At 41.8% G+C, this 169,448-nt stretch carries 154 protein-coding genes, 4 tRNA genes, 3 pseudogenes and 1 riboswitch; of the genes and pseudogenes, 68 read left to right on the plus strand and 93 right to left on the minus strand.

What is annotated here, in order from left to right:
• Together CYK47_RS02110 and CYK47_RS02115 are read left to right on the plus strand one after the other, a co-directional pair.
• A partial coding sequence (locus tag CYK47_RS02110; protein ID WP_213072418.1) for a transposase occupies window positions 1-242 on the plus strand: 242 nt, incomplete at its 5' end.
• Window positions 243-252: 10 nt separating this feature from the next.
• Complete coding sequence (locus CYK47_RS02115; protein ID WP_122898472.1) at window positions 253-1,236, plus strand: aliphatic sulfonate ABC transporter substrate-binding protein; 984 nt, start codon at window positions 253-255, stop codon at window positions 1,234-1,236.
• Between the two features lie 27 nt (window positions 1,237-1,263).
• Here the strand turns inward: CYK47_RS02115 and CYK47_RS02120 are convergent, their stop codons facing one another.
• Complete coding sequence (locus CYK47_RS02120; RefSeq protein ID WP_122898473.1) at window positions 1,264-1,491, minus strand: hypothetical protein; 228 nt, start codon at window positions 1,489-1,491, stop codon at window positions 1,264-1,266.
• Window positions 1,492-1,629: 138 nt separating this feature from the next.
• Here CYK47_RS02120 and CYK47_RS02125 point away from each other — a divergent pair, with 138 nt between their 5' ends.
• From CYK47_RS02125 to CYK47_RS02135, 3 genes are all read left to right on the plus strand, one after another.
• Window positions 1,630-1,932 carry a hypothetical protein gene (locus CYK47_RS02125; RefSeq protein WP_122898475.1) on the plus strand — a complete coding sequence of 101 codons (303 nt, stop codon included), beginning with the start codon at window positions 1,630-1,632 and terminating at the stop codon, window positions 1,930-1,932.
• A 211-nt stretch (window positions 1,933-2,143) separates the two neighbouring features.
• Window positions 2,144-3,517, plus strand: coding sequence for an ABC1 kinase family protein (locus CYK47_RS02130; protein ID WP_122898477.1), 1,374 nt, complete (start codon window positions 2,144-2,146; stop codon window positions 3,515-3,517).
• Between the two features lie 52 nt (window positions 3,518-3,569).
• On the plus strand, window positions 3,570-4,055 hold the full coding sequence (locus CYK47_RS02135) for a GNAT family N-acetyltransferase (protein WP_122898478.1): 486 nt from the start codon (window positions 3,570-3,572) through the stop codon (window positions 4,053-4,055).
• A 29-nt stretch (window positions 4,056-4,084) separates the two neighbouring features.
• Here CYK47_RS02135 and CYK47_RS02140 read toward each other — a convergent pair whose 3' ends face one another.
• Window positions 4,085-6,820 (minus strand): TonB-dependent receptor plug domain-containing protein, encoded by a 2,736-nt coding sequence (locus CYK47_RS02140; protein WP_164709134.1) that lies wholly within the window; start codon window positions 6,818-6,820, stop codon window positions 4,085-4,087.
• A gap of 237 nt (window positions 6,821-7,057) precedes the next feature.
• Between CYK47_RS02140 and CYK47_RS02145 the strand changes: the two genes are divergently transcribed.
• Window positions 7,058-8,251: a multidrug effflux MFS transporter gene (locus CYK47_RS02145; protein WP_122898482.1), complete on the plus strand. Its 1,194-nt coding sequence runs from the start codon at window positions 7,058-7,060 to the stop codon at window positions 8,249-8,251.
• A 9-nt stretch (window positions 8,252-8,260) separates the two neighbouring features.
• Window positions 8,261-8,848, plus strand: a complete 588-nt coding sequence (locus CYK47_RS02150; protein WP_122898484.1) for a TetR/AcrR family transcriptional regulator — start codon at window positions 8,261-8,263, stop codon at window positions 8,846-8,848.
• Window positions 8,849-8,910: 62 nt separating this feature from the next.
• Here the strand turns inward: CYK47_RS02150 and lpxB are convergent, their stop codons facing one another.
• Window positions 8,911-10,089 (minus strand): lipid-A-disaccharide synthase, encoded by a 1,179-nt coding sequence (gene lpxB / locus CYK47_RS02155; protein ID WP_122898486.1) that lies wholly within the window; start codon window positions 10,087-10,089, stop codon window positions 8,911-8,913.
• Window positions 10,090-10,513: 424 nt separating this feature from the next.
• Here lpxB and CYK47_RS02160 point away from each other — a divergent pair, with 424 nt between their 5' ends.
• The 3 genes from CYK47_RS02160 (at window position 10,514) to CYK47_RS02170 (ending at window position 13,231) form a co-directional block, all read left to right on the plus strand.
• Complete coding sequence (locus CYK47_RS02160) at window positions 10,514-11,410, plus strand: sulfite exporter TauE/SafE family protein (protein WP_122898487.1); 897 nt, start codon at window positions 10,514-10,516, stop codon at window positions 11,408-11,410.
• Window positions 11,411-11,537: 127 nt separating this feature from the next.
• A complete protein-coding gene (locus CYK47_RS02165) occupies window positions 11,538-12,629 on the plus strand; it encodes a 3-deoxy-7-phosphoheptulonate synthase (RefSeq protein ID WP_122898747.1) in 1,092 nt (363 codons plus the stop codon).
• A 77-nt stretch (window positions 12,630-12,706) separates the two neighbouring features.
• Window positions 12,707-13,231 (plus strand): protein tyrosine phosphatase family protein, encoded by a 525-nt coding sequence (locus CYK47_RS02170; RefSeq protein ID WP_122898489.1) that lies wholly within the window; start codon window positions 12,707-12,709, stop codon window positions 13,229-13,231.
• On the opposite strand, the gene ispF is transcribed toward CYK47_RS02170, so the two are convergent.
• Complete coding sequence (gene ispF / locus CYK47_RS02175; protein ID WP_122898491.1) at window positions 13,219-13,710, minus strand: 2-C-methyl-D-erythritol 2,4-cyclodiphosphate synthase; 492 nt, start codon at window positions 13,708-13,710, stop codon at window positions 13,219-13,221. The two genes, CYK47_RS02170 and ispF, sit on opposite strands and share 13 nt — an antisense overlap.
• A gap of 100 nt (window positions 13,711-13,810) precedes the next feature.
• On the opposite strand from ispF, the gene CYK47_RS02180 reads away from it, so the two are divergent.
• Entirely contained in the window at window positions 13,811-14,446 is a 636-nt protein-coding gene (locus tag CYK47_RS02180; protein WP_122898493.1) for an A1S_1983 family putative colistin resistance protein, read from the plus strand.
• Between the two features lie 22 nt (window positions 14,447-14,468).
• Here CYK47_RS02180 and CYK47_RS02185 read toward each other — a convergent pair whose 3' ends face one another.
• A complete protein-coding gene (locus CYK47_RS02185; protein WP_122898495.1) occupies window positions 14,469-15,713 on the minus strand; it encodes a D-amino acid dehydrogenase in 1,245 nt (414 codons plus the stop codon).
• Window positions 15,714-15,835: 122 nt separating this feature from the next.
• Window positions 15,836-15,919: riboswitch (glycine riboswitch) on the minus strand.
• Between the two features lie 119 nt (window positions 15,920-16,038).
• Here CYK47_RS02185 and CYK47_RS02190 point away from each other — a divergent pair.
• Entirely contained in the window at window positions 16,039-16,803 is a 765-nt protein-coding gene (locus CYK47_RS02190; protein WP_122898497.1) for a hypothetical protein, read from the plus strand.
• Window positions 16,804-16,838: 35 nt separating this feature from the next.
• On the opposite strand, the gene rodA is transcribed toward CYK47_RS02190, so the two are convergent.
• The 6 genes from rodA to pyrG all read right to left on the minus strand — a co-directional run bounded on the left by rodA (window position 16,839) and on the right by pyrG (window position 23,054).
• Entirely contained in the window at window positions 16,839-17,972 is a 1,134-nt protein-coding gene (gene rodA, locus CYK47_RS02195) for a rod shape-determining protein RodA (RefSeq protein WP_122898499.1), read from the minus strand.
• Window positions 17,973-18,080: 108 nt separating this feature from the next.
• Window positions 18,081-18,803: a 2-C-methyl-D-erythritol 4-phosphate cytidylyltransferase gene (gene ispD / locus CYK47_RS02200; RefSeq protein WP_122898501.1), complete on the minus strand. Its 723-nt coding sequence runs from the start codon at window positions 18,801-18,803 to the stop codon at window positions 18,081-18,083.
• On the minus strand, window positions 18,760-19,158 hold the full coding sequence (locus CYK47_RS02205; protein ID WP_122898503.1) for a septum formation initiator family protein: 399 nt from the start codon (window positions 19,156-19,158) through the stop codon (window positions 18,760-18,762). The genes ispD and CYK47_RS02205 overlap by 44 nt, the downstream gene beginning before the upstream one ends.
• A 13-nt stretch (window positions 19,159-19,171) precedes the next feature.
• Window positions 19,172-20,461, minus strand: a complete 1,290-nt coding sequence (gene eno, locus CYK47_RS02210; RefSeq protein ID WP_122898505.1) for a phosphopyruvate hydratase — start codon at window positions 20,459-20,461, stop codon at window positions 19,172-19,174.
• A 64-nt stretch (window positions 20,462-20,525) separates the two neighbouring features.
• Window positions 20,526-21,383, minus strand: coding sequence for a 3-deoxy-8-phosphooctulonate synthase (gene kdsA / locus CYK47_RS02215; RefSeq protein ID WP_122898507.1), 858 nt, complete (start codon window positions 21,381-21,383; stop codon window positions 20,526-20,528).
• Window positions 21,384-21,413: 30 nt separating this feature from the next.
• A complete protein-coding gene (gene pyrG / locus CYK47_RS02220; RefSeq protein WP_122898509.1) occupies window positions 21,414-23,054 on the minus strand; it encodes a CTP synthase in 1,641 nt (546 codons plus the stop codon).
• 226 nt (window positions 23,055-23,280) lie between these two features.
• Between pyrG and CYK47_RS02225 the strand changes: the two genes are divergently transcribed.
• Window positions 23,281-23,796, plus strand: a complete 516-nt coding sequence (locus CYK47_RS02225) for an internalin (RefSeq protein WP_122898511.1) — start codon at window positions 23,281-23,283, stop codon at window positions 23,794-23,796.
• Here the strand turns inward: CYK47_RS02225 and CYK47_RS02230 are convergent.
• Window positions 23,793-24,932 carry a YheT family hydrolase gene (locus tag CYK47_RS02230; RefSeq protein ID WP_122898513.1) on the minus strand — a complete coding sequence of 380 codons (1,140 nt, stop codon included), beginning with the start codon at window positions 24,930-24,932 and terminating at the stop codon, window positions 23,793-23,795. The two genes, CYK47_RS02225 and CYK47_RS02230, sit on opposite strands and share 4 nt — an antisense overlap.
• Window positions 24,933-25,167: 235 nt before the next feature.
• Window positions 25,168-27,189: an NADPH-dependent 2,4-dienoyl-CoA reductase gene (locus tag CYK47_RS02235; RefSeq protein WP_122898515.1), complete on the minus strand. Its 2,022-nt coding sequence runs from the start codon at window positions 27,187-27,189 to the stop codon at window positions 25,168-25,170.
• Between the two features lie 123 nt (window positions 27,190-27,312).
• Here CYK47_RS02235 and CYK47_RS02240 point away from each other — a divergent pair, with 123 nt between their 5' ends.
• Both CYK47_RS02240 and CYK47_RS02245 read left to right on the plus strand, forming a co-directional pair.
• The gene (locus CYK47_RS02240; protein ID WP_122898517.1) at window positions 27,313-27,861 is read left to right on the plus strand and encodes a PadR family transcriptional regulator; all 549 of its coding nucleotides are present in this window, start codon (window positions 27,313-27,315) and stop codon (window positions 27,859-27,861) included.
• Entirely contained in the window at window positions 27,851-28,747 is an 897-nt protein-coding gene (locus CYK47_RS02245; protein ID WP_122898519.1) for an alpha/beta fold hydrolase, read from the plus strand. Before CYK47_RS02240 ends, CYK47_RS02245 begins: the two co-directional genes overlap by 11 nt.
• On the opposite strand, the gene CYK47_RS02250 is transcribed toward CYK47_RS02245, so the two are convergent.
• From CYK47_RS02250 to CYK47_RS02260, 3 genes and pseudogenes are all read right to left on the minus strand, one after another.
• On the minus strand, window positions 28,744-29,991 hold the full coding sequence (locus CYK47_RS02250) for a CaiB/BaiF CoA transferase family protein (RefSeq protein WP_122898522.1): 1,248 nt from the start codon (window positions 29,989-29,991) through the stop codon (window positions 28,744-28,746). The genes CYK47_RS02245 and CYK47_RS02250 overlap by 4 nt on opposite strands.
• Before the next feature lie 176 nt (window positions 29,992-30,167).
• Window positions 30,168-30,365: pseudogene (locus CYK47_RS02255) on the minus strand (MFS transporter); the annotation flags it as partial.
• Window positions 30,366-30,511: 146 nt separating this feature from the next.
• Window positions 30,512-31,732, minus strand: coding sequence for an acyl-CoA dehydrogenase (locus CYK47_RS02260; RefSeq protein ID WP_122898524.1), 1,221 nt, complete (start codon window positions 31,730-31,732; stop codon window positions 30,512-30,514).
• Between the two features lie 182 nt (window positions 31,733-31,914).
• Between CYK47_RS02260 and CYK47_RS02265 the strand changes: the two genes are divergently transcribed.
• Both CYK47_RS02265 and CYK47_RS02270 read left to right on the plus strand, forming a co-directional pair.
• Window positions 31,915-32,850, plus strand: a complete 936-nt coding sequence (locus CYK47_RS02265) for a LysR substrate-binding domain-containing protein (RefSeq protein WP_122898526.1) — start codon at window positions 31,915-31,917, stop codon at window positions 32,848-32,850.
• Entirely contained in the window at window positions 32,847-33,545 is a 699-nt protein-coding gene (locus tag CYK47_RS02270) for an SIR2 family NAD-dependent protein deacylase (RefSeq protein WP_122898749.1), read from the plus strand. Before CYK47_RS02265 ends, CYK47_RS02270 begins: the two co-directional genes overlap by 4 nt.
• A gap of 3 nt (window positions 33,546-33,548) precedes the next feature.
• Here the strand turns inward: CYK47_RS02270 and dnaX are convergent, their stop codons facing one another.
• The 4 genes from dnaX to CYK47_RS02290 form a co-directional block, all read right to left on the minus strand.
• On the minus strand, window positions 33,549-35,552 hold the full coding sequence (dnaX, locus tag CYK47_RS02275) for a DNA polymerase III subunit gamma/tau (protein ID WP_122898528.1): 2,004 nt from the start codon (window positions 35,550-35,552) through the stop codon (window positions 33,549-33,551).
• 131 nt (window positions 35,553-35,683) lie between these two features.
• On the minus strand, window positions 35,684-36,151 hold the full coding sequence (locus CYK47_RS02280) for a copper resistance protein NlpE N-terminal domain-containing protein (protein WP_122898530.1): 468 nt from the start codon (window positions 36,149-36,151) through the stop codon (window positions 35,684-35,686).
• A 60-nt stretch (window positions 36,152-36,211) separates the two neighbouring features.
• Window positions 36,212-37,063 (minus strand): MaoC family dehydratase, encoded by an 852-nt coding sequence (locus CYK47_RS02285; protein ID WP_122898533.1) that lies wholly within the window; start codon window positions 37,061-37,063, stop codon window positions 36,212-36,214.
• A gap of 19 nt (window positions 37,064-37,082) precedes the next feature.
• Window positions 37,083-38,474, minus strand: coding sequence for a 3-oxoacyl-ACP reductase (locus CYK47_RS02290; RefSeq protein ID WP_122898535.1), 1,392 nt, complete (start codon window positions 38,472-38,474; stop codon window positions 37,083-37,085).
• A gap of 271 nt (window positions 38,475-38,745) precedes the next feature.
• Between CYK47_RS02290 and CYK47_RS02295 the strand changes: the two are divergent.
• Window positions 38,746-40,026 (plus strand): annotated as a pseudogene (locus CYK47_RS02295) (acetyl-CoA C-acetyltransferase); the annotation flags it as partial.
• Between the two features lie 29 nt (window positions 40,027-40,055).
• Here CYK47_RS02295 and aceI read toward each other — a convergent pair.
• Window positions 40,056-40,484, minus strand: a complete 429-nt coding sequence (gene aceI, locus CYK47_RS02300; protein ID WP_122898539.1) for a chlorhexidine efflux PACE transporter AceI — start codon at window positions 40,482-40,484, stop codon at window positions 40,056-40,058.
• 93 nt (window positions 40,485-40,577) lie between these two features.
• Between aceI and CYK47_RS02305 the strand changes: the two genes are divergently transcribed.
• From CYK47_RS02305 to CYK47_RS02320, 4 genes are all read left to right on the plus strand, one after another.
• Window positions 40,578-41,468 (plus strand): LysR family transcriptional regulator, encoded by an 891-nt coding sequence (locus CYK47_RS02305; RefSeq protein ID WP_122898541.1) that lies wholly within the window; start codon window positions 40,578-40,580, stop codon window positions 41,466-41,468.
• 90 nt (window positions 41,469-41,558) lie between these two features.
• Window positions 41,559-42,542 (plus strand): transaldolase, encoded by a 984-nt coding sequence (tal, locus tag CYK47_RS02310; RefSeq protein WP_122898543.1) that lies wholly within the window; start codon window positions 41,559-41,561, stop codon window positions 42,540-42,542.
• Window positions 42,543-42,616: 74 nt separating this feature from the next.
• Window positions 42,617-43,267 carry a leucine efflux protein LeuE gene (leuE, locus tag CYK47_RS02315; protein WP_122898545.1) on the plus strand — a complete coding sequence of 217 codons (651 nt, stop codon included), beginning with the start codon at window positions 42,617-42,619 and terminating at the stop codon, window positions 43,265-43,267.
• 61 nt (window positions 43,268-43,328) lie between these two features.
• Window positions 43,329-44,501, plus strand: coding sequence for a benzoate/H(+) symporter BenE family transporter (locus tag CYK47_RS02320; RefSeq protein ID WP_122898547.1), 1,173 nt, complete (start codon window positions 43,329-43,331; stop codon window positions 44,499-44,501).
• Window positions 44,502-44,511: 10 nt separating this feature from the next.
• On the opposite strand, the gene CYK47_RS02325 is transcribed toward CYK47_RS02320, so the two are convergent.
• Entirely contained in the window at window positions 44,512-45,498 is a 987-nt protein-coding gene (locus CYK47_RS02325; RefSeq protein WP_122898549.1) for an alpha/beta hydrolase, read from the minus strand.
• A 223-nt stretch (window positions 45,499-45,721) separates the two neighbouring features.
• Between CYK47_RS02325 and CYK47_RS02330 the strand changes: the two genes are divergently transcribed.
• Together CYK47_RS02330 and CYK47_RS02335 are read left to right on the plus strand one after the other, a co-directional pair.
• Window positions 45,722-46,165 carry a universal stress protein gene (locus tag CYK47_RS02330; protein WP_122898551.1) on the plus strand — a complete coding sequence of 148 codons (444 nt, stop codon included), beginning with the start codon at window positions 45,722-45,724 and terminating at the stop codon, window positions 46,163-46,165.
• Between the two features lie 9 nt (window positions 46,166-46,174).
• Window positions 46,175-46,624, plus strand: a complete 450-nt coding sequence (locus CYK47_RS02335) for a universal stress protein (protein WP_122898553.1) — start codon at window positions 46,175-46,177, stop codon at window positions 46,622-46,624.
• A 28-nt stretch (window positions 46,625-46,652) separates the two neighbouring features.
• Here the strand turns inward: CYK47_RS02335 and CYK47_RS02340 are convergent, their stop codons facing one another.
• Together CYK47_RS02340 and pepN are read right to left on the minus strand one after the other, a co-directional pair.
• Entirely contained in the window at window positions 46,653-47,924 is a 1,272-nt protein-coding gene (locus CYK47_RS02340) for a DUF2254 domain-containing protein (RefSeq protein ID WP_122898555.1), read from the minus strand.
• Window positions 47,925-48,264: 340 nt separating this feature from the next.
• Window positions 48,265-50,874: an aminopeptidase N gene (gene pepN, locus CYK47_RS02345; protein ID WP_122898557.1), complete on the minus strand. Its 2,610-nt coding sequence runs from the start codon at window positions 50,872-50,874 to the stop codon at window positions 48,265-48,267.
• Between the two features lie 284 nt (window positions 50,875-51,158).
• Here pepN and CYK47_RS02350 point away from each other — a divergent pair, with 284 nt between their 5' ends.
• Complete coding sequence (locus tag CYK47_RS02350) at window positions 51,159-52,322, plus strand: hypothetical protein (RefSeq protein ID WP_122898751.1); 1,164 nt, start codon at window positions 51,159-51,161, stop codon at window positions 52,320-52,322.
• 12 nt (window positions 52,323-52,334) lie between these two features.
• Complete coding sequence (gene thiM, locus CYK47_RS02355) at window positions 52,335-53,177, plus strand: hydroxyethylthiazole kinase (protein ID WP_122898559.1); 843 nt, start codon at window positions 52,335-52,337, stop codon at window positions 53,175-53,177.
• Between the two features lie 145 nt (window positions 53,178-53,322).
• On the opposite strand, the gene gltS is transcribed toward thiM, so the two are convergent.
• From gltS to CYK47_RS02395, 8 genes are all read right to left on the minus strand, one after another.
• Window positions 53,323-54,546, minus strand: coding sequence for a sodium/glutamate symporter (gltS, locus tag CYK47_RS02360; RefSeq protein WP_122898561.1), 1,224 nt, complete (start codon window positions 54,544-54,546; stop codon window positions 53,323-53,325).
• Window positions 54,547-54,707: 161 nt separating this feature from the next.
• Complete coding sequence (locus CYK47_RS02365) at window positions 54,708-54,926, minus strand: hypothetical protein (RefSeq protein WP_122898563.1); 219 nt, start codon at window positions 54,924-54,926, stop codon at window positions 54,708-54,710.
• 145 nt (window positions 54,927-55,071) lie between these two features.
• Window positions 55,072-56,064: a restriction endonuclease gene (locus CYK47_RS02370; RefSeq protein ID WP_164709135.1), complete on the minus strand. Its 993-nt coding sequence runs from the start codon at window positions 56,062-56,064 to the stop codon at window positions 55,072-55,074.
• A gap of 74 nt (window positions 56,065-56,138) precedes the next feature.
• Window positions 56,139-58,778 carry a bifunctional aconitate hydratase 2/2-methylisocitrate dehydratase gene (locus CYK47_RS02375; RefSeq protein ID WP_122898567.1) on the minus strand — a complete coding sequence of 880 codons (2,640 nt, stop codon included), beginning with the start codon at window positions 58,776-58,778 and terminating at the stop codon, window positions 56,139-56,141.
• Between the two features lie 296 nt (window positions 58,779-59,074).
• Window positions 59,075-59,344 (minus strand): hypothetical protein, encoded by a 270-nt coding sequence (locus CYK47_RS02380; RefSeq protein WP_122898569.1) that lies wholly within the window; start codon window positions 59,342-59,344, stop codon window positions 59,075-59,077.
• A gap of 145 nt (window positions 59,345-59,489) precedes the next feature.
• Window positions 59,490-59,849, minus strand: coding sequence for a hypothetical protein (locus CYK47_RS02385; RefSeq protein WP_122898571.1), 360 nt, complete (start codon window positions 59,847-59,849; stop codon window positions 59,490-59,492).
• 92 nt (window positions 59,850-59,941) lie between these two features.
• Window positions 59,942-64,444 carry a translocation/assembly module TamB domain-containing protein gene (locus tag CYK47_RS02390; protein ID WP_122898573.1) on the minus strand — a complete coding sequence of 1,501 codons (4,503 nt, stop codon included), beginning with the start codon at window positions 64,442-64,444 and terminating at the stop codon, window positions 59,942-59,944.
• A gap of 25 nt (window positions 64,445-64,469) precedes the next feature.
• Window positions 64,470-67,115 carry an autotransporter assembly complex protein TamA gene (locus tag CYK47_RS02395; RefSeq protein ID WP_122898575.1) on the minus strand — a complete coding sequence of 882 codons (2,646 nt, stop codon included), beginning with the start codon at window positions 67,113-67,115 and terminating at the stop codon, window positions 64,470-64,472.
• Between the two features lie 176 nt (window positions 67,116-67,291).
• Between CYK47_RS02395 and CYK47_RS02400 the strand changes: the two genes are divergently transcribed.
• Both CYK47_RS02400 and coq7 read left to right on the plus strand, forming a co-directional pair.
• Window positions 67,292-68,611, plus strand: coding sequence for an MFS transporter (locus CYK47_RS02400; protein ID WP_122898577.1), 1,320 nt, complete (start codon window positions 67,292-67,294; stop codon window positions 68,609-68,611).
• 3 nt (window positions 68,612-68,614) lie between these two features.
• Window positions 68,615-69,250: a 2-polyprenyl-3-methyl-6-methoxy-1,4-benzoquinone monooxygenase gene (gene coq7 / locus CYK47_RS02405; RefSeq protein ID WP_122898579.1), complete on the plus strand. Its 636-nt coding sequence runs from the start codon at window positions 68,615-68,617 to the stop codon at window positions 69,248-69,250.
• 49 nt (window positions 69,251-69,299) lie between these two features.
• On the opposite strand, the gene CYK47_RS02410 is transcribed toward coq7, so the two are convergent.
• From CYK47_RS02410 to CYK47_RS02420, 3 genes are all read right to left on the minus strand, one after another.
• Window positions 69,300-69,746: a 2-amino-4-hydroxy-6-hydroxymethyldihydropteridine diphosphokinase gene (locus tag CYK47_RS02410; RefSeq protein WP_122898581.1), complete on the minus strand. Its 447-nt coding sequence runs from the start codon at window positions 69,744-69,746 to the stop codon at window positions 69,300-69,302.
• A complete protein-coding gene (gene folB / locus CYK47_RS02415) occupies window positions 69,703-70,083 on the minus strand; it encodes a dihydroneopterin aldolase (protein ID WP_122898583.1) in 381 nt (126 codons plus the stop codon). The genes CYK47_RS02410 and folB overlap by 44 nt, the downstream gene beginning before the upstream one ends.
• Before the next feature lie 131 nt (window positions 70,084-70,214).
• On the minus strand, window positions 70,215-71,513 hold the full coding sequence (locus CYK47_RS02420; protein ID WP_122898585.1) for an ABC1 kinase family protein: 1,299 nt from the start codon (window positions 71,511-71,513) through the stop codon (window positions 70,215-70,217).
• A gap of 273 nt (window positions 71,514-71,786) precedes the next feature.
• On the opposite strand from CYK47_RS02420, the gene CYK47_RS02425 reads away from it, so the two are divergent.
• The gene (locus tag CYK47_RS02425) at window positions 71,787-72,500 is read left to right on the plus strand and encodes a glutamine amidotransferase (RefSeq protein ID WP_122898587.1); all 714 of its coding nucleotides are present in this window, start codon (window positions 71,787-71,789) and stop codon (window positions 72,498-72,500) included.
• Here the strand turns inward: CYK47_RS02425 and CYK47_RS02430 are convergent.
• From CYK47_RS02430 to tkt, 4 genes are all read right to left on the minus strand, one after another.
• Window positions 72,497-74,407, minus strand: coding sequence for a gamma-glutamyltransferase family protein (locus tag CYK47_RS02430; RefSeq protein ID WP_171407285.1), 1,911 nt, complete (start codon window positions 74,405-74,407; stop codon window positions 72,497-72,499). The genes CYK47_RS02425 and CYK47_RS02430 overlap by 4 nt on opposite strands.
• A gap of 140 nt (window positions 74,408-74,547) precedes the next feature.
• Window positions 74,548-75,132 (minus strand): YceI family protein, encoded by a 585-nt coding sequence (locus CYK47_RS02435; RefSeq protein WP_122898589.1) that lies wholly within the window; start codon window positions 75,130-75,132, stop codon window positions 74,548-74,550.
• Between the two features lie 170 nt (window positions 75,133-75,302).
• On the minus strand, window positions 75,303-75,518 hold the full coding sequence (locus CYK47_RS02440; RefSeq protein ID WP_122898591.1) for a hypothetical protein: 216 nt from the start codon (window positions 75,516-75,518) through the stop codon (window positions 75,303-75,305).
• A 117-nt stretch (window positions 75,519-75,635) separates the two neighbouring features.
• Window positions 75,636-77,624, minus strand: coding sequence for a transketolase (gene tkt / locus CYK47_RS02445; RefSeq protein ID WP_122898593.1), 1,989 nt, complete (start codon window positions 77,622-77,624; stop codon window positions 75,636-75,638).
• A 656-nt stretch (window positions 77,625-78,280) separates the two neighbouring features.
• On the opposite strand from tkt, the gene metK reads away from it, so the two are divergent.
• Window positions 78,281-79,447, plus strand: a complete 1,167-nt coding sequence (gene metK, locus CYK47_RS02450; protein WP_122898595.1) for a methionine adenosyltransferase — start codon at window positions 78,281-78,283, stop codon at window positions 79,445-79,447.
• A gap of 37 nt (window positions 79,448-79,484) precedes the next feature.
• Here the strand turns inward: metK and CYK47_RS02455 are convergent, their stop codons facing one another.
• The gene (locus CYK47_RS02455) at window positions 79,485-79,742 is read right to left on the minus strand and encodes an FmdB family zinc ribbon protein (RefSeq protein ID WP_171407284.1); all 258 of its coding nucleotides are present in this window, start codon (window positions 79,740-79,742) and stop codon (window positions 79,485-79,487) included.
• 109 nt (window positions 79,743-79,851) lie between these two features.
• Between CYK47_RS02455 and CYK47_RS02460 the strand changes: the two genes are divergently transcribed.
• A complete protein-coding gene (locus CYK47_RS02460; RefSeq protein WP_122898597.1) occupies window positions 79,852-80,031 on the plus strand; it encodes a hypothetical protein in 180 nt (59 codons plus the stop codon).
• On the opposite strand, the gene CYK47_RS02465 is transcribed toward CYK47_RS02460, so the two are convergent.
• Window positions 80,023-80,655 carry a LysE family transporter gene (locus CYK47_RS02465; protein WP_122898599.1) on the minus strand — a complete coding sequence of 211 codons (633 nt, stop codon included), beginning with the start codon at window positions 80,653-80,655 and terminating at the stop codon, window positions 80,023-80,025. The genes CYK47_RS02460 and CYK47_RS02465 overlap by 9 nt on opposite strands.
• A gap of 99 nt (window positions 80,656-80,754) precedes the next feature.
• Window positions 80,755-81,324, minus strand: coding sequence for an FxsA family protein (locus CYK47_RS02470; RefSeq protein WP_122898601.1), 570 nt, complete (start codon window positions 81,322-81,324; stop codon window positions 80,755-80,757).
• A gap of 217 nt (window positions 81,325-81,541) precedes the next feature.
• Between CYK47_RS02470 and ruvC the strand changes: the two genes are divergently transcribed.
• Entirely contained in the window at window positions 81,542-82,087 is a 546-nt protein-coding gene (gene ruvC, locus CYK47_RS02475) for a crossover junction endodeoxyribonuclease RuvC (protein WP_122898603.1), read from the plus strand.
• Here the strand turns inward: ruvC and CYK47_RS02480 are convergent.
• The gene (locus CYK47_RS02480) at window positions 82,084-82,356 is read right to left on the minus strand and encodes an acylphosphatase (protein WP_122898605.1); all 273 of its coding nucleotides are present in this window, start codon (window positions 82,354-82,356) and stop codon (window positions 82,084-82,086) included. The genes ruvC and CYK47_RS02480 overlap by 4 nt on opposite strands.
• A 3-nt stretch (window positions 82,357-82,359) precedes the next feature.
• Window positions 82,360-83,820 carry an NAD(P)H-hydrate dehydratase gene (locus CYK47_RS02485; RefSeq protein ID WP_122898607.1) on the minus strand — a complete coding sequence of 487 codons (1,461 nt, stop codon included), beginning with the start codon at window positions 83,818-83,820 and terminating at the stop codon, window positions 82,360-82,362.
• Between the two features lie 22 nt (window positions 83,821-83,842).
• On the opposite strand from CYK47_RS02485, the gene queG reads away from it, so the two are divergent.
• Together queG and bioB are read left to right on the plus strand one after the other, a co-directional pair.
• The gene (gene queG / locus CYK47_RS02490) at window positions 83,843-84,934 is read left to right on the plus strand and encodes a tRNA epoxyqueuosine(34) reductase QueG (protein WP_122898609.1); all 1,092 of its coding nucleotides are present in this window, start codon (window positions 83,843-83,845) and stop codon (window positions 84,932-84,934) included.
• Window positions 84,935-85,222: 288 nt separating this feature from the next.
• A complete protein-coding gene (gene bioB, locus CYK47_RS02495; protein ID WP_122898611.1) occupies window positions 85,223-86,212 on the plus strand; it encodes a biotin synthase BioB in 990 nt (329 codons plus the stop codon).
• Here the strand turns inward: bioB and CYK47_RS02500 are convergent.
• The 5 genes from CYK47_RS02500 to ychF form a co-directional block, all read right to left on the minus strand.
• On the minus strand, window positions 86,209-86,427 hold the full coding sequence (locus CYK47_RS02500; protein WP_122898613.1) for a hypothetical protein: 219 nt from the start codon (window positions 86,425-86,427) through the stop codon (window positions 86,209-86,211). The two genes, bioB and CYK47_RS02500, sit on opposite strands and share 4 nt — an antisense overlap.
• Before the next feature lie 50 nt (window positions 86,428-86,477).
• A complete protein-coding gene (locus CYK47_RS02505) occupies window positions 86,478-88,679 on the minus strand; it encodes an OsmC domain/YcaO domain-containing protein (protein ID WP_122898615.1) in 2,202 nt (733 codons plus the stop codon).
• A 492-nt stretch (window positions 88,680-89,171) separates the two neighbouring features.
• Complete coding sequence (locus CYK47_RS02510) at window positions 89,172-89,690, minus strand: IS630 family transposase (RefSeq protein WP_122898617.1); 519 nt, start codon at window positions 89,688-89,690, stop codon at window positions 89,172-89,174.
• Window positions 89,691-89,713: 23 nt separating this feature from the next.
• Window positions 89,714-90,118, minus strand: coding sequence for an IS630 transposase-related protein (locus CYK47_RS02515; RefSeq protein ID WP_353653403.1), 405 nt, complete (start codon window positions 90,116-90,118; stop codon window positions 89,714-89,716).
• 148 nt (window positions 90,119-90,266) lie between these two features.
• Entirely contained in the window at window positions 90,267-91,358 is a 1,092-nt protein-coding gene (gene ychF / locus CYK47_RS02520) for a redox-regulated ATPase YchF (RefSeq protein ID WP_122898621.1), read from the minus strand.
• Window positions 91,359-91,564: 206 nt separating this feature from the next.
• Here ychF and CYK47_RS02525 point away from each other — a divergent pair, with 206 nt between their 5' ends.
• Entirely contained in the window at window positions 91,565-92,329 is a 765-nt protein-coding gene (locus CYK47_RS02525) for a glutathione S-transferase family protein (protein WP_122898623.1), read from the plus strand.
• Between the two features lie 429 nt (window positions 92,330-92,758).
• Window positions 92,759-93,229 (plus strand): Lrp/AsnC family transcriptional regulator, encoded by a 471-nt coding sequence (locus CYK47_RS02530; protein ID WP_122898625.1) that lies wholly within the window; start codon window positions 92,759-92,761, stop codon window positions 93,227-93,229.
• A 46-nt stretch (window positions 93,230-93,275) separates the two neighbouring features.
• On the opposite strand, the gene CYK47_RS02535 is transcribed toward CYK47_RS02530, so the two are convergent.
• Together CYK47_RS02535 and CYK47_RS02540 are read right to left on the minus strand one after the other, a co-directional pair.
• Entirely contained in the window at window positions 93,276-94,025 is a 750-nt protein-coding gene (locus CYK47_RS02535) for a YebC/PmpR family DNA-binding transcriptional regulator (RefSeq protein WP_122898627.1), read from the minus strand.
• 105 nt (window positions 94,026-94,130) lie between these two features.
• Window positions 94,131-94,700: a 1-acyl-sn-glycerol-3-phosphate acyltransferase gene (locus CYK47_RS02540; RefSeq protein WP_122898629.1), complete on the minus strand. Its 570-nt coding sequence runs from the start codon at window positions 94,698-94,700 to the stop codon at window positions 94,131-94,133.
• A 298-nt stretch (window positions 94,701-94,998) separates the two neighbouring features.
• Between CYK47_RS02540 and CYK47_RS15415 the strand changes: the two genes are divergently transcribed.
• Both CYK47_RS15415 and CYK47_RS02545 read left to right on the plus strand, forming a co-directional pair.
• Window positions 94,999-95,163, plus strand: a complete 165-nt coding sequence (locus CYK47_RS15415) for a hypothetical protein (RefSeq protein WP_164709133.1) — start codon at window positions 94,999-95,001, stop codon at window positions 95,161-95,163.
• 246 nt (window positions 95,164-95,409) lie between these two features.
• Window positions 95,410-95,486, plus strand: a tRNA-Ile gene (locus tag CYK47_RS02545).
• Between the two features lie 1,003 nt (window positions 95,487-96,489).
• On the opposite strand, the gene CYK47_RS15420 is transcribed toward CYK47_RS02545, so the two are convergent.
• Together CYK47_RS15420 and CYK47_RS02555 are read right to left on the minus strand one after the other, a co-directional pair.
• Complete coding sequence (locus CYK47_RS15420) at window positions 96,490-96,633, minus strand: hypothetical protein (protein ID WP_164709136.1); 144 nt, start codon at window positions 96,631-96,633, stop codon at window positions 96,490-96,492.
• Window positions 96,634-96,815: 182 nt separating this feature from the next.
• A complete protein-coding gene (locus CYK47_RS02555; protein WP_122898631.1) occupies window positions 96,816-97,304 on the minus strand; it encodes a hypothetical protein in 489 nt (162 codons plus the stop codon).
• Between the two features lie 115 nt (window positions 97,305-97,419).
• Between CYK47_RS02555 and CYK47_RS02560 the strand changes: the two genes are divergently transcribed.
• From CYK47_RS02560 to dapC, 5 genes are all read left to right on the plus strand, one after another.
• Window positions 97,420-98,151 (plus strand): AzlC family ABC transporter permease, encoded by a 732-nt coding sequence (locus CYK47_RS02560; RefSeq protein ID WP_164709137.1) that lies wholly within the window; start codon window positions 97,420-97,422, stop codon window positions 98,149-98,151.
• Entirely contained in the window at window positions 98,152-98,493 is a 342-nt protein-coding gene (gene ygaH, locus CYK47_RS02565; protein ID WP_122898635.1) for an L-valine transporter subunit YgaH, read from the plus strand. It abuts the gene before it with no gap.
• 144 nt (window positions 98,494-98,637) lie between these two features.
• A complete protein-coding gene (gene purT, locus CYK47_RS02570) occupies window positions 98,638-99,852 on the plus strand; it encodes a formate-dependent phosphoribosylglycinamide formyltransferase (RefSeq protein ID WP_171407286.1) in 1,215 nt (404 codons plus the stop codon).
• Between the two features lie 27 nt (window positions 99,853-99,879).
• Window positions 99,880-102,546, plus strand: coding sequence for a [protein-PII] uridylyltransferase (gene glnD, locus CYK47_RS02575; RefSeq protein WP_122898639.1), 2,667 nt, complete (start codon window positions 99,880-99,882; stop codon window positions 102,544-102,546).
• Window positions 102,547-102,570: 24 nt separating this feature from the next.
• Window positions 102,571-103,740, plus strand: a complete 1,170-nt coding sequence (gene dapC, locus CYK47_RS02580; protein WP_122898641.1) for a succinyldiaminopimelate transaminase — start codon at window positions 102,571-102,573, stop codon at window positions 103,738-103,740.
• Between the two features lie 22 nt (window positions 103,741-103,762).
• Here the strand turns inward: dapC and CYK47_RS02585 are convergent, their stop codons facing one another.
• The 3 genes from CYK47_RS02585 to msrB all read right to left on the minus strand — a co-directional run bounded on the left by CYK47_RS02585 (window position 103,763) and on the right by msrB (window position 105,185).
• Entirely contained in the window at window positions 103,763-104,227 is a 465-nt protein-coding gene (locus CYK47_RS02585) for an energy transducer TonB (protein ID WP_122898643.1), read from the minus strand.
• A gap of 62 nt (window positions 104,228-104,289) precedes the next feature.
• Window positions 104,290-104,769 (minus strand): glutathione peroxidase, encoded by a 480-nt coding sequence (locus CYK47_RS02590; RefSeq protein WP_122898645.1) that lies wholly within the window; start codon window positions 104,767-104,769, stop codon window positions 104,290-104,292.
• On the minus strand, window positions 104,766-105,185 hold the full coding sequence (msrB, locus tag CYK47_RS02595; RefSeq protein WP_122898647.1) for a peptide-methionine (R)-S-oxide reductase MsrB: 420 nt from the start codon (window positions 105,183-105,185) through the stop codon (window positions 104,766-104,768). Before msrB ends, CYK47_RS02590 begins: the two co-directional genes overlap by 4 nt.
• A 241-nt stretch (window positions 105,186-105,426) precedes the next feature.
• Between msrB and CYK47_RS02600 the strand changes: the two genes are divergently transcribed.
• Window positions 105,427-106,863: a pyridoxal phosphate-dependent aminotransferase gene (locus tag CYK47_RS02600; RefSeq protein WP_122898649.1), complete on the plus strand. Its 1,437-nt coding sequence runs from the start codon at window positions 105,427-105,429 to the stop codon at window positions 106,861-106,863.
• Between the two features lie 33 nt (window positions 106,864-106,896).
• Here CYK47_RS02600 and CYK47_RS02605 read toward each other — a convergent pair whose 3' ends face one another.
• Window positions 106,897-108,864, minus strand: coding sequence for an acyltransferase family protein (locus tag CYK47_RS02605; protein WP_122898651.1), 1,968 nt, complete (start codon window positions 108,862-108,864; stop codon window positions 106,897-106,899).
• 154 nt (window positions 108,865-109,018) lie between these two features.
• Between CYK47_RS02605 and gloB the strand changes: the two genes are divergently transcribed.
• Window positions 109,019-109,765: a hydroxyacylglutathione hydrolase gene (gloB, locus tag CYK47_RS02610; RefSeq protein WP_122898653.1), complete on the plus strand. Its 747-nt coding sequence runs from the start codon at window positions 109,019-109,021 to the stop codon at window positions 109,763-109,765.
• A gap of 15 nt (window positions 109,766-109,780) precedes the next feature.
• Here gloB and CYK47_RS02615 read toward each other — a convergent pair whose 3' ends face one another.
• Window positions 109,781-110,047, minus strand: coding sequence for a hypothetical protein (locus tag CYK47_RS02615; protein WP_122898655.1), 267 nt, complete (start codon window positions 110,045-110,047; stop codon window positions 109,781-109,783).
• A gap of 57 nt (window positions 110,048-110,104) precedes the next feature.
• Complete coding sequence (locus CYK47_RS02620; protein ID WP_122898657.1) at window positions 110,105-110,587, minus strand: hypothetical protein; 483 nt, start codon at window positions 110,585-110,587, stop codon at window positions 110,105-110,107.
• Between the two features lie 460 nt (window positions 110,588-111,047).
• On the opposite strand from CYK47_RS02620, the gene CYK47_RS02625 reads away from it, so the two are divergent.
• Window positions 111,048-111,251 carry a hypothetical protein gene (locus CYK47_RS02625; protein ID WP_122898659.1) on the plus strand — a complete coding sequence of 68 codons (204 nt, stop codon included), beginning with the start codon at window positions 111,048-111,050 and terminating at the stop codon, window positions 111,249-111,251.
• Between the two features lie 141 nt (window positions 111,252-111,392).
• Here the strand turns inward: CYK47_RS02625 and CYK47_RS02630 are convergent.
• From CYK47_RS02630 to CYK47_RS02650, 5 genes are all read right to left on the minus strand, one after another.
• Window positions 111,393-111,477: transfer RNA gene (locus tag CYK47_RS02630), tRNA-Leu, on the minus strand.
• Between the two features lie 33 nt (window positions 111,478-111,510).
• A tRNA-Trp gene (locus CYK47_RS02635) sits at window positions 111,511-111,584 on the minus strand.
• Between the two features lie 34 nt (window positions 111,585-111,618).
• A tRNA-Leu gene (locus tag CYK47_RS02640) sits at window positions 111,619-111,703 on the minus strand.
• A gap of 96 nt (window positions 111,704-111,799) precedes the next feature.
• Window positions 111,800-112,609, minus strand: coding sequence for a protein kinase domain-containing protein (locus tag CYK47_RS02645; RefSeq protein WP_122898661.1), 810 nt, complete (start codon window positions 112,607-112,609; stop codon window positions 111,800-111,802).
• Entirely contained in the window at window positions 112,581-114,095 is a 1,515-nt protein-coding gene (locus tag CYK47_RS02650) for a DUF3336 domain-containing protein (RefSeq protein WP_122898663.1), read from the minus strand. Before CYK47_RS02650 ends, CYK47_RS02645 begins: the two co-directional genes overlap by 29 nt.
• Window positions 114,096-114,224: 129 nt before the next feature.
• Between CYK47_RS02650 and CYK47_RS02655 the strand changes: the two genes are divergently transcribed.
• Complete coding sequence (locus CYK47_RS02655) at window positions 114,225-115,103, plus strand: ATP-binding protein (RefSeq protein ID WP_122898665.1); 879 nt, start codon at window positions 114,225-114,227, stop codon at window positions 115,101-115,103.
• A gap of 129 nt (window positions 115,104-115,232) precedes the next feature.
• On the opposite strand, the gene CYK47_RS02660 is transcribed toward CYK47_RS02655, so the two are convergent.
• Both CYK47_RS02660 and tsaD read right to left on the minus strand, forming a co-directional pair.
• Complete coding sequence (locus CYK47_RS02660; RefSeq protein WP_122898666.1) at window positions 115,233-116,888, minus strand: DUF262 domain-containing protein; 1,656 nt, start codon at window positions 116,886-116,888, stop codon at window positions 115,233-115,235.
• 88 nt (window positions 116,889-116,976) lie between these two features.
• Window positions 116,977-117,993: a tRNA (adenosine(37)-N6)-threonylcarbamoyltransferase complex transferase subunit TsaD gene (gene tsaD / locus CYK47_RS02665; protein ID WP_122898668.1), complete on the minus strand. Its 1,017-nt coding sequence runs from the start codon at window positions 117,991-117,993 to the stop codon at window positions 116,977-116,979.
• Window positions 117,994-118,139: 146 nt separating this feature from the next.
• On the opposite strand from tsaD, the gene rpsU reads away from it, so the two are divergent.
• Together rpsU and CYK47_RS02675 are read left to right on the plus strand one after the other, a co-directional pair.
• Window positions 118,140-118,355: a 30S ribosomal protein S21 gene (gene rpsU, locus CYK47_RS02670; RefSeq protein WP_001136722.1), complete on the plus strand. Its 216-nt coding sequence runs from the start codon at window positions 118,140-118,142 to the stop codon at window positions 118,353-118,355.
• A gap of 30 nt (window positions 118,356-118,385) precedes the next feature.
• Complete coding sequence (locus CYK47_RS02675; protein WP_122898670.1) at window positions 118,386-118,832, plus strand: GatB/YqeY domain-containing protein; 447 nt, start codon at window positions 118,386-118,388, stop codon at window positions 118,830-118,832.
• Between the two features lie 64 nt (window positions 118,833-118,896).
• Here the strand turns inward: CYK47_RS02675 and CYK47_RS02680 are convergent, their stop codons facing one another.
• From CYK47_RS02680 to CYK47_RS02740, 13 genes are all read right to left on the minus strand, one after another.
• Window positions 118,897-119,253, minus strand: a complete 357-nt coding sequence (locus CYK47_RS02680; protein WP_122898672.1) for a hypothetical protein — start codon at window positions 119,251-119,253, stop codon at window positions 118,897-118,899.
• A 93-nt stretch (window positions 119,254-119,346) separates the two neighbouring features.
• Window positions 119,347-120,789: a M48 family metalloprotease gene (locus CYK47_RS02685; RefSeq protein WP_502697045.1), complete on the minus strand. Its 1,443-nt coding sequence runs from the start codon at window positions 120,787-120,789 to the stop codon at window positions 119,347-119,349.
• A gap of 75 nt (window positions 120,790-120,864) precedes the next feature.
• Window positions 120,865-121,821: a 2-hydroxyacid dehydrogenase gene (locus tag CYK47_RS02690; RefSeq protein ID WP_122898674.1), complete on the minus strand. Its 957-nt coding sequence runs from the start codon at window positions 121,819-121,821 to the stop codon at window positions 120,865-120,867.
• A gap of 3 nt (window positions 121,822-121,824) precedes the next feature.
• Entirely contained in the window at window positions 121,825-122,481 is a 657-nt protein-coding gene (locus CYK47_RS02695) for a hypothetical protein (RefSeq protein WP_122898676.1), read from the minus strand.
• Between the two features lie 96 nt (window positions 122,482-122,577).
• Complete coding sequence (locus CYK47_RS02700) at window positions 122,578-124,467, minus strand: M48 family metalloprotease (RefSeq protein WP_122898678.1); 1,890 nt, start codon at window positions 124,465-124,467, stop codon at window positions 122,578-122,580.
• Between the two features lie 87 nt (window positions 124,468-124,554).
• Window positions 124,555-126,093 (minus strand): amidophosphoribosyltransferase, encoded by a 1,539-nt coding sequence (purF, locus tag CYK47_RS02705; protein WP_122898680.1) that lies wholly within the window; start codon window positions 126,091-126,093, stop codon window positions 124,555-124,557.
• 24 nt (window positions 126,094-126,117) lie between these two features.
• A complete protein-coding gene (locus CYK47_RS02710) occupies window positions 126,118-126,672 on the minus strand; it encodes a CvpA family protein (RefSeq protein ID WP_122898682.1) in 555 nt (184 codons plus the stop codon).
• A gap of 6 nt (window positions 126,673-126,678) precedes the next feature.
• Window positions 126,679-127,680, minus strand: a complete 1,002-nt coding sequence (locus CYK47_RS02715) for a quinone-dependent dihydroorotate dehydrogenase (protein WP_122898684.1) — start codon at window positions 127,678-127,680, stop codon at window positions 126,679-126,681.
• 89 nt (window positions 127,681-127,769) lie between these two features.
• Entirely contained in the window at window positions 127,770-128,228 is a 459-nt protein-coding gene (locus tag CYK47_RS02720) for a type II secretion system protein M (protein WP_122898686.1), read from the minus strand.
• Window positions 128,228-129,367 carry a type II secretion system protein GspL gene (gene gspL / locus CYK47_RS02725; protein WP_122898688.1) on the minus strand — a complete coding sequence of 380 codons (1,140 nt, stop codon included), beginning with the start codon at window positions 129,365-129,367 and terminating at the stop codon, window positions 128,228-128,230. Before gspL ends, CYK47_RS02720 begins: the two co-directional genes overlap by 1 nt.
• Before the next feature lie 12 nt (window positions 129,368-129,379).
• Entirely contained in the window at window positions 129,380-129,835 is a 456-nt protein-coding gene (locus CYK47_RS02730) for a phosphoglycerate mutase family protein (RefSeq protein WP_122898690.1), read from the minus strand.
• A gap of 61 nt (window positions 129,836-129,896) precedes the next feature.
• Window positions 129,897-130,970 carry an NAD(P)H-dependent glycerol-3-phosphate dehydrogenase gene (locus CYK47_RS02735; protein ID WP_122898692.1) on the minus strand — a complete coding sequence of 358 codons (1,074 nt, stop codon included), beginning with the start codon at window positions 130,968-130,970 and terminating at the stop codon, window positions 129,897-129,899.
• A gap of 9 nt (window positions 130,971-130,979) precedes the next feature.
• On the minus strand, window positions 130,980-131,558 hold the full coding sequence (locus tag CYK47_RS02740) for a nitroreductase family protein (RefSeq protein WP_122898693.1): 579 nt from the start codon (window positions 131,556-131,558) through the stop codon (window positions 130,980-130,982).
• Window positions 131,559-131,777: 219 nt separating this feature from the next.
• Between CYK47_RS02740 and CYK47_RS02745 the strand changes: the two genes are divergently transcribed.
• The gene (locus CYK47_RS02745) at window positions 131,778-132,161 is read left to right on the plus strand and encodes a hypothetical protein (RefSeq protein ID WP_122898695.1); all 384 of its coding nucleotides are present in this window, start codon (window positions 131,778-131,780) and stop codon (window positions 132,159-132,161) included.
• Between the two features lie 55 nt (window positions 132,162-132,216).
• Here CYK47_RS02745 and rhlB read toward each other — a convergent pair whose 3' ends face one another.
• Window positions 132,217-133,368 carry an ATP-dependent RNA helicase RhlB gene (gene rhlB / locus CYK47_RS02750; protein ID WP_122898697.1) on the minus strand — a complete coding sequence of 384 codons (1,152 nt, stop codon included), beginning with the start codon at window positions 133,366-133,368 and terminating at the stop codon, window positions 132,217-132,219.
• 94 nt (window positions 133,369-133,462) lie between these two features.
• Window positions 133,463-133,675, minus strand: coding sequence for a cold-shock protein (locus CYK47_RS02755; RefSeq protein WP_004648643.1), 213 nt, complete (start codon window positions 133,673-133,675; stop codon window positions 133,463-133,465).
• A 379-nt stretch (window positions 133,676-134,054) separates the two neighbouring features.
• Between CYK47_RS02755 and CYK47_RS02760 the strand changes: the two genes are divergently transcribed.
• The 3 genes from CYK47_RS02760 (at window position 134,055) to CYK47_RS02770 (ending at window position 135,738) form a co-directional block, all read left to right on the plus strand.
• Window positions 134,055-134,279 (plus strand): sulfurtransferase TusA family protein, encoded by a 225-nt coding sequence (locus CYK47_RS02760; protein WP_122898699.1) that lies wholly within the window; start codon window positions 134,055-134,057, stop codon window positions 134,277-134,279.
• A gap of 135 nt (window positions 134,280-134,414) precedes the next feature.
• Window positions 134,415-135,284 (plus strand): RNA polymerase sigma factor RpoH, encoded by an 870-nt coding sequence (rpoH, locus tag CYK47_RS02765; RefSeq protein ID WP_122898701.1) that lies wholly within the window; start codon window positions 134,415-134,417, stop codon window positions 135,282-135,284.
• A gap of 94 nt (window positions 135,285-135,378) precedes the next feature.
• Window positions 135,379-135,738: a DUF423 domain-containing protein gene (locus tag CYK47_RS02770; protein ID WP_122898703.1), complete on the plus strand. Its 360-nt coding sequence runs from the start codon at window positions 135,379-135,381 to the stop codon at window positions 135,736-135,738.
• A gap of 52 nt (window positions 135,739-135,790) precedes the next feature.
• On the opposite strand, the gene CYK47_RS02775 is transcribed toward CYK47_RS02770, so the two are convergent.
• Window positions 135,791-136,402: a glutathione binding-like protein gene (locus CYK47_RS02775; RefSeq protein WP_122898705.1), complete on the minus strand. Its 612-nt coding sequence runs from the start codon at window positions 136,400-136,402 to the stop codon at window positions 135,791-135,793.
• 179 nt (window positions 136,403-136,581) lie between these two features.
• Here CYK47_RS02775 and CYK47_RS02780 point away from each other — a divergent pair, with 179 nt between their 5' ends.
• Together CYK47_RS02780 and trmB are read left to right on the plus strand one after the other, a co-directional pair.
• On the plus strand, window positions 136,582-138,027 hold the full coding sequence (locus CYK47_RS02780; protein ID WP_122898759.1) for a SulP family inorganic anion transporter: 1,446 nt from the start codon (window positions 136,582-136,584) through the stop codon (window positions 138,025-138,027).
• A 119-nt stretch (window positions 138,028-138,146) separates the two neighbouring features.
• Complete coding sequence (gene trmB, locus CYK47_RS02785; protein WP_122898707.1) at window positions 138,147-138,863, plus strand: tRNA (guanosine(46)-N7)-methyltransferase TrmB; 717 nt, start codon at window positions 138,147-138,149, stop codon at window positions 138,861-138,863.
• Window positions 138,864-138,909: 46 nt separating this feature from the next.
• On the opposite strand, the gene scpC is transcribed toward trmB, so the two are convergent.
• The 3 genes from scpC to CYK47_RS02800 form a co-directional block, all read right to left on the minus strand.
• Window positions 138,910-140,418 carry a succinyl-CoA:acetate CoA-transferase ScpC gene (scpC, locus tag CYK47_RS02790; protein WP_122898709.1) on the minus strand — a complete coding sequence of 503 codons (1,509 nt, stop codon included), beginning with the start codon at window positions 140,416-140,418 and terminating at the stop codon, window positions 138,910-138,912.
• Window positions 140,419-140,492: 74 nt separating this feature from the next.
• Complete coding sequence (locus CYK47_RS02795) at window positions 140,493-141,662, minus strand: thiolase family protein (protein ID WP_122898711.1); 1,170 nt, start codon at window positions 141,660-141,662, stop codon at window positions 140,493-140,495.
• Between the two features lie 71 nt (window positions 141,663-141,733).
• A complete protein-coding gene (locus tag CYK47_RS02800) occupies window positions 141,734-143,515 on the minus strand; it encodes an acyl-CoA dehydrogenase C-terminal domain-containing protein (protein WP_122898712.1) in 1,782 nt (593 codons plus the stop codon).
• A 566-nt stretch (window positions 143,516-144,081) separates the two neighbouring features.
• On the opposite strand from CYK47_RS02800, the gene CYK47_RS02805 reads away from it, so the two are divergent.
• The gene (locus CYK47_RS02805) at window positions 144,082-144,681 is read left to right on the plus strand and encodes a TetR/AcrR family transcriptional regulator (RefSeq protein ID WP_122898713.1); all 600 of its coding nucleotides are present in this window, start codon (window positions 144,082-144,084) and stop codon (window positions 144,679-144,681) included.
• A 106-nt stretch (window positions 144,682-144,787) separates the two neighbouring features.
• Window positions 144,788-146,833 (plus strand): TonB-dependent receptor plug domain-containing protein, encoded by a 2,046-nt coding sequence (locus CYK47_RS02810; RefSeq protein WP_122898714.1) that lies wholly within the window; start codon window positions 144,788-144,790, stop codon window positions 146,831-146,833.
• A gap of 42 nt (window positions 146,834-146,875) precedes the next feature.
• Here the strand turns inward: CYK47_RS02810 and CYK47_RS02815 are convergent, their stop codons facing one another.
• The 4 genes from CYK47_RS02815 to CYK47_RS02830 all read right to left on the minus strand — a co-directional run bounded on the left by CYK47_RS02815 (window position 146,876) and on the right by CYK47_RS02830 (window position 150,808).
• Window positions 146,876-147,673: a thioesterase family protein gene (locus CYK47_RS02815; RefSeq protein WP_122898715.1), complete on the minus strand. Its 798-nt coding sequence runs from the start codon at window positions 147,671-147,673 to the stop codon at window positions 146,876-146,878.
• Between the two features lie 15 nt (window positions 147,674-147,688).
• The gene (locus CYK47_RS02820; RefSeq protein WP_122898716.1) at window positions 147,689-148,360 is read right to left on the minus strand and encodes a class I SAM-dependent methyltransferase; all 672 of its coding nucleotides are present in this window, start codon (window positions 148,358-148,360) and stop codon (window positions 147,689-147,691) included.
• Between the two features lie 52 nt (window positions 148,361-148,412).
• Window positions 148,413-150,104 carry an AMP-binding protein gene (locus CYK47_RS02825; protein WP_122898718.1) on the minus strand — a complete coding sequence of 564 codons (1,692 nt, stop codon included), beginning with the start codon at window positions 150,102-150,104 and terminating at the stop codon, window positions 148,413-148,415.
• Between the two features lie 68 nt (window positions 150,105-150,172).
• Window positions 150,173-150,808 (minus strand): TetR/AcrR family transcriptional regulator, encoded by a 636-nt coding sequence (locus tag CYK47_RS02830; protein WP_122898720.1) that lies wholly within the window; start codon window positions 150,806-150,808, stop codon window positions 150,173-150,175.
• 159 nt (window positions 150,809-150,967) lie between these two features.
• On the opposite strand from CYK47_RS02830, the gene CYK47_RS02835 reads away from it, so the two are divergent.
• The 8 genes and pseudogenes from CYK47_RS02835 to CYK47_RS02870 all read left to right on the plus strand — a co-directional run bounded on the left by CYK47_RS02835 (window position 150,968) and on the right by CYK47_RS02870 (window position 160,452).
• Complete coding sequence (locus CYK47_RS02835) at window positions 150,968-152,164, plus strand: isovaleryl-CoA dehydrogenase (protein WP_122898722.1); 1,197 nt, start codon at window positions 150,968-150,970, stop codon at window positions 152,162-152,164.
• A 71-nt stretch (window positions 152,165-152,235) separates the two neighbouring features.
• Window positions 152,236-153,885 carry a carboxyl transferase domain-containing protein gene (locus CYK47_RS02840; protein WP_122898724.1) on the plus strand — a complete coding sequence of 550 codons (1,650 nt, stop codon included), beginning with the start codon at window positions 152,236-152,238 and terminating at the stop codon, window positions 153,883-153,885.
• A gap of 10 nt (window positions 153,886-153,895) precedes the next feature.
• A complete protein-coding gene (locus CYK47_RS02845; protein WP_122898726.1) occupies window positions 153,896-154,690 on the plus strand; it encodes an enoyl-CoA hydratase/isomerase family protein in 795 nt (264 codons plus the stop codon).
• Window positions 154,691-154,714: 24 nt separating this feature from the next.
• The gene (locus tag CYK47_RS02850; RefSeq protein ID WP_122898728.1) at window positions 154,715-156,706 is read left to right on the plus strand and encodes an acetyl-CoA carboxylase biotin carboxylase subunit; all 1,992 of its coding nucleotides are present in this window, start codon (window positions 154,715-154,717) and stop codon (window positions 156,704-156,706) included.
• Window positions 156,703-157,605 (plus strand): hydroxymethylglutaryl-CoA lyase, encoded by a 903-nt coding sequence (locus CYK47_RS02855; protein ID WP_122898730.1) that lies wholly within the window; start codon window positions 156,703-156,705, stop codon window positions 157,603-157,605. Before CYK47_RS02850 ends, CYK47_RS02855 begins: the two co-directional genes overlap by 4 nt.
• A gap of 19 nt (window positions 157,606-157,624) precedes the next feature.
• Window positions 157,625-158,326, plus strand: coding sequence for a CoA transferase subunit A (locus tag CYK47_RS02860; protein ID WP_122898732.1), 702 nt, complete (start codon window positions 157,625-157,627; stop codon window positions 158,324-158,326).
• Between the two features lie 3 nt (window positions 158,327-158,329).
• Complete coding sequence (locus CYK47_RS02865) at window positions 158,330-158,959, plus strand: CoA transferase subunit B (protein WP_122898734.1); 630 nt, start codon at window positions 158,330-158,332, stop codon at window positions 158,957-158,959.
• Window positions 158,960-159,039: 80 nt separating this feature from the next.
• Window positions 159,040-160,452: pseudogene (locus CYK47_RS02870) on the plus strand (short-chain fatty acid transporter).
• Between the two features lie 45 nt (window positions 160,453-160,497).
• Here CYK47_RS02870 and CYK47_RS02875 read toward each other — a convergent pair.
• Both CYK47_RS02875 and hrpA read right to left on the minus strand, forming a co-directional pair.
• Window positions 160,498-161,604, minus strand: a complete 1,107-nt coding sequence (locus CYK47_RS02875) for a beta-ketoacyl-ACP synthase III (protein WP_122898736.1) — start codon at window positions 161,602-161,604, stop codon at window positions 160,498-160,500.
• Between the two features lie 31 nt (window positions 161,605-161,635).
• Entirely contained in the window at window positions 161,636-165,580 is a 3,945-nt protein-coding gene (hrpA, locus tag CYK47_RS02880) for an ATP-dependent RNA helicase HrpA (RefSeq protein ID WP_122898738.1), read from the minus strand.
• Between the two features lie 323 nt (window positions 165,581-165,903).
• Between hrpA and ahpC the strand changes: the two genes are divergently transcribed.
• Window positions 165,904-166,467 (plus strand): alkyl hydroperoxide reductase subunit C, encoded by a 564-nt coding sequence (gene ahpC, locus CYK47_RS02885; protein WP_122898761.1) that lies wholly within the window; start codon window positions 165,904-165,906, stop codon window positions 166,465-166,467.
• 132 nt (window positions 166,468-166,599) lie between these two features.
• Window positions 166,600-167,070 carry a hypothetical protein gene (locus CYK47_RS02890; RefSeq protein ID WP_122898740.1) on the plus strand — a complete coding sequence of 157 codons (471 nt, stop codon included), beginning with the start codon at window positions 166,600-166,602 and terminating at the stop codon, window positions 167,068-167,070.
• A 30-nt stretch (window positions 167,071-167,100) separates the two neighbouring features.
• Here the strand turns inward: CYK47_RS02890 and CYK47_RS02895 are convergent, their stop codons facing one another.
• Window positions 167,101-168,192: a zinc-binding metallopeptidase family protein gene (locus CYK47_RS02895; RefSeq protein WP_122898743.1), complete on the minus strand. Its 1,092-nt coding sequence runs from the start codon at window positions 168,190-168,192 to the stop codon at window positions 167,101-167,103.
• A gap of 274 nt (window positions 168,193-168,466) precedes the next feature.
• Between CYK47_RS02895 and CYK47_RS02900 the strand changes: the two genes are divergently transcribed.
• A complete protein-coding gene (locus CYK47_RS02900) occupies window positions 168,467-168,673 on the plus strand; it encodes a KTSC domain-containing protein (RefSeq protein WP_122898763.1) in 207 nt (68 codons plus the stop codon).
• Between the two features lie 225 nt (window positions 168,674-168,898).
• On the opposite strand, the gene CYK47_RS02905 is transcribed toward CYK47_RS02900, so the two are convergent.
• Window positions 168,899-169,114, minus strand: coding sequence for a DUF1653 domain-containing protein (locus CYK47_RS02905; protein WP_122898744.1), 216 nt, complete (start codon window positions 169,112-169,114; stop codon window positions 168,899-168,901).
• Between the last annotated feature and the right edge of the window lie 334 nt (window positions 169,115-169,448).

Here is a 169,448-nt window from a genome sequence, read left to right on the forward strand (position 1 = left end):
AAGGTGTTGAATTGATTACGTATCATCGCAAGAACATGCGACCATTAGAACTCTCATTAGAGGATGAGCTTATGCTGAGACAACGCAATAAAATAGAGACGATCTTTAGCTTATTGAAGCAAAAATACAACCTAGTAAGCAGTCGCCATCGTTCTATTTCAGGTTATTTCGCAGGGATTTATGCATCACTCTGTGCTTATCAAATCTGTCATGAAAATAAGCCTCAATTTATAAAGATGTAAAATCAGGCTTATCCATGATTCGGGTTATTTAGCATTTGGCTTAATCAGCAGTTTAGTTTTAAGCGCTTGCAGTAAACCCACTGAGCAAGCTCAAAGTCAACCAAACAGCAGCTCAGATTCATTAAAACAATTGGTTATTGGTTATCAAAAGTCGTCTTTAAACTCAATTACCTTAAAATCTGACCCACAATTATTACAACAACATTTTCCAAATACGCACATTGCATGGAAAGAGTTTCCGGCAGGGCCGCAATTATTAGAGGCTTTATCAGTGGGTTCAGTGGATTTTGGCTCGGTGGGCAATACACCGCCTATTTTTGCCCAATCTGGCAATAAAAACTTAACTTATATTGCCTATGAAAAATCACATCCTAAAAGTTTAGGTTTATTGGTGGCCAAAGAGAGTCCGATTCAAAGCTTGCAAGATTTAAAAGGCAAACGCATTGCACTGCAACGTGGCTCCAATGCCCATGATTTACTGGATAAAATTTTGCAAAAAGCCAATTTAACTTGGTCTGAGATTGAACCAATTTGGCTGGCGCCTGCCGATGCGCGTGCAGCTTTTGACAAAAAAACTGTCGATGCTTGGTTGATTTGGGAGCCGTTTCAATCTGTGGCTTTGCAAAATGGACATGCTCGTGTCTTAACCGATGCAGCGCCATTTGAACAAGGCTATTCCTTTATTATTGCCAATCCTGACTTTCTCAAACTGTATCCGCAAGCAGCCAGACAATTTATTGCTGCGTCGAATGCTGCAGCCCAATGGGTGGTTGATCATCATGACCAAGCGGTAAAACTCTACAGCCAAGCGATTGGTGTTAGCCCTAACATTGCCGACATTGTGCTACAAAAACGCTATCAACCGTCTTTACTCGCCACGCTCACCCCCAATGTCGTGGCAGCACAGCAAAGTATCGCTGACCGTTTTAGTGCCGAAAAACTGATTCCACAATCGATTGAAGTGGCAAAGTTTGTCTATACTGTGCAACCTTAAATACGCTAAATAGCAGCCCAAGGCTTGCTATTTAATGGCAACTGCATGTTTATCGGGTAACAGTTGAATTTGGACATGCTGATAAAATTTAATGCGTGGATCATGCGGGTCGCTATGCACTTTGGCAAAAAAATGGTCATCCGCAAATAGCTGCGCATAAGTTCTATAGCCCAAGGCCAACACTTTGGCTTTATGCCCTCTTTGCTCAAATTCTGCAATTAAACGATTGATCTTTTGTGGATTTAAATCTGTCATCGTATTCCCCTTATCTGCATAAATGCAGCTTTAGTTTTAAATGTGCATGTTGACAAAAAGATGACAGCCGCTGAAAGTGACTTGATTTTTCTGATCTGATACACATCTTAATAAGATTTATAGGTTTGATATGTGAATATGAGTTACAAACACAATAACTTAATGGCCATGCGTGAACAGTATTGGCAAGATCAATCGGCACAAGTACGTAGCGAAAAAGCCGCTTTACAGCAATGGTTACAAGAGCAGCAATTATTTGTACAACCCAGTCTTGAAGATGCCAAATACGTGTTTTTTCAGTTGCCCAGTCACATTATTATTCAAGGTTATGCCTTAGGCTTTATGCATCCACAGGTCAAAAATTTAGTATTTTCTTTTTTAACAGCACAAAAAACTCAGCTTATGCAAAAACTGCCATTTAAAGTGGCTTTTCGTTGTTAAAGCAGGTTTATGTTGCTGCGCTGCTGTCTTGCCTTAAATTTAAGCGGACTCTAACCCTACCTTTACGTCAGTACTTAGGCTATTTTTTAGATGATCTGTTGCCAAAATGTTGTTAGCTGCATGTTTGAACTTTTTTAATACGTTCAGACAGGTTAATATCCAGTACAATCAAATTATTCTGCGAATTATTGCATCTTCAAGGGTTTAATACATGTCAGATCAGTACGATAAGCTTAAACAACTCAAAACTTCCTCTATGGATCGACGCTTATCGATCGCTAAAGCATCCCTCCTCGCAGGTACACGTTGGGCTGCATCAAGTGCCAGTTCGATGTTTGCCAGTGAAGCAGAAAAAGAAAAAAAACGTAAACAAGCCATGAAAGAGCAAGCTGAATATTTGGTGGCTGAAATTGGCAAGCTCAAAGGTTCAATTGTAAAGATTGGCCAAATGATGGCACTGTATGGCGAGCATTTTCTACCTGAAGAAATTACCCAAGCCTTAAATACCTTAAATAACCAAACTGTGGCACTCGATTGGCCGGCAATTAAAAGCCAATTACGCCAACAATTAGGTAGCAAACTTGATGAGTTAACTATTGACCGTGAGCCTTTAGGCACAGCATCTTTAGCCCAAGTGCATCGCGCCGTGCGTAAATCTGATGGCTTAGAGTTAGTGCTTAAAGTGCAATATCCAGGTGTAGCAGATGCCATTGATTCGGATATGAGCCTGTTTAAAAATATGCTCAAACTCACGCGTATGGTACCGCAAACCCGTGAATTTGATCAGTGGTTTGATGAAGTGCGCGAAATGATGCACCGTGAAGTAGATTACGGCATTGAGGCTGCTACCACACGACGTTTTGCCCAGCGTTTACAACATGATCCGCGTTATATCGTCCCGACCATTATTGATGAATACTGCACCAACCGTGTGCTGTGTATGACCTATGAACGTGGTGTACCGATTAACAGCCCTGTGATGTTGTCTTTACCACAAGAACGTCGTAATCGTTTAGGTGAAGCCTCACTTGAAATTGCGGTACGGGAAATTTTTGAATGGGGCGAAATGCAAACCGACCCGAATTTTGGTAACTATTTAGTTCGTTTAGGCAATGGCCAAGATCTACAAGACCAAATTGTCTTGTTAGATTTTGGCGCAATCCGCCAATTTGATGCACATTTACTTGGCATGGCGCGTAACTTAATTAAAGCAGGTTATTATCACGATCCAATTGCTATGGTGAATGCCATGCGTGGCTATGAGTTTTTTGATGCCATTCCTGAGGCGATTAAACCCGATATGGCGAAAGTGTTTTTATTGGCCACAGAAGCGTTTAGCAGTTTAGACAACAATAAACAAATTCCTGAAGGCGTGATGGATACCGATCATCGCTATGATTGGAAAAAAAGCCAATTGCATAGTCGCGTGATGCAACAGGCTTCTAAATCGATGGCATCGCGCTACTTTAGTGTGCCGCCCAAAGAATTTATGTTTATTAGTCGCAAGTTCATTGGTGCGTATACCTTTATGACCGTGATTGAAGCCAAAACCAACGTACATAGCATGATTCAAAAGTATATTTAACGATGGTGATGCTAAAGAGGTGCCCTGCATCTCTTTTTTTTATGGGTTTATTATGTATTTTCTACGTTCAATTCAATCGCAAGATGATGCCGCGTTAGCGACGATTATCCGCCAAGTTTCCCAAGAATATGGCTTAGCCCCAGAATCTGGTTTTGCTGTCGCGGATCCAATTCTTGATCATTTGTCAGCAGTGTATAGCCAACCCAAAGCGGCATATTGGGTAGTCACTAATGATTATGGTGAAGTCTTTGGCGGTGGCGGAATTGCACCATTACAAGGCGCGGATCATATTTTAGAAATTCAGAAGATGTATTTTCTAAGCGATATTCGCGGGCAAGGTTTAGCCAAACAAATTTTAATGCAGGCCTTTGAATTTGCCCAAGCGCAAGGAGCAAAGCAAATTTATTTAGAAACGACCGCCTGCTTACAAGAAGCTGTTAGCTTATATGAGCGTTTAGGGTTTGAATATTTAGATGCACCACTTGGCAATACTGGGCACAGCGCTGCTTGTGAAATTTGGATGGCAAAAACCTTATAAAAAAAGCCCGCGATTGCGGGCTTTTTCAATTAAAAGGCAAACTTTAAGTTTAAGTAATATTGCTGTAAGCGTGGATCACTAAATTTACTTAAATAAGTATTGGTCATGTCTTTTTCTGCTTCACCAAACAGATTTTTGATGCCAAAGCTAATTTCAGGCGACCCATATTGAGCCAAGTTACTGCTATAACGTGCATATACATCATGGTACATCTGTGCATCAACCGTATCTTTGCCTTGTAGCAAAATTGCGGTTTCATTTTTTAGATCGTATTTGCCATAGTATTGCATTGCCCAACCAAAGCCCCATGCATCTGTGGCTTGTAAAAATGCCGCTGCATTAAAACGATGTTTTAATGGCCCTGCATCATCATTATTAGGGTCATTTAAATAGCTTGTCGCTGCTTTGCCGATTTGTTCTTGCTGATTATATTTTTCTGTCCAAGTATAACCGGCATTTAAGTTAAGCTCACCCAAACGGGTGTTCATTTGATAAGACACTTGCGTGTCGATGCCACTGGTTTCTAACCATAAGGCATTAAATGGCGTGGTATTTACAGTTTGTAAATTACCCTCTGCATCACGGATAATGCGATCGGCATAACGACCATCTTCGGCATTGGCATCTAAAATCGCCTGCGCGCTTAAACTGGTAATATTGTTATTTTTTTCAATATTAAAGTAGTCAATTGTCCAGCGCAGACCTGCTACAGCTTGCGGCGTAATCACTAAACCAGCACCAAAACTCGTCGCGGTTTCTGGGGTTAAATCCGGATTACCGCCTCCTGTAGTAAACAGCTCGACTTGCTGATTGCCATTTAAAGGATCCGTCACTGTGGTTTCTGTGGTGGCTAACGTTTCTTCGGCTAATTGCGCAGCCGTCGGCACAATAAAGCCTTTGCTATATGAACCGCGCAGCATAATGCTGTCATTGGGTGCCAAACGAAAACCCAATGTCGGTGACGTTTGGCTAAAATCACCACTATTTTGAATACTGTAATTTTCATAACGTGCTGCCAATTGTAGATCAAACAGCTTTAACCATGCTAAATCCTGCTGCGCTGAAATCAATGGAATATTAAGTTCGGCATACAGTGATTGGCTATCGACCGCTTTTTGGGTAAAGGGTAAATCAGGATTATTTAAAGATTGGGTTTCAGAACGACTGCTACTTTGCCAATCAGTGTAACCTAAGCCTGTCGCAAGGGTAATGTCACCGGCATACCAAGTGGCAAGTGGACCATGCGCGCGTAAGTTCCATTCTTGTAAGGTCTGATCGGTATCGTTTTGCGCAACAGCCCAATAACCTTGATTTAAATCTAAATCAAAACTGGTTACATCGGTTAAGAAATCAATTTTACCACTGGCAATATCTGCATTAAATTTGTTAGTGCCTTTGGTTGGACGACGTTGGTAACGAATACTTTTATCGGTATTGCTCCATGCATAGTCGCCAAGCACACGCCAATCATCTGTAATTTTATATTCAAAACCGGTGGCTACACGTTGCATGGTGGCATCCATCTCACGGTTACGTAGACTTAAACCATTTGCATAATCTGGTGAATAAGTAATTAAAATATCTTTACCAAATGGGTTTTGTGGATTATCCGCGGTTAAAGTGACGGTACCAAAGCCATGGTAATTACCAGCACTTGCCACATGTTGGCGCTCGTAAGCAGCTTCTACATAAACATTCAGTTGATCGCTAAAATCACGATTGATATTTAAGCTATAAGATTCATTGTCTTGTTCACCAATTAACGTGGCAGCACCCGAATCGCTACCAATACCATTGGCCAGTCCTAAGGCATATTGCCCAACAGTGTCTTTAAACGGTTCAATTCCTTCAGCCGAACCAGTATAGCCTTTGGGTACATAAGCATAACTTGAACCGGCGCCTGCAAAAAGTTCAGAACCATCTTTGCTACGAATATTGGTGAGATGTCCCATTGGTGGATTGACAGCCACACCTTTGCTGCTGCCATAAATTGCATCAGGATTATTGGCTAATTCAATTTGGCGTTCTTTGAGTTTAAAGCCACGGTCACGGGCTTTAAGTTGATTGCTGTCTTGTTTTTGTGCCGTAAACATAACTTGAGTACGACCATCTTCTAAGGCAAAACCTGTGGTGAGGTTTAAAGTGGTCATGGCACTATCGGAATTGACGCTATTGTCATAACGAAGATTGGCTTCTGTACCGACATAATCACGGCGTAACACCACATTGATCACACCGCCCAAGGCATTACTCCCGTATAAGGCAGCGGCGGAACTTGGTAACACTTCAATTCGCTCAATCGCTGCTAAAGGGATGCCTTTTAAGTTTTGTTGGTCGCTCGCTTCGGAGACACCGCGCCCGCCTACCCCAGCGCCACGGCGCCCATTAATCAGCACTAATGTATGACTTGCGCCTAAACCACGTAAATTAATTTGACTAGTGTTGCCTGTCCAACCACTGGCAGAATCGTTAGCCACAGCAACATTCATGCTGAGGCTTTTTTGTAGCAATTCATCAATGCTCGTGGCACCCGACTTTGCAATCTTTTCACGATCAATGATTTGATATGCCTGTGCATCATCCTCTGTACGTACTAAGTCCATATTGCCATGAAAGGCCTGTTGTTCTGCCTGCGCAGTCAAAGAAATGGTATCGAGTACATTGACTTCAGCAAATGCATTTGCACCTTGACCACACATGGCTAAAACAATACTACTACGCAACAATTGCTGCGGCGTGCTACGCCCCAAAGCTAAACCGAGCATAAACATCATCCTGATACTAAAAATTACACAATTTGAACGCATAATAATCTAATTGATAATTATTTTCATTAACATTTAATAAATATTTTCCTGATAAATCATATAAATAGTTTAAATAAAATCTATAATTTCTAAATCAATATTCGCGTAAATCTAAAAATCTAAAAAAATCGCTTGTGTTTTAAACGCTGCTACTTAAAATAACCTACCTATCGTTAGGTAGTAAAGTAAAACCTCATGTCTCATTCCAATGTCAGTTTAAAACTGACTTTATCTCTTGCCATCGTGGTTGCCCTTGGTCCTGCAGCCATTGATATGTATTTAGCCTCTATGCCGCAAATGGCTCAAGATTTACAGGTCTCTTATGCCGCTACACAATGGACTTTAACCATATTTTTAATGGCCATGGGTTTAGGTCAATTGGTTTTTGGCCCTTTATCTGATGCTTATGGACGACGTATTCCCCTACTTGCTGGTATTGTGACTTATATTGGGTCTGCATGGGCAGCAAGCGTCGCGACTAGCTTAGAATGGCTCATCATTGCCCGTTTATTACAAGGTTTAGGCGCTGCCACTGCAATTGTGGTGGTGATGAGTATGGTGCGTGATGTGGCAGAAGAACAACAAGCCGCGCAGTTATATGCACTACTCAATAGTATTGTGGCACTTGGACCAATTATCGCTCCAGCTTTAGGTGGATTCATTGGCGCGCACTATGGTTGGCAAGGCATTATGCTGTTTTTAGCGGGTCTTGCTAGTCTGGTTTTGGTGAATAGCTTATGCAATATTCCAGAAACCCTGCCTGCCCATCAGCGTGAAAAGATAAACTTAGCTCAAGTCTTCCATGTATATGGCAAAATTCTTAAACAACGCTTTTTTATGCTGCAACTGTTCGCATTGTCTGCGGTGTTTTTCTTCTTATTTGCTTATATTGGTGGTTCATCGTTTATTTACCAAAACAACTATGCTTTAAGCGTAGAACAATTTGGCTTGGTGTTTGGTTTAACCAGTATTAGCTTAATTGCGGGCGCATCTTTATCAGCATATTTAGTTAAAAAAATGCCGCTATCACGGTTAGCTTATTTAGGGGCTTTTGCAATGAGCATCGCCGGTGTGGTGTGTGTGGTTGCTGAGGTGTGTGGCTTTGGTTTGGTAGGAATGGTCAGCGGAATTGCCTGTGCCTTACTGGGTCTTGGGATTTTAGAAGCGACAATTATGGCATTGGCGATGAACTCACAACATCAAAACTTAGGTGCCAGTGCGGCATTATTGGGCGCTGTACCCATGGTATTGGCATCCACAGCAACCCCGCTTGCTGGCGTGTTAGTTGAAATCAATAGCCTATATTGGGTAGGATTACTGGGCGTAATAGGCCCTGTCATTTTATTTTTGGTGCATACCTCACTCAAAACTCAACCCACTCAAGCTTAAAGGTTTTTTATGTCACATCCGCCGCTTCGTTCCGCTGCTAAACAACGCATTTGTGATGCAGCCTTACAGCATTTTGTGACTTATGGCTATGATGGCGCATCTTTAAATCAAATTGCCGAAATGGTGGGTATTCGTAAAGCCTCAATTTACGCACATTTTGCCAATAAAGATGCCTTGTATTTAACCTTGCTTGAAGATGCAATTCACGCTGAAAACGAATTTATTAGGAGTTGCTTTGAAGCTGCACACGCCTTGCCTGGGCAACATTATTGTGAAAGTTTAAAGCAGCATTATCAGGAGGCTTGGCATTTCCGTTTTTTACTGCGTACTGCTTATGTACCACCAGATAGCTTACGTGAGCAAATTACCCGTTTATACAACGCACATTTAGCGCTGTGCCAGCAGCAGATCACCCATGCTTTAGCTGAGTATGATGCAGGTTTGGCAAAAATGGACTATTTAAGTGAAGCCTATTTAGGCTTAGTCGATAGTCTGCATGTTGAATTGTTATATGCTGGCACGGCGCGGTTTGATGTACGCTTACAGGCCATGTGGCAGTTATTTGCCACTGCTTTACAGCAGCATCTCAGCCCTTAACTTAGGCGATTTAAACATCATTAAATAGGGCATACATTGTTGATCATGCATGCCATATACCTTTAAGCCTGTGCCAATAATCCTAAAATCGCCGCCACAGGATCTTCGCTATTGCCTGCTAAGAGTTGTTTATGCATGGTGATATGCTGCATCACCTGAATTTGCGCAGTTTCGACCGACATTAATTTTTCGATCTCTTGGCTGAGTTTTTCAGGTGTGGCATCGTGCTGAATTAACTCCTGAATCACTTTTTTACCGGCAATAATGTTGGGTAAAGAATAGTACGGAATCTTAATTAAAAATTTAATCACATGATAGCTCAGCCAATTGAGCTTATAAAAGGTCACCATTGGGCGATGTAATAACATGGCTTCTAATGTCGCTGTACCCGAAGCTAAAGCAATAATATTCGAAGCATTCATCACTTGTCGCCCAATTTTGGATTCTTTGCCAATATTTTCCACAATCTGAATACGTTGTTGTACATCTTGAGGATAGCTATCTAAAAGTGCTTGTATTTGCTCACGCCGTGCTTCGTTAATGGCAGGAATTAAGAACTGATAATCCTGATGTTTAGCCATTAAAATTTGTGCGGTATCTAAGACTAAAGGGCCTAAACGTTCAATTTCCCCACGGCGACTGCCTGGTAATAGCGCAATATGTTTAGCCTTACCATCTAAACCCAGCTCAGCTTTTGCCTCTTGCATCGGATTATTGAGTGGTAACTCACTAGCAAGTGGATGCCCCACACAAGCAGCGGGTACTTGCCATTTTTGGAAAAAGGTTTTTTCAAATGGAAATAAACACAGCACTAAGTCGATTGAAGCTTTAATCCCATGCACCCGACCTTGACGCCATGCCCATACCGATGGACTGACATATTGTACGGTTTTAATGGGTAACTGCAGTTGCTTGATTTTTTTAGAAACTCTTAAATTAAAATCAGGTGCATCAATACCAATAAACACATCGACAGGTTGGTGTTGCCAACGCTCAATTAGCCCATCACGTACCGCAAAGAGTTTTTTAATGTCTTTAAGAACCTCGACAATTCCCATCACCGACAACACATCCATGGGATAAGCGCTTTTAAAACCTTCGGCAATCATTTGCGGCCCGCCGATGCCTTCAAATTCGACCTCAACTCCCTGCTCACGAAAACTGCGCATCAGTTTCGCGCCTAAGGTATCTCCTGAGACTTCACCCACCACGATCCCGATTTTAAGTTTTCTATTTTGCAATTGCGTGTCCCTATCCAAGTTAAAGCCGAGCGCTATCTTAACATAGACTGAGCAGCGCATTAGCCACAAAAAGACCGTCATCGTCTGTTGAAAAATCAACATTTAGCCTGTAAAAAATCCCATTATGCTGTGTTGATCATGCTGATCTCCTCGCATATCACATTATTTTTTCGTCAAACAATCATGCCTTGACGATTTTAAAGCGCTTCTTGTGCTGCATTTACGTCCATCTTTTCGCTTGGCTTTAGTATTAAACTCCAACCGTGGGCGTGTAAATGCAGCTATTTAAGGCTAAAACACGCTTATTAAGTCATACTTACCAGTTCTTTATCTGTTTTTTGCATAAATAAATCATTAATCAAGACAACGTCTTATATATAAAAGTCATAACATACGCGGGTATTTTGATATCTGGCATATAAGCATGTTTGGTCCATTTGAATTTATTTTAGCAGGTGTATTGGTTGGTTTTTGTGTAGGGGTCACAGGTGTAGGCGGTGGTTCTTTAATGACCCCCATTTTAATTAGCCTATTTCGTATCGAACCGCATATCGCGATTGGTACCGACTTGCTCTATGCTGCTATCTCTAAATTCTGTGGTTCTTTAGTACATGCCAAAAAAATGAATATTGTCTGGCCGATTGTACTGTGGTTAGCGGTAGGTAGTATTCCCGCTTCATTTGCTACCCATTGGGTCTTAGAGAATTTCTTAAGTCAATCGACGCATTATAAGGCAGTATTGACCATGGTACTGGGCTTTATGTTGACCTTAACTGGCTTGTCTATTGTCTTTCGTAACAGCGTCGAAAAATTCTTTAATAAGTTTCGTGCTAAAGATCAACAAGAGCTCAATACGGTGCAGTCGCGTGAAGAGCTGGCAGCACAAGCCAAAAATAAACGCGTATTTATTATTTTAATGGGGATTGTGCTGGGCGTATTTGTCACCTTATCATCTGTTGGTGCAGGGGCTTTTGGGATTATGGCCTTGGTGATTATGTTCCCTAATTTACCGATGATTCGTATTATTGGTTCAGACGTGGTACATGCTGTGTTACTGACCTTAGTTGCAGGTTTAGGCCATATGAGTGCAGGCAATGTCGATTTCGCGCTCTTGGGTTGGTTACTCTGTGGTTCTATTCCTGCTATTGTGGTCGGCACTTTAGTCAGCTCACATCTGCCTGAAAAAATTATTCGTAAAATTTTAGGCATTACCCTATTTGCACTTGGGGTTAACTTTATGATTAACCCAGTAAAATCTAAGCCTGCCCAAACTACTCAAAGCGCAGCGATTGTGGTCCAGCAACAGCACACAGCTGCTTAAATATACAGCACGATTCATCACTTTTAGTTGGAATGACTATTAGACTTTTTGATAGGAAACCCAGTCTTGAATCGTGCTATATTCAAAGCAGGAACTTTTTTATTTGTAGATCAAACCAGTGACGGCAATGAATACACGACAGTCAAATCCAATTACACAATCTGACATTGATGACGTGAATGTAAAAAGCATTCAGCCACTTGTAACGCCAGCTGAGCTTAAAGCTGAGTTACCATTGACTGAAACTGCTTATCAAACCGTCCTTAAAGGTCGCGAAACGATTCGCAATATTTTAGATGGTCAAGACAAACGTCTATTTGTGGTCATTGGCCCATGTTCGATTCATGATCCAAAAGCGGCGCATGAATACGCAGATCGTCTAAAAGTATTAAGCGAACAAGTCAAAGACACCCTATATATTGTAATGCGTGTGTATTTTGAAAAACCGCGTACCACAGTCGGCTGGAAAGGTTTGATTAACGATCCAGATATGAATGACTCATTTAACATTGAAAAAGGTTTGCGTTTAGGGCGTAAATTATTGCTTGAGTTAAATGAAAAAGGCTTACCATGTGCCACAGAAGCTCTTGATCCAAACTCACCACAATACTATCAAGATTTAATTTCATGGTCGGCAATTGGTGCGCGTACCACAGAAAGCCAAACCCATCGTGAAATGTCATCTGGTTTATCATCCCCTGTTGGCTTTAAAAACGGGACTGATGGCGGCTTAACCGTAGCAACCAATGCCATGCAATCGGTGAAACATGGTCATAGCTTCTTAGGTCTAAACGAAGCAGGTCAAGTCTCTGTGATTCATACCTCAGGTAACCCTTATGCACATGTGGTATTACGTGGTGGTAATGGCAAACCCAACTATGACGCAGGCTCAGTTGCCGATGCAGAGGCTGCTTTAGCCAAAGCCAAAGTGAGCAATAAAATTATGATTGATGCCAGCCATGCCAACTCAAACAAAGACCCGTACTTACAGCCATTAGTGTTACGTAACATTACTGAACAAGTCCTCGATGGCAACAAATCAATTGTCGGGATTATGGTCGAAAGCCATTTAAAAGGCGGTCGTCAAGATATTCCAGCGAATCTATGTGATTTAGAATATGGTAAGTCAGTGACCGATGGCTGCATCGACTGGGATACCACCGAACAGGTATTGCTCGAAATGCACAATGCCTTAAAAGATGTTTTAGTCAATCGTTAATACACCTTTGTATACTACTAGACGCCATCTTAGGATGGCGTTTATCATTCAGATACAATAACAATCAAGGCAGCGCGATGAACGAACTTGAAACACAATTAAGTCAAATTCAGCATTTCCAATTTGTGCATGAGCATTTATTCACTTCAGGACAACCCAGCGCCGAACAATTGGCACAAATTAAAGCCTATGGCATAATAACGGTCATTAATTTAGCGTTAAATAGTGCCACCACTTCTTTACCTAACGAAGATCAATTGTGTCTCGATTTAGGTCTCAATTATCTACAAATTCCAATTTCTTTAGACACCCCTTCTCCAGATCAATGTTTGTTAGTGTTAGATTTACTTGACCATTTGGTTCAAGAACAAATGTTGTGGATTCATTGTCAAAATAATCAGCATGTGAGTAGTTTGATGTATGTATATCGCCAATATTATATGGATATGGATATGCCGACTGCACAGCAACTCTTACATGATATTTGGCAACCTAACGAAACATGGACCGGTTTAATTCATGCGGTTACTTTACAATTACAAGGTCGTAAAGCAACCCGAGAGCTTAATTTATCGTTAATGAAAGTAGATCACTTTGCTTGACGACTAATCAGCACCGTTGCCGTTGATAAAATTCCTTCTTGGCGACCGGTAAAACCCAATTTTTCGGTAGTGGTAGCTTTAACGCTAATTTGATTCACATCTACGGATAAAACATCCGCAATACTTTGGCGCATGGCTAAATTGTGTGGGGCTAATTTCGGACGCTCACACGCCACGGTAATATCGGCATTATTCAGCACATAACCGCGGTCTAGGATCAGCTGATACACATGCTGAAGTAAAACTCGACTATCTGCGCCCTTAAAACGTGGATCAGTATCTGGGAAGTGTTGACCAATATCACCCAAAGCCAAAGCACCCAATAAAGCATCAGTTAAGGCATGTAAAACCACGTCACCATCGGAGTGGGCTTTTAAGCCATGGCTATGCGCAATTTGAATACCCGCCAAAGTCACAAAGTCACCCGCTTCAAAGGCGTGCACATCAATACCCTGACCAATTCGAATGTGTGGCATCATGCTTGTTCTCCCAAACAAATAAATCTTAGAAATGTTGTATTCATGCTTTTGATTTCGCTATATTAGCAAGCAGCACAATCTCGACAAAGTATAAGCGATCATGTGGCAAAATACCGATAACAATCTGATTAAAACGCTTGGCCTACTGGGTTTACTGTGTGGCTCAAGCATCGCCACGGCAAGTATGATTGACTGTCAGCCTACCCAGCGCCAAGGGATGTGCGCCAACGCCTTACATGAAGTCCGCCAAAAACTTAATACGCATTATTTAACAGCACTTTTGGTCAGTGATGCCCCAATTCGTTTATTACAAGACAGTCAAAGCTTGTGGCTACAGCGTGCCAAACAATGTAAATCCACGCGCTGTTATAGCCAACAAATTGAGCAGCGGGTAGATGATTTAAATTTATATATCTCACTCAATCAAACCCTTACCCAACATTATTTAAAATTTGAGCAAGGTCAAATTGCAGCACAGCCTGTGCATTTAAAATTGCATCAATTGGGCAAAGACAGTATTAAAATCGAAGGCATCGCCTATCGTAATCCCAATAATCGTATCGAGAGCCAAACGGTTAATTTTTTAGCCTACACCTCGCCACAAGAAAAAACCCGCATTGTGGACAATGAACATGATTGTCAATATGCCTTTTCCTATTCCAAAGCCATTTTGGTGGTCGATACTCAACAACAAGGCTGTGAGCGTTTTAGCGGTGTCTATCGTCTCTACGATTAAACAGCAAGCTTAAAAGTCATGCTTAAATAGGATGCTGACGACCGATTTGTTGGCTAATCATCACCGCAGTGGCAGCAGATAGTGTCCAACCCAAATGCCCATGCCCCGTATTATAAAAAATGCGTTCGCGTTTACCTCGTGCAACAACAGGCATCATATTGGGCATCATTGGTCGCAATCCCGCCCACGGTATGACACTTTCAGTGCATAGCTGAAAATTACGATTCACCCAATCAATCAGCGGCTGAATACGGTCGGCACGAATATCTCGGTTATAACCATTAAATTCTGCTGTGCCTGCGACCCGTAGGCGATCTTGTCCTAAACGTGAGGTCACAATTTTAGCACTTTCGTCGAGTAAACTCACCCAAGGCGCGTTTTGCTGGCTTTGGGCATCATGTAAATTCACAGTAATGGAATAGCCTTTGACTGGATAAACATTCACCCGATCGCCCAAGCGCTGAGCTAAATGGTAGCTACCGACACCGCCACATACCAACACAGCATCCACCTGTAGGTCTTGAAGGCTGTTGACATCTTGCTGCATATTTTCTGGACTGGCATGATAAACCACTTTTACTCCCTGAGCATGGGGTTGAATATCGCTCACTTGCATGCCAAATAAATAACGCACGCCATATTTTTTACAGGCTTTGGCAAGACCTACACTAAATTTATGGATATCGCCTGTGGCATCACTTGGGCAGTAAAAACCTGCATAATATTGCCCCGTTAAACTCGGTTCAATGGTTTTTATTTCATCCACCGTGACTGCATGACGTTCTAAACCGCCTGTACATAGTAAATCATTGACCCGCATAGCAACTTCATAATCTTGCTTGCTATGGTAAAAGTGTAAAATACCGCGTTTTTCTAAGTTAAACTCCAGCTGCTCTTGCTCGGCAATGGCAAATAGACGCTTTCGTGCCAACAAGGCCATTTTTACTGTATCGCGGGTATTGGCTTCATAATGTTTAATATTGCCCAAAAACTCTACTAACCAAGCATATTTATGTAAATCAAATGCGGGGTTTAATAACAGTGGTGCAGTTTTTTGCGACATCCATTTTAGTCCTTTTAACACGGTGGCTTTTTGGTTCCATACTTCTGCATTACAGGCAGACAGTTGCCCACCATTGGCAAATGAGGTTTCCATGGCAGGATAAAGATGTTGATCAATCACCGTAACTTGATAACCCATTTTAATGAGTTCATAGGCAGACGTTATACCGGTGATGCCTGCTCCAATAACCAAAATATGACACATAACAGACTCCTTGAAATGTTATTGTTGTTTTGCATTTCATTTTCTCCCCATCTGTCATGTTTACCTGAGAGTTTTGCCCCTTCGGTGAGTTAAGTCTGGCTTAACTTCTCTCCAGAATGTGTTTACAGCTTGTAGTCCTTTTGCCTGAGAGTTTCCTGGGGTGTTGCTCCTTCGGCGGACCTTTGTCTCTCTCCTACAGGCTTAAGTAGATTATGAGCAATTTTTATACCAAGCAAAGCATAAGATTTGTTCAAGTTTTGCAGCTTAGTATTTTCCGTTTTATGCGCAATAGCTTTTGTTGTGCCGTCACCTTTGGGTATTCGCCATGTTATTTCATCAGTATAAAAATATCATTCAGCAATATACGATTGAGGAATTGTTACAGAGTGATCTATTGCAGCTCGCGCACACCCACAATATCAGTAGTTATTACACCCCTTTTGAGCATCTAAATACGCAAGCTAAAGTGGTATTGGTCGGCATCACACCCGGTAAAGTACAATGGAGAAATGCGCTCACTGCAACACAAGCTGCGCTTTCACAAGGTTTGGAAGATCATGAAGTTTTGGCCTATTCCAAGCAACAAGCTGCTTTTAGTGGCCCAATTCGCAATAATTTAATTAAAATTTTGGATGCTATTGGTTTACCCGAGAAATTACAGCTCCAATCAACAGCAGCATTATTTGATCATGCACAACATTTGGTGCATATGACTGCCGTGCTACCCCATGCCATATTTGTAAAGGGCAAAAATTATAATGGTACCAGCCCCAACATGTTAAAAAATGCCTTTTTATATCAGCAAATTCAACACTATTTTTTACCCAAAATTCAATTACTTCCAAACAGTTTGTATATTCCACTAGGGCAAAGTGTGATTGATGTCTTAATACATTTATCAAGCTTAGGCTATTTAAAAGAGCAACAAATTTTGCAAGGTTTTCCACATCCTTCAGGCGCGAATGCAGAACGTATTCAATATTTCTTAGGGCTTAAACCGCGTGCAGATTTATCTCGTGTCACTGATCCGGTTAAAATTGATCAAGCAAAAAGCCAATTGATGCAACAAATGCAAGATTTACATTTTTAAGGTATTAAAAAAGCCTCTTGCTGAGGCTTTGATATTTAACGATGGGTATGTACCGACATCACAATACCCATACTGGCCATTAAGGAAATCACTGCAGTACCCCCATAACTCATAAACGGTAGAGGGTCACCTGTGACCGGTAAAATACCACTGACCATACCTGAATTTAAAAACACAAAGAAGAAAATGGTTAAACCTACCGTACCTGCATATAATTTGCCAAAGTTATGAAAACTATTTAAACCAATGATTAAGCAGCGGAAAATAATCGCAGCATACAAACAAATTAAGGCAAACACCCCAATAAAACCAAATTCTTCGGCAAAGGTCGACATAATAAAGTCGGTATGATGTTCTGGCAAATAACCTAAATGTGATTGCGTGCCCTCTAAATAACCCTTCCCGCTTAAGCCGCCTGAACCAATGGCAATTTTAGATTGAATAATATTCCAACCTGCGCCTAATGCATCAGATTCTGGATCAAATAAAGTCAGAATCCGCTTCTTTTGGTATTCTTGTAAAAAGAACATCCATAAGGCAGGTGCAGCGACCATTAACGCCCCAATCGCTCCTCCGATAAGCTTCCATGACATGCCACTTAAAAACAGCACAAAAATACCAGGAATGATCAAACCAATATTGAGATCGGGCTGCAATACCACCAAAATAAACGGCACCATTAAGATAAGCATAGCCACTACAATATGGCGGAATTTAGGCGGAAAAGGACGCAGCGAGAAATACCATGCCATCATCAATGGCATCGCAAATTTCATAAATTCACTCGGTTGCATACTGCCAATGCCCGGCAAACTAATCCAACGTTTTGCCCCTAAACGCCGTTCACCAATAAATAATACCAATATCAATAGCACGAGTGAAATCAGATAAAAATACGGACTGACAGCCTGATACACTTTGGGTGGAATTTGTGCCAAAGTAAACAGTAAGATAAAGCCAATGCCAAAACTAATCGCCTGACGCATCACCATGGCACTATCTTGTGAAGCGCTATACACCACACATAGACCTAAAGCAGAATTGAGCAATAAAAAACACAATAACCAAGGATCAAGATGCAACTTGGTCCAACGTGACGAATCACTTTTCATACTTAAGCCGTCACGCACACCATGACGTAAAAAGCGATACTGTTGAGAGGGAATCATTGCAAGGGCTTTAACAAAAAAAGACAAGGCAAAAATTATAAGATTAAAGTGTTAAGGATTAAACACTTTTACTCTATTGTTTGGTGTTTTAATCGCAATTATCTGTTATTACTGGGCATTTAAGATTAAAGCGGCCAAGTCTAAATCATCAGGATAAGTAATCTTTATATTATCAGCACGGCCTTGCACCACATCGACCCGATGGCCTGCATATTCTAAGGCACTGGCTTCATCAGTAATGCAAATTTGATCCTGTAAAGCCTGCTCAATAGCAGATTTCAATACAGCCAATTGGGCCATTTGTGGGGTTTGTGCTTGCCATAATTGGCTACGATCGACGGTTGCGTTAATTTCGTGACCTGTCACTACACGCTTTAAAGTATCGCGTACAGGAATTGCCAAAATTGCACTGTGGCCTGTTTGCGTCGCATGCTCGACTAAGGCCTGTAGGCTATCTAGACTAACACATGGCCGCGCTGCATCATGTACCAACACCCAATCATTAGGCTCGGCAATGTGGCTTAAATACTCTAAGGCATTCAACACTGAATCAACCCGTTCGGTGCCACCTTGGCAAAAATGGGCATGTTGTTGATTGAGAAAATTTAAAGTCTGCGCAAAAGTATCTTGAGCGCCAATTGCTAACACATAACCACTTAAATTCAGCGTATTTAAACGGGCTACGGTATGTTCAAGGACAGTTTTGTCTTGAATCATTTGATATTGCTTAAGTTCAGTCTTAGAAAAACGACTTCCCGAACCTGCTGCCGGAATGACCACCCAAAGTTTATGGACGAATTGGCTGTTCAGGGATTGGGCTGTCTTCTTCATTGGTGCGTGGGTCTACTTTGGCGTTAGGATCAAGATAAATCGGTTTATACTGGGTACTAATGGTACTCATCTGTACAAAGGTTTCATTGGGTTTAATTAAGCCTAAATCGAGGCGTGCATGCTCTTCGATGGCTTCTACACCATTTTTTAAATCATATACTTCTGCTGCAAGAACCCGATTGCGTTCCTTGAGCTCGTCGTTATCTTCGACTTGTTGTTGAATTTTTTGTATCAGTTGCAAATGCTCATGATGACCACCATCACCCAACCAATACTTATATTGAAACCCTGCGATCAAAACGATCGCAAGGCCCAACAGTACTTTACTCGATGTCGAGTCGAATACATTTAACATTGACATACGTCGCTTAGTTTAAACCTTTAAACTCAGCTTTACCGCGATAAGCAGCTTTAGTCAATTCTTCAATACGAAGTAATTGGTTATATTTCGCTACGCGGTCAGAACGGCAAAGTGAACCAGTCTTGATTTGACCTGCACCAGTACCTACTGCAAGATCCGCAATTGTAGAATCTTCAGTTTCACCTGAACGATGTGAAATTACAGTTGAGTAACCATTTGCTTTAGCAAGGTAAATCGCATCTAAAGTTTCAGTCAAGGTACCGATTTGGTTGTATTTAATTAAAATAGAGTTACCAACTTTTTCATTGATACCACGTTGTAAGATTTTTGGATTGGTTACGAATAGATCATCACCAACCAATTGGATCTTGTCGCCCAAAATTTCAGTTAAGTAAGACCAACCTTCCCAATCAGATTCATCTAAACCATCTTCAATTGAGATAATTGGATATTGGTTGACAAGACCTGCAAGATAGTCAGAGAACTGGTTGCTTGTGAATGCTTTGTTGCCTTCACCTGCAAGAATGTATTGACCATTTTTGTAGAATTCTGAAGATGCACAGTCAAGCGCAAGCATAATATCAGAACCTGCTTTGTAGCCAGTTTGACCAATTGCTTCAAGAATAACGGTAATCGCTTCTTCGTTAGAACGAAGGTTAGGTGCAAAACCACCTTCATCACCAACAGCAGTGTTTAAACCTTTTTTGTTTAATACTGATTTTAGTGAATGGAAGATTTCAGCACCCGCGCGAAGCGCTTCAGAGAATGAAGTGAAGCCTACTGGCTCAATCATAAACTCTTGGATGTCTACGTTGTTGTCTGCATGTGAACCACCGTTTAGGATGTTCATCATTGGTACAGGCATGGTTAAAATGCTGTTGTTACGTAGGTCTGCGATGTATTGGAAAAGCGGAGTTTTCTTTTCGTCAGCAGCAGCACGCGCAGCAGCTAAAGATACTGCCAAAGTTGCGTTAGCACCTAATTTTTCTTTGTTTTCAGTACCGTCAAGCGCGATCATCGTGTTATCGATGTCTTTTTGTTCAAATACTGATTTGCCCACTAAAGCATCACGGATTAAAGTGTTTACGTTGTTAACCGCAGTTTGAACACCTTTACCTAAATAACGTGCTTTATCGCCATCACGAAGTTCTAAAGCTTCACGAGAACCAGTTGAAGCACCAGATGGTGCACATGCACGGCCAACAACGCCAGAGGCTAAGATTACGTCTGCTTCGATGGTTGGGTTACCACGAGAGTCTAAAATTTCACGTGCACGAATGTCAACGATTTGGCTCATGAACAATTCCTCAGTTGATTAATAAAAATGATGCGTCAAAAACGACGCATCAAGGTGTAACAATTTAGTGTGTATCTAGCTTTTGGAAACCTTTGACTAAGGTATCCAATTCTTTGAGCTGTCCTAAGAACGCTTCAAGTTGCGATAAACGCAGCGCACAAGGGCCATCACATTTGGCTTTTTCAGGGTCAGGATGTGCTTCTAAGAACAGACCTGCTAACCCCGTTGCCATACCCGCACGCGCAAGTGTGGTAATTTGCGCACGACGACCACCAGCTGAATCACTACGCCCGCCTGGGGTTTGCAATGCGTGGGTCACATCAAAGAACACAGGAACATTCATTTCTTTCATGGTGTCAAAGCCCAGCATATCGACAACAAGATTGTTGTAACCAAATGCCGAACCACGTTCACACAAAATTAGTTTGTTATTTCCAGCTTCTAAACACTTATGCAAAATATGACGCATTTCGTGTGGTGCTAAAAATTGTGCTTTTTTGATATTGATAATAGCGTCAGTTTTCGCCATCGCTTCAACAAGATCAGTTTGACGGCTTAAAAATGCCGGCAACTGAATAATATCGGCAACCTCAGCCACAGGAGCCGCTTGATACGGCTCATGAACATCGGTAATGATCGGCACATTGAAATGCTTTTTAATGTCCGCTAACCACTCGATACCTTTTTCAAGACCCGGGCCACGATACGAGTTCAAACTTGAACGGTTGGCTTTATCAAAACTGGCTTTAAATACGTATGGAATGTCCAAACGTTTACAGATATCAACATAAGTTTCTGCAATTTCAAAGGCCAAGTCTTTAGACTCGAGTACGTTCATGCCGCCGAATAGTACAAATGGCAAATGATTTGCCATTTGTATATCGCCTAAACGTACAATTTCTTGTGGTGTTAATTGTGACATTTAAACATTCCTAGTTATGCAAAACACCAATTACTTGGCTTTTTGGTACTGCTGTTTCGCAGCATCAATGAAGCTTGCAAATAATGGATGACCATCACGTGGTGAGCTGGTAAATTCTGGGTGGAATTGTACCGCAACAAACCAAGGATGTGCAGGAATTTCAACCGTTTCAACCAAACGTTGGATGGGTGAATAACCAGAAATCTTCATGCCTTTTTCTTCTAAAGCAGGAATAAAGCGGTTGTTCATTTCATAACGGTGACGATGACGTTCGATGATTTCAGTTGAACCATACACTTCAGCAGTTTTCGTGCCTGCAACCAATTCAGATTTTTGTGCACCAAGACGCATTGTACCGCCAAGGTCAGAATCTGCAGAACGTTGCTGAACTTCACCACGTTCGTCTAACCATTCAGTGATTAAACCAATTAAAGGTGATTTAGTTGAACGATTAAATTCAGTAGAGGTTGCATCAGAAATACCTGCTACGTTACGTGCATATTCAATCACTGCAAGCTGCATACCTAAGCAAATGCCTAAGAATGGTACGCCATTTTCACGAGCGAATTTAATCGCTTGCATTTTACCTTCGGTACCGCGCTCACCAAAACCACCTGGTACTAAGATTGCATCAGCATCTTTAAGTACTTCTGCAGCATCTTGGCTTTCAAGCTCTTCAGCATTCACGTAGTCAATTTGGACTTTCACACGGTTTTGAATACCCGCATGTAAAAGTGCTTCGTTAACAGATTTATAAGCATCTGGAAGTTCAACGTATTTACCCACCATCGCAACACGTACTGTGTATTCAGGGTTCAATAACGCTTCTACCACGTTATCCCAGTCTGTTAAATCAGCTTCTGGAAGATCGTTGTAGCCAAAACGTTCACAGATTAAATCGTCAACATTTTGCTCAGAGAAAGTACGTGGAATTTGGTAAATCGTACGTGCATCTTTACATACCACCACCGCACGCGCTTCAACGTTGGTAAACAACGCGATTTTACGTTTAGTGTCGGCATCAACATCGTATTCAGTACGGCAGATTAAGATATCTGGCTGAATACCAATTGAAAGTAATTCTTTTACTGAGTGTTGAGTTGGCTTAGTTTTTAACTCTGCTGCTGACTTAATATATGGGAGTAAGGTTAAGTGCATCAACATCGTACGTTTATGGCCAAGTTCAACCATCAACTGACGTACTGATTCCATGAATGGGAGAGATTCAATGTCACCTACTGTACCGCCAATCTCAACGATCGCGACATCATAGCCTTCGCCTGCGCGAAGCACACGTTCTTTAATATTATCCGTAATATGTGGAATAACTTGAACGGTACCGCCTAAGTAATCACCACGACGTTCTTTGTTCAATACATCTTGGTACACGCGGCCAGATGTAAAGTTATTTAACTTGGTCATTTTCGCACGACGTAAGAAACGTTCGTAGTAACCCAAGTCTAAGTCAGTTTCTGCGCCATCTTCTGTGACAAAAACTTCACCATGTTGGAAAGGGCTCATTGTCCCTGGATCGACATTAATGTATGGATCCATTTTGACCATGGTCACTTTTAAACCACGGGCTTCTAAAAGTGCAGCAACTGAAGCAGCTGAAATACCTTTACCTAGTGATGAAACTACACCACCAGTCACGAAAATAAAATGGGTCATTGGGTTTCTCGTACAATCGAGCCTAAATCGGCCTGCAATGTTGCGCAATTTTACTTTACTCTGCACCAATAAAGCAAAGTCATTGTGCATCAATTCATGGAACAATAAACAATTGGTTATTGTATCAGCAATTGCAATAAAAATTTAGCTTATCTTTTGATGATTTTTCTATTGCTTTTTATGGTTATAATATGTTTATCCGTCTAACGCGTTATTTTGTGCAGTTATGAATAAGAAACTTTTAATTTGTGGCGCAATTGCAACTAGCCTATTATTAAGTGCATGTGTCAAAAAAGAAACTCCCGCTGAAGAAGAGACGCGTGCTGAAACAGCAACGACTCAAAGTAAACCTGAAGCTAAGTTTGAAAATTTAAGCCCGACTGAGCCAGAACCAACAGCAGCAGTTGCAGAGCAAGCGACAGCCGCAGCTGCACCAAAAGCAGCGGATACACCGAAAAAAGTTGAAGTGATTCGTGAACAAACCGCGAACACGACCACTGAAATTCGTCGTGAGACTCGTCCAGCGCAAACTGAAACACAGCCGAAAGCTGAAGCACCAAAGCCTGAGCCAAAGGCCGAAGTACCAAAACCAAAAGCTGAAGCACCAAAGCCTGAGCCAAAAGCCGAAGCACCTAAAGCTGAGCCTAAGCCAAAAGCTGAAGCACCACGAAGCAATAGCACGCAATCACAAGATGATGCTGTTGCTGCTGCGATTGCTGCTGCGACACCTGCGCTGGATTAAGCCATTTCTATCTTTAAAAACCCAGCTTGTCTGGGTTTTTTTGTCTGTTCTAAATGGGCATAATGACGAAAATAATCGGCAATCACACGACTTGCCCAAGACTGAGTTCTGGTTAAACCTTGATAAAAAATACAATGACTGCCCTTAGCTGTAGTCACGATTAAAATATTGGGCATATTGGCAAGTTTTTGTTTATACGGCATTAAATTATCAATTCTACAAATCGGATCATCTTCGGCATTGAGTACCATAAGCGGGATTTGGATATCCTGCATCACATAGATTGGATTCACCGCTTGGGCATAGCTTTGATAATCTTGAAAACCTGCCATCTCAATATAAGCCTGTTCAAATTCAGCTAAACTTTTGGCTTTTAATAGTTGTTCTAAGTTTGTCCATTGCCAAGTACTGCTATAAGGCTGAATAAAAACCTTAAAGAGTTTTTTAGTCATCAGTTTACTATAGACAGGATGCACCCGAGCAAAGCCTTGTTCACTGTCATAGCCCGGACTTAGGGCAAAAGCGGCTTTAAATGGGGCATTTTTCCCCACTTCACCTAAATAACGTACCAACAAACCTGTTCCTGCTGATGAACCCACCGCATATAAATCTGAACGAGGATATAACCTTTGAATATGCTCAATTTGTTCCGCTAGATCATCGCTCGATCCTAAAATATTAATTTTAGGCACAGTTAGCGGTAATTTGCCATGCCCACGGCGCAAACATAAGGCAATCCGCCAGCCAGTATAATGATGCAGATCATGCACCAATTCACGCATACTTTCAGGGGTACCGGTTAAGGTATGCATAATCACAATGGTCGGGGTGGTGGCACTTAACTTTTGCCCATACCAAGCAATGCCGGTAGTCCCACCATCTTGCATGGTTAGCTGCTCAATGGCGTCATAGTGCAAGCGGATACGATGGCGCTTAAACAAATCAAAATACAACATTTGCGCATGTGGATTTGCCAACCATAAAGTTGGACAATATTTTTTTTGTAGATATGTCAGCTCAGGTACCAATTGTGCAAAAATGCCTTGTGGATGATAGGCTAGATGCGGTTTAGCTGCCCCTGCCCACTGTTCAATATAAGACACTAAGCGTTGATTCAGTTGTTGTAATCTAAACATCGCATCCTCCTGAGTCGTACATTGAAGCTAAGCTAGGGGGTTCACCAGCTTGGTGCTTAAACGGTCACTCTTTCAGTATTTTTATTATGGCTGAGCACATAATATGCTGGGCAGCTCAAGCTGAGCCAAGAGCCTTATTATTGTTTATCATCGACTTGAAGCAGATATTCAAGACTTTTTTTGTAGTGATCGCTGCCCTGCCTTAGGCAGCAATCTTTTGGATCACTTGCGCCCATTACAAACGGGCGGCTAAATAAGCACCATCGGCAATGGCACGCTTAGCATCTAATTCACCTGCAAGTTTCGCGCCACCAATCAAATGCACCTGTTGCCCTGCTACGACTAACTCATCATATAAAGGGGTATAGGATTCTTGTCCTGCACAAATCACTATATGATCGACATCCAACAAAATCGGTTGTTCACCCACGCGAATATGTAAGCCATCATCATCAATTTTGTCATATTGCACCGCATTTAGCATCTGTACATTGCGCTGTTTTAAACCACTACGATGAATCCAACCTGTGGTTTTACCTAAACCAGAACCTACACTACTGGCTTTGCGCTGCAACAAAAAAATATCACGCACCGCAGCCTTGGGCTGAGCTAACTTTAAACCGCCTTCATATTGGTACTTAGGATCAATGCCCCATTCATCATAAAATTCTTGCGGATCTAAGCTACTTTCTCCAGCATGGCTTAAAAACTCAGCGGTATCAAAACCAATGCCACCTGCCCCAATAATGGCGACCCGTTTTCCTACGTGCACACGCTGTTTTAAGACCTCTAAATAGCTTAAAACTTTTTCGTGTTCAATGCCGGGAATGTCCAGTTTGCGTGGTTCAACCCCTGTCGCCAACACAATTTCATCAAATTGATGATCGAGTAATTCTTGCGCTTTAACTTGATAGCCGAGCACCAGTTTAATATTAGGTTGTAATTCTAATTGACGCTTAAAATAGCGAATAGTCTCAAAAAACTCTTCTTTACCAGGGATGGTTTTCGCAATATTAAATTGACCACCAATTTGCGCACTAGATTCAAATAAAGTCACAGTGTGGCCACGTTCTGCCGCATTTAGGGCAAAGCTTAAACCTGCTGGGCCTGCGCCAATCACTGCAATATTTTTAACAGTGGTTGCAGTTTCTAGGGATAATTCGGTTTCATGACAAGCACGAGGATTGACCAAACACGAGGTTAATTGACCGCTAAAAATATGATCGAGACAGGCTTGGTTACAACCAATACAGGTATTGATTTCATCACTACGATTTTGTTCAGCTTTGAGCATAAACTCTGGATCAGCTAAAAATGGTCGTGCCATAGAGACTAAATCGGCATGTCCTTGCGCCAAGACCTGTTCTGCCATAGCTGGGGTATTAATACGATTGGAGGTGATTAACGGAATTTTAACTGCGCTTTTGACTTTTTGTGTGACCCAAGTAAAGGCCGCGCGTGGCACTTTGGTGGCAATGGTGGGAATACGTGCTTCGTGCCACCCAATGCCAGTATTAATTAAGGTTGCGCCAGCAGCTTCAATGGCTTTGGCCAATTGCATCACTTCAGCTAATGTTGATCCGCCCTCAACCAAATCTAGCATGGATAAACGATAGATAATAATAAAGTTTTCGCCTACTGCTTGACGGGTACGTCGCACGATTTCCACTGCCAAACGAATTCGGTTGATATAACTACCGCCCCATGCATCGTCACGATGATTGGTACGTTTGGCAATAAATTGGTTAATTAAATAACCTTCAGAACCCATAATCTCTACACCGTCATAGCCTGCATATTGCGCCAATTTGGCACATTCAACAAAGTCGGTGATGGTCTGTTCAATTTCTACAGGCGTTAAAGCATGTGGAATCACCGGATTAATCGGTGCTGCAATGGCTGAAGGAGCAACAGCTTGCGCTTGGTGGGAATAACGTCCTGTATGCAAAATCTGTAAGGCAATTTTAGCCCCAGCCTCATGCACTGCTTGGGTGACGATTTTATGTGGTTCGGCTTCTTCAAGCGTACTCAGTTTACTAGCACCTGCACGGGTCAAACCTGCGCTATTGGGTGCGATTCCTCCCGTCACGATTAAACCCACACCACCGCGCGCGCGTTCAGCATAAAATGCTGCCATGCGCTGATGACCATTGGGCGCTTCTTCTAAGCCAACGTGCATCGATCCCATAATCACGCGGTTTTTTAATGTAGTAAAGCCTAAATCAAGTGGAGTAAATAAATGTGGGTAAGCAGACATCGCGAGCTCCTTGCTGGCAGGGTTATTTTTGACTAAGGTATTGCACAATATATAAACGTGATCGCTTTTTTATGCAACATGTTGCATAATTTTAAAACCAACTAAATTTGACTGAGGCGTCTAATGTCCCTTGCGCATGTGTTAATCACCAGTTTGTTAGAAAAACCTAGTAGTGGCATTGAATTGGCACGGCGTTTTGACCATTCGATGGGCTATTTTTGGAGCGCGACGCATCAGCAAATTTATCGTGAATTAAAAAATATGCTACAACAAGGCTGGATTAGCACCCAATCACCGCCTGATCTAAAACAGAAAATTTATCAAGTTGAAGCCAAAGGCCGTGCTGCTTTGGCTACATGGATGCTCGAACACAGTGCACCGGCACAATTACGTGAAGATTTAATGGTACGTTTACGTGCCGAAGCACAGCTTAACTCGCAAGCGCTGATACCTGAATTACAAAAACATCTGATTGAGCATCAAAAGCGCCTACGTACTTATCAAGCCATTTTTGCCAAAGACTTCGCTGCTGCTAGCCCCGACAATCGACAGCAATATATTCAGAAAATGATTTTGCAATTGGGTCTCGATTTAGAGCAAGACTGGGTCAATTGGCTAGAACAGCTCATCCAAGGTTTGCAGCAATATCAGGACAACAAAGATGCAGATTAATCTCGCAGATGGTGAAACCTTAAGTGTACGTGAATATGGCCAAGGTCAACCTGTCTTGGTGCTATCAGGTTTAGGCATGAGCAGTGTGCAATGGCTGCCATTTTTATGGCCTTTTAAGCGGAATTTTCGTTTTATTATTCCCGATTGGCGCGGTTTTGGTGGCTCTAAACAAGCCAAAATTCCACGTCTAGATGCCATTTCTAGCCATTGGCAAGATTTACAGCAGATTGTGCAACAACTGCATTTGCATCACTTTGCTGTGATTGCTTATTCCATGGGGGCAAGCATCGCCATGTATGGGATGCAATATGCTGATTTTTCTAGCAAGATCAGCCACTATTTACATATTGATCAAAGCCCATGTATTAAGAATCGCACCGATTGGCACTATGGTTTATATGGTAAGCAACAAACCCAATATTTGGCCTGTTTAAGCCAGTTAAGAGCTATTTTACAAGATTATACTGCGCCAGAGTATATGCCACGCGCACAGCAACAACAGCTTTTTAGTGCATGGCAGACGCTACTGGCCTTTCAAGGTTCTCATCCTCTCTTGCTGCAAAGTTTAAAACAGCTCAATCGATTCCCACAACTTGCTGCTTATACTTTACCGCTTAAAAATTTACAGATGATGACGTGGTATTTAGATACTTATTTAGCACATGATTTAGATTTACGCCCAAGTTTACATACACTTCATTGTCCAATCACATGGCTCAGTGGTCAAAATTCAGCGTTGTATCCGATTTTTGGGCAACAGTTATTAGCGCAAAAATTAAAAGCGACGCATGTGATCTTGCCAAAATCTGGCCATGCGCCGCTGTTGTCGCAACCATTGCAGTTTTATCAAACGCTACGCCAGTTTTTACGTCAAATGCCGATTTAAGCCACCGTGGCTACATGCGTCGCTAAACTATCAATCACACCCGCAGCATGTAATTGTTGTAATTGTTCTGGGCTATAAAACTCGCTTAATACTTGCTCAGTATGTTCACCCAATTGTGGCGGTGCATGTCGATATTCCACTGGTGTATCGGAAAGTTTGATTGGTGAACCAATCACTTTAAAATCAGGATTTAAGGCATGCGGAATATTCACCACCAAACCACGATGTTGAATTTGCGGTTCAGCCAATGCATCTTCAATCGAATTAATCACACCTACAGGTACTTTGACTGCATGAATCTGGCTGACCCAATGCGCGGCATTTTCCTGCATAAAGTAGTCGCTGAGTAAACCGACCAATTCACCGCGATGCTTGACGCGATCTTGGTTGCGCTGAAATTTTGGGTTGTCTAAAAGTTCAGGTAGCCCAATTGCAAGGCATAAGTCTTTAAATTGTTTATCATTACCGCAAGCAATAATAAATTCTTTATCTTTAGCCATAAAAGTTTGATACGGCACAATATTGGGATGATGATTACCCATACGTAGCGGTGATTTTCCACTGCTTAAATAATTCATGCCTTGATTGGCGAGACTCGCCACTTGCACATCCAATAGCGACATATCAATATATTGACCCCGTCCGGTATGTTGACGCGCGAGCAATGCCGCTTGAATCGCAATGGTTGAATACAAGCCGGTTTGTAAATCCACCACCGCCACACCCACCTTTTGTGCGCCCGCACCCAGTAAACCATCTTTTTCACCGGTGATGCTCATCAAGCCTGACATGCCTTGAATAATAAAGTCATAGCCCGGTTCATCGGCACGGGGGCCATCTTGACCAAATCCAGTAATCGAGCAATAGACTAGATTTGGATTTAATTCACTTAAAGTGGCGTAATCTAAGCCATACTTGGCCAATGAACCGGTTTTATAGTTTTCGATCACCACATCTGCGGTTTTGGCAATTTCACGAATAATCTCTTGCCCTTGCGTTGAGGCAATATCCACCGCCACCGAATATTTATTGCGATTAGCACACTGGTAATAACCCGATTCACGGGTGGCTTGACCTTGGGCATTATTCATCCACGGTGGACCCCACATGCGGGTATCATCGCCCACCTGTGGACGCTCAATTTTAATCACTTCTGCACCAAGGTCAGCTAAAATTTGCCCACACCATGGTCCTGCCAATACACGGCTTAAATCTAAAACGCGAATGCCTTGTAATGCACCCATAAGTTACTCCTCAAAGGTCAGCCACGCTGACCCGATTGTGTTTATTTATTATTTGTTGGCTATGGCAGCCACGCTTGGGTTGTTGCTTCTGAAAATCGTAATCGCGAAAAATACGACTGACCAAGCAATAGTATGCACTTGACCAACCACCCGAGATGTCACCCAGTGACCATACTTGCCTCAAAGGTCGATAGGCCAAATTCTGCTTTTAAACTGGTTAAACTAAAGGACAAAAGCATAATATCTACGCCATCAATCACCAATGAAACAAAGGCAAAGATAAACGCGAGCTTCCATGTGTTTTTATTAATTTTATGTGCGGTGCCAAGATTGGATGGCAGTTTTACAGTTGAATCCATATTCTGTTTCCTCATTTTCCCACATGAGCCATCTTGGTGCTTAAAGTCTTCATGACCTTATTGTTCTATCTTTACACCAAGATAAACTTTTTCTAGGTAGCATTAACCTAAAGGCGCGCTAAAAAGCGCGCCCTGTTTTTTTGTTATTACAACAATTTTAATTAGTTAGAGAACGCTGCAATGCCTGTTTGCGCACGACCTAAAATTAAAGCATGCACATCATGGGTACCTTCATAGGTATTCACGACTTCAAGATTGACCAAATGACGTGCCACGCCAAATTCATCGCTAATGCCGTTACCACCCATCATGTCACGGGCTAAACGGGCAATATCCAATGCCTTACCACAGTTATTGCGTTTAATCAGCGATGTGCCTTCAACTGCAGCAATACCTTCATCTTTCATACGACCAAAGCGTAGCGCTGCTTGTAAACCTAAAGCAATTTCAGTTTGCATATCGGCAAGTTTCTTTTGAATCAATTGATTAGCAGCCAATGGACGACCAAATTGTTTACGATCCATAGTGTATTGATGTGCGGTATGCCAGCAGAATTCAGCCGCACCCATCGCACCCCACGCAATACCATAACGAGCACTGTTTAAACAAGTAAATGGACCTTTGAGACCGCGTACTTCTGGGAAGGCATTTTCTTCAGGCACAAAGACGTTATCCATCACGATTTCACCGGTGATCGAAGCGCGTAAACCCACTTTGCCGTGAATGGCAGGTGCTGATAAACCTTCCCAACCTTTTTCTAAAATAAAGCCGCGAATATCACCGACGTTACCTGCTTCAGAGACTTCTTTGGCCCATACCACAAACACATCGGCAATTGGACTATTGGTGATCCACATTTTTGCGCCACTTAAACGGTAACCACCCTCTACTTTTTTAGCACGCGTGATCATGCTGCCCGGATCTGAACCGTGATCTGGCTCGGTTAAACCAAAGCAACCAATATATTCACCTGTGGCAAGTTTAGGTAAATACTTTTGTTTTTGTTCTTCTGAACCAAATTCGTTAATCGGCACCATCACCAATGAACTTTGTACGCTGGCCATTGAACGATAGCCTGAATCGACATACTCAATTTCACGCGCTACTAAACCATAGCTCACGTAGTTTAAACCTGCACCGCCATACACTTCAGGAATGGTTGGGCCCAATAAACCTAGTTCGCCCATTTCACGGAAAATTGACGCATCGGTTTTTTCATGACGGAATTGTTCTAAAACGCGTGATTGTAAACGATCTTGGCAATAGGCATGTGCTGTATCGCGAATCATGCGTTCTTCTTCAGTCAACTGCTGTTCAATTAAAAATGGATCCTGCCAATTAAATTGCACTTTGGTTTTTTTAGTGTTGAGCATTTGATTCATTGCGTCCTCTGCTTTTTTGATCATGTTTTGATTATTTGAGTTGATCGTAGAGCAAAAGACCAAGCTAGCGCAAACGATAATTTTGCATGTAGATATGCAAAAATCACATACCTTATGCAAATTATCCGCTATTATTGCCTAAAAATTAAACCAATATGCATATCTTCAATTGAGAATACGCCATGCGCCGTCAGATTCCGCCTTTACAAAGCCTGCTGTGTTTTAGTGCATCAGCGCGTCATTTAAGCTATACCCATGCTGCTCAAGAACTGTTTATGAGCCAAAGCGCGGTGTCTCGACAAATTCAACAACTCGAAGATTTTTTGCATTTGCGTTTATTTCATCGCACCCGGCATGGTGTCGAGCTGACTGCCGCAGGTCAGCAGTATTATAAAAATATTCAGCCTTATTTAGAGGGACTCGAGCGTGCCACATTAGACGTGATGTCACATAAAGGTTTAGGTGGCACCCTAAAAATTGGCGTGGTACCAACCTTTGCCACGCGCTGGCTATTACCACAACTACATGATTTTAATGCGTTATATCCTGAGATTATTATTCATCTTGAAACCAGTACCAAACCGTTTTTATTTGATGACAATATTTTTGATGCCGCGATTTATGCCGGCACACCACAGCAAGTGCAGCATTGGCCGGGGACGCAAAGTCATTTTCTCATGCCTGAAGATCTCCTTGCAGTTTGCTCACCCGCCTTAATTCAGCAGCATTTTCCTAATCTCGAGCCTAAGAAAAATGGCAGTTATGACTTAAGCCCTGAACAGTTCGTTCAACTACCCCTGTTACAACAAACCACCCGTCCAAGTATTTGGCAAGAATGGCTACAAAGTGCCGCAATTGCGCATCCCAACCCTTATGATGGACAGCGCCATGAACTATTTTCGATGTTGGCGGTTGCAGCCACGCATGCGATGGGGGTGGCCTTAATCCCACAAATGTTACTCGAAAAAGAACTCAGTGACGGCAGTTTAGTGCTGGCCTCACCGCATCAACTGCAAGGCAGTCGTAGTTATTATGTGGTGCATTCCGACAGTGATGCCTCGCCATTATTGGCAAAATTTGTACAATGGTTAAAAAGCGTGGTGAGTACAAAGCGATGAAAAAATTAGTGGTGTTTTCAGGTGCAGGTATGAGCGCAGAAAGTGGCATTCAAACCTTCCGCGACAGTGATGGCTTATGGGAGCAGCATCGTATTGAAGATGTGGCGACGCCTGAAGCTTGGGCAAAAAATCCCGAATTGGTACAACGTTTTTATAATGCACGGCGTAAAAACATCTTAGCCGCCAAGCCTAATGCTGCGCATCACATCATTGCCGAATTAGAACAAGACTTTGATGTACAGGTGATTACGCAAAATATTGATGATTTACATGAACGTGCCGGCAGCAGCAAAGTGCTGCATTTACATGGCAATATCCGTTTTTCTAAAAGTTCTGACCCCAAAGCTGGTGATCATGCAACCTTGTATCCAATTCTAGGCGACAGTTTAGATTTAAGCACCGACAAATGCCCTAAAGGCTATCCGCTACGGCCGCATGTGGTGTGGTTTGGCGAAGCAGTACCCGCCTATAGTGAAGCCGAACGTGTCGTGCAACAGGCGGATATTTTTGTGGTGATTGGCACCAGTTTACAAGTCTACCCTGTGGCGGGCTTAGTCCATTGTATTTCGTCCACTGCACAGGCCTACTATATTGACCCGAAAGCCAATCAGCAGCATTTACCGCAGCAGTATCAAAAAATTGCCTTAGCTGCCAGCCAAGGTATTAACCAGCTTAAACAGATCTTACTGACATAAAGCCTATTTAATCTGTACGTTATCCAATGTGGCATCAAATTGACTGATTAAGTCTTTAACCACAGGCTCATTTTGCAGCAGCTCCACAGCGCGCTGCTGTGCCAATTGTTTACGCTGTGCCTGTAAGTGATATGGCGTCGTGGTACTTATATCCTGATATTTGACACTAAAGCGAGTTTTTGGCCATGTCGCATGCAACGCTTGCTCTAAATGGCTTTGTAACGATGTCAGCAATTGTTCATATTGTGGTGCAATGATAAAGACCGACTCTGCATTGATCTCGCCCTGCATAAGGCCATGCTGTGCAAGTTCTTGTAAAGCAGGGCTTAAATCCGATTGTCTAAACCAATATTCCCATTTTTCAAGTGTCCATTCGCCAGTTAAGTCTTGCTCAGGTACTTTCAGAATATCTTGTGGCATCTGCGTGCTATGCGTTGCAGCTGATGTTGCTGCAACAACAGGTTTACCTTGAGGCGCTGCAAATAAATCATCGGTAACAGAATCCGGCGACTCTACTGGCTCAGCAAATTCTTGAGGCTCAATTGCAGCTTGTACAATATCTTGATGCGCTGTTGGCGTATCTAAAAAGAAAATTTCGTCTGGTAATGGATGTTCAGTAACAACCGTTTCGCCTAAATCAAAATCAACTAAGTCATCAGTGGCTTGAAACAGCACTTGATCTTGATTGATTGGGTAAGCTTCTACAGCTTCTACAGCTTCTACAGCTTCTACAGCTTCTACAGCTTCTACAGCTTCTACAGCTTCTACAGCTTCTACAGCTTCTACAGCTTCTACAGCTTCTACAGCTTCTACAGCTTCTACAGCTTCTACAGCAAGCGTAGCGGCTTCAACTGCTGTTGCAAGCTGAGCTTGAGAATTTTCTGTACCCTGTGAATCAGCTGTAACTAAAACCTCATGCGGTTGCAGTGGACGAAATGCCAATAAACGCAGCACACACATTTCAAAGCCTTGCTCTTGGGTTACCGCCAATTGCAAATCAGCACGGCCTTTACAAGCAATTTGATAATACATCTGTAAATCCGCTGCACTGATTAATTTAGAAAGTTGTGTGATTTTTTGATTAATTTCATTGCTATATTTTAGGCTTAAATCTGGTAAATATTGCAATAACGCTAATTCGTGTAAAGTCGAGATCACTTGATCTAAGACTAAGGATACATCTAAGGCTTGTTGTCTAAATTGCAATAATAATTGGCTTACACGCGCAGGTTTATTTTGATGAATCGCCAGTAACAAATCATAAATAATGGTGCGGTCAATTAAACCAAGCATTTCTTTTACGTCTTGATGACGAATTGCGCCTTGACCATAGGCAATGGCTTGATCGGTTAACGACAATGCATCACGTAATGAACCTTGTGCAGATTCAGCAATTTGCCAAATTGCATCTTGGTCAGACTGAATGGTTTCACGAGTTAAAATATCGCTTAAATGATCGGTAATTTCATCTACGGCAAGTGGTCGCAAAGTAAATTGCAAACAACGTGAAATCACGGTAATCGGTAATTTTTGCGGATCAGTGGTCGCAAATAAGAATTTAACGTGTTCAGGCGGTTCTTCTAAGGTTTTCAGCAAAGCATTAAACGAGTGCGTGGAGAGCATATGCACTTCGTCAATTAAATACACCTTAAAACGCCCTTGCGTGGGTGCATAGGGTACGTTATCAAGTAATTCACGCGTATCTTCAACTTTGGTGCGTGATGCCGCATCAATCTCAATCAGATCAATAAAACGTCCTTCATTGACTGCGACACACGTTGGACATACTTCACACGGTGTTGAGGTCACACCTGTTTCGCAGTTTAAGCATTTGGCTAAAATACGGGCAATTGTAGTTTTACCTACCCCACGCGTTCCGGTAAATAAATAAGCATGATGCAGACGACCACGTTCTAAAGCGCTGGTTAAAGCGCGTGAGACATGGTTTTGACCGACCAATTCATTAAAATTACGCGGACGATATTTACGCGCGAGTACTTGATACATGTATGCTCCTTCTTGCAGGCATTAGCATACTGTTTTTTTAGTCATTAGTGAATGCACAGCGCTCGCAATTAGCCATTTGCAAAACAATAGCGCATAAAAAAAGGATGATCATTGATCATCCTTAATTCACTTTAGCTTTCGCTGCTTTTGCTAGGTTGTTCCAGTAAGAAATCATCTGCGGCAAGGTAAGCATTCGCTGTTACATCTTCACGAATTTCTAATAAATGATGCTTGGTATCCACCACCAGTAAATTACGTGTGGTGACATTGACCAATTCAAGTTGAGTCTTTTCAGCATCACGAAAACGCATGATACCGGTTAAGGTTTCAACTTGATTATGCCCACTTAAACTTTCACGCACTAAGGTATAGGTCATGTCTTGGTTTAAGGTTAAATCAACCGCCATCCCCGGACAATCTTGGCAACGTGACAGACACCCCATACATGGTGTGGTGCCTTGATAGGTTCCTACCCACTGCGCTTGCTCAACTTTCTGCTCCATGGCAGAGGTCTGTTGCTTTGTGCTGTTACTGTCCTGACAACCACCTAACACCACCACGCTCATGGCAAATAAGGGAATAATCACTGGCTTTTTCATGCTGTATCACAACTTAAAATCACCTGAGCAAAATAGCATATTCACAGAAAATATCATCTATTAAATACCTGAAAGTGCGCTCACACTGCCGACTAAGTGCGGTTTATGATCTTGGGTGTTGCGCAGTAAAAATTCAATCTTGCTATTTTCAGCGCTAAGTAACTCCACCCGCGAAGGCAAATAAATTGGCAGCTTAAAATCAACCTGTGCATGGTAAGCAGATGGTAAATCTAAGCGTGATAACACTTGTGCTTTGCTCCACATCCCATGGGCAATCGCGCGTTTAAACCCAAAGGCTTTGGCAGTCAAGCGATGTAAATGAATTAAATTAAAATCCCCTGAATTTAACGCATATTGACGACCCGTATTTTCTGCCACTTGCCATTCATCTTTAACTAAATAGACGGGCTGCGCTGTAGTTTTAACTTTGTCGACAGAGCTGCCTTTTTGCTTTGATAAATAGCGGCTACTGCCCGTCATGACCACTTGATCAGCTACTTTTACCTCAGTGATAAAGTCAAACACGACGCCTTTTTCATGCGGCAATAACTCCCCCAAACGACATGACAAACTAAAGCATTCATCGGCCAAAATTATACGTTTTTGCTGAATTTCGTTGGCCACATGCACTAAACCTAAAGCCTGAAATGGAAATTCAGCTAAACTCATCATTTGCATCTGTAAGCTTTGCGAAAGCACTGCAAAATATAAGGCAGGGACGTGCTGATTTTGTGCAAAACCAGTCAGTTGTTGATATTTGGCTAAATGCTGTGCATCAAGACGTAACTCATCGACCACATACTCAAGTTGAGGCAGAGCTTGGCCTTTGGCTTTTTTTTGAATTAAGCCACGAATAATCTGAGGATAGGCCAAATAGGGTTTTGGCAAATGCTGAAAATGACGCGTTGACATGAGAATTTTCCTTTAAAATTTAAGCACCGAGTACGCTTTGTCCACAAACCCGTAATACATTGCCATTTAAGCCACCTGATGCAGGACTGGCAAAAAAGGCGATCGCTTCTGCTACATCCACAGGTAAACCACCTTGACTCATCGAATTCATACGACGCCCTGCTTCGCGAATTGCAAACGGAATCGCTGCGGTCATTTGGGTTTCAATAAATCCCGGTGCCACGGCGTTAATAGTGATGCCATTGTTTAGCGTTGGTGCAGTATATTTCACGATCCCAATTACACCTGCTTTAGACGTGGCATAATTGGTCTGTCCCATATTGCCCGCAATGCCCGAAATAGAGGACACACAAATAATGCGCCCTTGCGCTTGGATGGCATTTTGCGCCAATAATTCTGTATTAATACGTTCAATACTGGATAAGTTGATATTGAGTCCCAAATCCCATGCCTCAGGTTTCATATTCGCTAGGGTTTTATCACGGGTAATCCCTGCATTATGTACCACGATATCTAAACCACCGTGTGCAGCTGCTGCCTGTATAATCTCTTGACTGGCGTGTTCACTGCTAATATCGACGCTTAATGCCGAACCTTGAATCCGACTCGCCACCCGTTCTAAATCGGCCTGTTGGGCTGCGACATCTAAGCAAATCACATGTGCCCCATCACGCGCCAATACTTCAGCAATCGCTTCGCCAATGCCACGACTAGCACCAGTCACTAAAGCGGTTTTTCCAGCCAAAGGTTGCTCCCAATCAAGCTGTTGTAGTTGAGCTTTTTGCACCCGTAATACTTGACCTGAGATATAAGCTGAACGCGCTGACAATACAAAACGTAAACTAGATTCGATATTCTCTGCTGCATCGGGATCTACATAAATCAACTGTGCGCTAATCCCTTTTTTCAGTTCTTTACCTAAAGACTTGACTAAACCTTCTAAAGCACGCTGGGCAATAGCTTGAGCAACATCGGTGGCGCGCTCAGGTGTAATCCCCAACACCACCACCCGTCCAGAAGCAGACACTTGACGCATCACGGGATGGAAAAAATCATACAGTTGTTTGAGTTGTTGACTGTTTTGAATACCCGATGCATCAAACACTAAGGCTTTAAATTTGGATTCTTTATCGCCTGCATTAAACGCACCTAAATTTAAACCCGCTGTAGCAGCTTGTTGCTGTAATTCTGGATTATTACCTGCATAGCTATTGGCATGAATATTGGTAAGTACTTGGGCAATGGCGGTACTGAGCATACTGTTGGGTGCAGCCCCCAATAACAATGCACCCTTTAACACAGGCATTGCTTGAGTAAAGCGTTCGAGTTGCTGCGGCTGTGGTAAACCTAAATTTTTAACGACAAATTTACCAATAGGAGAATGGGAAAAATTTTGATATTGATCAGTCATGGTTATTATCTCGCATCAAATATAAGTTGAATTGATCTTTTGTTTATAGAGATATTAAACACTTATCGGGCAAAAGATCTATGTTTTTCACTGCGATGATACGTGAGTTTACAATTTGATGACTTGACCTTGCCGCAAAATCCACTGTCAATCTAGTCAATCCCCTTTGCTTTAGAGTATGTTAAGGTCAAGACTGAACAACAAAAAGTACAGCTGCCATAACACCATTGATTGTTGTTATTTGCATCACCCCAAATGAGGACGAGAATTTATGACACAAAATACTATTCGCCGTGTGGCTATTTTAGGCGGTAATCGCATTCCTTTTGCCCGTTCCAATGGTGCCTACTTTAAAGCCACTAATATTGACATGCTCACTGCAGCCTTAAATGGCTTAGTGGAGCGCTTCAATTTACAAGGTCAACGTTTAGGTGAAGTAGCAGCTGGAGCTGTACTCAAACATAGTCGTGATTTTAACATGACGCGTGAATGTGTCTTAAATACCAAACTTGCCCCTGAAACGCCAGCTTATGATTTACAGCAAGCCTGTGGCACAGGTTTACAAGCCGCTTTTCAAGTGGCCAATAAAATTGCTTTGGGTCAGATTGAAGTGGGGATTGCAGGCGGTGTGGATACCACATCCGATGCGCCAATTGCCTTAGGCGATGGTTTACGTAAAGCGCTGTTAGAACTGAATATTGCCAAAACTGCCAAAGCACGTTTACAGGCTTTAGCCAAAATTAATGTGAAAGATTTAATGGATGCCCCGCGTAATGGTGAACCGCGCACAGGCTTATCCATGGGCGACCATCAAGCTTTAACCACCTTAGAATGGGGTATTTCGCGTGAAGCGCAAGATGAGCTGGCCGCTAGTTCACATCAAAAAATGCACGCAGCCTATGAAGCAGGCTTCTTTGACGACTTAATCACCCCATTTTTAGGTTTACAACGCGATAATAATTTACGTCCTGATTCGAGCGTCGAAAAGTTAGCCAAACTCAACCCCGCTTTTGGTAAAGGCGATGCCCGCACCATGACCGCAGGTAACTCTACCCCACTCACCGATGGCGCATCTTGTGTGTTATTGGCCTCAGAAGAATGGGCCAAAGCCAATGGACATGAAATTTTAGCTTATTTAAGCTTTAGCGAAACCGCTGCCGTTGATTTTATTCACAAAAAAGAAGGGCTACTCATGGCACCTGCTTATGCTGTGCCACGTATGCTACAGCGTGCCAATTTAAGCCTACAAGATTTTGACTTTTATGAAATTCATGAAGCTTTTGCCGCTCAGGTTCTTTCTACTTTAAAAGCGTGGGAAGACCCAAATTTCTGTAAAAACCGTTTAGGTTTGGATGCACCACTCGGTGCGCTTGACCGCAGCAAGCTCAATGTGCATGGTTCATCTTTAGCAGCGGGTCATCCATTTGCGGCCACAGGCGGGCGTATTTTAGCCACAGCCGCCAAATTAGTGCATCAAAAAGGTTCAGGTCGCGCCTTAATTTCAATTTGTGCTGCCGGTGGTCAGGGTGTCACCGCGATTGTGGAAAAATAAACAAAACCAGCACCCCACGGGGTGCTTTTTTAATGTCGATATTCGGGGCTATAACCTAAACGCGCTTCAATATGGTCATAACAGCACTGAAAAATAAAGGTGTAGACTAAAATACATAAGGTCATAGAAAAATCGAGCACCACAGCTTGCCATAGGCTCATTTTTAAAGCGTATGCAACCATCGGAATGGTGGCCAACATCAAACCGCCTTCAAAACCAATGGCATGTAAAATCCTGACTTTGATGCCACGCTTAAGCTGATGTTTGGCTTCAAATTTTTCAAAAAAATGATTAAACAGCATATTCCAAAATACAGATGTGATTGCCATAGCCACCCCTAAACCACCCGTGACTTCAAGCGGCATATTAAAAATAAAACTCAGTGCTACAGCAATAATGCTTAATAAAATCACTTCATAGCTGAAAGCATGCACTATTCTGCGTTTTGACAACAACATTTTTTCACTCTAAATATCTCAAGTGCTGGCATCATATGTGCTTAATGTTGATTGATCGAGTTAGATTCTTTCAATTTTATTGATAGGTGCAGCATGAACGTAAATCAAGAACAGTTAACTATTTTTAAAAGTGTCATAGAATATGGCTCTTTTTCCGCTGCGGCGCGGCATTTAGGTAAAGTGCCCTCTGCGGTGAGTATGGCCATTAGCAATTTAGAGCTAGACTTAAATTTACAGCTGTTCGAACGCCATGGCCGAGAGCCGACCCCAACCTTAGCAGCAGAACAATTGTATCACCAAGCCTTGCAGCTTTTGGTCGAGATGCAGGCATGGCAGCAACATGCCCACGCCCTAAGCCGAGGTTTAGAGGCAGAATTAAATATTGTTGTGGTGTCAGAATTACAATACAGCAGTTGGCCGACTTATATCGCTCAAGTCGCAAAAGCCTTCCCTAGTCTTAAAATCAATATTTTAAATTCTCCGCAAGAAGATGCTTTACGGCTTTTGAAAACTGGACGCGCCCAATTAGCCTTTATGTTTGAGCGTGAACATTTAAACAGTGACGAGCAATTTATTGAAGTCGAACAACAAAGTTTGGTGGCTGTGGCAGCGAAGCAACATGTCTTAGCCCAACGCAGTGCAATCACGCTACGCGATTTGCAACAGCATCGACAAATCGTGGTGGCGAGTCGTGAACGGGACTTAGTCCCTGAGCTGAGCTTTTCGACCCAAGCATGGCATAGTGATCATCATGATTCAGCTTGTCGCTTAATTTTACAGGGCTTGGGTTGGGGGGTATTACCGCTACAAATGCTCAAAGAGAACCCTTACTTGGCCGAACAACTCCAAGTTTTAGCCATCCGCGACTTTACCCCACAGTTTACTTATTTTATGGATTTGGTCTGGCGACGTGATCATGCCTTGGGTCAAGCTGCACAATTTTTAATCCAATATTTGCAAAATCATCGGAAAAATCCAGTTTAATTACTGCAATTAGGCCGCCAAGTACTTGGCAATAGCGCTTTATTTACTATATAACAACACTACAGGGTTATGAAATAAAGAATTAAAGTAATGAAAGCCAATACCTTAACGCAATTAAAACAATTCACCACCATCGTTGCCGACAGCGGTGACTTAAATGCGATTGCACAGTTACGTCCACTCGACGCCACCACCAATCCATCCTTAATTACTGCTGCGGCAATGCAACCAGAAAACCGCACCCTGATTGAACGTGCATTTGCACAAGCACGCAGTGAAGGCTATCAACATGATGCTTTAATTGAACGTAGCATTGATATTTTAACCGTCCAACTGGGCGTAGAAATTTTAAAATTAATTGATGGCCGTGTGTCTACCGAAGTCGATGCAGCATTATCTTATGACACCGAAGCCACCATTGCCAAAGCCAAAGAATTGCTCGCGCTTTATCAAGAATATGGCATTGCCCAAGACCGTATTTTAATTAAAATTGCCTCGACATGGGAAGGCATTCAAGCTGCGCGAGCTTTAGAAGCCGAAGGTATCCATTGTAATTTAACTTTACTGTTTGGCTTAACCCAAGCACGCGCCTGTGCCGATGCCAAAGTCACCTTAATCTCACCTTTTGTAGGTCGTATTTTAGATTGGTACAAAAAAGCCGAAGGTGTAGACAGCTATCCAATTAGCCAAGACCCAGGTGTTTTATCGGTTAAACAAATTTATCAATACTATAAACAACATGGTATTCAAACCGAAGTGATGGGTGCTAGTTTCCGTAGCATTGAGCAAGTATTAGGTTTAGCTGGGTGTGATTTACTCACCGTAGCGCCTAATTTATTACAACAATTGGAAAACAGCGAGATCGATGTCATTCCTCAATTATCTGCTGAGCATGCCGCGCCGCATCAAGACCATCATGTGGTATTAGATGAAGTGACTTTTAAAGCTGAGGTGGAGCATGACTTAATGGCCAGCCAATTGTTACAAGGTGGCATTGATGGCTTTATTAAAGCACGTCAACAATTACATCAATTATTGGCAAGCGCCATGGCACACGCAGAAATTTCTGTCTAAAGATTCAGGATTTAAAGCACGCTTTTCAGCCGATGGGGGTATAATCAACATCGGCTTTTTCATGGACATCACTCGTGCTTGGCATTACCGATTTAACCACTTATATCATTGGCACGACCCTGATTGTATTATTACCTGGGCCAAATTCTTTGTATGTCATGTCGGTGGCTTCACGCTATGGCATTAAAGTAGGTTATCAAAGTGCGTTTGGCGTATATATGGGGGATTTAATTTTAATTGTCCTCACTGCCTTGGGGGCTGCATCATTATTGCATCATTTCCCTTGGTTATTTACGGCTTTAAAAATTATTGGTGCCCTCTATTTAAGTTATTTAGGTCTTAAATTATTGCAAGCCGCCAGACATAGCTGGCAACACCCTCCATCACAGCAGCAACAACGCACAACAGCACATCATATCGAAAAACTCAGTCCGTTTCGCACCGCACTCACCATTAGTATTTTAAATCCTAAAGCCATTTTATTTTACTTGTCGTTTTTTGTGCAGTTTGTTGATCCTGCTTATCCTTATCCTGCTCTGAGCTTTGCAGCACTGGCGCTCATTTTACAATGTATCAGTATGTCATATTTGAGTGTGCTGATCTTTTCTGGAGCTAAGCTTGCCGGTTATTTCGCGCATCGTTATCGTTTTACGGCAGTGTGTGTGGCTTTGGTGGGGCTTTTATTTTGTGGTTTTGGGCTAAAACTGGCCAGCTCTACTTTATAAAAATACCAAATGACATAAAACAGCGTATGATGCTTAAAAATTCAACACATTTATCTTTATAATGCATCAGTTACTGCGTGATTTTTCTGTGCCTGCTGCCTTTGCAGGCTTTATTACTTGTTTGGTAGGCATTAGTGTGTCTGCTGTTTTGGTCATTCAAACTGCCCAAGGCTTAGGTGCCAATCAAGCGCAAATTAGCTCATGGTTTTGGGCCTTGTGTTTAGGCATCGGACGGTGTGGTTTAGGGCTGTCATGGCGCTTTAAATATCCAGTTGCAACCTCATGGTCAACCGCGGGTTTGGCCATGATTTTGGCCAGTGCCTCCAACTATAGTTTACATGAAGCGATTGGCGCTTTTGTGGTCTGTGGCATATTGACCGCGATTTTGGGTTTTTCTGGCATATTTGGTCGTATTTTGGCGTTTATTCCCACCAGTTTAACCGCAGCGATGCTGGGCGGTGTCTTGCTGAAATTTGGTGTACAGTTATTTAGTAGCCTCAATGAAAGTATTGGCTTTATTGTACTGCTGCTTGCGGTGTATGTGCTTAGTAAACGTTTTATGCCGCGTTATAGTATTGTCATTACTGTTTTAGCTGCCATGTTTAGTAGTCCATTTTTTATGGTCTTTGAAGCACCACAATTAAGTTGGGGGATAACTCATCCTGTGTGGATGACGCCTGAATTTAATCTTGCAGCTATTTTAGGATTAGCCTTACCACTGTTGGTGATTAACATGGCCTCGCAATATTTACCAGGTATTGCCATTATTCAGGCTTACGGTTATCAACCGCATGTCAAACATTTAATCGGCTGGACAGGTGCAGTGCAGAGCTTACTTGCGCCTTTTGGCTGTTTTTCTGTCAATACTGCCGCCATTAGTGCCGCTATCAGCCTTGATGATCAAGCCCATCCTGATCCGAAACGCCGTTATATTGCTGGCATGAGTTCAGGTCTGTGTTATTTATTGGTGGCACTCTTTGCAGCCACTTTAACCCAAGCGCTGCTGAGTTTTCCAAACTTATTGATTACTGCAGTTGCAGGGATAGCCTTATTTGGCACCATTAGCCATAACATCAGTTTGGCGTTTAGTGATGCCGAACATCGCGAAGCAGCCTTAATCACTTTTTTAATGAGTGCCTCAGGTGTGCAATTTTTAAATATTGGTTCTGCCTTTTGGGGCTTGTTGCTAGGTTTAATTGTTACACTCATTCTCAGACCCAAAAAAGCAGCTTAAGCTGCTTTTTTTATGGGCTATGGCTGGTGATAAAATCTAAAGTTTTTTGAAAAGTGGCTTGGCTGGCCTGTTGATTTAAAAAGAATTGATACTCATGTAATAACCATTCTTTAGAATCAGGATAAAATATCGCTTCGACTTGGATATTTTGCGCTTGCAATGCTGCTACAAACGGTACAGATTGGCTTTTGGTTAAAAAATCTCGATTACCGCCACTGATGAATACAGGTGGATAGTTTGGGCTGAGTTGATGAATAGGCGATAATTGCTTTAAAAATGCCGCATCATAAGATTTTTGCCCTGTATAGGCCTGCACCAATTGATAAACACCCCATTCGACCAAGCGCATTTCATCAGGTGCAGTATCCACAAAAGCATTCAGATCATAAATACCACAATGCAAAATCAAGCCTTTTAAATCCTCAAGTGGCGTGCTTAACTGTAGTTGACTTGCTTTAGCAAAATGTGGGTTGCTCACTAAAGCCGCATAATGACTCACCAAATTTGCGCCTGCTGAATCCCCCGCCAAATACAATTGCTGGGCATCTAGGTGCAAACTGACTGCATTTTGGCGCACAAAGCTTAAGGCTTGATCAATCTGTTGTAATTGCGTGGGATAGCGATATTGTGGTGCCAGTGGATATTGCACAGCTATCACGTTATAGCCTGCAGCAGCTAAACGCTTAAAATAACCGCGTGCATGCTGTTTAGACCCCGAAATCCAACCACCACCATGAATCCAAACAATGGTCGGGCGCGGCGCACGCGTATAAACATCAGCAGCTTGATAGACATCTAAATGTAAATCGGGTGCGATCTGATAAGCAATATTGTTTTTTACCAGCACATCTTGTGGTGCACCGCGATCCATCAAACGTTGCTGCATTTGGGTGGTGAAATTAAAAGTTTTGGCAATCACTTGTGTAGATTGCAGTGTTTGACACCCCAGCAAACTCAAAGACAGCATCAGCAGCAACGCTTTTGGCCATATTTTCATCATTTAGCACACACTTTTTTAGCTTTTATTGGGTTATTAAAGCATAAAACCACAGCAATATTAAGGCTTTAAAATTTGATTATTTTAGTTGGGTTTAAATAAAAACAAACGCTTCTAATACGCTGAATTTACAAATATTTTTGGCAATTTTATTGTTTATATTTATTCAATATGTTATGTATAAATTATACCCAATAACGATAAATGTATAAGGAGTGCCAGCATGACTTACCACCATATTTTAGTTCCTGTTGATGGATCGAAAATTTCTTTTTCTGCAGTGCAACATGCGGCAAAAATTGCCCAAGCCTTTAATAGTCAATTGACCTTAATTAGTTTAATTGCTGAAGATCCATTTACTGGCGCTGACTTTTACTATTCTTCTGCGATTATGAAAGAATATTTTATTGAAGCCGAAGCGAATGCTAAAAAAGCCCTGACTGAGGCATTAAGCCTTGCCACAGCATTAGGCGCTCATGCTGAAACAGAGATTATTCGTGGCGCAGTATCAGCCGAAGGGATTATTGAAACTGCCCATAAACTCAATGCCGATCTGATTGTCATGGGATCACATGGTCGTAAAGGTTTCCAAAAATTCTTGTTAGGTAGCTTTGCACAAGATGTATTGGGTAGCTCAGAACTACCTGTGCTAATTATTAAAGCGTAAGAGGCAATTATGAGCCAATCCTATCAACATATTTTAGTCGCTATTGACGAATCACCGATTTCTTATGCCGCTGTTGAACAAGCTAAATGCTTGGCTCAAGATTTACAAGCCAAGCTTACCATTATGAGCGTGATTGCGGTTGATCCTTTTGTGGGAGTAGATTTTTATAAAGTCGCACCTGCCATTACCGACTATTTTATGCAAGCTGAAAGTCATGCACAAAACCGTCTCAACGAAATTCAAGCCAATTTAGCCCGTGAAAACCTCTCGGCTCAGGTTAAACTGATTCGCGGTGTAACGCCATCTGAAGGTATTATTCACGTTGCCGATGAAGTGGGCGCCGATTTAATTATGATGGGTTCACATGGCCGCACGGGTTTACAAAAACTGATGCTTGGTAGCGTGGCACAAAATGTCCTGACGCAATCACCGATTCCAGTGTTAATCGTCAAGGCCTAACACGTCATCTTAAAGCCATATCCCCTGACTAAACAGGGGATTTTTTAAATGCCTCCGTAAAACACTGCGCTAAACGCTGTTGGTCTAAAGGCTCGGTCAAATGCAGCAAAGCCCGCTGTAAGACCTGTTGTGCTTGAGCCTCTGCTGCCTGTTGGATAGGCTGTTCAGGCGCATATTGCGCAATTAATGCCAAACATTTTAATAAACGCTGATTAATTTCTAAATTCGCTACAGAATCTCGGGCAATGGGTGCAAAAGCACTTTCGACCCATGAGGCTTCATCCATATCTACAATACTAAGATGCTCAAATTCAAGCACCTCTGTTTCTAAAGCTTGGGTATCAATGATCACCCGTGTCAAAGCATTTAGGACACTAATTGCGGTGGCAGGATCATTAATTGAGGCAGACATGGCACGCTGCCCGACTTCACTCATCACCAACAAACCTAAACGCGGGTCTTGCTCATAACGGCGGTTCTGCTCAATCAAAATACAGGCCAGCAATTGCGCCTGTAGTGTTGCAATCGCTTGCTGCTCCAAGGGCGCTTGGCAATAGACCTCGAGCACGCTTTGTGCCAAGGCAACAAATTTACCCGGACGTGCTGCAATATGAATATGTAGTTCATGCTCTGCTGCAAGTTGATTTAACGCATGTAAGTCGATATCACAAATATATGCAGTTGCAGGACTCAGCACATGAAAACGAGGCTTCCCTGTCGGCTGAGTATGGCAAGCACCTAAGTTGGGCTGAGCACGATAACGTGCCAAACTGGTGCTTGCGACCTTTTCAATGCGCTGAATGGCATCCCCTAAAGAACCGAGTTGCGATAAAGTATGTACCCAACGAATGAGTGTCAAGATGATATACATCAGCACCAATATGGTACTCACAAACAAAATAAAGCGTCCTTGTACGCCATAATATTCTAAACTTAACGCGATTTTAGCAATCACCGAATAAATGAATGCTGCAATAAAAGACGCAATTGCAATCCGCGCGGTATCGTCGGCCATAATCAATAAACGCGCGCGTGGGGTAGCACTATTGGAGCTTGAAGCAAGTGCTGACACCATAATTGATAAAGAAAAAGTGGTGACTGCCAACATACTCGAAGCAATAATATTGAGCAGATCAGACAAGGTCTCGACCGAAATATTAGGCACTGCATCATTTGAAAATAAATATACACCCAGTTTGGCAATTAAGGAAAAGACCACCGCAAACACGGCGCCAAGGGTGGGATGTATCCATAAGCTTTTAGCAGGATCAGCTAAAATAATTTTAAGACGATGCCACATGGTTTAGCTCTATTTATTCTTGTTGTTTTACTTATACCTCAAAAATCTAACTTTGCCCATAAAACGATCATTAGGACTAGGCTGCTGAGTTTTACGCTCAGCGCCAGCATGGCGCTATCCAAAATGATCGGCATATGGATAGATTAAATTTCTGCTTGCGAATTAGGTTGAATAACATGTTGTGAATCCAAAAGCGTAGTAAGCCCCCCTGCACCAATCATAAGTTTCATATGCCTATTGCCAACCTTAGCTCACTAACAAAATATGCTTTACCTAAACTCTGCTCAACAATAAAAAACCCATCCGAAGATGGGTTTTATTGAGGATCAATGCTGAGTATTTATACGCTCAACATAGTATTTAAGGTTTCCACCACATTCTTAGATTTCACTTGTGGTTTTAAAGCTTCGAGTTGGGCTTGTACTTCACTACGCTGCGGTTCCGCTAAAGTGTACCAACGTGATAAGACTTGCAGTAAACGAGAACCTACAATTGGGTTTTTCTCATCTAAGTATTTCGCCAAGTCAATGAAGTGCTGAACGCCAAAACTCCATGTATTGACAGGATTACTATTTAAGCCACCCGATACCGCACGAATACGGTTTGGCACACCTAAATCATAATCTGGATGTTCAGTTAAATATTGTATGGTTTCTGCACTGGCTTTGGGATGTGCTGCTTGAATCATAAACCATTGATCCATCGACAAGGCTTCATCTTTAAAGCGCAAATAGAAATCAATCAGTGCTTTTTCCGCTTGCGGTGCATCGTTCCATACCAAGACTTTTAATGCCCCTAAACGCTCTGACATATTGCGTGAGTGTTTAAACTGCTGCTCTGCCAGTGTAAATGCATCTTCATCACCTTGACGTGCAATCATGGTCAAGAGAATATTTTTTAAGGCGCGTGTTCCCATGGCTTGAGAAAACTCTGACTGAGCACTTGGATCTAATGCCAAATACATCTCTTTTGCTTGTGCAGCAAAAGCACGTGCTAAAGTATCTAACAAGGCATTGCGTTTTTCTTGAATCAGGCTTGGATTATAGTCCGTATCAATACGACTACCTAAATAGCCTTCACTTGGTACATCAAACAAACGTGAAGCCAATAGCGGATCTTGCGCAACCACCTTAGGCAAGGTATCTAACATGGCTTGAATATAAATCTCAGCGGGTTGATCTTTGAGTAAGATATTTTCAAGTAAGGTTTGTGAGGCTTGCCATTGGTTAAAACCGTTGGTTTCATATTGCAATAAGAAGGCAAGTTCAGCATCTGAATAATCAAATTCTAAATTTACCGGGGCTGAGAAATTACGTAATAACGACACTACAGGTTGAGCCGCCACACCCGTAAATGTAATATGTGCTGCATCAGTGTCAAATAAGTACACCCCATCTTTCACGCCATTTTCAAATAAATCCTCAGAATTTAAGCTCAGCTGCTCACCTGTCGCTGCATCAAATAATGCCAATGCCACAGGAATCGGTACTGCTTTTAAATTTGGATATTTTGGATGTGCTTTCAGGGTTTGTTTCAAGCTTAAGGTATAGGTTTGTGCATCTGCATTATACTCACCTTTGGCTTCAAGCTTTGGTGTACCCGGTTGGTTGTACCAAGTTAAGAATGCCGATAAATCTACACCTGAACCTGCAGTGAGTGCTGCCACCCAATCTTCAACGGTAACAGCTTGACCATCGTGGCGTTTGAAGTATTCATCAGTTCCCGCACGGAATTTTTCTTTACCCAAAAGCGTTGCCATCATGCGGTTAATTTCCGCACCTTTTTCATAGACGGTTGCAGTATAGAAGTTATTAATTTCGACAAAATGATCAGGACGTGGTGGATGCGACAATGGGCCTGAATCTTCAGGGAATTGATGGGCTTTTAAAACCGCAACATCATCAATCCGTTGTACCGCAGCCGATTGTAAATCTTCTGAGAAAGATTGATCACGGAATACAGTTAAGCCTTCTTTTAAGCACAATTGGAACCAATCACGGCAAGTAATACGGTTACCGGTCCAGTTATGGAAATATTCATGCGCAATCACCGATTGCACACGCATAATCGCAGCATCTGTCGTGAACTCTTCATCTGCCAAGACACATGAGGTATTAAAGATATTTAAACCTTTGTTTTCCATAGCCCCCATATTAAAAGCACTGGTTGCCACAATCATATAGTTGTCGAGGTCATAGGGTAGACCATAATGCTCTTCGTCCCAACGCATTGAATGCTTAAGTGCTTGCATTGCAATGTGACATTTTGGAATATCTTTTTGTTCGGCATAAATTTCTAAGGCAACGTTACGCCCTTCAGAAGTCACATAGCTGTCTTTAAGTACTGCCAAATCACCGACCACACAAGCAAATAAATAGGCTGGTTTTTTGGTTGGATCCTGCCAAATCGCGTAATGACGACCTTCGCCTGCCTCGCCTTTTTCAATTAAGTTACCATTGGCAAGCAGTACAGGGAATTTTTTGTCCGCTTCAACACGCGTGGTAAACACTGACAATACATCTGGACGGTCTGGATAAAACGTAATTTTACGGAAACCTTCTGGTTCGTTTTGCGTTACAAATAAATCAGCAGCGGCTTGGTATAAACCTTCTAATTGGGTATTACTTTCTGGATGAATCAAAACCACCGTTTCAATTAAAGCTTGATCTGGTGCATTACTAATCACCAACTGTTCAGCATCTAACTGATAAGCTTCTGAGCTAAGTTCTGTCCCATTTAAACGTACAGACTCTAAAGTTAAATCACGCCCTAACAGCACTAAATCGCCAGCCGTTTGACGTTGCATGTCTAACTTTGCAGTAACGCGCGTATGTTCAGCAAACACTTGAATATTCAGATCAACTGAATTGACTAAAAAACTTGGTTTTTGGTAGTCCTTTAAATAAACCGTTTGGTCGGCCTCGACCACTGGATTTGCCGCAATGTTCATATGTATTCCTAATCCTATCTACAGATTTTTATGTGCTTTTACTCGATCATACGTCAAGTGCTACGCGCTGTGTGGGTTTTATGTTTAAGTTTTATATGGGTGGAGATGGCACTTTTTCAATCGAGGAGTTGCAAATTTATCGGCAATTGAGCAGTTGCTAAACAATATTATGAAACGCTCCCCTGCTTGCCAAATATGCTTAGGCTATTTAACTTTTTGACTCGCCCCATACCGCAGCTTAAATCTGTGTATAATTGGCTTAAGTTTTTATGCGTTTGCAACTGATGAGTTTTAATATTTTACGTAAAAGTTTGGATGACAGTGCCTTTTGTCCACTGTGTCAGGCAGCCATGTATTGGATGGATGCCGAACAATTTGATCAGGATATTAACTTTCATGAATGTAGCCACTGTCAACATCGGGTGTTTCAAGAGCCACAGCATAGCTGCCATTGTGACGGTTGCTTAAACGAACGCAAAAAAGTCATGCGTGCTACTCGCCTGCAAGAAACACGTAAAAGCCACGGTCGACGTCAAGATATTGTCGAACTTGAGCTACATCAGCTTAAATTTGTGGAAAAACTATTTTTACTGGCCGTACTTGACCCACAGATACAAGAACATACCAAACACGATGAATATATTCACTGGGATGAAATTAAGTTTCAAAATATTAGCCCCAATTTTTTATTCCAAAATGCCATTGTTAAACATTTAGTCAAACAGCATATTTTGGTCGATCCCGATGCCAATACCGATAGTGAGCGTTATTATTTAAATATCCGTTTGGATGGTTATTCTGAACCGAGTTTATTTAGTGTGACTCAGCAATTACGCCATTGGTTTTACGAAAACCTGTCCTTAGGGATTCCGTTTAAAAATAGTGAAGAAGTCAAAGACGCGATTTATTTATTGCTCTATCAAGATATTATTCAATTCACGCAAATGTATTGCCGCACTTGGGGCATTCAATTTGCGGGTAATCATAGTTTTCAAATGTTTTGCTACCGCTTAATGGACAGCCTTGCCGTGGGGCAAATTTATTATTTGGTACAAACTGCTCTAGAATATCTGCATAAACAACAGATTTTACAACCTCGTAACGATAATTTTATTAACACTAATATGCTGAAAAAAACTTTACAGCAATATCGTGAACGTGCCATTCGTGAGTGCTGGGAAACCTCTACTCTGCCACGTCCGCCAAATTTAGCTTTAAGCCGAATGAGTGAAATTTTATTTTTCCGTTTTTTAGGCTATGACGAGCGTATTTTTGTGCAACCGATGTGGCGTTCATGGAAAAAAATTGAACCTCGCTTAAAATTTTATGCCGAAAAACGCTGTATGCACTGCGGCTCGAATGAACTCAGTGTTGATTATGACGCGGAAGATTACGTGACGCTCACCTGCCGAAAATGTAAGCATCAAGACCATTATTTTACCCAATAACTGAGCCTAAGCATGACTGATCTAGCAGCAATAAAAATAGATAAACAACAACTAATGTCACAGATCGTGACTGCATGGCACAACCTGCAAGCACAACAACCCTTGGTGCATTATATTAGCAATAGTGTAGCAGCCAACTATGCGGCCAACGTGGTGTTGGCCTGCGGTGCATCACCCGCTTTAATTGACAATCCTTATGAAGCCGAAAGCTTTATGCAGATTGCAGGGGGCTTAAATATTAATTTAGGTACACCTACCGAACAACAAGTTGCAGCGATGCACATTGCAGCTAAAACTGCGCATGATTTAAATAAACCGTGGGTACTAGACCCTGTGGGTTATGGTGCAGTATTGGCTTGGCGCTCTAAAATTATTGATGAGTTACTTGAGTATAAACCCACAATTATTCGCGGCAACGGTTCAGAAATCAGCGCTTTAGTGGGCCAGCAAACAGCCAGTAAAGGCGTAGATAGCACCTTAAGCAGCGCTGCAGTGTACCAACAAGCGCAAGTGTTGTTACAGCATAGTGAATGTATTGCCATTTCTGGTGAGTCGGATTTTATTTTATCCAAAGCCTTGAACTGTGTGATTCAAGTCAATGGCGGTTCATATTTACAGCCTAAAGTCACCGCAACAGGCTGTGCTTTAGGGGCGTTAATTGCAGCCTATGCCGCAGTGGCGCAGCCTAGCGTGGCAACTGTTGCCGCACATGTACATTTTGCCATTGCAGGTAAACTCGCCTTTGCCAAAGCACAAAGTGTAGGCTCATTTAACATGGCATTTTTAGATGAATTGTATAATTTAAATGCAGATGCAATTTTGCAGCATGCAGATATTCAGGTTTTAGCAATTTAAGATAGCCTTTTGGGCACGCTTATGTTTTAATGCGCCCAGTATGAGATGAGCCTCTTACAGTATGTAGCTTAGATCTACATACGACTAGCCCCTAACCATGGGGCTTTTTATTGTCTACCATTTGGGTAAGCATACTTACAGCGGCTTAACCAAACATGGCTAGCGTAAACTGAATCACAATCGCATTTACAATGTCGATAAAAAATGCACCTGTTAAAGGGATAATTAAAAATGCTTTATGTGAAGGTCCATAGCGATTGGTCACGGCTTGAATATTGGCAATCGCTGTTGGGGTAGCACCTAAATTCACCCCACACTGGCCGGCACAAAGCACCGCTGCATCGTAGTTTTTACCCATCACTCTAAACGTGACAAAATACATATACAGTGCCAAGACCAGCATTTGGACAACTAAAATAATCAATAAGGGACCTGCCAAATCTGCCAGCAACCACAGCTGTAAAGACATGAGTGCCATTGATAAAAACAAAGCCAAAGAAGCATTGCCAAATACATCAATGCAACGGTCAAACATCTCTACTTTAAGACCATGTTCAAGTACATTTCGTAGAATGACACCACACATTAATGCCCATACAAAGGTCGGCAATTCAAACCACTGCCCTTTAGCAAGCGCAGCCATAAAATAAGCAAAGCTAATACAAACAGCAAACATCCCCAAGGTTTTGACAGCATCATTGGCGGTAATTAAACGGGTGTTTTCTGGATACTCAAAGGGTGCCGTCTGTGCCGCAGGTGGAATATCCTTCAGCTCAGAATGCGCAGCCGTTTCTTCAGCCAATTGATAACGTCTGATTAAAAATTTAGCCACTGGCCCGCCCATCATACCGCCAATGACTAAACCAAAAGTCGCACTGGCCATACCCAACACTACAGCACCTTGAATTGCATAATCTTGTTCAAATACAGCTCCCCAAGCACCTGCTGTACCATGTCCACCTGTTAGCGTCACCGAACCTGTGATTAAACCAATAAGAGGATCTAAACCCAGTAACGTGGCTAAACTCACTCCCACAACATTTTGCACGATTACATAGGCAATCACGCAAGCCAAGAACAAAATGAGAGCTTTACCACCCTCTTTTAGTTTCACTAAACTGGCACTTAAACCCACCGAGGTAAAAAACATTAGCATAAAGACTTGCTGAATATTGGCATCAAAATTTACAGTAATATCAAACGCTTTAAATAAAATATAAGTGATTATTGCGGCAACTAGACCACCAGCGACGGGTTCTGGAATATTGTAACGCTTTAAAATACCAATTTTATTCACTACGCTAAATCCAACCAAGAGCACCAATACGGCAACTACAATTGTTAAAAACGCGTCTAACTCATAATTCATATATGGTCCATTTCTGTTGTTATTTATATTAATTTTTATATAGATAGCGCACTGGCGTCAGCTAGAAAAATGTTACCTGTATTAATTCAGCTATATTTATGTTTTTGAGTTAAAAAATACTCAAGTGTTTGAGTATTTTTTGCATGATCTAGTCTATAAATTTATGGTTTGATGTCATAGACCCAATTACGTGCTTGTTGGTCTGTTATGGATTCACAGACGTAGTAATCGTGATCCCATGAATCAGGATGGAAGATTTCTTTTTTGGTGTAGGTGACGTTTTTACCTTTTTCAACACAGATAAAGCTGTCACCTTGGTCTTTAATTTGGGTTCCGTTTAAGAAACCACCAATACAGAGGAAGCGGGATTGTTTGGTCATGTGTTCGTTCAACTTCATTCGTTTAAATATACGTGGATTAAACGATGGAATGAGCAAACTGTACAGCTTTATGGCTTATACCAATTTAAACTCGTGAACAATTTTCTTTATAAAGTTCGATTAGACCAAATATCTATTGCAAAAATCATAGCCAACTTAGTTTAGGGACATCAACAATTCCTAGAGCTTCTTTTGTAGATATTTTCAATGCGGATAAGTTTGTATATATCCAATCGACTAACTGTTCACCTTCCATAATATTTATCTGATTTTCCTGCGCATAAAGTTTAGATTCTTGTGAAACATGACCTGTTGTTACAACCCATTTATATGCATTGGAATCCGATTCAAATTCATAGGCAATCAATTGATTGATTGCATGCTTACTGGTTTCACCTCTATGATGTTTGACTTGTACAAGAATATCTTTTAGAAATGGATTCTTTTCAGATGTTGCTTGTATATCAACATCTGCTATGCCTTCTCCATTTTTCTTATCTAAAATATCTACATTTGAATAGCCCTCTATTTCCAAGAGTTCTTTAACTAATTCCTCTAAACCTCTACCACCAGCTTTTAAACGCGTATTCCCTTTCCATAAGGCATTTAATAGTTCTGTTTTAAACTCATTTTCATATTGATCAATTTTTTCTTGAAAACTACTCTTTATATCAAAATTTCCTAACTCATTTAGGTTCTGAATAATATGATCTATCTCTTGGGAGAATCTTGTTAGATCACCTATTGTCGTTCTAAGCTTTAACCTACTTTCTAAATTTTCTTTCAATTTTGAACGTGGAATATAAATTACTTTTCCATCTTTTCTAAAAAACTTTACATCAATTTGATTAGCACCATGCCCTCCTTTAAATAAAGGATCATAATTTTTCGTCCCTATTACTTTAGCAATCGCGATCTTTTTCCCTAAAGGAACAATGACAATATCTTCACTCTTTAATTCAAAATAGTTTTTAACTTGATTAGTCATACGACCAATAGAACCATTTTTTTCAATAATTTCTTTGATTAATTCTTTGATCTCTTGATGTGCTGAAAAGTTTACCTGCTTCCACCCATATCCAATTTTATTCTCTTTTATTAATGACTCAGGGCTTCTTACCATTAAATATCTTTTCATTTTTATCACACAAAAAATAAGGGCTGATTACTCAGCCCTTATTTTATATCATTTATCGCTTAATTATCAATCAATTAAGATAATTGAGCAGCAGCAATTTTCTTAGTATCAACATCTTTAGACGCGTCAGTGTACGCATCCATTTTGTCGAAGCTTAAGTATTGATAGATGTCAGAAGACATGCTGTCAATTTGAGCTGCATATTGTTGGTATTCTTCTGGAGAAGGTAATTTACCAAGTACAGCAGCAACAGACGCAAGCTCAGCAGAAGCTAAGTAAACGTTCGCACCTTGACCTAAACGGTTAGGGAAGTTACGTGTAGATGTAGACACACAAGTTGTGTTCGGCGCTACACGCGCTTGGTTACCCATACATAATGAACAACCTGGCATTTCTGTACGCGCGCCAGCTTTACCGTAGATGTTGTAGAAACCTTCGTCCATGAGTTGACGCTCGTCCATACGAGTAGGAGGCGCTAACCAAAGACGAGTAGATAAAGAACCACCAGGTACTTTGTCTAAAAGTTTACCAGCTGCACGGAAGTGACCGATGTTCGTCATACATGAACCAACGAATACTTCGTCAATTTTCACGCCTTGAACGTCAGATAACAATTTCGCGTCATCTGGGTCGTTTGGACAGCAAAGAACTGGCTCAGTGATTGTTGCAAGGTCAATTTCATACACTTTCGTGTATTCAGCGTCAGCATCAGCTTTAAGAAGTGATGGGTTGGCTAACCATTTTTCCATGTTCTCAACACGGCGCGCCATAGTACGAGCATCGCCATAACCTTCAGCGATCATCCACTTAAGCATAGTGATGTTAGAGCGTAGGTATTCAGCAACTTTCTCTTCAGAAAGCGTGATCGCACAACCAGCAGCAGAACGTTCAGCAGACGCATCAGATAATTCGAATGCTTGCTCAACAGTTAGGTCAGTTTCCATTTCTGTTAAGTCGATCTCTAAGATACGACCAGAGAAGATGTTCTTCTTACCTTTTTTCTCTACAGTTAAGTCACCTTGTTGGATCGCAACGTAAGGGATTGCATGTACGAGGTCACGTAAAGTGATACCAGGTTGCATCTTACCTTTGAACTTAACAAGTACAGACTCAGGCATGTCTAGTGGCATAACACCAGTCGCAGCAGCAAACGCTACAAGACCAGAACCCGCTGGGAATGAAATACCAATTGGGAAACGAGTATGCGAGTCACCACCAGTACCTACTGTATCTGGAAGAAGCATACGGTTTAACCAAGAGTGGATAATACCGTCACCTGGGCGTAGAGAAACACCACCACGGTTCATGATGAAATCAGGAAGTGTATGGTGAGTAGTTACGTCAACTGGTTTTGGATATGCAGCTGTGTGACAGAAAGATTGCATTACTAGGTCAGCAGAGAAGCCTAGGCACGCTAAATCTTTAAGTTCGTCACGCGTCATTGGACCTGTTGTATCTTGAGAACCAACAGTTGTCATCTTAGGTTCGCAGTAAGTACCTGGAAGTACACCTTGACCTTCAGGAAGACCACAAGCACGACCAACCATTTTCTGTGCAAGCGTAAAGCCTTTAGCAGTCGCAGCAGGTTGAACTGGCGTGCGGAACAATGTAGATGCAGGCAAACCTAAAGCTTCACGCGCTTTAGCTGTTAAACCACGACCAACGATTAAGTTGATACGGCCACCAGCACGAACTTCGTCAAGAAGCACTGGAGTTTTAAGTTCAGCTTCAGCAATTTGCTCGCCGTTCTTAGATGCAGTTACTTTTGCAGCAGCGTGATCGATGTTAAGAACGATTTCGTCGCCCATGTTCATGTTTTGAACGTCGATTTCAACTGGTAATGCGCCCGCATCTTCCATTGTGTTGAAGAAAATTGGTGCAATCTTAGAACCTAAGCAGTAGCCGCCATCTTTCTTGTTTGGAATGTGTGGAAGGTCTTGACCGAAGAACCAAAGCACAGAGTTAGTTGCAGATTTACGAGATGAACCTGTACCAACAACGTCACCTACGTAAGCAACTTGGTTGCCTTTGGCGATCAATTCTTTGATTTGGCTTAATGGACCAACTTCACCAGGAACTTCTGGGTTGATGCCATCACGCACGTTTTTAAGCATTGCATTCGCGTGTAACGGAATGTCTGGACGGCTCCATGCGTCTTGTGCAGGTGACAAGTCGTCAGTGTTGGTTTCGCCAGTTACTTTGAAAACAGTTAACTTGATTTCTTCTGGAACGTCTGGACGGCTTGTGAACCATTCAGCATCAGCCCAAGATTGTAAAACTGCTTGAGCATTGGCGTTACCCGCTTTTGCTTTGTCAGCTACGTCATGGAATGCATCAAATACAAGAAGTGTTTTTTTCAATGCTTCAGCTGCTAAAGCACCTAATGCTGCATCTTCTAGTAATTCAACTAAAGGCGCGACGTTATAACCACCAAGCATAGTACCTAGTAAGTAAACCGCGCGTTCTTTAGACACTAACGGAGAAGTTGTTTCACCTTTTGCCAAAGCAGCTAAGAAAGCAGCTTTTACATAAGCAGCTTGGTCAACACCCGCTGGTACACGGTTTTCAAGTAGGTCAACTAAGAATGCTTCTTCACCTGCTGGTGGATTCTTTAATAATTCAACTAATGCAGCTGTTTGAGCGTCATCAAGTGGCTTCGGTGGGACTCCGAGTGCGGCACGTTCTGCAACGTGTTGGCGGTAAGCTTCTAGCACGGTGTTATTCCTCTTTTTTAAAAAATTATTTACGATTTCCTGCTTGTATAAAGCTTCGTAAACAATATGGACAGCAAAATTTTACTAAAATTCGAGTTAAAAGTTAATGCAAGTAAAGTATTTGTTTGTGATGCTCATTATTTTATATCTAAATGATGACCAAATCGTTTAGTTGATGAGCATTTTATGCTATTTAAAGCAGCACGGTGTACTTTTCTTGAACACTTCGCTTGAAAGATAGCCATAAAAAAGACAACGCTATGTTGCCTTTTTTATTCAAAAAAATCTATTCAACCTTAGTGTACAGTACTTGCTTTTATATATTGCTGAAAATTCGTGCGATCACCGACAAATTTTAAAGTCATCTGATCTTCATGGAGTAATCCTGTCTCACAATTGGCAAAGCAGATACTGACCAAATAGCGCTTTTTCTCTTCATCTAGACAATCGCGTAAAATGACTTGATCACCACAACTTAACACATAGCCACCACCACCAATTACCATCACACTGTGTCCATCTTCGAGCAAAAAGTCATCATTGTGCACATAACCCACCACTTCCATTGTCCACCTCGCTATTGTTGTAGTTATGCTATTTTTATATATGCTTTTCTGTTTTTATGCGAATGTAGAATTGTTGCAAAGTTTTTTCTCAGTTCCTTTGAATAATGGATTTTAAGTTAGTAAATCCCATAAAAAAAACCGTTCCTTAGAACGGTTTGTATTCAGGGATTTCATCAAAAGGGGTATTCTGACAACGCTCTGTGACTTGCGCACGGATTTTTTCGCGCTTCACATCAGGCTGATCGTTAATGTCCGCTGCTGGCAGTTGATACACTTCTTGGATAATTTCTAAAATAAATTTTTTGGTGGTTGGATCTTCAAGCTTCTCGGCATGCTCAATTGCCGCTTGTTGCTCAATACCATTTTGGCGATCGAGTAAAATGGTACGGGCGGCATTGCCCACGCTCTTACAATAGCCTTGCCATTGTTGTTCGGGCGCCAAAGGGGCTTTTTCCGCACAGCCTGCCAATAAAACCACCGCAGTGAAAGCGAATAATTTTTTCATAATCATCTCCTATGGCTGGTTATGATAATCGAACTACAAACGCTGTAAAGTCTGATCGAAAAAAAGCCCTCCTTTGAGGGCTTTTTCTGGGTTTAGAACTTCCAGTGATAGAACACATCCACCGCGCGTTCTAAGGCTTGGCTGGCTTCTAAATACACCCGTTGATTCATTTGATAACGTAAAGTCAGTTTATTGACTGGGGTAAATACCCCTACTCCATAACGGATAAATAAATCAGGGGTAATATAACCGGTCACAGAGACTTGGGTATCATCGCCTGTGCCTTGGGCATCTAGCGCTAAACCGCTTAAACCAAAGGTACGACCAATTTGGTTGGTCAATGCGCGGGTGCCGCCTAAGCCCATACTAATCCCTGCTGCGGCAATGGTATTATTCACATCTGATCTAAAGCCTTCGGTTTGGCTGATGCCACTGGTGCCATCATTGATCCGCCCTGTAATTAAGGCATTTAAAGCTTCTTGTTCCGAAAGCCCTGCATCGTTATACACCTGAATATTTGGGCTTGAGCCAGTGCCTGTAACGCGTACCCCCACTGTACTGCCTTGCACCAGTTTATTGGCATCAATATCTAAACTTGGATTAGCCAGCGGCCCATTAAAACGCGCAATGGCACGATTTAAATCTAAGCTTTGTCCGTAGGCTTCAATTTTGACCCGTTTTGAGACACCAATCGCGCCATTGGCACGCATAGCACTTTCTAAACCACGTTGTGATAAATAAACGCGCCCAATTAAAGGAATGCGACTATCAAAGCCTTGGAAAATCACTTGATTACCCAGTTGCACCATGACATCAGCACGAATATCCCAAGGTTTCGCCGCACGTAAAATGGCCAATTGGTTTTGCCCTTCGCGCACAATACGTACATCCGAAGAAACATTGACCACAGGTGCCGATGCTTCAGGCATAGAAATTAAGGCGCGCGGCACCTGCACTTCACCAGTTAAACTAACACGGCGCCGAGTTGGTAATACATCTAAATTAATTTCAGGATCAATCACCGCGGTAATTAACGGTGCTTGACGGATGAGTAAATCATCACCTTTGAGTTTAAGCTGAATGCGTGGCTCGTCGCGCCAATCGACACCACCAGTAAGGTGCCCCACACCACGCCCACTGTTAAAAGCACCATTAATGCTGGCTTGGTTTTGACGAATTGATGAATAGAGTTGAATGTTATTAAGATTAATCGGCAGTGAAATCATGCTAATCGCACCATCTTTTAAGCGCAATTCACCATTAAATTCAGGATCGGTTAAAGCACCTTGCACTTTACCCGCAAAAGACAATGTGCCACCAATGGAACGTACATCTTGAATAAAAGGTTTAACAATCTTTAAGTCGACTTTGTCAAAGGCCACTTCGCCACGCATGGTTTTACGCGCGCCATAAGGGTCAATCACTACATTGGCATAACCGGTACCAATTTCTTGAGTTTTCACATCCAAACGTAGTTGTAAGCCTTCAGCTACGCTTTTTGCCACCACCGCTACTTGCTCGTAACCAATTTTAGAGGCTTGATACTGTGGATCTTCCGCATCTAACCCAATAGTACCGTTACGGGTGATTAAACGTGCATCCAATTTCGGCTTTTGCCCTTGTGCCCATGAGGCTTTGGCATAACCATTGACTTTACCAGTAATGCTTAAACCTTCTGGCATAAAGGCAGCAAAATCACTTAAATCAACATTTTTGGTGGTGAGTGACACATTGCCCTTACTTGGACTGACCTTTAAAGGCTGATCGACACATAATTGACTTTGCTGACTCATCCAACAATGCGCACCCACTAACAGTTCCTGCCGAGCATTGTTATACACCACTGCCGCAGATTGACGTTGCAGCAAATGGGTTCTAAATGAATTGAAGTCACCTTTTTGGATTTGCCCCAACCAATCGTTATTATTGTTAAAACCACCAGCCAATTGCACATAGAACGTACTTAAACGGTTTTTGGCCTGTACTTTTAACAGATGCGCGTTGTATTTACCGACTAAAGAAATTTCGCCATTTTGAATTTCACGTCCACCAGCACGCAAACCTTGTAAACTCGCAGTCATAGAGGTTGGGGTAGTGGTTGAGGTTGGTAATTCGCCTTGTAAACGCATTTTGTTCATACTGAGCGTATCATTAAAGGCAAAACCATCGACCGCCAAATTGGCCGTGGCTTTTAAACGTGGCTGCGCTTGTACATTTAAGTTGCCATAAATGCGGCCTTTGAGGCCCGGATAGAGTTCATATAATGCTGGTGCATTAATGCTTAAACGTAAGCTTTGGGCATTGCCTGTGGCATGCAACTGATTATTGGCATAAGCCAGATGCAAGTTATTGGCTTCAAATTGGCTCGGTACAAAACCGCTTTGCTCATTTTTCAGCAACACCGCTAAATTACCCTGACCACGCAGTGGCTTACCATTTAAGTTGCCGGCAATATTCAAATTTTGTAATTGAACTTTCTTTAATTGATCAGTCCAAGTGCCTTGGGTTTTTAAATTACCAGAAACTTCACCAGTTAAGCTAGAGACAAAATACTGCGGTTTAAAACGATTTAGACTGGCATTGATATTCCAACTTAAGGTATTGGCTAAATTAACTTGACCATTGGCTAAGATTTTTCCGGCAATGCCATCATGTTTTAATTCTTGAATATTTAAAAAGTCAGGTGTACCCGAGATTTTAAATTTCAAGCCACCTTTAGACACCGGTACGCTACTGGCATCTAAAGCACCATCGTAATTGACGGCATAGCCTTTAAACGCGCCACCGGCTTTTTCATCATGGAACAATAATGCCGCAGTACTTTGCCCTGTTAAGCGTACCGTTTCATTTTGCTCTGCCAAACGTCCGAGTAAATTAATTTGACTGAGTTGAATAATTTGCTGATTGGGCAAGGCATAACCACTGGCTGTCACTTGACCATTTAAACGATCCACCGGTAAGGCAGCCACTAAGCTTTGTGGATTAAAATCTTTGGCATTGAGGTTCGCGCGCCATTTCAACTGACGTTTTTCATCCGGTAAATCCACCACAGCGTTGCCTGTCAGTGCACCGCTCGCAGCTTTATAATCAAAGCGTGGCACGTTTAAAATATTATTTTTAATATTTAGGTCAGCTTGATAGGCACCAGTCGGTAAAAAGCCGCTGTCATGTTGTTTAACTTGCGTGGCAAGCTGAATATTTTGCTGTCCCTCAAGTAAGGTAATTTTGGCATTACCTTGCTCACTCGACAGCCAACCCATATACGGTACCGCACGGTCAATATTGCGCCATGCCACATTGAGTAACATTGGATTAGGCTTTTTCGGCTGTTCAGGATTTTGATCGAGCTGCACATGCCATTTTTCATAACGGTCAAAATCAACATCTGCCGTAAGATGTAAGCCTTTTTCTAAAGTACCTTTAGAAGCTAACTTGCCATCCAAACTTGGCGGTAAAAACTCTTGAATCACTTGCGGAATGACCGGATCTTTTGGATTAAGCTTATCCATACGACCGCTTAAATCCCAAGTGACTTGATCTTTCCAACTCACCACACCGCCTAAGTTTAGCGCGCCTTTCATCACCTGACCATTTAAGCTATGAATATCAATTTGATTGACAAAGTCAGTGTGCATTAAGGCACTGTATTGGCCTTTAGGAATATCTTGACCACTGAGATCGGTATTCAGGTCAATATCAAAACCATGCGCATTACCATTAAATTTGGCTAAACCATCTTCCGCATAGAGTTTTTGCTCGGTTAAAAATGGCAGATGATAGTGCTTAAATTTCAGTGCACCAAACATTGGCACATCTTTACGTACTGGATGCACCACAATCCAACCGGTGAGTAAATCTGGGTTACGGGTGGCGACTCCGGCTTGAATACTATCTAATGAACCTTTGGCCACCACTTTAATATCATGAATATTTAAGCTATTGTTCAGCGAGGGTAAATTGATATCCGCGATGGCATCAATTGGATAAGTGCCCTGAAAATCCATGCTCCCTGTGGCGTTCTTCACCAATAAGTAGCCCATATTGACACTGGTGTCTTTAAATTCGAGCTTGGTATCACTCCACACCGCATCATTTAACACTGCATCATAGAAATCAACTTTGCTACCACCTGCAGTTTGAATCAATAAATAATCTAAATCAGCATGATCAACGCGCAGTACAAAGGGCAAGCGAATATCGCTAAATTTAAATGGCTCATCACTCGGTGGTTTTTTGCTAATGATTTGCAGATTACGCACATCGGCACGGCTTAAATGAATTTCTTTATTTAAAATTGCTCGCCAACCTAAATTAACATCGGCACGGTCAATTTTGACATCGGTACTGGCTAAATTGACCCACACGTTACGTAAAATCAGACCGCGCCATAAATTACCGCCTTCGTATTGGTAGCTGATAATCTGCTGTCGCTCTAAAACGCGATCTAATAGAAACTTACTGCCCGCATTGGTGGAAAACATCACCACCAACGCTGCTGCAAGCAGCAACAAGATCAGTAAAATAGACACGATGATATTACGTACAGTATTACGCTGTTTTGGCGTCACTGGCGCCGCTGGTTCTAATTGTGGCATAATTTTTTTTGCTTACCCTAAGCCGTTATAATGCAGAGCCAATAAAGAAATGGATTCGAACTGGATGCCCATCATCTGAGATGCCTGAGGCCACATCAATCCGAATTGGACCAATCGGTGAAGCCCAACGTACCCCTAAGCCCACGCCATATTCGGTGTCATTGCTAAAATCTTTGTCGTAGGCATTCCCGATATCGGTAAACACTGCCGCGCGCCAACCTTCTTTAAACTGGTAGTTATATTCTACTGAGCCAATACCCAGTGCTTGACCACCAATTTTATAGCCACCTTCAATCGGCGATAGGCTCTTATAGTCAAAACCACGAATGGTTTGGTCACCACCGGTGAAATAACGTAAGTTATATGGAATATCTTTAAAGTCATCGACAAAAATATAACCCGCTTGAGCACGCCCAACAAATTGATGATTATCGTTTTGGCCCCACGAATATAAACCATGCCATGTTGCATTTAAAATCGCCATATCGGTATCGGTGAGTAGGCTTTCACTGCCCACTTCGGCTTTATAGGTTTGTTTAAAGCCTTTACTTGGATTCACACGGCGATCAGATATGGTTTTTGAGGCTTCATAACCAAACAGCAACGACTCTTGTTCAGGGCGTGATAAAAATTGTGCCCAGGTATCCTTACTGGTGTCTTCGCCAACAATGCCTTTTTCGGTTAAGCGATCTAAGCGATAACGCGTACCAAAGGTATGCTGCCAACTGCCGCGTGGATTTTTAATAATCCGATCAGCACCCAGTACTGCAGATTCAATAATCAAACTGCCTTTGGTCGCCACATCATCACGTTGTTCACGTTCATAACCACCCACCAAACTAATATAGTCATTTAATGGATGATGATACGGAATGCTATAACGCCCATCGATGGATTGACGGATTTCGGAAAGCTCTAAGTTGGCATCAAAGGCATGCCCACGTTTATTGACAATGGCACGGCGATATTGACCACGGAAACGTGCCCCTGTATCAGTACCATAACCCACACCGGCTTCAATGGTATTCAGCTGATCGGCATTTAAGGTCACGAGTACTGGAATTTTTTGTTCTGCGCGAGCTTGCTCACGTAAGCGCTCTTTTTCGGCTTGTTGGCTCTGCTGCTGAGTACGTAAGCGGGCTAAATTGGCTTGATCGACGCCCTCTGTGGTCCCTGCAAACTGGTTTTCATCTACTAGCGTTTGCGTGACTTCTTGCTCAGATGCCTGCTGCTTTGGTTTATCTGTATTCAATACGCCTGCTGCTAAATTCTCGGCATCCACCAAGGCTTGTAAATCTGGCGGCAATTCTAAGGCTTTCTCGATCGGATCGGGAATAATGGCATCCACTAAGGTGTAATTAAAATAGCGTGAGTTGGTTAAGTTATTGGCTAAATTATTGACACGCCAAAAGGCATAGTCATCACCGTCTTTCCAAATCACCATACTTTCTAATACATCCATATCCAAAGGAAATTCTTTGTTTGGATCACTCATGCGAAAAATAGGTTTCGCCAGTTGATAACGCGCCCCTGTTTCATAGCGTAAGTTGATATCTGCTGTATCTTGCGGCTGCGCGACTTTGACATCATGCAAGCGCCAGTACGCATCAAAATAACCATTATTGCTGGCAGCGGTGCTAATCCGTTCTTTGGTATTTTCGTATTTACCATGATGCAGGATGTCTCCTTCTTCTAAATCAGGTAATACGCCAATGACTCTAAATTGTGACTGATCGGCACCTGCACCGCTAAACTCAATATTTTGGCTATTGACTAGAACTGGCGCATTTGGGGTCACTTGCACACGCACTTTACTGGCATCAATACGATCAAAACGAAAATCGGCCTGATAAAAGCCCACTGCTTGCGCCGCTTGGTTGGCAAGGGTACGCAGTTGTGGCAAGGCTGAAGCAAAGTCGGCAAAAGATTCTTGGGTAAAACTCGACAGTTTGGCTTCGATATTGTTTTCTAAATTTTCTAAAGCTTGGCTATAGGCAGCGTCAGTTAAACCTTGTGGACGTTGCTGCGCCGTGATTTTAACCTCAGCACTAATCCGAGGAACTTTGGCAGTTGCAAATTCACGCGGTGGACGTACTTTATACAACAGGCGTTTAAAGAAACCCGGCTGTTGCATATCTTCGGCTTCTAGAGTATCTAAAGCACTAACATCACCAATATGTGCGCCTGTGGCATTGGCTTGTACCACAATCTCACGGTCGGCTTGGATGCTTTGCATTAACGCATCGACACTGACTGGGGCTTGATTAATTTCGGCAATTTCTTGTTGCGTGGCATCAGTCAGCATAAATTCTTGGCTTTGATCTGCACGATAAGCTAATGCTTGTTGTTTGGCCGCTTCTGCCTCTTGATAAATATCATTCACCAACTGCGGGTCTATGGCTTCAATCGGCAACGCTTCTAGATCATCAAAACTTAATGCAGGGGTCGCAGGTTGTATCACAGCTGCGCTAGACTCAAGTTCTGCGCCATTATGTGCAAAAGCCATGACATCGACAGCTTCAGACTTGAGTTGTGGCGTGGCATTGCTTAAGGTATCTACAGCATATGTGCTGTATGGCAGCATAAGCATACCGCAAAAAAGTGAGCGCGATGATAATGCAGACAGACTAAGGCTAAGGACTGACTTCTTAAATTGAATTCTGGCACGCATATACAACTCAAAGTTTAATTATTTGTCATGGAAAAATCAGCCTATACGCTGACAAATACAACGCATGTTATGGATTTTTCATTAAATCAAGAAAAAAATATCATACATGATTTTGCTTTTAGATAAACATCACACTCACATTTCTTCACTGAATACACAGGATTTCACCCTGCTCTATGTCAAATCGTCCATCTTTACTTCGTGATCGGCGTTTTCTGCCGATGTTTTTGACCCAATTTTTTGGGGCCTTAAATGATAATGTCTATAAGCAAGCCTTATTGTTGGTCATCACCTTTGGTTTGATTCAACAACAAAGCGCAGCGATTAGTACTTTAAATAATCTGGCGGCATTGTTGTTTATTTTGCCGTATTTTATTTTTTCCGCCACCGCAGGGCAAATTGCCGATAAATATGAACGTGCTCAATTGGTGCGCTATTTAAAGCTGATTGAAATTGGAATTATGCTGTTGGGTACGGCAGGCTTTTTGCTCGGCAATTTATGGTTGTTATTGTTGGCGCTGTTTTTGATGGGCACGCATTCAAGTTTTTTTGGCCCAATCAAGTATGCCATCTTGCCTGAAGTGTTAAAGTCAGATGAATTGATGTCGGGCAATGCCCTGTTTCAATCTGGGACTTCGATTGCGATTTTAGTGGGGATGATTTTAGGCGGTGCAGTAATTGCCAGCTCTGCGGGAAATTTACTTTGGATCAGCATCACTGTACTGAGTATCGCATGCTTAGGCTATTTTAGTAGCCGTTTTATTCTTAAGCAAAATATTGCTGCACCTGATTTAAAAGTCGATTGGAATTTTTTCCGCACCAGTATTCAAACTTTGCGTTATGCCAAAAGCTTACCGCTCATTTTTACCATCTTATTAGGAAATTCATGGTATTGGTTTTATGGCGCGACTTATCTCACCCAAATTCCACAACTGACCCACGAACATCTACATGGTTCAGAAAACGTCGTCAGTTTACTGTTGACCTTTTTCTCGGTCGGTATTGGGGTGGGTTCATTGCTGTGTCGTAAAATTGGTGGCAGTGACGTCAATATTAAAATGGTGCCCTTTGGCGCAGTGGGTTTAACCGTATTTGCCTTCTATTTAGCCGCCAGTTTATCTGCCGTGCCTGAAGTTAGCGGTACGCGTTTAGGCGTGATGGATGTATTTACTCATGGCGCCAGTTATTATCATGTCATGCTGAGTGTAACTTTACTGGGGGTGAGTGGCGGTTTTTATATTGTGCCACTGTATGCCATGATGCAAGCCTATTCACCGCGTTCTCATCGCGCCCGTGTGGTTGCCGCAAATAACATTTTAAATGCGGTATTTATGGTGTCTTCGGCGATTTTTTCGATTATTATTCTGAGCATACTTAAAATTGACATGCAGGTTCTGTTTTGTATCACAGCCATTTTAAGTGCGATTTTTAGTCTGTGCTTACTTAAACGTTTAAAGAGCTTATTGGCAACGACAGCCAGCACCTTGGAGGATTAATCTATGCGTCACTATAGCAGCGTTGACAAACTTATTCATTCGTTTGACCAAGCCCTGCGTAGCTTAGTTCCTGGGGCAACGACAGCACAACGTCCTAATCCTGCCGAACAAGATGCAGCACCTTTAGCTGTGACTGAAGCCCGCCATGTAGCAGGTTTAATGCGGGTCAATCATAGCGGTGAAGTCTGTGCGCAAGCCTTGTATCACGGCCAAGCATTAACCGCTAAATTGCCAAGCGTGCGTTTAGAAATGCAACATGCCGCGCAAGAAGAACAAGACCATTTGGCTTGGTGTGAGGATCGTTTAAAAGAACTCGACAGCCATACCAGTTTGCTTAATCCTGTGTGGTATAGTTTGTCATTTGGTATGGGTGCTTTAGCGGGTTTAGCTGGCGACCGTTATAGCTTAGGTTTTGTCGCAGAAACCGAGCGCCAAGTGAGTTTGCACCTAGAACAACATATTCGTGAGTTGCCAAGTCAGGATCAACGTTCATTTAAGATTTTACAGCAAATGAATATTGACGAATTGCAACATCGCGATACTGCATTAGAGGCAGGTGGCGTAGATTTACCATTGCCGGTACGTATCAGCATGACGGCTATTTCTAAACTCATGACCAAAACCAGTTATTATATTTAAGCCCCTCATTAAAATAAAAAAGCCCGTAAAATACGGGCTTTTTTAGCAGTTAACTCTGGGTTAAATCCAGCGCAACTTGCGGATAGATATGTGGCGGATGCCAAAATGCAGCATGTGACCATAATTCTTGCATCGGGATTTTCACATCTAAAGCCAAAGGCAGTTTTTTAAGATTAAATTGCATCTGATTTAAACTCTGCCCCCATGCAATTAAATCAATATCTAAACTAATTTTATGCGAAGGCCGTACCCGACCTGAAGCCAACTCCATAGCTTTGAGTTGCGCGTTTAACTCTGTTAAAGCCACAGCACTGCTTAATAGACAAGCGGCATTCCAGTAATCAGCACCAACCCCATCACGACACGGAATTAGAAAAATACTTGAACACTGAAGTGAACCAAGCTGCCGCAGCTGGTGATATACGCGACGAAAATGTTGTTCAGGCTGATGATTACTCGCCAGTGCGAGGGCGAATATCGTGTCGGTGGCGTTCAAGACGAATTCCTACTGAATTGGCTTGCGCGATAATGGCAGGCTTACGAATAGTAATTTTAATCGATTCAATGCTTGGATAGGTAGTAAAAAGCGCATCAACGACCAATTTTGCAGCATGTTCAATGAGTTTTGGTGCCGCTTGTACAATCACTTGTGTGGCAATGTCACAGATTTCAGCATAGTTTAAGGTATCCACCAAGTCATCTGATTGACCTGCTTGGGCTAAACAGGTGCTAATCTCTAAATCGAGCATTAGAGGTTGCTGAATTTGACGTTCCCAATTAAAGCACCCCACAACGGTTTCGACTTTTAAGCCTTCAATGACAATTGCATCCATGATCTCGCCTCTTTATTTGACCCCAATATAGCGCCTAGTTTAGCTTGAAATCCGAGCAAGACCTACTACTAAACTTAGGTTATTTTATTAAGAACCTAAAAAAGACCTCAAGTGAGGTCTTTGTGATCTTGTTATTGTTTGAGCAAGACATTCGGATCTATGGTCTGCACCATTTGCAAACGTTGATCGGCATAAATGTCGGTATAAGGTGCGAGTACGCGCATAAAGCGGTCAAAATACAGCATTTGTTTAAACAACAACGCAAAGTCACGCGGGAAACGAATGCCATGTCGCTCACCGACTGCCACCATATCTAACATGATGTCATTTAAATCGGCAGGATTACTATTGAGCACTTGCTGTGGATCAGCGAGCATTACTCCACCAAATAAACGCTCTAAATCTTGCGCTAAAACGTGGGTATCAATTTTATGTGCGGTCATGCCCATTTTCAGCATATTTTCCGCCATGAGTTGATAATCTGTTTTTTGTAAGGCATCCATAAACGCCATAGATGCAGTCCACACTTCAGGGTTTAACTGCCCCACAATGCCAAAGTCAATAAAGCCAATGCGCCCATCTTCGAGCAACATGAGATTACCCGCGTGTAAATCAGCATGGAAGCTCTTGCATAGCATTAGACTACCAAACCAGGTATTCATGGCGGTAATCAGCACTTGCGATGGATCATCACTGACGCTTTTAACCACTTCAAAATCCGTCAGTGGTACGCCGTATAAGCGTTGCATGGTCAGCACACGGCGCGTGGAATACTGATGATAGACTTTCGGGGCAATGGCTTTTTGGTTTTGGGTGATATTTAAATAGTTAACAAAATCATCTAGGTTTTGCGCTTCTTCGATAAAATCGACTTCGCGCACCATACGGACTTTAATTTCTTCAACAATGTCGGCAAGTGAAGCAAATTTCACTTTCGGTACGGCTTTTTCTAGCAGCTTAGTGGCCAAATGCAGTACGTTTAAATCAGTGTGTAAAATGGTATCTACACCCGGTTTTTGCACTTTAATCACCACATCTTCACCACTGACCAAACGTGCCGCATGCACTTGGGCAATTGATGCTGATGCCAGTGGGGTCTCATCAATAGAGGCAAAAATTTCTTCTAAACGGCGACCCGCAAATTCTTCCTCTAACACACCTAAAATGTAGTCAAACGGTAAGGTTGGGGTTTGATCTAAGCAGCCTTGAAATTCCTCTACATATTCGCGTGGAAACAGCGAAGGGGTACTGGCAATAAACTGACCCAATTTAATATAAGTTGAACCCAAATCTTCAAAGGTTTCTCGCATTAATTTGGCATTACTTGGTCGGTCTTTGGCGTATTTGATTCCAGCTTTGGCAGCAATCACTGCCGTTTCGCCCATACGTGCCACAGATCGCAAACCATCTAACACAATCTTTTTTTTCATAATGTCAGCGTCAAAGGTAATAGTATTGGAGTTTAACAAAATTAAATCATGATACGAATGATTGTGCCTGACAAAACACGATCTCTACTGTGAAATTTACATTTAAATACGAGAAGTTGCGCTTTGATCAGGATGAGATTCGCCTCACTGGCCGCTACGCGCACGATTTACCCTGTTTAAGTTCCCATTCTGAGCGATTTTTTGCTGGACGTCTTCACGAGGCTAAGGCTTTTATTTTATAGTGATCTATTCATGAAATGCCAAGGACCGCTTATGTTTGCTGCTGATTTTCCCGATACCGTGTATGCCATTCAGCATGTGGCTTTTGAAGATTTAGGCGCATGGGAAGATGTGCTATATAGCCTTGGGCTACGTGTGCGTTATGTAGAAGCGGGCGTGGAAGATTTAAGCCGTGCCCTACAACATACTGGTTTAACCGTGATTTTAGGTGGCCCGATTGGCGTCTATGACACGCAAGATTATCCATTTTTAGCGCAAGAGATTGAATTATTACAACAACGTTTAGCGGCAGGCCTACCTACTTTGGGTATTTGTTTAGGTGCACAGCTGATTGCACATGCCTTAGGTGCCAAAGTCTATGCAGGTTCACAAAAAGAAATAGGATGGTCACAACTTACATTGGCTGATCTGCCCCATCATCCATTACAAGCGCTTGACCATGTTGAGGTATTACATTGGCATGGCGATACTTTTGATTTACCTCAAGGGGCAAGGTTATTGGCGAGCTCTGCGGACTATCCCCATCAGGCTTTTTCAGTCGGTCAAAATATTTTAGCCTTACAATTTCATGCCGAAGTCGCCAGTGACGCCTTAGAAAAATGGCTGATTGGTCATACCTGCGAGCTGCGTCAAGCTCAGGTGGCAATTGCTGATTTACGTGCCGACAACCAACAATTTGCACCTAAACTTGAAAACGCCTCTCAACAGGTTCTATTACAATTTTTACAGCAATTAACTACAGCTTAAAGCGCGCCATTGCCTAAGACTAAACCTTCACGGCGCGGATCAACTCCACCCACATAGCGACCATTGGCATCACGGCGAATCGTGGCAATGCCGCTGGTTTGAGCCCCTTGACTGATACGATGTCCTTTGACCTGTAAAGCAGCCACCAATGCACTTAAATCCAGTTGTGTATTTGAGCCATCGACATTGGTGGTAGCGGAATTATTAGCGCCAAAATTGACCAAGTTCGCCGCTTGTTGTGGGTCAAGCTGCCAATCTAAATCGGCCACTAAACTTTTCACCACATATTGAATAATAGCAGACCCGCCTGGTGAACCTGTGGCGAGGTAAAAATTATTGTCTTTGAGCACCAACATGGGGGTCATGGTACTGCGTGGACGTTTATTGCCCTCTACTCGATTGGCCACCCAACGGCCTTGCGCATCTATAGGATTGGCAGCAAAGTCGGTCAATTGATTACTTAGTAAAAAACCATCGACCATATGATAAGAGCCCATACTACCCTCAACGGTGGAGGTGACAGATGCCACATTGCCATAAGCATCGACAATGGTAAATTGCGTGGTGCCATTTTCAGGTGTAGCCATCACCCCCTGTGCAAGACCAAAATCACCTGCTGATGCAGTCCCCATCGAGTGATCTAAATCAATATGTAAGCTACGCAGACGCAAATAATTGGCGTCCAATAAACTGGCTAAACCTTGTGCAGGTAAGGCAACAAAGTCGCTATCTGCCACATATAAATCACGGTCAGCATACGCCAAACGCTCTGCTTCGCTGATTAGATGAACTGCCTGTGGATGTGGAATTCCACCATCACCTGAAAGTGCGCTGGGTGAATATTGGCTTAAATTATAATGACTGAGTATGCCCAAAGTTTGCGCAACTGCAATCCCACCCGATGATGGTGGCGGCATGCCACAAACTTGATAATCACGATAATCACTACACACCGCTTGACGTTTTAGGGCTTTATAGTTTGCTAAATCATTGAGCGTCATCAAGCTTGGGGTAATAGGCGTCTGTGCGGCATCATCACCAACAGTTTGCTGGGCTTTGGCCACCAAACGTGCCGCAATTGGACCCTGATGTAGGGCATCGGCACCTTGACGTGCAATGGCAGCTAAGGTCTGAGCATACTCAGGATTGGTCATGCGCTCACCCACTCCGCGCGGTGTACCATCAGGATGAAAAAAGGTACGCATCGCATTAGCATCCAAAGCCAACTGATTAGCATTGCTTTGAATGGCTGCGGCTAAGCGCCCTGGAATTTTAAAGCCATCCTCAGCCAAATCAATTGCATCATCATACAAGCTATGCCATGGCAATTTACCATGCTCTTGATGTGCCAATTCAAACATACGCATGGTACCAGGTACACCAATCGAACGCCCACTGCGACGTGCATTGGGTACTGGTGCACTAGAGCTTTCGTCGGCTTGCTCTTGACGGCTTAGATAATAAGGTGTGGCCAAAGCGGGGGCTGTTTCACGCCCATCATAAGCACTGACTTGTTTAGTTTTGGCATCAAAATACAGCATAAAGGTACTGCCTGCGATCGTACTCGATTGGGGTTCTACCAGTCCCAATACCGCTTGCACTGCAATCGCAGCATCAATTGCCGAACCACCCGCACGTAAAACTTCACAGCCTGCCTTAGTGGCTAAAGGCGTATTGGCCACCACCATATACTGATCTGAGTGTTTTGCAGTTAAACCCGCACGATAACCAGAAGCAGGTTCAGGTGCCGCAGGATCACCCGCCACATCCGAACCGACCACGACTTGCCCACCATCTACTGTTTTACTTTGACAACTATAGGGATTTTGATCGACTTTTAAATGTGTGGTTTTTTTATTGTCATCGTTACAGGCGCTCATCAGCAACGCCAATGCACTGATACTCATGGCTAAATAGGTTTTTTGCGTCATAGTGACTCCATTATTGTTATGCTCAATTTTTTTATTTTTGTCTACAACACCTTGATCATAAAACACTATGCAAGAAAAAAGCACCCGAAGGTGCTGTTTTTTCGACACGCTGCTGTTTATTTTTTAGCAGGTACAGTCGCTTCTGTGGTGATATTCACGGTAATTTTATCACCTACATTGGGTACATAAGCCCCAACACCAAAATCTGAACGTTTAAATGATGTCGTGGCATTAAAACCAATCGCAGGCACTTTTAACATACCGTGCTCGCCTTGTTTGTTTAATACTGCATCCAAGACTACAGGCTTAGTCACATTCTTAATGGTTAAATCACCCGTAATTTTGTATTTATTTTTGCTGACTGCTTGAACTTTAGTACTTTTAAAAGTGATGTGAGGATATTTAGCCGCATCAAAAAAGTCCGCGCCTTGTAAATGCTCATCTAAGGCTTTGACGTTGGTATTAATGCTTGATAGCGGAATACGCACTTGCACCGATGAGTTGGCAGGCTTTGCGTTATCCATCACAATTTGACCTTGAATATTACTAAAGTTGCCAGAAGGTGTTGAAAAACCAAAGTGATCCCATTGGAATACGGTCGCGGTATGGGTTGGGTCAATGGTATAAGTCACGGGTTTAGCAATAGCAATGCTTGCTGCAGTGGTTAAAGCCAATCCAAGCGCGATTTTTTGAATGTTCATATTTTCTTCCTCAATAACATAGGCTCTAATGTATAGATTTTGGTTTTTTTACATCCTAGAAGATAGAACAGATTGTTGCAGCTTTGGAACGCTATATTGTTAATTAATGCAAACGACACAACATTCTATATAAAAAAAGGGCGGCTCACGCCTCCCTTCTCTTGTATCATCTACAGCTTTTCAACCAAAATTCGATCAATCTGCTTTAAACCCGTGTGCTTTTCACGGTTTTTACGGCGTACTTTAATTTGTTTTTCTTCCGCCATACTATCTAATAACAATTCAACTGCCACCATGGCTTCAAGTGGTAAGTCTTCACCAATCCACTTTTGTTCGCCTGCATCCATTAACGTAATTTCATCACTAATTTGCTCATATAAACTCATTGCCTTACTCACTTCTGTTCTGAATCACGAGATGATGTTGAAAACATGTCCAACACCTTTAAAAATAAAAAGACGCCCCAAAACTGGGACGCCTTTTAAAGCTATTTAATCAGTTGATTAAGCAGTAATTTCTTTTACCGCAGCCACAACTGCTTCTGTTGTAATTCCAAAGTGTTGGAATAAGTCTTTTGCAGGTGCAGATTCACCGTATGTGGTCATACCGATCACACGACCGTCTAAACCTACAAACTTCCACCAGTAGTCAACGTGAGCTGCTTCAACCGCAACACGCGCACGAATGTTAGATGGCAGTACAACTTCACGATACGCTGCATCTTGTTTTACGAATTCTTCAGCACATGGCATAGAAACAACACGTACACCTTCTAACTGTGCATAAGCTTCCATTGCAAGAGAAACTTCAGAACCTGTTGCAATGATGATTGCTTTGAGTTCGCCTTTTTCTTTAGCCAATACATAACCACCTTTAGCAACATCAGCAATTTGAGCATCAGTACGCGCTTGGAATGGTAAGTTTTGACGAGAGAAGATCAACGCAGTTGGACCTTCAGAACGTGTTAACGCAGATTTCCAAGAAATTGCCGCTTCAACCGTGTCACATGGACGCCAAGTGTTTAAGTTTGGTGTACCACGTAAAGACGCGATTTGTTCAATTGGTTGGTGTGTCGGACCGTCTTCACCTAAACCGATTGAATCATGCGTGTAAACATGAATCACACGTTGCTTCATGAGTGCAGACATACGTACTGCATTACGTGCATATTCCATGAACATCAAGAATGTTGCAACATAAGGAATGAAACCACCGTGAAGTGCTACACCGTTCGCGATTGCAGTCATACCAAATTCACGTACGCCATAGTGGACATAGTTACCTGCCGCATTGTCTTGAACGCCTTGTGCGCCTTTCCAAAGTGTAAGGTTAGAACCTGCAAGATCGGCAGAACCACCTAAGATTTCAGATAACATTGGTGCAAACGCTTGAATCGCAGCTTGGCTGGCTTTACGAGTCGCTACGGTTTCCGCTTTTGCATTGACTTCAGCAATATACGCATCTGCTTTCGCCACGAAGTCTGCAGGCAATTCACCAGATAAACGACGTTTTAGATCAGCGGCTTCAGTTGGGTATTTTGCAGCATATGCAGCAAATGTTTCATTCCAAGCTGCTTCTGCTTGTGAACCTTTTTCTTTGGCATCCCACGCTGCATAAACGTCAGCAGGAATTTCAAATGGACCTTCAGTCCAACCTAAGGCTTCACGTGTTAACGCGATTTCATCGTTACCGAGTGGTGCACCGTGGCAATCTTCTTTACCTTGTTTGTTTGGTGAACCTAAACCAATAATCGTTTTACAGATAATGATCGTTGGTTTTTTAGTTTCAGCTTTCGCTTGTAAAGTTGCTGCACGTAATGCGTCTGCATCGTGACCATCAACTTTAATCACTTGCCAGCCGTAAGCTTGGAAACGCTGCTCTGTATCGTCAGAGAACCAACCTTCAACTTCACCGTCAATTGAAATACCGTTGTCATCGTAGTAAGCAATTAACTTACCTAAACCTAAAGTACCTGCAAGTGAACATGCTTCGTGAGAAACACCTTCCATTAAACAGCCATCACCTAAGAAGCAGTAAGTGAAGTGATCAACAACGCTGATGTCTTCTTTGTTGAACTGTGCCGCTAACGTTTTTTCAGCCAAAGCAAAACCAACAGCATTGGCAATACCTTGACCAAGTGGACCAGTCGTTGTTTCAATACCTGGTGCATAGCCCAATTCTGGGTGACCTGGTGTTTTTGAGTGCAATTGACGGAATGATTTTAGATCTTCAATTGAAAGATCATAGCCCGTTAAATGAAGTAATGCGTATTGCAGCATAGAACCATGGCCGTTAGACAATACAAAACGGTCGCGGTTTGCCCAATTTGGGTTGCTTGGGTTGTGGCTTAAAAATTCACGCCAAACCACGTCAGCGATATCTGCCATCCCCATTGGCGCACCTGGATGGCCTGAGTTTGCTTTTTGCACAGCATCCATTGCTAATACACGAATTGCGTTGGCAATACGACGTTCATTCAGTGGGGTCGTCATAGGTCAGAGTCCAAATTATCTGTTAAAAAGAACATGAATCAAAATTCAAAACTGCCGTATATTGTCTTAAAAAAATGCCAAGGGGTAAAGCCTTAGCGTCTAGATTTCAAGATTTATTACAGTGATTGAAAGTAATTATGGTTGCAAATGCTACTTTTCCAAGTCCTGCCTTAGATTTTTTAGGCACAAGGTCGGGTTTCAACCCTAATAGACCCTATTCTAGTGACCATTTTTTACACTAAAAACACCCCTATAATGAATTTTATTCATGTTGAATCACAACACATGAAATTACAGATATTTTTCTCCGTCCTTTTCATCCAACCTACAGCCGAACATGAGGGTCAACTGCGAGTAGGACATACACAATTTAAACGATATACTTAATTTTGTTGAGTTTATTAAAAAAAACCACACAAAGCTTTGGTTTTTTTATTTTTTAGCCTTTAATTAAAACATTGGCTGATTTTGTTGCAATTGGGTAATTTGCATCAAAATCTGACTTTTTAGCTCCGCTTATCAGTTTTTCTAATCAATATATCCAATAAAAAGCGATGAAATTGAAATAAATTCAGGCATTTTCACATTCTAGAACTAGTCCAAAAGTCTAAGTCGATGTAACATATCGCGTCTTTTAATTTAACTGTGATAGGACTATGCGCGAGTACGCTGTATTTACCTCGGAATCTGTAAGCGAAGGCCATCCAGATAAAATGGCTGACCAAATCAGTGATGCCATTTTGGATGCAATTTTAAAACAAGATCCATACGCACGTGTTGCTTGTGAAACACTGGTAAAAACGGGTGCTGTTGTACTTGCCGGTGAAATCACAACCACTGCCAACGTCGATTTTGAAGCGATTGTACGTAATACCGTCAATGGTATTGGTTACCACCATTCAGATTTAGGTTTTGATGGTTCAACCTGTGCTGTGATTAACATGATTGGTAAGCAATCACCAGAAATCGCACAAGGTGTAGACCGTCAAAAACCTGAAGATCAAGGTGCGGGTGACCAAGGCTTGATGTTTGGTTACGCAAGCCGTGAAACAGATGTCCTCATGCCTGCGCCAATTTCTTATGCGCATCGATTAATGGAAAAACAAGCTGAATTACGCAAACAAGGTAAATTGGCTTGGTTACGTCCAGATGCGAAAAGTCAGGTGACCTTTGCTTATGAAAATGGCAAACCTGTACGTTTAGATGCTGTAGTTTTATCAACACAACATGACCCTAAAATTACTCAAGCACAGCTTAAAGAAGCCGTAATTGAAGAAATCGTCAAGAAAGTCATTCCTGCGGATATGTTCCATGCGGGTACTAAATTCCATATCAACCCAACAGGTATGTTTGTGATTGGCGGCCCTGTAGGTGACTGTGGTTTAACAGGTCGTAAAATTATTGTTGACACTTACGGCGGTATGGCGCGTCACGGTGGCGGTGCATTCTCTGGTAAAGATCCATCGAAAGTTGACCGTTCTGCGGCATATGCAGGTCGTTATGTTGCAAAAAACATTGTTGCAGCTGGCCTTGCTGATAAATGTGAAATTCAAGTGTCTTATGCCATTGGTGTTGCTGAACCAACATCTATTTCGATCAATACCTTTAATACTGCTAAAGTATCAGAAGACTTGATTATTGCTTTGGTCCGTGAACACTTTGACTTACGTCCATACGGTATTACTCGTATGCTTGATTTGATTCAACCGATGTACCAACAAACTGCATCTTATGGTCACTTTGGCCGTGAAGGTTCAGATACTGCATTTACTTGGGAAAAAACAGATAAAGCTGAAGCGTTACGCGCCTCTGCTGGTCTGTAATTTCTATAAAAAAAAGCCCGCAATTGCGGGCTTTTTTTTATGATTCTGGCGTTTTATTGTGATCAAAAGTCAGCACTTCAAATAAACTTTGCTGTTCAGGTACAATAGGTTGGTCATGCTGTAAATAGGCATGTACCAATTTTAAGGCAATGACTAAGGCTAAACAGGTTAAAATACAAAATATCCAAAATCCAAACGGGCTCTTGATTTGATGTGAACCGCAGTTTGGGCAAGTGTGTGCATCTGCATTTACCGTATGATCACAACATGCACAATGATATTGATAACGCAGCATAGGTATCCTCCTATTTGACTGACCTTGATGAGAATTGTGCCACGCTTTACAGCGTATTTTTGTGACACTTTGTAGCAATCTTTTGTTTTAAATTTGTAAGGATTTTCTTATGGTTCAATTGATTAAAAAAGGCGGCTTACGTGAGCGCGCCAATCGCAGTCAGCGCTATCAAGGTTCTGAAAATAGCATCACTACTTTAAATCCAAATCGCTATAAACAACAGCATCCAAGACAAAGTGAGTCAGAGCAGAAGGTTGAACATGCTCCACGCCCAGACGCACTAAAATAATTGCAGTGCATCCCACCATAACCAGAGCGCAAAGATTAAAAACAGTGCACCAGAGATAATATCGATATAACTGCCCGAGCGCTGATATAAGGCTTTAATTTTGGGTAGCGATAAAATCAGCATAAACAAGACAAAGGTTAAAAACGTTTGCAGCGGAATTAAAATCGCCAATTGCGTTTTTAAACTGGCGCTGGCCGATGACGATAAGGCCAAAGAAAATACACTACTAAAGTAAATTAAGGTTTTTGGATTAGATAAGTTAGTGAATAAACCCAATAAAAAGTAATTTTTTGGCGTGTGAGTAGCCGTATCCTCAGTGAACTGCGCAGCTGTATTTAGACTTTTTAAACCACCTTGTAACATGGCATAGCCCATTTTAGCTAAAAAAAATCCCCCCAATAACATTAACACTTGCTGAATCCATGGCCATTGCTGCATAAGTACAGTAAAACCCGCCAGTGTGAGTAAGACCCACACCACGATCCCTAAAGAAATACCCGCAATAATATTTAGAGTATTACGACGTGTGGTTGAGGCAGCGCTTTTAGCGATTAATAACACATCAGGGCCAGGACTTAACTGAGCCACAAAATGTAGCAAACTAATGGTCAGCAATAAGGACATAACTCAAAAAATTCGTATAAAAGTTGGCAAGATTATACGCGCAGTCGGCATAAAAAAACCGAGCACTTTGGCTCGGTCTTTAGAATTTAAACTTAAGGTCTATTTTTTATTAACATCTTTTAAATCTAAACGCTTCGCTTCAGGTGTCACTTCACGCGCTTCACCGTCAATAATAGTCGAGTCATGTGAGTTGGCCTGACCTTGCATGTCTTGCATTTGACGCATGAGATCTGCAAACGGGTTTTGACCTTGTGCCCCGCCCATATTTGCACCCATCCCCCCCATCATTTGTTCCATCATGCTTTGCTGACGTTTTAACATGAGTTTCATTGCAGCTGCTTTAAAGGCATTTTGTACTGCAGGAATTAAGATTAATAGCGCTAACACATCGCTGATTAAACCTGGGATTAACAGGAAAAAGCCTGCCACAATTTTGGGTAAGTTTGCACCTAAGGCTGGATCTGCCGCGCCCATGGCCATGCCCATTTGCATTTGTTGCATTTGTGGCATTACCCCTGCTGCGTATTTACGCACCAAGTTAATCCCAATAAAGAATGCGGCAACAAACCAGAAGAAAACGTACCACATACTACCCACGAGGTCACCCACGCCGATCCATACGAAGACTTCGAGAATAAGGCCAGCTAAAACAATAAGCGCTAATTTCATGAAAATTAATCTAATCTCAATACAATATGTTGGGCGCAAAGCAAATAAATTGCCCTGCTTTTAATATCTATGGGGGATATTTTAACGTTTACAAGCACGCTTGACGATTTATTTTTGCAAACTTGACTGCGTATTTTTTGGCTGCTTAACTGGGCATTTGTATTTTAACAGCCAATTTTGCCTATAATGCCTGCATAGCAGTAACAGACCAAAGGTAATGAGCTTAATTATTGGGATTGACCCCGGTTCACGTTTAACCGGTTATGGCATTATTAAAAAAGAAGGACAACAATTAAGCTTTGTGGATGCAGGCACGATTCGTACCGAAACTGCTGAAATGCCTGAGCGCTTAAAACGCATTTTTGCAGGGGTGGATCGTATTGTACGTTTTCATGGCCCAACCGAAGCCGCAGTTGAACAAGTGTTTATGGCGCAAAACCCTGACTCTGCCTTAAAACTGGGCCAAGCGCGTGGTGCTGCTATTGCCGCCCTCACCAACTTAGATTTATCTGTGGCGGAATATACCGCACGCCAAATCAAACAGTCAGTGGTGGGTTATGGCGCAGCCGATAAAGAACAAGTGCAAATGATGGTCATGCGCATCTTAAAGCTTGAAATTAAACCACAACAAGACGCAGCAGATGCCTTAGCTGCTGCCATTTGTCATGCACATGCCTCAGGCAGTATGAGCAAAATGGCAGTGCTCAATGCCTTAGGCGGCATGGCACGCGGGCGTAGTCGTTCAAGCAGCCGTCGTCGTTAACGCACAATGCTAAAACCTTGATCATCCGTTTGATCATAGCTTCGGTAATGCAAATAAGTGACTTCTGCACGACTTGGGCCAACTAAGCTTTGATCAAGCATCTCTTGCACAGCGCAGCGCTCGCCATAGATCACCGCTTCCACCTCGCCATTGGCTAAATTTTTAACATAGCCAGTTAAGCCTTTGGCTTGGGCTTGCTTAGCAAACCAACGACGATACCCCACGCCTTGTACTTTGCCCATAACCGTTAAATAAAATCCTTGTTGCATGTTTTATTCTCCATTGACGATATGATAAATCGCTTGGTTCATATGTTGGGCTTGTAAACCGCGCTGACCCGACGCTGCTAAATAGTCTCCGGCCTTGGCATGTAACATGATAATTTGATGCAGTTGAATCTGCGCGCCAAACTGCGCCTTTAAACTGGCAATCATCCCCGCCAATACATCACCCATACCACCTGTACCCATGCCGGCATTCCCCGCCTGACAGATCCATAATTGTTCTTGTTGTAAAATTAAACTACCAGCACCTTTGAGCACCCATTCAGCGCCATAGGTATTCTGTAGTGCATAAATTGCAGCAATACGATCGGCTTCAACTTCTATAACGCTTGAATGGAGTAAGGTCGCCGCTTCCCCCGGATGTGGGGTCAAATAGCTATTTTGACTTAAAGTGTGCGGCTGCTGTGCTAAAAACCATAACCCATCAGCATCTAAAATTAAAGTTACATCATCTTGATTAATGAAATCAAACCAGTGCTGAAATTTTTCTGCTGCCCATACATCACGCCCTAGACCCATACCGAAACAGACCGCATCCACTTGGCCAACAAGAAGTTGAATATCGGCTGTGTTCAGGGCATTGATATCACGCAGCATGATATTCGGGCTACGTGCCAAAATCGCACTATGATGTTTTGCATCACAGACTACTGTCACTTTGCCCGCACCTGCGTAAAAAGCAGCTTCTGCAGCCATAATCACCGCACCGCCCATATCCGCATGTCCACCGACCAGCAACACATGCCCATAACTGCCTTTATGCCCAAAGGCTTGCCTTTGAGGCAAAGTAATCTGTAATGGCGACAGCTGTGCTAAAGCTTTTAATTTCGAGTCGGGGGGTAATAAGGCGACCGTATGCACGACACCTGCAAATGCTTTCCCTTTACCAGTAAATAAACCTGCCTTTAAACCCAATACGGTAAAGGTGTAATCGGCCACAATTGCACACTGTAAAGGTTGCCCTGTATTGGCGTTTAAACCACTTGGAAGATCAATGGCAATTTTTAAGCCATCTTGTGCGTTGATATGTTGAATAATCCCCTGCCACTCTAAATTTAAGTCACGATTGAGCCCAATTCCAAATAACGCATCAACATAAACATCATAAGATTTTATAAAGTCAAAACCTTGCAGGATTTTAATATTGGCTTGTTTTGCTTCTGTATAAGCACGGTGTAAGTCAGCTGAATCACCTAAAGGACTGGCATAAATTTGCACATTAAAACCTAAGTTTTGCAGATACTTTGCAATTAAATAACCATCCCCCGCATTATTACCCTGACCACAACATACCGCGACATTTTTTAGGCTGTTATCAGTGAATAAGGTTTGTAATTGTTGTGCAATCGACCATGCCACTTGTTGCATTAAGCCGTAAGATGAATTTCCTTGCGCAAACCAACGTTGCTCCCATGCTTGAATATCGTGGCTATGATAAACTTGCTGCATTGTTTTTCCTTATTTTATCCTTATGGCTGCTGCATCCTCTCCCCTTATTCCAACTCAGACCGATGATCCCGTGGCACTTAAAGCATGGATTAAAGCAGAGGCACTTGCGCTTGGTTTTGCTGATTGTGTCATTGCCAAGCCGGATGCTCAAGCCGAATTAGCACGCTTAGAAGAATATTTAAAACGCGGTTATCAAGCCGATATGCACTTTTTAGGCGAAAATTTAGAAAAACGTGCCAACCCTGCCTTACTGGTACCTGGGACTAAAAGCATTATCTGTGTGCGTATGGATTATTTGGTCGAAACACCCAAGCCCCGTCATGTACCCGATGCGCCTAATCAAGGCATTATTGCCCGTTATGCCCGTGGCCGTGATTATCACAAAACCATGCGCGGCCGATTAAAAACCCTGTCACAGCGCATTCGTGAGCGCGTGGGTGAATTTGAATCGCGCCCTTTTGCCGATTCTGCACCGATTTTTGAAAAATCTTTGGCTGAAAATGCCGGCATGGGCTGGACAGGTAAACACACCTTACTCATTCATAAAAAATCAGGTTCTTTTTTCGTTTTAGGCGAGCTTTTTACCTCATTAGATTTACCATTTGACCAACCGACCAGTAAACATTGTGGTTCATGCAGTGCCTGTCTTGATATTTGCCCAACTCAAGCAATTGTTGAACCCTATATGCTTGATGCCAGCAAATGTATTGCCTATCTGACTATCGAATATAAAGGCATTATTCCTGAAAACCTACGCCGCCCGATTGGCAATCGAATTTTTGGCTGCGATGACTGTCAACTGATTTGCCCGTGGAATAGCTTTGCCAAACTCACCCCAATTGAAGATTTCCAACCTAGACATGGCTTAGATCGTTTAACTTTATTAGACTTTTGGCAATGGGATGAAGCGACCTTTTTAAGCCATACCGAAGGCAGCCCACTACGTCGCACCGGTTATCAAAGCTTTATGCGCAATGTCGCGATTGGCTTAGGCAATGCGCCATTTAATTTAGACATCATCAAGCAATTACAAGCCAAACGTGAGCAGCATGATGAGATTGTGCAAGTGCATATTGATTGGGCCTTAGAGCAGCAACAACTGAAACAAGTGTAAATTTAGTCGCGAACGTGCTCTATACTGATGTATTTTGCCAAGCAGCAACATCAGCTCACGTTCGCAACAAAATTTTCAATATAATGACTTTTTCAAGTTTTTTAAGGATTTCTAAAAATTAACTTTGTAATTAAAACTTCGTAAAATAGGTTAATTCTGCAATTAAAATAAATATTTTAAGTATTAAAAATTAACTGCTTTTTCACTAAATAATTTGGCATTTTTTGCCTTTACCCATATTTTTTCTGGGCTATGCTTAAAAAAATACATATGCTTTAGGATAAAAAAATGTCATTACGTTACGATTGGACACGACAAGAGATTGAAGCGCTTTATCAACAACCATTTCTAGATTTACTTTTACAGGCACAAAGCTTACATCGGCAATATTTTAAAGCCAATTCAATTCAGGTGAGTACCTTACTCTCCATTAAAACAGGTAAGTGTCCTGAAGATTGTAAATATTGTGCCCAATCCGCCCACTATGACACGCAGCTTATTGCAGAAAAGAAAATTGCGGTAAGCACGGCGCTTGAACATGCCAAAGCAGCCAAAGCTTCAGGTGCTACCCGTTTTTGCATGGGGGCTGCATGGCGTAATCCGCACGAACGTGATATGCCTTATGTTTTAGAATTAGTCCAAGGGGTTAAAGCCTTAGGTCTAGAAACCTGTATGACTTTAGGGATGCTAAATACCTCGCAAGCAACGCGTTTAGCCGATGCAGGGTTGGATTATTACAACCATAATTTAGACACCTCGCGTGAATATTATCCCAACATGATTAGCACACGCAGTTTTGATCAACGTTTAGATACGCTACAGCATGTACGCGACGCAGGTATGAAAGTGTGTAGTGGTGGGATTGTTGGCTTAGGTGAAGATGTGCAAGACCGTATTGGCTTACTGCACGAACTTGCCACCTTACCGCTGCATCCAGAATCCGTGCCAATTAATTTGCTGGTACCCATTCAAGGTACACCTTTGGGCAATACCGAAAAACTCGATATCTTAGAATGGATTCGGACCATTGCCGTGGCACGTTTGATTATGCCAAAAAGCTATATTCGCTTATCTGCAGGACGGGAAAGTCTAACTGAGTCAGAACAGGCCTTGGCCTTTATGGCAGGTGCAAATTCGATTTTCTCAGGTGATAAATTACTCACCACCCCAAATCAAGGCACTTCACAAGACCAAACCCTGTTTAAAAAATTAGGCTTACAGCAAGAAGTCGCTCAACCTATTGCGCAAGTATTAAGTATTGATGCCATGGCGGTTTAAGCAAAATTATGCGCAGTAATTAAAATGCCATAACTGGCATTTAAATAATCGCCTTTACGGATCATGTCCATACCATTGGCATGTTCGACGCATAATTCTTGCGTAATACAGTCATAGCTAAAACGCTCAAAACAGTCTTGATGATGACTGAGCCAAGTTAGGGTATCAGCTAAGTTATCATCTACGATATAAGTTAAGGCTTTAAAATCTTTCATGACTATTTACCCCATCAGCCTATACCCAAGTATAGGCTGATGATTATGTTTTATTGCTGAGCGACAAATTTAGCACGCGCAGCATGCAATTTTTTGTAGCTATCGATTAGACGTAAATGACGATCTAAACCTTCAAGTTGCATATTGGTTTCAGTTAAACCATAGAAACGTACGCTACCATCTAATGCACCTAACGCCGCATTCATACGTTCTTCACCAAACATACGACGGAAGTTATGCGCATAGTCGTCAAGCTCCATCTCGTCATCGAGTTCAACCTCAAGCACTACGTTTAAGCATTGGTAATATAAACCGCGCTCAACGGTGTTGGTGTTGTACTGTAAGAAGGCTTCAACAAGATCTTTCGCTTCTTCAAATTGCTCTAAAGCAAGATAAATCTGTAGCTTAAGTTCTAAAATGGTCAGCTGCCCCCACACCGTATTGTCGTCAAATTCAACGCCAATGAGAGTTTTGATTTCGGTGTAATCATCTACTTCAACTTCTTCAAGACGTTCAACCAAGGCTTCAAGCTGTTCTTCATCAAGGCGATGTAAATTTAGAATGTCTTCACGGAATGCTAAAGCTTTGTTGGTATTATCCCAAACCAAATCTTCAACTAAATAGATTTCAGAATAACCCGGCACCAAAATACGACAAGCCGTTGCACCTAGATGCGTGTAGACTGCCATATACACTTCTTTATCCATGTCATGCAAAATGTTAAATAACGCTTGCGCTTCTTCAGCATTAGTTGCTTGACCATTGTCGGTGAAGTCCCACTCTTCAAAATCGTAATCCGCTTTTGCGCTAAAGAAACGCCAAGACACCACACCGCTTGAATCAATAAAGTGTTCCACAAAGTTATTCGGCTCAGTCACAGCATTTGAGCTAAAGGTTGGTTGTGGTAAATCATTTAGGCCTTCAAAACTACGCCCTTGTAATAGCTCTGTTAAGCTACGCTCTAAGGCCACTTCAAAGTTTGGATGTGCACCAAATGAAGCAAAGACACCACCCGTACGTGGGTTCATTAAGGTCACACACATCACTGGGAATTGACCACCAAGCGATGCATCTTTCACCAACACTGGGAAGCCTTGCTCTTCTAAGCCTTTGATACCTTCCACAATTTTTGGATATTTATTTAAAACTTCTTGCGGTACATCCGGTAGTGCAATCTCGCCTTCTAAAATTTCACGTTTCACTGCACGTTCAAAAATTTCAGATAAGCATTGTACTTGTGCTTCAGCTAAAGTATTACCCGCACTCATACCATTAGATAAGTATAAGTTTTCAATTAAATTCGATGGGAAATACACGGTTTCGCCATCCGACTGACGTACAAATGGCAATGAACAAATCCCACGCGCGGTGTTGCCTGAGTTGGTATCGTATAAATGCGTGCCTAATAATTCATCATCAGGATCATAAATCGCGCGAGTATAGTCATCTAATACTTCAACCGGTAACTCACCATCCTCACCCGGTTGGAACCATTTTTCATCTGGATAATGCACAAATTCGGCATTGGCAATATCTTGACCCCAGAATTGGTCGTTATAGAAGAAGTTACAGTTTAAACGCTCAATAAATTCGCCTAGAGCTGATGCTAAGGCGCTTTCTTTGGTTGAACCTTTACCATTGGTAAAACACATTGGCGATTGTGCATCACGAATATGTAATGACCATACGTTTGGCACAATGTTACGCCAAGAAGCGATTTCAATCTTCATGCCTAAACCTGCCAAAATGGCAGACATATTGGCAATGGTTTCTTCAAGCGGTAAATCTTTACCGGGAATGACGGTTTTGTTATCTGAAGCAAGGCTTGGCATCAGTAATGCTTGCGCATCTGCATCAATGCTTTCGACTTCTTCAATGACAAATTCAGGACCCGTTTGAATGACCTTTTTCACGGTACAACGATCAATCGAACGTAAAATGCCTTGGCGGTCTTTTTCTGAAATATCAGCCGGTAATTCCACCTGAATCTTAAAAATTTGTTTGTAGCGGTTTTCTGGATCTACAATATTATTTTGTGATAAACGGATATTATCGGTTGGAATATCACGCGCTGCGCAGTATACCTTAACGAAATAAGCGGCACATAAAGCAGATGATGCTAAGAAGTAGTCAAATGGACCTGGTGCAGAACCATCCCCTTTATAACGAATGGGTTGGTCGGCGATGACGCTAAAGTCATCAAATTTAGCTTCTTGTCGAAGGTTATCGAGATAATTAACCTTAATTTCCATGCGAGTACCTAAACGTCCTATATGTCCGCATGGACACATAAGATTGCAAATAAAAGATAAGCCGAATCAAAGACAGAAATAGACTTAAAAAGAACAGACTAAGCGTAAAGACCTAGCCAAAGATGCTATTATTATAAAGGCATTTCAGCCAATTGATAATCTTTAACTGGCTTAGGCCTAGAGGAACTGCTGAAATGCTAGCAAAATAAAAATTTATTCAATTTTACATCAGGATTTTTTCAAAAATTTGGCGCCCCATACGAACAAAAACAATCATATAACTTATTATTTTTATTAAAATCTCAGAATATGCAGTTTGATGACTTGTGATTTCAACCATGAAGCTTTTTACTCCGCCACTGCGTCTTAAATCCTGATTGAATTTTTACAATGCACAGCTTCTTAGTAAAAGAGGAACCCATATCAATATAATGGCAATGATCAATTTAAGTATGTTCTTTTAAGAAGGTATAGCCAAGTATAAAACATAAGCTACATCATCCTGAACGCAATATCCAAAGCATCCGGAAGAGTTTTATTATTCTGAGCAATCATGTGTCTGAGTTTACTTTTAAAGATCGACCATGCTTTTTCAATAGGATTGAGGTCGGGGCTATAGACAGGTAGATAAACGATTCTCGTCTGATATTGAGCTGCTAAATCATCGATCACTTTTCCTTTGTGTATCGATGCATTGTCGAGAATCAGCAAATATTTTTTAGTCTGAATATCCTGGTGTTGCAAACCCTGCAACAAATACTCTAACCAACACACGAAAATATTCCGATCACATGAGCCTTGAAACACTAAAGGTTGAATAAACTTGAATGGTGCATTTGATCTCACAGCACTGATCATGCTGAGTCTCGTACCATGCCCACCTGACCTGAATGCATGACATCGCTGACCTTTAAGAGACCAACCATATTCTGCGGTTTCATTGGTATTGATGCCTGACTCATCGATATAAAGAATGTGATCTTCACCATATTGCGCTTTCCATTGAGGCAAACATCATTCAAAGACAGTACGACTTAATTTACAGGCTTGTCTGTAAAGGAAACTCTTTTTTTACCTGTCCAGCCCATCTTATTCAGGGCTTTTAAAATGACATGATAGCCAACAGAATAACCGAAATGTTGTTCAAATAATGAGACCAAATCTTTAGCCTGAGTAAAGGGTGTATGTTTTATAAAATGTTCAAAGGCTTGCAGGTCCAGAATCTTTGAGGGGCGTCCTAGATTTGGAGATTTAGGTTGTTTGAGTTGACCGGTCTGCTGTTCAATGAGGATCCAATCATCGAGCGTGGTTCTGGCAATATTAAATATTTCGCACGTCTTCGATTTATGCTTTGACTCTTTATAAAAATGAATGGCTCTTTCGCGTAGATCGACAGAATATGTTTTTGGCGTGATCTTAAATTCTAGTATTTTTTGTATAGTAGCTCATATTAGATTCTTAGCTATATGACCTCAATATATTGCATCAACATTACTCACCCTATCATACGCAATTCATTTAATAGGCGTATTCAGCGCTAAATATAAAAAAAAGCCCCAGCATTGGGGCTTTTTTTCGTTTAAGTGTTTATACGTTAAAACGGAAATGTAAAACGTCACCGTCTTGTACGATGTAAGTTTTACCTTCTAAGCGCCATTTACCTGCTTCTTTCGCACCAGCTTCACCGTTGTATTGCACGAAGTCATCGTAAGCTACACATTCGGCACGAATAAAGCCTTTTTCAAAGTCAGTGTGAATAACACCAGCAGCTTGAGGTGCCGTCGCACCTACTTTTACCGTCCAAGCACGTACTTCTTGTACACCTGCAGTAAAGTAAGTTTGTAGACCAAGGAGCGCATAACCAGCACGAATCACCACGTTTAGACCTGGTTCTTCCATGTCCATTGCTTCTAAAAATTCCGCACGATCCTCATCTTCAAGCAATGAAATTTCTGCTTCGATCTGGTTGCAAAGTGGTACTACAATGGCATTTTCAGAAGCAGCCAAAGCTTTAACTGCATCTAAATGCGGGTTGTTTTCAAAACCATCTTCTGCCACGTTAGCAATGTACATGGTTGGTTTTAAAGTGAGTAAACCAAAACCACGTACTAATTTACGTTCGTCATCATCTAAATCGGCAGCGCGGGCTGGTTTACCTTCGTCAAGTAAAGGTAAGATTTTTTCTAAGACTGCTTTAGTTGCAACTGCTTCTTTGTCACCACCTTTTGCAGATTTTGCTAAACGTGTCACTGCTTTGCTTACAGTTTCAAGGTCAGCTAAGGCAAGCTCCGTATTAATGGTTGCGATATCGTCTAATGGATCAATTTTACCATTTACGTGAATTACGTTTTCATCTTCAAAACAACGTACTACATGCGCAATTGCATCTGTTTCGCGGATATTGGCTAAGAATTGGTTACCTAAGCCTTCACCTTTAGATGCACCTGCCACTAAACCTGCAATATCTACAAATTCCATGGTGGTTGGAATCACACGCTGTGGGTTTACAATCGCGGTTAATTTGTCAAGACGTGGGTCGGGTACTGGTACAATACCAGTGTTGGGTTCAATCGTACAAAATGGAAAGTTTTCTGCAGCAATTGCAGCTTTAGTTAATGCATTAAACAGGGTAGATTTACCAACGTTGGGTAAGCCAACAATACCACAATTAAAACCCATGAAATCACTCACAAAGTGTTATCTAAAAATTAGCGCTGATTTTACAACAAAGCCAAGCTAAAGTCATGAGATGCAAATTGCTGCAACGCTTTTGCCGTAGGTGTTGGCACTTTGGTCATAAATCGCATTGTGTTGGGCGTTTATTATCGCTTAAAGTAACAGCGATTGATTTATTTGCTTATAAAAGCAATTTATTTGGAGTTTGTATGCGTACACTTTACCAGTTCCCTTTATCACATTTTTGTGAAAAAGCACGTTGGTTGCTGGATCATAAAGAACTGGATTATGTGGCTCAAAACTTAATTCCAGGGGTACATCGTGCCTTTACCCAACTAAAAACGGGGCAAAATAAATTACCCGTTTTAAAAGATGTCGAACAATGGATTGCAGGCAGCACGCAAATCGCATTGTATTTAGATGAGCATTATCCCGAACATCGCTTTTTGTCTCGTGATATCAACCTACGTGCACAAGCACTAGAAATTGATACGCAGGCCAATGAGATGGGGCATCATGTACGACGTTGGGTATTGGCCCATGCCTTGCAAGGTAGCGATGAATCGGTCGACATTTTAATTGGTGAAAAAGGCTATCTACGCCAGTTTGATAAATATACCAAACCCTTACTCAAAAAAATGGTTTTTAAAGGTTATCAGCTTCAAAGTGATAAAGTGGCTGAATCAAAAGCAGAGCTGGATCAGATGATTCCGATGTTTAACGAGATTTTAATTGCCAATCATGGTCGTTATTTACTGGGATCACGTTTAGGTTTGGCCGATATTGCGGTCTGTAGTATGTTAGCGCCTATTTTGGCGTTGCCGGGTACCCCTTGGGAAACTGAGCATCCTGATGCATTTTCCACGGAATTTTTACAGTATCGTGAGTATTTAAGCGAGTTACCATTGGGACAATATGTAGCTCGTATCTATGCGAATGAGCGTCGCGCCCGTGTCGACTGGCGTGGTGTATAACGCGCTTGCTGTGGTTTTTTTGAAAGAAATCTCAAAAATAAACGCTTTATTGCATAAAGAAATAACTTTTAAATCTACTTTATAGATTTTTTTGCAAATTTTAATGATTTAGTGGAAAAAATTTTCAAAAAGCCTTTTATTTCTTTTAATTTAGGAAAATAATTTAAAACGGATGTTGCTAATCTATATAGCAAGGGTGTGATGGGGATCGAAAAGAGTAACAGGCACAAACACTTATAAAGTGAAGCTGTCTTTACCCACAAGGTCTCGATTCGACTTAGGACGCTATTGATCAGAAGTTAATAGGCACATGCTATAGGTTATAAACGTGTAGTTGTTGAAGTAAACAAATTTAGTTTTCCTCAGACACCCTAAAATATTCTACGCGGCATCATCCAACACAAAAACACAACAAAATAGGATGAGCTGATGCAACTTGACCGCTTTGATAAACAAATTCTCGAAATTTTGACCCACCAAGATTTAAACCTTAATGAACTCTCCGAGCGGATTAATTTATCGGTCAGCTCAGTGCATCGTCGCATTAAACAGCTCATTGATAGCAATATTATTACCCAATTGAAACGTGACTTAAATTATCAAAAATTAGGCTTTAGCTTACATGTATTATTACAAGTCTCATTAAGCAAACACGATAGTGATACTTTTGCGAAATTTTTAGAAGAACTTGAAGATATTCCAGAAGTGATTCATGCTTTTTTAGTAACAGGACAATCGGCGGATTTTATTGTAGAAGTTGTCGCCAAAGATATGCAAAGTTACAGTGAAGTGCTGTTGCAGCGTATTGGCAAGATTGAGCATGTGGTGGCGCTACATTCAAGTTTTGTGATTAAAGAATATAACGTATTTAATTGTCATGGTTTATTGAGTAAAGCTTAAAATAAAAAAACGCGCTTAACAGCGCGTTTTTTTATTCAGCTTAAGTTTAAGCGTCTAATTGTGCTAAAACCTCATCTGAGAATTCAACGTTGGTATATACGTTTTGTACATCATCTAAGTCTTCAAGCATATCAATCATTTTTAAGATTTTTTTCGCTTGTTCAACATCAGTGATTTCAGCTTTTGTTGATGGGTTCATTACCACTTCAGCGTTGTCAGATTTTAAACCTGCTGCTGCTAAAGCATCCTGCACATCACCAAAACTCTCTGGAGTAGTAATCACTAAGATGTCATCTTCAGACACTTCGATATCTTCAGCACCCGCTTCTAAAGCTACCTCCATGATTTGATCTTCTAAAGATACATCTTCAAAAGTAATCTCACCACGTTTGGTAAATAAGAATGCCACTGAACCATTAGTGCCTAAGTTACCATCCGTTTTAGAGAAGCAATGACGAACGTCTGGCACGGTACGGTTTAAGTTGTCAGTCATAGTTTCGACAATAACTGCAACACCGCCTACGCCATAACCTTCATAAGTGACTTCTTTTAAATCAGCATTTTCTTCACCACCCACACCGCGTTGAATGGCACGGTTGATTGTGTCGCGTGTCATGTTTGCAACTAATGCTTTTTCAACCACCGCACGTAAACGTGGGTTAGAGGCAGCATCACCGCCACCTAAACGCGCTGCTGTCACAATCTCACGAATAAATTTTGTGAAAACTTTAGCGCGGCTCGCATCTTGTTTTGCTTTACGATGCTTTGTGTTCGCCCATTTGGAATGACCCGCCATGCGAATATGCTCCTTGTAGATTGGCCTTATGCCTATCAAATTGAGGTGAATTCTACCATAAGCCTTTTTTTCGGATAAAGGGCTTTACTTGTAGTTTTTGCGCATTTATGCACGTGTTTTTCGCTTAGGAATCACAATATCTAAGCCAGTATGCTCTTTATAAAGTTTTTGCATTAATTCAAGATCATCATCTAGATTGCTAGGATAAATCTTAGCAAAAATACCGCCTTGTTTGGTGAGAGAATTGGCATACATGCAGACAATCGGGACATTGGCCGCTTTGGCAATATGCCAAAAACCCGTGCGAATCGGACGACGCGCCTCACCACGCGCTGCGCGTGTTGCCTCTGGAGCAATCACTAAATTGAATTTTTCATTTTCATTGAAGTATTGCACCATTTGCGGTACTACATTGCCTTTGGCTTTACGGTCTACCGCAATACCGCCCATGGCCTCTAAAATGGGCTTCATTGGCCCTTTAAAGAGCTCTTTTTTGATTAAAGTATGAATTTGAATATTATAAATTTGAAATAGAGCAATCGAGAGCACGCCATCCATAATTGAGGTATGTTCAAAACCCACAATGACTTGTTTATCCTCCAACACATCGGGTTGAACTTCGTATTGCCAACCTGAAAGTTTAAATGCCGCTTGGCCAATAAATTTCTTTAACATAGATCAATTACAGTGCTTGCTTTTAAAACAGGCGCATACTCTCCGCTTGTTTGTCAGGCGAGTCAAGTTTTGAACTAAAAAAATCTAATTCTTACTTAAATTTAACCCGTCTTAGTCTTTTTATGTCTAACATTAAATTTAATTATATTTAAAACAAATAACACAATATAAATTAAGTCTTAATTTGACTAAAAAGTGTCTTTCCATCTGCTGAAATACCCATTAGACTTTTGTCTTAGATGGAGGTGCACAGGATTTGTAATTGTGTGTTACTCAACCTCATAACGGAGTAATCTTAATGACAATATGGTCTATGCTTAGCGTGGCATTTGTGGTTTTTATGTTAGTAGTATGTTGGTCAATGTTAGAATTTTACCTTGAATCGCGTAAAGAAAAGCGTTTAAGCCGTAAAGTGATCTATCCAATGCCAAAAAACAGCCTATCGATTAAACATATTGCTTAAGATGATTAAGTTATAGCTGACAAGATTATTTTGTAAAATTAATACTTTTTAGGTATTAATGTATTGTAAAAATCCTACATTTAAGCAGTGGCTACTTGGAATTTTTGATTGCGCTTAACAGCCAAATTTAAAAAAATTGTTGGCTTAATATGCGATTAAATGGAAAACACTTGTTTTTTGCATTTTTGTTGGTTAGTATTCTTTGCGCTAGGAAGATGTTGATATTTAACATTTATAGCAGCGTTTGGGCCTATAGCTCAGTTGGTTAGAGCAGCGGACTCATAATCCGTTGGTCGACAGTTCAAGTCTGTCTGGGCCCACCATATAAAATGACCACTTACGTGCACTAATCGTAAGTGGTTTTTTTGTTTTTGCAAGCTAGTCAGTAAATGGTAAGTAGCTTGAATCAACATTATGTTTAATGAGCTTCATTGTATAACTAAATATAAAACATAAGCTCCATCATCTTAACCACCATATCTAAAGCTTCCTGAAGGGTTTTATTGCTCTGAGCAATCATGTATCTGACTTTAGCCTTTAACACAAAGCATGCTTTTTCTATTGTGTCTTGCGCTGTTCCCACCTGATCTCAAAGCATGACAACGTTTAGCTTTAAGAGACCAACCATATTCTGCGGTTTCATTGATATGCATGTCTGATTTATCAATATAAAACATATGGCCTTCACCATCTTCAAGCGTCCACTGAGGCAAATACCCTTCAAATCCAGCACCGACTTAATTTACAGGCAGATATGTAAAGAAAAAAAATTTATGTGACCATCCTAACTTTTTGAGGGAGAATAAAATATTGGGATACATCACCGCGTAGCCAAATCGGTTTTCTAATAAGGAAATAAGCTCTTGAATTTGAGAGAATGATGTTTTTTCGATCACAGTTTTAAAGGCAACTAATACGAGAGCGATTTGCATTTCCTTATTGCAACTCAAGGCTAATGCATAGCTCCAAAGTGGTGCATGCAAGCTTAAAGATAGTGCGGGTTTTTGATTTATTTTTACATTCTTTGTAATAATCTAAAGCTTTCTAGCAAAGTTTTTTTTAGCTCTCTATGTACTAAAATAGCGCTGTGATCGGTATGCTCGGTTGTATTTTGGATTGAGATGAATCGTCGTGATCTAAAGGCGATGACTTAATACAGCATTTGCTCGCTTTTTATATTTAGCGATTACACTGAGCAATCGCTAGCTTTATTTTAATATCAAGTGCAAACATTTTATTTAACCGTAAAACCGTACCTGTTGGAAGCGAAGCCTAAGTAAAGCCATCATCCACTCTTTAAAATGCATCCTGCACTTTATTTGTGCATTATGAACGCAATTGACACACATCAACATCATCAAAACCATTACTACATAGTGCCACTTCACTGGCCAGTAAGGCATTATTGGCATAACTTGCTGTGGCCAACAAACCCCACAAACTGATCGTTAAAAACAATTTATTCAACATTTAATTAACTCCAATTTTCAAAATATTGCTCTTAAATCAACCTTATTCGGCTATATTATAGAGCTTTTATCAAATTAAGAGACTATAAACATAAAATTTATTCATTGTTTTTATATATAAGTATAATCGTTTTTTAGTGCTAAAAAAGCGCAGCAATATGCTGCGCTATATTTCAAGTTGGCTCATTCAGTTTTAGCCACCGCATTGCCCTTTTGTTTGGGATCTGTATTGCCTAGTTCTGGATGTTCAAGCGCATTGGCACATTGTTTTTTATCACGCTCATAATCCAATTGCTTTTGTGGAGCGGATGGTGCATTTTCTAAGATGCTACGCGCCCAAATTTCTAAACTGGTGAGCGCTTTACGGCATAACGCATATTTGCCTTCCGTCACAGAATCGGTCATTTTAACATTAATGCGCCAATCGGTACTGAGTTTACGTGCTGGCACACGCACCTCATTTTCAAGACGTGACAGTTCTTGGTTATATAACAAAACATCCACTCGGTTGATCAACTGCCATGCTTGAGCCGCATATTCAGTGGCATCATTGCTGAGTTTAGGCGCTGCTTTAATCTCAGGCTGAATTTGCTGATCTTGACCGCAACCTTGTAGCAAGACACTCACACACAGTACAGAGACCGCCATAAGAGGCGCAAATTTGAATGTCATTTGACTCACCTTAAAACATTTCGTCACTATGCTAGTGAATTCGCGTAGAATACTCAATCGTCTTTCTCTTAAGTTCTGCTCCCCCACAAGGTGTGTCGTGTCTGAACAACAATTATTGCCTACGCAACCCGCAGGCTTTTGGCAAGGCGCCAAAGATAGCCAAGCCATCATTTGGACTTATTTACCCGTGTCTTTTGCCTTTGGCGTGTCTGCCACACAATTTGGCTTTAGCGCATGGGAAGCTTTATTTTTATCTTGCTCGATGTATGCAGGCGCCAGTCAATTTTTAGTGGTGGCCTTACTCGGTAGTGGCACGTCTATTTGGATGACGGCTTTAACTGTCATTGCGCTTGATATTCGGCATTTGCTCTATGGCCCTGCCTTATATAATTTGATTGACAATAAACTCAATTTAAAGAAAACAGCGGTTTGGGCTTGGGGATTGACCGATGAAGTGTTTGCCTCAGGCATGATTAAACTGTCGCAGCGTCGTCAAGAATGGTCAGAATCTTGGATGCTGGGCTTAAGCTTATGTAGCTGGCTGTCTTGGGCAACAGGTTCATTTTTAGGGGGTATGTTTGCCGATCAAGTCAGCCAAATGCCGCAATTTTTGCAAGCAGCGCTAGATTTCCTATTACCTGCTTTATTCTTAAGCTTTTTATTGGCAGCCTTTGAACGTAAACATAGCTTTATTGTTGCAGTCACCGTTGTGGTCTCTGCAATCGCCTGTTATTTGATTGATTTATCCGCGGCAATTTTTATTGGTATTAGCTCAGGGATTTTTGCCGGCCTGTTTAAACATTATGTATTAAAAAAACCTGATCCTGAATATCAAGGACAAACCTAAATGAATATTGAAATTATTTTAGTCGGGATTGTAGTAGGTATTGCCAATTTTGCTTCGCGTTTTGGGCCATTTTTTGTCATTCAAAAATTTAAGCAAGATGAACAAAAACGCGGTGCATTGTGGCTAAAAATTGCCTTAGGCAGTATTGGTATTGCTGCCATTAGTGCCATGCTGGTGGTGGCCACTTTACCACCGCTAGTAGAAACACCCAATAAAAGTGTTGCTATGCTGATAGGGTTTTTAGTGCTTACACTTCTTTATTTTAAATTTAAGCAGATTGTCCCTGCGACCTTAACGGCTGCTCTGACCTATGGCCTGATCTACACCTATTTTCCCATTTAAACAAAAAGGAGCTTTAAGCTCCTTTTTTCAGCACTTTTCATGCAATCTTTATCAAAAAATCTGTTGTTTAATATCATTATTTTAAGTAAATGCGTCCTCAAAAAAACCATGACTTCTGCTATGCTAAAAACTCAATCGTAAAGGATCCTACACATGAGTATAACTATTGGTACCCCACTACAAGCCTCAGCATTTAAAGTTTTACTGTTAGGTTCTGGTGAACTGGGCAAAGAAGTCGTGATTTCGCTACAACGTTTAGGTGTCGAAGTTCACGCAGCTGATCGTTATGCTGATGCCCCTGCCATGCAAGTGGCACATTTTAGCTATAGCTTAAATATGGCAGATCCTGAAGCGTTAAAAAACTTAATTGCGCAAGTTCAACCTCATTTAATTGTGCCTGAAATTGAAGCCATTGCCACAGAAGTTCTGGTGGAAATTGAAAATGCGGGTACAGCCAACGTCATTCCATCGGCAAAAGCGGTAAATTTGACCATGAACCGTGAAGGGATTCGTCGCCTTGCCGCAGAAGAATTGGGACTTCCAACCTCAGCTTATCGTTTTGCCAATAATTTAGAAAGTTTCCGTGCGGCATGTGACGACATTGGTTATCCAAACTTTGTTAAACCAGTGATGTCCTCTTCAGGTAAAGGTCAGTCACGCGTTACTTCATTTGCTGAAGTAGATGCTGCATGGGAATATGCGCAAACGGGTGGTCGTGTCAATCAAGGCACCGTGATTGTAGAAGCACAAATTGATTTTGATTTTGAAATCACTTTACTCACCGTGCGTAGTAAAAACCCTGAAACAGGTGTAATCGAAACCTCATATTGTGACCCAATTGGTCACCGCCAAGAGGCTGGCGATTATGTAGAAAGCTGGCAGCCTCAAGCCATGACAGCCGCTGCCTTAACTGAGGCCAAACACATTGCGCATAAAGTTACCACTGCTTTAGGTGGCTGTGGTATTTTTGGCGTGGAACTATTTGTCAAAGGCGATAAAGTGTGGTTTAGTGAGGTTTCACCTCGTCCGCATGATACTGGTCTTGTGACTTTAGCTTCACAGTTCCAAAGTGAATTTGAACTACATGCCCGTGCCATTTTAGGCTTGCCAGTGAATACAGCACGGCATAGCGTAGCTGCAAGTGCAGTCATTTATGCGGGTGTAGATGCCCAGAATTTAAGATTTTCTGGCCTAAATCTTGCTTTAGCTCACCCCGATACAGACTTACGTCTGTTTGGTAAACCAGAAGGCTTTAAACGCCGTCGTATGGGTGTGGCTACTGCTCGTGCCAAAAATACAGACCAAGCACGCCAATTGGCCAAGCACGCGGCGGATCAAGTCAGCATTAAACAACCTTAAGCTTTAACATCATAACGGACCCTGTTCATGATCAATACTCTACCTCTGCTCAAATACACCCACGATCACCACGATATCAAAGCCATTAACCAATGGCGCAGTGATGTAGAACAGCAGTTACAAGAGTGTTTAGAACAGGGTTACTCCATTCGCGATATTATTCGCACCCGTTCTGATTTAATTGATGAAGCTCTTCAGTTTTTATGGCAACACGCTGATTTGCAAAATAGCGGCTTAGGTTTATTTGCTGTGGGTGGCTACGGACGTCGTGAGATGCTGCCTTATTCTGATGTAGATATTATGATTTTGTCAGAAGAGCAGATTAGCCCCGAAAACGAACAAAAGATCTCGACCTTTATTTCGTCTTTGTGGGATGTGGGCAATTTTAAACCTGGCATTAGTGTACGTACCATTGCCGATTGTGTCAGCCAAGCCACCCATGATTTAACCGTTGCCACCAGTTTAATTGAAGCACGTTTGATTGACGGTAATCAAAACTTAGCCAAATGGCCACGGCGTATCGTGTCGCAAAGTTGGACGGATAAAACCTTTTTTGATGCCAAAATGCAAGAACAGCATAAACGCTATGCGCAGCATAATAATACCGAAAGCAACCTAGAACCTGACATTAAAAATGCCCCAGGGGGTATCCGAGATATCAACCAAATTGGCTGGATTGCCAAACGCCATTTCCGTGTTAATCGTATTTACGATTTGGTACATTTAGGCTTTATTTCTGAATTTGAGTTAGAGGTTTTAGAACAAGCAGAACTTTTCTTATGGGAAATTCGTCACTATCTACATCGTTTAACCAAACGTGATGAGAACCGCTTATTATTTGACTATCAGCGCGAGATTGCTGCTAAATTTGGTTTTGTTCGAGAAGAAGGTAAATCACCCAATTACCCAATTGAACAATTTATGAAGCAATACTATCGCACCGCACAGCAAGTTTCGACCTTAAATGAAATGCTGCTGGCGTATTTTAATGAATCGGTGATTACCCCACGTTTACCACAATATGAGCGCGAAATTGTTGATATTAATGCCAACTTTAAATTGGTTGATAACAAACTTGCGGTGCAGCACCATAAAATCTTTGCAGAAAACCCAAGTGCAATTTTAGAAATCTTCTATTTACTGGCCAATCGTCCCGAAATTGAAGGCATTCGCGCACGCACTTTACGCTTACTGACCTTAGCTGCGAAACGCATTAATCAAGCCTTCCGTGATAACCCCGTCCATCAAGCCTTGTTTATGTCGATCATTCGCTCACCTTATCGTTTGTATGAAACTTTGGTTGCCATGAAACGTTATGGCGTATTGGGCAATTATATTCCTGCCTTTGGGCAAATTACCGGTTTAATGCAATATGACCTGTTCCATATTTATACGGTAGATGCACACACCTTATTATTAATTCGTAATTTAAACCGCTTTAAAGAGCCAGAGTTTGCCAAAGACTTCCCAGTGGTTAGCTCTGTATTTCAACGCCTTGCACGCCGCGATATTGTCTATTTAGCTGCAATTTTCCATGACATTGCCAAAGGACGTGGCGGTGATCATAGTGAATTGGGCGCTGCCGATGCGATTGAATTCTGTCGTAACCACGGTTTTACCGAACGTGAATGTAATTTAGTCGCTTGGCTGATTCAAAACCATTTATTAATGTCGATGACCGCACAGAAAAAAGATATTTCTGATCCTGATGTGGTACAAGAATTTGCCGAAAAACTCGGCGATATGGAACATTTAGACTATTTATATACCTTAACCGTTGCTGATATTAATGCCACTAATCCAACACTTTGGAATACTTGGCGTGCGTCTTTAATGCGCCAACTGTATACCCATGCCCGTGATGTGATTCGTGCTGGTTTAGGTCGTCCTGTCGATTATCAAATGCTGATTGAAGACACTAAATTCAGCGCTAGCGAATTACTTGTCAATGACTTTGCCTTAGAAGATGTCGAAAAAGTTTGGCAAGAACTCGGTGATGAGTATTTTATTAAAGAATCAGCCGATGAAATTGCTTGGCATACGCGTGCCATTTTACGCCATGGCGATAATCCTGCCCCATTAGTGTTGCTACGCGCACACCGTAAATCAGCACAAGATGCGGTACAGATCTTTATTTACACTCAAGATCAACCCAATTTATTTGCCACTACCGTTGCCGTACTTGACCGCATGAATTTGGATGTGCAAGACGCACGCATCATTACTGCCAGCACCTCATTTAGTTTAGACACCTATGTGGTACTTGATCGCTTTGGTAATTTACTCAGCGACCCTGAACGTGAAGCAACCGTGGTGAATGCTTTGGTCAGTGCCTTAAGTCAATCTGATCAGTATCCGGGCTTAATGCAACGCCGTATTCCGCGTCAATTACGCCATTTTGATATTCAAAATACCGTGGATATTAGCTTTAATGCCGCTTTACAACAAAATATGGTAGAAATTTCTACCCTTGACCACCCTGGTTTATTGGCCAAAGTGGGTGGTTTATTCATGATGCAAGGGCTTGATATTCATTCAGCGCGTATTGTGACCTTAGGTGAACGTGCTGAAGATATTTTCTTTGTTACCAAAAAAGATGGTCATGCTATGAGTGCCGAAGAAGCGCAAGTATTTGCCGAGCGTTTAAAAGCCGCGCTCGATCAAGCTTCCCATCAAGTCTGTAGCCAATCTTAATTTAAACTTATCGGTATCGCTTCTATGAACTCTAGTTTGTCATTATTGCACCCTTATCCATTTGAAAAGTTAAATCAACTTTTTGCTGATGTGCAACCTGCTAATTTACCTTTAATTCCACTGTCGATTGGCGAACCTAAACATCCTGCTCCTGAGTTTGTAAAACACGCGATTATTGATAACTTTCAGCACTTATCCACCTATCCCAACAGCAAAGGTTTGCCTGAACTACGTGAAAGCATTGCCAACTGGTTAACGCGTCGTTTTGCCTTAAACAGCATCAGTGCAGATCGTCATATTTTACCGGTATCAGGCACGCGTGAAGCGATCTTCTCTTTTGTACAAGCCTTAGTCAATCGTGATGATGCCCCGTATGTGGTGATGCCAAACCCATTTTACCAAATTTATGAAGGTGCGACTTTATTAGCAGGTGCCAAGCCTTATTTCATTAATTGCACAGAAGAAAATGGCTATTTAGGCGATTTTGACGCTGTACCTGCTGAAGTATGGCAAAAAACGGCCTTATTATTTGTCTGCACACCGGGTAACCCGACAGGTGCAGTATTGTCTAAAGCACAATTTAAAAAGCTGATTGCACTATCTGATGAATATGGTTTTGTGATTGCTTCAGATGAATGCTATTCAGAACTATGGTTTGACAAAGCGCCTGTTGGACTACTTGAAGTGTGTGCTGAAATCGGTCGTGATGACTATCAAAACTGTGTGGTGTTCCATTCTCTGTCGAAACGTTCCAACTTACCAGGGATGCGCTCAGGTTTTGTGGCAGGTGATGCCGAGCTTTTAAAACCGTATTTAAAATTCCGCACCTATCACGGCGCAGCCATGCCAGTGCAACATCAATTGGCATCCATTGCTGCATGGAACGATGAAAGCCATGTAGAAGAAAATCGTGTGCAATACCGCGCCAAGTTTGCGTTATTCCAACAAGAATTAGGTCATTTACTACCGCTTAAAAAACCTGATGCTGGTTTTTATTATTGGTTAAAAGTGGATAACGATGAAAGCTTTGCCAAAATGTTAATGAAAAAAGCGCATATTAAAGTGTTACCAGGACGTTATTTATCGCGTGACACCCAAGCGGGTAATCCGGGTGAAAATCATGTGCGTTTAGCGTTAGTCGCAGACTTACAGCAATGCCAAGAAGCGATTGAACGCTTAAAAGCCGTCCTTTAAGCCTGCTCAGTATCAACAACTGCTAAGAGTTGTTGATACTAAATTCATGCACAAAACTATAAATCACATTGCGATCCATCATTGGAATGGATTCTAATTGCGCAGATGCTAAAGCTTGAATCACTTTAGCATCAAGTGCTTTCGAGCCTGAGCTTTTGACGACTTCTGCTTTCACAATACGTCCATCATCTGCCAATACAACAAGTTTTAGACGAATTGGGTTTTTATAGCCTTTATAATCGCTATCGGTAAATTCAATTTTTGGTCGACTCACCCATCCTACTTGATAATTTTTATTGTTTTGCTGAGCTTTAAGTTTTTTTTCTAAATCGGGATCTGCTTTTAGGATATAAGGGTCTTGCTGTGTCGTCAGTAAAGCTTTTAATTCTTGTTCTAAAGCAGCATCTAAATTTTCAGGATAAGCAAAGCTCATCGTCGTCATGCAACCGAGCAACGCACCAGTGAGCACTTGCTGTAGTCTATTCATAACGTATGGCTCCTCAATATAGCGAAAATTAAGGCGATTTTATAAATCGCCTTAAACTTTTTTTATTGTAACGCTTTTTCAATCTCTTCTTGTAGACTTTCTGGCTTGGTGGTGGGGGCAAAGCGCTGAATAATTCTCCCATCGCGCCCAATTAAAAATTTAGTAAAGTTCCACTTAATCCCATTCCCCAAAACCCCTTTACTATTGTTAGTTAAATAACGAAATACTGGATGCGCTTCTGGTCCTTTGACATTGACCTTGGCAAACATTGGAAAGGTCACACCGTAATTTTTTTTACAAAATGCGCCAATTTCACTATTACTTCCCGGATCTTGTCCACCAAATTGATTACATGGAAAACCTAAAATCTCTAAACCTTGTTGTTGATATTGTTGGTAGAGTTTTTCTAGACCCGAAAACTGCGGGGTAAACCCACATTTACTGGCAGTATTGACAATTAATAAAACTTTACCGGCATAAGCCGATAAAGACTGTTCCTGCCCATCTAACAACTCAGCCTGAAACTGATAAATGTTGCTCATGGATATGTATCCTCATCATTTTTTTCATTTGTTTTTAATTCTAATGACGCTGAATTAACACAATAGCGTAATCCAGTCGGCTCAGGGCCATCATCAAAGACGTGGCCTAAATGTGCATCGCAATGATGACAAATAATTTCCGATCTGACCATCCCATGTGAGGTATCAATATGTTCTTCTATCGCGGTGGGATTGATACTGCGATAAAAGCTTGGCCAACCACAACCACTGTCATATTTAGTCTCTGAACTAAACAGCGGTGTGCCACAGCAACGACACACATAAGTTCCATCTTGTTTGGTATTCCAGTATTTACCAGTAAAAGCAGGCTCAGTTCCCTTTTGACGCGTAATGCGAAACTCTTCTGGTGATAACTCTCTTTGCCATTCTCGTTCTGTTTTATTGAGTTTTCCCATAGGTGCTTCCCTTTCTATCTTGCTATTTAAAATAGGATAATCCCATATTTACGTGATTCATTTTAAAAATTCTAGTCTTTATTATCGATTTTACAAAAGATATATATAGGGCAGCGAATACAAACCCAAAAGCAAAAAGCAAGCAAACTCAATAAAAAAAGTAAGCAGATTATGCATTCAATGCTTTTTCGTAAGCAAAATTAGTGATAGGCTTAATGCTATTCTTGCTCAGGATGAAAAAATGTCGCAAAAAAAAAGCGTGATGTTTAAAAATCTGTTGCCTGTGATTAAACAATATCAACAGGTCGGATACACGCATGAAAAAATTGTTGCCTTACTTCGAGATGAGCATGACTTAGATCTCGTAACAACTGAGACATTTAAAAGCTATTTATATCGTTATGCAAAAGTGACCCCTACGCTTTCAGAGACTATCACTATGTCCAATTCGAACACACTTAAAACCCGTCGCGAAATTAAAAAATCTTCTAAGCTCGAGCACGTTTGCTACGACATTCGCGGTCCTGTGTTACGAGCGGCCAATGAAATGGAAGAAGCGGGTCATAAAATTATTAAACTCAATATTGGTAACCCTGCACCCTTTGGTTTTGAAGCACCGCAAGAAATTATTAATGATGTAGCCTTAAACCTACCCAATGCCATTGGTTATACCGACTCAAAAGGGATTTTCCCAGCACGTAAAGCGATTTGTCAGTATTACCAGCAAAAAGGCATTCTCAATATGCACGTCAATGACGTGTATGTAGGTAATGGTGTCTCTGAGCTGATCGTGATGGCGATGCAAGGTTTGCTTGATGATGGCGACGAAATGCTGGTGCCAATGCCTGACTATCCACTGTGGACAGCAGCGGTAAACTTATCTGGTGGTACCGCGATTCACTATAAATGTGATGAAGAAAACCATTGGTATCCAGATATCGTGGATATGGAAAGCAAAATCACGCCCAATACGCGTGGTATTGTGATTATCAACCCAAACAACCCAACAGGCTCAGTCTATCCACGTCATGTCTTAGAGCAAATTGTCGCATTAGCCAAAAAATACGATTTAATTTTATTTGCCGACGAAATTTACGACAAAATCGTCTATGACGGTATTGAGCATGTATCTGTGGCAGCACTTGCCGGTGATCAACTGTGTATTTCATTTAATGGTTTATCTAAATCCTATCGAATTGCTGGTTACCGTTCAGGCTGGATGGCGATTACAGGCGATCGTTCACGCGCAACTGACTATATCGAAGGTTTAGATATGTTGGCATCCATGCGTTTATGTGCCAACCATCAAGCGCAATATGCGATTCAAACCGCGCTCGGTGGCTATCAATCCATTAATGATTTGATTCGTCCGGGTGGCCGTTTATATGAACAACGTAATATCGCATGGGAAATGCTCAATGATATTCCAGGGGTGTCTTGCGTTAAACCAGAAGGTGCAATGTACTGCTTCCCCAAACTCGATCCAGACGTGTATCCAATTCAAGATGATGAAAAACTGATGTTGGATTTTTTACGCGCTGAAAAAGTACTCTTGGTACAAGGTACAGGTTTTAACTGGCCAACCCCGGATCATTTCCGTGTGGTGTTCTTACCTGCCGAGAATGAGCTGCGCGAAGCACTAACCCGTTTAGGGCGCTTCTTAGCCAAAATGCGTTAAGCAACAAAGCCGCGATTTAACTCGCGGCTTTTTTTATTTTAGTGGATTACCCCATTGGGCTAAGTAAGCTCGTCCTAGTGCTTCTGAACCTTGATAGCTTAAGTGATCATCATCTTTATTACGGTAAATCGGCAGACCATTCACACTAGATTTACAACGATCCGCACGACATAACACCTGTTTAGGATCAATAAGTTTAAGCTTTGGAAAATCGTACTTAAGTTGCTGCACGATCCGATTAAACTCAGCAGCGACTTTTGCCTCACTTTGTTTAGAAAATTCACATGATAAGTTACGGCCTAAAATCTCCGCACGCATTTGACAATCGGCAGGTACTTGTTTGAGTTCTGGCACATCCAATAGCAGCACCACTTGATCACTGGCTTGCTGTGCATTGGAAATGGCGCGTTTTAAGCCTTGATATAGGATTTCACTGCGCTGCTCATGCACTCCATCTTGAAGTTGTAAGGTATTACCTAAATAAGCATGATAATAGCCAGTTAAAATCACCATTGGATAATGCTGCTGTGCGAGGTGCTGGGTAATCGCATCATTACGGGTTTTAAATGCTGCATTGATCTGCCACTGTGTGCCTTTACGCCCTAAACGCTCTACTTCGGGTAAATACAGGGTTGAGCTTTGTGCGACATCATAACCACGTAAATCAGCGGCCTGTGCCCACACATGTAACATACCGCTGGCACTATTGGCATGTGAATCGCCAATTAAAATAAAGTCTACGCTGGGTTTATCCACCCCTAAATGACATACCTCAGCTGAGGAAAATTGTGCTGCGCTTGGATAACCAATACATTTGCCACGTAAGCGATGGGCAAAACTATTTAAAGTGGCTAATTGTTGTTGCACCGTGGCAGAAAAACGCTGTGGGAAACCCGCCTGCTGTTGCACCACTTGTGCCGCAACGCTAAAACTTAATGCTGGTACCAAAAAACCGACACTAATCACTTTCCATGCCGCCACATCAGCAAAACGTTTACAAGGTTGCTCAATATAACGATAGGTCAACCAAGCCAAGCTAATCACCACAGCCACTAACGCCAATTGGCTGGCTAAATGTTGTGGCAATAAGTAATAACCCGAAAACACAATTAACGGCCAATGCCATAAATATAAAGGATAAGAAATTTTACCCAACCAAAGACTGACTGGATGAGTCAATAGTGGATTGGCTATGGCGTGTTGCTGCCCACAATAAATAATGACAGCCGTTGCTAAGCACGGAATCAAGGCCATCGCACCTGGGAAACTGGTAGTTTTATCAAAATAAAAGCTACATAAGCCCAACACTACTAACGCGGCATAAACCAGCACTTGCCCTAAGAGTCGCGACCATTGTATTCGAGGTAAAAATACCAACAATGCACCTAACAATAATTCAAAAGCACGAACAGGCATGCTGTAATAGGCTTTTTCTGCATTTAACTGCAATTGCTGATGGGCATAATACAGTGAGGCAAGAATTCCCACAGTAATCAGTGCTAACAGATATTTTTGTCTGTTCACTTTAAACAACAAGAGTAAAATCAGCGGCCAAAAAATATAAAACTGCTCTTCTACCGCAAGTGACCACAGATGCAATAAAGGAATGCTATCAACACTTTGACTAAAATAATCCCCTACTTCCTTGCTCATATAGAAATTTGCCATAAAAAAAGTTCCATGTAAGGCACTTTGGGCATATTTCATTAACTCATCAGGTAGCATCACTTGCCAAGCCAAAACACTCACCACAGCAAGTACACTAAAATAAGCAGGGGCTAAACGAAGCACCCGCTTTTTATAAAATTTAGCGATAGAAAAACGCTGGGCTGCGAGATCCTTGACTAAAATCGAGCTAATCAAATAACCTGAAATTACAAAGAAAATATCAACCCCAATATAACCACCAGCAAACCACGACCAGCCTAAATGATTAAATAACACCAACAACACAGCAATGGCGCGTAGGCCATCAATATCCGCGCGATATGCAACACTCATAATGACAATAGGGAGAGAAAAAACGTGGCTAGTCTACGCCTTTTTAACCAAAAGACGTAGTCTGTTGCTAATCTGTGCGTAAATAATGCGATTGATTCGCATATATAGGACAAATTTGCCTTAACCTTAAAGTAACAACCTGTGTGAGAACAATATGGATTATAAAGTTCATCTTTTAGATGTAAAAAACCAGCTACAAAACTACATTTGGCTACTTGAACATATTCCATCAAAACAAGCCATTGTCGTCGATCCAACTGAAGCCCAATTGGTCACAGATTTTTGTCAGCAAAACCTGCTTGAACTTAAACAAATTTGGCTAACCCACTGGCATAAAGACCATATTGGCGGTGTACCTGAATTAATCGTAGCAGGTGGAATTGAAATCTATGGACCGCGTGAAGAACTCAGTAAAATTCCATTGATTAGCCACCCATTGCAACATGAACAACAATTTCAATTTCATGATTTAACAATCGATGTGATTGCAGTGCCTGGGCATACCTTAGGACATATTGTGTATTATATTCAAAATTTAAACACTTTATTCTGTGGTGACACCCTATTTGCGATGGGCTGTGGACGAGTGTTTGAGGGTACCTTTGAGCAAATGTATCACTCTTTAAATCGTTTAGCGGCTCTGCCTAGCGACACCTTAGTCTACTGTACCCATGAATATACACTGTCTAATGCGCAATTTGCACTACACGTTGAACCTGACAATCTAGCGCTCAAAAATCGTTTAATCACTGTGCAAAAATTACGTGACCAAGGGCTTGCTACTCTACCCAGCTGCATTGAATTAGAACTGGCCACTAACCCTTTTTTACGTGCCAACAGTTTGGCGGAATTTCAACGTCTACGTGAACTGAAAGACCAGTTTTATAAAAATAAGCCCTAAACTTAGGGCTTATTTTTATAAGATTTGATGTGTTTTAGCATATTCATCTAATTGGGCTTGGCTAACCACCTGACACTGCTGCATAGCATCGACCCGCACCAATAACAAACCACCTAACGCAGGTTGATAACGACGTGCACTGCCAAAAGGCGTATAGGCGACTTTGGATTGTTCGGTAAAATATAACCAATCTTCATGCCCAATCAGCACTGCAACAGGCTCAAGCGCCTGTTGCTGCATGGCTTCGATTTGCTGTTGTACCTGCTGTTCAACGCTTTGCATGATTTTCCTTCGACCAGATCAGTTTGGCGTCATTATAGCGTTTACTGTAATGGCTGGCTAAAGTTTTCGATATTGCTGCTGCATATCATTAAAGGCTTCAGTAAAGCCTAACAAAGAAATTTTATTTTCAATCAAGTTACCCTTCTCTGACATTTTATAGCGGCTAAACAAATAGTAGCCTCGCTTCATTTGCTCAATTACGGGTAAAGCTTCACGATATAAACCCTCACGCGCCTGTATAAGCTGGCCTTGATCAATGCGAATCGTGGTGCTGCTATTTTTTTGATGCTGAGTGCCGATGCTGACACTATAGCTATCTTCTAAACGCATCACAGTCAAGTGACTTTTTTGCATCACACAGACTTTGGTATCTTCAAAAACTCGCACCCAACATTTAATACGCCAGCTGGCACGTGCCACCTGACTATTTAAACGATCTACTTCCTCTTTACTGCGTGCTGGATATTCCACTCGACTAATCAAATCCGTTAATTGATCATCAATTGTACTTACACTGGCTTGCGCAGCATTGATCCCCAAGAATATGAGAAATATCCCACAAATTTTAAAAATATTGTTAAACATTTTAAATATATCAAGTCACTACCAATTTATTATAATGTTTATATAAAATTTTAAAATACACAAAGCATATATAAATACAACTTAGCCAATAATTTAAACTAAAAAAAAGCTAAAAAACAGCCATAAAAAATAAAAATGTCAATTTAAATCAATTACTTATATAGAATATAAAATTATTATCAATATTTTTTAAAATATTTAATCCCTATTAATTTAGTTGGGATTAAATATGAATAATAAAATAAATATTTAATAAAAATAAACGCAAAATATGTCACACTTTATTAAAAAAAATAGTTTTACATAATGTTTCAAATATTATTTAACAGAAAAATACAAATTGCCCCTTTAAAAATTTCCTCTGCATCCCTATTAATATTATTAAGTCACAAACAAGACATACAGGAGTTCTCTCGTGAAAAAAGTAGTGAAAGCAAAAAATTTAACCGCGTTTCGTATTTGGTTAGAAAAATTGGGTTATTCAGTCAAAAGTTTAGCTGACAATCGGGGTTTTACCTTTAGTTTTAAAAAAGAATATGGTTTGGTAACTTGCGATTTAGCAGGCAATGCCTTAGCGCTACAGCTTGGGGAAGAATTTGAGGATCATTTAAAAGCATAACTTTACTACCTCACGTCTATTTAGAGAACCACATTGAGGTGTAAATACATTTCAATGAAAGCCCCGATGATGGGGCTTTTTTATATGTTATTTAATTTTAGGCAATAAAAAAGCAAGGTCTTTAACCTTGCTTTAATATGATGGTGGGGACGGAGAGACTCGAACTCTCACACCTCGCGGCGCTGGAACCTAAATCCAGTGCGTCTACCAATTTCGCCACGTCCCCATCAGGGTGCTAACCTAGTGTTAGTCTTTAAGTTGGCAGAGGATCAAGGACTCGAACCTTGACGAACGGTTTTGGAGACCGTCATGCTACCATTACACCAATCCTCTACTTCGGCCAGTTTACTTAATTACTTAAGTAAATTGGTGGGGACGGAGAGACTCGAACTCTCACACCTCGCGGCGCTGGAACCTAAATCCAGTGCGTCTACCAATTTCGCCACGTCCCCGATGGCTGTGTATATTATAGAGATCATTTTTCAATGACAAGTACTTTTTGAAAAAAATCGTTTAACTGTTTAAATATAAAACAAAATCAGTCATTTTTAGCAATTTATCTGCTGTATTGCCTGTTTTACCGCCTGAATATCAGCAAATCGTGCTGATTTTAGCTTGGCGGTTAAGCCATGAAGTAAGGCTAAAAAGCCTGCATAGCGCGCAGGCAACTCTAAGTTTAAGCTTTGACAATGTAATACAGCCCAATCTTGATAAGTTGCTGCCTTTAAACGCTGTCCACTCAGCCACTCATAAATAATAATGCCTAAGGCATACAGCTCTGTTTGTAAGGTTTTGCCTTCGCCATGAAATAGTTCAGGTGCCATATAGCGTGGTGTGGCGCTTAAATGTGGCTGAATTTGTGCAATCGGCTGGATCTGTTCAAAATCTAACAGCTTGAGCTGACCTTGCCAGTCGACAAGGTGTTCTTGTTTTAAATCTGCATGGATTAGCCCCTGTTGTGCCAGCTCATCAAGGCCATCCAGCATTGCCAAAATTTTAGTGGTAATTTGCCTAAGACTTAAGTCATTTACCACACCCAGCCAAGGCGGTGCATGCGGTAGCAGCAGACTGCTATAGGTCTGGGCAAATTCAGTCTGTGCAGTTAAATCAATATATTGCATGGGCAATATGCAGTTTAGATCAGGGTAAGCAGCATAAAAGCTTAACTCATTCAGATAGTTCTGCTCGACAATTGCATGTACGCCCTGATATTGCACCTTTAACCAATAACAGACATCAGCAGTTTGCAGCTGATACAGCCGACGCCCAAAGCTTAAACTGCGTGCTTTGGTGAGCAATTGCCAACGATTCCGCGATATATTTTCTAGATTAAACTGCGATATATTGTGCTTGAGCATGCTGCTGTGGATCTTGCTGAAAAGTAAGGAGCTCTAAACAATGCTGAATAGTTTTACCAATACGGGCATGGGTTTCAATGGCAGAAATTTTTGGCCATGTGGCACGTTCACCCTCTTGTTGCAATAATTTAAATAAATGCGGACGCGGGTTTTGCATTAAATAGTAATAATGACGCAAACTGTAATGCCCAAAAATATTGAGATCACCATAATAACGCTGATCAATCACCCCATAACTATGATCTAAAACACGGCGTATCGCAGGCACACTCCCCATCCGTTCACGGGTAAAATCCAACATGCCGCGCGTAAAGACTTTGCCTTGACGACGAATAATTCGTTCTGGCCAACTAATGATATCTTTACGGTAACGTTCTGCATCGGTTTGCATAAATGGCACTACATGCGGATTAGTTTGACTGGCAATGGTGTAGTTAATGTTATATAGCCGTGCCATTTTTTCTTGTGGAAAATCACTGCGCACACTACCATCCACCCAACGAGTACTGGCCATATATGGCGTATGTTGCCCATCATAGCGTTTACTGGTGAGTTTAACGGGTGGAAATAGGATCGGTACGGCACAAGATGCCAACACCGCGCTCCATACCAATAAATCTGGCGAGGTTAAATTATTCATGATACGCGCATCTTGTGAGGCATCATAAGGCGCAACCGCAACGTTAATATGCAAACCTGATTTTTTATACGCTTCTTCAAAGCTTACATCACCCATGTTAGTGACCAAAAATTTCTTTAAATGTTTAACATCAGCAATACCACCTGTACCGCGTAATATCTGGCTAATCTTACGAAACTTAAAGGCTTCGCTCATTAAGTTATCACCGCTCAGTACATCTAAAATATCAGCAGGTTTACTTAAACCCATCATAGCCGTGACAATCGCGCCTGCACTTGAGCCAGATAATACTTTGGGCATAAGATCTTGTTCAAGTAAGGCTTTACATACACCCGTATGAAACAAACCTAAAGTCGAGCCGCCCGAAAACATTAACGCAGGTTGTCCATAGGCTTGCTGTGCATGTTGGAAAAATTCTATTTTTTCTTGATGCTTAAGTTCGGCACAGCCCTCTGAGGCGATATAGGCAAGGCTTTGACTCACTTCTTCAATATAATCTTCAATAATACGCTTGGTACCCACATAACTGGCATTAAACAGTAAAGGATGGGCAATATTTGCCACATCATAGGTTAAACCTTCACGTAAAATATAAATTAAATCGCGACAACGTTGCATACTGCGATAGCGTTTAAGCATAGTTAAACGATAGGCAATGACTTCGGCGTCAAAATACGGAGAACAGTTATCGTATTTCCATTCTTGTGCCCCTGAAGCCTCATCAATTTTTAAGGCAATCGCTTTCCATTCTTCATAACTTTGTGCATGTTCAAGCTGCTGTTTCAGTTGTTTAATCCGATACACTTGATGCGATTGACCACGCTGTATAAATTGTCGCAACAACATAAACAATCCTCTATCACGCCGCAGCATTGCACACGTTTTTTTATCAGGGCAATCGCCCAATTGTATTAGTAAATCTCAGTCAGTTGATATAGAGTTTTGCCTATATATAGCCACCTCTACTTTACAACGATGCCTAACATTCAACTCTCTGATTCTGTCCTACAAAGTTTAAATCAAGTTTTACAACAATTGCAGCAATTCCTACCCGCTGTAAAACAAGCACCTGATTTTGCTCATATTGCATTCAAATGGCAAAACGGCCAACTCCAAGGCATTTTACAACCACGTCAAATGCAGCTCAAAGATTTAAAAGGGATTGATCGTCAAAAGCAAAAAGTAGTGCAGAACACCTTACAATTTCTACAAGGTTTACCTGCCAATGATGTATTACTTACTGGCTCACGCGGTACGGGTAAATCCTCAATTGTGCGGGCTCTTCTAACTGAATATAGCAGCCAAGGTTTACGTTTAATTGAAATTGAGCGTGATGACTTACGTGATCTGCCTTTAATTCAAGCCTTAATTCAAGATCGTCCAGAAAAATTTATTGTGTATTGTGATGATTTAGCCTTTAACGCAGAAGATGAAAATTACCGTAGTTTAAAAAGTGTCTTGGATGGCTCATTACAATCTGGTTCAAGTAATTTTGTGATTTATGCCACCAGTAACCGTCGTCATTTGTTGCCTGAATTTATGCATGAAAATACGCCTGTGCTTAAGGCCGATGTGCCTCAGCATCACGAGCTGCATCCACAAGAAGCCGTTGAAGAAAAGATCTCGCTATCGGATCGTTTTGGTTTATGGTTGTCGTTTTATCCAATGGATCAAAATTTATATTTAGAGATTGTGGAGCATTATTTACAGCAAGCTGAGATGAGCATGACTGCAGAGGCACGCGCTGAAGCTTTACGTTGGTGTCAAAGTCGTGGCCAGCGTTCAGGGCGTTCGGCATATCAGTTTTCAAAGCATTGGATTGGTTCACAGCAGCTGAAGCAATCAAATTATTGATTCGAATGTTACAGTAAATATGGCTATAACTTTCATATATTCCATTGATACAAAGCTCGTATTTATTCAAATGACGAAAGCTCACATTGAACTTTCGTCATTGTTTGAACATGAATCAATTATTTGTTTCTAGCACACACACCACATATTAACTAATTTATTTTTCAAATCATTATGTCTCTTCATTAAATTATCCATATCCCAATCATCAACATTGCAAATATCTTTTGTAATATCGAATGAAACACGAGTATCTGATTTCATGTAAATTTGCTTTTTTCTCTCAAAATCAAAATTTTGAGATTCAGCATTTTTTGTACCTCCTAGTAATGTCAGATTACCAAGTAAATGCACCCAATGCTGATGATCTGCCTGATTAAAACGACTAAACCAATAATCATGAGTTGGTCTCTGTGGCAATACATGTTCAATCGTAATATTCCCAGAATAGGACTTAATCACACTACTATCTTGCATCTCTCGATCAATGCGTAATAAAGTCGCTTTAACCAAAGCAACCTGTAATGATTTAGGCTCATAAAATGGTTCATCTAAGTTTTTCTTAAATTCATCATCATTTGCATGAGCAATAATTTTTTCAATTACTTCTGGAAAATCCACATCATTATTTATACTGACTAAAGCAGTATAAATCATCATTTCTCTCTGACTCTTAATTTCTTTCCTAAAACAACTTTGAATATATACCTTTAAGAAGACACTTATAAATTTATCAAAATCTTGCTCAGTTAAGTTTTTATCGTTGACCAATCTATTTCTAAAAGCTAGAACTGCTGGAATCCATTCATCCGATTTTAGTTCCAATAGCGTTAAAATATTCAAACGTGTTTGATGATCAAAAAAATCATTTTCTTTAATTTTTTGATAATTTTCTGCTGATTTCAACAGACTATTTAACAAATTAATCGGATTACCTTGATATTTATTCGCCAAATTATCACTAAAAGCATCTAATATTTTTACTAGGACACGATCTCGATCTTTTTTCTCTGAAATCGCATGAATTGTTAAAAATTTATCAATTTTATCAATGCCTAATAATGCTTCAAATTTTGCCCATTGATGTTCAACTGTCTCAACATTTGCACCAACTGTTTCAGCTGATTCAAATAATCTATTTTTTAACAGATCAGCCGTAGTCAATGGTAGACCGCGACTATTCAGAACATTAAACAATCTAAAAGAGGACGCAAAATTTTCAGTTTGCACAAATACAACTAGAACATTTTTTAAAATAAATTGTGCTATTTTTTTTAAAGCTATTTGATCTTTATCTTTTAAAAATTCTTCAATGACCACAAAATTTTCTAAAAATGCCGACTCAACAACTGTTGGATTTTCTGGGTAGTATTTTGTATCCCCTTTTAAAATATAATTTGTATAAAGCAATAATTCATTTGATCTTACCTTTAAACGGGGTTCTTCATGTTCCCCATCATACACATCATAAGGAAAAATTCTTTTCATTAAGTCATTTTTAATATTTACATCATCAATTAGATTATGCAGTTGTGCTAGAATAAGACTAATTGTTGTGAGTCGTTGTTGGCCATCCACAACTTCAAATATACCATCATCATTTTTGATACAAATTAAGCTGCCAATAAAGTATTCTTTTTCATTCGCACTAAAGCTATTGAAAATATCCTCAATTAACTGTTCAGCATTATCTTTTGTCCATGAATAAGGACGTTGATACTTCGGGATAAAATACTTTTTTCCTTCCGTAAAAATATCCAATAACTTACTTTCTTTAGCTTCCATTAAGCCCCCACGACTAAAATTAGTATTTATTTTTGCAAATTTTTTATCAAAAAAGAGGCCTATAGCCTCTTTTTTTTATCGCTCAAATTTAAGCTTGTGTCGGATTGGTTAATTCCGTCATCGGCCAACGTGGCGTTGTAGTAACCGCTAAACCATCATTTTGACCAACTTTTAAACGTTGATAACCGGCAAAAGCAATCATCGCCCCGTTATCGGTACATAGTGCAGGCTCTGCATAATATACAGATGCACGAATCTTGGCTAAGTCCGCTTCTAAACGCTCACGTAAACGTTTATTGGCACTCACACCACCTGCGATCACCAAGCGTTTTAAACCCGTTTGTTTTAAGGCTTTGACTGACTTCTTAACCAAAGTATCGACAATCGCTTCTTGGAAACTGGCAGCAATATCCGCATCACGATTTTCATCACCTAACTTTTTCATTTGTACCGAAACCGCAGTTTTTAAGCCACTAAATGAGAAGGTTAAATCTTGATGCAACATTGGACGCGGGAATGCAAAGGCATTTGGATCGCCATGTTCTGCCAATTTAGAGATGTTTGGCCCACCTGGATACGGTAAACCCATCATTTTGGCGACTTTATCAAAGGCTTCACCAGCGGCATCATCAATGGACTCACCTAAAAGCTCGTATTGACCAATGCCATAAGCCGCCATAAGCTGTGAATGTCCACCTGAAACCAAAAGCGCCACGAAGGGAAATTCTGGTGGTGTTTTTGACAATAAAGGCGCCAACATATGCCCTTCCATATGGTGTACACCAATGGCAGGTTTATTTAAAGCAAATGCCAAAGTGCGACCAAATAGTGCACCTGTCATTAAAGCACCCATTAAACCCGGGCCACGCGTATATGCAACGGCATCAATCTCGGATTTTTGTACGCCTGAATCTTGTAACAATTGATTCATGAGTGGAATCAATTTGCGCACATGGTCACGCGATGCCAGCTCAGGAACTACCCCACCGTATTCGGCATGCAGTTTAATCTGGCTGTATAGCACCTGACCGCGTAATCCTTGCTCACTGTCATACAATGCCAGTCCAGTCTCATCACACGAAGTTTCTAAGCCTAAAACGATCATTAAACTGCCTATAACCTATATCAAATCAAATGCAAGCGTATTATAGACTTGTGGTATGAGATGTAAATGAGTAAAATATTGTCCTTCACTTGTGATCACAAGCATTTCGTTTGTGATCTTATCCATAACTTAATTGAGGATTCTTCATGCCACAAGTTAAATTGAAAGAAGGCGAACCAGTAGACGTAGCTATCCGTCGTTTCAAACGTTCATGCGAAAAAGCGGGTGTTTTAGCTGACGTTCGTAAACGTGAATTCTACGAGAAACCAACTCAAGAACGTAAGCGCAAAAAAGCTGCTGCTGTTAAACGCTACCAAAAGAAATTGGCGCGTGAATCAGTACGTACAACTCGCCTTTACTAATTAATTTGTGATTACTGCCTGGATATTATAATGACTACTTTAAAAAGCCAAATCTCTGAAGTTTTAAAAGCAACAATGCGTGCTAAAGAAATGAATAAGCTGACGGTAATTCGTAGTCTGCAGGCAGCAATTAAGCAAATCGAAGTCGATGATCGCGTTGAACTTGACGACGCGCAAGTTCTTGCGGTCATTGAAAAACAAATCAAACAACGTAAAGAGTCGGTGAAAGCCTTTCTAGGCGCGAACCGCGAAGATTTAGCTAGTAAAGAACAAGCCGAAATTGAAGTGTTATCGCAATTTCTACCAGAAGCTATGACTGAGGATGAGCTTGATTCCCTTATTGCGCAGACCATTGAAGCGCAGCAAGCGACTAGCATGAAAGATATGGGTAAGGTGATGAATTCTCTGCGTCCGCTCATAGCCGGACGCGCCGATCCTGCACAAGTATCTGCCAAAATTAAAGCAAAACTTGCTTAAAACTGATTTTCGAGATCGACGTTGCTTGAACTGCCTTATTACTTAAGACAGTTCACGCCAAAGATTATTTTAATTGACATTTCACACCATACTGCCCCAGCGTCTGCATTTCTCGCTTTGACAACACTTCATCAATAACATCGGCCTTAGTATAAGCTTTCTGACTTCTAAAAATATCTAAATTCTGCTCTACAGCTTGATATAAATCATCCACATAGTGTTGCACAATTTGACAGTATTGCTGTTGTTGCTGCCCATTAAATGCACGTTGCTGTGGATCAAGGGCATTAAAAAAACTGCGACTACTTTTTTGAAATTGGCTATTGGCTGTATTCACCATCTGCACATATCGCTCTACGCTACCTGCACTCACCGTGCCTATCCCCAAAGCAAGCCCAAGGCTTAAAAGTAACTTATTCATAACTATCTTATTAACTTAAAATTAAAATCATGTACATACATTGTAAATCTTGCCTGTGGGCTGTCTACAGCTAGCTGTGTAGGCTTTAAACAATTAGATTTTCATCTGCCGCTCCTTTTGCATTTGATCAAGACGCATTTTCACCAGCGCTGATAATGCTTGATTGTCTTTGGTCAGACGCTGTGCCTGTAATAAAGACTTAATCGCATTTTCTTCTAAACCCGACCAATATTCAGCTTCTGCACGATAACGCAATACATTTACACTGCGTACTGGTGAAGCTTTATCGGCGTCAGAAATACGTTGTAACAATTGCCATGCATAGACATCGCGTGGATTTTTTTTCACAAAATGCTGTAAAATCTGTTCAGATTCATTTAATTGACCTACCCGCAGTAACACTTCAGCATATTTATAATTTAAAGCCCGATTTTCGGGCACAATTAAGGCGGCTGACTGGATGCTTTTCAAAGCAGCAGCAAGATTGTTCTGCCCTAAATACACTTCAGTTTGTAGTAAAATGCTTAAATTATGTAAGCGCTGCTGGGCGTTCAGTTGCTTTAGAAGCTGCTGTGCTTGTGCAAACTCAGCTTTTTCGAGATAAAAAGCCGCTAATGCTAGCTGTGGTGCCAATCTTTTTCTATCTGCGGCCATCGTCTTGAGCTGCTGTTCATTGGCTTGCTTAGACAATACCATGCTATATAAACGCATGATTTCAAAGTTTTCATCGTATAGACTGCTATTAACTTTAGGCAATTGATTGGCACGTAAACGTGCTTCACTCATACGTTCTGTGGTTAAGGGATGGGTCAGCCAAAAATCAGGCATAAAACTTAAGCGACTCGTAGCACGGTGCATGGTTTCAAAGAAATCTGCCATACTTTGTGGGTTATAGCCAGCACGATACATAAATTGCATGCCAATACGGTCAGCCTCGCGCTCTTGGTTACGACTATAGGACAACTGACGATCGACTAAAGCGGCTTGCGTGCCCATCATCACAGCATTACCCACATCACCATCAGCTTGGCTTGCCACCAAAGCCCCTACTACAATACCTGCAAGCGCCAATAAACCTTGGCCTTTAAAGGCTTCTTGCGAACGACTGTAATGGCGTTGCGTGACATGGGCGATTTCATGTGCCATCACTCCTGCCACTTCATCCATATTTTTGGCAGAACTAAGTAAACCGGTATTTAAGGCAAATAAGCCTCCCGGTACAGCAAAAGCATTAATTTGTGGATCATTAACCACAACTAATGCAATGGGCTTAGACAGTTGAGTTTGGCTTAAGATATGCGCAAAGGTGCTAAAGAGTTGATCTTCTAACCATGGATTATTAAGGATGGGGAGCTGGCGTTGCACTTCACGATAGACTTTTTCACCAATCATATACTCTTTATGTTGGTCGATCAGCCCTACTCCACTGCCAATTTCGGGCACATGGAATTGAACATCTGGCTCAAATGCCGCTGTTTTAGCCGTGCTTACACTCAGTAATGCTGCTAAAGCGCAGGCTGTCGTTGCAGCTTTCAATACGATCCCCCAACTTGATGCTGTCTGGCTTGACTATAGCATTTTGCTATTGGGGGTTTTGCAATAAAGTGTTACTTATGGCTTAACCACATAAGCGGGGGTACGACCCGCTAAAGCCTCAACAAGATTTTGATAAGCCAGCTCCGCCATTTTTTTACGCGTGCTTAAGGTCGCTGAACCTACATGCGGTAAAGTCACCACATTGTCTAAATTAAACAGCTCAGACTGTTGTAGAGGTTCGTGTTGATACACATCTAAGCCTGCGGCAAAAATTTGACGGCTTTTGAGTGCCTCAATTAATGCCTGTTCATCTATTACTGCTCCACGCGCAATATTGACCAATACCGCATGTTTTTGCATTAGACCCAGCTCTTTGGCGCCAATCAGCGCATTTGAGTCAGCATTTAAATCAACGGCCAAAACCACAAAGTCAGCACGTTGCAATAAATCATTTAGCTCACAATATTGAGCATTTAAGCTGCTGGCAAACTCAGGCTTGGCTCGACGGTTATGATATAAAATATTCATGTTAAAACCATAAAAACCACGTCTGGCAATGGCAGCACCAATATGTCCTAAGCCAATAATGCCTAAAGTTTTAGCAAAGATATCTTGACCGAATTGTGCAGCGCCTACGGTACGTTGCCACTGACCCGTTTTGGTCCATTGATCTAAATGCCCGACTTGACGTGCCACACTCATTAATAAAGTAAAGGCTAAATCAGCCGTACTTTCGGTTAAAACATGCGGTGTATGACACAGCTGAATGCCTTTTTTAGTTAAATAATCCACATCATAATTGTCATAACCAACACTTACGCTAGAAATCACCTTCAGACGGCGTGCAGTATGTAGATTAGTGGCATTTAAAACACGACCAGCACCAATCATGCCATCAGCATCTTGGGCATGTTCTAATAGCTGTTGCTGCACATCTCCTAACTTAGGGTTAATCTGCACCACATGATAATCTTGTTGTAGACGTGCCAAAATCTCAGCATCAAGCTGACTAAACACTACGACTTTTTGCATGTTTTATCCTTGTTTGTTGTTATAGATGTGCTGCCATAGCTGTCTTTTTAAGCTGGGTTGCGCCAGCATGTCTTCTAAACTCGGTAATTGTTGTGCTTTTTGATATAAATAAGGCAATTGACCTAAGCTAAACAGCGGTTTAGCGACACTATGTGCATCTAAAAAGCCTTCTAAATAGCTTTGTGCACCATTAGCATCTTGTAGGTTTAATAATGGAAATGGCCAATTGAGTTGTTGATAATCTGCCTGTAAAGCGTGATTGATATTGAGCCAAAGTTGTTGCGCGGCTGTAGATAATTGGCTGGCATCCACAACAATCGCACAATCAGCTAAATCTAAAAGTTGGAGTTCAAAGCTACTTCGCTCAGGCTGAACTGAGTGCTGTGCTGGTGCTACAGGCTCAACCACGACGGGTGCTGCGATTGGCTCAAACACTTGTTTGGGCGCAGGTGGTTTGGGCGCAGGCTGCGAAGGTCGTTCTACAGCAACAGGCGTAGCTGATACCAAGTCAGATACAATAACATCTACAATCTCGGCTTGTTGTGGCATCGTTTGATCACGCCAAATTGAAGCTGGCGCAAAATTTTGGCATGCAACATCCCGAGGAATCCATAAATCAATTCCTAAATCGGTTAAAATTTGACGTTGCTGGCCAATCATGATGCTTACTCTTACGCTAAGCGGCTATTCTAACGAGAATAAGCAGCTTTTGCTGTAGTTTCTGCGCGCTTTCTGCTTATTCAGCGTGCATCTATGTTAGACAATCATTAAGCTATTTTTCTTTTGCATTTGCTCGCTAATTTCACGGGTATCAAAACCTAAACGCCAATATAATAACTCTAAAACATCAAGTTCATCTTGAGTAATGATTCGATCGTGCCATAAACAGATTTCAGCAATTCCTAAAATGCTTAAGCGTTCGCGTAATAATAAGCCCGCAATATCGTTTAAAATTTCCGCAAGATCTAAAGGCTCATCAAACACTTCTTCAAATTGGCTCAGTTCTTTTGCGGTTAAGATCCGCGCGAGAATCTGATCACGTACATCCATTTGGTTATCACTATTAATCTGCTGTACATGCAATAAGGCATCAATTAAACGTACAATTTGTGGTTTAACTTCATTTAAAGCGGTGGGACGTTGTTCTGGCAATAAACCCAATTGATATTTAACACGTTCTAGCAGCAAGGCATCTAATAAGCCAATTTCCCCATCTTCTTGAATAATTTTCGCCAATTTGGTTAAGAATTGCCGAGCAATGGTTTTGGGCATTCGCTCGATATGACCACAGGCTTGTAAGAAGATGGCGATATGCACTCGCCCATCTAAATGCAATAAAGACTCTACAATGGCACGGCTTACTTCAGCATCAGAGGGAATAAATTCACGATACTGACGAATCATTAAAATTGCGACCATCACTTCACGCGCTCCAGTTGCAGTTTGCATGGCACGTTGAATCAGTTCAGGGCGTTCCATGTTGGCACGGAGTTCGGGATTTAAAGGCTTAATCGCATCTTTAATCGCGAAACTAATCGGTGATAAGCGCAGTAAGGGTAAAGGTTCAGGCGATGTCCACGGAGCGAAAAACTGCCCATCAGTTTCTTCTAGCGAACGAAATAGACTATATAAGGGCTGGGTACGCAATTTCTTTAAGTTATCCAGTTGCAGTTCTTGAATCAAACTTGGATTCAGCTCAAAAATTCGCTGTTGAATACTCGGATGGATATTCAGCCAACTTTGTGGACTTAAAGAGTTGGCAAAGCACAAATGCGAAATGCTTTCTGAATATTCACTATGAATTTGAGAACCAGCATGATGCACATAAATTCGTGACAAGGTTTGTAGGTTGGCAGTGCTTTGAATCAGACGCTGCGTAGCTAAATCATTTTTAAAAGTATTACTGCTTAACATCATGTATTTAAACAGACGCGTGATTAACACACCTAAGCTACCAATTAACCAAATTAAGCCGCCTAGCGCTACATAAAAGGTGGCAAAGTTACGTAAACGATTGGCACGATGGCGCTGGAAACCTTTTTTCGCCACTTTACTACCAATTTGACTTAAGGTAATTAAGCTACTGTATAAAATTTTCAGTTGGGTGTTATAGCGTGTTTCGCCCAGCAAAATTTGATTAAAGCCATGTGCCAATAAGCCATACAGCTCTTGCTCATCTAAATTTTGCAAAGCCCCCCAAGTTAAAATAATCACCGTATTTTGCGAATTAAAGCCTGCGGTGAGTAAATTTACTCCTACTTCATCTGGGAGCACATACAGGCTAGGCGCTGAATTTAAGAACTGCTCTGCCAGTTGCTGATTCATGCTTAAAACTAAGTGTTCTTCGGGTGTACTGTTTAGCAGATTCAGCCGTCGCGCGCCCAATTGTTCCGCCAAACTATGTCCACCACGACGTAGGGTATAACATTCATACCACAAGGAACCCGCCATAATGCTCAGTAAGATAACAATACAATACGCGCTTAAACTATGCCAATATACTGATTCCACTGGGCTAAAATAATGTACAAAGAACCCTAGCACAGTATTTAGAATAAATAGAGTTAAGCCCACAGCAATCAGGCTCATCAACAATGACCAACAGATATTTTTATTTTCGATTTTAAAGGCGCCCATGTCTCGCAATTGCCGATCCCTCACCTGACATGCTGAGCCACATCATAAAGCAAAAAAGCGGGAAATTCCCGCTTTTTGACTGAAATTTAACTGATTTTAAGCTTCTTTTACCCCAGTTAAATCCACTGATGCTGCATCGATATTCACATCAATATAACCATCTTTTTTACTTTTTGCGCTATCGCTACGGCTCTTTTGTAAGCTATCTAAATATGCTTCGTCAATATCGCCTGTCACATATACGCCATCAAACACTGAACAGTCAAATTCTTGTAGCTTAGGTACTTTGGTGGTACGAATTGCGCCTTTTAAATCTTCTAGATCTTGGAACACTAAACGGTCAGCACCAATAATTTCACGAATTTCTTCGACGCTACGATTAGACGCAATCAATTCTGATTTAGCTGGCATATCAATACCATACACGTTTGGATATTTCACCATCGGTGCAGCTGAAGCAAAGAAGACTTTTTTCGCGCCAGAATCACGCGCCATTTGAATGATTTCATTACAGGTTGTACCACGTACAATCGAGTCATCCACCAATAAAACGTTTTTACCACGGAACTCAAGTTCTACAGGGTTGAGCTTTTGACGTACTGATTTTTCACGCAATTGCTGACCCGGCATAATGAAAGTACGACCGATATAGCGGTTTTTCATAAAGCCTTCACGGAACTTCACACCTAGAGTATTAGCAAGCTCTAACGCTGAAGTTCTTGAGGTATCTGGAATTGGAATCACGACATCAATGTCATGTTCCTCGCCCCATTCACGTAGGATTTTTTGTGCTAACTTTTCACCCATTTTAAGACGTGCTTTATAGACAGAAATACCGTCAATTGTGGCATCTGGACGGGCAAAGTACACATATTCAAAAATACATGGACGGTAACGCGGTGCTGCTGCACATTGATGTGTTGATAAATTACCTTGCATATCGATGAAGATGGCTTCACCTGGTTCGATATCACGTTCAACTTTAAAACCAAGCGCAGTAATGGCTACAGATTCAGAAGCGATGATATATTCCATCCCCTGCTCTGTTTCACGCGAACCATAGATTAATGGACGAATACCATTTGGATCACGGAAGCCTACTAAACCTTGCCCTGTAATCATACTTACTACCGCATAACCACCACGGCAACGCTCGTGTACACGACCAATGACTTGGAAGATATCGTCTGCAGTTGGCTCTAACTTGCCACGCTTTTGTAACTCATGCGCCATGACGTTGAGTAACACTTCAGAATCTGAATTGGTATTCATATGACGTAAGTCAGTTTTGAACAAGTCATCATGAATTTCTTCAGCGTTGGTCAGGTTACCATTGTGGGCAAGGGTAATTCCGTAAGGTGAGTTAACATAAAATGGCTGTGCTTCTGCACTGCTTGACGAACCTGCTGTTGGGTAACGCACATGACCAATACCGTAATTACCCTGTAAAGCACGCATATGACGCGTATGAAATACATCACGTACCATACCCGTATCTTTACGCAGGAATAAGCGTCCCTCATGACAAGTGACGATTCCTGCGGCATCTTGTCCACGATGTTGTAACATCGTTAATGCATCAAACAACATTTGGTTAACCGCTGTTTTACCAGCAATACCAACAACTCCACACATAGCAACCTCGCAGACAAGCTAGGATTAATTAAAAGGATTTTTTGTTGCAGTCTCTGAATCTTCCCGTTCAGAGGATAAAGAAGAGTGATCTTCTTTAAAATGTTGTTTCGCCTCGGCAACGACTTTTTTTGATTGCTCAGTCGCCCATGGGGCATAAGGTAATAAAGCCTGTACCCAAGTCGACTGTTGCCATTTTGGCGAACTAGCCACCCAAGGAGACAGCGTTTGTAGCAAAATCAAAATCACCAGCAAGGCTTTTAATATGCCAAATACTGCACCTGCTAGACGATTGAGTGGGCTCAGTTTTAAGATATGTAATACACGTTGCAAAAAACCAGTCAACAGCCATGTGGCAATCACAATAACCAAGACAATCAAGGCAAAAGCAGCGACCTTTTGCAGCACTGGATCACTGCTTATTACCATCAAAGGTGCAAGGGTTGTGGCATATTTAAGCGCAATAAAAAAGGCGACAAACCAACCGATCAGATTAGCAAAAGCTTGAATAAAGCCCTGACGTAGGCCATTGACTCCACCTATCACGACAATGATCAGCAGAAAAAGGTCTAAACCATTCATAGGAAATTACAGTGCATTGACACAGTCTTGAATTAAAGTCGGTCCAGTATAGATGAGGCCACTATAAACTTGTACAAGGCTAGCACCTGCATCTTTTTTGGCTTTGGCATGTTCACCCGCCAAAATACCACCAACACCAATTAAAGGTACTTGACCCTTTAAGGCTTGAGCGAATGCTGCCAAACATGCAGTACTTTTTTCAAATACAGGCTGACCAGATAGACCACCCGCTTCATCACCGTATGCCAAACCTTCTACACCTTCACGCGACAAAGTGGTGTTGGTCACAATCAAACCATCAAATTTAAATTGAATTAGTTGTTTAGCAATGAACTCAATGTCTTCTGCTTCTAAATCAGGGGCAACTTTTAATACGATGGGTACATAATGTTGATGTTCTTCAGCCAATTCAAGCTGACGCGTTTTTAAAGTATCTAACAGCTCAGTTAAAGCATCACCACTTTGTAAGCTACGTAAATTTTTGGTGTTTGGCGAAGAAATATTGACGGTCACATAAGAAGCATAGTTATATACTTTTTCTAAACAAATGAGATAGTCATCTACTGCTTTTTCAACTGGGGTATCGGCATTTTTACCAATATTAATGCCCAGCACCCCTTTAAATTTAGCCGCTTTTACGTTTTCAACTAATTTATCCACACCATCATTATTAAAGCCCATACGGTTAATAATGGCTTTGGCTTCAGGTAAACGGAATAAACGTGGATGCGGATTGCCCGCTTGTGGACGTGGGGTGATGGTACCAATTTCAATAAAGCCAAAACCTAAACCAGCTAAAGCATCAATATAAGCACCATTTTTGTCTAAACCTGCGGCTAAACCGACTGGGTTTGGGAACTCAATTCCCATACACATGACTGGTTTTGCAGCAACATTTTGGCGCATCATCCCTAGCTTATGAGCTGATTTTAATAAGGATAATGTGAGCTCATGTGCACGCTCCGGTGCGAAAGAAAACAACAGAGGGCGGGCAAGAGAATACAACATATCTACAAAAGTCTACAGCTTTTAAGTCGGCTTATTATAGGCATGGATTTTAGAAAAAACCATGCTTTGCAGATGTTTATTTTTACCAACTACTCGACTACTGCTGTTAATTTAAGCTTCCCACCTTCATCAAGCATCTGGATTTGTTGTAGATTTAAACCAATATTTGCCATCTGAGTCAGTAGATTTGCCAACACCGCATATTCAGCATGTACTGCAACAATTTGAATCTGTTCACCTTGTTGCATCGAACTTAAAGTTAGACCCTGCTGCTGCGCTACACGTTGAATTTTTTCTTGAGTGGACAATTGCCCCTCTGTGTCGGCTTTCATGGTCACCGCATTGCTTTGCATCCAGACCATCAAATCTTTTAAATCATCGGCACGTTGTTGCTCACGCTCTGCCGCTTGATGCACTGACCACAGCAGACTGCCCATCACAGCAAGGCTAACAAAGATCGCTGTCCCCAGCACCAAACGCTGTTCACGTACAGATAAACGCGCCAAAGCGCTGCTGCATTGTTGTTGAAGTTGTGTCCATACTTGCATTATTGAATACTCAACTGACCCATGACGCCATTGCCCTGTGCACTAATATTGCCTAGCTGCACTTTAAAGCCCTGCTGATTCAGCTGGCTATTTAGCTCTTGTAGTTTTTGACTCGAGGCTGCGCTCAACTGCAAACTTAACCCCTGTTCATCATAATTAAGTTGTTGGGCAACAATCTGATGCTGCATCAAAATGGGTGCTACACGAGCAATCAAGCTTAGGGCTTGGGTATCTGCGCTTTGGTTTAAACGCAGCTGACTTTCAAATTGGCTTTTTAGATTTTGCTCACTGACACGACTATTGGCCCCAAACCACGCTTTATATTGCTCAACTGCTTGCACGGCGGTATGTTCTGCCACCTTTTTAGCTTGATACCAACGCAAGGCATCGACCGCGATATGCGCTAGCACCAGTGCCCCGAGTAATCCCGCACAGAGTCCCCAATATTTAGAACGGGTTTGCTCAGGCGCTTGGCGTGTCATCACGTTCCAAGTATGTCGTTCTGGCTGTTTAAGTATGGCTAAGTTGTAGGCTTGCGCTTGATACTGATCTTGGGTTTTTAGTGCAACTAAAGCCGCCAGTTGCCCTTCGGTTAAACCATGATGTACATAATGTCGCTCAGGGTCTTGATAATCTAAATATAGATTTAAATCATCAATCGATGTGCCGCTATATAAGCTATCGCGTGCTAGCAAACGCCCAGCCATGTGCAGCAAATAAGTTTGATTCGGCTCTGGCTCAGGCAACAATAAAAAGTCAGGCAGTAAAGCAGTCACTTTAATCGGCAACAGACTTAAAGCACTTTGCAGCATTTCGAGGGTGTTTTTTGCCATCGCAAACAGATATAACTGATCAGGCTGCACAAATTGCTGTTTAATCAACAGCGCATCGAGCGGCACAATCACATATTCTTCAAGCAAATAACTCGCACCCAATGTGCCTAACTGCTTATATTGGCTTTTGCTCAGGCTGTGTTGTAACAATTGCACATGCCGACTTGGGAAATACACCACCGCAGCTTGACCTTGATAAACACTCAATTCACGAATCAACTGTTCAAGCGTGACGCCTTGTGACCATGCTTGATCGATTGACCAATGCCATAAACCATCTGCTTCTGGCATCCATATTTGCAACATCAATACTTCGCCTTATGCCTGTGGAATAAATTGCTGACAACGTGTCGACAGCCCTGCGGCAATCACTGCTTGTTGATAGATACGCGCTTCAGCCAATTGAAAAGGATGAAACGGCTCTTGAAGCAGAATTTGCTCCATATACGCCACCACATTCATATGACAGACCACCGCAATGGATTCATAGGGTAATTGTGCCAACCATTCCACAGCGACTTTGGCATCATCATCGGGTTTAATGGTGTCACATACCACTACAGGCACCTGTGGAAAATGCGCTTGTAAATAGCTTAAGGTTTGCTGGGCACGTAGCAGTGGACTTACGACAAATACATCAGGCTGAATCCACTGTTTTAAAGCCGCTGCAGTTTCTTTGGCTTGGGCTTGACCACGCGGGCTAAGTGGACGTTTTTCATCATGACCATTGATTGCAGGGTGTGCTTCACCATGACGGACTAAAGTCAGCTGCATAAAAATTCCTTTTCGTTGTGCTTAAATTTAGAATAGCAACTCAATATGACAATGTAATGGATTAAACTGCATAATGTGGTAAGACAAATTCCACATCACTGCGTTGCCCAGTTTTCATCATCGATAGTGCAGCACTTAAAGGCGGTGCACCTTCAAAAATCACGGCATATAGCGCTGTGGTAATCGGCATATATACCTCCAACTCTTGCGCACGTTTACGTACCTGAATAATGGTATTGATCCCTTCTGCGGTTTGACCCAGTTCAGTGGTGGCTTGTTCTAAGCTCTTGCCTTTACCCAAAGCAAAACCCACTTGGTAATTACGGCTTAGGGGACTATTACACGTCGCAAATAAATCACCTACACCCGATAAACCTAAGAATGTGAGTGGATTAGCACCTAACTTCACGGCAAAACGGCTCATTTCTGCGAGAGCACGGGTCAGTAACATACTTTTGGTGTTTTCGCCCACGTTATACGCTGCTGCAATTCCCATCGCCACAGCATAAATATTTTTTAACGCACCACCGAGTTCTACACCATGTACATCATCACTGGCAAAAACACGAAACAGTGCACTATGTAATGCCTGTTGTACCGCATAACGTACCAGTTCAGATTGGCTGGCAATCACCGTACCCGCAGGCTGCCCTGCCACAATTTCTTTGGCTAAGTTTGGCCCCGACAACACCCCATACGGCACTTCAGGTAATTCAGCGCGAATAATATCACTCATAAAACTAAAGGTTTCGGCTTCAATCCCTTTGGTTAATGAAATTACAGCTTGTGAAGTGATAAACGGTTTAATTTGTTGTAAAACGCTACGGAAAGAATGACTCGGAATGGCGACTAAAATAATATCGCGGTCACGTACCGCAGTTTCTAAATCTGATTCTGCCCGTAAACTCTGTTCTAGTAAAAAATCGGGTAAATAGTGCTGATTCAGATGCGTGTGATTCATCTCTGCTGCCACCTCAGGATTGCGAATCCAAATCATGGTATCGCAACCATTACGTGCTGCGGTATTGGCCATTGCTGTACCAAAGCTACCTCCACCTAGCACCGTCACACGTAGCGCAGTCTTTTGATTCATCACTACAGGTTCAAGCAAATCGGTAAATTTTAATTCGGTCATACTAGGCTCCTACTTTGCTTGCCATGTGCTGACATAGTCAGAGACTTGAATCGACTGACGCGGCGCAATCGTTTTTGCAGCCGTACCAATATAGATAATCCCTGAAATCAGGTCAGTTGGTTTTAAGCCCAATGCCTGTTTAAAGTGTTTCGATTCAATCACCGCACCACTGCGCCACATACTGGCAAAACCTTGTGCTTGCAGCGACAATAAAAAGTTTTGAATCGCAGCACCGGAACTTAAAGTCTGTTCAAAATGTGGTACTTTCGGATGGTCTTTAAATTCAGTTAATGCCAATACCAACAGGGGTGCACGAAAAGGATGGTTTTTTACTCGTTCAATTTGCGCGGCTTCACTTTCACCTAAGTCGGTTAAGGCTTGTGACAATAGCTCACCAAAGGCCGCACGCTGTTCAGGCTCAATCACCACAAAACGCGTGGGCTTTAAACGATGATGATCAGGGGCAGTTAAGGCTGCTGCAAAAGCATATTGTAATTGTTGTGCATTAGGCGCAGGTTCGACCAATTGGCCAATCGACTGACGTTGGTGCATATTTTGATGAATCAAATCGTGGGTTAAGTCCGTCATTGCAGCTTAAATTCTATGTTCCTAACTAATCACTCAAGATTAGCATAAACTTAGAAAGTTACTCTATCTTTCACGGCACTGATTTACAGTGATGTGGGCTAAAAGCGGTTATAGTCCAGTGCCAGGTGTAGCGCCCATATTGCAATTTTTATACAACCGCTTGCACTTTTATTCATAGGAATATGCTGCAATAGGCCAAAATCTTAGACAATAGGGAAAATGAATATGAAAATGTTTCATCTTGCTGCTGCAGTCTGTAGCGCAGCCTTGTTCAGCGCGTGTGCATCGCAACCGACGACCTCTTTGGCCATTCAAAATGCCAATAATCAATACGAAGTCACGGGTTTAGGTAAAAGCCAAATCATTGCAAAAAACAATGCCATTACTGCAGCGAGTAAAACCTGTGGCAGTAAAGCCAGTCCGATTTTAGTCAATGAACAAAGCAGTTATAACGGTGCACTCAAAGGCGTGGTGAATGAAAAAACTGGGCAAGTGATTCAAGCAGCAGCCGATGTAATTGGCGGGCTAGCGGGTAAAGCCACTGGTTTATCACGAGATGATGATTACCAAACCGTGCTGACTTTTACCTGCCGAAAACAATAAATCACACATAAAAAAACCGCTCCATAGAGCGGTTTTTTTATGCTTAGGCTAAGACTTAGCAATAACCATCTAAACGCGTTAGTGGTAATTTTTGCCCAATCGCTTTTTCAATTTCTGGTAAATAGAACGCATCATCTTCAGATAAGAAACTAATACTCACGCCACGCGTACCAGCACGACCCGTACGACCAATACGGTGTACATAGTCATCTGATTGTTCAGGTAAGGTAAAGTTTACCACATGCGAAACACCATCCACATGAATACCACGACCAGCTACATCGGTCGCGATCATGATGTTATGTTGACCATTTTTAAATTGATCAAGCATTTTTAAGCGTTTGTCTTGCGCAATTTCACCCGACAACATCACCACTTTATAACCATCACGTTTTAAGTGATCATATAACTTACGCACTTGGTCACGACGATTGGCAAAAATCATGACTTTTTCAATCGGCTCATCACGTAAAATATCTTGTAAGAGTTTATATTTGTCTGACTTTGCCACCATATACACGCGTTGTTCAACGTCGGCATTGGTTTTCTTTTCAGGTTCAATCTCCACTGTTACAGGTTCAAATAACCATTGCTGGGCAAGGTTTAATACATCATAGCTAAATGTTGCTGAGAACATTAAGGTTTGACGCTGCTCTTTACGCGGTGAATAACGCACGATACGTTTTACCGATGGAATAAAGCCCATATCCAATAAACGGTCGGCTTCATCAATCACTAGAAATTCAATTTGATCGAGCCACACTTCTTTTTGCTCGACTAAATCAATTAAACGACCTGGTGTTGCCACCATAATGTCAACAAAATTGGCATCTAACTGGGCTTTTTGCTTATCAAAATCTACCCCACCTAATAAAGTCACTAAATTTAAAGCGGTAAATTTAGTCAGTTCTTTGGCATCGCTTTCAATTTGTAACGCAAGTTCACGGGTAGGTGCCAAAATTAAGGCACGCGGTTCACCGCGATAACGCTGTGTTGTAATTGGGTTGTTGAGTAAATCGTTAATCACACTCACTAAAAACGCGGCAGTTTTGCCTGTGCCGGTTTGTGCACGACCAATGGCGTCATGACCTGCCAAAGTAAATTTTAAAACCTTTTCTTGAATTGGGGTCATAGATTGGAAGCCAAGGGCATCAATCGCCTGTTTCAATTGCGGATGGAGATTTAAGGTTTCAAAACCAGCTGACATAGAGTTGCTCTAATTGAAAATGGACACACAAAGTCATTATAAACAAAAAACGCCCCAATAGATATTGGAGCGTTTCGACGTCAAGCAAAATCGCTTAGTCTAAAGGTTGTACTTCTTCCGCTTGGAAGCCTTTTTGACCTTTTACTACGCTGAATTCTACGCGTTGACCGTCACGAAGTGAACGGTGGCCGTCGCCTTGAATTGCACGGAAATGAACGAATACATCGTCACCGCCGTTGCGTTGAATAAAGCCAAAGCCTTTAGTATCGTTAAACCACTTCACAACGCCTTGTTCACGAGCTGTCATAAGTTAATCCTCAATTTAGTTCTTTCAAAAGAAGGACCACCCGGTGTTGCAAACAGCAGAGTAAACAAGTTAAAAACATTTTTTATTTCTAAGCTTGTAATCATTCTGTAAAACTATCAACAAAATCCCGGTACATCCACTTGTAGAGCGGTGTTTAAAACAATTTTTATTTGTTGTAATACATCCTCAACATCATCGAGCTTATCATGGCTGCTTGCTGATTGGTAGGTTTTTTTTGGATTTATATGATTTTAATCAAGGGTTTTTTAAGCAACGCTGAACAGTAAAATTGCCCTATAAAAGTTCTATTTTTTAGGTTGGGCTTTGGCATTAAATTTGCTAATATTTAGCTCTTGCTGGATTCAATTTGAAGAGATGTATGTCTGACACAGTCAAGCTAATCGATGCCATGGGTCAACCCTGCCCTATGCCACTTTTGATGTTAAAACGTGCATTAAAAAACCAAGCGCATGGCCAATGGTTATTAAAATCTTCAGACCCTCACTCGAAAACCGATGTAAGTCGCTACTGTCATTTACATCATTTGACGTGTGAAATGGTCAAAATTTCTGAACAAGAATTTCATTACCACATTGAATCTTAATTGTTTTCAATTAAAATTAAGGCCTTAAATGTGCAGACGAGGTTACATATCTCTACCCAATTGTCCTTAATGATGAAGGCAATTGGCTTTAAGATAAAACCATTGCAAAGACTGATTGTCTTATAAGGAGTACCCATGAGTGACAGCCGCAATCAATTGATGCCCCTGTCATTATCAGCGCCCGGCGTCAATCTTGGTGCTTATATTAGTACTGTTAATCAAATTCCAATTCTGAGCGCCGAACAAGAAAAAGAGTTAGCAGAACGCTACTATTACGACCAAGATTTAGACGCAGCAAAAATGCTGGTTATGTCGCATCTACGCTTTGTCGTACATATTGCTCGCAGTTATGCTGGCTATGGTTTACCACAAGGTGACTTAATCCAAGAAGGTAACTTAGGCCTCATGAAAGCGGTCAAACGCTTTGACCCCAATATGGGCGTGCGTTTGGTATCGTTTGCCGTGCATTGGATTAAAGCCGAAATTCATGAATACGTGATTCGTAACTGGCGTATTGTTAAAATTGCCACTACTAAAGCACAGCGTAAACTGTTCTTTAACTTACGTAGTTTAAAGAAATCCAGTAAAAAGCTGACTTTAGATGAGGCCAAATCCATTGCCAACGACTTAAACGTCACACCCGAACAAGTCTTGGAAATGGAAGGACGCTTAACCGCTTATGACGCCGCTTTTGAAGCACAAGGCGATGACGATGATGAAGGCTCTACCCATGTCGCGCCAGCCCTATATTTAGAAGATAATCGTTATGACCCTGCGCGTTTAGTCGAAGATGAAGATTACGAAGAACAAAGTACCTCTGCTTTACATGAAGCGATGGAACAACTAGATGATCGTTCTCGTAACATCTTGCAACGTCGTTGGTTAGATGATGATAAGTCTACCTTACATGAACTGGCAGCCGAATATAACGTTTCAGCAGAACGTATCCGTCAACTTGAAAAAAATGCCATGGAAAAAATTAAGGTTGCCATGTCATCAAACTAAAAGATGATCTCATCTCAAAAAAGGGCAATATTGCCCTTTTTTTTATGCCTATACTTTATACTATGCCTAGGCTTTTTATCATGTTGTTCGACCGATGTGGATTTGTATTGCTGCGCTGAATTTGGCGCTCGCTGTAATGTTAGGTGCATTTGGCGCACATGGCTTAAAAGCACGTGCCACAGAAGCACAACTCGGTTGGTGGCAAACCGCAACCGATTACTTTTTTTATCATGCCTTAGGTTTATTGCTCATTGCTGTGATCATGCGAGTTTTACCACAGCTCAAGATCAAACGTAGTTTTGTACTGATTCAAGTGGGTATCGTGTTGTTTTGTGGCTCACTGTATTTTATGGCATTGGGTTTACCGCGTGGTTTGGGTGCCATTACCCCTATGGGGGGTGCTTTGATGATTGCCGCATGGCTTGATTTAGCATGGAAAGCAAGTAAAATTTAATACCAGACCACAAAAAAGGACGCTTAAGCGTCCTTTTTTGCCATCAGTTACATTACTTAATTAAACCTTCATCACGTAAAGCAATTTCTACAGACTGACGTTGACGTACTTTTTTACGTAGCGCCATGACATTACTATATGGCGTTAAATCATGCCCAATGGTTTTTGACCAATTGGTGAGCACAAATAAATACGCATCGGCTGGACCAAAATTATCATCCACCAAATATTCATGCTCAGCTTTGGCAATTGCAGCATCAATATAACTAAAAAGACGATCAATCTCTGCATAGCCTTTTTTCTTGGCAGCTTCATCTAGCTCGCCTTGGAAAAAGACCGCATAAGCATCATGCAACTCTGAGTTTAAATAACCGAGCCACTCAAGCACTTTGGCACGACCAAAACCTGAAGGAGGAATTAAATCTTGTTTAGGATCGTGCTGGGCTAAAAACGGTAAAATTGCCACAATTTCCGTCAAAATCAATCCTGGGTTAATTTCTAATGCAGGAACATAACCTTTTGGATTAATTTGATAATAATCCACACCTTTTTCGGTGAGATGAGTTTTTAAATCCACACGTACTAAATCAAAGTCGACATTAATTTCATTTAAAATAATATGTGCTGCTAAAGAACATGCACCAGGTGCATAATAAAGTTTCATCTTTGATCTAATCCTTGTACTTTTTTTAATTTAAGCATCAGCCAAGCCCGATGTTGCAGCTTAATTGATGACACTTCTTGACTATCGGGGAAATTGATAGATTTTTCAAGTCATTCATTGCTGCTTTTTACAACAAAGCTGTTTTACCATAGCATCTTTAAAATTTGATGAAAGATGTTGTGATTAGCCTGAAAAAACAAGAATGGTTTTCAAATATTCGTACTGATGTGCTCGCCGGAATTGTGGTCGGTTTGGCGCTGATTCCTGAATCGATTGCCTTTTCCGCCATTGCCGGCGTAGATCCGCAAGTCGGCTTATATGCCTCATTTTGTATTGCGGTGAGCATTGCCTTTTTAGGTGGTCGCCCTGCGATGATTTCCGCGGCTACAGGCGCGATGGCGCTGCTGATGATCACTTTGGTGAAAGAACATGGTTTGCAATATTTGTTAGCAGCTACCATTTTAACTGGTGTCATTCAAGTGATTGCCGGTTATTTCCAAGTGGCAAAGCTGATGCGTTTTGTCTCCCAAGCAGTGGTATATGGTTTTTTAAATGCCTTGGCGATTTTAATCTTTGTCGCGCAAATTCCAGAAATGCAGCGCATGGATGGTTTGGCTTTTACACTGATGGGCTTAGGTTTAATCTTAATTTATCTATTTCCGCGTATTCCTAAAATCGGGCAATTGATCCCCTCGCCATTAATTTGTATTTTGGTGTTAAGTCTCTTGGCGCTCATTTTAGGTGCAGATTTACGTACCGTCAGTGATTTAGGTCAATTTCCAGATACTCTCCCTATCTTCTTAATTCCAGAAATTCCACTGAATTTAGAAACTTTGACCATTATCTTCCCCTATGCCATGACATTGGCGACAGTGGGTTTACTAGAAACCATGATGACCACAACTGTGGTCGATGAAGTAACCCAAACCACCAGTGACCGTCATCAAGAATGCCGTGGTCAAGGCTTTGCCAATATTGTGAGTGGTTTTATGGGCGGTATGGCAGGCTGTGCCATGATTGGTCAGTCGATCATTAACGTTTCTTCAGGCGCACGTACACGTCTATCAACGCTTGTAGCTGGGGTATTTTTACTGTGCTTGGTGGTGTTTTTTAAAGATTGGCTGTCTTATATTCCAATGGCAGCTTTAGTGGCGATTATGGTGATGGTGGCACTCACCACCTTCCAATGGGGTGCCGTCAAACAATTTGGCAAACATCCACGCCAATTTAATCTGATTATGATTGCCGTCGTGTTGGTGGTGCTATTCACTCATAACCTTGCTCTGGGTGTATTGGTTGGCGTATTGCTGTCCGCTTTATTCTTGATTCAACAATTGGAAAATAGCATTCAGGTCACACAAACCTTAAAAGATGGTGTGCGCCGCTATCATATTCAGGGGCAAGTTTTCTTTAGCAGTGCCGATCGTTTCTTTAAGATTTTTAATTTTAACGATACAGCGCATAGAGTAGAAATTGATTTAAGCCATGCCCATATTTGGGATGTCACTTCAGTGAATATGCTTAATAAAGTGATTGAGCAATTTAAACAACACAATATTGAAGTGAAACTCATTGGTTTAAACGAAGCATCTAGCACTTTGATGGATCGTTTTAATGCACCTTGAAGATAAATAAAATCAAGCGCCCAGAGTTTGGCGCTTTTTTTTGCCTTATGAAAATATTTGACTTGTAGACGCTAGCACTTAAAATACCGCATTCGATTTATTTTAGATTTGCCAAAATTATGTCAAACGATCAATTAGAGCAACCAGTCGTTGAGCTCGAAAACTTAAATGAGCACCGTGAAATTGTGACATTTATGCGTCGTTCAACTCCGCTAAATACTTCACAACGTACTGCGCTTGAACAATATGGTCACTTAATTTTGGAATACCCAGTAGGTGACTTACGTCAACACTTCGAACATCCAGAACGTCCATTGACCGTAGAAATTGGTTTTGGTATGGGTCGTTCATTGGTACTCATGGCCAAAGCCAATCCAGAACGTAACTATGTAGGGATTGAAGTACACGTACCAGGTATTGCGCAATGTGTATACGAAGCAGGTATGGCGGGTCTCACCAACTTACGTTTACTGGATGCCGATGCGATTCAAGTACTGCGTGAAATGCCAGACAACAGCATTAACGCGGTACAACTGTACTTCCCAGATCCATGGCAGAAAAAACGTCACTTCAAACGTCGTTTTGTGTCACATGACCGTATGCCGTTGGTTGAACAAAAGTTAGAGCTTGGTGGTACCTTCCACTCAGCAACGGATTGGGAACCGTATGCAGAATGGATGCTTGACGTCTTAGACAACCGTCCACGTTTAGAAAACTTAGCTGGTAAAGGCAATAGCTACCCACGTCCAGATTGGCGTCCACAAACTAAATTTGAGCGTCGTGGTTTAGAAGAAGGCCATAAAATTAACGATTTCTTATTTAAGAAAATCAACTAATTTTGCTATAAAAAAGCCTCCATTAGGAGGCTTTTTTATTTAAATATTAAGCAGTTGCTGCTTCTTGTTTGAGCATATGCCCTTCTGCTACAAGGCGTGCATGCCAACTTAACGCTTCAGTTAAGATATGCGGTGTATGCCCGCCTTGCTGTGCAGCACGGTCATAATAATCATTTAAAGCGTCGCGGTAATCAGGATGTGCACAGTTGTCGATAATCTGACGCGCTCGCTCGCGTGGTGCTAAACCACGTAAATCCGCTAAACCTTGTTCCGTCACTAAAATATCCACATCATGTTCGGTATGATCATGATGGCTGACCATTGGCACGACGGATGAAATTGCGCCACCTTTAGCAATCGATTTGGTCACAAAAATAGACAGTAACGCGTTACGGGCAAAGTCACCTGAACCGCCAATACCGTTCATCATTTTTGTGCCTGTCACATGGGTTGAATTGACGTTACCGTAAATATCAAACTCAAGTGCGGTGTTAATCGCAATAATACCTAAACGACGAATGATTTCTGGGTTATTGGAAATATCCTGTGGACGCATCACAATCTTGTCTTTGTACTTTTCAAAGTTTGCCATCACGTAGTCATTGGTACTTTGTGATAAAGTCATTGAACAACCTGAAGCAAAGATCATTTTGCCTGAATCAATTAATTTAAAAGTACAGTCTTGCAGTACTTCTGAGTACATCACTAAATCTTTAAAGTTAGAATGTTCAAAGCCTGCAAACACGGCGTTGGCAATTGAACCCACACCTGATTGTAATGGACCTAAATTATCTGGTAGACGACCTTCAGCCACTTCATTTTCAAAGAAGTTTACCAAATGCTTCGCAATCGCTAGGGTTTCTTCATCCGCATCTGCCATATCAAATGTGGTGTCTGGCACTTCATTCATGACAATGGCTGAAATTTTTGCAGGATCAACTTGAATACCAATCGTACCAATACGATCTTGGGCATTGATTAACGGTACAGGACCACGCTCAGGACGGCTTGGTGGTACATAAATATCGTGTGAACCTTCTAAGATCGGATTCGAGGTTAAATCGATTTCAATAATCACATGGTCAGCCATATCTACAAATTGCGCTGAGTTACCACAGGAATTGGTTGGAATAATTAGACCATCTTCGGTAATAGCAATCGCAGAGATCACTACCACTTGCGGTGCAGGCAGCATTTTATGACGCATTTTATCGGCTAAACCCGATAAATGCATATCTGTATACGCAACTTCACCATTGTTAATTTGTTTACGTAGGCTCGGATCTGCTTGATATGGTAAACGACGCGAAATGACTTTGGCTGCGCCCAATTTACCGTCAATTTGGTTACCTAAACTGGCACCTGTCGCAAAGGTAATATTTTTAACTTTAGCTTGCTCGGCTAAAGCTAAAGGAATCGCTTTGGCATCACCTGCGCCACCAAATCCACTTGCACCAAGGACAACGCCATCTTGAATTAAATCTAAAGCTTGTTCTACTGAAACAATTTTGTCATGTAACGCGGTGCAACGAACGCGATCTAAACCTTTAATCATGTTTGCTATTCTCAAAATTAAAACTTTTTGTTATCCATCGTTGCGGCGTACCGCAACGATTATTTAAGCAGCGCTTAGACCAATTCCACCGCAATCGCAGTTGCTTCGCCGCCGCCGATACATAAGGCAGCAACACCTTTTTTACCGCCCGTGCGTTTTAAAGCATGAATTAAAGTCACAATAATACGTGAACCTGAAGAACCAAGTGGATGACCAAGCGCACATGCACCACCACTAATATTGACTTTTGCAGGGTCTAGGTTAAAGCCATCAATCGCAGCCATCGCCACCATTGCGAATGCTTCATTCACTTCCCAAAGATCAACCTCTTCTGCTGTCCAACCGGCTTGTTTCAGCACTTTTTCAATTGCGCCCACTGGTGCAATGGTAAATTCTGTTGGATGCTGTGAATTGGTTGCATAGGCCACAACATTGGCCATTGGCGTTAAGCCTTTTTCTTGCGCCACTACATCAGAAGTCACTACAAGTGCAGATGCACCATCTGAGATTGAGCTTGAGTTGGCTGCAGTAATGGTGCCGTCTTTTTTAAATGCTGGACGTAAGGTTGGGATTTTATCAATTTTGGCATTAAACGGTTGTTCGTCTTGCTCAACGACAACATCACCTTTACGGCTCGATACTGTTACCGCAGCAATTTCATTTTTAAAGTAGCCATTATTGACGGCTTCTAGGGCTTTATTTAATGAACCAATGGCATAGGCATCTTGTTGCTCACGGGTATAGCCTTTTTTGTCTGCCATTTCTTGGGCAAGTACACCCATAGACAGAGCAGTTTCGGCATCTTCTAAGCCATCTTGGAACATATGGTCAATCACTTTACCATGACCCATACGTAAACCACCGCGTGCTTTATCGAGTAAGTATGGCGCGTTACTCATCGACTCCATACCACCTGCAATAATGATCTTAGCACTGCCCGCTTTAATCGCATCCGCCGCTTGCATTACGGCTTTCATCCCCGAACCACAGACTTTATTGATTGTGGTTGCACCTACTGTATCCGGTACACCTGCTAGACGCATGGCTTGACGTGCCGGTGCTTGTTTTAAACCTGCCGGTAATACACAACCAAAAATCACTTCATCAACATCAGTCGCGGCAATGCCGGCACGTTGAATGGTTTCTTTAATCACCACGCTCCCCAATTCAGGTGCGCTTAAAGAAGATAAAGAACCTTGAAAACCACCCATGGCGGTACGTACTGCATCTACAATTACGATCATTATGTTTATATCCTATATGGTTTCAGAAGGTATGCCTTCCTTCCTGACATACCTTCATATGGCGCTAAAAATTAAGACTGTGCAGTGAAGTATTCTGCTGAGAAGTCCATCATGACATCTGTACCGCTTTTAACACGTTGTACACGCGCTGCAAAGTCGGCTAAAACTTTATTGCTGTAGTACTGTGCCAATGCCAATTTGTTTTGGTAGAAGCTGTCTGTTTGACCTTGTGCCGCCGCAGCGATACGCGCATACATATACACAAAGCTCAGCATACCCACAACGTGTAGGTAATCTACCGCAACTGCACTTGAGAAATCAGGATTTTGTTTTGATTGCTCAACAATAAATTGGGTTAATTGTTCAGTTTGTGCGGCAATGTCCAAGCTTACTGCTTTAATGCTCAAGCTGTCGTCTAGACCATTGGCGAATGCACGAATTTCTTCTAAGTATTCTGCTAAGAAACCGCCTGCCGTTTTAATGGTTTTACGACCAATTAAATCTAGGGCTTGAATACCATTGGTACCTTCGTAAATCTGTGAAATACGTAAGTCACGAATACACTGTTCCATGCCCCATTCACGAATATAGCCGTGACCACCAAAGCACATTTGCGCTTCTAACGTTGATTCTAAGGCTTTATCAGTAAGGAAGGCTTTGGCAATTGGGGTTAATAGCGCAACACGGTTATTGGCTTTTTTCACCGCTTCGGCATCATCTGAGAACTTGGTGATATCCAGTTGCTGCCCCACATAGGCGGCAAATGCGCGTGATGCTTCGTTATTTGAACGCACGTTTAATAACATACGACGCACATCGGCATGTACTAAAATAGAATCGGCTGGTTTTTCAGGTGACTGTGCGCCCGTTGCTGCACGGCCCTGTAAACGATCTGTCGCGTATTGCGCAGCATTTTGGTAGGCATATTCAGCCGCACCAATGCCTTGAATACCCATAGATAAACGTTCATAGTTCATCATAATGAACATGGCTGCGAGACCTTCGTTTTCTTTACCAATCATGTAGCCTTTAGCAGCATCAAAGTTCATCACGCATGTTGCCGAACCTTTAATCCCCATTTTGTGTTCAATTGAACCTGCTGCAACTGTATTACGCTCACCTAATGAGCCATCTGCATTGACCAAGAATTTAGGCACGATAAACATGGAAATACCACGCGAACCAGCAGGTGCGCCAGGCGTTTTCGCTAACACCAAGTGAATAATGTTTTCACATAAGTCATGTTCACCGCTAGTAATAAAGATTTTAGTCCCGGTGATGTTGTATGAACCATCTTCATTTGGCTCAGCTTTGGTTTTAATAATACCTAAATCTGTACCTGAATGCGGCTCAGTTAAGCACATGGTGCCTGACCATTCACCGGTATAGAATTTTGGTAGGTAAGCTTCTTTTTGCGCTTGTGTACCGGCTTGGTCAATCGCCATACCTGCGCCTACAGTCAGTAGCGGATACAACATAAACGATGGGTTGGTTGCCCAAATCATTTCATCGGCAAGTACGGTCAGCATTTTTGGCATGCCTTGACCGCCCCACTCTTCAGACGCACCTAAACCAATCCAACCGCCTTGTGCATATTGTTCAAACGCTGCTTTAAAGCCTTTTGGTGTAGTCACCTCACCATTATTAAATTGAGCGCCGCCTTCTTCATCGCTAGAGCGGTTTAAATCCAAAATGACATTTTTTGAAAACTTTGCCATTTCCTCTAAAATTGCATTGGCTGTTGCTTGATCTAAATGCGCAAGGCCTTCTGTACTTTGCCAGAACTGTTCTGCCTTAAATACGTCATTTAAGATAAAATCCATGTCTTTTAGTGGTGCATTATAAATTGGCATCGTTACTTTCCTTAACTAAAATTAAACTGCTTTGTCAGCAAAGCAGGTCTTGCATGATTTGAATATTCAAGGAGCTTGAGCTACCAACAACGGCTTGACACCCCATGATTTACCTGTGCTCGGTGGCATTCATTTGGCACATCCTGCGACACCTCACTTTTTACCTTATTTCATACAACTCAAAAGAGCATTTATGATTTAAGATTTTGAATATTCACAAGATTTATCCTATATTTCCCAAGCATTCAAATCTTTTAATTTCAGATTGTTATACAAATCACAGTGTTTTTTTAAAGCCAATTTACTGGTTATTTTTGTATAAGCTAATCTTCTAAAACGCAATGACAATAAAATAAAAATGCTGCAATTGGAAACGATTGACCTCATGAGTTTTCCTTGCTTGACATTTAAATAAGGCTATGTATAAAAATATTATTTATATGATTTCTAACACTTTTCGTTTGTTCATTTACTAGGCAAATTCAAGACTTTAGTGTAATGTGCAGCAAGGCAGAGGTAGTTTAAGTTGCCTTTGTTGTTTTGATTGTATAGATGGAACGAAGAAGATGAATTCAGAGCGCCAGCAAAACTTTTTGCTTCGAAAAGAAAAAATTCTAAGCATGGCAGAAAAGTTGTTATTGGATAACAATCAAGATATCACCTTAGGCGAACTCGCATCTGAGTTAGATATTGCTAAAGGTACGATTTATAAGCATTTTAAAAGTAAAAATCAGTTGTATTTAGAATTGATTATTTTAAATGAACGGCGTTTATTAGATATTTCTAAAAATCATCAAGCCAATATTAAAACTTATGTATCGCAGTATATGCTTTACAATATGCTCAATTCTAATCGCACCATCTTGCTGCACTCCATTGAAGAGCGTTTAACCAATAACGAACGCCGCTTAAAAACTTTGTTTGAAGAGTTATATGATATCCGTGAGCAGCGGATTTTATCGATTAAAGATATGACCGGTGAATATTTAAAATCGCTCAATAGTGCCATGTCGATTCGTGATTACTTATCTTATATTTGGACAGTGACCTATGGTGCGTCGTTATTACTCAATTCTACCCATTATCAAAAAGCCATTGGTTCGCGCGAACGCTTAATCAAACTCTATATTAATCAAGCACTCATGATTCCTGATAAGGTGTCTTAAACCGCATTTGGCTGTGGCAGTATTTTTTGCTCTTGCCGCCTGATGCGCACAGTTTCTCCATAATTTTATTTTAGACTCTGCACAATTAAAATATGGGGTACGCAGCATGACATCATCTTTAGCTTTATCGTATAGCGCACTGTGCCTAGCTTTATTTACATGCAGTAGTTTTGTTATGGCAGATACAACCAATACCGCAAGCATGCCAGTGCAAACCTTGGAAACCTTAACTTTTGGTGCCCAAGCAGAAGTGAAAGCAGATCCTGATATTAGTGCTGTAGCAAAAACCATTATCAGCCGCGAAGAAATGCTGCAATATGGTGATCAGTCGGTCAATGATGCGCTGCGCCGTGCAGCGGGCTTTCAAATGCCAACACCGGGACAAGGGCCGCGCGGTGCTGGCGGCGCAGGGGGAATGCGTTTTCGTGGTGGCGGTGCACCAGTGTTTTTAATTAATGGCGAGCCAGTACAAGGTGGCCCGCGTGGCGGTATGTCGATTGTCGACACTTTAACGCCTGACATGATCGAACGCATTGAAATTGTCAAACAACCGAGTGTGGCGCAAGCCTCTGTGGCAAGTTCTGCGGTGATTAATATTATTTTAAAACAACCCTTAGACACAGCACGCATCAATGGCAGTGTACGCCTAGGTTATGGTTTTGCTGAATCAGATTCGCGTGAAGAAGAACGTAAGAGTTTAAGTGTGCAAGCCGATGGCCGCAGCAATCAGTGGATTTATAGTCTATCTGCCAATCAAAGTATTGATGAAACCCAAACCACCAGCAATACCCAAAATGCCGGTGAAAGCATAGTACAACAAAAACGTGTCAATGAACGTAAATCATTCATGCTCACGCCACGTGCTGAATACGAAATTGATGATCAGCAAAAAGTCGTAGCAGAGATTTTCTACCGTGAACATCAAAATGACGGCTATAACGGGCGGACTCTGCAATCTGATGACAACGAAAGTATTCGTCTCAATACCCGTTATGAACGTAAAGATGGCGGAAACTCAGATAAAGTACGCTTAAGCATCGAACAACAAGACGAAACCGAAGTTACCCGCTCAAGTCGTGGTACTGAAAATATTCAAGAACAAGTCAATGAATATGGCATCGCCTATGATGGGGTGCGCAAATTTAACCCGACGCAACAAGTTAAATTTGGTTTTGATGTAAAAAGTAATGAACTGGAAAGTAATCAAAACCAAACTTTAGACGAACAGCGTTATGCAGCTTATTTAGAAGGTTCATGGCGCTTTACCGATCGTCAAACCATTACCTTAGGTGCACGCCAAGAATGGTTAGAACGCTCAGGACTAGTTGATTATAGCGACAGCCATTTAAGTCCAGTCTTGGCACATCGTTTTGATTTTAATAATCAATGGTCATTACAAACCAATTTAAGTCAGGCGTTTCGTAGCCCCAATAGCAATAGCCTATTACCTACCGTTTCCTACTCAACCGATGCGGATGCAGGTAGCTTAAATAACCCTGACCGTGGTGGTAACCCCTTCTTAAAACCTGAACAGATCAATGCTTTTGAATCGACTTTAGGCTTTAATACGGCTGCAGGTGGCATCAACTTAACTGGTTATTACCGTGAAGTGGATGATTATATCGAGCGTGTAGTAAACCTAGAAGATGGTCGCTACGTGCAACGCCCAACCAACCAAAATAGTGCCACCACCTATGGTATGGAGTTGTCTGGTCGTTATGCACTCAAACAAACTGAGGCGGGTCATTCATTTATGCTCAATGGTCAAGTCTCTACCGTACGCGCGAAAATTGATTTAGATAATGGCGGTGAGCGTTTAGCCAGTGGCGTCGCACCGTATAGTGCAAGCGCAGGTGTGTCGTATAATTATCAGCCGTGGCAATTGGCAACCAGTATGAATGTCAACTACACACCGGCCTTTACACGCCCTGTTGATAATCAGCCGTATGTACAAAATACTAATGAGCGTGTCAATGTAGATATTAGTGCCACGAAACGCTTCCAAGATGGTTGGGCAACCACCTTAAGTGCACGCAACATTTTAAGTACCGACTATAAAACTCGTCTTTACAAAGACAATGGTGAGTTTTATCAAGCCCGTACTAATGAAGCCATTCCTAGTGTATTGCTAAGTGTTGAGAAAAAATTCTAAGCCTTTAGCCTTTTAAAAACCGAAGCATCTGCTTCGGTTTTTTTACATAGCACGCAAGGTTAAGATTTGCTCTGCTCGTCCAAAAGGCCCCAGTTCATCATGTAGTACGCTACTGGTTAAACCAATGCCATCACTGCCATATTGCTGCGTGGCTTGAATGCCAAGCCATTGCCCTTGCGGCTGCCGATATAAATGCACTTGCAAATCTAAATTAGGAAATGCCCAACCTTGTCCCGGCTCAACCCGTGGCACCACGCCATTGGCAGTATCTATTAATCCCATGAGTTTAACAAAATCTAAGGTTCTCTCGCCCTCAACCATATTCACTTGGGTGTTTAACCAAACCACGCCCTTACCTGCACGGCGAGTCGCATCGGCACGTGCTTGAATACTTTGAATATAACCACCGGGCCAACATTTCATGCCATCCCATATGGGTAATTGTTCTGGCGGCGCCACGAAACCATCTTCAAGCCCTGCAATAGGCTGCGTATCTTGGGTTTGCATGCGCCAAGCGCGTGCCACAATACATGGACGATCGTTGGCAATCATGGTCGCTTCAAGCAATTCAATGGTTTTGCCACCACGAATCACTTGAGTCTGAATCGAAAATTCACCAAACGGAATCAGACCTAAAATATCGTAACTGATTCGACCAATGCGCAGTTCAGGACGTGGACTAAAATGCGCCAGCTCATGCGCTAGAATTCCACCGGCAGGTGCCATATGTTGCTCATGCGGATTCCACGCCCCTTGGCAATGAATTTGACATTGATAATGGGAAATGAGTGTCCCATTTTGTAAATGTTCACGTTGTTTTAATTGATAATATGCTGACATAACTGCCCTATACTGTTATTTTTTTGCTAAAAATCCAAAATAATTAATGACTTGCATATAGGTTTTTATATGACTAAACCCAGCCTCTTGTAAGGCGGCTCGATAGCCTTGCGGGGTAATTAAAGCAAAGTCGTCCTCTAAACGGGCCAACATCTGCTGGCTTTGCACCGAGCTTAAACCTTGTTCTTGACAGATACACTGTAAAATATTGAGCTCATAATCTTCAGCATGTAACAGTAAATCATAGGTCATCAATATGGCATCCGCTGTTAAATGCTGATAAATCTCGCGAAAAAATTGTGCCTTATGTTCATTACTAATAAAGTGCGCCACCAACAGACTTAAGGCGGCATCAAATTGCATTGTTGCGTCTAAATCTGCTGCCGTACCATGAATAAAGTTAACTTGTTTAGATGCCTGCAGATACTCGGTCTGAACTTTGGCGTGCTCAAGCATGGTTAAAGATGGATCAACTGCGGTAATGTGTAGTTTTGGAAAATGTTGCAATAAATACTGAATTTCATAACCGGTGCCACAACCCACAATTAAAATATGTGCATCTTCGGCTAAATGAACCCGAAATACGGCACGTACCTGTGCATGCATCAGCTCATAACCGGGAATTAATTTACGGATATGTTGATCATAGCCAGCAACCACTTTGGGATGGTGAAAATCCTTAGCCACCTTCGCTCCTTAAAAAATTTGCCCACAATACCGAGCTTGTGGGCAATATTCGTTATGCAATATCTTCAAGCAAATTGAGTTCTTGGCGCATTAATTCTTGTAGTTTAAATTTTTGTGCCTTACCCGATGCAGTCATTGGGAACTCATGAAAGAAACGCACATAACGCGGTACTTTGTTATGCGAGATGTGTTCTTTGCAATATTGACGAATGATTTCTTCACTGCACTCTTCACCTTCATGCAAAATAATGCAGGCACACAGTTCTTCGCCATAACGTGGATCAGGCAAACCAATCACTTGCACGTCCATCACCGCAGGATGGGTATATAAGAAATCTTCAATTTCTTTCGGGAACAGGTTTTCGCCGCCACGAATCACCACATCTTTGATACGACCTTTAATTTTAATAAAGCCTTCATCATCCATAGAGGCGATATCACCGGTATGCATCCAACGCGCTTTATCAATCACTTCTGAGGTTTTGTCTTGATCTTCCCAATAGCCAAGCATCACTGAATAACCCCGTACACACAGTTCGCCTAAACTGCCGCGCGGTACAATCTTGCCCTGTTCATCCACAATTTTAATTTCGATATGCGGATGTACGCGCCCTACGGTACCAACACGTTGTTCAATGCTATCTGTGACCGAACTTTGTGCACTAACTGGTGCGGTTTCAGTCATCCCATAGCAAATGGTCACTTCATGCATATGCATGCGCTCAATCACACGTTGCATAATTTCACGCGGACATGGGCTACCCGCCATAATGCCGGTACGTAAACTGCTTAAATCAAATTCTTCAAATTGCTCATGTTCTAACATGGCAATAAACATGGTCGGTACACCATAAGCAGCGGTACATTTTTCTTGCTGAATGGCTTGTAAACTCGCCAACGGATTAAATACACCTGATGGATACACCATAGTCGAACCATGCGTGATACAGGCTAAATTGCCCATCACCATGCCAAAGCAATGGAACAACGGAACCGAAATGCAGACGCGATCTTGCGGGGTTAGACGAATCGCTTCACCAACAAAATAACCATTATTTAAAATATTATTGTGGGTCAGCATAGTGCCTTTAGGGTTACCCGTAGTCCCTGAGGTAAATTGAATATTGATGGTTTCATCAAACTGTAATTCACTAGCAATGTGCTCAAGTTCTGCAAGCTGCTGATCGGTTGGCGCAGCCAATAAATCACTAAAACGATGAATCGCGCCCTGCTGTTCATCTGAGATTTTAATGACATGTTTTAAATGTGGTAAACGACTACTGATCAGAATTTTTTCATTAGAATTGCATAGCTCTGGAGCAATCTTACACAGAATTTCTTGATAATCTGAAGTTTTAAACGCGGGTGCAATCACTAAACCCGCACAAGAGACTTTATTGAGCACATATTCAAGTTCACTGCTTTTATAGGCAGGATTCAAATTGACTAAAATAATACCGGCTTTAAATGCCGCAAATTGAGTAATCGTCCATTCCACACAATTGGGTGACCAAATCGCTAAACGATCGCCTTTTTTTAAACCTAATTGTAATAAGCTACAGGCAAAAGCATTCACTTGCTGTTGCAATTCCTTATAGCTTAAACGGATATTTTGCTGCACGCTCACTACAGCATCTTGCTCGGCATATTGGGCACAGGCTTGGTCAAATTTTTCACCAATCGTTGTGCCTAATAGCGGCTGACCACTTGCGCCATAGGCGTAACTTAAACGGACTTGTGTCATTGAATCATTCTCCTTGATTCTTTTTAATTTTGTTTTTTATGCTTTGCCCACAAACCGTTGTGTGGAGGTTAAACGCGGCTTTCTTCCTCTAACATCACCGCATTTAAACAAAAATCAGCGATTTGTTTGACAAAGTAATCCTTATAGTTTTGATCAAACAACATATTACGTGACGGATTTAAAGGTTCAATTACAACAAAGGTCATCGTCCCAACGACACATAAAGCAGCCGTATTTAAATCTTCAAATCCAAATTCGCCGTTGATTTTTCCTTCGGCTAAAATCTCCTTAATACTCTGTTTGAGCAATTGCTTACTGCGAAAACGCTCATGCTCGACCGATGGATCAATCGGTTCAAACATGAGCGAATAAGCCAGTTGTGGACTATTCAGCGCACGTTTTACAAAAGTCGTGACCGCCTTATGTAATTTCTGTCTTGCAGTTAAATCTTGACGCTTGGCAATTGAATCTAAAATCTCAATTTCGTATAAAATTGCCGCCGACAAGACTTCAATTAACACCTGACTTTTATTTTCAAAATAGCGATATACTAAGCCACTTGAAACGCCAGCACGTTCCGCAATCGGTTGAATTTGTGCGTCTTTTAGCCCACCTTGTGCAATTAATTCCCGCGCGGATTGTAAAATCGCTGCACGATTTTGCTCCATGCGTTCTTGCATCAGTGATGATCTTTTATAACTCATAATTTCCTTCTCAACAAGACAAAAGTGAATTTTAAATCAATTTGTGAATTTGTATTCACTTTTTAAAAAAAACATTGTATGTTAGTTTTAAAAGCACAAAAACAACGGCTTTAAACCAAGTGATTTGGGAAAAATAAATACAAATTCAGGATGAACAACATGAACGCACATATTCCGTTACAACTTAGTCTACAGACACTTGATTTCGGTTTGGATGATACTTTACTGGCTTTACGCGATTCTGTGGCAGCATTTTGTGCCAAAGAGATTGCGCCACTTGCTGCAAGTGTCGACCGTGACAATGAATTCCCTGCACATTTATGGAAAAAAATGGGCGATATGGGCTTACACGGTTTAACGGTGAGTGAAGAATACGGTGGTTCAAACTTAGGTTATTTAGCACATATTGTGGTCATGCAAGAAGTATCACGCGCATCTGCAGCGATTGGTTTATCCTATGGTGCGCATTCTAATTTATGTATTAACCAAATCAAACGTAATGGTTCAGAAGCACAAAAACAAAAGTACCTCCCTAAGCTGATCTCTGGCGACTATGTCGGTGCCCTTGCGATGTCAGAACCCAATGCAGGTTCAGATGTGGTGAGCATGAAATTACGTGCCGATGATCACGGCGATCATTATGTTTTAAATGGCTCAAAAATGTGGATCACCAACGGTGGCGATGCCGATGTCTTGGTGGTGTATGCCAAAACCGACATCAATGCTGGGCCTAAAGGCATGACCGCTTTTATCATTGAAAAAGGTATGGACGGCTTTAGTCACGGTAGCCATTTAGACAAATTGGGTATGCGTGGTTCTAATACTTATCCATTATTTTTTGACAACGTTAAAGTGCCGAAAGAAAACGTCATGGGCGGTGTCGGCAATGGCGTTAAAGTACTGATGAGCGGTTTAGATTATGAACGTGCGGTACTCAGCGCAGGCCCACTTGGCATTATGGATGCCTGTATGGACAGCGTGATTCCTTATTTACATGAGCGTAAACAGTTTGGTCAAGCCTTAGGTGAATTCCAACTCATGCAAGGCAAAGTTGCAGATATGTATTCAACGTGGTTGGCATGTAAGGCTCTCGTCTATGCCGTAGGTCGTGAGTGTGACAAAGCTGAGCATAGCCGCAGCTTACGTAAAGATGCAGCAAGTGCGATTTTATATGCCGCAGAAAAAGCCACATGGATGGCCGGTGAAGCGATCCAAACCCTAGGCGGTAATGGTTATATCAACGAATATTCAGTTGGTCGTTTATGGCGTGATGCCAAACTGTATGAAATTGGCGCAGGCACTTCAGAAATTCGCCGTATGCTGATTGGTCGCGAACTATTTAACGAAACCAAATAATGCTTTTGGGCACAGCCGTGCCCACATCCTCCCCCAATACAACAACAAGATTAAATACAAGGATGTTTATGATGAATGTATTACGTCAATTTAGTCGTAGCGAAAATGCCAACGATCAACTCAATGTACTTAGCAGCAAACTCAACGTACGCAGCGAAGAATTTAAAAACAATCAAGCTGCAATGCAAACTTTGGTGGCTGACCTAAAAAATAAGGCGCAAAAAATTGCTTTAGGTGGCGGTGAAAAAGCCCGCGAAAAACATATCGCGCGCGGCAAATTGCTACCACGCGAACGTATTGATCAACTAATTGATGCTGGCAGTGCCTTTTTAGAAATTGGTCAATTGGCCGCTTACCAAGTCTATGCCGATGATGTACCTGCCGCAGGCGTAGTCGCGGGTGTGGGTCAGGTTAATGGTGTGACCTGTATGATTGTCGCCAACGATGCCACAGTGAAAGGCGGTACTTACTACCCGCTGACCGTGAAAAAGCATTTACGTGCGCAAGAAATTGCTGAACAAAATCATCTGCCGTGTATTTATTTAGTCGATTCAGGTGGTGCTTACTTGCCAATGCAAGATGAAGTATTCCCTGACCGTGATCATTTCGGACGCATTTTCTATAACCAAGCGCGTATGTCAAGCATGGGCATTGCGCAAATTGCTGTGGTGATGGGCAGCTGTACCGCAGGCGGTGCGTATGTACCTGCGATGTCCGATGAAACCATTATTGTACGTAATCAAGGTACGATTTTCTTAGGTGGCCCGCCACTGGTAAAAGCCGCAACCGGCGAAGTAGTGTCTGCTGAAGACTTAGGTGGTGGTGATGTGCATACGCGCTTGTCTGGCGTTGCCGATCACTTGGCTGAAAACGATGAACATGCGATTGCCATTGCGCGTAACATTGTTAAAAACCTGAATAAAAAACCAAATGTATCTTTCGATCAGATTGAGCCACCGCGCTTTGCCGCAGAAGAACTGTATGGTGTAGTGCCCAGCGATACGCGTAAACCGTTTGATGTACGTGAAGTGATTGCGCGTATTGTCGATGGTTCACGTTTTGATGAGTTTAAAGCGCGTTTTGGTACCACCTTAGTCACAGGTTTTGCCGAGCTTTATGGTATGCCTGTGGGTATTATTGCCAACAACGGTATTTTATTCTCAGAATGTGCGCAAAAAGGTGCGCACTTTATTGAACTGTGCACCCAGCGCAATATTCCACTCCTATTCATTCAAAACATCACTGGCTTTATGGTCGGTCGTGAATACGAAAATGAAGGCATTGCCAAACATGGCGCCAAGTTGGTGATGGCGGTCGCGACTGCCAATGTGCCTAAAATTACTTTAATTATTGGCGGTTCATTTGGTGCAGGTAACTACGGTATGTGTGGCCGTGCTTATTCACCACGTTTCTTATGGACATGGCCAAACTCACGTATTTCAGTGATGGGTGGCGAACAAGCGGCCAGCGTACTGTCTACTTTAAAACGTGACCAAATTGAAGCGCGTGGTGAAGAGTGGTCAGCCGATGAAGAAGATCAATTTAAACAGCCATTCCGTGATCAGTTTGAACAACAAGGTCATCCATATTATGCCTCGGCACGTCTTTGGGATGACGGTGTGATTGATCCTGCACAAAGCCGCCAAGTTTTAGGCTTAAGTTTAGCGGCAGCACTCAATGCACCGATTCAAGAAACCAAATTCGGCGTGTTCCGTATGTAAGGGGAATGACATGAGCTATGAATTTTTACAACTCGAACAACAAGGCGCTGTAGCAACCGTGTGGATGAACCGTGCTGAACTACATAATGCCTTTAATACTCAAGTGATTGAAGAATTACATGCCTGCTTTGCAGAGATTGATCAGCGTGATGATATTCGTGTGGTGATTTTAGCAGGACGTGGCAAAAGCTTTTCTGCCGGTGCGGATTTAAATTGGATGAAGCAAGCAGGCGCAGCATCGCGTGAAGAAAACGAAGCCGATGCTTTAAAACTGGCGCAAATGTTACATCAACTTGCCACCTTAAAGCAGCCAACCCTTGCTCGTGTGCATGGTATTGCCTTTGGTGGCGGCATGGGTTTAGCGTCTGCCTGTGATATTTGTGTTGCAAGTACGGAAGCTAAATTTGCCACTTCAGAAGTGCGTTTAGGTTTAGCACCATCGACCATTAGTCCCTATGTAATTCGTGCCATTGGCGCGCGCCAAGCCTCACGTTATTTCTTAACCGCAGAGCGTATTTCTGCTGAACAAGCCTTAAAGATTGGCCTAGCACATGAAGTGGCAGCGCCTGAAAGTTTAGATCAAACGATTGATGCCATAGTAGAAGCCTTATTATTGGGTGGCCCTGAAGCGCAAGCAGCCTCTAAGCAATTGATTCAAATGGTCAATCAACAAGAACTCAGCCAAGAGTTACTCAAACAAACTGCACAACATATTGCACATGTACGCCAAGGAACTGAGGCGAAAAATGGTTTGAGTGCATTTTTAAATAAACACAGCCCAAGCTGGATTCAAACCACTGCATAACAACAAAAATAGAAGGATACTGCTATGTTTAACAAAATTTTAATTGCCAACCGTGGTGAAATTGCTTGCCGTGTGATTCGTAGTGCGAAAAAACTCGGCATTGCCACTGTTGCGGTGTATTCCGATGCCGACGCGCAAGCGCAACATGTCAAACAAGCCGATGAAGCAGTCTATATTGGTGAATCGCCTGCGGCACAAAGTTATTTACAAGTTGAACGCATTATTCAAGCAGCACTCGATACTGGCGCACAAGCGATTCATCCAGGCTATGGCTTTTTATCAGAAAATGACCAATTTGCCGAAGCGTGTAAAAAAAATAATATCGTATTTATTGGTCCACCAGTTGAAGCGATTTTGGCGATGGGCTTAAAAGCCACCTCAAAAGCTTTAATGGAAAAAGCCGGTGTACCTTTAACCCCGGGTTATCACGGCAGCAATCAAGATGCCGAGTTTCTAAAACAACAAGCTGATGCCATTGGCTACCCGGTTTTAATTAAAGCCAGCGCCGGTGGTGGTGGTAAAGGCATGCGTTTAGTGGAACGCAGTGACGACTTTTTAGCTGCCCTTGCTTCTTGTAAGAGCGAAGCCAAAGCCAGCTTTGCCAATGATGATGTATTAATCGAACGTTATGTGGTTCAGCCGCGTCATATCGAAGTGCAAGTCTTTGGTGATACACACGGCAACTACGTGCATTTATTTGAACGTGATTGTTCAGTACAACGTCGTCATCAAAAAGTCTTAGAAGAAGCACCTGCACCTAAAATGGCGGAGCCAAAACTCGAAGCCATGCGCCAAGCCGCCATTGATGCTGCCCGTGCCGTAAATTACGTGGGTGCAGGTACCGTTGAGTTTATTGTTGAACAAGACGGTACGGCGTATTTCATGGAAATGAATACCCGTTTACAAGTCGAACATCCTGTGACCGAAATGATCACCGGACAAGACTTAGTTGAATGGCAACTGCGTGTCGCTTATGGCGAACCGCTACCAAAACAACAACATGAACTCAGCATCAATGGTCATGCTTTAGAGGCGCGTGTCTATGCCGAAGAACCTGAAAAAGGCTTCTTACCTGCTATTGGTCAAATTCATTATTTAAGCTATCCAACCCAAAATGCGCATGTACGTGTCGATAGCGGCATTGTTGAAGGCGATGAAATTACCACCTACTATGACCCGATGATTGCCAAACTCATTGTATGGGGTGAAAACCGTGAAGCCGCGCTTACGCAAATGCATCATGCCTTAAGCCAATTCCATGTCGATGGTTTAGGCAACAACATTGCCTTTTTAGACCGCTTGGTGCGCTGTGAATCATTTGCCAACGCGCATTTAGATACCGGTCTAATTCAACGTGAAGAAGCATTTTTACTTGGCCCACAACCACAAGTTTCGCCGGAATTGGTAGTGTCTGCCGCACTCACTGAATTACTGTCGCGTTTTGCGAGCAATAAAACTGCCAATAATCCAGTTTGGCAGGCTGCATCATTATGGCGTGTCAATATCAATGCCCGTTATGCGGTAAAATTTGCCATTAACGGCATCGAAAATATAGTGCACTTTACTGCACAAAACGCAGGCTATGTCGCAGAATACGAAGGCCAAAGCTATGTCGTAAATGGTCAGTTGTTAGATGCGCATCATGTCAAAATTGAGTTAGCCGGTCGTAAAACCGATTACGCCTTTAGCTTAAGTGACAGTGGTTTAACTGTTTATCATAACGGTCAAAGCCATCATTTTGCCCATATTCAACCAAGCTTTAACAGCCAAGATAATGCTGCCGATGCAGGCAATTTAAAAGCACCAATGCCGGGGGTAATTACTCAAGTCTTAGTGCAACCCAATAGCCAAGTCAAAAAAGATGATGTGTTACTCACCTTAGAAGCCATGAAAATCGAATACTCGATTCGTGCACCGCAAGATGGTGTGGTGGCAGCAGCTTATTTCCAAGCTGGTGATCAAGTGAAAGCCGGTGATGAATTGGTGGAATTTGTGGCCTTGGAGGATGTGGCATGAGTGAATTTGTCAAAATCGTCGAGGTCGGGCCGCGTGACGGCCTACAAAACGAAAAAACGCCATTAACCTTAACGGATCGCAAAAATCTAATTCTAGATTTAATGCAAACTGGCGTAAGCGCGATTGAAGTGGGTTCCTGTGTATCAGCCAAATGGGTACCGCAAATGGCGATGAGCGATCAGCTGTTTGCCGAATTACCCAAAGACCCGAAGATTAGCTTTAGCTTACTCACCCCTAATATCAAAGGTTTTGAGTCAGCTTTAGCGGTCGGCTGCCAAGAAGTTGCGGTCTTTACCGCAGCCTCTGAAAGCTTTACGCAAAAAAACATCAATTGCTCAATTGACGAAAGCTTTGCCAAATTTGCCGATATTTTTGTAGAAGCTAAACGACACAACATTAAAGTACGTGGTTATGTGTCGTGTATCGTAGATTGCCCTTATGAAGGTGCCATTGATCCGAAAGTGGTGGCACAGGTCACCAAGCGCTTACTGGAAATGGGCTGCTATGAAGTATCTTTAGGCGAAACCATTGGTACAGCGACACCTAACCGCGTGAAAAAAGTTTGGGATGCTTGTTTAGCTACCACCGATGCCAAACTTTTAGCAGGCCACTTCCATAATACCTATGGCATGGCGATTGCCAATATTTATCAATCGCTTGAACAAGGCATTCGCGTGTTTGACTCATCCATCGCAGGACTTGGCGGCTGTCCATATGCCAAAGGGGCTTCAGGCAATGTTTCTACTGAAGATCTGTACTATTTGCTCTCCAATATGGGCTTGAGTACCGGCATTAACGTGGATGCATTAATGCGTGCCAGCCAAAATATTAGCCAAGTATTACAGCGTCATAATCCATCTAATTATGCTAATGCCTATTGGCAACAACGCTGCGCTTAGAGATTAAAAGAGAACAACAATGAATAAAGTATATGCAAGTGCAGCCGAGGCGCTGCAAAATGTGGTGCAAGACGGACAAACCTTAGCGGTGGGTGGTTTTGGCTTATGTGGTATTCCCGAAGCTTTAATTACCGCCTTAAAAGACACAGGGGTGAAGAACTTAACCTGTATTTCCAATAATGCGGGTGTAGATGGATTTGGTTTAGGTCTATTACTAGAAACCAAACAGATCAAAAAGATGATCGCCTCTTATGTAGGTGAAAATAAAGAATTTGAACGCCAATTTTTAAATGGTGAGTTAGAAGTAGAACTCACGCCACAAGGCACTTTGGCAGAAAAACTACGTGCCGGCGGTGCAGGCATTCCAGCCTTTTTTACTGCAACTGGCGTAGGGACTTTAATTGCTGAAGGCAAAGAAGTCCGTGAATTTAACGGCAAAGAATATATTTTAGAGCATGCCTTAACTGCCGATGTGGCTTTAGTCAAAGCCTATAAAGCGGATAAAGCCGGCAACTTAATTTTCCGTAAAACTGCGCAAAACTTTAACCCTGTATGTGCCACAGCGGCCAAAGTCTGTATTGCCGAAGTCGAAGAAATTGTTGAGATTGGTGACTTAGATCCCGATGAAATTCATCTACCGGGTATTTATGTACAGCGCATTATTTTAAATGCCACACCTGAAAAACGCATTGAACAACTGACTTTAAAAGTGGAGGCTTAAGCCATGGCTTGGACACGTAACGAAATGGCGCAGCGCGCTGCTTTAGAGTTAGAAGATGGCTTTTATGTCAACTTAGGCATTGGCCTACCCACCTTGGTCGCCAATTATATTCCTGAAGATATGAATGTGTGGTTGCAATCTGAAAACGGATTACTTGGCATTGGCGAATTTCCAACAGAAGAAACTGTAGATGCCGATTTAATCAATGCGGGCAAACAAACCGTCACCGCACGCAAAGGCGCAGCCTTTTTCTCGAGTGCCGAGTCCTTTGCCATGATCCGTGGCGGGCATGTCAATATTGCCATTTTAGGTGCTATGGAAGTCTCGCAAAGCGGTGATCTTGCCAACTGGATGATTCCGGGCAAAAAAGTCAAAGGTATGGGTGGCGCCATGGACTTAGTCGCGGGCGTGCAAAAAGTCGTGGTACTGATGGAACATAGTGCCAAAGATGGTACACCGAAAATTGTTGAGCAATGTGCCCTGCCTTTAACAGGCAAAGGCGTGGTACAGCGCATTATCACCGACCTAGGTGTAATGGATGTCACAGCGGAAGGCATTAAATTGGTGGAACTGGCTAAAGACGTCACTTTAGATGAGATTCAAAAAGTAACGGGTGTCCAACTGATCGCTTAAATTAATTTTTAATCTTAAGCCCTTTAAAGCCACTGGTTTTAAAGGGCTTTTTTAATAAAAAATCATCATGGAATATAAAGATGGAACAACAAAATTTTATGCAGCGCTTTGCGCTTCGGGTCAGTGATTGGTCAGAAAAATGGTTTCCTGATTCCTACATTTTCGCACTCCTTGGGGTGATTATTGTCGCAGTGGCAGCTATTTTTATTGGTGCCCCTGCACAGTCCGTGGCGCTCTCGTTTGGCGATGGTTTTTGGAGTCTGATTCCGTTTACTTTATAAATGTGTATGCTAATTGTGGTCGGTTATGTAGTCTCGGTCTCTAAACCAGTACAGGCTTTAATTCGTGTTCTTGCACGTCTACCGCATTCAGGCCGCGGTGCGATTGTGTTAGTGGCAACTGTCAGTCTACTGATTTCTTTAGTCAATTGGGCCATGAGTACCGTACTCACCGCATTACTCGTCATTGCACTCGCCAAACGTAAAGAGCTGAATATGGATTACCGCGCTGCAGCGGCAGCCGCCATTATTGGCATGGGCGCAACGTGGGCACTCGGCATTAGCTCCTCTGCCGCACAGCTACAAGCCAATAAAGCCAGTCTGCCTGAGCCAATTTATAATTTAACTGGCGTGATTCCTTTTACCGAAACCATCTTTTTACCGCAATCCATGATCATGACCGCAGTGCTGATTGTTGCTTCGATTGCGATTGCATTTTGGTCAGCACCTAAAGGTCAACATATTAAAACTATAGATCAATTTGATATTCAGCTTGATGAAGAAAAACCTGTTGAAGCCAACACACCCAAACGCCCCGGCGATTGGCTCGAGAACTCACCTTTACTCAGCATTTTAATTGTATTACTCGGTGTGGTGTGGATGGTCAATGAGTTTTCTAAAAGTAATCCGATTTTGGCCATTTCGAGCCTGAACACCTATAACTTTATTTTCTTAATGCTCGGCATTGCCTTACACGGTACACCACGGAATTTTTTAAATGCCGTCACCAAAGCAGTACCTGCCGTTGCAGGCGTTTTGATTCAATTTCCACTCTATGGCAGTATCGCGTTTATGATGACCAACGCCCATAACGCGCAAGATTTATCGCTGTCGCATTATATTGCCGAGTTTTTTGTTTCGATTGCCTCGCAAGAAACGTTTGCGATTGTGATGGGGGTTTACTCGGCTATTTTAGGTTTCTTTATTCCGTCAGGCGGTGGCAAATGGATTATTGAAGCCCCTTATGTGATGCAAGCAGCGCATGACTTAAAAGTACATTTGGGGTGGTCAGTGCAAATTTATAATGCAGCTGAAGCCCTGCCCAACTTAATTAACCCATTTTTTATGTTACCGATGCTAGGAATTTTAAAAATTAAAGCCAAAGACGTGATTGGTTTTACCGTCACCCAGCTGATTTTCCATATTCCTTTAGTGCTATTTCTACTCTGGTTTTTAGGTCGTACTTTAAGCTATGCACCACCGGTATTTTCCTAAATAAAAAAGGCGCATTCAGCGCCTTTTTTATGTGCAATTTAAAATTTAAACTACAACTTTTTTCACCAGGATTGAACCGACTGAGTAGCCCGCACCAAATGAACATAATACGCCGTATTCACCATCATTCACTTCATGGGCAGTTTTATGTAATGCAATCATCACACCTGCAGATGAAGTATTAGCAAACTCATCAAGGATAATTGGCGCACGTTCAATTGGCGCTTCTTTACCTGCTACGTATTTTAAAATCAATTCGTTCATGTTGACATTGGCTTGGTGCAACCAGAAACGTTTGATTTGTTCAGGGGTTAAATTGTTTTTTGCCACTTGGTTTTTAATGGTTTTTGCCACCAATGGACAGACTTCTTTAAATACCTTACGTCCGTCTTGACGGAACAATAAACCTTTACCTGTTGCTTGTTCAGCTGGGTTTAAATAACCAAAGTTATTACGGATATTGTTTGAGAATTGGGTATAGAGATAAGTATCTAAAATTTCAAAACCAGTTTTGCTGTCGGTATCCTCAATGATTGAAGCCATTGCCACATCACCAAAAATAAAGTGTGAATCACGCGAGGTGTAATCTAACTGACCTGATGTGATTTCAACATTCACCAACAACACACGGCGCGCGCCACATTTAATCGCATCATAGGCTTGTTTTAAGCCAAATGTTGCGGCAGAACATGCCACGTTCATATCGTAGCCATAGCCTTGAATACCCAATACCGATTGAATTTCAATCGCAAGCGCAGGATAGCCACGTTGTAATTGCGAACATGCCATAATCACAACATCGATATCTTCTGCAGTCACGCCGGCATTGTCCATCGCTTGTTTGGCTGCTGCCACGCCCCACTCCGCTTGTAATGAAATTTCTTCATTTGGACGTTCAGTTAAACGTGGACGCATAGAGTCGATATCTAAAATACCTGACTTTTCTGCCACATAACGGCTTTTAATACCAGATGCTTTTTCAATAAATTCTGCACTTGAAGTACGCAACTCTTCAATTTCGCCCGCGGCAATTTGAGCTGCGTTTTCAGTGTTATAACGTTCTACATAAGCATTTAAACTTTGAACTAACTCTTCGTTCGTGATGGTTTCAGCAGGTGTATATAAACCTGTACCTGTAATACGGATGCCCATGTAAAACTCCTATGGAAAAATGGTGAGTATATTAACGGATTCCTAAACGTTCCCAAACTTTTTGTAGACGATTGGCTGAAATTGGCATCTTGGTTTTCATTGGTTGTGAAAACAACGAGATGCGCAGCTCCTCGACCATAAAGTAGAGTTCTTTTAGGCGCGGGTCATTTTTAAAAGTGAACAATTTTTCCATCCAAGGGTCTACTTGATCAATGGCAGAATCGTCCCTTTGTAAATTATTTGGCAAACGCTCCAAACGCATAATTAAGGCTTTTAGATAACGCGGAAACTCAAGCCATACATCACTTGGCTTCATATAGACAAAATTCGACAATGCCATCAGATCAAGTTGATCTTCAATATCATCCATACTTTTGCCAAATACAGCGCTATTGAGTCCGCCTAAACCACGGCGGATCTCTTGCCACTGAATATAAATATCCGACATCACACGTAATGCCGTTTGACCATGCGTTAAGAAGGTCTTTTTCACCTCAGCCAGCAACTGTTCAAATTCAGCAGCATTCACCGGCAAATCAGTAATGGCCATTTCTAAAGTGGCATACACCAACATTTGCTCGAGTTTGGCTTTATCACCAAGGGGCGAATAAGCCAATGCCAATGGTTTAGAAATTTGTTTTTTCAGTTGACGAATTAAATCACCCAATTGCATATGCACCAGACGAATCACCCCTTGGCGATGCTGTCGAATGGCTTCGGCTTGATCGTTAAAGGTTTGAATCACCACACCCGACTCATCTTTTTGCTCTAAGGCAGCAAAATCTTTTGTGGCGACCAAAGCTTGGTATTGTTTCACCACTACACCGGTTACTTTTTGCGATGCTTCAAACACAAATTGCTCAGGGAAAGTCTTAAATTCACCTTTAAGCTGTTTGACTGGGCTATGAGTTTCGGTACGGCAACGGGCTTTGAGTTCGTTTAAGTCACGCCCTTGCTCAAGGACACGCCCTTTTTCATCAATCACTTTAATAAACGGTAAAAGGTATTGATCAATACGCTCAAGATTAAAGTCTTGTGCTGTGACCTGCTCGCCGCGCAATTGGAAACTTAAGAAACTTAAAATATGTTCGCGTAAATGTACCGCATCCACACGTTGCATTAACTTACGTGCGGTATCTGGGATCGGCACTAAATTACGACGTTTGTCTTTGGGCAGTGTTTTGAGTAGCGCTTCAATTAAATCCTGACGCCACCCCGGAATCCCCCATGACCACATATTTTCATCCACTTGCGCTAAAGCTTGCAGTGGAATGTTGACGGTTGCCCCATCTTGATCATGACTTGGGTCAAAACGATAACTTGCCGCAAGTCTTAAACTGCCGTTATGTAAATAATCTGGGAACTGCTGCGTGGTTGGACGGTCATTGAGCCACAGTGCATCATCTTCAACAAACAAGTAACGCGGCTGTTTTGGCTCAACGGTCGCGCGCCAATCTTCAAAACTACGACGGCTTGCCACTTCGGTCGGTACTTTATCAGCATAAAATTGATAAATGGTCTCTTCATCCACCACCAAATCACGACGACGCAATTTATCTTCAACGCGCTCAACTTCTTCAAGTTTAAGTAAGTTGTGCTTTAAAAATGGCGGAGTAATGCCTAGATTGCCTGTGGTTAAAGCATCACGTAAGAAGATTTCATGCGCGCCTGCTTGATCGACTTTTTCGTAATTCATTAAACGACGCGGTTCAATAATCAAGCCAAACAGCGAGATTTGATCATAGGCATTCACAATACCGGCTTTTTTCGACCAATGCGGCTCAAAGTAATGATGTTTGAGTAAATCACCTGCTGCCAATAAAATCCATTCCGGTTCAATCTTGGCCAGAGTACGTAAATACACCTGCGAAGTTTCTACCATTTCAAAAGCCATCACCCACGGGGTATTGGTTTTATGCAGCGTTGAAGCAGGGAAAATGCGCGCTTTTTGCTGACGCACCGCCATAAACACATTACGTTCATCGGTTTTATTGGCAATAAACGATAATAAACCGGTCAGTAAAGCACGATGTAGATTTTCGTAATTGGCTTTTTTCGAGTTAAACGACAATTTTAAACCTTGGGCTAAATCCACCAATTGTTCATGGGTTTTTTTCCACTCACGCAAACGCAACCAACTGAGGAAATACTGACGGGCAAAGTTACGCCGCTTATTTTCGCTCATGGTTTCGCGATTGGCGTGCAGCGTTTCCCACAGTTTTAAATAGAATAAAAAGTCAGAATCGGCTTCACGGAATAAAGCATGCTTTTGATCGGCCTGCATTTGTTTATCCGCAGGACGTTCACGCGGATCTTGTACCGCAAGCGCTGCCACAATCACCAACACTTCATTGAGTACACCAAAATGCGCGCCGCCTAAAATCATACGCGCAAGACGTGGGTCAATTGGCATTTTTGCCATTTGTTGACCAATTTTGGTTAAGGAATCTCCCCCAACCCCTCTTTTAGAAAGAGGGGCTTTTTCAAGTCCTCCTTTTTTAAAGGAGGATTTAGGAGGATTGTCTTGAGGCTGTTTAGCTTTTTTCTCGGTCATCGCGCCAAGTTCAATCAGCAGCTTACGACCATCATTGACTAAACGTAAATCGGGTGGCTCGATAAAATCAAAGTCTTCCAAATCACCAAAGCCTAAACTTTGCATCTGTAAAATTACTGATGCTAAGTTGGTGCGTTTAATTTCCGGCTCAGTAAATTCAGGACGACTTAAAAAATCTTCCTCAGAGTACAAGCGAATACAGACACCCGGTGCAATACGACCACAGCGCCCTTTACGCTGATTGGCTGCCGCTTGAGAGACTGCTTCAATTGGTAAACGTTGCACACGAGAACGATAGTTATAACGTGAAATACGCGCAAAACCACTATCAATCACATAACGGATATTGGGTACCGTTAACGCGGTTTCTGCCACGTTGGTGGCAATAATAATACGACGTCCACCACCCGATGGATTAAAGATTTTTTGCTGTTCGGCTAAGGCCAAACGTGCATACAGCGGTAGAATTTCGGTATGCCGTGGGCCATATTTTTGTAGGGTTTCTTGTAGTTCGCGAATTTCTTGTTCGGTTGAAGCGAAGACCAAAATATCAGCATGTTCAGGATGACCTTTGGCTTGTGCATCAGCAAAACATTCTTCTACAGCTGCAACCACCGCGCGCGGTAAGTTTTCTTCAAAATCATCAAATTCGTCGTCGTCACTACCACCCACAGGCAACTCAGACACCGGACGATAACGCACTTCTACAGGGAAACTACGGCCTTCAACTTCAAAAATTGGTGCGCCATTAAAGTAATTGCTAAAGCGATTCACGTCTAAAGTTGCTGAGGTAATAATGACTTTTAAATCTTTACGACGCGGTAAGAGCTGTTTTAAATAGCCCATAATAAAGTCGATATTCAGCGAGCGTTCATGCGCTTCATCAAGAATAATGGTGTCATATTTAGTCAGGAATCGGTCATTTGCTAATTCTGCGAGCAAAATACCATCGGTCATTAAACGCACAATCGAATCTTGCGAGCCTTGTTCGTTAAAACGCACTTTAAATGAAATGGATTCACCGAGTTTTTCACCGACTTCTTCGGCAATACGCTGCGATACGCTACGTGCAGCCAAACGTCGCGGTTGGGTATGCCCAATCAGACCGGTTAAACCACGTCCTGCCAACATGGCAATTTGCGGTAATTGTGTTGTTTTACCGGAACCCGTTTCACCTGCAACAATAATCACTTGATGCGCGTTGATGGCATCGATTAATTTGTCGGCATATTGGGTCACAGGTAAATCTTGATTGAGCTTAATGTGAGGTAAGCGCTCAACACGGGCTAAGACTTTGGCATGTGATTGATCCCAAAGTACTTGATATTGTTCTCGATTGGCATCCTTTCCTTTACGTAGTCGATTTAAACGGTGAAGGTCACGCGCCATCACCAACTGTTCTACATTTAAATCTCGCTGCACTGAAAAGTATTCCTAAAGCTCACAATAGCGCGCTATTTTACGCTGTTATGGGCTTTGGGGAAAGCGTAACAATTTTGAATATTTTGAACTTTTTTGTGTATTTGACCTTGAATTTTTAAAGCGCATCCCCACGTTTTTAACAGCTTTGCAAACTATATCTGTTGTACTAATTTATATAACAGGTTTACTGGTTTGAAATAGAGTTTTGTTGCTTCAATTCGGATTTTCCGATTTTAGTCATGCAAAAATTCTGTTTTAGCAAGCCGCCTAATTTCTATATGCTTATGGAAATCAAATTACAAACCTCAATCATGGAGACAATGATGAGCTTAATTAATACTGAAGTTAAACCATTTAACGCAACTGCGTACCACAACGGTCAATTCGTTGAATTATCAGAAGCTGATCTTAAAGGCAAATGGTCTGTAGTATTCTTCTACCCAGCTGACTTTACTTTCGTTTGCCCAACTGAGCTTGGTGACCTTGCTGACAACTACGCTGAATTCCAAAAATTAGGCGTGGAAATCTACGGTGTTTCTACTGACACTCACTTCACTCACAAAGCTTGGCATGACACTTCTGATGTGATTGGTAAAATCCAATACCCATTAATCGGCGATCCAACTTGGACTTTATCTAAAAACTTCGAAGTATTAATTGAAGCTGCTGGTCTTGCTGACCGTGGTACTTTCGTTATCGATCCAGAAGGTAAAATCCAAATCGTTGAAATCAACGCGGGTGGTATCGGTCGTGATGCTCAAGAACTTCTTCGTAAAGTTAAAGCGGCTCAATACGTACACGCTCACCCAGGCGAAGTTTGCCCTGCTAAATGGAAAGAAGGCGACGCAACGCTTGCTCCTTCAATCGACTTAGTTGGTAAAATCTAATCTTGATTAGATTAAACTGATTTAAAAAACCACGCTCAAGGCGTGGTTTTTTTATGTCTTTTCATCTATCAAAACTTATCTTTAGCGTATTAATAGTGCAAAATATAGCCAAGTATCATTTAGGGCTTTATCATGCATAAATTTACCGCTATTTTCTTGTGCTTCATTGCCTTACCCAGCTTTGCTAACACGCTGATTTGCCAAGGTCAATTGCGCAATAAAAGTATTAATGCTGATCTGTTGGTTGAAAAAAAATGTATCTTAGATAATGCTCAAATTAACGGCAATATTGAGATCAAGCCACATGGCAGTTTGGTATTAAAACGCAGCCAAGTCAGTGGCAATATTCAAGCTAATGCCTATTTTAGTGGTATACAGATTGAAGAAACCCGTGTTGCAGGCAACATTCAGTTGGCCGCAGGACGTGAGATCTTGTTAAAACGCAATCAAGTTGAAGGAGAGATTGATTTACAAAACAATCTAGGCACCATTCAACTTGAGCATAATCGTAGCCAAGCATTATTGTGCGTGCATAACCGTATTGCCCCGCTAGGTGCTCATAATCAAGCGCCTTCTAAAGTGGCACAATGCCAAACGCTATAAAAAACCACGCGCTTGGCGTGGTTGTTATGTTTAAGCTGCTTGGTGTGCTTTTTGTGCTGTGGCTTGAATCACTTCATGAATAAATCTTAATTTGTTTTGTACTTCAAGATTAATGACAAAAGGATAAAAATCATCTTGCCCCATACTGCGATTTAAGCTATTCATGGCAAAGGAAATGGGCAACCAAGCTTGATAAATCTCATCAAGACTTTGATTATAGTAAGGATTTTTCTTTACAGCCAAATGCATTAAATGGTCGTGTTGCTGTTGTACCACTTGAGGGCGAATTTGCATCCCAAAAGAATCTGCTGTTTCAAGCACATCGACAATATGTAAATAATGTGCCCAGGTTTCTGCCCAATCTTCCCAAGGATGCATGGTGGCATAAGGGCTAATATAATGTTGCATCCAATCGCTTGGCGGCCCTTGATGATAATGACGATCTAGCGCCTGTTGATAATCCATGCGTTCATCGCCAAATAAGGCACGGCATGGCTGCAAAAATTCGGTGCCATCAACCAACACATCCCAATAATAGTGCCCTATTTCATGGCGAAAATGCCCGAGTAATGTGCGGTATACCTCATCCATATTGTTACGTGCCATCGCACGTTCTACATCATCAGCTTCAGCAATATTTAAGGTAATCAAGCCATTATCATGTCCTGTCATGACTTTAGGTTCATGAGGACAATTGGGGTCAGCTTTAAAATCAAAGGCCAAACCCTGCTGTGGATTTTGTAGCTTATTTTCCAATGGTAATTGCCAACGCAATAAAGCGTAGACTAAGCGATGTTTAGCCAGTTCAATTTTATGCCAACGTTGACGATATTCAGGCTCGCTTAAATTTGGAATCACTCGATTCAGCGAACATGCCAAACAAAACGCTTGTTGATCTGTCTCAAGTAACAACCAATTACAGACGTGATATTGTTTATTTTGACAAAATTTATATTGGGTTTGACTGCTTGGTTCAGTCCATATTGCAGCATCCTCACTACCCTCTAAGGCCACCATCTGCATCTGTTTCGCATCAAAGCCCAACGCATGCTGACAAGCCGTACAATAATTATTATCAAAATATACAGGCTGATGGCAGTTAGAACATTCAAATAATTGCATTTTCTTTCTCAATCATTGTTATTTTGCTGAATTTTAATTGAGTTTTTAGCGCGACTACACCACACAATTGTTACTTTTTTCATCTGCCCAACAGCCGCGAATAGTCGATGAGGCCACAGTACTTTTGCGCCGCTGTTTGGCATAAATTTGGCATAGTAACTTGAACATAGCAGTTTACAATACTGCTATATAGAAAAGCGGCTAATTCAAGTAATTTCAAATAAGCCGCAACATAATAATGATAGAAAAAACCTTTGTGAATAAGGAGTTGCCTATGGGAGTAGCACTTAGAGTCACGTCATGGAGATATAACTCGACGTCTCGGCACTTACACATTTTTTATGACAATGGTTCAGCAGAGCTGTATTACTCTGTACCTAAATTTGTCTATGCCAATTTATTACGTCGTAGTGATAAAGCCGCTTTCGTACATAAATATTTAGAATATGATGTGCATTTTACTAGAGTCAGTTTGCTCTAAGGCCAAATCGCCAGTATCCCCTTGTAAACGTCAAGCGTGAATGTCAGCTTTCGCCCTATATTCACGCTTGTGGCAGCAATCTCGTGTATTTTGCTACATCTCTGGCTTAAAGCCTGTTGTGACGATTGGACTGTGGCAATCACTGCATAATATCTCGCTCTTTAAGCTTGCCGCCCCCTTCATCACTAAGGTGTTGGTGTTGACTGCGCTATCCTGTATATGGGTTTATAATGCTTGAATCAATTTAAAACGTGGCATAACTTGCCCCTCAATCTCGACATCTTCTAAAAACATTTCCAGCGGGCGCACCCACATCGAATAATCCCCATATAAACACTGGTACACCACCAATTTTTCTTGTGTTTCACTGTGGCTCGCTACATGGAAGACTTGATACTGCTTGCCTTTATAATGCTGGTAAATACCACGCTGTAATTGCATAACATCACTGCTCTTTTGAAAATGAAGTAATTAAATTAACATAAATGAGTCGGTGCTGCTTTACTTGAAACTTAACATAAATCCCCCATATAGATTTATGAAATTGTTGATGAAATGATCTTTAAATCTATTTTTCCGATCATATTTATAAAAACTAACCGTTTTATCTATTTATCGATCTATTTTATGATTGTTTCATCAAGTAAATATTTACTCCTTTGGAGACGTTAGCAATGTTAGATCAAAATACACAAGCGCAATTAAAAGCTTTATTAGAACGCCTAGAAGGCCCAATTGAATTGGTTGCAGCCCTAGATGATTCAGATAAATCAAC

Origin of the sequence: Acinetobacter sp. B51(2017) (genome assembly GCF_003711395.1) — a bacterium.
Lineage (GTDB): Bacteria > Pseudomonadota > Gammaproteobacteria > Pseudomonadales > Moraxellaceae > Acinetobacter.

Coding starts and splice junctions, on each gene's coding strand:
- CYK47_RS02120 (WP_122898473.1), bottom strand. CDS start 1,491: ATGACAGATTTAAATCCACAAAAGATCAATCGTTTAATTGCAGAATTT.
- CYK47_RS02125 (WP_122898475.1), top strand. CDS start 1,630: ATGAGTTACAAACACAATAACTTAATGGCCATGCGTGAACAGTATTGG.
- CYK47_RS02130 (WP_122898477.1), top strand. CDS start 2,144: ATGTCAGATCAGTACGATAAGCTTAAACAACTCAAAACTTCCTCTATG.
- CYK47_RS02135 (WP_122898478.1), top strand. CDS start 3,570: ATGTATTTTCTACGTTCAATTCAATCGCAAGATGATGCCGCGTTAGCG.
- CYK47_RS02140 (WP_164709134.1), bottom strand. CDS start 6,820: ATGCTCGGTTTAGCTTTGGGGCGTAGCACGCCGCAGCAATTGTTGCGT.
- CYK47_RS02145 (WP_122898482.1), top strand. CDS start 7,058: ATGTCTCATTCCAATGTCAGTTTAAAACTGACTTTATCTCTTGCCATC.
- CYK47_RS02150 (WP_122898484.1), top strand. CDS start 8,261: ATGTCACATCCGCCGCTTCGTTCCGCTGCTAAACAACGCATTTGTGAT.
- CYK47_RS02160 (WP_122898487.1), top strand. CDS start 10,514: ATGTTTGGTCCATTTGAATTTATTTTAGCAGGTGTATTGGTTGGTTTT.
- CYK47_RS02165 (WP_122898747.1), top strand. CDS start 11,538: ATGAATACACGACAGTCAAATCCAATTACACAATCTGACATTGATGAC.
- CYK47_RS02170 (WP_122898489.1), top strand. CDS start 12,707: ATGAACGAACTTGAAACACAATTAAGTCAAATTCAGCATTTCCAATTT.
- ispF (WP_122898491.1), bottom strand. CDS start 13,710: ATGATGCCACACATTCGAATTGGTCAGGGTATTGATGTGCACGCCTTT.
- CYK47_RS02180 (WP_122898493.1), top strand. CDS start 13,811: ATGTGGCAAAATACCGATAACAATCTGATTAAAACGCTTGGCCTACTG.
- CYK47_RS02185 (WP_122898495.1), bottom strand. CDS start 15,713: ATGTGTCATATTTTGGTTATTGGAGCAGGCATCACCGGTATAACGTCT.
- CYK47_RS02190 (WP_122898497.1), top strand. CDS start 16,039: ATGTTATTTCATCAGTATAAAAATATCATTCAGCAATATACGATTGAG.
- rodA (WP_122898499.1), bottom strand. CDS start 17,972: ATGATTCCCTCTCAACAGTATCGCTTTTTACGTCATGGTGTGCGTGAC.
- ispD (WP_122898501.1), bottom strand. CDS start 18,803: ATGAAGAAGACAGCCCAATCCCTGAACAGCCAATTCGTCCATAAACTT.
- CYK47_RS02205 (WP_122898503.1), bottom strand. CDS start 19,158: ATGTTAAATGTATTCGACTCGACATCGAGTAAAGTACTGTTGGGCCTT.
- eno (WP_122898505.1), bottom strand. CDS start 20,461: ATGAGCCAAATCGTTGACATTCGTGCACGTGAAATTTTAGACTCTCGT.
- kdsA (WP_122898507.1), bottom strand. CDS start 21,383: ATGTCACAATTAACACCACAAGAAATTGTACGTTTAGGCGATATACAA.
- pyrG (WP_122898509.1), bottom strand. CDS start 23,054: ATGACCCATTTTATTTTCGTGACTGGTGGTGTAGTTTCATCACTAGGT.
- CYK47_RS02225 (WP_122898511.1), top strand. CDS start 23,281: ATGAATAAGAAACTTTTAATTTGTGGCGCAATTGCAACTAGCCTATTA.
- CYK47_RS02230 (WP_122898513.1), bottom strand. CDS start 24,932: ATGTTTAGATTACAACAACTGAATCAACGCTTAGTGTCTTATATTGAA.
- CYK47_RS02235 (WP_122898515.1), bottom strand. CDS start 27,189: ATGTCTGCTTACCCACATTTATTTACTCCACTTGATTTAGGCTTTACT.
- CYK47_RS02240 (WP_122898517.1), top strand. CDS start 27,313: ATGTCCCTTGCGCATGTGTTAATCACCAGTTTGTTAGAAAAACCTAGT.
- CYK47_RS02245 (WP_122898519.1), top strand. CDS start 27,851: ATGCAGATTAATCTCGCAGATGGTGAAACCTTAAGTGTACGTGAATAT.
- CYK47_RS02250 (WP_122898522.1), bottom strand. CDS start 29,991: ATGGGTGCATTACAAGGCATTCGCGTTTTAGATTTAAGCCGTGTATTG.
- CYK47_RS02260 (WP_122898524.1), bottom strand. CDS start 31,732: ATGAATCAAATGCTCAACACTAAAAAAACCAAAGTGCAATTTAATTGG.
- CYK47_RS02265 (WP_122898526.1), top strand. CDS start 31,915: ATGCGCCGTCAGATTCCGCCTTTACAAAGCCTGCTGTGTTTTAGTGCA.
- CYK47_RS02270 (WP_122898749.1), top strand. CDS start 32,847: ATGAAAAAATTAGTGGTGTTTTCAGGTGCAGGTATGAGCGCAGAAAGT.
- dnaX (WP_122898528.1), bottom strand. CDS start 35,552: ATGTATCAAGTACTCGCGCGTAAATATCGTCCGCGTAATTTTAATGAA.
- CYK47_RS02280 (WP_122898530.1), bottom strand. CDS start 36,151: ATGAAAAAGCCAGTGATTATTCCCTTATTTGCCATGAGCGTGGTGGTG.
- CYK47_RS02285 (WP_122898533.1), bottom strand. CDS start 37,063: ATGTCAACGCGTCATTTTCAGCATTTGCCAAAACCCTATTTGGCCTAT.
- CYK47_RS02290 (WP_122898535.1), bottom strand. CDS start 38,474: ATGACTGATCAATATCAAAATTTTTCCCATTCTCCTATTGGTAAATTT.
- aceI (WP_122898539.1), bottom strand. CDS start 40,484: ATGTTGTTGTCAAAACGCAGAATAGTGCATGCTTTCAGCTATGAAGTG.
- CYK47_RS02305 (WP_122898541.1), top strand. CDS start 40,578: ATGAACGTAAATCAAGAACAGTTAACTATTTTTAAAAGTGTCATAGAA.
- tal (WP_122898543.1), top strand. CDS start 41,559: ATGAAAGCCAATACCTTAACGCAATTAAAACAATTCACCACCATCGTT.
- CYK47_RS02320 (WP_122898547.1), top strand. CDS start 43,329: ATGCATCAGTTACTGCGTGATTTTTCTGTGCCTGCTGCCTTTGCAGGC.
- CYK47_RS02325 (WP_122898549.1), bottom strand. CDS start 45,498: ATGAAAATATGGCCAAAAGCGTTGCTGCTGATGCTGTCTTTGAGTTTG.
- CYK47_RS02330 (WP_122898551.1), top strand. CDS start 45,722: ATGACTTACCACCATATTTTAGTTCCTGTTGATGGATCGAAAATTTCT.
- CYK47_RS02335 (WP_122898553.1), top strand. CDS start 46,175: ATGAGCCAATCCTATCAACATATTTTAGTCGCTATTGACGAATCACCG.
- CYK47_RS02340 (WP_122898555.1), bottom strand. CDS start 47,924: ATGTGGCATCGTCTTAAAATTATTTTAGCTGATCCTGCTAAAAGCTTA.
- pepN (WP_122898557.1), bottom strand. CDS start 50,874: ATGAACATTGCGGCAAATCCAGTGGTCGAGGCCGACCAAACGGTTTAT.
- CYK47_RS02350 (WP_122898751.1), top strand. CDS start 51,159: ATGAGTTTTAATATTTTACGTAAAAGTTTGGATGACAGTGCCTTTTGT.
- thiM (WP_122898559.1), top strand. CDS start 52,335: ATGACTGATCTAGCAGCAATAAAAATAGATAAACAACAACTAATGTCA.
- gltS (WP_122898561.1), bottom strand. CDS start 54,546: ATGAATTATGAGTTAGACGCGTTTTTAACAATTGTAGTTGCCGTATTG.
- CYK47_RS02365 (WP_122898563.1), bottom strand. CDS start 54,926: ATGACCAAACAATCCCGCTTCCTCTGTATTGGTGGTTTCTTAAACGGA.
- CYK47_RS02370 (WP_164709135.1), bottom strand. CDS start 56,064: ATGAAAAGATATTTAATGGTAAGAAGCCCTGAGTCATTAATAAAAGAG.
- CYK47_RS02380 (WP_122898569.1), bottom strand. CDS start 59,344: ATGGAAGTGGTGGGTTATGTGCACAATGATGACTTTTTGCTCGAAGAT.
- CYK47_RS02385 (WP_122898571.1), bottom strand. CDS start 59,849: ATGAAAAAATTATTCGCTTTCACTGCGGTGGTTTTATTGGCAGGCTGT.
- CYK47_RS02390 (WP_122898573.1), bottom strand. CDS start 64,444: ATGCCACAATTAGAACCAGCGGCGCCAGTGACGCCAAAACAGCGTAAT.
- CYK47_RS02395 (WP_122898575.1), bottom strand. CDS start 67,115: ATGCGTGCCAGAATTCAATTTAAGAAGTCAGTCCTTAGCCTTAGTCTG.
- CYK47_RS02400 (WP_122898577.1), top strand. CDS start 67,292: ATGTCAAATCGTCCATCTTTACTTCGTGATCGGCGTTTTCTGCCGATG.
- coq7 (WP_122898579.1), top strand. CDS start 68,615: ATGCGTCACTATAGCAGCGTTGACAAACTTATTCATTCGTTTGACCAA.
- folB (WP_122898583.1), bottom strand. CDS start 70,083: ATGGATGCAATTGTCATTGAAGGCTTAAAAGTCGAAACCGTTGTGGGG.
- CYK47_RS02420 (WP_122898585.1), bottom strand. CDS start 71,513: ATGAAAAAAAAGATTGTGTTAGATGGTTTGCGATCTGTGGCACGTATG.
- CYK47_RS02425 (WP_122898587.1), top strand. CDS start 71,787: ATGTTTGCTGCTGATTTTCCCGATACCGTGTATGCCATTCAGCATGTG.
- CYK47_RS02430 (WP_171407285.1), bottom strand. CDS start 74,407: ATGAGTATCAGTGCATTGGCGTTGCTGATGAGCGCCTGTAACGATGAC.
- CYK47_RS02435 (WP_122898589.1), bottom strand. CDS start 75,132: ATGAACATTCAAAAAATCGCGCTTGGATTGGCTTTAACCACTGCAGCA.
- CYK47_RS02440 (WP_122898591.1), bottom strand. CDS start 75,518: ATGAGTTTATATGAGCAAATTAGTGATGAAATTACGTTAATGGATGCA.
- tkt (WP_122898593.1), bottom strand. CDS start 77,624: ATGACGACCCCACTGAATGAACGTCGTATTGCCAACGCAATTCGTGTA.
- metK (WP_122898595.1), top strand. CDS start 78,281: ATGCGCGAGTACGCTGTATTTACCTCGGAATCTGTAAGCGAAGGCCAT.
- CYK47_RS02455 (WP_171407284.1), bottom strand. CDS start 79,742: ATGCTGCGTTATCAATATCATTGTGCATGTTGTGATCATACGGTAAAT.
- CYK47_RS02460 (WP_122898597.1), top strand. CDS start 79,852: ATGGTTCAATTGATTAAAAAAGGCGGCTTACGTGAGCGCGCCAATCGC.
- CYK47_RS02465 (WP_122898599.1), bottom strand. CDS start 80,655: ATGTCCTTATTGCTGACCATTAGTTTGCTACATTTTGTGGCTCAGTTA.
- CYK47_RS02470 (WP_122898601.1), bottom strand. CDS start 81,324: ATGAAATTAGCGCTTATTGTTTTAGCTGGCCTTATTCTCGAAGTCTTC.
- ruvC (WP_122898603.1), top strand. CDS start 81,542: ATGAGCTTAATTATTGGGATTGACCCCGGTTCACGTTTAACCGGTTAT.
- CYK47_RS02480 (WP_122898605.1), bottom strand. CDS start 82,356: ATGCAACAAGGATTTTATTTAACGGTTATGGGCAAAGTACAAGGCGTG.
- CYK47_RS02485 (WP_122898607.1), bottom strand. CDS start 83,820: ATGCAGCAAGTTTATCATAGCCACGATATTCAAGCATGGGAGCAACGT.
- queG (WP_122898609.1), top strand. CDS start 83,843: ATGGCTGCTGCATCCTCTCCCCTTATTCCAACTCAGACCGATGATCCC.
- bioB (WP_122898611.1), top strand. CDS start 85,223: ATGTCATTACGTTACGATTGGACACGACAAGAGATTGAAGCGCTTTAT.
- CYK47_RS02500 (WP_122898613.1), bottom strand. CDS start 86,427: ATGAAAGATTTTAAAGCCTTAACTTATATCGTAGATGATAACTTAGCT.
- CYK47_RS02505 (WP_122898615.1), bottom strand. CDS start 88,679: ATGGAAATTAAGGTTAATTATCTCGATAACCTTCGACAAGAAGCTAAA.
- ychF (WP_122898621.1), bottom strand. CDS start 91,358: ATGGGTTTTAATTGTGGTATTGTTGGCTTACCCAACGTTGGTAAATCT.
- CYK47_RS02525 (WP_122898623.1), top strand. CDS start 91,565: ATGCGTACACTTTACCAGTTCCCTTTATCACATTTTTGTGAAAAAGCA.
- CYK47_RS02530 (WP_122898625.1), top strand. CDS start 92,759: ATGCAACTTGACCGCTTTGATAAACAAATTCTCGAAATTTTGACCCAC.
- CYK47_RS02535 (WP_122898627.1), bottom strand. CDS start 94,025: ATGGCGGGTCATTCCAAATGGGCGAACACAAAGCATCGTAAAGCAAAA.
- CYK47_RS02540 (WP_122898629.1), bottom strand. CDS start 94,700: ATGTTAAAGAAATTTATTGGCCAAGCGGCATTTAAACTTTCAGGTTGG.
- CYK47_RS15415 (WP_164709133.1), top strand. CDS start 94,999: ATGACAATATGGTCTATGCTTAGCGTGGCATTTGTGGTTTTTATGTTA.
- CYK47_RS15420 (WP_164709136.1), bottom strand. CDS start 96,633: ATGTTGAATAAATTGTTTTTAACGATCAGTTTGTGGGGTTTGTTGGCC.
- CYK47_RS02555 (WP_122898631.1), bottom strand. CDS start 97,304: ATGACATTCAAATTTGCGCCTCTTATGGCGGTCTCTGTACTGTGTGTG.
- ygaH (WP_122898635.1), top strand. CDS start 98,152: ATGAATATTGAAATTATTTTAGTCGGGATTGTAGTAGGTATTGCCAAT.
- glnD (WP_122898639.1), top strand. CDS start 99,880: ATGATCAATACTCTACCTCTGCTCAAATACACCCACGATCACCACGAT.
- dapC (WP_122898641.1), top strand. CDS start 102,571: ATGAACTCTAGTTTGTCATTATTGCACCCTTATCCATTTGAAAAGTTA.
- CYK47_RS02585 (WP_122898643.1), bottom strand. CDS start 104,227: ATGAATAGACTACAGCAAGTGCTCACTGGTGCGTTGCTCGGTTGCATG.
- CYK47_RS02590 (WP_122898645.1), bottom strand. CDS start 104,769: ATGAGCAACATTTATCAGTTTCAGGCTGAGTTGTTAGATGGGCAGGAA.
- msrB (WP_122898647.1), bottom strand. CDS start 105,185: ATGGGAAAACTCAATAAAACAGAACGAGAATGGCAAAGAGAGTTATCA.
- CYK47_RS02600 (WP_122898649.1), top strand. CDS start 105,427: ATGTCGCAAAAAAAAAGCGTGATGTTTAAAAATCTGTTGCCTGTGATT.
- CYK47_RS02605 (WP_122898651.1), bottom strand. CDS start 108,864: ATGAGTGTTGCATATCGCGCGGATATTGATGGCCTACGCGCCATTGCT.
- gloB (WP_122898653.1), top strand. CDS start 109,019: ATGGATTATAAAGTTCATCTTTTAGATGTAAAAAACCAGCTACAAAAC.
- CYK47_RS02615 (WP_122898655.1), bottom strand. CDS start 110,047: ATGCAAAGCGTTGAACAGCAGGTACAACAGCAAATCGAAGCCATGCAG.
- CYK47_RS02645 (WP_122898661.1), bottom strand. CDS start 112,609: ATGCTCAAGCACAATATATCGCAGTTTAATCTAGAAAATATATCGCGG.
- CYK47_RS02650 (WP_122898663.1), bottom strand. CDS start 114,095: ATGTTGTTGCGACAATTTATACAGCGTGGTCAATCGCATCAAGTGTAT.
- CYK47_RS02655 (WP_122898665.1), top strand. CDS start 114,225: ATGCCTAACATTCAACTCTCTGATTCTGTCCTACAAAGTTTAAATCAA.
- CYK47_RS02660 (WP_122898666.1), bottom strand. CDS start 116,888: ATGGAAGCTAAAGAAAGTAAGTTATTGGATATTTTTACGGAAGGAAAA.
- tsaD (WP_122898668.1), bottom strand. CDS start 117,993: ATGATCGTTTTAGGCTTAGAAACTTCGTGTGATGAGACTGGACTGGCA.
- rpsU (WP_001136722.1), top strand. CDS start 118,140: ATGCCACAAGTTAAATTGAAAGAAGGCGAACCAGTAGACGTAGCTATC.
- CYK47_RS02675 (WP_122898670.1), top strand. CDS start 118,386: ATGACTACTTTAAAAAGCCAAATCTCTGAAGTTTTAAAAGCAACAATG.
- CYK47_RS02680 (WP_122898672.1), bottom strand. CDS start 119,253: ATGAATAAGTTACTTTTAAGCCTTGGGCTTGCTTTGGGGATAGGCACG.
- CYK47_RS02690 (WP_122898674.1), bottom strand. CDS start 121,821: ATGCAAAAAGTCGTAGTGTTTAGTCAGCTTGATGCTGAGATTTTGGCA.
- CYK47_RS02695 (WP_122898676.1), bottom strand. CDS start 122,481: ATGATTGGCCAGCAACGTCAAATTTTAACCGATTTAGGAATTGATTTA.
- purF (WP_122898680.1), bottom strand. CDS start 126,093: ATGTGTGGAGTTGTTGGTATTGCTGGTAAAACAGCGGTTAACCAAATG.
- CYK47_RS02710 (WP_122898682.1), bottom strand. CDS start 126,672: ATGAATGGTTTAGACCTTTTTCTGCTGATCATTGTCGTGATAGGTGGA.
- CYK47_RS02715 (WP_122898684.1), bottom strand. CDS start 127,680: ATGTTGTATTCTCTTGCCCGCCCTCTGTTGTTTTCTTTCGCACCGGAG.
- CYK47_RS02720 (WP_122898686.1), bottom strand. CDS start 128,228: ATGCAAGTATGGACACAACTTCAACAACAATGCAGCAGCGCTTTGGCG.
- gspL (WP_122898688.1), bottom strand. CDS start 129,367: ATGTTGCAAATATGGATGCCAGAAGCAGATGGTTTATGGCATTGGTCA.
- CYK47_RS02730 (WP_122898690.1), bottom strand. CDS start 129,835: ATGCAGCTGACTTTAGTCCGTCATGGTGAAGCACACCCTGCAATCAAT.
- CYK47_RS02735 (WP_122898692.1), bottom strand. CDS start 130,970: ATGACCGAATTAAAATTTACCGATTTGCTTGAACCTGTAGTGATGAAT.
- CYK47_RS02740 (WP_122898693.1), bottom strand. CDS start 131,558: ATGACGGACTTAACCCACGATTTGATTCATCAAAATATGCACCAACGT.
- CYK47_RS02745 (WP_122898695.1), top strand. CDS start 131,778: ATGAATATGAAAATGTTTCATCTTGCTGCTGCAGTCTGTAGCGCAGCC.
- rhlB (WP_122898697.1), bottom strand. CDS start 133,368: ATGTCAGCTGGTTTTGAAACCTTAAATCTCCATCCGCAATTGAAACAG.
- CYK47_RS02755 (WP_004648643.1), bottom strand. CDS start 133,675: ATGACAGCTCGTGAACAAGGCGTTGTGAAGTGGTTTAACGATACTAAA.
- CYK47_RS02760 (WP_122898699.1), top strand. CDS start 134,055: ATGTCTGACACAGTCAAGCTAATCGATGCCATGGGTCAACCCTGCCCT.
- rpoH (WP_122898701.1), top strand. CDS start 134,415: ATGAGTGACAGCCGCAATCAATTGATGCCCCTGTCATTATCAGCGCCC.
- CYK47_RS02770 (WP_122898703.1), top strand. CDS start 135,379: ATGTGGATTTGTATTGCTGCGCTGAATTTGGCGCTCGCTGTAATGTTA.
- CYK47_RS02775 (WP_122898705.1), bottom strand. CDS start 136,402: ATGAAACTTTATTATGCACCTGGTGCATGTTCTTTAGCAGCACATATT.
- trmB (WP_122898707.1), top strand. CDS start 138,147: ATGTCAAACGATCAATTAGAGCAACCAGTCGTTGAGCTCGAAAACTTA.
- scpC (WP_122898709.1), bottom strand. CDS start 140,418: ATGATTAAAGGTTTAGATCGCGTTCGTTGCACCGCGTTACATGACAAA.
- CYK47_RS02795 (WP_122898711.1), bottom strand. CDS start 141,662: ATGATCGTAATTGTAGATGCAGTACGTACCGCCATGGGTGGTTTTCAA.
- CYK47_RS02800 (WP_122898712.1), bottom strand. CDS start 143,515: ATGCCAATTTATAATGCACCACTAAAAGACATGGATTTTATCTTAAAT.
- CYK47_RS02805 (WP_122898713.1), top strand. CDS start 144,082: ATGAATTCAGAGCGCCAGCAAAACTTTTTGCTTCGAAAAGAAAAAATT.
- CYK47_RS02810 (WP_122898714.1), top strand. CDS start 144,788: ATGACATCATCTTTAGCTTTATCGTATAGCGCACTGTGCCTAGCTTTA.
- CYK47_RS02815 (WP_122898715.1), bottom strand. CDS start 147,673: ATGTCAGCATATTATCAATTAAAACAACGTGAACATTTACAAAATGGG.
- CYK47_RS02825 (WP_122898718.1), bottom strand. CDS start 150,104: ATGACACAAGTCCGTTTAAGTTACGCCTATGGCGCAAGTGGTCAGCCG.
- CYK47_RS02830 (WP_122898720.1), bottom strand. CDS start 150,808: ATGAGTTATAAAAGATCATCACTGATGCAAGAACGCATGGAGCAAAAT.
- CYK47_RS02835 (WP_122898722.1), top strand. CDS start 150,968: ATGAACGCACATATTCCGTTACAACTTAGTCTACAGACACTTGATTTC.
- CYK47_RS02840 (WP_122898724.1), top strand. CDS start 152,236: ATGAATGTATTACGTCAATTTAGTCGTAGCGAAAATGCCAACGATCAA.
- CYK47_RS02845 (WP_122898726.1), top strand. CDS start 153,896: ATGAGCTATGAATTTTTACAACTCGAACAACAAGGCGCTGTAGCAACC.
- CYK47_RS02850 (WP_122898728.1), top strand. CDS start 154,715: ATGTTTAACAAAATTTTAATTGCCAACCGTGGTGAAATTGCTTGCCGT.
- CYK47_RS02855 (WP_122898730.1), top strand. CDS start 156,703: ATGAGTGAATTTGTCAAAATCGTCGAGGTCGGGCCGCGTGACGGCCTA.
- CYK47_RS02860 (WP_122898732.1), top strand. CDS start 157,625: ATGAATAAAGTATATGCAAGTGCAGCCGAGGCGCTGCAAAATGTGGTG.
- CYK47_RS02865 (WP_122898734.1), top strand. CDS start 158,330: ATGGCTTGGACACGTAACGAAATGGCGCAGCGCGCTGCTTTAGAGTTA.
- CYK47_RS02875 (WP_122898736.1), bottom strand. CDS start 161,604: ATGGGCATCCGTATTACAGGTACAGGTTTATATACACCTGCTGAAACC.
- ahpC (WP_122898761.1), top strand. CDS start 165,904: ATGAGCTTAATTAATACTGAAGTTAAACCATTTAACGCAACTGCGTAC.
- CYK47_RS02890 (WP_122898740.1), top strand. CDS start 166,600: ATGCATAAATTTACCGCTATTTTCTTGTGCTTCATTGCCTTACCCAGC.
- CYK47_RS02895 (WP_122898743.1), bottom strand. CDS start 168,192: ATGCAATTATTTGAATGTTCTAACTGCCATCAGCCTGTATATTTTGAT.
- CYK47_RS02900 (WP_122898763.1), top strand. CDS start 168,467: ATGGGAGTAGCACTTAGAGTCACGTCATGGAGATATAACTCGACGTCT.
- CYK47_RS02905 (WP_122898744.1), bottom strand. CDS start 169,114: ATGCAATTACAGCGTGGTATTTACCAGCATTATAAAGGCAAGCAGTAT.